This is a genomic window from Vibrio cyclitrophicus, from assembly GCA_023206055.1.
Classification (GTDB): Bacteria; Pseudomonadota; Gammaproteobacteria; order Enterobacterales; family Vibrionaceae; genus Vibrio; species Vibrio cyclitrophicus_A.
Map to the genome: position 1 here is coordinate 3056581 of CP065366.1, position 230686 is coordinate 3287266.

General features: G+C 44.5%; 206 protein-coding genes, 28 tRNA genes, 7 rRNA genes, 1 other RNA gene, 1 pseudogene and 1 riboswitch (1 of these 244 cut by a window edge). Of the genes and pseudogenes, 101 read left to right on the forward strand and 142 right to left on the reverse strand.

The window, feature by feature from the left end; all coding sequences use genetic code 11:
- Nucleotides 1-103 precede the first annotated feature (103 nt).
- From ITG09_13380 to ITG09_13390, 3 genes are all read right to left on the reverse strand, one after another.
- The gene (locus ITG09_13380) at nucleotides 104-874 is read right to left on the reverse strand and encodes an ABC transporter permease (GenBank protein ID UPR51680.1); all 771 of its coding nucleotides are present in this window, start codon (nucleotides 872-874) and stop codon (nucleotides 104-106) included.
- Nucleotide 875: 1 nt separating this feature from the next.
- Nucleotides 876-1793 (reverse strand): ABC transporter ATP-binding protein, encoded by a 918-nt coding sequence (locus tag ITG09_13385; GenBank protein UPR51681.1) that lies wholly within the window; start codon nucleotides 1791-1793, stop codon nucleotides 876-878.
- A gap of 317 nt (nucleotides 1794-2110) precedes the next feature.
- Entirely contained in the window at nucleotides 2111-3742 is a 1632-nt protein-coding gene (locus ITG09_13390) for a SulP family inorganic anion transporter (GenBank protein ID UPR53645.1), read from the reverse strand.
- A 286-nt stretch (nucleotides 3743-4028) separates the two neighbouring features.
- Between ITG09_13390 and can the strand changes: the two genes are divergently transcribed.
- A complete protein-coding gene (gene can, locus ITG09_13395; GenBank protein UPR51682.1) occupies nucleotides 4029-4697 on the forward strand; it encodes a carbonate dehydratase in 669 nt (222 codons plus the stop codon).
- A gap of 74 nt (nucleotides 4698-4771) precedes the next feature.
- Here can and hpt read toward each other — a convergent pair whose 3' ends face one another.
- Nucleotides 4772-5302 carry a hypoxanthine phosphoribosyltransferase gene (gene hpt / locus ITG09_13400; protein UPR51683.1) on the reverse strand — a complete coding sequence of 177 codons (531 nt, stop codon included), beginning with the start codon at nucleotides 5300-5302 and terminating at the stop codon, nucleotides 4772-4774.
- Between the two features lie 337 nt (nucleotides 5303-5639).
- Here hpt and ITG09_13405 point away from each other — a divergent pair, with 337 nt between their 5' ends.
- Nucleotides 5640-6245: a TetR/AcrR family transcriptional regulator gene (locus ITG09_13405; GenBank protein ID UPR51684.1), complete on the forward strand. Its 606-nt coding sequence runs from the start codon at nucleotides 5640-5642 to the stop codon at nucleotides 6243-6245.
- 222 nt (nucleotides 6246-6467) lie between these two features.
- Here the strand turns inward: ITG09_13405 and lpdA are convergent, their stop codons facing one another.
- The 5 genes from lpdA to ampD all read right to left on the reverse strand — a co-directional run bounded on the left by lpdA (nucleotide 6468) and on the right by ampD (nucleotide 14630).
- Complete coding sequence (gene lpdA, locus ITG09_13410; GenBank protein UPR51685.1) at nucleotides 6468-7895, reverse strand: dihydrolipoyl dehydrogenase; 1428 nt, start codon at nucleotides 7893-7895, stop codon at nucleotides 6468-6470.
- 242 nt (nucleotides 7896-8137) lie between these two features.
- Nucleotides 8138-10033 carry a pyruvate dehydrogenase complex dihydrolipoyllysine-residue acetyltransferase gene (aceF, locus tag ITG09_13415; protein UPR51686.1) on the reverse strand — a complete coding sequence of 632 codons (1896 nt, stop codon included), beginning with the start codon at nucleotides 10031-10033 and terminating at the stop codon, nucleotides 8138-8140.
- A 26-nt stretch (nucleotides 10034-10059) separates the two neighbouring features.
- Nucleotides 10060-12723, reverse strand: coding sequence for a pyruvate dehydrogenase (acetyl-transferring), homodimeric type (gene aceE, locus ITG09_13420; protein UPR51687.1), 2664 nt, complete (start codon nucleotides 12721-12723; stop codon nucleotides 10060-10062).
- A 62-nt stretch (nucleotides 12724-12785) separates the two neighbouring features.
- Nucleotides 12786-13547, reverse strand: coding sequence for a pyruvate dehydrogenase complex transcriptional repressor PdhR (gene pdhR / locus ITG09_13425; GenBank protein UPR51688.1), 762 nt, complete (start codon nucleotides 13545-13547; stop codon nucleotides 12786-12788).
- 483 nt (nucleotides 13548-14030) lie between these two features.
- On the reverse strand, nucleotides 14031-14630 hold the full coding sequence (gene ampD, locus ITG09_13430) for a 1,6-anhydro-N-acetylmuramyl-L-alanine amidase AmpD (GenBank protein ID UPR51689.1): 600 nt from the start codon (nucleotides 14628-14630) through the stop codon (nucleotides 14031-14033).
- A gap of 83 nt (nucleotides 14631-14713) precedes the next feature.
- Here ampD and nadC point away from each other — a divergent pair, with 83 nt between their 5' ends.
- Nucleotides 14714-15604 (forward strand): carboxylating nicotinate-nucleotide diphosphorylase, encoded by an 891-nt coding sequence (gene nadC / locus ITG09_13435; GenBank protein ID UPR51690.1) that lies wholly within the window; start codon nucleotides 14714-14716, stop codon nucleotides 15602-15604.
- Between the two features lie 54 nt (nucleotides 15605-15658).
- On the opposite strand, the gene ITG09_13440 is transcribed toward nadC, so the two are convergent.
- A protein-coding gene (locus ITG09_13440; GenBank protein ID UPR51691.1) for an IS3 family transposase occupies nucleotides 15659-16893 on the reverse strand; the annotation gives its coding sequence in 2 pieces (ribosomal slippage) (nucleotides 15659-16524 and nucleotides 16524-16893; 1236 coding nt in all).
- 278 nt (nucleotides 16894-17171) lie between these two features.
- Here ITG09_13440 and ITG09_13445 point away from each other — a divergent pair.
- The 7 genes from ITG09_13445 to yacG all read left to right on the forward strand — a co-directional run bounded on the left by ITG09_13445 (nucleotide 17172) and on the right by yacG (nucleotide 23142).
- Complete coding sequence (locus ITG09_13445) at nucleotides 17172-17612, forward strand: pilin (GenBank protein ID UPR51692.1); 441 nt, start codon at nucleotides 17172-17174, stop codon at nucleotides 17610-17612.
- Entirely contained in the window at nucleotides 17613-19298 is a 1686-nt protein-coding gene (pilB, locus tag ITG09_13450) for a type IV-A pilus assembly ATPase PilB (protein UPR51693.1), read from the forward strand.
- 15 nt (nucleotides 19299-19313) lie between these two features.
- Entirely contained in the window at nucleotides 19314-20543 is a 1230-nt protein-coding gene (locus tag ITG09_13455) for a type II secretion system F family protein (GenBank protein ID UPR51694.1), read from the forward strand.
- Nucleotides 20544-20609: 66 nt separating this feature from the next.
- Nucleotides 20610-21479 (forward strand): prepilin peptidase, encoded by an 870-nt coding sequence (locus ITG09_13460; protein ID UPR51695.1) that lies wholly within the window; start codon nucleotides 20610-20612, stop codon nucleotides 21477-21479.
- 2 nt (nucleotides 21480-21481) lie between these two features.
- Complete coding sequence (gene coaE / locus ITG09_13465) at nucleotides 21482-22096, forward strand: dephospho-CoA kinase (protein UPR51696.1); 615 nt, start codon at nucleotides 21482-21484, stop codon at nucleotides 22094-22096.
- 26 nt (nucleotides 22097-22122) lie between these two features.
- A complete protein-coding gene (gene zapD / locus ITG09_13470; protein UPR51697.1) occupies nucleotides 22123-22863 on the forward strand; it encodes a cell division protein ZapD in 741 nt (246 codons plus the stop codon).
- Nucleotides 22864-22944: 81 nt separating this feature from the next.
- Nucleotides 22945-23142 carry a DNA gyrase inhibitor YacG gene (gene yacG, locus ITG09_13475; GenBank protein UPR51698.1) on the forward strand — a complete coding sequence of 66 codons (198 nt, stop codon included), beginning with the start codon at nucleotides 22945-22947 and terminating at the stop codon, nucleotides 23140-23142.
- Nucleotides 23143-23453: 311 nt separating this feature from the next.
- On the opposite strand, the gene rplS is transcribed toward yacG, so the two are convergent.
- From rplS to ffh, 5 genes are all read right to left on the reverse strand, one after another.
- Nucleotides 23454-23807, reverse strand: coding sequence for a 50S ribosomal protein L19 (gene rplS, locus ITG09_13480; GenBank protein ID UPR51699.1), 354 nt, complete (start codon nucleotides 23805-23807; stop codon nucleotides 23454-23456).
- 59 nt (nucleotides 23808-23866) lie between these two features.
- Nucleotides 23867-24607 (reverse strand): tRNA (guanosine(37)-N1)-methyltransferase TrmD, encoded by a 741-nt coding sequence (trmD, locus tag ITG09_13485; GenBank protein ID UPR51700.1) that lies wholly within the window; start codon nucleotides 24605-24607, stop codon nucleotides 23867-23869.
- Between the two features lie 26 nt (nucleotides 24608-24633).
- Nucleotides 24634-25188 carry a ribosome maturation factor RimM gene (rimM, locus tag ITG09_13490; protein UPR51701.1) on the reverse strand — a complete coding sequence of 185 codons (555 nt, stop codon included), beginning with the start codon at nucleotides 25186-25188 and terminating at the stop codon, nucleotides 24634-24636.
- Nucleotides 25189-25212: 24 nt separating this feature from the next.
- The gene (gene rpsP, locus ITG09_13495) at nucleotides 25213-25461 is read right to left on the reverse strand and encodes a 30S ribosomal protein S16 (protein ID UPR51702.1); all 249 of its coding nucleotides are present in this window, start codon (nucleotides 25459-25461) and stop codon (nucleotides 25213-25215) included.
- A 212-nt stretch (nucleotides 25462-25673) separates the two neighbouring features.
- Nucleotides 25674-27068 (reverse strand): signal recognition particle protein, encoded by a 1395-nt coding sequence (gene ffh, locus ITG09_13500; GenBank protein UPR51703.1) that lies wholly within the window; start codon nucleotides 27066-27068, stop codon nucleotides 25674-25676.
- Nucleotides 27069-27268: 200 nt separating this feature from the next.
- Here ffh and ITG09_13505 point away from each other — a divergent pair, with 200 nt between their 5' ends.
- The gene (locus ITG09_13505) at nucleotides 27269-28063 is read left to right on the forward strand and encodes an inner membrane protein YpjD (protein ID UPR51704.1); all 795 of its coding nucleotides are present in this window, start codon (nucleotides 27269-27271) and stop codon (nucleotides 28061-28063) included.
- 127 nt (nucleotides 28064-28190) lie between these two features.
- Nucleotides 28191-29462: a DUF21 domain-containing protein gene (locus ITG09_13510; protein ID UPR51705.1), complete on the forward strand. Its 1272-nt coding sequence runs from the start codon at nucleotides 28191-28193 to the stop codon at nucleotides 29460-29462.
- 121 nt (nucleotides 29463-29583) lie between these two features.
- Here ITG09_13510 and luxS read toward each other — a convergent pair whose 3' ends face one another.
- From luxS to pncC, 24 genes are all read right to left on the reverse strand, one after another.
- Complete coding sequence (gene luxS / locus ITG09_13515; GenBank protein UPR51706.1) at nucleotides 29584-30102, reverse strand: S-ribosylhomocysteine lyase; 519 nt, start codon at nucleotides 30100-30102, stop codon at nucleotides 29584-29586.
- Nucleotides 30103-30126: 24 nt separating this feature from the next.
- Entirely contained in the window at nucleotides 30127-30777 is a 651-nt protein-coding gene (locus ITG09_13520) for a hypothetical protein (protein ID UPR51707.1), read from the reverse strand.
- Between the two features lie 10 nt (nucleotides 30778-30787).
- The gene (locus ITG09_13525) at nucleotides 30788-32356 is read right to left on the reverse strand and encodes a glutamate--cysteine ligase (GenBank protein UPR51708.1); all 1569 of its coding nucleotides are present in this window, start codon (nucleotides 32354-32356) and stop codon (nucleotides 30788-30790) included.
- Between the two features lie 99 nt (nucleotides 32357-32455).
- On the reverse strand, nucleotides 32456-35314 hold the full coding sequence (locus ITG09_13530) for an insulinase family protein (GenBank protein ID UPR51709.1): 2859 nt from the start codon (nucleotides 35312-35314) through the stop codon (nucleotides 32456-32458).
- Nucleotides 35315-35323: 9 nt separating this feature from the next.
- Entirely contained in the window at nucleotides 35324-35785 is a 462-nt protein-coding gene (locus ITG09_13535) for a DedA family protein (GenBank protein ID UPR51710.1), read from the reverse strand.
- Nucleotides 35786-35791: 6 nt separating this feature from the next.
- The gene (locus ITG09_13540) at nucleotides 35792-36745 is read right to left on the reverse strand and encodes an NADP-dependent oxidoreductase (GenBank protein UPR51711.1); all 954 of its coding nucleotides are present in this window, start codon (nucleotides 36743-36745) and stop codon (nucleotides 35792-35794) included.
- Between the two features lie 170 nt (nucleotides 36746-36915).
- Entirely contained in the window at nucleotides 36916-38046 is a 1131-nt protein-coding gene (locus ITG09_13545) for a sodium ion-translocating decarboxylase subunit beta (protein UPR51712.1), read from the reverse strand.
- Between the two features lie 9 nt (nucleotides 38047-38055).
- On the reverse strand, nucleotides 38056-39840 hold the full coding sequence (gene oadA, locus ITG09_13550) for a sodium-extruding oxaloacetate decarboxylase subunit alpha (protein ID UPR51713.1): 1785 nt from the start codon (nucleotides 39838-39840) through the stop codon (nucleotides 38056-38058).
- 31 nt (nucleotides 39841-39871) lie between these two features.
- Nucleotides 39872-40129, reverse strand: a complete 258-nt coding sequence (locus tag ITG09_13555) for an oxaloacetate decarboxylase subunit gamma (GenBank protein ID UPR51714.1) — start codon at nucleotides 40127-40129, stop codon at nucleotides 39872-39874.
- A 375-nt stretch (nucleotides 40130-40504) separates the two neighbouring features.
- Nucleotides 40505-40581 (reverse strand) — tRNA-Arg (locus ITG09_13560).
- Between the two features lie 71 nt (nucleotides 40582-40652).
- A tRNA-Arg gene (locus ITG09_13565) sits at nucleotides 40653-40729 on the reverse strand.
- An 88-nt stretch (nucleotides 40730-40817) separates the two neighbouring features.
- Nucleotides 40818-40894 (reverse strand) — tRNA-Arg (locus ITG09_13570).
- Nucleotides 40895-40982: 88 nt separating this feature from the next.
- A tRNA-Arg gene (locus ITG09_13575) sits at nucleotides 40983-41059 on the reverse strand.
- 84 nt (nucleotides 41060-41143) lie between these two features.
- Nucleotides 41144-41220 (reverse strand) — tRNA-Arg (locus tag ITG09_13580).
- Between the two features lie 71 nt (nucleotides 41221-41291).
- Nucleotides 41292-41368 (reverse strand) — tRNA-Arg (locus ITG09_13585).
- 70 nt (nucleotides 41369-41438) lie between these two features.
- A tRNA-Arg gene (locus tag ITG09_13590) sits at nucleotides 41439-41515 on the reverse strand.
- Between the two features lie 85 nt (nucleotides 41516-41600).
- A tRNA-Ser gene (locus tag ITG09_13595) sits at nucleotides 41601-41693 on the reverse strand.
- Between the two features lie 48 nt (nucleotides 41694-41741).
- A tRNA-Arg gene (locus ITG09_13600) sits at nucleotides 41742-41818 on the reverse strand.
- Nucleotides 41819-41864: 46 nt separating this feature from the next.
- Nucleotides 41865-41957 (reverse strand) — tRNA-Ser (locus ITG09_13605).
- A 476-nt stretch (nucleotides 41958-42433) separates the two neighbouring features.
- A complete protein-coding gene (csrA, locus tag ITG09_13610) occupies nucleotides 42434-42631 on the reverse strand; it encodes a carbon storage regulator CsrA (protein ID UPR51715.1) in 198 nt (65 codons plus the stop codon).
- 92 nt (nucleotides 42632-42723) lie between these two features.
- Entirely contained in the window at nucleotides 42724-43905 is a 1182-nt protein-coding gene (locus ITG09_13615; protein ID UPR53646.1) for an aspartate kinase, read from the reverse strand.
- A 220-nt stretch (nucleotides 43906-44125) separates the two neighbouring features.
- Nucleotides 44126-46708 carry an alanine--tRNA ligase gene (gene alaS, locus ITG09_13620; protein ID UPR51716.1) on the reverse strand — a complete coding sequence of 861 codons (2583 nt, stop codon included), beginning with the start codon at nucleotides 46706-46708 and terminating at the stop codon, nucleotides 44126-44128.
- Nucleotides 46709-47040: 332 nt separating this feature from the next.
- Nucleotides 47041-48081, reverse strand: coding sequence for a recombinase RecA (recA, locus tag ITG09_13625; protein ID UPR51717.1), 1041 nt, complete (start codon nucleotides 48079-48081; stop codon nucleotides 47041-47043).
- A gap of 139 nt (nucleotides 48082-48220) precedes the next feature.
- On the reverse strand, nucleotides 48221-48715 hold the full coding sequence (gene pncC / locus ITG09_13630; GenBank protein ID UPR51718.1) for a nicotinamide-nucleotide amidase: 495 nt from the start codon (nucleotides 48713-48715) through the stop codon (nucleotides 48221-48223).
- Between the two features lie 123 nt (nucleotides 48716-48838).
- Here pncC and mutS point away from each other — a divergent pair, with 123 nt between their 5' ends.
- Nucleotides 48839-51400 (forward strand): DNA mismatch repair protein MutS, encoded by a 2562-nt coding sequence (gene mutS, locus ITG09_13635; protein ID UPR51719.1) that lies wholly within the window; start codon nucleotides 48839-48841, stop codon nucleotides 51398-51400.
- Between the two features lie 138 nt (nucleotides 51401-51538).
- On the opposite strand, the gene rpoS is transcribed toward mutS, so the two are convergent.
- From rpoS to rlmD, 13 genes are all read right to left on the reverse strand, one after another.
- Entirely contained in the window at nucleotides 51539-52519 is a 981-nt protein-coding gene (rpoS, locus tag ITG09_13640) for an RNA polymerase sigma factor RpoS (GenBank protein ID UPR51720.1), read from the reverse strand.
- A 98-nt stretch (nucleotides 52520-52617) separates the two neighbouring features.
- Nucleotides 52618-53532, reverse strand: coding sequence for a murein hydrolase activator NlpD (gene nlpD / locus ITG09_13645; protein UPR51721.1), 915 nt, complete (start codon nucleotides 53530-53532; stop codon nucleotides 52618-52620).
- Nucleotides 53533-53567: 35 nt separating this feature from the next.
- Complete coding sequence (locus ITG09_13650; protein ID UPR51722.1) at nucleotides 53568-54194, reverse strand: protein-L-isoaspartate(D-aspartate) O-methyltransferase; 627 nt, start codon at nucleotides 54192-54194, stop codon at nucleotides 53568-53570.
- Nucleotides 54195-54938 (reverse strand): 5'/3'-nucleotidase SurE, encoded by a 744-nt coding sequence (surE, locus tag ITG09_13655; protein UPR51723.1) that lies wholly within the window; start codon nucleotides 54936-54938, stop codon nucleotides 54195-54197.
- A gap of 79 nt (nucleotides 54939-55017) precedes the next feature.
- The gene (truD, locus tag ITG09_13660; GenBank protein UPR51724.1) at nucleotides 55018-56061 is read right to left on the reverse strand and encodes a tRNA pseudouridine(13) synthase TruD; all 1044 of its coding nucleotides are present in this window, start codon (nucleotides 56059-56061) and stop codon (nucleotides 55018-55020) included.
- 22 nt (nucleotides 56062-56083) lie between these two features.
- Nucleotides 56084-56563, reverse strand: a complete 480-nt coding sequence (gene ispF / locus ITG09_13665) for a 2-C-methyl-D-erythritol 2,4-cyclodiphosphate synthase (GenBank protein ID UPR53647.1) — start codon at nucleotides 56561-56563, stop codon at nucleotides 56084-56086.
- 2 nt (nucleotides 56564-56565) lie between these two features.
- The gene (gene ispD, locus ITG09_13670) at nucleotides 56566-57267 is read right to left on the reverse strand and encodes a 2-C-methyl-D-erythritol 4-phosphate cytidylyltransferase (GenBank protein UPR51725.1); all 702 of its coding nucleotides are present in this window, start codon (nucleotides 57265-57267) and stop codon (nucleotides 56566-56568) included.
- Entirely contained in the window at nucleotides 57267-57548 is a 282-nt protein-coding gene (gene ftsB / locus ITG09_13675; protein ID UPR51726.1) for a cell division protein FtsB, read from the reverse strand. The genes ispD and ftsB overlap by 1 nt, the downstream gene beginning before the upstream one ends.
- Before the next feature lie 404 nt (nucleotides 57549-57952).
- Nucleotides 57953-59251, reverse strand: coding sequence for a phosphopyruvate hydratase (eno, locus tag ITG09_13680; GenBank protein ID UPR51727.1), 1299 nt, complete (start codon nucleotides 59249-59251; stop codon nucleotides 57953-57955).
- Nucleotides 59252-59335: 84 nt separating this feature from the next.
- Nucleotides 59336-60976: a CTP synthase gene (locus tag ITG09_13685; protein UPR51728.1), complete on the reverse strand. Its 1641-nt coding sequence runs from the start codon at nucleotides 60974-60976 to the stop codon at nucleotides 59336-59338.
- Between the two features lie 150 nt (nucleotides 60977-61126).
- On the reverse strand, nucleotides 61127-61924 hold the full coding sequence (gene mazG / locus ITG09_13690) for a nucleoside triphosphate pyrophosphohydrolase (protein UPR51729.1): 798 nt from the start codon (nucleotides 61922-61924) through the stop codon (nucleotides 61127-61129).
- Nucleotides 61925-62183: 259 nt separating this feature from the next.
- Nucleotides 62184-64409, reverse strand: a complete 2226-nt coding sequence (gene relA / locus ITG09_13695; GenBank protein ID UPR53648.1) for a GTP diphosphokinase — start codon at nucleotides 64407-64409, stop codon at nucleotides 62184-62186.
- Nucleotides 64410-64545: 136 nt separating this feature from the next.
- Nucleotides 64546-65865 carry a 23S rRNA (uracil(1939)-C(5))-methyltransferase RlmD gene (rlmD, locus tag ITG09_13700; protein UPR51730.1) on the reverse strand — a complete coding sequence of 440 codons (1320 nt, stop codon included), beginning with the start codon at nucleotides 65863-65865 and terminating at the stop codon, nucleotides 64546-64548.
- Between the two features lie 165 nt (nucleotides 65866-66030).
- Between rlmD and barA the strand changes: the two genes are divergently transcribed.
- Nucleotides 66031-68844, forward strand: coding sequence for a two-component sensor histidine kinase BarA (gene barA / locus ITG09_13705; protein UPR51731.1), 2814 nt, complete (start codon nucleotides 66031-66033; stop codon nucleotides 68842-68844).
- Nucleotides 68845-68968: 124 nt separating this feature from the next.
- On the opposite strand, the gene ITG09_13710 is transcribed toward barA, so the two are convergent.
- The 11 genes from ITG09_13710 to rpoE all read right to left on the reverse strand — a co-directional run bounded on the left by ITG09_13710 (nucleotide 68969) and on the right by rpoE (nucleotide 78239).
- The gene (locus ITG09_13710) at nucleotides 68969-69349 is read right to left on the reverse strand and encodes a holo-ACP synthase (protein UPR51732.1); all 381 of its coding nucleotides are present in this window, start codon (nucleotides 69347-69349) and stop codon (nucleotides 68969-68971) included.
- A 78-nt stretch (nucleotides 69350-69427) separates the two neighbouring features.
- Nucleotides 69428-70165, reverse strand: a complete 738-nt coding sequence (pdxJ, locus tag ITG09_13715; protein ID UPR51733.1) for a pyridoxine 5'-phosphate synthase — start codon at nucleotides 70163-70165, stop codon at nucleotides 69428-69430.
- On the reverse strand, nucleotides 70162-70890 hold the full coding sequence (gene recO, locus ITG09_13720) for a DNA repair protein RecO (GenBank protein ID UPR51734.1): 729 nt from the start codon (nucleotides 70888-70890) through the stop codon (nucleotides 70162-70164). Before recO ends, pdxJ begins: the two co-directional genes overlap by 4 nt.
- Nucleotides 70891-70991: 101 nt before the next feature.
- Entirely contained in the window at nucleotides 70992-71963 is a 972-nt protein-coding gene (gene era / locus ITG09_13725; protein UPR51735.1) for a GTPase Era, read from the reverse strand.
- On the reverse strand, nucleotides 71956-72633 hold the full coding sequence (rnc, locus tag ITG09_13730; GenBank protein UPR51736.1) for a ribonuclease III: 678 nt from the start codon (nucleotides 72631-72633) through the stop codon (nucleotides 71956-71958). Before rnc ends, era begins: the two co-directional genes overlap by 8 nt.
- Before the next feature lie 26 nt (nucleotides 72634-72659).
- The gene (gene lepB / locus ITG09_13735; GenBank protein ID UPR51737.1) at nucleotides 72660-73556 is read right to left on the reverse strand and encodes a signal peptidase I; all 897 of its coding nucleotides are present in this window, start codon (nucleotides 73554-73556) and stop codon (nucleotides 72660-72662) included.
- A gap of 97 nt (nucleotides 73557-73653) precedes the next feature.
- The gene (gene lepA / locus ITG09_13740) at nucleotides 73654-75447 is read right to left on the reverse strand and encodes an elongation factor 4 (protein UPR51738.1); all 1794 of its coding nucleotides are present in this window, start codon (nucleotides 75445-75447) and stop codon (nucleotides 73654-73656) included.
- A 137-nt stretch (nucleotides 75448-75584) separates the two neighbouring features.
- On the reverse strand, nucleotides 75585-76055 hold the full coding sequence (locus tag ITG09_13745; GenBank protein ID UPR51739.1) for a SoxR reducing system RseC family protein: 471 nt from the start codon (nucleotides 76053-76055) through the stop codon (nucleotides 75585-75587).
- Nucleotides 76052-77014: a sigma-E factor regulatory protein RseB gene (gene rseB, locus ITG09_13750; protein UPR51740.1), complete on the reverse strand. Its 963-nt coding sequence runs from the start codon at nucleotides 77012-77014 to the stop codon at nucleotides 76052-76054. The genes ITG09_13745 and rseB overlap by 4 nt, the downstream gene beginning before the upstream one ends.
- Nucleotides 77011-77634 carry a sigma-E factor negative regulatory protein gene (locus ITG09_13755; protein UPR51741.1) on the reverse strand — a complete coding sequence of 208 codons (624 nt, stop codon included), beginning with the start codon at nucleotides 77632-77634 and terminating at the stop codon, nucleotides 77011-77013. Before ITG09_13755 ends, rseB begins: the two co-directional genes overlap by 4 nt.
- 26 nt (nucleotides 77635-77660) lie before the next feature.
- Nucleotides 77661-78239, reverse strand: coding sequence for an RNA polymerase sigma factor RpoE (rpoE, locus tag ITG09_13760; GenBank protein UPR51742.1), 579 nt, complete (start codon nucleotides 78237-78239; stop codon nucleotides 77661-77663).
- 389 nt (nucleotides 78240-78628) lie between these two features.
- Between rpoE and nadB the strand changes: the two genes are divergently transcribed.
- Nucleotides 78629-80245: an L-aspartate oxidase gene (gene nadB, locus ITG09_13765; GenBank protein ID UPR51743.1), complete on the forward strand. Its 1617-nt coding sequence runs from the start codon at nucleotides 78629-78631 to the stop codon at nucleotides 80243-80245.
- A gap of 117 nt (nucleotides 80246-80362) precedes the next feature.
- Here nadB and ITG09_13770 read toward each other — a convergent pair whose 3' ends face one another.
- Nucleotides 80363-80608 (reverse strand): hypothetical protein, encoded by a 246-nt coding sequence (locus tag ITG09_13770; protein UPR53649.1) that lies wholly within the window; start codon nucleotides 80606-80608, stop codon nucleotides 80363-80365.
- A 121-nt stretch (nucleotides 80609-80729) separates the two neighbouring features.
- The gene (locus ITG09_13775) at nucleotides 80730-80990 is read right to left on the reverse strand and encodes a succinate dehydrogenase assembly factor 2 (protein ID UPR51744.1); all 261 of its coding nucleotides are present in this window, start codon (nucleotides 80988-80990) and stop codon (nucleotides 80730-80732) included.
- Nucleotides 80991-81157: 167 nt separating this feature from the next.
- Here ITG09_13775 and ygfZ point away from each other — a divergent pair, with 167 nt between their 5' ends.
- The 3 genes from ygfZ (at nucleotide 81158) to ITG09_13790 (ending at nucleotide 83363) form a co-directional block, all read left to right on the forward strand.
- The gene (ygfZ, locus tag ITG09_13780) at nucleotides 81158-82129 is read left to right on the forward strand and encodes a tRNA-modifying protein YgfZ (protein ID UPR51745.1); all 972 of its coding nucleotides are present in this window, start codon (nucleotides 81158-81160) and stop codon (nucleotides 82127-82129) included.
- A gap of 4 nt (nucleotides 82130-82133) precedes the next feature.
- A complete protein-coding gene (locus ITG09_13785; GenBank protein UPR51746.1) occupies nucleotides 82134-82595 on the forward strand; it encodes a YbaK/EbsC family protein in 462 nt (153 codons plus the stop codon).
- 561 nt (nucleotides 82596-83156) lie between these two features.
- On the forward strand, nucleotides 83157-83363 hold the full coding sequence (locus ITG09_13790; GenBank protein UPR51747.1) for a DUF1107 domain-containing protein: 207 nt from the start codon (nucleotides 83157-83159) through the stop codon (nucleotides 83361-83363).
- A gap of 111 nt (nucleotides 83364-83474) precedes the next feature.
- Here ITG09_13790 and ITG09_13795 read toward each other — a convergent pair whose 3' ends face one another.
- The 3 genes from ITG09_13795 to ITG09_13805 are packed head-to-tail and all read right to left on the reverse strand — an operon-like array spanning nucleotide 83475 to nucleotide 86488.
- Nucleotides 83475-84698, reverse strand: a complete 1224-nt coding sequence (locus ITG09_13795; GenBank protein UPR51748.1) for an FAD-dependent 2-octaprenylphenol hydroxylase — start codon at nucleotides 84696-84698, stop codon at nucleotides 83475-83477.
- Nucleotides 84699-84709: 11 nt separating this feature from the next.
- Nucleotides 84710-85888 (reverse strand): 2-octaprenyl-6-methoxyphenyl hydroxylase, encoded by a 1179-nt coding sequence (gene ubiH / locus ITG09_13800; protein ID UPR53650.1) that lies wholly within the window; start codon nucleotides 85886-85888, stop codon nucleotides 84710-84712.
- Between the two features lie 24 nt (nucleotides 85889-85912).
- Entirely contained in the window at nucleotides 85913-86488 is a 576-nt protein-coding gene (locus ITG09_13805; GenBank protein ID UPR51749.1) for a YecA family protein, read from the reverse strand.
- Nucleotides 86489-86796: 308 nt separating this feature from the next.
- Here ITG09_13805 and zapA point away from each other — a divergent pair, with 308 nt between their 5' ends.
- The 5 genes from zapA to serA all read left to right on the forward strand — a co-directional run bounded on the left by zapA (nucleotide 86797) and on the right by serA (nucleotide 90155).
- Nucleotides 86797-87105 carry a cell division protein ZapA gene (zapA, locus tag ITG09_13810; protein ID UPR51750.1) on the forward strand — a complete coding sequence of 103 codons (309 nt, stop codon included), beginning with the start codon at nucleotides 86797-86799 and terminating at the stop codon, nucleotides 87103-87105.
- An 11-nt stretch (nucleotides 87106-87116) separates the two neighbouring features.
- Nucleotides 87117-87299: non-coding RNA, 6S RNA (gene ssrS / locus ITG09_13815), on the forward strand.
- Nucleotides 87300-87305: 6 nt separating this feature from the next.
- Entirely contained in the window at nucleotides 87306-87905 is a 600-nt protein-coding gene (locus ITG09_13820; GenBank protein ID UPR51751.1) for a 5-formyltetrahydrofolate cyclo-ligase, read from the forward strand.
- Nucleotides 87906-88007: 102 nt separating this feature from the next.
- Nucleotides 88008-88664 carry a ribose-5-phosphate isomerase RpiA gene (rpiA, locus tag ITG09_13825; protein ID UPR51752.1) on the forward strand — a complete coding sequence of 219 codons (657 nt, stop codon included), beginning with the start codon at nucleotides 88008-88010 and terminating at the stop codon, nucleotides 88662-88664.
- 261 nt (nucleotides 88665-88925) lie between these two features.
- Nucleotides 88926-90155 (forward strand): phosphoglycerate dehydrogenase, encoded by a 1230-nt coding sequence (gene serA / locus ITG09_13830; GenBank protein UPR51753.1) that lies wholly within the window; start codon nucleotides 88926-88928, stop codon nucleotides 90153-90155.
- A 117-nt stretch (nucleotides 90156-90272) separates the two neighbouring features.
- Here serA and ITG09_13835 read toward each other — a convergent pair whose 3' ends face one another.
- Complete coding sequence (locus ITG09_13835; GenBank protein ID UPR51754.1) at nucleotides 90273-90986, reverse strand: oxidative stress defense protein; 714 nt, start codon at nucleotides 90984-90986, stop codon at nucleotides 90273-90275.
- Between the two features lie 110 nt (nucleotides 90987-91096).
- Nucleotides 91097-91993, reverse strand: a complete 897-nt coding sequence (locus ITG09_13840; protein UPR51755.1) for a LysR family transcriptional regulator ArgP — start codon at nucleotides 91991-91993, stop codon at nucleotides 91097-91099.
- Between the two features lie 142 nt (nucleotides 91994-92135).
- On the opposite strand from ITG09_13840, the gene ITG09_13845 reads away from it, so the two are divergent.
- The gene (locus tag ITG09_13845) at nucleotides 92136-92765 is read left to right on the forward strand and encodes an amino acid transporter (protein ID UPR51756.1); all 630 of its coding nucleotides are present in this window, start codon (nucleotides 92136-92138) and stop codon (nucleotides 92763-92765) included.
- 95 nt (nucleotides 92766-92860) lie between these two features.
- Here ITG09_13845 and mscS read toward each other — a convergent pair whose 3' ends face one another.
- From mscS to tkt, 5 genes are all read right to left on the reverse strand, one after another.
- Nucleotides 92861-93727 (reverse strand): small-conductance mechanosensitive channel MscS, encoded by an 867-nt coding sequence (gene mscS / locus ITG09_13850; protein UPR51757.1) that lies wholly within the window; start codon nucleotides 93725-93727, stop codon nucleotides 92861-92863.
- Between the two features lie 377 nt (nucleotides 93728-94104).
- Entirely contained in the window at nucleotides 94105-95181 is a 1077-nt protein-coding gene (gene fbaA / locus ITG09_13855) for a class II fructose-bisphosphate aldolase (GenBank protein UPR51758.1), read from the reverse strand.
- A 155-nt stretch (nucleotides 95182-95336) separates the two neighbouring features.
- Nucleotides 95337-96500, reverse strand: a complete 1164-nt coding sequence (locus ITG09_13860) for a phosphoglycerate kinase (protein UPR51759.1) — start codon at nucleotides 96498-96500, stop codon at nucleotides 95337-95339.
- A gap of 166 nt (nucleotides 96501-96666) precedes the next feature.
- A complete protein-coding gene (epd, locus tag ITG09_13865) occupies nucleotides 96667-97716 on the reverse strand; it encodes an erythrose-4-phosphate dehydrogenase (protein UPR51760.1) in 1050 nt (349 codons plus the stop codon).
- A 213-nt stretch (nucleotides 97717-97929) separates the two neighbouring features.
- Entirely contained in the window at nucleotides 97930-99924 is a 1995-nt protein-coding gene (tkt, locus tag ITG09_13870) for a transketolase (protein UPR51761.1), read from the reverse strand.
- A 377-nt stretch (nucleotides 99925-100301) separates the two neighbouring features.
- Here tkt and metK point away from each other — a divergent pair, with 377 nt between their 5' ends.
- From metK to ITG09_13890, 4 genes are all read left to right on the forward strand, one after another.
- Nucleotides 100302-101456 (forward strand): methionine adenosyltransferase, encoded by a 1155-nt coding sequence (metK, locus tag ITG09_13875; protein ID UPR51762.1) that lies wholly within the window; start codon nucleotides 100302-100304, stop codon nucleotides 101454-101456.
- Between the two features lie 368 nt (nucleotides 101457-101824).
- A complete protein-coding gene (locus ITG09_13880) occupies nucleotides 101825-102622 on the forward strand; it encodes a DUF2189 domain-containing protein (GenBank protein UPR51763.1) in 798 nt (265 codons plus the stop codon).
- 79 nt (nucleotides 102623-102701) lie between these two features.
- Entirely contained in the window at nucleotides 102702-103202 is a 501-nt protein-coding gene (locus ITG09_13885) for a SprT family zinc-dependent metalloprotease (protein ID UPR51764.1), read from the forward strand.
- Nucleotides 103203-103353: 151 nt separating this feature from the next.
- Complete coding sequence (locus ITG09_13890; GenBank protein ID UPR51765.1) at nucleotides 103354-104085, forward strand: endonuclease; 732 nt, start codon at nucleotides 103354-103356, stop codon at nucleotides 104083-104085.
- Nucleotides 104086-104153: 68 nt separating this feature from the next.
- On the opposite strand, the gene ITG09_13895 is transcribed toward ITG09_13890, so the two are convergent.
- Nucleotides 104154-105500, reverse strand: coding sequence for a hypothetical protein (locus ITG09_13895; protein ID UPR51766.1), 1347 nt, complete (start codon nucleotides 105498-105500; stop codon nucleotides 104154-104156).
- A 194-nt stretch (nucleotides 105501-105694) separates the two neighbouring features.
- Here ITG09_13895 and rsmE point away from each other — a divergent pair, with 194 nt between their 5' ends.
- The 4 genes from rsmE (at nucleotide 105695) to ruvX (ending at nucleotide 108548) form a co-directional block, all read left to right on the forward strand.
- Nucleotides 105695-106426: a 16S rRNA (uracil(1498)-N(3))-methyltransferase gene (rsmE, locus tag ITG09_13900; protein ID UPR51767.1), complete on the forward strand. Its 732-nt coding sequence runs from the start codon at nucleotides 105695-105697 to the stop codon at nucleotides 106424-106426.
- 9 nt (nucleotides 106427-106435) lie between these two features.
- Nucleotides 106436-107386 carry a glutathione synthase gene (gene gshB / locus ITG09_13905; GenBank protein UPR51768.1) on the forward strand — a complete coding sequence of 317 codons (951 nt, stop codon included), beginning with the start codon at nucleotides 106436-106438 and terminating at the stop codon, nucleotides 107384-107386.
- A 115-nt stretch (nucleotides 107387-107501) separates the two neighbouring features.
- A complete protein-coding gene (locus ITG09_13910; protein ID UPR51769.1) occupies nucleotides 107502-108065 on the forward strand; it encodes a YqgE/AlgH family protein in 564 nt (187 codons plus the stop codon).
- Between the two features lie 60 nt (nucleotides 108066-108125).
- The gene (ruvX, locus tag ITG09_13915) at nucleotides 108126-108548 is read left to right on the forward strand and encodes a Holliday junction resolvase RuvX (protein ID UPR51770.1); all 423 of its coding nucleotides are present in this window, start codon (nucleotides 108126-108128) and stop codon (nucleotides 108546-108548) included.
- 312 nt (nucleotides 108549-108860) lie between these two features.
- Here the strand turns inward: ruvX and ITG09_13920 are convergent, their stop codons facing one another.
- Together ITG09_13920 and ITG09_13925 are read right to left on the reverse strand one after the other, a co-directional pair.
- Nucleotides 108861-109970: a PilT/PilU family type 4a pilus ATPase gene (locus ITG09_13920; protein UPR51771.1), complete on the reverse strand. Its 1110-nt coding sequence runs from the start codon at nucleotides 109968-109970 to the stop codon at nucleotides 108861-108863.
- A gap of 14 nt (nucleotides 109971-109984) precedes the next feature.
- The gene (locus ITG09_13925; GenBank protein ID UPR51772.1) at nucleotides 109985-111022 is read right to left on the reverse strand and encodes a type IV pilus twitching motility protein PilT; all 1038 of its coding nucleotides are present in this window, start codon (nucleotides 111020-111022) and stop codon (nucleotides 109985-109987) included.
- A 26-nt stretch (nucleotides 111023-111048) separates the two neighbouring features.
- On the opposite strand from ITG09_13925, the gene ITG09_13930 reads away from it, so the two are divergent.
- The 7 genes from ITG09_13930 to hemW all read left to right on the forward strand — a co-directional run bounded on the left by ITG09_13930 (nucleotide 111049) and on the right by hemW (nucleotide 115897).
- Complete coding sequence (locus tag ITG09_13930; protein ID UPR51773.1) at nucleotides 111049-111753, forward strand: YggS family pyridoxal phosphate-dependent enzyme; 705 nt, start codon at nucleotides 111049-111051, stop codon at nucleotides 111751-111753.
- A 77-nt stretch (nucleotides 111754-111830) separates the two neighbouring features.
- Nucleotides 111831-112649, forward strand: a complete 819-nt coding sequence (locus ITG09_13935; protein ID UPR51774.1) for a pyrroline-5-carboxylate reductase — start codon at nucleotides 111831-111833, stop codon at nucleotides 112647-112649.
- Between the two features lie 75 nt (nucleotides 112650-112724).
- The gene (locus ITG09_13940) at nucleotides 112725-113282 is read left to right on the forward strand and encodes a YggT family protein (GenBank protein ID UPR51775.1); all 558 of its coding nucleotides are present in this window, start codon (nucleotides 112725-112727) and stop codon (nucleotides 113280-113282) included.
- A 29-nt stretch (nucleotides 113283-113311) separates the two neighbouring features.
- Nucleotides 113312-113602, forward strand: a complete 291-nt coding sequence (locus ITG09_13945) for a YggU family protein (GenBank protein UPR51776.1) — start codon at nucleotides 113312-113314, stop codon at nucleotides 113600-113602.
- 28 nt (nucleotides 113603-113630) lie between these two features.
- Entirely contained in the window at nucleotides 113631-114062 is a 432-nt protein-coding gene (locus ITG09_13950) for a DUF4426 domain-containing protein (protein UPR51777.1), read from the forward strand.
- Nucleotides 114063-114110: 48 nt separating this feature from the next.
- Nucleotides 114111-114710 (forward strand): XTP/dITP diphosphatase, encoded by a 600-nt coding sequence (locus ITG09_13955; GenBank protein ID UPR51778.1) that lies wholly within the window; start codon nucleotides 114111-114113, stop codon nucleotides 114708-114710.
- Nucleotides 114710-115897 carry a radical SAM family heme chaperone HemW gene (hemW, locus tag ITG09_13960; protein ID UPR51779.1) on the forward strand — a complete coding sequence of 396 codons (1188 nt, stop codon included), beginning with the start codon at nucleotides 114710-114712 and terminating at the stop codon, nucleotides 115895-115897. The genes ITG09_13955 and hemW overlap by 1 nt, the downstream gene beginning before the upstream one ends.
- 124 nt (nucleotides 115898-116021) lie before the next feature.
- Here the strand turns inward: hemW and glsB are convergent, their stop codons facing one another.
- Together glsB and trmB are read right to left on the reverse strand one after the other, a co-directional pair.
- Nucleotides 116022-116942, reverse strand: coding sequence for a glutaminase B (gene glsB / locus ITG09_13965; protein ID UPR51780.1), 921 nt, complete (start codon nucleotides 116940-116942; stop codon nucleotides 116022-116024).
- Nucleotides 116943-117127: 185 nt separating this feature from the next.
- Nucleotides 117128-117847 (reverse strand): tRNA (guanosine(46)-N7)-methyltransferase TrmB, encoded by a 720-nt coding sequence (trmB, locus tag ITG09_13970; protein ID UPR51781.1) that lies wholly within the window; start codon nucleotides 117845-117847, stop codon nucleotides 117128-117130.
- A gap of 165 nt (nucleotides 117848-118012) precedes the next feature.
- Between trmB and mutY the strand changes: the two genes are divergently transcribed.
- The 16 genes from mutY (at nucleotide 118013) to ITG09_14050 (ending at nucleotide 124239) form a co-directional block, all read left to right on the forward strand.
- Nucleotides 118013-119074: an A/G-specific adenine glycosylase gene (mutY, locus tag ITG09_13975; protein ID UPR51782.1), complete on the forward strand. Its 1062-nt coding sequence runs from the start codon at nucleotides 118013-118015 to the stop codon at nucleotides 119072-119074.
- 28 nt (nucleotides 119075-119102) lie between these two features.
- Entirely contained in the window at nucleotides 119103-119375 is a 273-nt protein-coding gene (locus tag ITG09_13980; protein ID UPR51783.1) for an oxidative damage protection protein, read from the forward strand.
- Between the two features lie 69 nt (nucleotides 119376-119444).
- The gene (mltC, locus tag ITG09_13985; protein ID UPR51784.1) at nucleotides 119445-120578 is read left to right on the forward strand and encodes a membrane-bound lytic murein transglycosylase MltC; all 1134 of its coding nucleotides are present in this window, start codon (nucleotides 119445-119447) and stop codon (nucleotides 120576-120578) included.
- Nucleotides 120579-120681: 103 nt separating this feature from the next.
- Nucleotides 120682-120757 (forward strand) — tRNA-Phe (locus tag ITG09_13990).
- A 74-nt stretch (nucleotides 120758-120831) separates the two neighbouring features.
- Nucleotides 120832-120907, forward strand: a tRNA-Thr gene (locus ITG09_13995).
- Between the two features lie 7 nt (nucleotides 120908-120914).
- A tRNA-Phe gene (locus tag ITG09_14000) sits at nucleotides 120915-120990 on the forward strand.
- 56 nt (nucleotides 120991-121046) lie between these two features.
- Nucleotides 121047-121122: transfer RNA gene (locus tag ITG09_14005), tRNA-Asn, on the forward strand.
- A gap of 70 nt (nucleotides 121123-121192) precedes the next feature.
- Nucleotides 121193-121268, forward strand: a tRNA-Thr gene (locus ITG09_14010).
- Nucleotides 121269-121275: 7 nt separating this feature from the next.
- Nucleotides 121276-121351: transfer RNA gene (locus ITG09_14015), tRNA-Phe, on the forward strand.
- Nucleotides 121352-121408: 57 nt separating this feature from the next.
- Nucleotides 121409-121484: transfer RNA gene (locus ITG09_14020), tRNA-Asn, on the forward strand.
- 368 nt (nucleotides 121485-121852) lie between these two features.
- On the forward strand, nucleotides 121853-123478 hold the full coding sequence (locus ITG09_14025; GenBank protein ID UPR51785.1) for a cache domain-containing protein: 1626 nt from the start codon (nucleotides 121853-121855) through the stop codon (nucleotides 123476-123478).
- Nucleotides 123479-123714: 236 nt separating this feature from the next.
- Nucleotides 123715-123790, forward strand: a tRNA-Phe gene (locus ITG09_14030).
- A gap of 56 nt (nucleotides 123791-123846) precedes the next feature.
- Nucleotides 123847-123922: transfer RNA gene (locus ITG09_14035), tRNA-Thr, on the forward strand.
- Between the two features lie 24 nt (nucleotides 123923-123946).
- Nucleotides 123947-124022, forward strand: a tRNA-Asn gene (locus ITG09_14040).
- 36 nt (nucleotides 124023-124058) lie between these two features.
- Nucleotides 124059-124134: transfer RNA gene (locus ITG09_14045), tRNA-Thr, on the forward strand.
- A 29-nt stretch (nucleotides 124135-124163) separates the two neighbouring features.
- A tRNA-Asn gene (locus ITG09_14050) sits at nucleotides 124164-124239 on the forward strand.
- Between the two features lie 345 nt (nucleotides 124240-124584).
- Here the strand turns inward: ITG09_14050 and ITG09_14055 are convergent.
- From ITG09_14055 to ITG09_14185, 27 genes are all read right to left on the reverse strand, one after another.
- On the reverse strand, nucleotides 124585-124980 hold the full coding sequence (locus tag ITG09_14055; protein UPR51786.1) for a DUF2391 family protein: 396 nt from the start codon (nucleotides 124978-124980) through the stop codon (nucleotides 124585-124587).
- Nucleotides 124981-125994: 1014 nt separating this feature from the next.
- Nucleotides 125995-126071: transfer RNA gene (locus tag ITG09_14060), tRNA-Asp, on the reverse strand.
- Between the two features lie 30 nt (nucleotides 126072-126101).
- Nucleotides 126102-126217, reverse strand: a 5S ribosomal RNA gene (rrf, locus tag ITG09_14065).
- A gap of 42 nt (nucleotides 126218-126259) precedes the next feature.
- Nucleotides 126260-126336: transfer RNA gene (locus ITG09_14070), tRNA-Thr, on the reverse strand.
- 74 nt (nucleotides 126337-126410) lie between these two features.
- A 5S ribosomal RNA gene (gene rrf, locus ITG09_14075) occupies nucleotides 126411-126526 on the reverse strand.
- Nucleotides 126527-126663: 137 nt separating this feature from the next.
- Nucleotides 126664-129552 (reverse strand): 23S ribosomal RNA (locus tag ITG09_14080).
- 302 nt (nucleotides 129553-129854) lie between these two features.
- A tRNA-Ala gene (locus ITG09_14085) sits at nucleotides 129855-129930 on the reverse strand.
- Nucleotides 129931-129951: 21 nt separating this feature from the next.
- Nucleotides 129952-130028, reverse strand: a tRNA-Ile gene (locus ITG09_14090).
- A 66-nt stretch (nucleotides 130029-130094) separates the two neighbouring features.
- Nucleotides 130095-131644 (reverse strand): 16S ribosomal RNA (locus ITG09_14095).
- 428 nt (nucleotides 131645-132072) lie between these two features.
- Nucleotides 132073-132188: ribosomal RNA gene (gene rrf / locus ITG09_14100) — 5S ribosomal RNA — on the reverse strand.
- Between the two features lie 135 nt (nucleotides 132189-132323).
- Nucleotides 132324-135211: ribosomal RNA gene (locus ITG09_14105) — 23S ribosomal RNA — on the reverse strand.
- Nucleotides 135212-135588: 377 nt separating this feature from the next.
- A tRNA-Glu gene (locus ITG09_14110) sits at nucleotides 135589-135664 on the reverse strand.
- A gap of 65 nt (nucleotides 135665-135729) precedes the next feature.
- A 16S ribosomal RNA gene (locus ITG09_14115) occupies nucleotides 135730-137280 on the reverse strand.
- The 16S, 23S and 5S rRNA genes sit together here with 5 tRNA genes alongside, the layout of an rRNA operon.
- A gap of 612 nt (nucleotides 137281-137892) precedes the next feature.
- Entirely contained in the window at nucleotides 137893-139146 is a 1254-nt protein-coding gene (locus ITG09_14120) for an HD-GYP domain-containing protein (GenBank protein UPR51787.1), read from the reverse strand.
- An 83-nt stretch (nucleotides 139147-139229) separates the two neighbouring features.
- Nucleotides 139230-139637: a VOC family protein gene (locus tag ITG09_14125; GenBank protein UPR51788.1), complete on the reverse strand. Its 408-nt coding sequence runs from the start codon at nucleotides 139635-139637 to the stop codon at nucleotides 139230-139232.
- An 833-nt stretch (nucleotides 139638-140470) separates the two neighbouring features.
- Entirely contained in the window at nucleotides 140471-142159 is a 1689-nt protein-coding gene (locus ITG09_14130; GenBank protein ID UPR51789.1) for a hypothetical protein, read from the reverse strand.
- 13 nt (nucleotides 142160-142172) lie between these two features.
- Entirely contained in the window at nucleotides 142173-142832 is a 660-nt protein-coding gene (locus ITG09_14135; protein UPR51790.1) for a hypothetical protein, read from the reverse strand.
- 503 nt (nucleotides 142833-143335) lie between these two features.
- On the reverse strand, nucleotides 143336-146230 hold the full coding sequence (locus ITG09_14140; protein UPR51791.1) for a hypothetical protein: 2895 nt from the start codon (nucleotides 146228-146230) through the stop codon (nucleotides 143336-143338).
- A gap of 209 nt (nucleotides 146231-146439) precedes the next feature.
- Nucleotides 146440-146703 (reverse strand): hypothetical protein, encoded by a 264-nt coding sequence (locus ITG09_14145; protein UPR51792.1) that lies wholly within the window; start codon nucleotides 146701-146703, stop codon nucleotides 146440-146442.
- Nucleotides 146704-146723: 20 nt separating this feature from the next.
- Nucleotides 146724-147185: a hypothetical protein gene (locus tag ITG09_14150; GenBank protein UPR51793.1), complete on the reverse strand. Its 462-nt coding sequence runs from the start codon at nucleotides 147183-147185 to the stop codon at nucleotides 146724-146726.
- A gap of 558 nt (nucleotides 147186-147743) precedes the next feature.
- On the reverse strand, nucleotides 147744-147956 hold the full coding sequence (locus tag ITG09_14155; protein ID UPR51794.1) for a hypothetical protein: 213 nt from the start codon (nucleotides 147954-147956) through the stop codon (nucleotides 147744-147746).
- A 787-nt stretch (nucleotides 147957-148743) separates the two neighbouring features.
- Complete coding sequence (locus ITG09_14160) at nucleotides 148744-149175, reverse strand: DUF2787 domain-containing protein (GenBank protein ID UPR51795.1); 432 nt, start codon at nucleotides 149173-149175, stop codon at nucleotides 148744-148746.
- Between the two features lie 101 nt (nucleotides 149176-149276).
- Nucleotides 149277-149777 carry a hypothetical protein gene (locus ITG09_14165; GenBank protein ID UPR51796.1) on the reverse strand — a complete coding sequence of 167 codons (501 nt, stop codon included), beginning with the start codon at nucleotides 149775-149777 and terminating at the stop codon, nucleotides 149277-149279.
- Between the two features lie 44 nt (nucleotides 149778-149821).
- The gene (locus ITG09_14170; GenBank protein ID UPR51797.1) at nucleotides 149822-150205 is read right to left on the reverse strand and encodes a hypothetical protein; all 384 of its coding nucleotides are present in this window, start codon (nucleotides 150203-150205) and stop codon (nucleotides 149822-149824) included.
- A gap of 92 nt (nucleotides 150206-150297) precedes the next feature.
- The gene (locus ITG09_14175) at nucleotides 150298-151527 is read right to left on the reverse strand and encodes a tyrosine-type recombinase/integrase (protein ID UPR51798.1); all 1230 of its coding nucleotides are present in this window, start codon (nucleotides 151525-151527) and stop codon (nucleotides 150298-150300) included.
- A 350-nt stretch (nucleotides 151528-151877) separates the two neighbouring features.
- A complete protein-coding gene (locus ITG09_14180; GenBank protein UPR51799.1) occupies nucleotides 151878-153509 on the reverse strand; it encodes a hypothetical protein in 1632 nt (543 codons plus the stop codon).
- Between the two features lie 622 nt (nucleotides 153510-154131).
- Nucleotides 154132-154216, reverse strand: a tRNA-Leu gene (locus ITG09_14185).
- A 195-nt stretch (nucleotides 154217-154411) separates the two neighbouring features.
- On the opposite strand from ITG09_14185, the gene ITG09_14190 reads away from it, so the two are divergent.
- Entirely contained in the window at nucleotides 154412-154888 is a 477-nt protein-coding gene (locus ITG09_14190; GenBank protein ID UPR51800.1) for an RDD family protein, read from the forward strand.
- 63 nt (nucleotides 154889-154951) lie between these two features.
- Here the strand turns inward: ITG09_14190 and lptG are convergent, their stop codons facing one another.
- Together lptG and lptF are read right to left on the reverse strand one after the other, a co-directional pair.
- A complete protein-coding gene (gene lptG, locus ITG09_14195; GenBank protein UPR51801.1) occupies nucleotides 154952-156022 on the reverse strand; it encodes an LPS export ABC transporter permease LptG in 1071 nt (356 codons plus the stop codon).
- A gap of 3 nt (nucleotides 156023-156025) precedes the next feature.
- Nucleotides 156026-157126, reverse strand: a complete 1101-nt coding sequence (lptF, locus tag ITG09_14200) for an LPS export ABC transporter permease LptF (protein ID UPR51802.1) — start codon at nucleotides 157124-157126, stop codon at nucleotides 156026-156028.
- Between the two features lie 192 nt (nucleotides 157127-157318).
- On the opposite strand from lptF, the gene pepA reads away from it, so the two are divergent.
- The 5 genes from pepA to ITG09_14225 all read left to right on the forward strand — a co-directional run bounded on the left by pepA (nucleotide 157319) and on the right by ITG09_14225 (nucleotide 163973).
- A complete protein-coding gene (gene pepA, locus ITG09_14205) occupies nucleotides 157319-158839 on the forward strand; it encodes a leucyl aminopeptidase (GenBank protein ID UPR51803.1) in 1521 nt (506 codons plus the stop codon).
- 98 nt (nucleotides 158840-158937) lie between these two features.
- The gene (locus ITG09_14210; GenBank protein ID UPR51804.1) at nucleotides 158938-159387 is read left to right on the forward strand and encodes a DNA polymerase III subunit chi; all 450 of its coding nucleotides are present in this window, start codon (nucleotides 158938-158940) and stop codon (nucleotides 159385-159387) included.
- A 102-nt stretch (nucleotides 159388-159489) separates the two neighbouring features.
- Nucleotides 159490-162363: a valine--tRNA ligase gene (locus ITG09_14215; protein ID UPR51805.1), complete on the forward strand. Its 2874-nt coding sequence runs from the start codon at nucleotides 159490-159492 to the stop codon at nucleotides 162361-162363.
- Between the two features lie 220 nt (nucleotides 162364-162583).
- The gene (locus ITG09_14220) at nucleotides 162584-162988 is read left to right on the forward strand and encodes a DUF2061 domain-containing protein (GenBank protein ID UPR51806.1); all 405 of its coding nucleotides are present in this window, start codon (nucleotides 162584-162586) and stop codon (nucleotides 162986-162988) included.
- A 79-nt stretch (nucleotides 162989-163067) separates the two neighbouring features.
- Entirely contained in the window at nucleotides 163068-163973 is a 906-nt protein-coding gene (locus tag ITG09_14225) for a MarR family transcriptional regulator (protein UPR51807.1), read from the forward strand.
- Nucleotides 163974-164022: 49 nt separating this feature from the next.
- Here ITG09_14225 and ITG09_14230 read toward each other — a convergent pair whose 3' ends face one another.
- Together ITG09_14230 and rraB are read right to left on the reverse strand one after the other, a co-directional pair.
- A complete protein-coding gene (locus ITG09_14230; GenBank protein ID UPR51808.1) occupies nucleotides 164023-164817 on the reverse strand; it encodes a hypothetical protein in 795 nt (264 codons plus the stop codon).
- Between the two features lie 124 nt (nucleotides 164818-164941).
- The gene (gene rraB, locus ITG09_14235; GenBank protein UPR51809.1) at nucleotides 164942-165358 is read right to left on the reverse strand and encodes a ribonuclease E inhibitor RraB; all 417 of its coding nucleotides are present in this window, start codon (nucleotides 165356-165358) and stop codon (nucleotides 164942-164944) included.
- 577 nt (nucleotides 165359-165935) lie between these two features.
- Between rraB and arcA the strand changes: the two genes are divergently transcribed.
- From arcA to ITG09_14260, 5 genes are all read left to right on the forward strand, one after another.
- Nucleotides 165936-167156: an arginine deiminase gene (gene arcA, locus ITG09_14240; GenBank protein ID UPR51810.1), complete on the forward strand. Its 1221-nt coding sequence runs from the start codon at nucleotides 165936-165938 to the stop codon at nucleotides 167154-167156.
- Nucleotides 167157-167312: 156 nt separating this feature from the next.
- Nucleotides 167313-168317, forward strand: coding sequence for an ornithine carbamoyltransferase (locus tag ITG09_14245; protein ID UPR51811.1), 1005 nt, complete (start codon nucleotides 167313-167315; stop codon nucleotides 168315-168317).
- A gap of 287 nt (nucleotides 168318-168604) precedes the next feature.
- A complete protein-coding gene (gene pyrB, locus ITG09_14250) occupies nucleotides 168605-169534 on the forward strand; it encodes an aspartate carbamoyltransferase (GenBank protein ID UPR51812.1) in 930 nt (309 codons plus the stop codon).
- A gap of 12 nt (nucleotides 169535-169546) precedes the next feature.
- Complete coding sequence (locus ITG09_14255) at nucleotides 169547-170008, forward strand: aspartate carbamoyltransferase regulatory subunit (GenBank protein ID UPR51813.1); 462 nt, start codon at nucleotides 169547-169549, stop codon at nucleotides 170006-170008.
- A gap of 136 nt (nucleotides 170009-170144) precedes the next feature.
- On the forward strand, nucleotides 170145-170534 hold the full coding sequence (locus tag ITG09_14260) for a RidA family protein (protein ID UPR51814.1): 390 nt from the start codon (nucleotides 170145-170147) through the stop codon (nucleotides 170532-170534).
- A 122-nt stretch (nucleotides 170535-170656) separates the two neighbouring features.
- Here ITG09_14260 and ITG09_14265 read toward each other — a convergent pair whose 3' ends face one another.
- The 8 genes from ITG09_14265 to mlaF all read right to left on the reverse strand — a co-directional run bounded on the left by ITG09_14265 (nucleotide 170657) and on the right by mlaF (nucleotide 176140).
- Nucleotides 170657-171382, reverse strand: coding sequence for a 1-acylglycerol-3-phosphate O-acyltransferase (locus tag ITG09_14265; GenBank protein UPR51815.1), 726 nt, complete (start codon nucleotides 171380-171382; stop codon nucleotides 170657-170659).
- Between the two features lie 156 nt (nucleotides 171383-171538).
- Nucleotides 171539-172804: a UDP-N-acetylglucosamine 1-carboxyvinyltransferase gene (murA, locus tag ITG09_14270; protein UPR51816.1), complete on the reverse strand. Its 1266-nt coding sequence runs from the start codon at nucleotides 172802-172804 to the stop codon at nucleotides 171539-171541.
- An 8-nt stretch (nucleotides 172805-172812) separates the two neighbouring features.
- Nucleotides 172813-173067: a BolA family iron metabolism protein IbaG gene (gene ibaG / locus ITG09_14275; protein UPR51817.1), complete on the reverse strand. Its 255-nt coding sequence runs from the start codon at nucleotides 173065-173067 to the stop codon at nucleotides 172813-172815.
- Between the two features lie 13 nt (nucleotides 173068-173080).
- Nucleotides 173081-173389, reverse strand: a complete 309-nt coding sequence (locus ITG09_14280) for a lipid asymmetry maintenance protein MlaB (protein ID UPR51818.1) — start codon at nucleotides 173387-173389, stop codon at nucleotides 173081-173083.
- Nucleotides 173389-174018 carry a phospholipid-binding protein MlaC gene (locus ITG09_14285; protein UPR53651.1) on the reverse strand — a complete coding sequence of 210 codons (630 nt, stop codon included), beginning with the start codon at nucleotides 174016-174018 and terminating at the stop codon, nucleotides 173389-173391. The genes ITG09_14280 and ITG09_14285 overlap by 1 nt, the downstream gene beginning before the upstream one ends.
- Before the next feature lie 52 nt (nucleotides 174019-174070).
- The gene (gene mlaD, locus ITG09_14290) at nucleotides 174071-174562 is read right to left on the reverse strand and encodes an outer membrane lipid asymmetry maintenance protein MlaD (protein UPR51819.1); all 492 of its coding nucleotides are present in this window, start codon (nucleotides 174560-174562) and stop codon (nucleotides 174071-174073) included.
- A gap of 2 nt (nucleotides 174563-174564) precedes the next feature.
- Nucleotides 174565-175344 carry a lipid asymmetry maintenance ABC transporter permease subunit MlaE gene (gene mlaE, locus ITG09_14295; protein ID UPR51820.1) on the reverse strand — a complete coding sequence of 260 codons (780 nt, stop codon included), beginning with the start codon at nucleotides 175342-175344 and terminating at the stop codon, nucleotides 174565-174567.
- A 1-nt stretch (nucleotide 175345) separates the two neighbouring features.
- Complete coding sequence (mlaF, locus tag ITG09_14300; GenBank protein ID UPR51821.1) at nucleotides 175346-176140, reverse strand: phospholipid ABC transporter ATP-binding protein MlaF; 795 nt, start codon at nucleotides 176138-176140, stop codon at nucleotides 175346-175348.
- 265 nt (nucleotides 176141-176405) lie between these two features.
- Here mlaF and ITG09_14305 point away from each other — a divergent pair, with 265 nt between their 5' ends.
- The 12 genes from ITG09_14305 to mgtE all read left to right on the forward strand — a co-directional run bounded on the left by ITG09_14305 (nucleotide 176406) and on the right by mgtE (nucleotide 185677).
- The gene (locus tag ITG09_14305) at nucleotides 176406-177371 is read left to right on the forward strand and encodes a calcium/sodium antiporter (protein UPR51822.1); all 966 of its coding nucleotides are present in this window, start codon (nucleotides 176406-176408) and stop codon (nucleotides 177369-177371) included.
- A gap of 34 nt (nucleotides 177372-177405) precedes the next feature.
- Complete coding sequence (gene kdsD / locus ITG09_14310; GenBank protein ID UPR51823.1) at nucleotides 177406-178377, forward strand: arabinose-5-phosphate isomerase KdsD; 972 nt, start codon at nucleotides 177406-177408, stop codon at nucleotides 178375-178377.
- Complete coding sequence (gene kdsC, locus ITG09_14315; GenBank protein UPR51824.1) at nucleotides 178377-178934, forward strand: 3-deoxy-manno-octulosonate-8-phosphatase KdsC; 558 nt, start codon at nucleotides 178377-178379, stop codon at nucleotides 178932-178934. Before kdsD ends, kdsC begins: the two co-directional genes overlap by 1 nt.
- Nucleotides 178931-179494 carry an LPS export ABC transporter periplasmic protein LptC gene (lptC, locus tag ITG09_14320; GenBank protein UPR51825.1) on the forward strand — a complete coding sequence of 188 codons (564 nt, stop codon included), beginning with the start codon at nucleotides 178931-178933 and terminating at the stop codon, nucleotides 179492-179494. The genes kdsC and lptC overlap by 4 nt, the downstream gene beginning before the upstream one ends.
- Nucleotides 179475-179969, forward strand: coding sequence for a lipopolysaccharide transport periplasmic protein LptA (gene lptA, locus ITG09_14325; protein ID UPR51826.1), 495 nt, complete (start codon nucleotides 179475-179477; stop codon nucleotides 179967-179969). Before lptC ends, lptA begins: the two co-directional genes overlap by 20 nt.
- A 2-nt stretch (nucleotides 179970-179971) precedes the next feature.
- Entirely contained in the window at nucleotides 179972-180697 is a 726-nt protein-coding gene (gene lptB / locus ITG09_14330; protein UPR51827.1) for an LPS export ABC transporter ATP-binding protein, read from the forward strand.
- Between the two features lie 54 nt (nucleotides 180698-180751).
- Complete coding sequence (locus ITG09_14335) at nucleotides 180752-182212, forward strand: RNA polymerase factor sigma-54 (protein UPR51828.1); 1461 nt, start codon at nucleotides 180752-180754, stop codon at nucleotides 182210-182212.
- Between the two features lie 62 nt (nucleotides 182213-182274).
- Nucleotides 182275-182562, forward strand: coding sequence for a ribosome hibernation promoting factor (gene hpf, locus ITG09_14340; protein UPR51829.1), 288 nt, complete (start codon nucleotides 182275-182277; stop codon nucleotides 182560-182562).
- A 1-nt stretch (nucleotide 182563) separates the two neighbouring features.
- Complete coding sequence (gene ptsN, locus ITG09_14345; GenBank protein ID UPR51830.1) at nucleotides 182564-183022, forward strand: PTS IIA-like nitrogen regulatory protein PtsN; 459 nt, start codon at nucleotides 182564-182566, stop codon at nucleotides 183020-183022.
- A gap of 4 nt (nucleotides 183023-183026) precedes the next feature.
- A complete protein-coding gene (gene rapZ / locus ITG09_14350; GenBank protein ID UPR51831.1) occupies nucleotides 183027-183896 on the forward strand; it encodes an RNase adapter RapZ in 870 nt (289 codons plus the stop codon).
- 2 nt (nucleotides 183897-183898) lie between these two features.
- On the forward strand, nucleotides 183899-184174 hold the full coding sequence (locus tag ITG09_14355) for an HPr family phosphocarrier protein (protein ID UPR51832.1): 276 nt from the start codon (nucleotides 183899-183901) through the stop codon (nucleotides 184172-184174).
- Between the two features lie 147 nt (nucleotides 184175-184321).
- Entirely contained in the window at nucleotides 184322-185677 is a 1356-nt protein-coding gene (mgtE, locus tag ITG09_14360; GenBank protein UPR51833.1) for a magnesium transporter, read from the forward strand.
- A 114-nt stretch (nucleotides 185678-185791) separates the two neighbouring features.
- Here the strand turns inward: mgtE and pmbA are convergent, their stop codons facing one another.
- Nucleotides 185792-187135, reverse strand: a complete 1344-nt coding sequence (gene pmbA / locus ITG09_14365) for a metalloprotease PmbA (protein UPR51834.1) — start codon at nucleotides 187133-187135, stop codon at nucleotides 185792-185794.
- 118 nt (nucleotides 187136-187253) lie between these two features.
- Here pmbA and ITG09_14370 point away from each other — a divergent pair, with 118 nt between their 5' ends.
- A complete protein-coding gene (locus tag ITG09_14370; protein ID UPR51835.1) occupies nucleotides 187254-187778 on the forward strand; it encodes a ribosome-associated protein in 525 nt (174 codons plus the stop codon).
- Between the two features lie 91 nt (nucleotides 187779-187869).
- Here the strand turns inward: ITG09_14370 and thiQ are convergent, their stop codons facing one another.
- The 5 genes from thiQ to mpl all read right to left on the reverse strand — a co-directional run bounded on the left by thiQ (nucleotide 187870) and on the right by mpl (nucleotide 193501).
- Entirely contained in the window at nucleotides 187870-188574 is a 705-nt protein-coding gene (gene thiQ, locus ITG09_14375; protein UPR51836.1) for a thiamine ABC transporter ATP-binding protein, read from the reverse strand.
- Nucleotides 188574-190187 carry a thiamine/thiamine pyrophosphate ABC transporter permease ThiP gene (gene thiP, locus ITG09_14380; protein UPR51837.1) on the reverse strand — a complete coding sequence of 538 codons (1614 nt, stop codon included), beginning with the start codon at nucleotides 190185-190187 and terminating at the stop codon, nucleotides 188574-188576. Before thiP ends, thiQ begins: the two co-directional genes overlap by 1 nt.
- 84 nt (nucleotides 190188-190271) lie before the next feature.
- Nucleotides 190272-191264, reverse strand: a complete 993-nt coding sequence (locus ITG09_14385) for a thiamine ABC transporter substrate binding subunit (GenBank protein ID UPR51838.1) — start codon at nucleotides 191262-191264, stop codon at nucleotides 190272-190274.
- Nucleotides 191265-191317: 53 nt separating this feature from the next.
- Nucleotides 191318-191437, reverse strand: a riboswitch (TPP riboswitch).
- 43 nt (nucleotides 191438-191480) lie between these two features.
- Nucleotides 191481-192104, reverse strand: a complete 624-nt coding sequence (locus ITG09_14390; protein ID UPR51839.1) for a UbiX family flavin prenyltransferase — start codon at nucleotides 192102-192104, stop codon at nucleotides 191481-191483.
- A gap of 38 nt (nucleotides 192105-192142) precedes the next feature.
- A complete protein-coding gene (gene mpl, locus ITG09_14395) occupies nucleotides 192143-193501 on the reverse strand; it encodes a UDP-N-acetylmuramate:L-alanyl-gamma-D-glutamyl-meso-diaminopimelate ligase (GenBank protein ID UPR51840.1) in 1359 nt (452 codons plus the stop codon).
- Nucleotides 193502-193771: 270 nt separating this feature from the next.
- Between mpl and fbp the strand changes: the two genes are divergently transcribed.
- Nucleotides 193772-194782: a class 1 fructose-bisphosphatase gene (fbp, locus tag ITG09_14400; protein UPR51841.1), complete on the forward strand. Its 1011-nt coding sequence runs from the start codon at nucleotides 193772-193774 to the stop codon at nucleotides 194780-194782.
- 86 nt (nucleotides 194783-194868) lie between these two features.
- Here fbp and ITG09_14405 read toward each other — a convergent pair whose 3' ends face one another.
- The 3 genes from ITG09_14405 to ITG09_14415 all read right to left on the reverse strand — a co-directional run bounded on the left by ITG09_14405 (nucleotide 194869) and on the right by ITG09_14415 (nucleotide 200766).
- Entirely contained in the window at nucleotides 194869-195225 is a 357-nt protein-coding gene (locus tag ITG09_14405; protein UPR51842.1) for a gamma-glutamylcyclotransferase, read from the reverse strand.
- Nucleotides 195226-195298: 73 nt separating this feature from the next.
- Complete coding sequence (locus ITG09_14410) at nucleotides 195299-199057, reverse strand: translocation/assembly module TamB (protein ID UPR51843.1); 3759 nt, start codon at nucleotides 199055-199057, stop codon at nucleotides 195299-195301.
- Complete coding sequence (locus ITG09_14415; GenBank protein ID UPR51844.1) at nucleotides 199054-200766, reverse strand: outer membrane protein assembly factor; 1713 nt, start codon at nucleotides 200764-200766, stop codon at nucleotides 199054-199056. The genes ITG09_14410 and ITG09_14415 overlap by 4 nt, the downstream gene beginning before the upstream one ends.
- Before the next feature lie 195 nt (nucleotides 200767-200961).
- Between ITG09_14415 and msrA the strand changes: the two genes are divergently transcribed.
- Complete coding sequence (gene msrA, locus ITG09_14420) at nucleotides 200962-201591, forward strand: peptide-methionine (S)-S-oxide reductase MsrA (GenBank protein ID UPR51845.1); 630 nt, start codon at nucleotides 200962-200964, stop codon at nucleotides 201589-201591.
- Between the two features lie 109 nt (nucleotides 201592-201700).
- Here the strand turns inward: msrA and ITG09_14425 are convergent, their stop codons facing one another.
- Nucleotides 201701-201901, reverse strand: a complete 201-nt coding sequence (locus tag ITG09_14425; protein ID UPR51846.1) for a DUF1107 family protein — start codon at nucleotides 201899-201901, stop codon at nucleotides 201701-201703.
- 253 nt (nucleotides 201902-202154) lie between these two features.
- Here ITG09_14425 and ITG09_14430 point away from each other — a divergent pair, with 253 nt between their 5' ends.
- The 7 genes from ITG09_14430 (at nucleotide 202155) to ITG09_14460 (ending at nucleotide 207840) form a co-directional block, all read left to right on the forward strand.
- Nucleotides 202155-202706, forward strand: coding sequence for a YtfJ family protein (locus ITG09_14430; GenBank protein UPR51847.1), 552 nt, complete (start codon nucleotides 202155-202157; stop codon nucleotides 202704-202706).
- Nucleotides 202707-202796: 90 nt separating this feature from the next.
- On the forward strand, nucleotides 202797-203087 hold the full coding sequence (locus ITG09_14435) for a DUF2607 family protein (protein ID UPR51848.1): 291 nt from the start codon (nucleotides 202797-202799) through the stop codon (nucleotides 203085-203087).
- Between the two features lie 42 nt (nucleotides 203088-203129).
- Nucleotides 203130-203936 carry a DUF2796 domain-containing protein gene (locus ITG09_14440; GenBank protein UPR51849.1) on the forward strand — a complete coding sequence of 269 codons (807 nt, stop codon included), beginning with the start codon at nucleotides 203130-203132 and terminating at the stop codon, nucleotides 203934-203936.
- Nucleotides 203937-204077: 141 nt separating this feature from the next.
- The gene (locus ITG09_14445) at nucleotides 204078-204794 is read left to right on the forward strand and encodes an ABC transporter ATP-binding protein (protein ID UPR51850.1); all 717 of its coding nucleotides are present in this window, start codon (nucleotides 204078-204080) and stop codon (nucleotides 204792-204794) included.
- Nucleotides 204791-206050, forward strand: coding sequence for an FtsX-like permease family protein (locus ITG09_14450; GenBank protein ID UPR51851.1), 1260 nt, complete (start codon nucleotides 204791-204793; stop codon nucleotides 206048-206050). Before ITG09_14445 ends, ITG09_14450 begins: the two co-directional genes overlap by 4 nt.
- Before the next feature lie 14 nt (nucleotides 206051-206064).
- Nucleotides 206065-206580, forward strand: a complete 516-nt coding sequence (locus tag ITG09_14455; GenBank protein ID UPR51852.1) for a DUF3299 domain-containing protein — start codon at nucleotides 206065-206067, stop codon at nucleotides 206578-206580.
- A gap of 351 nt (nucleotides 206581-206931) precedes the next feature.
- Nucleotides 206932-207840 carry a TIGR03899 family protein gene (locus ITG09_14460; protein ID UPR51853.1) on the forward strand — a complete coding sequence of 303 codons (909 nt, stop codon included), beginning with the start codon at nucleotides 206932-206934 and terminating at the stop codon, nucleotides 207838-207840.
- Nucleotides 207841-208006: 166 nt separating this feature from the next.
- Here the strand turns inward: ITG09_14460 and cysC are convergent, their stop codons facing one another.
- From cysC to cysD, 4 genes are all read right to left on the reverse strand, one after another.
- Nucleotides 208007-208627, reverse strand: coding sequence for an adenylyl-sulfate kinase (gene cysC / locus ITG09_14465; GenBank protein UPR51854.1), 621 nt, complete (start codon nucleotides 208625-208627; stop codon nucleotides 208007-208009).
- A 24-nt stretch (nucleotides 208628-208651) separates the two neighbouring features.
- Nucleotides 208652-210376 carry an SLC13 family permease gene (locus ITG09_14470; GenBank protein UPR51855.1) on the reverse strand — a complete coding sequence of 575 codons (1725 nt, stop codon included), beginning with the start codon at nucleotides 210374-210376 and terminating at the stop codon, nucleotides 208652-208654.
- Nucleotides 210377-210441: 65 nt separating this feature from the next.
- Nucleotides 210442-211872 (reverse strand): sulfate adenylyltransferase subunit CysN, encoded by a 1431-nt coding sequence (cysN, locus tag ITG09_14475; protein ID UPR51856.1) that lies wholly within the window; start codon nucleotides 211870-211872, stop codon nucleotides 210442-210444.
- An 18-nt stretch (nucleotides 211873-211890) separates the two neighbouring features.
- On the reverse strand, nucleotides 211891-212799 hold the full coding sequence (cysD, locus tag ITG09_14480) for a sulfate adenylyltransferase subunit CysD (GenBank protein ID UPR51857.1): 909 nt from the start codon (nucleotides 212797-212799) through the stop codon (nucleotides 211891-211893).
- A gap of 450 nt (nucleotides 212800-213249) precedes the next feature.
- Between cysD and ITG09_14485 the strand changes: the two genes are divergently transcribed.
- From ITG09_14485 to ITG09_14535, 11 genes are all read left to right on the forward strand, one after another.
- Entirely contained in the window at nucleotides 213250-215226 is a 1977-nt protein-coding gene (locus tag ITG09_14485) for a bifunctional 2',3'-cyclic-nucleotide 2'-phosphodiesterase/3'-nucleotidase (GenBank protein UPR51858.1), read from the forward strand.
- 284 nt (nucleotides 215227-215510) lie between these two features.
- Nucleotides 215511-216098, forward strand: a complete 588-nt coding sequence (locus ITG09_14490; GenBank protein UPR51859.1) for a DedA family protein — start codon at nucleotides 215511-215513, stop codon at nucleotides 216096-216098.
- The gene (locus ITG09_14495; GenBank protein UPR51860.1) at nucleotides 216095-217228 is read left to right on the forward strand and encodes an ATP-grasp domain-containing protein; all 1134 of its coding nucleotides are present in this window, start codon (nucleotides 216095-216097) and stop codon (nucleotides 217226-217228) included. Before ITG09_14490 ends, ITG09_14495 begins: the two co-directional genes overlap by 4 nt.
- A 19-nt stretch (nucleotides 217229-217247) precedes the next feature.
- A complete protein-coding gene (locus tag ITG09_14500; GenBank protein UPR51861.1) occupies nucleotides 217248-217790 on the forward strand; it encodes a hypothetical protein in 543 nt (180 codons plus the stop codon).
- A 2-nt stretch (nucleotides 217791-217792) separates the two neighbouring features.
- The gene (locus tag ITG09_14505; protein UPR51862.1) at nucleotides 217793-218542 is read left to right on the forward strand and encodes an NRDE family protein; all 750 of its coding nucleotides are present in this window, start codon (nucleotides 217793-217795) and stop codon (nucleotides 218540-218542) included.
- A 12-nt stretch (nucleotides 218543-218554) separates the two neighbouring features.
- Nucleotides 218555-218992, forward strand: a complete 438-nt coding sequence (locus ITG09_14510; GenBank protein UPR51863.1) for a YHS domain-containing protein — start codon at nucleotides 218555-218557, stop codon at nucleotides 218990-218992.
- Between the two features lie 10 nt (nucleotides 218993-219002).
- Nucleotides 219003-219446 (forward strand): hypothetical protein, encoded by a 444-nt coding sequence (locus tag ITG09_14515; protein ID UPR51864.1) that lies wholly within the window; start codon nucleotides 219003-219005, stop codon nucleotides 219444-219446.
- A 12-nt stretch (nucleotides 219447-219458) separates the two neighbouring features.
- Nucleotides 219459-221213, forward strand: a complete 1755-nt coding sequence (locus ITG09_14520) for a lysophospholipid acyltransferase family protein (GenBank protein ID UPR51865.1) — start codon at nucleotides 219459-219461, stop codon at nucleotides 221211-221213.
- A 71-nt stretch (nucleotides 221214-221284) separates the two neighbouring features.
- A complete protein-coding gene (locus ITG09_14525) occupies nucleotides 221285-221851 on the forward strand; it encodes a Crp/Fnr family transcriptional regulator (protein ID UPR51866.1) in 567 nt (188 codons plus the stop codon).
- Nucleotides 221852-221908: 57 nt separating this feature from the next.
- Nucleotides 221909-222361: a GNAT family N-acetyltransferase gene (locus ITG09_14530; protein UPR51867.1), complete on the forward strand. Its 453-nt coding sequence runs from the start codon at nucleotides 221909-221911 to the stop codon at nucleotides 222359-222361.
- The gene (locus ITG09_14535; GenBank protein ID UPR51868.1) at nucleotides 222361-223209 is read left to right on the forward strand and encodes a DMT family transporter; all 849 of its coding nucleotides are present in this window, start codon (nucleotides 222361-222363) and stop codon (nucleotides 223207-223209) included. Before ITG09_14530 ends, ITG09_14535 begins: the two co-directional genes overlap by 1 nt.
- A gap of 59 nt (nucleotides 223210-223268) precedes the next feature.
- Here ITG09_14535 and ITG09_14540 read toward each other — a convergent pair whose 3' ends face one another.
- A complete protein-coding gene (locus tag ITG09_14540) occupies nucleotides 223269-223853 on the reverse strand; it encodes a lysine transporter LysM (protein ID UPR51869.1) in 585 nt (194 codons plus the stop codon).
- 213 nt (nucleotides 223854-224066) lie between these two features.
- Here ITG09_14540 and ITG09_14545 point away from each other — a divergent pair, with 213 nt between their 5' ends.
- A complete protein-coding gene (locus ITG09_14545; GenBank protein ID UPR51870.1) occupies nucleotides 224067-224687 on the forward strand; it encodes an FKBP-type peptidyl-prolyl cis-trans isomerase in 621 nt (206 codons plus the stop codon).
- A 134-nt stretch (nucleotides 224688-224821) separates the two neighbouring features.
- Nucleotides 224822-225316 (forward strand): DUF2780 domain-containing protein, encoded by a 495-nt coding sequence (locus ITG09_14550; GenBank protein ID UPR51871.1) that lies wholly within the window; start codon nucleotides 224822-224824, stop codon nucleotides 225314-225316.
- A gap of 182 nt (nucleotides 225317-225498) precedes the next feature.
- Here the strand turns inward: ITG09_14550 and ITG09_14555 are convergent.
- The 8 genes and pseudogenes from ITG09_14555 to secY all read right to left on the reverse strand — a co-directional run.
- Nucleotides 225499-226674: pseudogene (locus tag ITG09_14555) on the reverse strand (IS3 family transposase).
- Nucleotides 226675-226989: 315 nt separating this feature from the next.
- Nucleotides 226990-227370, reverse strand: coding sequence for a 50S ribosomal protein L17 (gene rplQ, locus ITG09_14560; protein UPR51872.1), 381 nt, complete (start codon nucleotides 227368-227370; stop codon nucleotides 226990-226992).
- 24 nt (nucleotides 227371-227394) lie between these two features.
- Complete coding sequence (rpoA, locus tag ITG09_14565; GenBank protein ID UPR51873.1) at nucleotides 227395-228387, reverse strand: DNA-directed RNA polymerase subunit alpha; 993 nt, start codon at nucleotides 228385-228387, stop codon at nucleotides 227395-227397.
- Between the two features lie 22 nt (nucleotides 228388-228409).
- Nucleotides 228410-229030: a 30S ribosomal protein S4 gene (gene rpsD, locus ITG09_14570; protein ID UPR51874.1), complete on the reverse strand. Its 621-nt coding sequence runs from the start codon at nucleotides 229028-229030 to the stop codon at nucleotides 228410-228412.
- A 31-nt stretch (nucleotides 229031-229061) separates the two neighbouring features.
- Entirely contained in the window at nucleotides 229062-229451 is a 390-nt protein-coding gene (gene rpsK / locus ITG09_14575) for a 30S ribosomal protein S11 (protein ID UPR51875.1), read from the reverse strand.
- 19 nt (nucleotides 229452-229470) lie between these two features.
- Nucleotides 229471-229827 (reverse strand): 30S ribosomal protein S13, encoded by a 357-nt coding sequence (rpsM, locus tag ITG09_14580; protein UPR51876.1) that lies wholly within the window; start codon nucleotides 229825-229827, stop codon nucleotides 229471-229473.
- Between the two features lie 148 nt (nucleotides 229828-229975).
- On the reverse strand, nucleotides 229976-230089 hold the full coding sequence (gene rpmJ / locus ITG09_14585; protein UPR51877.1) for a 50S ribosomal protein L36: 114 nt from the start codon (nucleotides 230087-230089) through the stop codon (nucleotides 229976-229978).
- A 41-nt stretch (nucleotides 230090-230130) separates the two neighbouring features.
- Nucleotides 230131-230686, reverse strand: partial view of a preprotein translocase subunit SecY gene (gene secY, locus ITG09_14590; protein ID UPR51878.1) — the end only. 779 nt of this gene lie beyond the right edge of the window; 556 of the gene's 1335 nt are visible here — the last part of the coding sequence; the start codon falls outside the window, past its right edge; the stop codon is at nucleotides 230131-230133.

The following is a 230686-nucleotide window of genomic DNA, read 5'->3' on the forward strand; positions in this document are numbered from 1 at the left end:
GCAAAGCAAAAGCACAAACGCAGAACATAAAAAAGGTCGATATAATATCGACCTTTTTCTTTGTCTGTTATTCAAGATAACCCGTTATTTCCTACGATTGGTATTAACTGCGTAAGCCGATACCCTTCGTCACTAGGTAGTGTGCGATGCCATACAGCACTACGATAAACACACCTAGCACACCAAACGACGTCACAATACCTACATCAGACACACCTAAGAAGCCATATCTGAACGCGTTTACCATGTACACGATAGGGTTCAGTTTCGATATGCCTTGCCAAAACTCAGGCAATAGGCTGATTGAGTAGAACACACCACCAAGATAAGTCAGTGGCGTTAAGATGAATGTAGGGATAATCGAGATGTCATCAAACGTGCGAGCAAAAACCGCGTTAATCAAACCACCCAGTGAGAACACGACTGAAGTTAGAAATACAGTCGCAATGATCACCCCCCAATGATCGACTTGTAGGTCAACAAAGAACAGTGATACGAAAGTAACGATAGTACCTACTAACAAACCACGCACGACACCACCCATCACAAAACCCGCGATAATCACATAGTTAGGTACTGGTGCTACAAGCAGCTCTTCAATGTTCTTTTGGAACTTAGCACTAAAGAACGACGACGCCACATTCGAATATGAGTTGGTGATCACCGACATCATGATCAAACCAGGAACAATGTATTCCATGTAGCTAAAGCCGTTCATTTCACCAATACGCGCACCAATCAGGTTACCGAAGATGATGAAATAAAGCGTCATAGTAATCGCTGGCGGCACTAGAGTTTGCACCCAAATACGCGTAAAGCGATTGATCTCTTTAGTTAATAAACTACAGAAAGCTGTCCAATATAGGCTGTACATATTATTTACTCCCCTCACGGACAATACTCACGAATAGCTCTTCTAGACGGTTTGCTTTGTTACGCATAGAGAGGACTTTAACCTGTTGATCGCTCAATTGAGCAAAGATGGTATTCAAGCCGAGGTTCTTATCGATTTCAATTTCAAGCGAGCCATTGACCATCACTTGGCTATTCACGCCTTCTAACTTAGGTTCAGCCGCGCCCTCTTCAAGATCCAAAATAAAGGTCTCTGCGCTCAACTTACCTAGCAACGCTTTCATGGTTGTGTTCTCAATCAACTCACCACGATTGATGATACCGATATTGCGACACAGCATTTCCGCTTCTTCTAGGTAGTGCGTGGTCAAGATAATGGTAATGCCCTGCTTCTCGTTGATCTCTTTCAGGAATTCCCACATAGAGCGACGCAGTTCAATATCGACACCTGCTGTTGGCTCATCAAGGATAAGCAGCTGCGGCTCGTGCATCAGAGCGCGAGCAATCATCAAACGACGCTTCATACCACCAGATAAGTTACGTGCACGTTCGCTACGTTTTTCCCACAAATCGAGTTGAGATAGGTACTTTTTCGCTCGCTCTTTCGCAAGAGCTTTCTGCACACCGTAGTAACCAGCCTGCTGCAAAACGATCTGCTCAACAGTTTCAAACGGGTTAAAGTTAAACTCTTGAGGCACTAAGCCTAGGTTTTGTTTCGCCAACTCCAGATCAGTATCAATGTCGTAGCCGAACACTTTAACCTTGCCTGAAGTCTTGTTAACCAGTGAAGAGATAACACCGATGGTGGTCGACTTACCCGCACCGTTTGGACCAAGTAGTGCGTAAAAATCGCCTTTTTCTACTTGTAAACTAATGCCTTTAAGAGCTTCAAAGCCCCCAGCATAAGTTTTTCTTAATTGCTCAATTTCTAATGCATACATAGAGATAGACTGCCATTTGCTATAGATAGATGTTGATGACCGAGCATGAGGAAGAGAGTGAAACGTAAAACGAACTAGCTGAAAGCTAACCCAAGATTTTTTAACTCGGCCATTTTGCGAACAAGTTTATCGTTGATTGACGATTAATACAAATATCGATTCGTGCTTTCTTTTTAAAACAGTGGAAAATCTCAGCTAACTAAAGAGAAAAAACATGTTCGATAAACACAAAAAATGCCGCCAAGTCATTCGCTTAACGGCATTTTTATCAGAACGAAATGAAGGACTGATTAATCAAATCAGTTCATCAATGAAACTTAGACGGACTCAAACTGGTGCTCGTCTCTCTCAACATAGCTGGTTGCAGCTGTCAGTGCTTCGTATCTGAATCGGTAAGTATTGGACTCAGGAACCAAGTCAATGACATGGAATTTCTCAAGTTGCTGACGTGTATTCTCGTTTGGACACAACAAGTACACCTCACATTGCGCATCTAGAGCATCCTTGATGGCATTCTCCAGCGCTAGACCAACGGTTACATCAATCATCGGAACGTCCGTTAAATCTAGAATCATCGCTTCATAGTCAGAGATACTCGAGTGCTGGCGCGAAATCGCTTTCGATACACTGAAGATCATTGGCCCTGAAAGATAGAAGAACAGAACTTTACCATTCGCACTATCGAGTAGCTGACGTTCACTATCAGTGAGTGGGATATCGTCCTCGTCATCACCATCACTGATGGCTTTAACTTGCCTTGCTTGCTCGCGACTTAGCCTTTCAATGATCAGGATATTCGAGATAAAGACACCAAGCCCAACAGCAATAATCAGGTCAACGAATACGGTTAGTAGCATTACACCATACATCACGCCCATGCCAGCATAACTAACCTTGTGCGCGCGCTGAATGAAACTCCAGTCAAGGATGTTGAAGCCCACATACATGGCGATACCTGCCAACACCGCCATAGGAATAGGCTCGGTTAAGCCACCAGCGACCAAAACAACTAGCGCTAATACTAAGGCACGAATTACACCAGACAGTGGAGAGCGCGCACCAACCTGAATATTGGTCACGGTGCCCATAGTCGCGCCCGCACCAGGTAGTGCGCCGAACAGGCCTGAAAGCATATTGGCGATGCCCTGCCCTCGCAGCTCTTTATCAGAGTCATGCTCTTTACGAGTCAGTGAATCACCAATAACCGCAGTCAAAAGCGTATCAATACAACCCAACGTACCAAGCACTAAGGCATCGATAACCATGGTAGTAAACTGCTCAGCGCTGATAGTAGGAATAACAAGAGAAGGTAGGCCTGCAGGGATTTCACCAATGCGGCGAATAGAGTCAGTATCGAAGAAAATAACGGATAGCAGAGTTACAGCGACTAACGCGACCAGTTGTGCGGGCACATACTTACGGTACTTAGCAGGGAAGCCAAACAGAATACCGAGCGTCAGTGCACCTAGAAAAAGCTCACTCACTTTTAAGTTTGCTAGCGTATCAGGCAAAGCAGAGAGCGTGCCCATCACACCACCGGATGGAGCTGCATGTCCTAGCAATGGAGATAGCTGCAAGATAATTAGAATAACGCCAATACCCGACATAAAACCGGATATCACGCTATAAGGCATCAAAGTAACGTATTTTCCGAGCTTTAACGTCCCAAGTAGTATTTGAAACGCACCCGCCATCATCACGACGGTAAAGGTCATTGCCATTCCGGTTTCAGGATATTTAGCGACCATGCTCGTCATTACTGCTGTCATGATTACTGTCATCGGGCCGGTTGGCTCAGATATCAGGCTGCTTGAACCGCCAAACAAAGCGGCAAATAGGCCGACCATAATCGCGCCCCAAAGGCCTGCTTCAGCTCCTGCCCCAGAAGCAACACCAAATGCCAACGCTAAAGGCAGTGAGATGATGGCTGTAGTCACACCGCCAAACATATCCCCTTTGAGATTGATATCCGTAAAACGACTTCCAAACAAAACACACCTTCCTGATGATGAAATGACAAACCTTATCACTTTAACAAATGTATCAAGTGTTCAGAAAGTGTTAATTCAATCACATTATTCATGTCTTATAACCGGATCATAGCTTCTAAGCTAAGTTCATGATTTTAACGACTAGAACACGTCAGATGAGTACTAATTGACACAGTTTTTACGAGATTGAATTTGTAACATTGTGTATAGTTGTGATTCTTAATTAAGGGATGTAAGACGCAAAATGCCAGAGATTAAACAGCTTTTTGAAAACAACTCTAAATGGTCTGAAGAAATTCGTTCAGAGCGACCAGAGTATTTTACAACGCTTGAAGAGGGTCAAAACCCTGGTTTCCTATGGATCGGCTGTTCTGATAGCCGTGTACCGGCCGAGCGTCTCACTGGTTTGTATTCTGGCGAACTGTTTGTTCATCGAAATGTTGCTAACCAAGTGGTTCATACCGACCTAAACTGCCTATCTGTTGTGCAGTACGCGGTCGATGTACTCAAAGTTAAACACATTATTGTTTGTGGCCACTACGGTTGTGGCGGTGTTAACGCGGCGATTGATAATCCTAAACTTGGTCTAATCAATAACTGGTTACTTCACATCCGCGACAATTACCTAAAATACCGTAAACAGATCGAGGGACTTCCTCGTGAGCAATGGGGTGACAAACTGTGCGAGATTAACGTCGCAGAGCAGGTTTATAACCTAGGTAACTCAACCATTATGCAAAACGCATGGGAGCGAGGCCAAGAGGTTGAAATTCACGGTGTGGTTTACGGCATTGGCGATGGCAAGTTACAAGACCTTGGCGTACGTTGCTCAAGTAACGATACCTTAGAGAACAGTCACTTAGAGGCATTGAACAAAATCTTAACGACGCCTCTTCTTAGCCAGCAAGGCTAGACCATTCCGCTATAAATACAAAAAGCCCGCTTGATGCGGGCTTTTTAATGACTTCTATTCAACAAGCGTAATAATTACTCTTGAGGTACAACTTTACCGATGTACGGCAGGTGACGATATTTTTGTGCGTAGTCGATACCAACACCAACAACGAATTCGTCAGGGATTTCAAAACCAATCCACTTAGTATCTACCGTCACTTCACGACGAGAAGGCTTGTCTAGTAGCGTACAGATTTCGATAGATTTAGGACCACGTAGGCTCAGAATCTCTTTCACTTTCGTCAGTGTGTTACCTGTATCGATAATGTCTTCTACAAGTAGAACGTCTTTACCTTGGATATCATCATCCAAGTCTTTCAAGATACGAACATCACGTGAGCTTTCCATGCCGTTGCCGTAGCTAGACGCAGTCATGAAATCAACTTGGTGAGTTAAATCGATAGCACGAGCAAGATCCGCCATAAAGACAAAAGATCCACGTAATAAGCCAACTAAAACTAGATCTTCACTACCCTTGTAGTGTTCCGTGATCTGTTTGCCTAGTTCGTTCACTCGATCCTGAACTTCTTGCTCAGAGATCATGACTTCAACTGTATGCTTCATACTGCTCTCATTTTATTTGGTGATTGCGACAAGTGTAGACAGTTCTGCCATCGGCGCCGCTCAATTTGTGCGTAAGTCTAGCACTGCTCAAATACCCACACCACCTTATGGTTCAAATTTACTGTCAGATTATCCACGATAATGTGCGCTACTGCCTTATCCGATACTCGCTTCCTTTCACATCAATACTGATCACGCTTTATGTATCAAGTTTGATGTAACTGTCTATTAAATAAGCTCAAAGGATTGACCATTCGCATATGCACCATTACACTCATCTTGGCTTAAATAATAATAAAATCATTAATATAAGAAATTCGTTGGCAAGGAAAACAAAATGGACTCAATCTCTAAGAGACCTAGAACTAGGCTTTCACCCCTAAAAAGAAAACTTCAATTGATGGAAATCGCACTTGAAGTGTTCTCTCGCCGTGGCATTGGCCGTGGTGGACACGCAGACATTGCAGATATTGCTCAGGTGTCTGTAGCAACCGTATTTAACTACTTCCCAACCCGTGAAGATCTGGTTGATGAAGTACTGAATCACGTCGTACGCCAATTCTCTAACTTCCTTTCAGACAATATCGACTTAGATATTCACGCAAAAGAAAACCTACATAATATTGCGACTGAAATGGTGACGTTAGTGGCTCAAGATAGCCATTGGTTGAACGTATGGTTCGAATGGAGCGCATCAACTCGTGATGAAGTATGGCCTCTATTCGTAACCACTAACCGCACTAACCAAATGTTAGTACAGAATATGTTTAGCAAAGCGATTGAACGCGGCGAAGTTTGCGACGATCACGATCCTAAGCATCTAGCGAACCTATTCCACGGCATCTGCTACTCGCTATTCATTCAAGCGAAACGTGTAGAAACGCCTGAAGAGCTTTCAAGCTTAACGGATAGCTACCTAAACATGCTGTGCATCTATAAGTAGATTCGCGTAAAACTAAAGGGTTGGCTTTAACGCCAGCCCTTTTTTATTACCGATAGAAAAATAGAATGAGATTCCCTACTCCTTCCTTCGTCATCCTCAAGAGCGAGGGACGAGCGAGTTGGGGATCTCATACAGACATGACGACCCACTTTTCTTCGGACATAAAAAAACCGCTGACGAATCAGCGGCTTTTAAAAACATTAGCGAGTGACTAAGAAAAAATTACTTCTTCTTTTTCACTGCTTTTTTGTTTGGAAGGTCAGTGATTGAACCTTCGAATACTTCCGCAGCTAGACCAACAGACTCGTGTAGAGTTGGGTGAGCGTGGATAGTAAGAGCGATATCTTCTGCGTCACAACCCATTTCGATTGCTAGGCCGATTTCGCCAAGAAGTTCACCGCCGTTAGTACCAACAACAGCACCACCGATTACGCGATGAGTATCTTTATCGAAGATCATCTTAGTCATACCGTCGGCACAGTCAGAAGCGATTGCACGACCAGAAGCAGCCCAAGGGAAAGTCGCAACTTCGTAGTTTAGGCCTTCCGCTTTCGCTTCTTTCTCAGTCTTACCTACCCAAGCAACTTCTGGCTCAGTGTACGCAATTGATGGGATTACTTTAGGGTCGAAATAGTGCTTCTTACCAGAGATAACTTCAGCAGCTACGTGACCTTCATGCACACCTTTGTGAGCAAGCATTGGTTGACCAACAACGTCACCGATCGCGTGGATGTGAGGAACGTTAGTACGCATTTGCTTATCAACATTGATGAAACCACGCTCATCAACTTCGATACCCGCTTTTTCAGCATCGATAAGTGCACCGTTTGGAACACGACCGATAGCAACAAGAACAGCATCGTAGCGCTCAGCTTCAGCTGGTGCTTTTTTGCCTTCCATTGAAACGTAGATACCGTCTTCTTTCGCTTCAACAGCAGTTACTTTAGTTTCAAGCATTAGCTTGAACTTGTTCTTGATACGTTTAGTGAAGACTTTAACGATGTCTTTATCCGCAGCTGGGATAACTTGATCGAACATCTCAACAACTTCAACTTTAGAACCTAGAGAGTGGTAAACCGTACCCATCTCAAGACCGATGATACCGCCGCCCATGATAAGCAGTTTTTCAGGTACTTCGTTTAGTTCTAGTGCATCCGTAGAATCCCAAATACGTGGGTCTTCATGTGGGATGAAAGGAAGTTTGATTGGGCGAGAACCCGCTGCAATGATTGCATTATCAAAGTTAATTGTTGTCGTCTCTTCGCCAACAACTTCGATGCTGTTCGGACCAGTAAACTTACCGAAACCGTTAACAACAGTAACGTTACGCATCTTAGCCATACCGCCAAGACCGCCAGTCAGTTGATCAACTACTTTGTCTTTCCAGATACGAACTTTGTTGATGTCCGTTTGTGGCTCGCCGAATACAACGCCGTGCTCTGCCATCGCTTTTGCTTCTTCAATTACTTTAGATACGTGAAGAAGTGCTTTTGATGGAATACAACCAACGTTTAGACATACACCACCAAGAGTGCTGTAACGTTCAACTAGTACTGTTTCTAGACCTAAATCCGCACAACGGAATGCCGCTGAGTAACCAGCAGGGCCTGAACCAAGTACAACAACTTGGGCTTTAATTTCTTTGCTCATTGTGACCTCTTGTAGTCATTATCCCTAACAGGCTGAGTAGATATTCTTAAAATTATTGGGCTTTCAAACAGGAAACATTTTACAGAGATGTTAACAGTGTGAAAGTAGCTTTAAGTTAGCCTGTGAGCTAGACAACAATTCCCCATCAGATTATGAGAAATGCAGGAAACTGTTCTCTAAAAATAGTCTTTATATAAAGAATTAAGGTGACCCGAAAGTCACCTTAATAATTACTTTCTCAATTACAGTACTAGACGACGAATGTCAGATAGTGCGCTGTTTAAGAAAGTAATGAAGCGTGCACCTTCTGCACCATCGATCACACGGTGATCGTATGATAGAGACAGTGGAAGCTGTAGACGTGGTTGGAACTCTTTACCATTCCAAACTGGCTTAATCTCAGACTTAGATACACCTAGGATACCTACTTCTGGAGCATTTACGATTGGAGTAAATGCAGTACCGCCAATACCACCAAGGCTAGAGATTGTGAAACAACCGCCTTGCATGTCTGCCGCTGTTAGCTTACCAGAGCGTGCTTTCTTAGAAACAGCCATTAGCTCTTCAGATAACTCGTAAATGCCTTTCTTGTTCACGTCTTTGAATACAGGAACAACTAGACCGTTTGGTGTATCAACAGCGATACCCACGTTTACGTACTTCTTAAGAATGATGCTTTCGCCATCTTCAGAAAGAGAAGAGTTAAACGCTGGGAATGCTTCTAGCGCTTTAGCAACAGCTTTCATGATGAACACAAGTGGAGTGATCTTCATACCAGTGTCTTTCTTCGCTTCGATTGCGTTCTGTTCTTTACGGAATGCTTCTAGCTCAGTGATGTCTGCGTTATCCCACTGTGTAACGTGAGGGATCATTACCCAGTTACGGTGCAGGTTAGCGCCAGAGATCTTCTTAATCTTAGACAGCTTCTGAACTTCAGTTTCGCCGAACTTGCTGAAGTCAACTTTTGGCCATGGTAGTAGACCAAGAGCAGAACCGTCGCCGCCTTTGCCAGATGCCGCAGCACCAGACTCTAGACGCTTAAGTGCATCTTTAACGTAAGACTGAACGTCTTCTTTAAGGATACGGCTCTTACGACCAGTACCTTTAACCTTAGAAAGGTTAACGCCAAATTCGCGAGCAAGACGACGAACTACTGGAGAAGCGTGCGCGTAGTCACCGTTCTCTTGGAAGTCGCCAGCTGCTGCTGGAGCCGCTGCTGGAGCTTCTGCTTTAGGAGCAGGTGCCGCCGCTGGAGCTGCTGCTTGTGCAGGTGCTGCAACAGGAGCAGGCGCTGCGCCTTCAACTACGAAAGTCATGATTAGAGAGCCAGTTGACACTGTGTCGCCAGCTGCAATCTTGATTTCTTTTACTGTACCAGCGAATGGTGCTGGAACTTCCATTGAAGCTTTGTCGCCTTCAACAGTAATTAGAGATTGCTCTTCTTCTACTGTATCGCCAACCGCTACCATGATTTCAGTAACTTCTACTTCGTCACCACCGATATCAGGAACGTTCACTTCTTTCTCAGCAGATGCTGCTGGAGCCGCTGCAACTGGTGCCGCCGCTGGAGCAGGATCTGCTGCAACTGGAGCGCCAGAACCTGCCACTTCAAATACCATTACTAGAGAACCAGTAGATACTGAGTCACCAGAAGCGATCTTGATTTCTTTCACGATACCAGCGAATGGTGCAGGAACTTCCATTGAAGCCTTGTCACCTTCAACAGTAAGAAGAGATTGCTCTTCTTCTACTACGTCGCCGATAGCGACCATGATTTCAGTTACTTCAACTTCATCACCGCCGATATCAGGAACGTGAACTTCTTTAAGCTCAGCCGCCGCTGCAGGAGCAGCTGCAACAGGTGCCGCCGCTTCAACTGCTGGCGCAGCCGGTGCTGCTGCAGCACCTTCCGCTTCGAAGATCATGATAAGAGAACCAGTAGAAACAGAATCACCTTCTGAGATCTTGATTTCTTTAACGATACCCGCTTGAGACGCAGGAACTTCCATTGAAGCTTTGTCGCCTTCAACAGTAATAAGTGACTGCTCTTCTTCAACCTTGTCGCCAACGTTTACAAGAATCTCAGTTACTTCAACCTCGTCAGCACCGATGTCTGGTACATTAATTTCGATTGTCATTGTATTTACCTACCTTAATGCCAGTCTTATGCGTATTGCGGGTTAATTTTGTCTGCGTCGATGCCGAATTTAGCAATTGCTTCAGCAACTACTGATTTCTCAACATCACCACGTTTAGCCAGTTCAGTAAGCGCAGCAACTACAACGTAGCCTGCATTTACTTCAAAGTGACGACGTAGATTTTCACGGCTGTCTGAACGACCGAAACCGTCAGTACCAAGTACTTTGTAAGACTCAGAAGGCATGAATGCACGTACTTGCTCAGCGTAGTTCTTCATGTAATCGGTTACTGCGATTGCAGGCTCGTTACCAAGAACAGTTGTGATGTACGGTACTTTATCTTCAGCTTCTGGGTGAAGCATGTTGTCACGCTCTACCGCTTGGCCGTCACGAGTCAGTTCGTTGAACGACGTTACAGAGAACACGTCAGATGCTACGCCGTACTCTTCGCTCAAGATCTTAGCGGCTTTACGCGCTTCGTTCATGATAGTACCAGAGCTCATTAGCTGAACTTTAGACTTAGTACCAGAGTAAGACTCAAGCTTGTAGATACCCTTACGAATGCCTTCTTCAGCGCCTTCAGGCATTGCTGGCATTGCGTAGTTCTCGTTCATTACTGTTAGGTAGTAGTAAACGTTCTCTTGGTTCTCACCGTACATGCGACGGATACCGTCTTGCATGATAACCGCTAGCTCGTAAGCAAACGTTGGGTCGTAAGAGATACAGTTAGGTACTGTGTTCGCCATAATGTGCGAGTGGCCATCTTCGTGCTGTAGACCTTCGCCGTTTAGCGTTGTACGGCCTGCAGTTGCACCAAGTAGGAAACCACGAGCTTGTTGGTCACCTGCTAACCAAGCCATGTCACCAATACGTTGGAAACCGAACATTGAGTAGTAGATGTAGAACGGGATCATCGGTAGATCGTTTGTGCTGTATGACGTTGCAGCTGCAACCCATGAAGCCATAGAACCTAGTTCGTTGATACCTTCTTGAAGAACTTGACCAGAAGTCGCTTCTTTGTAGTAAGAAACGATGCCTTTATCTTCAGGCGTGTAGTCTTGACCGTGTGGGTTGTAGATACCAATCTGACGGAATAGACCTTCCATACCAAATGTACGAGCTTCATCACAGATGATAGGAACAATGTTCTTACCAATGTTCTTATCTTTAAGAAGAATGTTTAGCGTACGTACATAAGCCATAGTTGTAGAGATATCACGCTTCTGTTCACCCAGTAGAGGTGCGAACGCGTCTAGCTCAGGAACTTTGAACTCTTGAGTGAATTTTGGCAGACGCTGAGGTGTGTAACCGTGTAGAGCGTTACGGCGAGCGTGCATGTATTCGTATTCAGCAGAACCTTCTTCCAGTTTTAGGTATGGAAGTTCAGCGATTTTCTCGTCTGAAAGGATGTCTTCTAGGCCTAGGCGATCACGTAGGTGTTGAACATGAGTCATGTCCATTTTCTTAACACCGTGTGCAATGTTCTTACCTTCAGCTGCATCACCCATGCCGTAACCTTTTACAGTTTTAGCTAGGATTACAGTTGGCTTACCGTTTGTCTCTTTTGCATTGTTGAATGCAGCAAACAGTTTAGAAGAATCGTGACCACCACGCTTAAGAGCGAAGATTTCGTCGTCAGTCATGTCTGCAACTAGTGCAGCTGTTTCTGGGTACTTACCAAAGAAGTGCTCACGTACGTATGCGCCATCTTTAGATTTGAATGTCTGGTAGTCACCGTCGATAGTTTCATTCATTAGTTGAAGAAGCTTACCAGTCGTGTCTTTAGCCAGTAGTGAATCCCAGTTGCTACCCCAGATAACTTTAACAACGTTCCAACCTGCGCCTTTGAATAGGCCTTCAAGTTCTTGAATGATGCTACCGTTACCCATTACAGGGCCGTCTAGACGCTGTAGGTTACAGTTGATTAGGAAACATAGGTTGTCTAGCTTCTCACGCGCAGCGAAAGAGATAGCACCACGTGATTCTGGCTCATCCATCTCACCGTCACCTAGGAACGCGTATACGCGTTGCGCTGAAGTTTCTTTCAGGCCACGGCCGTCAAGGTACTTAAGGAAGCGCGCTTGGTAGATCGCAGAGATAGGACCAAGACCCATAGATACTGTCGGGAACTGCCAGAACTCAGGCATCAGTTTCGGGTGCGGGTAAGAAGGGATACCTTTACCATCAACTTCTTGACGGAAGTTATCTAGCTGTTCTTCAGTTAGACGACCTTCAACGAATGCACGAGAGTAGATACCTGGAGAGATGTGACCTTGGTAATAAACTAGATCGCCACCGTCCGTCTCATTTGGAGCACGGAAGAAGTGGTTGAAACATACTTCGTAGAACGCTGCTGCTGACTGGTAAGAAGCCATGTGACCACCAAGGTCTAGGTCTTTCTTAGAAGCACGCAATACGATCATGATTGCGTTCCAGCGAATAATCGAACGAATACGACGCTCAAGAGTTACGTCACCAGGGTAAGCTGGCTCTTGTGCTGCTGGAATTGTGTTGATGTAGTTCGTGTTGATGCCTGTAGCCATATCAACACCATCTAAACGCGCTTTATCTAGAACTTGTTCTAGTAAAAACTGTGCACGTTCTACACCTTCTTCACGTACTACTGACTCAAGAGCTTCTAACCAATCTTGAGTTTCCAGAGCATCAACGTCATGCTTCATGTCAGACATGGCGATCTATCCTTTTTGTTAGTTGGATTCTACTAAACACGTAAAAAGCCGAAGTATTACGGCTATTTACCCTGTTGGATTCGACGTAAAGAACGTTCGCGGCGCGATTCTTCTTTGGTCAAATCCATCAATGTTTCTTCGATGTAAGCTAAATGAGAGTGTGACATTTCACGTGCCTGTTCTGGCTGTCCTGAAACGATCGCATCCACAATGTTAGCTCGATGTATACTCACTTTCTCCACAACGTCTTTACGACGATGCAACAGCTTTAAATTTTCTAAGACGTTTTGTTCGAGCAACGGAGCCAAGCTACGAACAATGTGCAGTAACACCACATTGTGCGCTGCCTCTGTTAAAGCAATAAGAAATGCCATCACAGCTGCAGATTCGGCTTCAATATCACCCTTATCTTGCGCACCGCGAATTTTTTCTTGGCATGCTTGAATTCGAGCAAAGTCTTCATCAGTGCCACGTAATGCCGCGAAGTAAGCCGAAATCCCTTCCATCGCATGACGCGATTCCAACAAGTCGAGTTGGGTTTCAGAATGGGAGGACAACAAATTAAGCAAAGGATCTGAAAAGCTTTTCCAGATATTTTCGCTAACAAACGTACCTCCACCTTGACGGCGAGTAAGCAAGCGTTTTGCTTCTAAACGTTGTATCGCTTCTCGGATTGAAGGACGAGACACATCGAACTGTTTCGCCAGTTCGCGCTCAGGCGGCAGCTGCTGCCCTGGAGCCAGTGTTCCTTCCACTATCAACCTTTCTAACTCTTGTTCGATAACGTCCGAGAGTTTTGGCTGACGAATCCTTTGATAAGCCATAGTTTGTTATTCTTCTTTTTCTTCGCTGACAATTGGTATTACCAATTTTAAGTTGGGCAGAAATTAACATAATTAAAACGCCACTGTCCAGCGTAAAATTGACCTGCATCATAGAATGCAGCGTGAATTAACCACGATTTAACAAATGAAATTTAAAACAGCAACCAAATTGGTCTTACCATTTACAGAGGTAATACTTTTGGGGAGTGTTCGTGCTAGAAAGTTTCAGGATAAAAATGAATTGTTTCAGAAAGATTAGTGGCACTTGTTTAAAAATCGAACCGAGCGCACATTTAGGATGGAAATTCTGTTCATAAGTTTTAATAAATATGTGTTTGATAAGCTCGTCACACTCTCAATTTATTGATGCTCTTCTCTCCACCACTTTCTTTACATAGCAACAACAAAAATTCACAAGTCATTATGCTAGGCGTTGACTAATCAACACCCAACAGCGGTAAGGCCATTATAAAAAACTGAGGCTTAAGCTTTGAGCTTTCCTTTAAATTTCTGCCAATCGAACACCAAGCCAGGGTCAGTTTTACGCAGAGGCGCTATATATTGATGGCCAGTGATCCGTTGTTCTGTGATCTCTGGAAAATTCGACATTAGAGTATCAGTCAGCTGCGACAAGGATTGATACTGCTGCTCGGTATAAGCCACAAAGTCACTGCCCTCAAGTTCAATACCAATAGAGTAATCATTACACCTTTCACGTCCAGCAAAGCTCGATTGGCCAGCGTGCCAAGCTCGGTCTAAGAACGAAACAAACTGCACCACTTCACCATCACGACGAATCAAACAATGTGCAGACACGGCCATTTGGTGAATCACCTGAAAAAACGGGTGTTCAGCAGGGTTCAATTTGCCAGTGAAAAATTGTTCAATATACGGGCCTCCAAACTCACCGGGAGGCAAACTAATATTGTGAACCACCAGCAGAGAAATATCTTCGACGCTAGGCCTAGCATCAAAATACGGGGAAGGAACATGCCGAGCGTTGTCGTACCATCCGTTGGAGCTGATCGTCATCTTGGTCTCACTTTCTTTTCTGCTAGCACAATAAGATGTGACTTTGCCCATAGAGCCGTCGTGCTAGCCTCTTTAATTTGAAGTTAAGCAAGAGTATCATTCCATTCCCACTCCCTTTCAAGATTAGATTTGCGATGAAAAACACACATAACAGCCACCAACGCCTTGACTACTTAAAAGAGCAACTGCCTCTAGAGATCACTCGTGCAGTCGCTGAGACTATCCGAGAAGATCTAGGCGGAACACTCGATCCAGCGGCTGATATTACGGCAAGTCTAATCCCAGCAGACGCAATCAACAGCGCGACCATCATTACCCGTGAACACGGCGTGTTCTGTGGTAAAGCTTGGGCTAATGAAGTGTTTGAGCAATTGGGCGGTGAAGTAACGATCGAGTGGAATGTAGAAGATGGCGACAAGGTTGAACCAAACCAAACGCTTTGTACTTTAACTGGCCCAGCACGCGCGCTACTAACGGGCGAGCGTAACGCAATGAACTTCATTCAAACACTGTCTGGTTGTGCGACAGCAACAGCTATCTACGCTGACAAGATTAAACACACAGAGTGCCGTCTGTTAGATACTCGTAAAACGATTCCAGGCCTACGTAGCGCACTAAAATACGCTGTGGCTTGTGGTGGCGGTTTCAATCATCGTATTGGTGTATTCGATGCTTACCTAATCAAAGAAAACCACATCATCGCCTGTGGTGGCATTGAGAAAGCTATCTCTACGGCAAAAGAGCTTAACCCAGGTAAGCCTGTAGAAGTTGAAACAGAAAGCCTAGAAGAGTTAGAGCAAGCAATCAACGCTGGCGCAGACATCATCATGCTAGACAACTTCACTACCGACATGATGCGTGAAGCGGTTAAAATTAACGCTGGCCGTGCCGCATTAGAGAACTCAGGCAATGTAACTCTAGACACTATCGCAGAGTTTGCTGAAACGGGTGTTGATTACATCTCGGTAGGCGCACTCACTAAGCACTTAAAAGCGATGGATTTATCTATGAGATTCAAAGCTTAATTTATTGAAATATAAATAGCTGTCTCGTCCTAAAATACGTTGACAGTATTTCTACTAAGCCAATAGCGTCAGCTGTTGGCTTTTTTCATGCACCTCATTTGGAGTTTTCATCCTAAGGCTAAGGTGCGGCCTCATGTTGTTATAGGTACTTATAGACTCTTTTACTAGTTGTTTAAGCTCTCCGAGGTTTTTACACTTATCAAGTAAGAACTCTTGTTTCAGTATTCCATTTACTCTCTCTGCTAATGCATTTTGGTAGCAGTCATAACCGTCTGTCATCGAGGGGATTATGCCGCTACTTTTCAACTTATCTTGATAAACACCTGAGCAGTACTGGAGACCACGATCAGAGTGATGGATACACGAACAATGATATTGACGTCCCTTAACAGCCATATCTAGCGCTTTCACAACATCCGTCGCCTTCATTTCGTTGCTCAGCTCGTAGCCCATAATTTTCCGACTAAACGCATCAGTTACCAATGAGAGATAGTGAACACCTTCATCTGATTGGATATAGGTAATGTCACTTACTAACACACCCTCTGGATTGCATGGTTTGTAGTTCTTTAATAAGTTCGGATGTTTTTTCATCCAATGCTTACTGTTTGTCGTTTTTGTAAAACTACGTTTAGGTCTTACCAATAATCGTTCATCACGTAAGTAGTTGAAAAGAGCATCTCGACCTAGCTTGATACCTTGTTCTTGCAACTTTGGCTTAAGTAAAAAGTAGAGTTTCCTAGTGCCAACCCGAGGCATATAACGTCTAATATCCAACACCATTTGTTTGATGGGTTTAAGTTCTAACTGGCGATGAACAGCTCGCTTTTCTCGTTGATAAACGCTTTGTCTCGTTATCCCGCATAGCTTACATACTCGAACTAAACTTATTCCGTCCTGTTCTTGAAGACTTCTTGCTCCTTGGCGAGATACTTTTTTCTGAGGCTAGTTCCGTGTTCAGCATCAAGAATATCAACCACTCTATTTAAAAAGAGATTCTTTATTTTTTCGTCTTCCAGCTCTTTCTCAAGGCGCTTTATTTTCTGTGCTGGTGACTCTTTAGGCTTAGATTGGTGCATGGTATTCATCCTTGGAGTTTGCGCCCAATTCATCTTACCGTGCTTTCGAAGCCAAGTTAAAACAGTTGAACGGCCTTGGATACCATAAATGGTTTGGGCTTGTTTATATGTCATATCGCCTCTTTCTACAGCGGCGACGACCTGTAATTTAAAGCCTAGTGTGTAATCACGCTGAGTGCGCTTAACGTAGGTATTATTTGAAGTAGTCATAATTCGTCCTCAATGTGTAAACACATTTCAGGACGGGACAAGCTTGTCTTTAAAGGCACGGTTAAATACCGTGCTTTTTTTATTGCTTAAATTATCAGCATTTCAATCACTTATTTAAGTCGATCGCATAATTTTGCGCGCCATATGAAACATCACACTAATAAATACCAAACCACTCGCGACCACACCTGAATCTCATTCCACTTCTCCATTCCGACTTCTATTCTGTCCATCAACCAGTGCCTGCACTGAAATAAACTAAACAATGGAATAGAACAATGAATAACAAAAGTAAAAGAACAAATCAGAAAGGTTTCACACTGATTGAATTGATGATTGTGGTAGCGATTATTGGTGTTTTATCTGCAGTGGCAATACCTGCTTATAAAAACTATGTCCAAAAAACAGAAGTCGCATCTGCTACTGCTACTGTAAGAGGTTTACTTACAAATATTGATATGTACCAACAAGAAAATGGGAATACATTTCCAACAGATATTACTAAAGTTGGCGGAACAGCAGCAATGAATGCTCTGGGTTCTATAACATTAGCTACAGCAGTCAGTGGCGGGACCGCTACATTTGGTTTTAGTGAAGGCTCATTAAAAGGTAGCACTGCTAGCGTTCAGTTTAAAAAGAATAATGATTCAGGTTGGGTATGTGCATCCAAAAATGTCCCTTCAGAATCAAGGCCGAACAGCTGTACTGCGACCTATTAAGTGCTCACTAACCTCCCAACCGTTCTACGTCAGGCTGGTTTACTTAGCCTGACTCAGGAACAAGCCGTGGCGGAACATGTACAAGCTTCAGGTATTTCGACACCTGAAGCTTTGCTCGTTCTGGATTTCTTCAGCGGCGATTCCTTAGCAAACAACATTAAAACCATCTTCGGCTTACCGTTAGTACAATTTGCCAATACGGACTATGAATCCTTGTGCGAACAGTTAGGGCTTCGCGAGCTAATCACTAAATATCACGCTATTCCGATTTCAGTTTCTAGCTCCACTCTTACACTCGCTTCTGCCGACCCTACGGATTTACAAGCTGAAGATGACTTTCGATTCGCAACCGGATTACAGATTGAATTGGTTGTCGCTAATTACTCTGAATTAGAAGGCGCAATACGAAAGCTGTATGGCCGTTCTATTTCTGGGCAAGATTCCAAGCGGAAAGAGATCACCCAAGATGAGTTAGCTAACCTCGTGAAGGTATCTGACGACGAAATAACGTCGATTGAAGATCTCAGCCAAGACGACTCCCCTGTCAGTCGCTTTATCAATCAGATTCTGGTTGATGCGGTGCGTAAAGGTGCTTCTGATATTCACTTCGAACCCTACGAAGAACACTACCGAGTGCGCCTACGTTGCGATGGTATATTGGTTGAAATCCAACAGCCCGCCTCTCATTTAAGCCGTCGCCTGTCAGCTCGCTTAAAGATTCTCGCTAAACTCGATATTGCCGAACGTCGCTTACCTCAAGATGGTCGTATTAAACTGCGTTTAAATGACGAACTGGCAATTGATATGCGTGTATCTACGCTGCCAACATTGTGGGGAGAAAAGATCGTACTGCGATTGCTTGATAGCAGTGCGGCCAATCTCGATATCGATAAGCTCGGTTACAGCGAGGCTCAAAAAGCCCTCTACCTCAATGCACTAAAGCGCCCGCAAGGGATGATCTTAATGACCGGGCCAACCGGCAGCGGTAAAACGGTTTCTCTTTATACTGGGCTTCGCGTGCTTAACACCTCTGAACGTAACATCTCAACAGCTGAAGACCCAGTAGAAATTAACCTGTGTGGCATAAATCAAGTACAAGTGACGCCTAAGATTGGCTTTGGTTTCGCCGAGGCACTACGATCGTTTTTACGACAAGACCCAGACATCGTGATGGTTGGAGAAATCCGAGATTTAGAAACCGCTGAAATCGCGATCAAAGCATCGCAAACAGGTCACTTAGTGCTTTCTACACTGCACACCAATTCTGCTGCTGAAACCGTAACTCGGCTTGCTCACATGGGAATTGAACCCTTTAATCTTGCTTCGTCTTTAAGCTTGATTATTGCTCAGCGTCTTGCGAGGCGCTTGTGTAACCACTGTAAAACCGCAGACGACTCACCAGACATTTATCTGCGCCACTCTATCCCAAACAGCCAAACCATCTACAAAGCCAACTCTCAAGGCTGTAATGAGTGTAACCAAGGTTACTCAGGTCGAGTGGGTATCTATGAAGTGATGCCGTTTACCGACAAGCTAAAAACCAGCCTTATCAACAAACCCAATGCGCTAGCGATTGAAGATCTCGCGCGTCGAGAAGGCATGCGCACTCTGCAAGAGTCAGGTCTGGATAAATTGCTTGAAGGCACCACCAGCTATCAAGAGCTGCAACGTGTTCTGTACATATAAACCAATGGAGCACCAATGAGTAGCAAGTCCAAACAGTCACAATTAAAAAGCTATCACTGGAAAGGCATTAACAGCTCTGGCAAGAAAGTGTCTGGGCAGACCTTAGCACTTACTGAATTAGAAGTACGGGAAAAGCTCAAAGAACAGCATATCCAGATTAAGAAAATCAAAAAGAAAAGTATCTCCGCAATCACTCGCATAACACACCGAGTCAAAGCCAAGGACATCACTATTTTGACGAGACAGCTTGCTACCATGCTCGCTACGGGTGTGCCTATCGTGCAAGCCATAAAGTTGGTATCAGATAACCATCGTAAAGCAGAAATGAAATCGATTTTATCGCATATCTGCAAAGGTGTAGAAGCCGGAACGCCAATCTCAAAAGCAATGCGAACCGCAAGCCGTCACTTTGATGATCTCTATACTGATTTAGTCGCGACAGGAGAGCTCTCCGGCAATCTTGCACAAGTATTCGAACGCTTAGCGACCTATCGTGAAAAAAGTGAACAGTTAAAAGCTAAGGTGGTGAAAGCGCTTATCTATCCAGCAATGGTGGTCATCGTTGCACTGACTGTTTCTTATTTAATGCTGACTATAGTGATTCCGGAATTTGAGTCGATGTTTTCAGGCTTCGGTGCTGATCTACCATGGTTTACTCAACAGGTACTCCATCTTTCTCACTGGATGCAGGCTTACAGTTTTTATGCGGCTGTAAGCATCGGGCTTGTTGTCCTGATTATTTACCAACTGTGTCAGCGCTCCCACTCGATCAGACTGTCTGTTAGCCGGTTAGGATTACGTTTCCCAGTTCTTGGTGGAATAATGGCAAAGGCCTCTATCGCCAAGTTCAGCCGCACCTTATCAACCAGCTTTAGCTCTGGTATTCCCATCTTAATGAGCCTCAAAACCACCGCAAAGACTGCAGGCAATCTGCATTATGAATCGGCAATCATCGAGGTTCACCGTGAGACTGCCGCAGGCATGCCGATGTACATTGCAATGCGCAATACCAATGCCTTCCCGGAGATGGTGTTACAGATGGTGATGATTGGTGAAGAGTCAGGTAACCTTGATGATATGCTGAATAAAGTCGCTTCCATCTATGAGTTTGAAGTCGACAATACCGTCGACAACTTAGGCAAAATTTTAGAGCCACTGATCATCGTGTTTTTAGGTACGGTTGTGGGTGGGCTTGTTGTCGCGATGTACTTACCAATCTTTAATCTTATGAGTGTGTTAGGATAGTTAAAAGCAACTAAACACCCATGAGTAGAAACCTCTGCTCACCTTGATCAAGTGGTAAAGGACACTATGGAAGTATTTCACTACTATCCTTGGCTATTCCCCGTATTAGCTTTCATTTTTAGCCTTCTTATCGGTAGCTTCCTCAACGTGGTCATACATCGTTTACCGATTATGATGGAGCGAGAGTGGCAACAAGAGTGCTCGGAGTATTTCTCTCAATATAAAATTCCAGCACCAGAGGGAAAGTTTAATCTCAGCATTCCTCGTTCTACCTGTCCGAAATGCAAAACCCAATTAAGAATCGTCGACAATATTCCAGTCTTAAGCTGGTTGTTCTTAAAGGGCAAGTGCCACAGTTGTGCTAACCCAATCAGTGCTCGCTACCCTTTGGTCGAACTGCTTACGGCGATACTTTGTACCGTAGTCGCTAGCCACTTTGGTTTCAGTTATTACGCGATTGCGCTGATATTTTTCACCTTTGCTTTGATTACCGCGACCTTTATCGATCTCGATACTATGTTATTGCCAGATCAAATCACCTTGCCTTTAGTTTGGTCTGGTATCGCTTTAGCACTGTTTAATATCAGCCCGGTATCGCTGCAAGATTCCGTCGTTGGAGCGATGGCTGGTTACCTAGCGCTTTGGTCTGTTTATTGGCTGTTCAAGCTATTAACAGGCAAAGAAGGCATGGGTTACGGTGATTTTAAATTGTTAGCTGCATTAGGGGCGTGGCTTGGTTGGCAACATCTACCAATGATCATCCTTTTATCTTCGCTTGTTGGTCTTGTGTTTGGTTTGATTCAACTTCGCTTGAAACAGCAAGGCATAGATAAAGCCTTTCCGTTTGGCCCCTACCTTGCGATTGCGGGATGGGTAAGCTTGATGTGGGGTAACGACATCATGGGTTGGTATTTCACTTCTGTACTAGGAATTTAACCATGGCAATCATTATCGGATTAAGCGGTGGTATCGCCAGTGGCAAAACTACGGTCGCTAACCTGTTCAATGAGCATTTTAATATTGATATTGTTGATGCTGATATCGTAGCACGTGAAGTGGTTGCGCTGGGCAGTGACGGTTTAAAACAGATTACAGAACACTTTGGTGAGTCTATCTTGCTTGAAGATGGAACACTCAACCGAAGTAGGCTGCGTGAACTTATCTTCTCGGATCCTAAAGAGAAACAGTGGCTCAATGATCTTCTTCATCCCATGATCCGTGACAAAATTGACAGTGACCTGTCTAAAATCACATCCCCGTATGGTTTATTAGTTGCACCGCTACTGGTTGAAAACCAAATGCAAGGCATGGCCGATCGCGTATTAATTGTTGATGTGCCAGCAGAAGTGCAAATAGAACGAACGATGAGTCGTGATAACGTTTCTAGGGAACAAGTTGCGTCAATTTTAAAATCACAGGCTTCAAGAGAACAACGCTTAGCAGTTGCAGATGACGTGATTAAAAACCATACTAAAAACCAAGAACTTTTGCCTCAAATCACAGATTTACATCAAAAGTATCTGGCAATCAGTGCTGTAGATGGGTCAGAATAGAACAATGTTGAATGAAGGTTTGCTCGATGATCACCCATAAATTTGAACATCCGCTAAATGAGAAAACACGCATCTACTTAAGAGTCGAATCACTCTTGAGGCAGCTACACTTGTCTTCTACATTTTCCGATGCTCAACAGTATCAACTCTTTTTCCGTTCTATCTTTGATCTGATTGAAATCTTCGAACAGATCCAACTCAAGAGCGAACTCGCAAAAGATATTGAGAAGCAACGTGTGACCTACAAAAGTTGGTTGGATGTTGAAGGTGTCGATCAAGAGATGCTGACATCACTGCTTAATGACATTGGTAATATCTATCGTGATCTAATGCAAGCTGAGCGTTTTGGTCAATCACTGAAGGAAGACCGCTTCCTGAGTGCAATTCGCCAACGTTTTAATCTTCCAGGTGGCTCATGCTGCTTTGATTTACCCGCACTGCATTATTGGTTACACCTTCCTCTCGATAAGAGAATGAGAGACGCAAAAACGTGGATGGATAGCCTACAGCCTTTGTATGAAGCGCTCACGCTATGGTTAAAACTCACTAGAGAAACAGGTCATTTTAAAGATCAGATTGCGCGTGCTGGTTTCTTCCAGAGCGATGCTGATGAAGCGAATATCCTTCGCCTTTCTATTCCAATGCAATACGGTGCCTACCCGATGATCTCAGGTCACAAGAACCGTTTTGCTGTTAAGTTCATGAGCTTTGAAACTGGGCAAGCCTGCACTCAAGACATCGAATTTGAATTAGCAATCTGCACCTAATTAATTGTCTTTTATCGTTTGGCTTGAGTACTTATTCAGGCCTAAACTCATTGTTATTATACCTCCAAATAAAGAATCACTATGTCGAAAAAAATCACCATCGTTAAATGCCCTCAATGTAATGCTGACGTTGAATGGGGTGAACAAAGCCCACATCGCCCGTTTTGCAGCAAGCAATGTCAGATGATTGATTTTGGAGAATGGGCAGACGAAGAGAACAGTATCGCTGGCGCACCGGATATGTCGGATAGCGATGGTTGGTCGGAAGATCCGTACTAAGCCACTTAGTGTAACGAGTAAACTTTGAAGGGTTGGCGTTTAACGTCAATCCTTTTTTATTACCTATAATACGGCGCTAGTAGAGATTCCCTACTCCTTCGTCAGTCTAGGGAATGACAGACCTGGTTGCCCCGTAAGATTAGTAACAAAAAACTCCCTAGCTGTTCGACTGGCTATCAAGGCTTATCATTCGTCATCCTCAAGAGTGAGGGACGAGTGAGTTGGGTTATGTTACCTGCGAAGCTCTAAATAGCAGGCACAAAAAAGCGGAGCCAAATGGCTCCGCTTTTATCGATAGAATGCAAAAAGAATTACTTCTTAGTAAGCTTCTCTTTAATACGAGCTGACTTACCAGAACGCTCACGTAGGTAGTACAACTTGGCACGACGTACTGCACCACGGCGTTTAACTTCGATGCTATCAACCATTGGAGAGTGAGTTTGGAACGCACGCTCTACGCCTTCACCGTTCGAGATCTTACGAACTGTGAATGCAGAGTGTAGACCACGGTTACGAATAGCGATTACAACGCCTTCGAAAGCCTGTAGACGCTCACGGTCACCTTCTTTTACCTTAACCTGAACTACAACAGTGTCACCTGGTGCGAATTTAGGAAGGTCTGATTTTAGTTGCTCTTCTTCAAGAGCCTTGATGATGTTGCTCATTTGTATAAATTCCTAGAATAAACTGATACTAAATTTAATAGGTTACTGCTTGCTTTTCGTTAAGAGCGATGCTCTTTAATGAATTCAGCCAGTAATTGTTCCTGTTCGTCAGTCAGAGCTAGGTTTTCCAGGAGTTCTGGTCTTCTTAGCCAAGTTCGGCCCAGCGATTGTTTCAACCGCCAGCGACGAATATCCTTATGGTTTCCAGACTTGAGTACCGATGGTACATCTTTATCGTCTAGCACCTCAGGGCGCGTATAATGAGGGCAATCTAACAAACCATTTGCAAAAGAGTCTTCTTCTGCTGACGCGAAATCCCCAAGTACACCCGGAACAAACCGAGATACTGAATCAATCAACGTCATGGCTGGTAGTTCACCACCCGTCATCACAAAATCTCCAATCGACCATTCTTCGTCGACTTCAGATTCAATGATGCGCTCATCTACCCCTTCGTAGCGACCACAAATAAGAAGTAAATTCTCGTTTGTTGCCAACTCTTCAACACCTTTCTGGTCGAGTTTACGACCTTGAGGTGAAAGATAGATAACTTTCGTCTTCCCCGGTGCTGCTTGCTTGGCAGTTTTGATAGCGTCGCGCAAAGGCTGAACCATCATTAACATGCCAGGACCACCACCGTAAGGTCTATCATCAACAGTGCGATGTTTATCATGAGTGAAATCACGAGGATTCCATGTCTCAATAGATAAAAGACCTTTCTTAACCGCTTGACCTGTTACTCCAAAATCAGTAACAGAACGGAACATTTCAGGAAACAGGCTAATTACGCCAACCCACATGTGTTCTCTCGCTCTGTAATTTGGAGTTAGAATCCAGGATCCCAGTCAACTTCGATCCGGCGAGCTTCGCGATCAACTTTCTTGATCACTTGCTCTTCAAGGTACGGTACTAACCGTTCCTTTTGGCCAAAAGCATCTTTAAGATTTGCTTTGATTACTAGAACATCGTTTGAGCCAGTTTCTAATAGGTCAGTGACCTCACCAAGGTTGTAACCTTTAGTGGTAAAAACTTGCATACCAAACAATTCGCGCCAGTAGAATTCATCTTCTGACAATTCAGGTAATGAAGCAGGGTCAATAGCAATTTCAAAGTTGGTCATCAGTTGCGCGTCTTCACGTACATCTAATCCCGCTAGCTTACATACATAGCCTTGGCCATGACGTTTCCAGCTTTCAACTTTATACTCAACCCACTCGCCCTTTAGCTTTAAATACCAAGGACTGTAATCAAATATGCTTTCAGCATTGTCTGTGTAGGAGAACACTTTAAGCCAGCCACGAATACCATAGGTAGACCCAAGTTTACCCATGACAATTCTATTGTTTTGCTCGCTCATCGTTTCTTTACCCTTCATCGACATAAGCTATTTCTCTTTAAAAAAGAATTAAGCCGCTTTTTGAGCGTCTTTAACTAGCTTAGCTACACGATCAGATAGAGATGCGCCTTGACCAACCCAGTGGTTAACACGATCTAGGTCTAGACGTAGACCTTCTTCTTGACCTTGAGCAGTAGGGTTAAAGAAACCTACTTTCTCGATGAAACGGCCAGTTACAGAGTTACGGCTATCCGCAACTACGATTTGATAAAATGGGCGCTTCTTTGCACCGTGACGTGCCAAACGAATGGTTACCATGTCGTCCTCTTTGCTTTCTTAATAAAATAATTAACCCCAAGTATAAGTAAATAGCTTGGGGTCTCGTGCCAAATTAAAGCCCCGGAATTTTACTCTTATTCCGGTGCAATGCAAGGGCTTTAGCTATTTTTTCACCAACATAGCCACCGAACACTTTCTGTGACACGGCTAACACTATGAAAAGTAACGCAGCTAAAGCTTACATTTGTAGATTATCGGCCAAACGGGTTAAAACCACCACCCATTCCGCCCATACCTCCACCGCCGCCCATCATGCCTTGCATGTTGCGCATCATGCCTTTCATTCCACCCTTCTGCATTTTCTTCATCATCTTCTGCATTTGAGTGAACTGTTTCAGCATACGGTTTACATCTTGTACTTGAGTACCAGAACCTGCGGCAATACGCTTCTTGCGTGAGCCTTTGATTAGGTCAGGGCGCTGGCGCTCTTTCATTGTCATAGAGTTGATGATCGCTTCCATTTGCTTGAACATCTTGTCATCAACTTTATCTTTTACGTTGTCCGGTAGCTGAGACATGCCAGGAAGCTTATCCATCATGCCCATCATTCCGCCCATGTTCTGCATTTGTCCTAGCTGTTCACGGAAGTCTTCAAGGTCAAAGCCTTTCTTCTCTTTGAACTTCTTAGCCAGTTTCTCTGCTTTCTCGGTATCAACGTTTTTCTGTAGGTCTTCAATAAGAGACAGTACGTCACCCATACCAAGGATACGAGAAGCAACACGATCTGGGTGGAACGGTTCTAGTGCGTCAGTTTTTTCACCAACACCCAAGAATTTAATCGGTTTACCTGTGATATGACGAACAGATAGAGCAGCACCACCGCGCGCATCACCATCAACTTTCGTCAAGATAACACCGGTTAGTGGTAGAGCATCACCAAAGGCTTTTGCAGTATTCGCAGCATCTTGACCTGTCATTGCATCAACAACGAACAGTGTCTCTACTGGTTTAATTGCAGTATGAAGCTCTTTGATTTCGCCCATCATCTCTTCATCGATAGCCAAACGACCAGCAGTATCGACAAGTAGCACGTCGTAGAATTTCTTCTTCGCGTGGTCGATTGCAGCGTTTGCAATATCAAGAGGCTTTTGATCAGCTGAAGATGGGAAGAAGTCTACGCCAACATCGCTTGCTAACGTTTCAAGCTGTTTGATCGCAGCTGGACGGTAAACGTCGGCAGACACAACCAAGACTTTCTTCTTATCACGCTCAGTTAGAAGCTTGGATAGCTTACCTACAGATGTGGTTTTACCCGCACCTTGTAGACCCGCCATTAAGATGACTGCTGGCGGTTGCGCTGCTAGGTTAAGAGCCTCGTTAGACTCACCCATCACCGCTTCAAGTTCAGCTTGAACGATCTTAATGAATTCTTGACCAGGCGTTAGAGATTTAGATACCTCAACACCCACAGCGCCTTCTTTTACGCGCTTAACAAAATCGCGGACAACGGGCAGTGCAACGTCGGCTTCAAGTAGCGCCATACGTACTTCACGCAGCGTCTCTTTAATATTGTCTTCGGTCAGACGACCTTTACCGCTGATGTTCTTCAGCGTTTTGGATAGACGATCCGTTAAATTATCAAACATAGTTTTCTCTTCGCTCAAAACTGCGACTATTACTGTGAGTATACATTAGCGTGGATTAGAGTCATACCCGTTGTAGAGCGTTAATCATCCGTGCTTGTGATGTGAGACATTATTCACTTGGAATTGAATGAGGTTCACCATAGCCCCAAAGAGCGATGCGAGGTATAATTCGCCAATTAGTAATCATTTAAATGGATACCATGGACAGTCTTATTGCGATCGCAGCAGCCTTTCTTTATATAATGGCGATTTCCACGATCATTCCAGGTCTCGTGCATCAAACAGGGATCCGTGTAAAAACGGTGTTTATCAGCGCATTACTTGCTCTAGTTTTTCATGCTTTGTTGCTTGGCGATTTGATTTTTAATGCCAGTGGCCAAAACCTCAGTATCTTAAACGTTGCTTCATTAATCAGTTTAATTATCTCTGTAGTAATGAGCGGAGCCATGCTCAAAACCCGTTTGTGGTTCATCTTACCTGTTGTTTATAGCTTCGCTGCGTTGAACTTGATGGCGGCTACTTTTCTTCCAAGCACCTTTATCAAACATTTAGAGAACGATCCAAAACTGCTCGTGCACATCTCTTTGGCGTTATTCTCATACGCAACGCTGACCATCGGTGCGCTATACGCTCTGCAACTTGCGTGGCTAGATCACAAACTTAAAAAGAAAAAAGCCTTGGTGATAAACCCTAACCTACCTCCTTTAATGATGGTGGAAAGACAGCTTTTCAAGATCATTCTGATTGGTAATGGCTTATTAACGGGTACTTTATTGACTGGCCTTATCTTCGTACAAGATATGTTTGCTCAAGGAAAGGCGCACAAAGCGGTGTTGTCTTTTATCGCTTGGGTTATCTACTCCATCCTTCTTTGGGGGCACTATCAAAAAGGTTGGCGTGGACAAAAAGTCACTTGGTTCGCACTGGCCGGTGCCAGCATGCTGACATTAGCCTACTTTGGTAGCCGCTTCGTTCAGGAAATCATCCTGAACTAGTCTGTAAAATAAAGGCAAGGTCTCACATACCTTGCCTTTTAAATATTGAGTGCAATACATTCAATTGACATCTCGACCATGTTCGGTCATAAATTAATCAAGATACACAAATAGGAAAAGAATAGTTTTGGACGACATATCAACGGGTATCTTATTTGCGCTACTCGCGTGTCTCATTGTAATTTCTGGTTATTTCTCTGGTTCCGAAACGGGCATGATGTCCCTGAACCGCTACCGTTTAAAGCACTTGGCCAATACGGGCCATAAAGGTGCCAAACGTGTAGAAAAACTTCTGAACCGCCCAGACAGATTGATTGGCCTCATTCTCATCGGCAACAATCTCGTCAACATTCTTGCATCTGCGATCGCGACTATTCTTGGTATGCGCATCTACGGGGATATCGGTGTAGCTATCGCTACAGGTGTCCTGACTCTCGTGATCCTCGTCTTCGCCGAGGTAACACCAAAAACCATCGCCTCTTTATTTCCTGAGCGTGTCTCTTACGCGAGTAGTATCCTATTGATGATACTAATGAAGGTTCTGTCGCCATTGGTGATCTTAGTGAACTTCATTACTAACGGCTTCATTCGTATCTTAGGCGTCAAAGCCAGCCATGACGCAACGGACCACTTGAGCTCAGAAGAGCTTAGAACCGTGGTAAATGAAGCAGGTAGCCTAATCCCTCAGCGTCACCAAGATATGTTGGTGTCTATTCTGGATTTAGAGCACGTCACCGTGAACGACATCATGGTGCCTCGTAATGAGATTACCGGTATCGACATCAATGACGACTGGAAATCTATCGTTCGTCAATTGACCCACTCGCCTCATGGCCGAGTGGTTCTCTATCGTGATCAGATAGATGAAGTGGTTGGTATGCTTAGGCTGCGAGAAGCTTACCGATTGATGCTTGAAAAGAACGAATTCAATAAAGAGACCCTGTTGCGTGCAGCGGATGAGATCTACTTTATTCCTGAAGCGACACCACTCAATATTCAACTGCTTAAGTTTCAACGCAATAAGCAGCGTATCGGTTTGATTGTTGATGAGTATGGTGATATCAACGGCTTGGTTACATTAGAAGATATTCTAGAAGAGATCGTGGGTGAGTTTACCACCTCAATCGCCCCAAGCTTATCTGAAGAAATTACGCCGCAAAGCGATGGCAGCTTCTTGATTGAAGGCAGCGCCAACATCCGAGACATCAACAAAGGCTTACAGTGGGCACTGCCTACCGATGGTCCAAGAACGCTGAATGGTTTGATACTGGAACATCTTGAAGATATTCCAGAGAGTCACCTGAGTGTTCAGGTTGCCAGCCACCCAATGGAGATAGTTGAACTCGAAGAGAACCGTATCAAGCTGGTGCGTGTGTTCCCACAGATCGTGAACGGCTAACTGAGTTATCACTGAATCCTTGTCTCACCCTAAAATACGTTGACGAAAAAGGCCCGGTTCATTGAACCGGGCCTTTTAGTATCTAACTCGCCCTATCTATATCTAGGATAGCTATCAATGACTAGTCGATTTTAAGCTCTTGCAGCATAGACTCTGGTAGTGCCAGTTCATCATTCTTGTTTACAGAAATGCCTGCAGCGATGATTGCATTCGCGATCTCTTTCGCTTCATCCAAAGAGTGCATTGCAGCGGTACCACATTGGTATTCGTTCAGCTCAGGGATCTTATTCTGGTTCTCAACTTTCAGTACGTCTTGCATCGCTGCCAACCAACCGTCTGCGACTTGTTGCTCTGTAGGCGTACCAATCAGGCTCATGTAGAAACCAGTACGGCAACCCATAGGTGAGATATCGATGATCTCTACATCTGAACCGTTCAATTGATTACGCATGAAACCAGCGTATAGATGCTCTAGAGTATGGATACCTTTCTCAGATAGTATGTCTTTGTTTGGCGCAGTAAAACGCAGGTCAAACACAGTGATGGTATCCCCTTTTGGGGTTTGCATTGTTTTAGCAACACGAACGGCAGGGGCGTTCATGCGTGTGTGATCAACAGTGAAACTATCTAATAAAGGCATTGCTCTTCTCCATGACGTCTGGCTTTAAAAAAACCAGCTTCGATTGTCTTCTAGTTCTTTGCGGCACTGTTTCAGCTGCCATCCATAATCTTTTGCTTGCTGTTCAACTTTACGCGCCACCTTAATCAGCGATGGTTTGCTGTTGTATGACTTGCGCTTATAACCACCACGGCCTTCATGATAAGCCAGATATTGGTTATATGGATCCCATAACGAGATACCCAATTGACGACGCGTTTCGCTGGTATACCAACCGATGAACATCAATGCATCATCAAAGTTGGTTCTTGAGCCACCGTTATTGGTCGCCTTTTGGAAATCTTCCCAAGCAGGGTCTTGAGCTTGTGCATAACCGTAGGCACTACTCACACGACCCCACGGAATAAAGCCAAGAATGTAATCTTTAGGCGGGCGCGCATCATGACGATAGCTACTCTCTTGTTTCACAAAAGCCATCGCTACGTTGATCGGTGTGCCCCACTCCTCTTGCATATCGAGTGCATCTTCATACCACGAAGGGTGTTCTCTAAAGATGCTACACAAATTATCTTGCTGCTTTGGCGGTGGCGTTGCACATCCAACCAATAGGCTAGAGACAACACCAACAGTCACTACAGGTAACCATTTACTACTCACACGAGTAGGCTGACCTAATAAGGCTTGCTTCCTTTCCACCAACGTCTCGCTATGCTTTTAAATACGAAAAATAATCCGCTAAGAAGCTATCAAAATCTTGAGTGCTTGCTTCTTCACTTTGTTGCTGAGCTGTCACAGAGCGTTGAACTTCTGCTTCCATCAACTCTGCTGAATATACTTTGTATTGGTGGGCTTTGTGTTGCTGAGCGTATGTTTTACCAAGTGCGCAGCCCACTTTACCCAAACCACCCAGTTTCTTGGTCTCTTCTAGCAACTGGCCAGAAATGGTCAGCTCTGGGTTGTCAATCCAAGCTTCAAGCGTATCGCACGTTTCTTGGTATGCACGACCACCTTGTTCAGCGTCCATCATCTCGGCAATAGAGCGCAGATCTTTGAAGACACGCTTCGCCCAATCTTGCAGAGACAGTCGCTCACCGTGACAACCGATTTGCAATTCTAGACCAACTTGACGACCTTCTAAGATCACCTTGTTCCAGTTATCACGCCAGCATTCAAGCTCGCAGTTATCCATCTCAGCAGAGTCGGTTAACACACTCCAAGTTAGGAATAAATCTAAGAAGCGAACTTGTTGCTCATTGATACCAATTGAGCTGAATGGGTTTACGTCTAAAGAGCGAACCTCGATGTACTCGACACCAGCACGAGCTAGTGCTTCTGATGGCTTCTCACCACTTTTAGCCACACGCTTAGGACGAATTGGCGCATAAAGCTCGTTCTCGATTTGAAGAACGTTGCTATTCAACTGACGGTATTCACCATCAACTTTGGTACCAATTTCGGCAAACTCTTCCGATGGTGTGCGAATCGCTTGGTTCAATCCCTCTAGGTACTGGTCTAGGCTATTAAAGCCAATTTTCAATACACTTTGAGCACTGTTGGTGTAGCCAAGATCGCTCAGACGTAGTGCCGTTGCTTTTGGTAGATACAGCGTCTCGCCAATCTTTTCAAAAGGTAGCTTTGTCTCTCTACCTTTGATGAAAGAAGGACATAGTGCAGGTGAAGCACCGAAGAAATAAGGAATTAACCAACCAAAACGGTAGTAATTACGAATCAAACCAAAGTAAGCATCGGACTTAGATTCACAACGCGCTTCTTCGGTTTGCTCTCCAAAAAGGCTATCCCAAAAACTATCTGGGAAAGAGAAGTTGAAGTGAACACCCGAGATAATCTGCATCAGGCTACCGTAACGGCGCTTAAGGCCTTCACGATATAGAGTCTTCATCTTGCCATTGTTAGAGGTGCCGTATTGCGCTAGCTGAATGTAATCTTCACTGCCTACATAACAAGGCATAGAAAGCGGCCACATCTTTTCGCCATCTAACTTGGTTTGTGTGAAATGGTGGATATCAGACAACTGATTCAAAAGCGTCGGAACGTCGTTAGAAACAGGCGTAATAAACTCCAGTAGCGACTCAGAAAAATCGGTCGTTACCCATCCGTTCATCAACGCAGATCCCAAAGCCTTTGGGTGCGGCCCAGTCGCAAGATGCCCATCTTCCGTGTAGCGTAACGTTTCCCTTTCAACACCACGACCAAATTGAGAGAAGGTCTTAGGGTTGGTTGCAACTTGCTTTAGTCGCGCAGCAAAATCAGTCAAAATTCAGTTCACTTATCTTATATCGTTCTGATTAGAACTATCATAAATTAGGTCGGAGGAGAAAAATAGAGTCTTTTTCCTCCCCCTTTAATGTGTACTCTAACGAATGATTTCAAGCTCTTCTATTGGAATATCTAACTTTTCTAGTTGAGGACGAAGCGAAGCCGCGTCGCCAACAACAATTATTTGATAATCATTCGGGTCAAACCATTTCTTAGATAGCTCGTTTAAGGTCTCTTTTGAGACAGTTTCAACTATCTGATTACGTTGTTGCAGGTAATCTTCGTCAAGGCTCAGCGCAACAATATTACTCAACAACCCAGCCTTTTGACTTGGTGTTTCGTATTTAAGTGCATCTTGTTGACCGACGGCAAGGCGCATAAATTTCACCTCTTCGTCAGTTAATCCACTCTGACTAAATTCATTTAGCTCAGAGATAAACTCTTGAATCGATGGAACCGTCGCATTGGCTCTCACTTGAGCACTGAATACTACTGCACCAGTTTCACGCGTACTGGCGAAGTAACCGCTCGCACCGTAAGTGTAGGCTTTGTCCTCACGTAGATTCTGGTTGATACGGCTATTGAAATTACCGGCTAAATTAAAGTTAGCCAACTGGCTCAAATACAACTCACCGGTCGCATCAAAAGGTAAGCCTTTACGCACCAAACGAACAATACTTTGCGGCGCACCCGGTTTATCAACTAAGTACAAGTGCTGACCAGAAAGCTCTTTGACGATCTGCGGACGCGTTAATGGTGCCGCATCGCCTTGCCACTGTTCAAAGAATTGTAGCTGTTTCCCTACCTCTTTCTTCGAGATGTCTCCCACAACAACAATATTGGCACCTTCTGGTGTGTAATGTTGCGCATAGAATTTTTTCACGTCATCTAAGGTCAATTTCGATAGAGATTCCTTAGTGCCATCACTTGCGCGAGCAAAAATACTGTCACCAAACAGCACTTCACGGGTTGCTTGGGAAGCCATCCAGCTTGGTTGTTGGTGCTGATACACGACGCCTTCAAGCATCTGCTTCTTCACACGTTCGAAGTCTTGCTCATCAAACTTAGGCTCGAATAGAACCTCTTGCACAATCGCTAAGGTTTGAGGCAGATTTTTCTCTAGCGTCGAGACTGAAATATCTGTGGTGTAACTGCCCGCACTAATGCTCACACTGCTACCTAGCTTATCTAAGGTCGCCTGTAACTCTTCAACCGTTCGCTTAGTTGAACCTTCTTCCATCATCGAAGCCGTTAAGTTCGCTAAGCCTTCTTGCCCTTTACGAACATAGCGTTCGCCTGCAGGCAATTGAATTTGTAGCTGTACTGTCGGCGTTTCACTGGTCACAGTACCAATCAAGTCAGTACCGTTCGTAAAGTGCATTCGATACAACTCAGGCATGGTCGCTTCAACGCCAAAGTTCACTTCTGGCATAACGCTGCGATCAAAGGTGTTCGGTGCTTTTCTGAAATCAAGCTGATCTTCAGTGACCTTGGCATATTCAGGTAACGTGCGAGCTGGCGTGGTGAATGTAGCTTCACGAACCGCGAGATCGAGTTGCTTCTTAGGAACCACACTCAAGGTCACCTTGTGCTTACCTTCGATGAAATCTTGGTAGGCCTGACTTACGCTTTCTGGAGTCACAGCTCGGATTTGATCCAATTGTGATTCAATGCGATCTGGCTGACCGTAGAAGGTTTGGTTAGATGCGAGTTGTGAAACCTTACCTTTCACACTTTGCAGTGCAAAAACCGCATCCGCTTCAGCCATACCGGTGATCTGGTCTAGACGTTCTTGTTCAACGCCCTCTTTCGAGAACTGCTCTAAGGTATCCATCAATTCTTTATTAAGAACCGTCAAATCCCCTTTTTTACCAGAGTCGCCCATCGCATAAACATACATGGTACAAGCCAATTCAGCACAGTCATGGAAAGAACCTGCACTCACCGCTTTTTGCGTCTTAACCAAGTTTTGATATAGGTAACTGTTGGTACCAGAACCTAAAACATTAGACAGTGCATTTAGCGAAGCTTGTGTCTCTTCTCCACGATACGTTGTTGGCCAACCCACAAGCACCATCGGCTGACGAATATTGTCTTCTAGGGTGATGTACTTATCTTCTGTTAGTACGGCTGGTTGCTTCTCTGCGGCCTTAACTTCTGGGCCTTGAGGGATTGGACCAAAGTACTTATTCACCCACTCTAGCGTGTCATCAACGTCGATATCACCACCGATAGTCAGTACCGCATTATTTGGGCCATACCAGCGTAGGAAGAAGGCTTTAAGATCATTCACATCCACGCGGTCTAAGTCTTCAACATAACCGATTGGTTGCCACGAGTATGGGTGGCCTTCAGGATAAAGCGCTTCACCCATGCGTTCCCACATCAAGCCATAAGGGCGGTTTTCATAACTTTGCGCACGTTCGTTTTTAACCGTACCTCTTTGAACTTCGAATTTCTTCTGAGAAACCGCATCTAATAAGAAACCCATTCGGTCTGATTCTAACCACAACATTTTCTCAAGTTGGTTAGATGGAACGGTTTCAAAGTAGTTAGTACGGTCACGGTTAGTCGTGCCGTTTAACGAGCCACCAGCCTCGGTAATGATCTTAAAGTGCTGTTGGTCACCGACGTTCTCAGAACCTTGGAACATCATATGTTCGAAGAAATGAGCAAAGCCCGACTTACCTATCTCTTCACGGGCGGAACCTACGTGATAGGTCACATCAACATGCACAAGAGGGTCAGAATCATCCGGGGAAAGAATAACTGTCAGGCCATTTTCAAGCTGATATTTCGCATACGGAATCACGACTTTATCTTTAGAAGGCTTAACTTCTTCTAATAAGGTGACACCTTCAGGTAGCGAAGAAAAGAAGGGTGTTGAGCTAGGTACATTGTAAGAACAGCCAGCGATGGCGATAAGAGAAAATGTACCAAGTAAAACCTTTTTCATAGGTTCTCCTTAGAAAAAACCGAAGTAGATAGCAGCAAGTAAGCTGTAGCGAGCGGCTTTGCCAATCGCTATTAAAATAACGCTAGGGATAAATTTCATTCTCAGCCAACCCGCCGCGAGACACAAAGGGTCACCAATAACGGGCAACCAACTGAATAACAGCGTCCAGTAACCATAACGGCTCAGCCAAGCCATAGCCTTATGACCATGCTTTTCAGATTGAGTTCGATTGGGCAGCCACAAACCAATCCAATAATTAGTCAGGCCACCTAAGGTGTTACCGAGTGTCGCTATTAGAATAATCGACGATGTTGAGAATTGATCTAGGCTCAATGCTGCAACAAGGCTGGCTTCTGAACCGCCGGGCAATAACGTGGCACTTAAGAAGCCACTGATGAAGAGTACCCAAAGCGCCGAGTCAGAGAACCACAGCGCTATGTTTTCAAAAAGGGAATTAAAGAACTCTAGCACTGCCTATCAGCCTTCTTGCATTTTAAGTAGCACCTTGCCTCTGGTGTGTCCGGTTTCAACCTGTAGATGCGCTGACTGCGCTTCGCCTAACTGGTAGATCCCTTGAATTTCTGTTTTGAGCAATCCGACACTGACCATGTACAGCATAGTGTCCATTTGCTCTGGGTTTGGCTCAACCAACATACCTGATGCAGTAAAGCCTAATAATGTGGCTTTTTCGCAGATCAATTCAGCAGATAAAGTTGGGACTGTCACAACTCTTGCGTCATCTTTCAAGCACTTCAACGCATCGAGAGCGGTGTCGCCACCGACCAAATCAATCAGTACATCGACATCAGAAACTCGCTCTGAAGCTGGAGCAAACTTATAGTTGATCGCATGAGCGCCTAGCGTTGCAAGATAATCGAGGTTGGCTTCGCTGCAGGTGGTGTAAACCTCGGCTTTTGCTGCCACTGCAATTTGAACTGCAAGGTGACCCACGCCACCCGCGCCCGCTAAAATAAGCACGCGATCACCTTCTTTCACTTCGGCTTTATTAAGTGCTTGTGCTGCTGTTTGGCTAGCAAGTGGTAATGCCGCTGCCGCTTCTAGGGTGACCGAATCGGGAACCATGCTTAATGCCGCTTCTGGAACACATACATATTGGCTGTAGCCGCCGCCTTGCAGTGGGAAGCCAATAAAGCCTGCCACGTTATCACCAATGGTAAAACGTTCAGCCTGATCGCCTAGCGTGACAATTTGGCCTGAAATATCGTATCCCGGCACCCAAGGAAGATTGTCTTTGTTTTGTGCTGCTGCCCAACCAAGGCCGGCTCGGGTTTTCACATCAATCGGATTAATGCCCGAAAAGGAAACTTTAACCACCACTTCTCCGGCCTTAGGCTCAGGAATCGCACTGGTTTGAATACTAAGGTTTTCGACGCCGCCGAATTGAGTAATCGCAATCTGTTTATTTTCCATTTCCACATTTCCTTGATTGATAAAAGCCCTAGAGAGCAAGCACCCTAATTAATAAAAAGAAAGGGATGCGAAAGCATCCCTTTGACTATAAACCATTTAATAAGGCTAAGTTAACCGCTCATTCGTAAATTGACGACCAATTAACGTAACGATACATGACCAGTAATCCATTAACCGACTAGCGCTAATAGAATACCCGCCGCAACCGCACTACCAAGTACACCTGCTACGTTCGGGCCCATCGCATGCATCAACAAGAAGTTCTGAGGGTTTGCCTCAAGACCGACCTTATTCACAACACGTGCCGCCATTGGAACCGCTGATACGCCAGCGGCACCAATCAATGGGTTGATGTCTTCTTTCGAGAAGCGGTTTAGAACCTTCGCCATCAATACACCACCCGCAGTACCAATACTAAACGCAACTGCACCTAAGCCAAGAATACCCAGAGTCTCTAAGTTCAAGAAAGTATCCGCTTGAAGCTTAGAACCAACACCAAGGCCAAGGAAAATAGTCACAACGTTAATCAGTTCGTTTTGCGCTGTTTTCGATAGGCGATCAACCACACCCGCTTCACGCATCAAGTTACCCAGACAGAACATACCCACCAGAGGTGTTGCTGAAGGTAGGAACAGAATTGTCATCAGTAGTACAGCAAGCGGGAAGAGGATCTTCTCTGCTTTACTAACGTGACGAAGTTGAGCCATCTTAATCTTACGTTCTTCAGGAGACGTTAACGCCTTCATGATTGGCGGTTGAATAATAGGAACCAATGCCATGTAGCTATACGCTGCTACTGCAATTGCACCTAAAAGATCAGGAGATAGTTTACTTGCTAAGAAGATCGCGGTCGGGCCATCGGCACCACCAATGATCGCAATTGACGAAGCATCGGCCATTGAAAATTCCATTCCTGGAACATAGTTCAGCAAGATCGCACCAAATAGCGTTGCGAAGATACCAAACTGAGCTGCAGCCCCTAGCCATAACGTTTTAGGGTTAGCAATCAACGCACCGAAGTCCGTCATTGCACCTACACCCATAAAGATCAGCAGTGGGAAAATACCCGTTTCAATACCAATGTAGTAAACGTAGTAAAGCAAACCGCCTGGATCAGTAAACCCAGCATTTGGAATATTTGCTAATACGGCACCAAAACCAATCGGCAGTAGAAGTAACGGTTCAAATCCTTTACGAATTGCCAAAAACAACAGCAAGCAACCAACCAACATCATACAGATCTGGCCGAACTCAAAGTTAGCAATACCTGTTTCAGACCATAAGGTCATCAATCCTTCCATGGGACTCCCTTACGCTAAGATTAGTAGTGGAGCGCCTACAGTAACTGCATCGCCTTCTTTAACATTCAACTCTTGAACGATACCACCACGAGCAGCACGAACTTCCGTTTCCATCTTCATCGCTTCCAAGATCAGTAGCACATCACCTTCAGCCACTTCAGCACCTGGCTGAACGATAACTTTGAAGATGTTGCCCGCTAATGGAGCTGGAACCGCTTCTGCATCAGAAGCCGCAGCTGGTGCTGCTTGAGACGCTTGTGCTGGTTTCGCTGATGGAGATACTGATGTCAGTTCGCCTTGAGGGCCAACTTCAACATCATAAACCTGCCCGTCAACCTTCACGCTGTAGCTTTCAATGCTACCAGAAGCTTGTACCGGAGCTGTCGCAACTGGAGCCTCTGTTTCTAACGTTGGTGCAGGTTCAAATGCTTCAGGGTTACGACGGTTCTTAAGGAACTTAAGGCCGACTTGTGGGAAGAGTGCGTATGTCAGCACATCATCAACGGTATCTTCAGCGAGTGAAATGCCATCTGATTTCGCTTTTTCTAAAAGGTCCGTCGTTAACGTATCCATTTCAGACTTAAGTAAATCAGCAGGACGACACGTGATTGGCTCTGCACCATCTAGCACTTTCGCTTGCAGTTCAGCATCAACCTCAGCAGGCGCTTGACCGTATTCACCTTTCAGCAGACCCGCAGTCTCTTTCGTGATGCTCTTGTAGCGCTCACCCGTTAAGACGTTGATAACCGCTTGAGTACCGACGATTTGAGAAGTAGGTGTTACCAAAGGAATGTAACCCAACTCTTTACGTACGCGCGGGATCTCTTCAAGCACTTCGTCCATACGATCGGCTGCGCCTTGCTCTTTAAGCTGACCTTCCATGTTGGTTAACATGCCGCCAGGAACTTGAGCAATCAAGATGCGAGAATCGACACCTTTTAGCTGACCTTCCCATTTCGCGTACTTTTTACGTACGTCACGGAAGTAAGCCGCGATGGGTTCGATCTGATCAAGCTTAAGATTGGTGTCGCGCTCTGTGCCTTCTAACATAGCAACAACCGTTTCAGTTGGTGTATGGCCGTAAGTACAGCTCATAGAAGAGATTGCGGTGTCTAGAATATCAATGCCAGCTTCAACAGCTTTAACGGCTGTAGCGGTTGATAGACCCGTTGTCGCGTGGCTATGCAGCGCTAGGGGAACATCACAAGACGCTTTGATACGAGTGATTAGCTCTTCCGCTTCATAAGGCTTTAATAAGCCTGACATATCTTTGATACATAGTGAATGGCAGCCTAGGTCTTCCAAGCGCTTAGCGAGATCAACCCACGTATCTGAGTTGTGTACTGGGCTGGTTGTATAAGACAACGTACCTTGAGCGTGGCCGCCAACATCAATCGTTGCTTTCACTGCCGTTTCAAAGTTACGAACATCATTCATCGCATCAAAAATACGGAATACGTCCATGCCGTTCTTATGGGCACGTTCAACAAATTTTTCAACTACGTCATCCGCGTAGTGGCGGTAACCTAATAAATTTTGACCACGCAGTAGCATCTGCATTGGTGTGTTTGGCATCGCTTTTTTCAGCTCACGCAAACGCTCCCACGGATCTTCTCCAAGAAAACGGATACACGAATCAAACGTCGCGCCACCCCAAGTCTCTAAAGACCAGTAACCGACTTTATCCAGTTCTGCCGCAATAGGCAGCATATCTTCGATACGCATACGTGTAGCAAATAGTGACTGGTGCGCGTCACGAAGTACCACATCAGTGATAGCTAGTGGTTTAGACATGCTCATAAACTCCTTTTTAATCCTTTAAATGCTACTTAGCAGTAGACGCACGGTATTGGTGAACCGCGGCCGAAATTGCTGCCACTACCTGTGGACTAACAGCAGAAGGGTTTGATTGTGATTTTTTAATTTTTTTAGGTGCTGCGATCGGTTCAGGTACTTCTTCTGGTACCAGTTTTGACATCAACCGAACGAGGTAAACTAGAATAGTTAGGAAAATAAAGACAACGGACATTCCCGTTATCATTAGAGTTGCTGCATCTCCTAGCAGGCTTCCAATATTAGTCATGTTGCTTCCTTTCTTCGTCATCCTGACATAGGTGCAGGATTTCAGCGAATAGTGATCCCGACCCATGGATTATCTCGATTGGTAAAAGTTTGTCAATTTTGTTTAAGGTTCTGTTACGGATAACGCACACATAAGGTTAATTATTCGCCTATCAGATCACATAAATCTGTCAAATGAGTCATTTTTAGATATTTAAACTGTGACTTAAACGGGGCTTTTCTGGGAAATGATATGAGAAAGGTGGAATAACAAAGAAGCAATCAAGAATTACTTTAAATACAACAAGTTAAAAACATCGTAAATTTAACATTGTTGCAACAAATTTACAGCAAGCATAAAAAAAACCTCGTAAAAACGAGGCTTTCTCTAATAATGTGGTGCGCCCTGGAGGATTCGAACCTCCGACCGCCTGGTTCGTAGCCAGGTACTCTATCCAGCTGAGCTAAGGGCGCAACGGTTTCGATATTGAGCATCAAGTTAAAACTAAACATTCAACATCAGGATTAATGAAAACCCTAAATAGTGGTGCGCCCTGGAGGATTCGAACCTCCGACCGCCTGGTTCGTAGCCAGGTACTCTATCCAGCTGAGCTAAGGGCGCAACGGTTTCGATATTGAGCTGTTAGTTAAGGCAATAAAGCACTTAAAACTAAACATTCAATATCAGGATTAATGAAAACCCTAAATAGTGGTGCGCCCTGGAGGATTCGAACCTCCGACCGCCTGGTTCGTAGCCAGGTACTCTATCCAGCTGAGCTAAGGGCGCAACGGTTTCGATATTAAGCTGTTAGTTAACGCAATAAAGCAGTTAAAACTAAATGTTCAACATCAGGATTAATAAAAACCCTAAATAGTGGTGCGCCCTGGAGGATTCGAACCTCCGACCGCCTGGTTCGTAGCCAGGTACTCTATCCAGCTGAGCTAAGGGCGCAACGGTTTCGATATTAAGCTGTTAGCTAAGGCAATAAAGCAAAACTAAACGTTCAACATCAGGATTAATGAAAACCCTAAATAGTGGTGCGCCCTGGAGGATTCGAACCTCCGACCGCCTGGTTCGTAGCCAGGTACTCTATCCAGCTGAGCTAAGGGCGCAACGGTTTCGATATTGAGCATCAAGTTAAAACTAAATGTTCAACATCAGGATTAATGAAAACCCTAAATAGTGGTGCGCCCTGGAGGATTCGAACCTCCGACCGCCTGGTTCGTAGCCAGGTACTCTATCCAGCTGAGCTAAGGGCGCAACGGTTTCGATATTGAGCATCAAGTTAAACTAAACATTCAACATCAGGATTAATGAAAACCCTAAATAGTGGTGCGCCCTGGAGGATTCGAACCTCCGACCGCCTGGTTCGTAGCCAGGTACTCTATCCAGCTGAGCTAAGGGCGCACGGTATCTTCAAGTGAAGAAGTTGTGAAATATATCACATTCTTGTTTCTACGAAACAAAAAAAAGGCCATAGGCCTGTAATGAATGGCGGTGAGGGAGGGATTCGAACCCTCGATGCGGCTACAAACCACATACTCCCTTAGCAGGGGAGCGCCTTCGGCCACTCGGCCACCTCACCTAATTCATTATTCTTATCCATTACTTCTTAACAAAGTAATCTAAAGAATGGTGCGCCCTGGAGGATTCGAACCTCCGACCGCCTGGTTCGTAGCCAGGTACTCTATCCAGCTGAGCTAAGGGCGCACATTGTTACTTCTGTGTTTGCTTGCAAATTCAAACGTGCAAGAAATGGCGGTGAGGGAGGGATTCGAACCCTCGATGCGGCTATAAACCACATACTCCCTTAGCAGGGGAGCGCCTTCGGCCTCTCGGCCACCTCACCGTCTTGCGGAGGCACATATTACGTTTTACCGAAAATATGTCAAACACTTTATTAAAAAAAACCGGACAAAAACATCCAACCGTTTGCAATTTAATCAAAGCGCTTGCAAATTGAACTTATAACATCCAATTAGCGCTTTTTCCCTTAAAAATTAAGGTGAAAGATTGGCAATAATAAACAGCTAAAAACAATTATCTAATTTATCTCGCAGTAAGTGCAACTGCTGTTTGCACCATACTACGGGATGCTCTCTTTCGCCATAGGGTAAGTCAGTAAAACTTGAACTATGGCAAACAAATATCACGATGCTTCAATAAGAGTTAACTCAGGCGGCGTAACTTTTCTATATCAAGCATTCAGCCCAACATCTAGAACTAAGCCAGTTATTGAATTAACCAATCACTAACTTGTGATTTTGCTCTCCCAAGATCAAAAAAGGCTAGCAACAATGCTAGCCCCTCTTCTACGCAAAAGTATTAGTAGTTGCCAGATGCAACGTTACCATTACCTTTTTCAGCTTGAATGCGCATGTAGATCTCTTCACGGTGAACAGATACTTCTTTAGGTGCGTTAACACCAATACGTACTTGGTTACCTTTAACGCCTAGTACAGTAACTGTTACTTCATCACCAATCATCAGTGTTTCGCCAACACGGCGAGTCAAAATTAGCATTCTTTGCTCCTTGAGTAATCTCTAAATTTATCTAGCTACGAGAGCATTATCCAACAAAAGTTATATTTTCGTAAACTATCGATTGAGTTTATTTAACCAAAATGCACTTCTTTTTTAAGATAACCCTGTGTTTCACGCGCTACGATGTATGCATTGTGTAATATGTTAGCAGCTATATCGACTTGCGTTGGTGATATCACCAAAGTTAAAGACTGCTGCTGCAATAAGTGATGTTGTACATCAATTTCGCCTTCAGACAACAATCCATGTGAACTGACCACAATTTCTTGCGTTCGGCTTCCTACCACAGTTAACAAACTAACATATTCACTATTACGGATTTTTTCAGCAAAAACTAGTTTTAATTTAGCACTTATGTCAGGTTTGATAATGAGCGCTGCCCGTTCTGTTTCCTCGATCACACTACAGACTTCGATCCCTAACAACTGGCAATGCGACATGAGAGACGGTAAATCTTGATTCAAACACTCGATGCGAACCATATCTCTTTGAATCGCTATACCAGCAATATCATTCAAACAATCATTACCCGCGATGAGAGTTCCCTCGCCTTCTTCAAAACTCGAAAGCACTCTCAGTGGTACATTGTGTCGCCACGCATGCTGAACACATGGAAGGTGCAAAACCTTAGCGCCTCTGCGAGCCATTTCTTCCATAGAGGGAAAGTCTAAGGTATCTAATTTCTTAGATTGCTTAACCACTCTAGGGTCGCAGGAATATACGCCATCAACATCGGTATAAATCTGGCACTCTTTGGCCTGAAGCGCGCCCGCCAACGCAACGGCCGTGGTGTCTGAGCCACCTCGCCCTAAGGTTGTGATATCACCTTTCGCGTTAACGCCTTGAAAACCTGCAACAATGACAATCTGGTCATCATCTAACAGCGCTTTAATAGGAGCGGTATCAATACGCTCAATCGTCGCATTATTATGATTAGAATCGGTGTGTATCTTGGCTTGATAGCCAGTCATCGATGTCGCTTCATAACCCAACTTGTGCAACGTCATCGCTAACAAAGCCATGGAAACTTGTTCTCCAGCTGTTAACAACACATCTAACTCTCTAGCGTTTGGTACGCTATCAACTTGTGAAGCTAAGTTAACTAACCGATTTGTTTCACCTGACATAGCAGAAACGACAACCAGGATCTGGTTCCCTTCATTTTTCGCTTCAATGATTTTTTCTGCTACATGATGGATTCGTTCTATTGAACCCACCGACGTTCCACCAAATTTCTGCACGATAAGAGGCATTTTCACCCTTCCTCACCTTCCCAAGACCAATGTCTATATATGACAAAAAAACACATACTCCGCGTCATGGCGAAGCAATAAAAAATTAACCAAGGAGTCTAACGTTACCATTAGACTTCTTGGTTAATCTCAATCAAATCTTTTTCAGACGTTCTTCCAATAGGCAAAATAAAAGATGCCCAATCAGTTGATTGGGCATCTTTGTATCAATTACTTAAGCTTAAAGACGCTCTTCTAGCCAAGTGCGTACTGATTTAAGCGCTTCAGGTAGTGCTTCAACGTCTGTACCACCCGCTTGAGCCATATCTGGGCGACCGCCACCTTTACCGCCAATTTGCTCAGCAACCATCTTAACGAGGTCACCTGCTTTTACTTTGCCGATAAGGTCTTTGGTTACACCAGCAATCAAGCCAACTTTACCGTCTGCTATGTTTGCGATCAGAATGATACCGCTACCTACTTGGTTTTTAGCGTTATCAACCATGGTACGTAGGTTCTTGTTGTCTGCGCCTTCAATTGCAGCAACCAAAACTTTAGTACCAGAGATGTCTTCTACTTTGCCCATGATGTTTGCGCTTTCTGCTGCAGCCATCTTTTCTTTAAGCAGTTGGATTTCTTTCTCTAGAGATTTCGCTTTCTTAGCCGACTCTGCCAGTTTCTCTTCGTAAGCGTTAGCTTGAGCTTCTACAGCATCTAGAGCCGCTTCGCCTGTTACCGCTTCGATACGACGAATACCCGCAGCAATACCACCTTCAGAAGTGATCTTGAATAGGCCGATATCACCCGTGTTGCTTGCGTGGATACCACCACAAAGTTCAGTAGAGAAATCGCCCATAGACAGAACGCGAACTTCATCATCGTACTTCTCGCCAAACAGTGCCATCGCACCTTTTTCTTTCGCTGACTCGATGTCCATGATATTGGTTTCAATCACATGGTTCTTACGAACTTGTGCATTAACCAAGCGCTCTACTTCTTTAATCTGTGCCGGTGTTACCGCTTCAAGGTTAGAGAAGTCAAAACGTAGGTTATCTGGCTTAACCAAAGAACCTTTCTGAGCAACATGCTCACCTAGAACTTCGCGCAATGCAGAGTGAAGTAAGTGCGTTGCAGAGTGATTTAGTGAGATAGCAGCACGACGCTCAGCGTCAACCGTTGCTTCTACTTTATCGCCCTTAGCGAATACGCCTTCAACTAGCTCACCGTGATGCGCAAATGCGTTACCTAGCTTCTGAGTGTCTTGTACTTTGAATAGACCAGAGGCTGTTTTTAGCGTACCAGCATCACCACATTGACCGCCTGATTCAGCGTAGAATGGAGTCTCTTCAAGGATGATGATCGCTTTATCACCAGCCGATAGTGAAGATACTTCTTCGCCGTCAACGAATAACGCAGAAATTTCACCCGCACCTTCAGTACCTGTGTAACCACAGAACTCAGTGTTAGTGTCTACTTTGATCGTTGCGTTGTAATCAGTACCGAATTGACCCGCTTCACGTGCACGCTTGCGCTGTGCTTCCATCGCCTTCTCAAAGCCTTCTTCATCGATAGTAAAGTCGCGTTCACGAGCTACATCGTTAGTAAGGTCAGCAGGGAAGCCGTATGTATCGTAAAGTTTGAAGACTGTTTCACCGTCAAGCTCTTTGCCTTCAAGTGCGTCTAATGCGTCGTTAAGGATAACCATGCCACGCTCTAGCGTACGACCAAAGTTCTCTTCTTCGATGCGAAGTACTTTTTCAACAAGCTCTTGTTGTTTCTTAAGCTCTTCAGCCGCAGAACCCATCACTTCAGCCAGTACACCCACAAGTTTGTGGAAGAACACGCCTTGTGCACCAACCTTGTTACCGTGACGAACTGCACGACGAATAATACGACGTAGAACGTAGCCACGACCTTCGTTTGAAGGCATAACGCCGTCAGCAATTAGGAATGAACAAGAACGGATGTGGTCAGCAATAACGCGTAGCGATTGGTTAGATAGATCATCATGACCTACAACTTCAGCAGTCGCTTTGATTAGCTTTTGGAATACATCAATTTCGTAGTTAGAGTGAACGCCCTGCATGATTGCAGAGATACGCTCAATACCCATACCAGTATCTACAGCTGGCTTAGGTAGCGGTTCCATTGTGCCGTCAGCGTGACGGTTGAACTGCATGAATACGTTGTTCCAGATCTCGATGAAACGGTCACCATCTTCTTCAGGTGTACCAGGACGGCCACCCCAGATGTGCTCACCGTGATCGTAGAAGATTTCAGTACATGGACCACAAGGACCCGTGTCACCCATCGTCCAGAAGTTATCAGACTCGAACTGTTTACCGCCTTCTTTGTCGCCAATGCGAACGATACGGTCAGCAGGAACACCTACTTTTTTGTTCCAGATATCGAATGCTTCATCATCTGTCTCGTATACCGTTACCAGCAGACGGTCTTTTGGCAGTTGAAGAGTCTCAGTCAGGAATTCCCAAGCAAAACCAATTGCTTCTTCTTTGAAGTAGTCGCCAAAGCTGAAGTTGCCTAGCATTTCGAAGAACGTGTGGTGACGAGCCGTGAAACCTACGTTTTCAAGGTCATTGTGTTTACCACCCGCACGTACACAACGCTGAGCCGTAGTTGCTCGAGTGTAGGCACGCTTTTCGGCGCCTAAGAAGCAATCTTTGAATTGGTTCATACCTGCGTTAGTAAATAGCAGGGTTGGATCGTTATGTGGAACTAACGATGAACTGTCTACGATTTGGTGTTCTTTGCTCTCAAAGAACTTAAGGAACGCGTTGCGAACCTCATCAGTGCTCATGTACATGCAGCTCTTCCTGAAAATAGTCGAGTTAGAATTTTGCCGTATTGTAGATCATGGTTAAGGCTTCGACTAGTTTTCTTGTAGAAAAGACACCCTTGGGCAGGATTTTAGTGGGAATTCGATAAAATGAAGAATATTCCACTATATCTAGCCGTGGAAAAGCAGAACTAAATTGATGACCTAGGAACTAAGAATCTTAGTTAACGAAAGAAGGTTGACCAAAGACATTCTCGACAGAGTTGCTCCAATAAAAAAGCCCCGCATAAAATATGCGAGGCTTTAGGTTCTTTCAAAGCGAATGTTTCTTTAAAACAACCGCTCTATAAAACGTTAGCTTATAGCTCTTCGTTTTCTTCTTCTTTCTCTGCGCCCTTCTCTTCAAGAACAGCAGGAGTCAGTAGCAACTCACGAAGTTTAGTATCGATCTCAAGAGCAACCTCTGGGTTTTCACGTAGATATTTACCAGCGTTAGCTTTACCTTGGCCGATCTTGTCGCCCTTGTAGCTGTACCAAGCGCCCGCTTTTTCTACCAGCTTGTTCTTAACACCTAAATCGATAAGCTCACCTTCACGGTTGAAGCCTTTGCCGTATAGGATTTGAGTTTCAGCTTGTTTGAATGGTGCAGCAATCTTGTTCTTAACAACCTTGATACGAGTTTCGTTACCAACAACTTCATCACCATCTTTGATCGCACCAGTACGGCGAATATCAAGACGAACAGATGCGTAGAACTTAAGAGCGTTACCACCAGTTGTTGTTTCTGGGTTACCAAACATCACACCAATCTTCATACGGATTTGGTTGATGAAGATAGCCATACAGTTAGACTGCTTAAGGTTACCAGTTAGCTTACGCATCGCTTGAGAAAGCATACGAGCCTGAAGACCCATGTGGCTATCGCCCATTTCGCCTTCGATTTCTGCTTTTGGTGTTAGTGCTGCGACTGAGTCAATAACAAGTACATCGATTGCACCTGAACGAGCCAGTGCATCACAGATTTCTAGCGCTTGCTCACCTGTATCTGGTTGAGAAACAAGAAGCGCATCGATATCAACACCAAGTTTTTGAGCGTAGATAGGGTCGAGGGCGTGTTCCGCATCAACGAAAGCACACGTCTTGCCAACTTTTTGGGCTGCAGCAATAAGCTCAAGCGTTAGCGTTGTTTTACCTGATGATTCTGGACCGTAAACTTCTACGATACGTCCCATCGGTAGGCCACCAGCACCTAGTGCGATATCTAGAGATAGAGAACCTGTAGAAATAGTTTCTACGTCCATTGTGCGGTTATCACCAAGACGCATGATAGAACCTTTACCAAATTGCTTTTCAATCTGACCAAGAGCTGCGGCTAACGCTTTTTGTTTATTCTCGTCCATTTCTATCTCCACATAATCGGTTGTCTCAACAAGCGATCTAGAATCTATTTCTAACCCACATAGGGGTGACTAATTGGCTTTCATTATACTGTTGATTCATACAGTGTCCATACCTGTATGAAAATAATTTGTACAAATGTTACTTACCTTCCATTGATAGGTAATCATAAATAACTTGCAGGGCATGGTGCGTCGCTTGTTGGCGTACTTGTGATCTATCACCTGTAAATACATTCGTTTCTACTTTATTCCACCCATCACAGGCCTTCCAAGCAAAACACACCGTCCCTACAGGTTTATCTTCCGAGCCACCACCAGGACCGGCAATACCACTTATCGATACCGAAATTGTGCCATTTGAATTTTGCAACGCACCATCAGCCATTTCGATTACTACAGGCTCACTCACAGCGCCGAACTCAATTAATGTTTTAAGCTGTACACCGATCATCTCTTGCTTGGCTTCATTGCTGTACGTAACAAAAGCGCGATCAAACCACCCAGAGCTGCCCGCAATATCGGTTACCGCGCTAGCAACGCCACCGCCAGTACAAGATTCAGCCGTCACTAATACATGTTTATGTTTCGCAAGTAAGTGTCCGAGTTTTTCACTAAGAGCTTGAGTCGTCTGCATCTTTGGCTTCCCTTATCTAGATGTATATCATTTGGATTTGCATCTTTTCGCATGTGTCGCTTTTCGCACGAAACGCTTTCACGTATCCTAAGCCGCAATAGAAATAAACGAAAGAAGTTAACTGTGAAAGCCGATCAAAAACATACTCCCATGATGCAGCAGTACCTAAAATTAAAAGCAGAAAATCCAGAAATTTTGCTGTTCTATCGCATGGGAGATTTCTACGAGCTTTTCTACGATGACGCTAAAAAAGCCTCTCAACTCCTCGATATTTCGCTAACCAAGCGTGGCTCTTCAAACGGTGAGCCGATTCCTATGGCTGGCGTCCCATACCACGCCGTTGAAGGTTACCTGGCGAAGTTAGTGCAGTTGGGCGAGTCCGTAGCAATTTGTGAGCAGATTGGTAATCCAGCAACTTCAAAGGGCCCGGTTGATCGCGCTGTCGTAAGAATTGTGACACCGGGAACTGTAACGGATGAAGCACTGCTTTCTGAGCGTGTTGATAACCTAATTGCCTCCATTTACCACCATAATGGTAAATTTGGCTACGCAACGCTTGATATTACTTCTGGCCGATTCCAGCTATGTGAGCCGGAAACTGAAGAAGCGATGGCGGCTGAGTTACAAAGAACGTCACCACGTGAGCTGTTATTCCCTGAAGATTTCGAACCCGTAAATTTGATGGCAAGTCGTAATGGCAATCGCCGTCGTCCAGTATGGGAATTTGAATTAGATACAGCGAAGCAACAACTCAATCAACAATTTGGTACTCGCGATCTCGTTGGCTTTGGCGTTGAAAGTGCAAAACTTGGTTTATGCGCTGCGGGTTGTTTGATTCAATATGTAAAAGACACGCAACGTACTGCTCTTCCACACATCCGTTCACTCACAATGGATAAGCAAGATCATTCGGTGATCCTTGATGCGGCTACTCGCCGTAATTTGGAGATCACCCAAAATCTCAGTGGCGGCACAGACAACACCCTAGCCGAAGTACTTGATCACACTGCGACTGCTATGGGTAGCCGTATGCTTAAGCGTTGGTTACATCAACCCATGCGTAACATTTCGGCTCTTGATCAACGCCTAGATGCGATTGGTGAAATGAAAGATTTAGCTCTATTCACAGAGCTGCAACCAACCTTAAAACAGATTGGTGATATCGAACGTATTCTTGCTCGATTAGCACTTCGCTCTGCTCGTCCTCGCGATATGGCACGACTTCGCCAAGCAATGGAATACTTGCCGGAGCTTGCAGAAACGCTGACGCAACTTAAGCACCCGTACCTGACTCAGCTTGCTCAGTATGCATCTCCTGTGGGTGAAGTATCAGAGCTGCTTGAGCGTGCTATCAAAGAAAACCCACCGGTGGTGATCCGCGATGGTGGTGTGATTGCAGAAGGCTACAATGCCGAGTTAGACGAATGGCGCGACCTTGCAGCTGGTGCAACCGAATTTCTTGATAAACTTGAGCAAGAAGAGCGCGAACGTCATGGCATCGACACGCTTAAAGTTGGCTACAACAACGTACACGGTTTCTTCATTCAAGTAAGCCGCGGACAAAGCCATCTTGTGCCACCACACTATGTTCGTCGTCAAACGCTGAAAAATGCAGAACGCTACATTATTCCTGAGCTAAAAGAGCACGAAGACAAAGTTCTCAGCTCTAAATCGAAAGCCCTAGCTATCGAGAAAAAGTTGTGGGATGAGTTGTTTGATTTGTTACTGCCTTATCTAGAGCGACTACAAAACATCGCTTCTTCAATATCTCAGCTGGATGTTCTACAAAACTTAGCTGAACGTGCAGACACCCTTGATTACTGTCGTCCAACTATGACAGAGTCTGCTGGTGTTCAAATTCAGGCGGGCCGTCACCCCGTTGTTGAACAAGTAATGGACGAACCGTTTATTGCGAACCCTATCGACCTCAATGATCAACGTAAGATGCTGATCATCACAGGTCCAAACATGGGTGGTAAGTCGACCTACATGCGTCAAACAGCCCTTATTGCGCTGATGGCTCATATCGGTTGTTATGTTCCAGCAGAAAGCGCGACGATTGGTTCTATCGACCGTATCTTTACTCGTATTGGCGCATCCGATGATTTGGCTTCGGGTCGTTCAACCTTCATGGTTGAGATGACCGAAACCGCGAATATTCTGCACAACGCAACACCAAATAGCCTTGTGTTAATGGATGAAATCGGTCGTGGTACCAGTACTTACGATGGTCTATCTCTGGCTTGGGCAAGTGCTGAATGGCTCGCCAATCAAATCAATGCGATGACGCTATTTGCAACGCACTACTTTGAGCTAACTGAACTGCCGAACCAACTGCCAACATTGGCAAATGTGCACTTGGACGCGGTTGAACACGGCGACAGCATTGCCTTTATGCACGCAGTTCAAGAAGGTGCAGCAAGTAAATCTTACGGCCTTGCGGTTGCTGGATTGGCTGGCGTACCTAAAGCGGTGATCAAAAACGCACGTGCGAAGCTGACTCAACTAGAAGCGTTAAGTATTGAGTCTCCGGCATCAAAGCCAAGTGGTGTCGATATCGCGAACCAACTTAGCCTGATCCCAGAGCCGAGTGAAGTAGAGCAGGCACTGGCAAATGTTGATCCTGATGATCTAACCCCTCGCCAAGCATTACAAGAACTTTATCGCTTGAAGAAGCTGCTTTAGTCTCTTACCAAGTAGCTTGTTATTGCCGTACTATTATTTTGATTAGACGGCATGGAATACCAAAGCCACAAAAAAAAACGCTGACTTAAAGTCAGCGTTTTTATTTGTCTTCTATTTAGAGAAACATCATCCGTTCAATTAGTCGTTTTCAACGTTGAACAGATTTTCCATATTCAAGCCTTGCTTGATTAGAATCTCACGTAGACGACGAAGACCTTCAACTTGGATTTGACGAACACGTTCACGAGTCAGGCTGATTTCACGGCCTACTTCTTCTAATGTTGACGGTTCATAGCCAAGTAGTCCAAAGCGACGCGCAAGCACCTCTTTCTGCTTCGGATTCAGCTCATCAAGCCAGAAAATCAGTGAATTCTTGATATCGCTATCTTGAGTTGAAACTTCAGGATCTGAGTTGTTGATGTCCGGAATAATATCCAGTAGCGCTTTCTCACCATCACCACCAATCGGCGTATCAACGGAGCTCACTCTTTCGTTTAGACGAAGCATCTTACTCACATCACCAACTGGTTTATCTAGCTTAGAAGCGATTTCTTCCGCCGTTGGTTCGTGGTCAAGTTTTTGTGATAGCTCTCGTGCAGTACGTAGGTAGATATTCAGCTCTTTCACAACATGAATTGGCAAACGGATAGTGCGAGTCTGATTCATTAACGCACGTTCAATGGTTTGACGAATCCACCATGTCGCGTAGGTTGAGAAGCGGAAGCCACGCTCTGGGTCAAACTTCTCTACCGCGCGAATCAAACCTAGGTTGCCTTCTTCAATAAGATCGAGAAGTGCAAGGCCACGGTTGCTATAACGACGAGAAATTTTCACCACCAAACGCAGGTTACTTTCAATCATGCGTTTGCGTGCTGCTTCATCACCGCGTAGAGCACGACGTGCATAAAGCACTTCTTCTTCAGCGGTTAATAGTGGTGAGAAACCGATTTCGCCTAGATAGAGTTGAGTAGCATCTAAACTTTTAGATGTAACTTCAGTCTCTTCTTTCGTTTCGGCTTTCTTTTTGACTGTTCGTTTTGCTTTTCCAAGAGCTTCCGGTTCCGTGGTTGCTTGGTTAAGATCGAACTCTTCTTTGGTTACTGCATTGCTTATACTCATAACGCCTCCCCCTGGCGAAATTAGCATGACATTACAACTTCATATGTCGCTAAATGACTGTGTCACTCAATACAATACGTTAATCATTCATATTGTATTTAAGGTAAATATCGTTTTGGATTAACTGATTTACCTTGGTAACGAATCTCAAAGTGCAGCATAACACTGCTGGCTCCAGAGCTTCCCATTGTTGCAATTTTCTGCCCTGGTTTCACACTTTGCCCTTCAGATACTAATAGTCGGTCGTTATGCGCGTATGCACTTAAGTAATTATCATTATGCTTCACAATCACTAGATTGCCGTAGCCTCGTAATGCATTACCCGAATAAACAACCGTTCCCCCTGCAGTAGATACTATTGGCTGACCTCGCTGTCCTGCTATGTCTATGCCTTTATTTCCTTGTTCGCCTACAGAGAAATTCTTGATTACTCTCCCTTTAGTTGGCCATAACCATTTGGATACTTTATCACTTGTTGGTTTGGTGGACGGTGTAACATTCTGTTTACCTTTAGACCCAACATACTCCTTTGATTTGGATTGTTCAACCTTCTTTGGTGGATCTTTTTTCACCACTTTGGTGGTAGTTTGAACTGGGGCAGGTTTAGAGTTTTTGCTCGGTTCAGGTGTCGTTTTAGGTTTACTTGCTGCAGATGACGTTGTGGATGCCGCGACAGGCGCAGCAACTGCTGCTGCCGCTACTGTTGATTTACCATACGCTGGCGCATTATAGCTAGGACGCCACAACTTAAGCTTCTGCCCTGGGTGGATCGTATATGGGGCAGACAACTTGTTGTAGCTGACTAGGTCATTCACGTCTTTATTGGTCACATAAGCGATGAAATAAAGGGTGTCGCCTTTTTTCACTTCGTAGTAACTACCGCGATAGCTGCCACGATCAATCGAGGAGTATTTTTTATTTAAACTTGAAACTGGCGCAGGCGAATTCGCTGCACACCCAACAAGGGCACAGCTAAGCAGCAAAGTACTTACTTTTAACAACTTCGAACGCATCGACTCTCTACCCACCTACACCATTAGTCTTGTTATTAAGCTAGTTCACCAGGAACAAGAGGTACAAATCTCACCATCTCGATAACACTCGATAAAAACTCATCGCCGTGTCGAACGATCTTCAATAGTTGCTGTTCGTCATCACCGACTGGAATCAGTAAACGGCCGCCATCTTTTAGTTGTTGCAGAAGCGCTTGAGGAATCGACTCTGCAGCTGCGGTGACAATAATCGCATCAAAAGGGGCTTTTGAAGACCACCCTTGCCAACCATCACCATGTTTGGTTGAAATATTGTAGAAATCGAGTTGCTTCAACCTACGTTTAGCATCCCATTGTAGAGACTTTATTCGTTCAACCGAATACACATGGTCAACAAGTTGAGCTAATACAGCGGTTTGATAACCAGAACCCGTGCCAATTTCCAAAACGCGGCTATCTTGTTGTAGCTCAAGTAACTCTGTCATTTTAGCAACGATGTACGGCTGAGAGATCGTCTGCCCTTGTCCGATAGGCAGCGCATTATTATCATAAGCTTGATGATACATCGCCTGCGACAAAAAACTCTCTCTTGGCAATTGGTAAATCGCATCAAGCACTTTCTGATCTTGAATGCCATTTTCAATCAGAAAAGTAACTAAGCGCTCTGCTTGTGGATTACTCACTTACTTCTCTCCTAACCATGTCGCCATCGCACCCAACGACTCATGCGCCGTTAAATCAACCTGTAGTGGTGTTACCGATACAAAACCATGCTCTATCGCATAAAAGTCCGTACCTTCGCCAGCATCTTGTTCTTTTCCCGGAGGACCAAGCCAATAGATGTCATGCCCACGAGGATCTTTCTGCTTAATCATGTCTTCAGCATGATGACGAGCCCCTAAGCGCGTCACTTGAGTACCAGACAGTTGCTCCAATGCTAAGTCAGGAACATTAATGTTTAATAAGCGATTGGTCGGGATTGGATTTGCTAAATGTTGTTCGACAATACGACGAGCTATAGTCGCCGCTGTCTTAAAATGTTTTTTCCCAACCAGAGAAAACGCCACTGACTGAACACCTAAAAAGTGCCCTTCCATTGCGGCTGCGACTGTGCCCGAATAAAGCACATCGTCACCAAGGTTAGCACCGTGATTAATGCCCGTTAAAACCAGATCGGGCATATCATTTTTAAGCAGTTCATTTAACGCAAAATGTACACAGTCGGTCGGTGTTCCTTGTACCGAATAGGTATTTTCGGCAATTTTTTGAACACGTAAAGGCTGTTCTAAAGTTAATGAATTTGAAGCGCCCGAGCGATTACGGTCAGGTGCAACAATGATAATTTCAGCAAGATCACGTAATTCATTGGCTAGCTCATGAATACCTTGAGCGTGCACACCATCATCGTTGCTGAGTAAAATCTTCATCTTGTATCCTTTCTTTTGTACCAATGCCAAGTCACTTAATTTCCGATATCAAGTGACTTCGCTCCAAGCAGAATCGTTATTACTCGTAGCTTCTCTCTACGTGAACTTCTTCAACCAATTCACGAACAATAGCGGTTGCGAAACAACCCGCATCGAGAGAGAACTTAAGCGTGACATTGTCTTCGTTCACTTCCCAAGCTAAACCCATCGGCTTCAACGAAGCTTCACGGCGATCATGGCGCATACGGTTGCCACAGATCAGAGCCATTAGATCCGGTTCAGCATCAAGGTGTTGCTGCTCTAAAGCTTGAGATGCATCCGTCGTCGGTAACGCATTATCTCCAGCTAAAGCAACAGTAATAAACGCAGAGCCGTTCGCGATGTCTTGGTTTACCGCTTCGATGTTATCCGCTGTTACTGCTAATTGAGCGCCGTCTTTCACGACAATATCGCCAATCAATGCCGACGCAAACGCATCTTGCTCAATACGGTCAGAAAGAATTAAGTTGTAGATCCAAGAACGAGCGGCAGAAAGATACAAGCTGCGCTTATTCTGATTACGCGTACGAACGTTTTCACGACCCCAACGACGAGCTTCAGATAAGTTGTTACCTTCATTACCAAAGCGCTGAGCTCCGAAGTAATTTGGCACGCCTACTTGAGCGACTTTTTCTAAACGCTTTACCACATCATCACAGTCAGTTACTTCAGACAAAGTCAGCTCAAATTGGTTGCCAATTAAATCGCCTGGACGTAACTTTTTGTTGTGGCGTGCTGTCGCCAAGATCTCAATGCTTGGGTATTGCGCGAGAAAAGCAGAAAAGTCAGGTTCACCCTTTGGTAAGTGCACGCTTAACCACTGCTCGGTAACCGCGTGACGGTCTTTCAAACCAGCCCAACTCACGTCCTTCGACTTAACACCGCAGGCTTTAGCCAGCTCATTTGCTACGAAGCTCGTATTTTCACCAGTTTTACGAATACGAACCATTAGATGCTCGCCTTCACCAGTAAACTCAAAACCTAAGTCTTCATTAACGACAAAGTGTTCGGCTTTTGCTTTTAGTTTTGCTTTCGCAGTTGGTTTACCGTTTAGGTAAGCCAATGAAGATAAAATATCTGACATGCTATTCTTTTCGTGTTGGTGCTTACGCACTTTTAGTAATTAAGACTACCGCTTCACATGCGATGCCCTCTTTGCGACCTGTAAAACCTAAACGCTCAGTAGTCGTCGCTTTTACATTCACATTGCCAATGCTGGTATCTAAATCTTGTGCAATAGCTTGGCACATAGAGTCTATATGAGGAGCCATTTTAGGCGCTTGCGCCATGATAGTAATATCCGCATTACCAATCACATAACCTTGCTCTTTTACTCGACGGTACACATCTTTAAGCAATTCACGACTATCTGCGCCTTTCCACTCATCATCTGTATCTGGGAAATGACGACCAATATCACCCGCAGCAATCGCACCCAGCAAAGCGTCACATAACGCATGAAGGGCAACATCACCGTCTGAGTGTGCGATAAGCCCTTGCTCGTAAGGAATGCTAACGCCACCAATAATTACCGGGCCTTCACCACCAAATTTGTGTACATCAAAGCCATGGCCAATACGAATCATCATTATTCCTTATTCTGACTTAAATAGAACTCAGCCAAAGCCAAATCTTCAGGCTGAGTAATCTTAAAATTATCTGAACGCCCAGCAATCAATGCTGGTGATAAACCTTTCCACTCAAACGCAGAGGCCTCATCGGTAATCGAAACGCCTTGTTGCAAGGCCTCACTCAAGACTTTCCGTAAAGGCTTAGATCGAAACATCTGAGGGGTAAGCGCATGCCAAAGATCGACGCGATCGACCGTGTGTTCAATTTGTCCTTGAGCACCACGCTTCATTGTATCGCGAACCGGCGCTGCTAAAATTGCGCCCACATCATGGGTCATGGCCCCAGAGATCAGTTTGTCGATATCGCTCAATTGGATACAAGGCCTAGCGGCATCATGCACCATCACCCAATCACTGAGTTGCTGTTGGGTAATATAATCCAGAGCAGAAAGTACCGAGTCAGCTCGTTCCGTTCCGCCGGACACTCTGATCACCTGTGGATTAAGGTTAAGCGGTAATTCAGGGTAATAAGGGTCATCATCGCTGACCGCTACCACGATTTTAGACACCTGCGGATGAGACAACAGTTTCTCAACCGTGTGCTCTAAAATCGTTTTACCGTGAATTTGAAGATATTGCTTGGGACGGTCTGCCTTCATTCGGCTGCCGACGCCCGCAGCGGGGACCACTGCAATAACGCTTTGAAGTTGGTTCGACATTAATGAGATTCCTCACCAATAATACGATAAAACGTTTCGCCTTCTTTCACCATCCCAAGTTCATGACGAGCGCGCTCTTCTATCGCGTCTAAGCCTTGGCGTAGATCGTCGATTTCTGCAAACATCTCAGCATTGCGAAGATGAAGCTTTTCATTTACTTGCTGTTGAACTTGGATTTCGTTGCTCACACCGTAGTAATCAGAAATACCATTTTTACCGAGCCACAGTGTGTGTTGTAGCCAGCCAAACACTATGAGCAGTACTAAAGCAAAAATTCGCATAACACCTTTCGCCGGTTGAAAAAGAAGGAACTAGAATAAGGCACATATATACCATAATGCGCTTATTGGTGCGAGATATGTGGTGTCAGGGAATCAATAAGTCGGAGAATTATTGCTGTTCGAAACCTGTAATGAGATTCCCTATGCCTTCTTACGTCAGTCTAGGGAATGAGGGGGTTTGGGTATCAAAAAGAGAGCTTTGGAACCTAGAGGTTCTTCATCTCACTTTTCTACAGGCAAAAAAATACCCCGCATAAGCGAGGCATTCAAAAGCATTAGTGCATAATTCTAACTAGTTGGTGCTGTAGCAAGGCAACAAAGAAAATTCAGCTATGGAGCATAGTTTCCTATGTGACTTAGTGAATCTTCTGCAGTTAAGCAGCTACAGTGCCAAATAGGACGAATTATTGACCTTTAACTTCTTTAAGACCGTTGTAAGGAGCTTTAGAACCTAGAGCTTCTTCGATACGGATAAGTTGGTTGTACTTAGCAACACGGTCAGAACGGCTCATAGAACCAGTTTTGATTTGACCTGCAGCTGTACCTACCGCTAGATCAGCGATAGTTGCATCTTCAGTTTCGCCAGAACGGTGAGAGATTACTGCAGTGTAGCCAGCGTCTTTAGCCATCTTGATAGCAGCTAGAGTCTCTGTTAGAGAACCGATTTGGTTGAACTTGATAAGGATAGAGTTAGCTACGCCTTTCTCGATACCTTCAGCAAGAATCTTAGTGTTTGTAACGAACAGATCGTCACCAACGATTTGAAGCTTGTCGCCTAGAAGTTCAGTTTGGTGCTTGAAGCCATCCCAATCTGACTCGTCAAGACCGTCTTCGATAGAAACGATTGGGAAGTTGTTCGCTAGCTCAGCTAGGTAGTGGTTGAACTCTTCAGAAGTGAAAGTTTTACCTTCGCCCTTCATGTTGTAGATGCCAGCTTCTTTGTCGAAGAACTCAGATGCTGCACAGTCCATAGCAAGAGTAACGTCTTTACCTAGTTCGTAACCAGCAGCTGCAACAGCTTCTGCGATAACTTCTAGAGCTTCAGCGTTAGACTTAAGGTTAGGAGCGAAACCACCTTCATCACCAACTGCAGTGCTGTAGCCTTTAGACTTAAGAACTTTAGCTAGGTTGTGGAATACTTCAGCGCCGATACGTAGACCTTCTTTAAGAGTTTTAGCGCCAACTGGTTGGATCATGAACTCTTGGATGTCAACGTTGTTATCTGCGTGCTCACCACCGTTGATGATGTTCATCATTGGTAGAGGCATAGAGAACTGACCAGCAGTACCGTTTAGCTCAGCGATGTGCTCGTATAGAGGCATGCCTTTCGCAGCAGCAGCAGCTTTTGCGTTAGCTAGAGATACAGCTAGGATAGCGTTCGCGCCGAACTTAGACTTGTTATCAGTACCGTCTAGGTCAAGCATGATTTGGTCAACGTCAGCTTGTGCTTTAGCGTCAGAACCAACTAGAGCTTCAGCGATTGGGCCGTTTACAGCTTCAATAGCTTTAAGAACACCTTTACCTAGGAAACGTGATTTGTCGCCGTCACGTAGCTCAAGAGCTTCGCGAGAACCAGTAGATGCGCCAGATGGAGCAGCAGCCATACCTACGAAACCGCCTTCTAGGTGTACTTCAGCTTCTACAGTTGGGTTACCACGTGAATCGATGATTTCACGACCTAGAACTTTAACGATCTTAGACATTGAATGTTTCCTTCTCGTTGAATATATATAAATGTCAAATTTAAAAGGTAGCAGCACAACTTACGCAGCTACCTGTATTCCTTTTTACTTTTCTAATTCGCCGCGCTGATATTCACCAGCTGCTTTAACGAAACCTGCAAACAACGGGTGACCGTCGCGAGGTGTTGAAGTGAACTCTGGGTGGAATTGAGCAGCAACGAACCATGGGTGATTCGGGTTCTCAATAACTTCAACCAGTTTCTTGTCCGCAGATAGACCAGATACTTTTAGGCCCGCTTTTTCAATTTGTGGACGAAGATTGTTGTTCACTTCGTAACGGTGACGGTGACGTTCATGGATCGTCGCGCTACCGTATAATTCGTAAGCCTTAGTACCTTTAGCAAGGTGACAAAGCTGTGAACCTAGACGCATTGTACCGCCAAGGTCAGATGTTTCTGTACGCTCTTCAACTTTACCTTCGCCATCGATCCATTCAGTAATCAGACCAACAACTGGGTACTTAGTTTCAGTACAGAATTCAGAAGAGTGTGCCCCTTCCATTTTCGCAACGTTACGAGCGTACTCGATAAGTGCTACTTGCATACCTAGACAGATACCTAAGTACGGTACTTTGTTTTCACGAGCGTATTGAGCAGCAAGAATCTTACCTTCAACACCACGATCACCAAAGCCACCAGGAACTAGAATTGCATCTAGGCCTTCTAAAATTTCTACGCCACGAGACTCAACGTCTTGTGAGTCTACGTATTTAATATTAACGCTTAGGCGGTTTTTCAAGCCCGCGTGTTTTAACGCTTCATTTACTGATTTGTATGCGTCAGGTAGTTCAATGTACTTACCAACCATACCAATCGTCACTTCACCCGTTGGGTTAGCTTCTTCGTAAATTACTTGTTCCCATTCAGACAGATCTGCTTCTGGAGCTGTGATGCCGAAACGCTTACATACAAGTTCGTCAGTGCCTTGAGCTTTAATAAGCTGAGGGATCTTGTAGATAGAGTCAACATCGCGCATAGAAATAACTGCATTTTCTTGCACATTACAGAACAGAGCAATTTTCTTACGCTCGTTCGAAGGAATGTTGCGATCTGAACGACAAACTAGGATGTCTGGCTGAATACCAATAGACAGTAGCTCTTTTACAGAGTGTTGCGTTGGCTTAGTTTTTACTTCGCCCGCAGCTGCTAGGTATGGCACTAAAGTAAGGTGCATGAACATTGCGCGTTCACGGCCTAGTTCTACTGCTAGCTGACGAATCGCTTCCATGAATGGTAGAGATTCGATATCACCAACCGTACCACCAACTTCAACAAGCGCGATATCGTGGCCAGCTGCGCCAGAAATCACACGCTCTTTAATAGAGTTAGTGATGTGTGGGATAACCTGAATAGTTGCACCTAGGTAATCACCGCGACGCTCTTTAGCGAGTACGTCTGAGTAAACACGACCTGCAGTGAAATTGTTACGCTTAGTCATCTTGGTGCGAATGAATCGCTCATAGTGACCAAGGTCAAGGTCTGTTTCAGCGCCATCTTCCGTAACGAACACTTCACCGTGCTGAGTCGGGCTCATAGTGCCTGGATCAACGTTGATGTAAGGGTCAAGCTTCATCATAGTCACTTTAAGACCACGAGCTTCTAAAATAGCCGCAAGAGATGCTGCAGCAATACCTTTACCTAGAGAGGATACAACCCCGCCAGTAACAAAAATGTAATTTGTCGTCATGTTTAACCTGAAATTGGTTGAATGAGGGAAATGGACTACTTCTGGACGGGATGAAAATATACCAGAAGCCCCTTATCGCCACAACGTGAAATCTATCACACTGCTATTTTTTATTTTTTGCTTCAAATCAATTCATGATAAAAGCTTTGGTTATCTTTTCTCCGCCACCTTGACTTCATCCCACATGGAATCAAGCTGTTGTAGTGAAAAATCGGTCAAATTTTTATCTTGCTGACGAACTTTTTGTTCCACCCCTTTAAAGCGACGTGAAAACTTCAGATTGGCTTTGTTCAGCGCCGTTTCTGGATTTTTACCTAAATGTCGCACCAAATTGACCGTCGCAAACAGCAAATCACCTAACTCTTCTTCAACCAAATCTTCGTTAGGTGTGACTTGAAGCGCTTCTTCCAGTACCTCGTCAACTTCCTCTAAAACCTTATCAGCGACTGGGCCAATCGAGTCCCAATCAAAGCCAAATTTTGCGACCTGCTTTTGAATCTTTGTAGCACGTGAAAGCGCAGGTAGAGAGTTTGGTATTGAGTCTAGAATACTTTCTTGAGTTTTGCCTGCTTGTGCTTTTTCTTTGGCTTTTTCCGCTTCCCAGTTGGCATTGATTTCTTCATCACTGGCAAACTCGGTATCAGAGAACACATGTGGGTGACGTCGCGTTAGCTTCTCATTGATACCATCAACTACATCAGAGAACTCAAACAGCCCCTGCTCTTTCGCTAACTGGCTATAAAAGATCACCTGAAACAACAAGTCACCCAACTCTTCTTGCAGGTTCGGCCAGTCTTTGTTGTGAATCGCATCCACTACTTCGTAAGTCTCTTCGATAGTATGCGGCACAATTGTTTCAAAATTTTGTTTCAAATCCCAAGGACAGCCACCTTCAGGATCGCGCAGCTTAGTCATAATCTGTTCAAGTTGTTCAATCGGGTGATTCATCTTTTCTTCCTATTCACTGTCTTTGATTTTTAAATTTTAAACTTCACTGAAACTAAAAAGGTGGGCAGCCAAAACCACTCACCTTTCTATTCTTCTTGTTAAGCCAACGTGTCATTCAATGCATTGTTCGGTTTTTACTAAGTAATTGGCTCTTGTAACAAGGCAGTAAACTTATGAGGCTCCTGAGCATAGCTTGCCTATGTGATGGAGTGAAATAAGTGAAACTAACGAAGTTAGAAAGCCAAGTACGACGTAAAAACTAGCCCAAGCGTTTAACACTCATGACATCTTTGATTTGTTCTACTCGGCTAGTCACTCGACTCAGAATCTCAATATTGGTCACTTCCAAATCAAAATCCATCACCGACAGTTGACGTTTATAGTCAATACGGCTCTTCATTGTCGTCACACTGACTTTTTCGTTCAAGAACAGGGATGTTATGTCTTTCAACAAGCCAGTACGTTCTAGCGCCTCTACACGCAGCGTTAAGATATACGAGCCTACGAAACCATCGCCCCACACAGTATCGATGATACGTTCGGGTGCATGTAGGTTAAGTTCACTTAACTGCTCACAATCGCTGCGGTGTACTGAAATACCGCGACCTTGAGTTATGTAACCTTTGATCACATCGCCTGGGATTGGCTGACAGCAACGAGCTAAGTGGGTCATTAGGTTATCGACACCTTCAACAACGACAGCATCCTTTTTCGGACGGCTCTGATGCGCTGGCTTATTGTCAGACTCAAGCAACTTCTCTAATGCTTTTTTGTCTTCTTCTTCCGCCGTTGGTTTGTTGACCAAAGCATTGATGTGATTAACGACTTGGTTGATACGCAAATCGCCGCTACCAATACCCGCATACAATTCATCTGGAGTGTTAACGTTGAATCGTTTCAGCGCGTATTGCTCTGCATCTTTCAGTGTTGCGCCGACTCTGCCTAGCTCGACTTCTAAAATATCTCGTCCAGCTTCGAGGTTTTTCTCACGACTCTGAGCGCGGAACCAAGCGTTAATTTTTGCTCGAGCTCGGCTTGAATGAACAAAGCCTGTGGTCGGATTTAGCCAATCACGTGATGGATTCGGCTCTTTTTGAGTGATGATTTCAACCTGATCGCCCATCGCCAACTTATGAGTAAACGGAACGATTCGACCTGCGACTTTGGCACCGATACAGCGGTGTCCAACCATCGAGTGGATGTGGTAAGCAAAATCCAACGGTGTTGCACCCATTGGTAAATCGACCACATCACCGCGTGGTGTAAAGGCATAGACACGGTCATCAAAGACTTGGCTTCGAACTTCATCCAGCATTTCGCCAGAGTCCGACATCTCTTCTTGCCAATCGATAAGCTTACGCAACCAGGTGATTTTCTCATCGTAGCCACTGCGTACGCCGCTAGATGCACCTTCTTTGTACTTCCAGTGCGCAGCAACGCCCAATTCAGAATCTTCATGCATCTGCTTAGTACGAATCTGAATTTCAATGGTCTTGCCTTCAGGGCCAAGAACTACGGTATGAATCGACTGATAACCATTCGGCTTTGGATTCGCCACGTAGTCATCAAATTCACTGGGTAGGTGTTTATATTTGGTGTGAACCACACCTAAGCCGGCATAACAATCTTGCAGTTGGTCTGCGATAATACGCACCGCACGCACGTCAAAAAGCTCATCAAACTCTAAGCCTTTTTTCTGCATTTTTCGCCAAATACTGTAGATGTGTTTTGGTCGACCGCTGACTTCAGCATTGATGCTTGAACGGTTCATTTCTGATGTGAGATCGTCGACAAAGTCAGTGATGTATTGTTCGCGCACGATACGGCGCTCAGACAGCTGTTTAGCAATCTGCTTATAGGTATCGGGTTGTTGGTAGCGGAAAGCGTAATCTTCAATTTCCCACTTTAGCTGACCAATACCAAGACGGTTTGCTAGAGGCGCGTAGATGTTGGCACACTCTTTTGCTGCCGCACGGCGCACAGCATCAGGGGCCTTTTTTACTTCTATAAGGTTACAAATTCGCTCTGCTAGTTTGATGACTACGCAGCGGAAATCATCCACCATTGCCAATAACATTCGTCGAACATTATCGACTTGACCCGAGGCAGCACTGCCTTCAAGGGTCACATTTAGCTGGCCCAAAGCCGCCATTTCTTCCACGCCATCAATCAGCTTTACGGTTTCCTTTCCGTAACTTTCTTCAAACGCTTCGCGCTCAAAAACACCGCTTGATACGACTGGGAAGAGTTGCGCCGCTACTAACGTTGCGCGATCCATAGACAAGGTGACCAAGATTTCGATCATCTCGCGACCACGCCAAAGCAGGAGCTCGCCTTGCTCGTGATCTTTTAATAGCTCTTCACAGTGACGATAAACTTTGGTCAGTTTATTCGAGGTTTTTGCGTCTTGATTCAGTGACGCAATCCAATTATCTAGCTCAAACTGTTCGCTTGGGTTTAAATGTGCGCTTCGTACCGCAACCATCATGCCTTCCTAGTTATTATGTTTTATACCCAAATTCAATATGACTAACTGATTCCAAGTTAGTTCGACCATATTGATATCAGCACAGGCTTTCCTGCGCCTTTGTGATTCATTTTGAAGCCTTGTTTAAGGGCCTTTAAGCCTTGATAAAGAGAGCCATCGATTCGAGATGGCTAGTGTGTGGGAACATGTCCAACATACCCAGCTTGGCTAATTGATAACCTTGTTTTTCTAAGCTCTCAGAATCTCTAGCTAGAGTAGCAGGATTACACGAAACATAAACCACACGCTTCGCTCCTAACGCTGAAATTTGATCAACGATCCCACTAGCTCCAGCGCGTGCTGGGTCAAGTAATACTTTATCGAATTTCTCTTTTGCCCAAGACTGTGAAGATAAGTCTTCTTCCAGATTAGCTTGGTAAAAATCCGTATTGCTTAACTGGTTTAACGCTGCATTAGATGTGGCTTGCTGGACCATTTCATCAACGCCTTCCACACCAACCACAAACGCTGATTGTTGTGCGATAGGCAGACTGAAGTTACCTAGACCACAAAACAGGTCTAGCACTCGTTCATTCGCTTGAGGTTCTAACCACTCAATCGCTTGAGTCACCATCTGCTGATTCACTTTCTGGTTTACTTGGATAAAGTGGTTTGGCTCAAACGGTAACGTCACGCCAGTTTCGCTATAAAAAGGTGCATCGCCGACTAAGCGAACCAACTTATCAGTTTCGGGCATAGAGTACAGCGTAGCGCCTTCTTCTTTTGCTAACGCAATCAGCGCTTGCTCATCTTTTTCAACCAAAGGCTTAAGGTGACGTAGCACCATTACAGGACCAGTATCGCCCAACACCAATTCAACGTGTCCTAAAGACGTAAGGCTGTTGAAAGTGTTCAGTAAATTTTTCAGCTTTGGCAGCAATACATTAAGGCGAGGTTCAAGCACGGCACAGTCGGTGATGTTTTCAATCTGCTTGCTCTGTTTCTTACGGAAACCGAACTGAAGTTGCTGTGTCTTTTTATCAACAAATAAGCTGATACGTGCGCGACGTCGATAACCGGTTTCATCACCGATAATAGGCTGTGCAACTTCAGTGTTAGCCGTTTGGTATTGGCTCATCAGGTGGGTCAGAGATTGCGATTTATGCTCAACCTGAGAAGAGTAACCAAGGTGTTGAAGGTGACAGCCGCCACACTGATTAAAGTGCTTACAAAACGGCTTTAAACGCTGCTCGCTCGGCTTCAATAACTTGATGAGCTTAGCTCGCGAGAACTTACTTTTACTCTCAGTAAGTTGAATAACCACCTGCTCACCGGGCAATGCGCCATCAATGAAAACCGGTTTATTTTTTTGATAAGCGATGCCAGCGCCATTGTGATCCATTCGTTCAACCAAAACCGATTGATGCTTGGTCTCGAGTTGAGTTTTCTTTTTTGGTTGGAAAAAACGTGCCATTGCTTGTGCCTAATGTATCTTTTAATAAGTAATTGGTATCCAGGACTCACTATTATGCCTTGGAATCATTGTCGAACGTCACGGCTTTGATTAAGCTTACCGTTCACTTAACCGCCATTGTGTGCGTTATTTTCCCATATCCAGACCTCGATGTAATTAAAGAACATGACCAGATATGGCTTAAGAGCCCGTGTAATTACCTTAACTCTAGCTCCAACCCTGATTATTGGGTTGCTATTGAGTGCATTTTTCTCATTTAACCGCTATCAAGACCTTGAGGGTCAAGTGGTTAATACTGGTACTAGCATCATTGAGCCACTGGCGATTGCGAGTGAATCAGGCATGAAGCTCGAAAGTCGAGAGTCTGTTCGTCAGCTTATTAGCTATGCGCACCGAAAGAATTCTAAACTGGTGCGCAGTATCGCGGTGTTTGATGAACGTCATGAGTTGTTTGTAACCTCGAACTTCCACCCTGACTTTGAAAGCCTGACCTACCCTAAAGACAAACCCATCCCGCATTTAAGCTCATCGAATCTGCTCGATAACACGCTGATTCTGCGGACGCCTATCATCGCCGAAGGCCAGTACATCAACTCAGCCAACGGTCAATCTCAAGCCAACCAAGCGATCGGCTATATTGCGATAGAGTTAGATCTATCTTCACTTCGATTACAGCAATATCAAGAAGTGTTCTCTGCTTTCTTGGTATTAATTCTGGGGCTTGGTTTATCGGGCGTGTTTGCGTTCCGCTTGATGCACGACGTAACCCAACCGATCACACACATGAAAAATATGGTCGACCGAATTCGTCGAGGTCACCTAGATGTACGTATCGAAGGCAAGATGCATGGTGAGCTAGATTCGCTGAAAAACGGTATCAACGCGATGGCGGTATCGTTGTCAGAATATCACGTCGAGATGCAGCACAGTATCGACCAAGCCACATCCGATTTGCGTGAAACCCTTGAGCAACTAGAGATTCAAAACGTTGAGTTAGACATCGCGAAGAAACGCGCGCAAGAAGCGGCTCGTGTTAAGTCTGAGTTCTTAGCGAATATGTCTCACGAACTAAGAACACCGCTGAACGGTGTGATTGGCTTTACTCGTCAGATGCTCAAGACTCACCTATCGAACAGTCAAACCGATTACCTGCAAACCATTGAACGCTCGGCAAACAACCTGCTTAGCATCATCAACGATATCTTGGACTTCTCCAAACTTGAAGCCGGTAAATTAGCCCTAGAGAACATTCCATTTGAATTCCAAGCCAGCCTTGAAGAGGTAGTAAACCTTCAGGCAACCAACGCTCATGAGAAGGGCCTAGAGCTGACACTGAAGATCGACCCTAAAGTACCGCCAGGCGTAGTGGGCGATCCACTGCGTATTCAACAGATCCTGACTAACCTAGTGGGTAACTCAATCAAGTTTACCGAGCGCGGTAACATTGATATCAGCGTTGAGCTTCGTTCACAAAGCGAAGATAACATCGAACTGCAGTTCATGGTTCGCGATACGGGTATTGGTATCTCAGAGCGTCAACAAGCTCAGCTGTTCCAAGCCTTCAGCCAAGCCGATGCAAGTATCTCTCGTCGTTATGGCGGTACAGGCTTAGGGCTGGTGATCACCCAAAAACTGGTCAGCCAAATGGGCGGAGAGATCAGCCTAACCAGTCGTCTACACCAAGGTTCAACCTTCTGGTTCACTTTGAGACTATCAACGACTGATATGCCGATGACTGAGCTGATTGAGACTCAATGCTTACAAGGTAAACAACTGCTGCTTATCGAGCCAAACATGCAAGCGGCATCGATTACTCAGCAAATTCTAACCCAAGAAGGCTTAGTGGTAACGTATCGTTCGGTTATGCCAGACGAGACGACCTCGTATGACTACGTTCTGCTTAACCTAGCCGCGAACCAAGAGTATCAATTTGATACCGTGAGTGGTTGGGCTATCGGTGCGAAGAAGATTGCTCAAAACGTGATTATTGGTACACCAAGTACCGAGCTAGCGCTGGGTGAACAACTGATGAAAGAGGTCGATGTTCAGTGCATCACTAAGCCGCTTTCTCGTAAGAAATTACTGCAAACTCTAGTATCAAATCAAGCACCAACCTTGATTGCACCAGCGATTGAAACACACTCAGAAGAGAAGCTTCCACTTACGGTATTGGCGGTCGACGACAACCCAGCCAACCTTAAACTGATCACAGCTCTGCTCAAAGAACGTGTAGAAACCGTCATCAGTTGTACCAGTGGGCAACAGGCGATAGACAAAGCAACAGAGACACCATTTGATATCGTATTTATGGATATTCAAATGCCACAAATGGATGGTGTGACCGCTTGCCAGAACATCAAGAAGCTGGCGAACAATGCGAATACACCTGTGATTGCCGTTACCGCGCATGCAATGATTGGCGAACGTGATCGACTGCTTGAAGCGGGTATGGATGACTATCTAACGAAGCCTATTGAGGAGCATGTTTTACAACAGGTTCTTATTCACTGGAGTCCAACCTCTGAGGTTGAGCACATCGAAAAAATAGATCCAGACCACCCTGCTGTCTCAGCTGAAGTCGACAACGGTCCAATATCAGAAACTGAAGCCAGCGTGCACAAAAACATCATCATTGATTGGCAAGCTGCGCTGAAACAAGCTGCCAATAAAGAAGACCTCGCACGCGATATGCTGAAAATGCTCGTAGACTTTATTCCAGAGGTTTATGAAGCAGCAGACAAAGCGATAGAAGACAGTGACTATCCAGTTGAAGAGCTGATACACATCATCCACAAGATGCACGGCAGCAGCTCGTACAGCGGCGTACCAAGGCTAAAATCGGTATGTGCGACGATAGAGAAAGAGCTGCGTTCTGGTACTTCTGTTGAAGACATTGAACCTGAGCTTTTCGAGCTTCAAGATGAATTAGATAAGGTTCAAGCAACCGCGATTCATTATTTGAAACCCGCGAAGACCTAGCGAGTACTTGTTACTCACCAATATTCGTTAGACGGTTTATCCGCCAATAAAAAAGCAGAGCTCATGAGCTCTGCTTTTTCTGTCTAGAGCATAGAGCACTAGATATAAAGTAGCGATAATCTGTTTACGATTCGAGTAACACAGTTGCCACGGCGTAGTGGCGCTCATCCGAGATAGTCAGATGAATCGATGTTGTGCCATTTGCCTCTGCGATTTCACGCGCTTTTTTATGCAGGCTCAAAACTGGCTTGCCATGTTCATCGTTTGAAATCTCAAAGTCGTGGAAGGTCACACCCAGAGCGATACCGGTGCCTAACGCCTTAGATGCCGCTTCTTTTGCAGCAAAACGTTTTGCAAGGTAACGTCCTTTTTGCTTAAGTTGCTGGAATACTTCAAATTCAGAATCCGTCAAAATACGCTGAGCAAAAGCGTCACCACTTCGTGACAATGCCTTTTCAACACGTTCTATTTCTGCGATATCTGTACCTAATCCAACAACTGCCATGTTTCCTCTACAACTTAACTTCTATCTAACGATTCTACTAATTCGTCGCTTACGACTTAACGCTTACTGTTTAGAAAATTAAGCGTTGTTGCGTGCTGTTTCCATGATTGCTTTCATGTCTGCAACGGCTTTGTTTAAGCCATCAAACACTGCGCGCCCCATGATCGAGTGACCGATGTTCAGCTCGTAGATCTCTGGAAGTGCCGCAATTGGAGCAACGTTGTGGTACGTCAGGCCATGACCCGCGTTGACTGTGATACCAAGATCATCTGCATAGCTCGCGCCCGCTGCGATCTTCTTCAGCTCGTCTTGTTGATCTTCTTCAGTCTTAGCATCAGCATAGTGACCCGTGTGCAGTTCAATGAACGGTGCGCCACACGCTTTTGCTGCGTCGATTTGCTCACGGTCAGCATCGATAAACAGAGATACTTTGATACCTGCTGCAGACAGTTTTTCCGTCGCCGCTTTGATCTTTTCAAGTTGACCAACCACGTCCAAGCCACCTTCAGTGGTCAGCTCTTCACGCTTCTCTGGAACAAGACAAACAAACTCAGGATTAGTATCGAGGGCAATTTGAACCATCTCGTCCGTTACTGCCATCTCCAAATTCATACGAGTTTGAAGTGTCTCAGCCAGAATACGTACATCGCGATCAACGATATGACGACGGTCTTCACGCAGGTGAACTGTAATGCCGTCAGCACCCGCACGTTCAGCAATTTCAGCTGCGTGTACTGGATCTGGGTATTTAGTACCACGTGCATTACGTAGTGTTGCAATATGGTCGATATTAACGCCTAAAAGGATTGAGCTCATTTTTCAATACTCCGTGCTCTAGAGAGGGCTATTGTTGGCATAAATAGCTCTCTACTTTTTAATGGTTTGCCGCCAAGATACGGCTTTAAGGCTATGCGTGTAAAGCGTTTTGCCGCTTTTAACTGCTCTTTAGTGATAAACCTACGTTCACTGATTGCGATAAGTTCATCGCCCATAAAAGTCAGGTTGTCTCGACGCACCGAAGCAATGAAACCTTTCTGCTCTCGATAGCGATAAGTCATGCTCGGATCAATCGCTTCGCCAGTGCCCGCGCAGTGTAAAAAGTCGACGCCATAACCCATAGCGGATAATAGAGCCAGCTCAAAGCGACGTAGCGCTGGCTCAGGATTCTCATTATGAGCGAGTTCTGTTAAGGCATGAAGATAGTCGTGAAAAAATGCGGGCATGGCCACTTCGGCCATCAACACTCGCCCAACTAACTCGTTGACGTACATTGCTGAATACAGATTGATACCGGCAAGAGGAAGCCCCAAGCTGATCGGTTCAGCTTGGCGCAACGTTTTCATTGAACCATTGCCAGACCACTTAAGCAGCAGAGGCGTAAAAGGTTGCAATGCACCTTTCAAATTAGAACGCTTACTCCGCGCACCTTTAGACATCAACGTCACCCGACCGTACTCTTCACTGAAGACGTCCAGAATCAGGCTCGACTCACTGTATGGTCGACGGTGCAACACAAAGCATCGCTGTAACCCTTCGCTCAATAACTTACCCTTCTTACAGATACAAAAAGAGAGAGTTCGCACTCTCTCTTGTATTTATATTCAATTCAACTTTCTTAATATCAGAAAGTGACGTTCATATATTATAGATCGTCGATGTAGCCTAACGAGCGAAGTGCACGCTCATCGTCAGCCCAACCAGACTTAACTTTAACCCAAGTCTCTAGGTAAACCTTACGACCGAATAGTTCTTCCATATCGATACGCGCTTCACGACCAATCGTTTTGATCTTCTCGCCCGCTTTACCAATTACCATCTTCTTCTGACCAGTACGTTCAACAAGAATCAAAGCATTGATGTGGAAACCATCGTTATCAGGGTTGTAATCAAAACGCTCGATTTCAACCGTTACAGAGTAAGGTAGCTCTTCGCCTGTGAATCGCATTAGTTTTTCACGGATGATTTCAGAGGCCATAAAGCGCTGTGAACGATCCGTTACGTACTCTTCAGGGAAGTGGTGCGTCGCTTTTGGTAAAGAGTTACGAACGTGCTTACGCAGTACATCGATATTCTTACCTTGTTTCGCCGAGATTGGCACAACATCAAGGAAGTCCATCTTCTTAGACACTTCCATCATGTGTTGCATCACGTCGGTACGGTCTTGAACGTTGTCTACCTTGTTAATACAAAGGACTACTGGGAAATCTGTTTTTCTCAGCTTGTTCAGTACCATTTCATCGTCGTCAGTCCAGTGAGTACCGTCAACAAGGAAAAATACTAGGTTCACATCGCTCAGTGAGCTGTTCGCCGCACGGTTCATCAAACGGTTGATTGCACGCTTTTCTTCGATGTGAAGTCCAGGAGTATCAACGTAGATCGCTTGGTAATCACCTTCAGTTTCTACGCCCATAATACGGTGGCGTGTCGTCTGAGGTTTACGTGATGTGATCGAGATTTTCTGACCCAAAATATGGTTCAGAAGCGTCGATTTACCTACGTTTGGTCGACCGACAATAGCGATGAAGCCACAGTGTTGGTTTTCCGGTAGGCCCGTTTTTTTGCTATCAGATGAAAAGAATGCATCGATATCGAAATCTTGGTTGTTATCAGACATTGCTTAGTTGCTCTAATGCTGTTTCAGCAGCCGCTTGTTCTGCCTTGCGGCGGCTAGTGCCTTTACCGATAACAGGTTTATCCACACCTGCCACTTCACACTCAACCGTAAACTCTTGGTTGTGTGCTTCACCTTTAATATTAGTCACTGTGTAGACAGGTAGAGGATTTCTTCGACCTTGCAAAAACTCTTGTAGGCGAGTTTTCGGATCTTTTTGAGATACTCCAGGCTGAATAGCATCTAGGCGAGATTGGTACCAGCTTAAAATAATGCGGCGAACAACTTCGGTATCACTATCTAAATAGACAGCACCGATAATCGCTTCCACTGCATCCGCTAGAATAGAATCACGACGGAAACCGCCACTCTTCAACTCACCTGGACCTAATTTTAAGTAATCTCCTAGTTCGAATTCACGACCTAGTTCTGCCAATGTATGACCACGTACCAATGTTGCACGCATGCGGCTCATATCACCTTCGTTTACCTTAGGAAAACGGTGGTAAAGATCATCAGCGATAACAAAACTTAAAATTGAATCGCCCAGAAACTCAAGACGTTCGTTATGTTTACCTGCGGCGCTGCGGTGAGTCAGCGCCAAGTGGATAAGATCGGCATCATTAAACTGATAGCCAATCTTTCTCTCTAGTTTATCAATTGGAGAATTCATGCTCTCTCGATGTGTTATGTGATCGATTAATGAATCCCACCGATGCGATTAAAACGCACACCAGTAGGAATCCATGTTGGAAGTATACTGTCTGAACCACGTTCGAATTCGAAGCTGATCCAAATAGCAACGGCCTTACCAACAAGGTTTGCTTCAGGGACAAAGCCCCAGTAACGGCTATCGGCACTGTTGTCACGGTTATCACCCATCACAAAGTACTGGCCTTCTGGAACGACCCACTCGTTAACACCATTGCGAGGCTGGTATGCTTGCACACGATCACGACGTAATGGGTTAACTAAAATTTGGTGTTCTACGTCTCCAAGTTGTTCATTCAGCTGAATCAGAGGCACACCATCTTGAACAAATTGGCTTTCTTCGACGTTACTTAGTTTCACTGGCTCACAGCTACTTGTACCCTTCGCTTGAATACAGATCTCTTTACGACTGCTGTAGCGAATGGTGTCACCTGGCATACCAACAACACGCTTGATGTAGTCGATATTAGGTTGAGGTGGGTACTTAAATACGATTGAATCACCACGCTCTGGCTTGCCCGTTTCTACCAGTTGAGTGCGCCATACCGGGTCTTTTAGACCATAAGCGTACTTTTCTACCAAGATGAAATCACCAACCAATAGTGTTGGCATCATCGAGCCAGATGGAATTTGAAACGGTTCATAAATAAATGAACGCAAAACCAAAACAAATGCAATTACAGGGAAAATGGACACACTGTTCTCAACCCACCAAGGCTGAGCCGTAACTTTTGCGCTGGTTGCAGCGTCTAGGCCATTCGATTGTGCTTCGACGTCAGCCAGTTTTTGTTGGCGTTTCTTCGCCCACACAAACTTTTCCAACGCCCATACAATGCCGGTCACTAGAGTTACGATCACTAAGATAAGCGAAAATGTATTAGCCATTGATATCCCTTAAATTTCATTTCTTTAAAAATAACGAAAGTGAAAGAATAGCGAGCTACTCTTCCACTTTCAATTATTCGTTTACCGTTGGATAAAGTTAATCTTTTCCAACGTGAAGGATTGCAAGGAAAGCTTCTTGAGGCAGTTCAACGTTACCGATCTGCTTCATACGCTTCTTACCTTCTTTTTGTTTCTTAAGAAGTTTCTTCTTACGACTGATATCACCACCGTAACATTTTGCGATTACGTTCTTACGCAGTTGTTTCACTGTAGAACGAGCAATGATGTGGTTACCAATCGCTGCTTGAATCGCGATATCAAACATTTGACGAGGGATGAATTCTTTCATCTTCTCTACCAGTAGACGGCCACGAGACTGAGCAATATCTTTGTGTGTAATGATCGCTAGTGCATCAACCGTTTCACCATTCAGCAGTACGTCTACACGTACCATGTTTGATGGCTCGTAACGTTGGAAGTTGTAATCCAATGATGCGTAGCCGCGAGACGTTGACTTAAGACGGTCAAAGAAGTCTAGAACCACTTCTGCCATAGGAAGGTCGTACGTCACAGCAACTTGGTTACCGTGGTAAACCATGTCTACTTGTACGCCACGCTTCTCAACACATAGTGTGATTACGTTACCTAGGTAATCCGAAGGTACCAGAATATTACAGCGTGCAATTGGCTCGCGAATTTCTTCTAGGTCATTAACCGCTGGCAGTTTAGCCGGGCTATCAACGTACAGAACCGTTTTATCTGTTTTTACAACTTCATACACTACTGTTGGTGCAGTCGTGATTAGGTCTAGGTCGTATTCACGCTCTAAACGCTCTTGGATGATCTCCATGTGAAGCATTCCTAAGAAGCCACAACGGAAACCAAAGCCAAGTGCTGCTGAACTTTCTGGTTCGTAAAACAGTGATGCATCGTTCAGGCTTAATTTGCCTAGTGCGTCACGGAAGTTTTCGTAGTCATCAGACGATACTGGGAATAGACCTGCGTATACCTGAGGCTTCACTTTTTGGAAACCAGGTAGACGTTCTGTACTGCCGCCTTTTGCAAGCGTCAACGTATCACCAACAGGTGCGCCAAGGATGTCTTTAATACCACAAACAACCCAACCAACTTCGCCAGTATTAAGTTCAGTTGTATCGATTTGCTTAGGTGTGAAAATACCTAGACGGTCAACACCCCAAACTTGGTCTGTCGACATTACTTTAATCTTGTCGTTCTTCTTCAGCTTACCGTTTTTGATACGAACCAAAGAAACAACGCCTAAGTAGTTATCGAACCAAGAGTCGATGATCAGTGCTTGTAGCGGCGCTTCTGGATCACCTTCTGGTGGTGGGATAGCAGTTACGATGTTTTCAAGAACGTCGTCAACACCGATACCGGTTTTTGCAGAACAACGAGTCGCTTCCATCGCATCGATGCCAACGATCTCTTCGATTTCTTCAGCAACACGTTCTGGTTCAGCTGCAGGTAAGTCAATCTTGTTCAAGATTGGCACTACTTCCAGTTCCATTTCGATTGCTGTGTAACAGTTTGCTAGAGTTTGTGCTTCAACACCTTGGCCAGCATCTACTACAAGTAGTGCGCCTTCACAAGCCGCTAGAGAACGAGATACTTCGTAAGAGAAATCTACGTGTCCAGGAGTGTCGATAAAGTTAAGTTGGTAAGTTTCACCATCTTTAGCTTTGTAATCTAAAGTCACACTCTGCGCTTTAATTGTAATACCACGCTCGCGTTCTATATCCATAGAATCGAGGACTTGAGCTGCCATCTCACGTTCACTTAATCCTCCACAAACTTGGATTAAGCGGTCAGAAAGGGTCGACTTACCGTGGTCGATGTGGGCGATAATCGAAAAATTACGAATGTGCTTCATAGGCTTGGTGTGACTAAACTCTTTGAATAGGGATAATAAGAAAGCCGCGACGCGTCCAATCTACAGTCAGCATTGGTGGCGGCATTTCAATCAAGTTGGCAGATTCTACCCAATTTAAGGGCAAGAAGCATCATAAATTAGACGAGAGACTCACCTAGGATTCGAATCAAGACGACTTCTTGCTTGGATTTGTCTTCCATAGGTTTGGCTAACCGCTTCGCTAAGGCAATCCCACCAGCTGTAAACAGTGCTGCACTTAAGATAACAATGCCCTCGCCCCCTTGGAGTAAGGGTTGTAACAAGATTTGTCCAAAACCAGCACCAATCATCAACATGAAAAGTGGGATGAGATAAACAATCGCCGCCGACTGAAGTAGGCTTTTTTCTGGAAAGCCAATTTCTACGATTTGTCCTGCTTTAACTAAGCTTTTGGTTTTAAGCTGCCAAAACAAAGATTTATTACCAACAGCCTTAGTCACAATGCCCGTACCGCAGCTTTTTTGAGAAGAGCAACTGCTACAACTGGTTTGTTGTTCGCAGCTCAGTTGAACAAAGTATTGCTTACCTTTTTGTTCAACCGAGCTAACGGTCGCTAACGCGGTCATCATTGCGCTTGTACCGATTTATTGAATGTAACTGACTGAGCAATACGTTTTGCAGTTGCTGGCGGAATATCACCAACCACAGAGATTTCTTTGTCGCCAATCACTAAGCTGTGCAAGGTTCTGCGCCCTTGGCGTACCAATTGCCCTTTCAATGAATGTTCGTCTTTTTCAGCGATATAAACCGAAAAGCTAAACAATCCATCACTGAAAAGCTGACTTTCAACCATTTTATCGGTCGCAGCCATTTGATAGCGACTAAGCTCTTTTGACTTAAACCCTTCAGGAATCCAAGAGGCTTGCCAGTTGGTTTCACTCACTAAGCCTTCCGGTAATGATAAAACTTTCGGCAATTGAGCTTGGTTCAAGCCACCCATCGCCTCAGCAATCTTATCGTTCACCACGTAAGAGATGGTGCGGTACTGTTCAAGCACTTCGCCATCACGGTCCAAAAGGTCGGCACGCAAAGGAAGACTCGTTTTTTCGTCTACCCAAACCACGTAAGAATAGCGAAGGCCGTCTTTCGGCACGACACGTAGCACTTGAGTGGTGCTGCCCGCTTCACGAGAGCGCCCAACTTTCACAAAGTCGTAGTACTGATTTAGGGACTCAATATCTCGATTAATCATCGGAATAACAGGTGCAACCATGCTGCCTGACTGAATCGTAAATGGCTCGGTACCCGGTTCGATGTAGCTAACTTCGTTACCACGTCGAATGACTTCACGAACAGGGCCACTTAGGTAAACAAGGTGTGCAAGCTGTTGGTCGTCTTTAACCGCATGGCGATAAACAAGAGGTTCAATACTGCTCTTCTTTATCAAAATGTAGGAGAGTTCGTAATTTAGATGCTGACTGGCCTCGTTCATTTGATGCAACAAGGCCTTTGCAGTGGTTTCCTCTGCAAAGGCTGTTGGAGACATCAAGCTGAACAGTGTCAGTGCACTGACCAGGATTTTCTTCATTCAATGTCCGATTCTAGATGTGCATCTTGCATTGGCGATGCATCACTGTTTAATCTTAGCTGCAGCTCATAATCTTCTAGCATTGCATGAACGCGTTTGCGCTGCTCTTGCAAGTTAGCTTCAGATGCTGGCTTCTCAACAGAGTCACGCGTTAAGCTTACAGGTTCTGCAGAACCGGCAAATGGAATTGTCTGGAGTACAGGCAACTGCTCTGGTGCTGCAGGGTCGCTACCACCATATTGTTGAACACCTAATACAACCGCTAATGAAACACACGCTGCCACGGCAACTTGTCCAAACTGTTGTAACCAAGCCGGAAGCTGGCGCTTCGCTTTTTGAGGTTTAGGTTGCTCTTCAATTGGAGTAACAGTAGGTTCAACATTCACTTGGTGCAGGCTCGACATTGAACCATGTGCAGGCTCGTTCTCAAGCGCTGCCGAGACACTATTAGCAATGTTCCACTCTGGAGTTTCTGGCGCATCCCCACGCATAACATCACCAATTAAATGGTAACTCTGCCAGGTATCCATGCTTTCTTGATCGGATTCGAGATCTACAATGAGAGCTTTATCGATCGTTTCACCATCCATGAGTGCCGAAAGCTTTTCTTTATCAGCCATTATTTTCACCATAATTATTACAAGTTCTAGCGTTGCAAAAGAGGTTTAATTTTCTTTTCCACCGCTTCACGAGCTCGGAAAATACGCGAACGTACGGTTCCTACAGGGCAATCCATTACTTCTGCAATTTCTTCGTAGCTCAAACCTTCGAGCTCTCGCAATGTCATTGCAGTTTTTAAGTCTTCTGGTAGCGCTTCAATCGCTCCAAAAACGACTTGTTTCAATTCTTTTGACAGCGTTAAGTTCTCAGGGTTCGATATTTCTTTTAACGCGCTGCCTGTTTCGTAATATTCTGCATCTTCTGCATCTACATCTGTTGCTGGCGGCCTACGGCTTTGGGCAACGATATGATTTTTAGCGGTGTTCACGGCAATTCGGTACAACCATGTATAGAAGGCACTCTCGCCACGAAAGTTAGGTATCGCGCGGTAAGCTTTAATAAACGCTTCTTGTGCTACATCAGGTACATCACCGGAATTATTCACGTATCGAGAGATAAGATTACAAACTTTGTTTTGATACTTAACCACTAGTAAGTTAAATGCCTGCTTATCTCCACTCTGAACTCGCTCAATCAACACTTGATCGGTTAGCTGCTCGTTCATTCGAGCGGGTACTCCTATTGTTATAACCCTCACCTTCACAGATATGGGTACTAATTATGCGAAATGTAGTATTGACACCACCGTCTACAAGAGCACTATTGTGACTAAGCCAAATACCGAAAGTTCCAACTTTCTTAAAATTATTTGCCATTATTGTTTCACAATGTGATGTAATAAAAATAGCTATCCCTATCAATTTGGGGAAACTTGAGCAAAAGCAATGGTATTGAGCAATTAAATATTTCTAGATAGCTGTCTATATATTGATTTTGCATAGCGTTTAAGGATGACTCTGGAGAGATTATAACAGTCTTACCCAAACTCCTAAAACAAGACAAAGTCAATTGAGAGTGGACAACTCGACTATAGCCCGGGATTTAATAAGTTTTATGAACGCAAACCGTGAACATCAGTGTGATGTATTAGTGGTAGGAAGTGGTGCGGCAGGCTTGTCATTAGCCTTACGCGTAGCAGAACATGCAAAAGTAATTGTATTAAGCAAAGGACCACGCAGCGAAGGATCGACGTATTACGCACAAGGTGGTATCGCCGCGGTGTTCGATGAGTCGGACAGTATTGAGTCTCATGTAGAGGATACTCAAATAGCTGGGGCTGGGTTATGCGAAGAAGATACAGTTCAATTCATTGCTGAAAATGCTAAAGAGTGTGTGCAATGGCTGATTGATGGTGGTGTTCCATTTGATAAAGATGAGAACAGCACAGAAGGCCAACCAAAATATCACCTCACTCGTGAGGGTGGCCACAGTCACCGCAGGATTCTGCACGCTGCCGATGCAACTGGCATGGCGATGCAAACCTCACTACAAGATAACGTCAACAACCACCCAAATATCGAGATCTTCGAGCGCCACAATGCGCTGGATTTGATCACTGAAGATAAGGTTGGTGGTTCAAAAGACAAGGTTATTGGTGCCTACATTTGGAACCGTAACCAAGAACACGTTGAAACCGTGCGCGCTAAATTTGTTGTACTAGCAACTGGCGGCGCTTCAAAGGTTTACCAGTACACCTCAAACCCAGATGTTTCTTCAGGTGATGGTATTGCTATCGCTTGGCGTGCGGGTTGCCGTGTAGCCAACCTTGAGTTCAACCAGTTCCACCCAACTTGCTTGTTCCACCCAGAAGCGCGTAACTTCCTACTGACGGAAGCACTACGTGGTGAAGGTGCCTACCTGCGTCGTCCAGACGGTTCTCGCTTCATGAAGGACTTCGATGAGCGCGGTGAACTGGCGCCACGTGATGTGGTTGCTCGTGCGATTGACTTCGAAATGAAGCGTTTAGGTGCCGACTGCATGTATGTTGATATCAGCCACAAACCTGAAGAGTTCATCACAGCGCACTTCCCAATGATCCATACTCGCTTGATGGACTTGGGCATCGATATGACCAAAGAGCCGATCCCTATCGTGCCAGCCGCTCACTACACGTGTGGTGGTGTGATGGTGAATAAACAGGGCCAAACCGACCTGACTAACTTGTATGCGATTGGCGAAGTGAGCTACACCGGCTTACACGGTGCAAACCGTATGGCTTCTAACTCATTGCTTGAGTGTGTGGTTTACGCATGGGCAGCAGCAAAAGATATCGTTGAGAACATCGACCAATCTCAACTGTGTGCAGAACTGCCAGCATGGGATGAAAGCCAAGTCACCAACAGTGATGAAGAAGTTATCATTCAACACAACTGGCACGAACTTCGCCTGTTCATGTGGGATTACATGGGTATTGTTCGAACGGATAAACGACTAGAGCGTGCATTGCGTCGTATTCAGATGCTGCAACAAGAAACTCATGAGTACTACAGCTACTTCAAGGTTTCAAATAACCTATTAGAACTGCGTAACTTGCTACAGGTAGCAGAGCTAATGGTTCGCTGTGCAATGCAACGCAAAGAAAGCCGCGGCCTTCACTACACGTTGGATTACCCTGAGCTCGCTAAAGACAGTGGCCCAACGATTTTGACACCCGAGAAAAACCAGTCTTAATTTTTGGTTAAACGTGATTAACGAATTAGTCGCCAGAGAAAAGTAATTAAATGAAGGGAGCCGAGAGCTCCCTTTTCTTTTATCTAGTACTTTCTTTCATCGAATAATTTAGCTTATCTAGCGTGCTCGTTGTAAGTTCACCAGAAAGTTACGATATTCACGTTCGCAACAGCTGTCCCGCCAAAGCAGTACCGAATATCCACATTCAAACTGCAATTTAACGAAGAACTGCGCCCAGATCCGATCAACGGACTTGAGTCGGTAAGTTCGGTCATTGAGTCGAATATCACCATCCTCTTTGTAATCAAAACGTCCATGAGCACTGTTTAACATCATATGGTTGTTTCTGAACAAACGGATCATCAAAGCTAAGCAGTAAAGGCTGGCGGTAAGTGGAATAGAAGACAGGACGATGAAAAACAAAAGGCACCCAAAAATAGTGCCTTTTGCAAATAATGCGGAATATGAAGGGTTAAGCTGAAGCCTAACGAACCTTGCTGAGGTTATGCGCGACAATTTTATCAACCATTGATGCATGACCTAGGTTTTCACTGCGCCCGTGTCCCATCACCCAAGTAAACAAATCTGGGTCATCACACTCTAATAGAGAAACAAACTCGCGCTGTTCCTGCTCTTGCAATGAATCAAAACACTCTTCGAAAAATGGCATGATGACTACATCAAGTTCTAACATGCCGCGACGGCAACCCCATTTAATTCGTGCTTTCTGCTCTGCAGTGTACATTGGCTATCCTCACCTATAATTTTTCTTTCTCGGAGTGTAACAAGTCATACGCTCTGCAACTACTATGTGAGTCACAGTCCCTATCTAAGCTCACAAAAAAACCTAGGCTGACAAAGAAACAGAACCGGATTAACATAGAGCCAAATAAAATTCTTAGGAAAGATAAAATGGATTGGAAAAACACATTTCAGCCGCACGCTCATACGCAAAATGACTCGCTTCCAGGACTGATGATGACACACGTGTCAGATTGGAGCGCTATTACCATGGTAGGCGATGACAAAAAATCGTACCTGCAAGGTCAAGTAACGTGCGACGTCGTGACTCTTCCTAATGATGAATCCACATTAGGCGCACACTGTGATGCAAAAGGAAAGGTATGGAGTATCTTCCGTTTGTTCCATCACAACGGTGGCTACGCACTCATGCAACCTAAATCTGCGATTGAAGTAGAGCTGGTCGAAATCAAAAAATACGCCGTATTCTCTAAGGTTGATATTGAGCAAACGACAGATGTTGTTATCGGTGTGATGGGTGTGTCTGCTAATCAATACATTGCTTCTATTTCAGAAAGCCAAGGTAATGTACGTGCTATCTCTGGTGGCACAGCAGTTCAAGTCTCTGACAACCGTTGGGCTCTACTTGTTACGCAAGAAGCAGCCGAAGCCTTGCTATCAAACAGCACAGCAGAAAAAGTATCGGAAGCGCTTTGGCAGTATCATGAAATTCTTGATGCTCAACCGAACCTATCAAAAGCAGAGCAAAACGAACACATTCCTCAAGCACTTAACCTGCAAGCAATTGGCGGTATCAGCTTTTCAAAAGGCTGCTACACAGGTCAAGAAACGGTTGCTCGTGCTAAGTACCGTGGCATGAACAAGCGTGAGATGCGCATTGTTTCTGGAACGACTTCAGATGTACTGTCTCTTGAGAATACGATTGAACTAGAACGCAGCGTGGGTGAAAACTGGCGTGGTGCAGGCCGACTATTAAACGTCTATCAATTTACTGATAATCAGGCGATTGGTTTGATGGTGTTGCCAAACAACCTTGATGACGATGTTCAACTTCGATTGACTGCGCAACCTGACCAAATATGGAACATTCTGCCACTGCCTTACAGCCTTGACGAAGAGTAGCCACGTGGAAACACTGATTACACAATGGTTAGATCAACAGCAGGTGGACTACCGCCTGTTGATGCAAAGCAAACCAACCACCAGCATCGAAGAAACAGCGCAAGAACGAGGCATCGATGCCTCTCAAATGGTCAAGTGCATCCTACTCAAGGATATGGGAAACCAGTATGCGTTGGCTTGTATTGCAGGTGATCGCTCTGTCGACCCTAAGAAAGTACGCTCGGTACTGAATTGCCGCCGAATGACCTGCGTATCACTGAAAGATGTTGAATCCATCACTGGCTTTAAAGCTGGGTGTGTTGGGCCGCTTGCTCTGAAGAGACACATGCCGATCATTTTTGATCCTTCTCTGCAGAACAACGCATTCGTGACGATCAGCTCTGGCGATCGAATGGCTGGCGTCGCACTGGATCTCGATGATCTTATGGCGCTATGTGCACCGACCGTCGCTGACATCTGTCGATGATCGTTCGAACGCATCATGCTTCGCAAACTTCATTTAAATATTTCATTGAGTACATTTTTAGTGTGAGGTTCGTCATAAGAAGAACACATCATTATTAAATAGTTAATCAAAATAAAAGCATAAGTAGTCACGAGGTTAAATCTGCGTTATTGTAAATTTACTGACTAGCTACTAAGCAAATCAGTACAAGTGAATCCACTGAGTAACATCAGTATCCACTTTTGTGTAATGCATCTGTGACTATTCGCCCGTTTTAGACGGGCTTTTTTTTGTCCGAAATTTACAATTTGATTACACAAACAAAAAAATCCCGCCTATTCTTATACTTGTAACATTATCACTGCTTAATACCGAACAGGAAAGTTCACGGCAGTTCACTACTCAGTATTATTTTGGGGAGGAGCTCACGTAAAAATAGATATTTACTGAAGAAAGTGCTTAGAACAGCACAAATATCTAATTAACGTCAACTCTACTGCATATTACTCCATGCTTATCACAATTATTATCTCGGAGTTTTTCTATAATATGCAGGCTAGGTAAATATAAGGATAATTAAGAATGAGACTGTTTAAGCGCTATACACCGAGTATGATAGCTAAACATGTAAGTCGACTTTTCAAAGGACGAATCTACATTTACGGCGTAGGAAAATTTGAATTTGATAATGGTAAGCTAGTGCTGCCAGACCGAGCAGAAAAGCGTCATTTTCAAACAGTGAAAGAAATAAATAGTGAAATCATGAAACTGCGCTGCGCGTACGCATGACCTGACTATCTACAGAATTAAAAACAAAAAGGGTTGGCATAATGCCAACCCTTTTTTCGTATCAATTTTCGTATCAATGATGATTCGATAAATCACCAGAACACGATGTCACTATCGATGAGCCACAGGACGCTTAGCTAAGTCAGGAAGATTGCCTGACAAGCCCAATGCGCGCTTCATGATCTCATCTTTCGCACCCGGTAATTGGCCCGCTAGCTTCATACCGATACCACGAATCAGCTTCTTAGCCGGGTTATCGCCTTCAAACAGATCTTTAAAGCCTTGCATTGAAGCAATCATCTTCGCCGCTTCTGCTTTTCTCCAGCGCTCATAACCGCGTAGGTTACGCTTGGTACCAATGTCCTCACCTGCAGACCATAGCTTTAACAGCTCTTGCGCTAAGCTTGCTGCGTCTAATAGGCCAAGGTTCACGCCCTGCCCTGCTAATGGGTGAATGGTATGAGCAGCATCACCAACCAAAGCCACACGCTCTACCGCAAAGTCACGCGCATAACGCATGCGCAATGGGAAGGCAAAACGGTCACCAACCACTTCGCATAATCCAAGCTTCGAGTCGAACTCTGCCGTTAGCTGCTTATTAAAATCAGCATCCGACATGGATACCAGCTTCTCGGCACGGTTTGGTTCCGTAGACCAAACAATCGAGCTCATGTTGCTTGGTTGCATTGGTAAGAATGCCAACGGACCTTGAGGTGTGAATATTTGACGAGCAACGCTGTGGTGCGGCTCTGTGGTTTTGATGTTCGCGACAATCGCACTGTGTCCGTAATCCCAATGTGTTAATGGGATATCTTGCTGTTTACGAACCCAAGAGTTTGCGCCGTCCGCTCCAACAACTAACTTAGCTGTCAGTGCTTGACCATTGTCCAATGTTAACCAGGCTTCACTTTCACCAATCGCCATCGTTTTGCACGTTGCGGGCATGTACAGGCTGACATTGCCTTGCTTCTTAACCTGATCAAGCAGTGCTAGTTGAATCACACGGTTTTCAACGATATGACCAAGATTAGGCTGAGCCAAGCGTGTCGAGTCAAACTCAATACGAGCAAAGCTGTCTTGCTCCCACACTTCCATCGCTTGATACGGTGCAGCTCGTCTTTGTTCGATACCTTGCCATGCACCTAGGTTACGAAGAATCACTTCACTAGAACGACTCAACGCGGACACACGTACGTCAGGCAATTCACTAAGCCCCTCGCTGGGAGTTCTGCCTTCAATGATAGCAATTCTTAAGTCACTGTCTTTCAGGGCAGCAGCGAGCGCTAGGCCAACCATGCCACCACCAACAATCGCGATATCAACACTTTGCATCATTAATTATTACCTTATCTTTCTACTAGGCCAAGCGTATGACGCAAAAGTGGACCTTTAAGTGGTGGAAGGTTATCTATTACGGCTAACCCAAGATTACGCCCAATGCGAGCGGTCATAAAATCGTTTGAGAACAGATGAACTAGGCTTGAAGTCAGCGTGATCGTTGCATCTCTGTCTTGTTCTCTACGCTTTCTAAAGTTAACAAGACCACGGTAACGACCCACATCATCCAGTTGGTTACATAACTCTTCCGCCAAGGAAGCCACATCTCGAATACCTAGGTTAAAGCCTTGCCCTGCAATTGGGTGAAGCGTTTGAGCGGCATTACCAACAATGGCAAATCGATGAGAGATATTCTGCTGGCGATGACGAAGAATTAATGGGTAACTCGCACGCTTGCCGACTTTTTCTAATCGACCCAATCGCCAACCAAAATCTTTCTGCAGTTGCTCAAGAAATTCATTATCGCTTAAAGCGGTGACTTGCTGCGCTTGCTCTGGTGGAAGGCACCAAACCAGAGACAAACGGTTACCACTCATAGGTAGTAGAGCAACTGGCCCATGATGAGTAAAACGCTCAAACGCACGACCTTGATGAGGTTCACTCGCCATGATATTGGCAATCACAGCGACCTGTTCAAAGTCATGTTCAGTCAATGGGATATTGAGTTGCTGACAACAGGTTGAGATTGCACCGTCAGCCGCAACCAGTAACTTAGTCGTTATGGTTTGCCCACTGTTGAGGTCAATAGTCGTCAGTGATTCACTTCGTTCGACTTTCGCTACCGAATCCGGGCAAAGCATCGTAATGGTCGCTTCTGATTCAAGTTTCTGTTGATAGATTCGACCCACATCTGCCAACTCGACCACGTAGCCAAGCGCATCTACAGCAAGCTCTTCACTGTAGATGTCTGTCATTCCGGCATGCCCACGATCCGATACATGGATATCTTTAATCGGGGTCGCTACCGGAGCGATAGATTGCCACAAGCGCAATGAATCTAGAATCTGTACCGTGCCATAAGACAAAGCGATCGAACGAGAATCAAAACCAGGGTGAGCTTGATGATCAACCTGATAAGGCTCAACGACCGCAATCGACAACGAACCTTGGCTTAGGTGATTCAGAGCAAGGGCTAAGGTTGCCCCTGCCATTGCGCCACCAGCAATTACAACATCATACTGAGCCATCATAACCTCAAACCGGCCAACGAATTAATGAATGGTAGGCGCCGCATCTTCAGATGGGCGAGCACCAAATTCCGCATGAATCGTTAGTGCACACGCTTTTACATGCTCAATAACGTGTTCTAGAAGCTGCGCTTGCTCTTCCATATCATCTTCTTCATCAATGCCTAGCTTTGCCATCTCTTCAAGATCAGCTAGTGCTTCTTTAGCGCTGTCAGACGCTTTGTTCAATTGAGCGCCAACCAAGCCTAAACCAGAAATGAAATGGTTAATCCAATCAGACACACCATCAGCAAGATCAAACACGCTCGCGCTTGCATCTTCATCCGGCAGTAACATAGATAATTCCATGCCTGAGCCTGTGATTTCACTGGTTGTGACTTTCAGTGTTGCTTCCGCTAGCGTTAGCGCGCGATCTGGCCAACCCATGCCTTCATTGGTGTAATCGAAGATCAGTGGTTGCCAACTTTTATCTGCGAGGCTTAAGCCTCCGCTTAACATACCCGTTAATAAACCGTGCATCTCAGCAGGGGTTACGGCTAGACTTGCCGATTGAAGTTCAGTCGCAACCGTTAGGTAGTCAGGTAAAGTAGTTTCGCTCATCAGATAGCTCGCTCAGTTATTCTTTATATCGATAGTATAATCGTACCACTTCACCCCAATTCTGGTAAGCGTCGATCCCTAGCAATTGAAGGATGACTGACTACCAATTGTTCAATTTGCTGAATTACTGTGTGCTCAAGCTCTCATTTACAAACAGTCACTCTGAAAAGCTTGAATCTTAATAGCGGTTTACCTATAGTTTCTCCCTCAGAGGAGATTGCTTCCTCATCGGTACTTGCACTTTTTCTTTTTCAAAAAATGGCGAAGGGCAACAGCCTTAAAATAGCGCGTTAAAGAGTTCATCCATCATGAGTAATCAAGCGGTAGACGTTGAAATATTAGGAAAACTGACTCGAGTGAATTGTCCACCAGGGCAAGAAGAGTCATTGATTGCAGCGGCGGCCGATCTTGATAATCGATTGAAAGAGATGGCTGAACGTACTAAAGTAACCAATGAAGTGAAGCTGCTGACTATCGCAGCTCTGAATATTTGCTATGAATTGCAAACCAAGAAGTTTGAAGCAAATGATGAACAAAACGCACTGACCGAGCGAATGGAACAGCTCACGACATCACTTTCAGATGTCCTCAGTAAAGTTAAGCACGGACAGCAATAGCGTACACAAAATTTACCCTGGAGTGTTTGTCAGAGGATTCACGTCCCCGAGCCGATAAGCAATCCCTAAGGGTTAGTACTTGAGTGCTATTGAGCATGCTCGGTCCGCCGAGAAGCCTACGGTAATCATTGCTGATCCGCCTTGAACTCGCTGGTTCAAGGGCCATCTATTCTCAACGGCACTTTGGGGTATCCCTTCTTATGAAGACGCTCACACGCAGCGAATTTCGCAAACAGATCCGTATTAAACGCAATGCCTTGTCTGGCGAACAACAAACTCAATCCGGTATAGACTTAGTTAAGCAGTGTATGCAGCTTGATGAAATCCAGTCTGCTCAGCATATTGCACTTTATATCTCTATCGATGGTGAACTCGATACCCAGCCTTTAATCGAATGGTTATGGGCGCAAGATAAGCAAACTTATTTACCAGTATTACACCCCTTCTCTGCCGGACAGCTTCTGTTTCTGCACTACTCGCCAAAAACACCGACGGTCTTGAATAAGTACGGTATTGTCGAACCTCAGCTCAATCAGATGCTGGTTAAACCCTGCCAACAACTTGATCTTATTCTCACACCATTGGTGGGCTTTGACTCTCATGGCCATCGTTTAGGTATGGGCGGCGGATATTACGATCGCACCCTGGCGAAGTGGTTCGAGACGGGGGAAGGCGCAACTCCTATTGGTTTGGCCCATGATTGCCAACATGTTGATACCCTACCGATTGAAGAATGGGACATTCCGTTACCTAAAATCGTGACTCCGAGTAAAACTTGGCAATGGGAAAACAACCATTAAAGCGCTATAATCGCGCCGCAAACGTTAACCTTGATATATAAACGTTAACTTCAATACGCGAACGATTAATTCAAAGCGCAAGACCTTATTCAGGAGAATGGCATGACTCAAGATGAAATGAAAAAAGCAGCTGGCTGGGCAGCACTTCAATATGTTGAAGAAGGCAGCATTGTAGGTGTAGGTACTGGCTCTACAGTAAATCACTTCATCGACGCACTTGGCACAATGAAAGACAAAATCAAAGGTGCGGTTTCAAGCTCTGTAGCCTCTACTGAAAAACTAGAAGCACTAGAAATCAAAGTATTTGAGTGCAATGACGTATTCAAACTAGACATCTATGTTGATGGCGCAGACGAAATTAACGCTTCACGCGATATGATCAAAGGCGGCGGCGCTGCTTTGACTCGTGAAAAAATCGTAGCGGCTATCTCTGATAAGTTTGTGTGTATTGTTGACGGTACTAAAGCAGTTGATGTGTTGGGTAAATTCCCACTGCCTGTTGAAGTAATCCCAATGGCACGTTCATACGTGGCACGTGAACTGGTTAAGCTTGGTGGTGACCCAGTTTACCGCGAAGGCTGCACAACCGATAACGGCAACGTGATCCTAGATGTGTACGGCATGGCGATCGAAAACCCGAAACAACTAGAAGATATCATCAATGGTATTGCTGGCGTGGTGACGGTTGGCCTGTTTGCTCACCGTGGCGCCGATGTGGTTATCACCGGCACGCCTGAAGGTGCAAAAATCGAAGAATAAATAATAGAAGATTGAGTTTTTCTGTTACTTCATTACATACGGTGCCCTAGGGCGCCGTTTTTTTTGCTTTATTGCTGTAAAATTATGTCTTATTCCGTAATTTTCTTACCCAAAACATTTTTTTTTTGTTACTTTATTGTTCAGAAGACGCACAGGGAAAACGTTTGTCTCCTAACAAAGTGGTGAATTTGTTCCCCTTTCAGCCATTTTGTAGCACGTGCGCCGCATTTGCCCAACCTTTCCATTTTAAGGACGAGAACAATGGCCAAAGTTTCACTGGAAAAAGAAAAAATAAAAATTCTACTTCTAGAAGGTCTTCACCCTTCTTCTGTAGAAGTACTGCAAGCCGCTGGTTACACAAATATTGAGTACCATAAAGGCTCGCTACCTGAAGATGAACTTCTTGAAGCAGTTAAAGATGCTCACTTCATTGGTATTCGTTCTCGCACTAACATCTCCCAAGAAGTTATTGATGCCGCTGAAAAGCTGGTTGCCGTTGGTTGTTTCTGTATTGGAACTAACCAAGTCAACCTTCAAGCAGCAGCAAAGCGCGGCATCCCTGTGTTCAACGCACCATTCTCAAACACTCGAAGTGTTGCTGAACTCGTTCTTGGTCAGGTTCTATTGCTACTTCGTGGCATTCCAGAAAAGAACGCTCTTGCGCACCGTGGTATTTGGAAAAAGAGTGCAGACAACTCTTACGAAGCTCGTGGTAAGCGTTTAGGTATTATTGGTTACGGTCACATTGGTACTCAGCTGGGTATTATTGCGGAAAACCTTGGTATGCGCGTTTACTTCTACGACATCGAAAACAAGCTGTCTTTGGGTAACGCAACGCAAGTTCATACCATGACTGAACTGTTGAATAAGTGTGACGTAATCTCTTTGCATGTTCCTGAAACCAACGAAACAAAAGACATGATGGGTAAAGAAGAGTTCGAGCGCATGAAGCCTGGTTCTATCTTTATCAATGCAGCGCGTGGCACGGTAGTAGATATCCCAGCTCTGTGCGGCGCTCTAGATTCTGGTCACCTTTCAGGTGCAGCGATCGATGTATTCCCAACGGAACCAAAAACCAATGCTGACCCATTTGAGTCACCATTAATGCAGTTCGATAACGTGATCCTAACGCCTCACGTGGGTGGTTCAACTCAAGAAGCACAAGAAAACATTGGTGTTGAAGTTGCTGGCAAACTAGCGAAATACTCTGATAACGGTTCTACGCTATCAAGTGTTAACTTCCCAGAGGTATCTCTACCGCTACACACTGGCACGTCTCGCTTGCTGCACATTCACGAAAACCGCCCAGGTATCCTAACTCAGATCAACACAATCTTCGCTGAAGAAGGCATCAACATCGCGGGTCAGTACCTGCAGACTGCGGCTGATATGGGTTATGTCGTTATCGATGTAGAAGCGGATCGCTCTGAAGAAGCACTGCTTAAACTGAAAGAGATCGAAGGCACAATCCGTGCTCGTCTACTTCACTAATCATCGAACTTGATATTAGTAAAAACAAAAAGGCTCTCATTGTGAGAGCCTTTTTAGTATTTGGCCTATCGTCGGTAATTAGATCATCATGATCCAAAAGCCTCTATAGCACTATCATTACTCTTCGATCTGGTAGATCACATTAACACGATCGCGAATGGTGATCGTTGAATCTTCATAAGAGTTCGACTCTGTTCTCGCATCCATCGCCATTGAACGCATTAATACAGGCTGAGAAGATTGTGCGTTGTAATCAACACGCCAAACATCACCTAGCTCACGCTCAAAACCACTCGCTAATGATTTCGCTTTTGATGTTGCATCTTTAATTGCTTCTAAGCGCGCTTGCTCTTGATACTTAGCTTGATCACGCACTTGAAGCTGAATATTGTCGATCTGATTAATACCTTCTCCAATCGCAATATCCATGTACTCATTAAGATTCGCGAGCTCATTGACTTGAACGGTCACGTTACGTGAAGCGCGATAGCCGACCAATTCTGGTTTGCCATCTTTTGGGTAGTGATATTGAGGAGATAGGTACAGGTTCGAGCTGTGAACACTCGCCTCTTCTACACCGGCTTGATGCAGTTTATTAAGGAAGCCAGTCACTACTTTATCAACGGTATTTTTAGCTTGTTCAGCAGTCATCGTCGATTCCACGACTCTCACAGAGAATGTCGCCATATCTGGTGTTGCAATCACTTCACCGTAGCCCGTCGTTGAAATATGCGGGAAAGAGGGAGAGTCAGCCAATGATGGAAAACTCACAGCACTCAACGCTGCAGTAAGAGTAAGAGACGTTGCTAACATCTTTGGTGCAAACTTCATTAGGTAGACCTGTGCTAAACAAATGTACTTTCATCATAGAGCAATTTATCGTTTAGCCAATCCAGAGCACGCACTTCTAACAGAACTTTGACGCTGAAAAAACCAACAGTTTACTGAGGTAAGTGATTGTGAGCAAAACTCAATATTGCTTGGGATACCTCTTTTAATACCCCACTCTCAAGCTGCCAATGGTGCCAGTAGATGCGATAAGACAACAAAAAACCAGGTGTAATATCAATCAGAGCACCAGACTCTAGCTCATCGATGATCTGCAACCGAGGGATCAAACAATAGGCAACACCTGACAGCGCCAAACGTACAAATGCTTCCGAGCTGCCGACCGTATGATTAATAACGCTGTCCCTTGGTACATTAAAATGGTCATGCAGAAACTTCTTATGCAGATCATCGTATTGGTCATAAGAAACCGCAGGTGCCTTACTTAATGTGGCGTAGTTTACGCCCTCAGAAAAATAGCGCAGATGAAAGTCAGGGCTCGCCACACACACGTAATCCATCCTGCCAAGATAGTCAGCACTGCAACCGGGAATCGCTTGAGACTCCAAACTGATTGCGCCAGCAACCTCACCACTTTTAATCTTATCAATGGTTCTCGCCTCGCCATGAATCGCGAGGTTCAGTTCCACTTGTCGAGACTTCATCACATCCGATAATGCAGGCAACAACCATGTCGCTAAGCTATCGGCATTGGTGGCAATAGATATTGATAAAGGTTGCGCACTATCTTCATTCATCAACTCAGGCACCAGTTCATGCTCTAACAAACGAACTCGGCGATACAAACCCAATAACTTTTTACCTGCAGGAGTTGGCCTAGGCGGGGTTTCTCTCACCAACGCAGGCTGAGCTAACCACTTTTCTAGCTGTTTGATACGTTGTGACACCGCAGACTGAGATATATACAACTGCTCCGCAGCCCTTTCAAAGCTACGCTGTTTCACCACAGCATCCAGTGCTTCTATCCACTTATAATCCAATCCGCGCATCAATTTGCTTCCTTTTTAAGCTAACTCAACACCACATTAGCAACTCTAATAATAGATTAAAATCATTAATTATACTTATTTAAAGGGGCGGAGTATCTTCACCATATAGCACGTAAATATCGTTAAATAAGTGGAGGTTAAAATGAGTTTTTGGGTTTTATTACAAGGTTTTGGTCTAGGGGCAAGCATGATTATCCCTATTGGCGCTCAGAATGCGTACGTCCTAAATCAAGGGATAAAACGCAACCACCATTTAACCACTGCGACAATTTGTAGCCTGCTCGACACTCTGTTTATCTCATTGGGTATCTTTGGCGGTGGTGCAATTTTGTCGCAAAATGAATTGCTACTCACCTCCGTGACCTTAGGTGGCATCGCTTTTCTGACTGTGTATGGTTTGTTATCACTTCGCAGTGCATTCAAAGCGCGTACTAGTGATGAATCGAAAGGTGAGATATTGGCGCGTGGCAAGCGCACCGTTATTTTAGGTGCATTGGCAGTAACTGTATTAAATCCACACCTATATTTGGATACCGTGGTAATTCTTGGATCCATTGGTGGGCAATTTGAAGGCAACGACAGAATTGCGTTTGCTATGGGGACTATATTGGCTTCGTTCGTCTGGTTTTATTCCTTGTCATTGGGCGCGGCAAAGCTAGGCCCGACGTTATCTAAACCTAAGGTTAAGAAAGGCATTGATATCGCAGTAGCAACCATGATGTTCGTCATAGCTGCAGTGCTTACCAATGGGCTAATTGAGCAATACTGGTAAATCTGTTTTTCTTAGAAAGCCAACAAAAAAGGCGGATAACCAAAGTTATCCGCCTTTCCTTATAAAAGCTTATAGTTATAAAAACTAACTAGAAATTAAGCTTCTACTTTATTCATGTGTACATCCATTTGCGGGAATGGGATTTCGATACCTTCATTATCCAAGCCTTCTTTGATAGCTTGCATAAGGTCGAAATAAACATTCCAGTAGTCAGCAGTGCTAACCCATGGACGAACGACAAAATTAACTGAAGAGTCAGCTAGCGTGTGAACACCAACTTGAACACCAGGCTCTTTCAGTACACGCTCATCAGATTCACAGATCTTAGTCAGTAGCGCTTTTGTCTTTTGAAGATCAGCATTGTAAGAAACACCAATCATTAGATCAATACGGCGCGTATCATGACGAGAGTAGTTTGTGATGGGACTACCGATAACACTACCGTTAGGTACTACAACCATTTTGTTGTCTGGCGTTGTTAGAACCGTTTGGAAGATTTGAATAGAATCAACTGAACCTGCTACACCACCAATTTCCACATAGTCACCAGACTTGAATGGACGGAATGCAACGATAAGTACACCAGCAGCAAAGTTAGATAGTGAGCCTTGTAGCGCTAGGCCTACCGCTAAACCAGCTGCACCAATAACAGCAACTACAGATGCTGTTTGAACACCTAAACGACCAAGTGCAGCAATTAAAACAATAACAAACAATAGGTAACGAACTAAACCGTGAATAAATTCCACAACCGCTCGGTCCATTTTCTTCTTCTGAAGAACCTTAGACACGCTATTCGCTACAGCTTTAACAATAAGGTTACCAATAAATAAAATTATCAGTGCTGAAATGATATTTACGCCATATTGGATAAATAAATCTGAATTATTTGTTAACCACTGTTCTGCGTGAGACAAACCGTCCACAAGCGGAGTTTCAATTACTGTCGAACTATCAGCCATAATGTGCATCCTCTATATAATATGCTATGGGCTAAACTGCCTTAAGCCTAATTTACTCTGCAATATAATAAACAGTTTAATTACCGTTAAGTCATTGTGTTAAAAGTAAATTAAAGCCAAGTCCTTTTTATAAACTGAACCAAATTCAGTTTTTCGGCACGATATCCTATCTTTGACAGATTGCAAAGTCATATTTATGTAAGCTTTTGAATTAATAAAACTTACCAATAAACACAAATACCGATAACTAAAAGACTACGAGATTTATTCACCGCACGCTAGGTTTTTCACATATTTAATACAATTTTTTAGCAGACATAAAAAAACCCGCTCAATGAGCGGGTTTTTAAAACTTAAAGAGTACTTAATTCAAAGAATTATAGTACGTCTACAGCGTTAAGGTCAGCAAATGCTTTCTCTAGACGAGCAACCATTGAAGCTTGACCAGCACGTAGCCATACGCGTGGATCGTAGTACTTCTTGTTTGGAGCAGCTTCGCCAGTTGGGTTGCCGATTTGACCTTGTAGGAAATCGAAGTTGTCAGCAGAGTACTGACGGATACCGTCCCAAGTTGCCCACTGTGTATCAGTATCGATGTTCATTTTGATAACACCGTAGCCGATAGACTCTTGGATTTCTGCTTCAGAAGAACCAGAACCACCGTGGAATACGAAGTTTAGAGCGTTAGGTGCGATACCGAACTTCTCTGCACAGTATGCTTGAGAGTCACGTAGGATAGTTGGAGTAAGTACAACGTTACCAGCTTGGTAAACACCGTGTACGTTACCGAAAGAAGCAGCGATAGTGAAACGTGGGCTAACAGCCATTAGTTTCTCGTAAGCGTATGCTACGTCTTCTGGAGAAGTGTAAAGCTCAGATGCGTCCATATCAGAGTTATCAACGCCGTCTTCTTCACCACCAGTACAACCAAGTTCGATCTCGATTGTCATGTTCATTTTAGCCATGCGCTCTAGGTACTTAGCACACGTTTCGATGTTCTCTTCTAGAGACTCTTCAGAAAGGTCTAGCATGTGAGAAGAGAATAGAGGCTTACCAGTTTGTGCGAAGAACTCTTCACCAGCGTCTAATAGACCGTCGATCCATGGAAGAAGTTTCTTAGCAGCGTGGTCAGTGTGCAGGATAACTGGAACACCGTAAGCTTCAGCTACAGCGTGTACGTATTTTGCACCAGCTACAGCGCCAAGAACTTGTGCGCCTTGACCTTCAAGTTTAACGCCTTTACCTGCGAAGAATGCAGCGCCACCGTTAGAGAACTGAACAACTACTGGAGCTTTAGCTTTAGCAGCAGCTTCTAGTACTGCGTTTACAGAATCAGTACCAACAACGTTTACAGCAGGAAGAGCAAATTTGTTTTCTTTTGCTACTTCAAATACTTTCTGTACGTCATCGCCAGAAATCACACCAGGTTTTACAAAATCGAAGATCTTAGACATGGAAATAGTCCTATTTATTCTATCGTTTTAAGATTAAAAAACTTAAGTTCAAAAACTTGCAATCGTTTGCTCACAACTTGTGCCATTCTAGCAAAAAAGTGTGATATGCCGCAAACGTTAAAAGGCGAGATTCGTATCTCGCCTTTCTTAATCAATTATGCTTTAGCACGCTCTTCAAGCATTGCTACTGCAGGAAGTACTTTACCTTCAACGAACTCAAGGAAAGCGCCACCACCAGTAGAGATGTAAGAAACGTCAGCTTTAATACCGAACTTGTCGATAGCTGCTAGCGTGTCACCACCACCTGCTACAGAGAAACCTGCAGATTCAGCGATTGCTTTAGAGATACCAGCTGTACCCGCTTCGAAGTTCTTGAATTCGAATACGCCTACAGGGCCGTTCCAAAGGATAGTTTTTGCATTGCCGATGATTTCAGCTAGTGCAGCCGTTGAATCTGGGCCAAGGTCGAAGATCATGTCGTCGTCTTGAACTTCAGAAACGTGCTTGATTTCAGCTTCTGCGTTTTCGTCGAATGCTTTAGCACATGCAACGTCAGTCGCTACTGGGATAGCACACTCTTTCATTAGCTTCTTAGCAGTTTCAACTAGGTCAGCTTCGTATAGAGACTTACCTACGTTGTGGCCTTCAGCAGCGATGAACGTGTTCGCGATACCACCACCAACAACAAGTTGGTCAGCGATTTTAGAAAGAGATTCTAGAACAGTTAGTTTAGTAGAAACTTTAGAACCACCAACGATAGCAACTAGTGGACGAGCCGGGTTGTCCATTGCTTTGCCAAGCGCTTCAAGTTCAGCAGCTAGAAGAGGACCAGCACATGCTACAGGTGCATAAGTACCAACACCGTGAGTAGAAGCTTGTGCACGGTGAGCTGTACCGAATGCATCCATTACAAAGATGTCACATAGTGCAGCGTACTGCTTAGAAAGTGCTTCTTCGTTTTTCTTCTCGCCTTTGTTAAAGCGAACGTTTTCAAGAACAACTAGTTCACCAGCGTTAAGCTCTAGGCCATTTACGTAATCTTTCGCTAGCTTAACTTCGCAGTCTAGTGCGTCGTTTAGGTAGTTAACTACAGGTGCTAGAGAGAACTCTTCGTTGTATTCGCCTTCAGTAGGACGACCAAGGTGAGAAGTAACCATAACTTTTGCGCCAGCTTCTAGGCAAAGTTTGATAGTTGGTAGAGATGCAAGGATACGTGCATCTGAAGTTACTTTACCGTCTTTTACTGGTACGTTTAGGTCAGCACGAATAAATACGCGTTTACCTGCAAGTTCCAGGTCAGTCATCTTGATCACAGACATGTTTTGTCCTCTCAAATTTAAATAAATATAAAGTTTTGGAAACTCAGCAACCCTGCTAAGCCTATAAATTATTCAACTGGTAATTCTTTAACTACTCATAATATGTGGATACTTTGTATTTATTTCAAGCTAAAAAATAAATAATCCGCACATTTGCTTCTAGGTCTTACTTCTTGCCTTCAGAAGCTTGCATTGCAAGAACCGTATCCAGCATTCGGTTCGCAAAGCCCCATTCATTGTCACACCACACCAGCATTTTCACTAAGTGGCCGTTGCTCACTCGCGTTTGTGAACCATCAACAATTGCGCTATGGGGATCGTGATTAAAATCGATGGAAACGAGCGGCGCTTCAGTATAGTCAACTATATTGTGTAATGTACACTGGGATGCATTAACAATGGTTTGATTTACGTCATTAACTTTCACATTTGCATTAATTGTGACACTTAAATCCATCGCTGTTACGTTTACCGTTGGCACACGCACAGATATCGCTTCAAATTTGTTAGAAAATTTCGGAAAGATTCTTTCAATACCTTTATGCAATTTGGTATCGACAGGAATGATTGATTGGCTTGCTGCTCGAGTTCGACGAAGGTCGCTGTGGTACGCATCGATGACTTGTTGATCATTCATTGAAGAGTGAATAGTCGTGATGGTCCCAGACTCAATACCAAAGGCATCATCAAGCACCTTGATGATAGGGACAATACAGTTAGTCGTGCATGAACCGTTGGAAACGATTCGATGGTCAGCTTCGATAGTATCGTGATTTACGCCATAGATAATGGTGTTATCAAGGTCGTTCGCACCAGGATGTGAAAACAGCACCTTTTTCGCCCCAGCAGCAATATGCGCTAGGCCGTCAGCTCGGCAACCGTAGACGCCAGTACAATCGAGAACAATATCCACCTCAAGATCACGCCAAGGCAACAACTCAATATCAGCAAGATGTAAGATACGAATCGTATCAAACTCTCCTTTATCTTCAGCACCAATACCATGATGAACATAGATGTGCTCTTGATCGTTAGAGATTTTCTTACCGAAGCGGCCGTGACTGGTGTCGTATTGCAATAGGTGAGCCATAGCGTCAGGTTGAGCAAGCTCATTGACAGCTACTACTTTGATTTGTTGGCTTTTGCCACTTTCATAAACAGCGCGTAATACATTACGCCCTATTCTTCCAAATCCGTTTATCGCGACTTTTAGCATAGTTCCGTACATCTAACCAAAATTTCGTGCAACAGATGATAACTGAATCCTACCCAAAAGGCATTACTTGAATACCTCAGTCTACCTAGGACAGTTTGATCTGCTGCTTGTAGGGATTACTCTAGGAGAAAACAAATCCCAGATACAAAAAACCGAGCTCAGCGCTCGGTTTTTCTTTCACTTCACTGTTAGCACAAGGCCATCAGTCAATGATTAAGCAAGAAGCTCTTTCGCTGTGTTTACTACGTTTTCAGTAGTGAAACCGAACATCTTGAATAGTTCGCCTGCTGGTGCAGATTCGCCGAACGTTGTCATACCGATGATCTTGCCACCGAAACCAACGTACTTGTACCAGAAGTCAGCGATGCCAGCTTCTACTGCGATACGCGCTGTAACGTCAGATGGAAGTACAGACTCACGGTATTCAGCGTCTTGCTTGTCGAACGCGTCAGTTGCAGGCATAGATACTACGCGTACTGCTTTACCTTCAGCGGTTAGTTGTGCAGCAGCTTCAACTGCAAGCTCAACTTCAGAACCTGTTGCAATGATGATTAGCTCTGGCTTGCCTTCACAATCTTTCAGGATGTAACCACCCTTAGCGATGTTAGCTACTTGCTCAGCGTTACGATCTTGTTGTGCAAGGTTCTGACGAGAGAAGATTAAAGATGAAGGACCATCTTTACGCTCAATAGCCAGTTTCCAAGCAACTGCTGATTCAACTTGGTCACATGGACGCCATGTGCTCATGTTTGGAGTCAGACGTAGAGAAGCGATCTGCTCAACCGGTTGGTGAGTCGGGCCATCTTCGCCAAGACCGATAGAATCGTGCGTGTAAACTTGGATGTTCTGAACTTTCATCAGAGCAGCCATACGCATTGCGTTACGCGCGTATTCCATGAACATTAGGAACGTTGCGCCGTATGGTACGAAACCACCGTGCAGAGCGATACCGTTCATGATAGCCGTCATACCGAATTCACGTACACCGTAGTGGATGTAGTTACCAGAGAAGTCGTTTGCTTCAAGAGACTTAGAACCAGACCACATAGTTAGGTTAGAAGGCGCAAGGTCAGCAGAGCCGCCCATGAATTCAGGTAGCATCGCACCAAACGCTTCTAGTGCGTTTTGAGATGCTTTACGTGAAGCGATGTTTGCTGGGTTAGCTTGAAGATCAGCAATGATTGCGTTTGCTTTCTCTTCCCACTCAGCAGGAAGTTCACCGTTTACGCGGCGTTTGAATTCTGCTGCTAGCTCTGGGTAAGCCGCTGCGTATGCGTCAAACTTAGCATTCCACGCCGCTTCTTTCGCTGCGCCTGCTTCTTTCGCATTCCACTCAGCTGCGATATCAGCTGGGATTTCGAAAGGACCATGTTCCCAACCCAACGCTGCTTTAGTTGCTGTAATTTCATCAGCGCCTAGTGGAGCACCGTGACAGTCATGCGTACCCGCTTTGTTTGGAGAACCAAAACCGATAATAGTTTTAGTACAGATAAGCGTTGGACGAGGATCCGCTTTAGCCGCTTCAATTGCAGCATTGATAGCGTCAGAGTCGTGACCATCTACCGCTGGGATTACGTGCCAGCCGTATGCTACAAAACGCTTAGGTGTATCGTCAGAGAACCAACCTTCAACTTCGCCATCGATAGAGATGCCGTTGTCATCCCAGAAAGCAACCAGTTTACCAAGACCTAGCGTACCCGCTAAAGAACATGCTTCGTGAGAAATACCTTCCATCAGACAGCCATCACCCATGAATGCATAAGTGAAGTGGTCTACGATGTCGTGGCCTTCTTTGTTGAACTGTGCAGCCAATGCTTTCTCAGCCATCGCCATACCAACAGCGTTAGTAATGCCTTGACCTAGAGGACCAGTCGTTGTCTCGATACCAGGAGCGTATCCGTACTCTGGGTGACCAGGCGTCTTAGAGTGCAGCTGACGGAAGTTCTTAAGGTCTTCAATTGAAAGCTCGTAACCTGCAAGGTGAAGCAGAGAGTAAATCAACATTGAACCATGGCCGTTAGACAGGATAAAACGGTCGCGGTCAGCCCACTCTGGGTTTGCTGGGTTGTGGTTCAAGTGACCACGCCAAAGAACTTCAGCGATGTCAGCCATACCCATAGGTGCGCCAGGGTGACCTGAATTTGCTTGTTGAACGCCATCCATGCTAAGTGCGCGAATTGCATTGGCTAGATCTTTACGAGAAGGCATGTCTGCTCCTGAGTACATAAGCGATTTAAAAAAGAGATTGATGCTAAAATTTTCATTTTTATTAGCGCGGGTATTCTCTCAAACGACTTTAGCGACTGCAAACGTTTTACTGGCATTTTAACGGTCATTTTTCGCAATTTTCGAACATTTACATCACTTAGCAATGCCTTACCCCAACCAATACGCAAACGTTTAGTTATGACATATCATAAAAAAGAGCTTGTAATTCGACCGCTGGAATTTAGAATAGCCGTCTAGATGTAGAAACACCTACAAAATATACTGTATTTAATGGCGGCGCTTCCTAGCTTGCGACGCCTGAAATTATTTGCATTTAACTATTTGCAACTAAAAACTAAACTAAAAGTGGAGCTCTCATGGCTAAGCACCTATTCACTTCTGAATCTGTTTCAGAAGGCCATCCAGATAAAATTGCAGACCAAATCTCTGATGCTGTTCTTGATGCCATCTTGGAACAAGATCCAAAAGCACGTGTTGCTTGTGAGACTTACGTAAAAACCGGCATGGTTATGGTTGGCGGTGAAGTAACAACGTCTGCATGGGTTGATATCGAAGAAATCACTCGTGAAACAGTTCGTGAAATTGGTTACGTTCATTCTGATATGGGCTTTGACGCTGACTCTTGTGCAGTACTAAACACAATTGGTAAGCAGTCTCCAGACATCAACCAAGGTGTTGATAAAGCCGATCCTAAAGATCAAGGTGCAGGCGACCAAGGTATCATGTTTGGTTACGCGACTAACGAAACGCCAATCCTAATGCCAGCTCCAATTACTTACTCTCACCTTCTTGTTAAGAAGCAAGCTGAAGTACGTAAGAGCGGCAAACTTGACTTCCTTCGCCCAGATGCGAAATCTCAAGTTACGTTCCAATACGACCAAGGTAAGATTGTTGGTATCGACGCAGTTGTTCTTTCGACTCAACACTGTGATTCAGTAACAACACCTGACCTACGTGAAGCGGTAATGGAAGAGATCATCAAGCCAGTACTTCCTGCTGAGTGGATCAACAAAGATACTAACTTCTTCATCAACCCAACCGGCCGTTTCGTAATCGGTGGTCCAATGGGTGACTGTGGTCTAACAGGTCGTAAGATCATCGTTGATACCTACGGCGGCGCAGCTCGTCACGGTGGCGGTGCATTCTCTGGTAAAGATCCATCAAAAGTTGACCGTTCTGCAGCTTACGCAGCTCGTTACGTAGCGAAAAACATCGTTGCTGCTGGCATGGCTGACCGTTGTGAGATTCAACTGTCTTACGCTATCGGTGTTGCAGATCCAACATCTATCATGGTTGAAACGTTTGGTACTGAGAAAGTAGCTCACGAAATTATCATTGAAGCCGTTCGTCAAAACTTCGACCTACGTCCATACGGTCTTCAAGAGATGCTGAACCTTCTTCAACCTATCTACAAGCAGACTGCAGCATACGGTCACTTCGGTCGTGAAGAGTTCCCTTGGGAAGCGACTGACAAAGCAGCAATCCTTGCGGACTTCGCTGGCCTAAAATAATTTAGCCACTGCGATTTATTTCTTTAAAGCCCTTACTTCTTAGTAAGGGCTTTATTTTTATGCACTTACCGAACCTTCACTCGCAACTTCCTTCTTTAACGCCCTTCTTTACCGTTAACCACTAAGTATAAAAAGCCGCCGATAATTTGTATTTTCTAACACTACTGACAATAGTTAAGGTAACTCCTAGGCGATCAAGCTCACATTTAACTTAAATTAATTCAGTCTAATAACGCTCGTTAAATGCTCGCTAGAACAATAACTGGGATGACAAAGAGTAATTTAGCTCAACACCATAACTCTCACACAAGCCAAATCGATGAGTCTTATGGAATTATAACTAGGACGTTATTTAACTAGGGGGATCTATGCCTCGTACCGCGCACCCATCCGAACTAAACGATAAAAAACACAAGGTCAGCGATAAGGATTACGCTCGCACCATTCCTTGCAACCAAATCAGTATTTCCGCACCCTTTCATTGGTTGTCGCTTGCTCTGCATGACTTAGTAAGAATGCCATTAATCAGCGCATTTTACGGTTTATGCTTTATGGGAGCAGCAGTCGCCATTGTTCAACTAGTCCAATGGCAGGGAACACACTTAGTTGTGATGCCAAGCTTGATTGTGTACATGCTGATAGGGCCCTTTCTTGCTCTGGGCTTGTATGACGCAGCCTGGGAAAGAGAAAAAGGGCATAACGCCAACCTACTGCACTCGATGAAAGCCATCACTCGCAACTCCACGCACCAATGGGCCTTTGCGATTGTATTGATGGTTGCGATGATATTTTGGATGCGAATCGCCGCTCTGTTGCATGCTTTATATCCATCTGTCCAAGGCGCCCCATTAGCTGAATTTGCGCCATTCTTGATTACGGGTTCTGTGATTGGATTTGTTATCGCCAGCTTAATCTTCAGCATCTCGGCGTTTTCTATTCCATTGATGATGGAGAGACGCGTGGATGTAATGAGCGCAATCTTCACTAGCTTCAATGCAGTGAAATCCAACATTCCAGCAATGGTGGTGTGGGCAAGTATTATTTGTGCCGGTATTCTGGTGGGCTTTGCGACCTACGGCATTGGTATGATAGTCACCATGCCGCTACTTGGTTATGGTACATGGCATGCCTACCACGAAATCATCAAGAAGAATCACCACCTATAAATTATCGCCAGAATAACGAGCAATGTTATGATGAGGCCTTAGCTTAAACGCTGAGGCCTTTTTTTGGAGTTAACAACGTTTGTCTTACACCCCGCAACAACATCGAGCAAATAAGAAATTGGCCGAGTGCCTAGCTATCGCTAATCAACATTTCTCTCGCGAATTCCCATGCCCAACCATCACTTACAAATTAAGAGGAAAGGCAGCGGGAAAGGCCTACCTTCAGCTCAATGAAATTAAGCTCAATCATGTACTCTTCGCCGAGAATGAGGATGCCTTCGTTAACGAGGTGGTGCCTCATGAACTGGCACATCTGATCACACATCAAGTATTTGGACGAGTGAGACCTCACGGGAATGAATGGAAATACGTGATGGAAAAGGTATTCAACGTACCAGCCAAAACAACCCACAGTTTTGAGGTAACCTCTGTGCAAGGGAAGACCTTTGAATACCGCTGCGACTGCACTGTTTATCCGCTCTCGATTAGGCGTCACAACAAGGTATTACGTAACCAATCAAGCTACCGCTGCCAACAGTGCAATCAAACCTTGGCCTTTACTGGCAAGCAACTCAGCTAGCACCCAATACTCGGCATACGTTAGATTCAGTAGCCTGCTCGTTTTTCTTCAGGAAATTGCACTCCATCGATTAGATGATTGAAATGTAATGGAGAAATCTATCACTTGAGTGCTAGACTGATATTTATCATACTTTTATCAGTCTTTTTCTATGCACAAAACCACTCCAAAAGCATTTGGCCTATTGGTGTCTTTTTACTTATCGATAGTATTTGGCCTACTGGTAACCCAAAGTGTTTTCGCCGCTCCACCAAGTTCATTCTCCAAAGCAAAAAAAGAAGCGGTGAAGATTTACCTTGATCACCCGACTTCGTTTTATTGTGGCTGTGACATTACTTGGAAAGACAAAAAGAAAGGCATTCCAGACCTTGATGGCTGTGGTTATCAAGTACGAAAACAGCAAAAACGGGCGAGTCGAATTGAGTGGGAACACGTAGTTCCCGCTTGGCAATTTGGCCACCAGCGTCAGTGCTGGCAAGATGGCGGACGTAAGAACTGCACTCGCAATGACAAAATATTCAAATCAATGGAAGCCGATCTTCACAACCTGACTCCGGCAATTGGCGAGGTTAACGGTGATCGCTCCAATTACAATTTCAGTCAGTGGAATGGAATGGATGGCGTGAGCTACGGTCAGTGTGAAATGCAGGTCAACTTTAAACAGCGTAAGGTGATGCCGCCAGACAGAGCAAAAGGTTCTATCGCGCGTACTTATCTTTACATGAGCCAAGAGTATGGTTTCAAGCTATCTAAGCAGCAGACTAACCTGATGATGGCTTGGAACAAGCAATTCCCTGTCGATAAGTGGGAATGTACCCGTGATGAGCGAATCTATGCCATCCAGGGGAATCACAACCAATTTGTATTTGAAAGCTGTAAATAATAGCCAGCAAGATAAAAAGGCCCTTGTCACACAGGGCCATAATCACTTTTAATGCTCTATTATTAAGTTTAGTTTTCTAAGTCTTCTAGATAACGAGTATTCTCACTAAAACCAGTCATTGAAGCCGCCGAAATAACGGAGCGCGCCTCAGGGTTTACGTCCATCAATTTCTGACTTGCACACCAACCTTGCCCAACACTTAACATTTCAGGAGCGGCAGGAAGAGAAGCCAATTCAGCTCTAATCGTCAACTCTGATTTACCCAATATACCACTAGCAACAAACACGGCTCGATCTTGAACATCATTATCAGATAAACGAGAACGCTGGCCCCACTGCACTTTCCAGTCGTTACATGAATAATCTTCTATTTGTGGAATACTAAGAAAAGCGACATCAGACAAAGCGCGGTACTTTTTGTACATCATGTAAGCTTCAAAGAGCATAGCCACATCTTCAGCAGGACTTGAGTAAGAGTAGAATGCCGCTGCTTTATCGGCTTCAAATGCATCCCCGGCAACCTCTCCTGTAAGTCGTCTAATTTCGTTTGTCATTGATTCACCTTGAAAGGCAATTTGAGCCGCTTTATTCAGCAGGTTTGAAGTTAAAGGATCCCTTTCAATAAGCTCGTGATTTAATTTTTTTAACGGATGAATATAGTTAGTGATATCCCCATAAGAAGGGATTTGAGTCAGGTCGTGCTCTTGCAAGAAATCATTCGCGTGTGCAAGTTCATGAGAAAGGAGCCTAAATAAACCAGGAGCAATATGATTCGCTTCTCTCGATTCATTCCTTAACGGGGTATAGGTATTTGAATAAGAGATATAGTCATTTGTTGCTTCATGAATATAGCGCTGAGCTTTATCGAATTTAAACTCTGTTTGAAAACCATTTCGATAATCTTCTTGCTTATGAATAGAATCCCACTCGCTTTTATTGCGCCATACATACTTAGGGTCTATGTACATAGATGCTGTAGACGTTGTGTAAAATGATGGACGAATATCATAACTGATCACAATGCTGTTCAATGGCTTAAAAAGATTCAGTAAATCTTGGTCATTAATTTCTTTTAATGCTTCGATAAAACTGTCGGCCATCCACTGATGGGACACTACTAACCTTTCTTGAATCTGCTCAATTGTCACATTTACTTGGTTAACCCCAAGAGGCTTTATTACCGATAAATCACAAGAGCTATTCACTAAAAATGCTTTTGAACATTCTTCAATATCCTTCGACATACTCGAAGTTTGGTAAGTCGAAACAGACGCTAAACTTGGCATTCCGTTCACATTAGGTGACACGATACTAGCAGGAACATCGGAAGATGAATCCGATCCACCACCACAACCCGCCAAGAGTAAGCTACTGACTGTACATGTTAAAATAGAACGTCTTTTCATACAAAACATAGATAAAGCCTTTATTAATTATATTTATATTCAATCGGTTGAATTGTATTTATTGGCTTTATAAATTTCAAACTCTAAATCATAAGGATAAGATCTCTCGCCTATTTTTGTTCGCTACTTGTTTTTTCCTTACTTAGCATCCATGTTAGGCAGAGACAAAATACCCAAATGACACTATTTATAGGTTTACCAGCATGAGAATCCCTCGTATCCATCACCCAGAACGCATTCATCAGTTAGGTTCACTCGCTTTAGGCGAAGATGCCGCGGGTCATGTTGGTCGAGTCCTTCGTATGAAAGAAGGTCAAGATGTTCTTCTATTTGATGGCAGTGGCGCTGAATTCCCTGCGACAATTGCTGAAGTATCAAAAAAGAACGTCACTGTTAATGTTACTGAACGTATCGAACGCAGCAGCGAATCTCCGTTAGACTTACATTTAGGCCAAGTGATTTCACGTGGCGACAAAATGGAATTCACGATTCAGAAATCGGTTGAGCTTGGTGTGAACACTATTACCCCGCTGATTTCAGAGCGCTGTGGCGTTAAGCTTGATACTAAACGCTTCGAGAAAAAGCTCGCGCAGTGGCAAAAGATTGCTATCGCTGCATGTGAACAGTGTGGCCGTAACACGGTTCCAGTCATTCGCCCAATCATGCAACTTGAAGAGTGGTGCAGCGAACCAAGTGAAGCGTTAAAGCTAAACCTGCATCCTCGAGCAAAATACTCAATTAACACCCTTCCAGAGCCCATCAGTAAGGTGCGCCTATTGATCGGTCCTGAAGGTGGATTGTCAGCTGAAGAAATCGGCATGACAGAACAATACAAATTTGAAGAGACGCTACTCGGCCCACGTGTACTTCGTACCGAGACAGCAGCTCTAACCGCAATTACTGCCTTACAAGTCCGTTTTGGCGATCTAGGCTAGGAGAAAAAAATGATCAAACTTGGCATCGTAATGGATCCAATTTCATCCATTAACATCAAAAAAGACTCTAGCTTTGCCATGATGCTTGAAGCTCAGCGTCGTGGTTACGAAATCCATTACATGGAAATGGATGATCTACATTTAGATCAAGGCGTAGCCATTGCTGACACTAAGGTTGTTGAACTAAAAGAAGATCCAAACGGTTGGTACGAGTTCAAATCAGAACAGACTATCGCGCTATCCGATTTAGATGCGGTACTGATGCGTAAAGATCCTCCGTTTGATACTGAGTACATCTACGCGACTTACATTCTTGAGCGTGCTGAAGAGAACGGTGCACTGATCGTCAACAAGCCACAAAGTCTACGTGACTGTAACGAGAAGTTGTTCACGGCTTGGTTCCCTGAACTGACACCAACCACCATCGTGACTCGTAAAGCTGAAAAGATTAAAGCGTTCCGAGAAGAGCACGGTGACGTGATCCTAAAACCACTTGATGGCATGGGCGGCGCGTCTATATTCCGAGTGAAAGAAGGCGATCCAAACGTATCAGTGATCATTGAGACATTGACTAACCATGGTCAAAATTACGCAATGGCACAAACCTTTGTTCCAGACATCAGCAATGGTGACAAGCGTATTCTTGTGGTTGATGGTGAACCAATGCCTTACTGCCTAGCGCGTATTCCTGCTAAAGGGGAGACTCGAGGTAACCTTGCTGCTGGTGGTACAGGTGAAGCTCGTCCGCTAAGTGAAACCGATTGGGCTATAGCAAGAGCAGTTGCTCCTGCACTTAAAGAGAAAGGCTTAATCTTTGTCGGACTTGATGTTATCGGCGACAAGCTGACTGAAATTAACGTGACAAGCCCTACTTGTATCCGTGAAATTGAAGCTGCTTTTGATATTTCGGTAACGGGCAAATTAATGGATGCAATCGAGCGTCGCGTTAACGCTAAATAGCCTAAACTAAAGAAAGCCTTAGCTATTCGAAAACACAAAATATCTAGGCAAAGAACAATGAGCGGCTTTACGCCGCTCTTTTTCCTTTACTGGGAACACACTGGCAGGAGGCTCTATGAATTTAACGAACCACTTTCTGGTCGCTATGCCCGGAATGAAAGATCCATACTTTCAAAATTCGGTAATTTACCTTTGTGAGCACAACGACGAAGGTGCGATGGGCTTAATGATCAACGCCCCTATCGATGTCACTGTCGGCAGCATGCTTAAGCAAGTTGAGGTTGATTCTGAACAGCCTAAACCCAACCAAGCAAGCCTTGATAAGCCAGTACTTAATGGTGGGCCAGTCGCAGAAGACCGTGGGTTTATTTTGCACAAACCCAAAGGCAGTTATCAATCCAGCATCAACATGACGGATCAAATCTCGGTGACGACCTCAAAAGATATCTTGATGGTGTTGGGGACAGAAGATGAGCCGATGAATTATCTAGTCGCACTTGGTTATGCAGGATGGGAACCAGGACAACTGGAAACCGAACTGACTGAAAACTCATGGCTAACCGTTGAAGCCGATCCAAAGGTTATCTTCGACACGCCAATTTCGGATCGCTGGAAAGTTGCTGTGCAAATGTTAGGTATCAATGCGGCTCAGCTTTCAGCAGACGCTGGTCACGCCTAGCTCAAATCAGCTCAATAAAATAAACAGACACTCTCAAACACAGATTAATTTGGAAGCCCCATGTCACGAACAATTATGGCATTTGACTACGGTACAAAAAGTATCGGCAGTGCGATAGGACAAGAAATCACAGGTACAGCAAGTCCTTTAAAAGCCTTTAAAGCAAAAGATGGCATCCCAAATTGGGACGATATCGAGAGGCAAATTAAGGAATGGCAGCCAAACCTTATCGTGGTTGGCCTTCCTACCGACCTTCATGGTAAAGATCTAGCAGCCATTACACCTAGAGCAAAGAAGTTCGCAAACCGTCTTAAAGGACGCTTTGGTGTGGATGTTGAACTGCATGATGAAAGACTTTCTACGACAGAAGCAAGGGCCGACCTTTTTGAAATGGGCGGCTATAAAGCGCTAAGTAAAGGAAACGTTGATAATCAATCAGCTGTGGTTATTTTAGAGAGCTGGTTTGAAGCGCAATATTGCTAATAAAAAAATTAATCATTAAATGCTGAAAGTATTTTCTGAACCTATACTAACTGTACGACGTAATGTCTGACACATTAGTAATTAGATAAGTGAGAAAAATTATGAAAATTTTTCTAGTAATCTTCGTAGCTCTAGCAATATCAGCATGCAGTTCGACAAGTCCCAACAATGCCGGTTATATGAATCATACTACGACTAACGCAGGCGTAATCAGTGAGCCTAAGAACAAGAAGCGTTGATAATACAGACACAAGCCAAGCGAAGAAAATGACGAACGCCTGATTTAAACTGGAATGAAATCAGGCGTTTTCATCAACCCATATCTATCTTCACACCAGCCAAAGTGCCAGCCCCGTAGTCATCATCGCCACGTCTGGTTTTCAACATCAAGCGCAAATCATTAGCCGAGTCAGCACTGTGGAACGCATCCTCTTCACTGATCTTGCCTGCAACGACTAAGTCATACAAAGCTTGGTCAAAGGTCTGCATCCCAATCTCTTTTGATTTCGACATCGTTGCTTTTAGCTCATGTAACTCACCGCGACGAATTAAATCAGACACTCGTGGGCTGTTGAGTAAAATCTCAAACACACCATGACGACCGCTGCCATTCTTATCTCTGATTAATTGCTGAGCGACCACACCACGCAGGTTCATCGACAGATCAAACAAGAACTGTTCTTTTTGTTCCTTCGGTACCAAGTGGAGAATACGTTCTAACGCTTGGTTAGCGTTATTTGCGTGCAAAGTTGCCATACACAAGTGACCTGTTTCAGCAAAAGTCATCGCGTATTCCATGGTTTCACGGCTACGGATTTCGCCAATCAAAATCATATCAGGTGCTTGACGCAAAGAGTTCTTAAGCGCAACTTCATAGCTCTCGGTGTCGAGCCCAACCTCACGTTGAGTCACGATGCACTTTTTATGTTCGTGAACGAATTCAATTGGGTCTTCAACCGTCAAGATATGCCCCGAACGGTTGGTATTGCGATAACCCGTCATTGCAGCCATTGAGGTCGATTTACCAGATCCAGTCGCACCAACCACCAGCACAAGCCCACGCTTTGCGATTGAAAGATCTTGCAGTACATCAGGAAGCTTTAATTGCTCAAAGGTCGGGATGTTAGTTTCGATACGACGAATTACCGCTCCTGGTAGCTCTCGCTGAAAGAATGCACTAACACGAAAACGACCAAAATCACGCACAATGGCAAAGTTAGCCTCACGCGTTTTCTGATATTCATCGCGTCGATCTTGATCCATCATCGCGTCAAGCAACAGTGCGACCTGAGCCGAATTCAGCTTATCTCCCTGAGGTCGCAGTTCACCATCCACACGAAACAGGATTGGAGCATCGACAGTGATATAAAGATCCGAAGCTTTTTGAGACAGCATCCCCTCAAGAATTTGATTCAATTCCATTTTGTTCACCTTGATTAAAACATTGAGGTTTCAATTTCGATCTTTTTCTCGACCTCTTCTGAATCAACCAAACCTTGAGCCATCAGCTGCTTCGCATTTTGCTCCATGGTCTGCATACCGTGTGCCGCGCCCGTTTGAATAATCGAATACATCTGCGCGACCTTATCTTCACGAATCAAGTTTCTGATTGCAGGTGTTGCCATCATGATTTCATGACAAGCCACACGACCACCACCGACACGCTTTAACAGTTTCTGGGCAATCACCGAACGTAACGATTCAGACAACATTGAACGCACCATGTCTTTGTCGCTACCCGGGAATACATCGATAATACGGTCGATAGTTTTTGCCGCAGAGCTCGTGTGTAAGGTACCAAACACTAAGTGACCAGTTTCAGCTGCGGTTAGCGCTAAGCTGATCGTCTCTTGGTCACGAAGCTCACCAACAAGGATTACGTCTGGGTCTTCACGTAACGCACTACGTAACGCCGCTTTGAAGCTGTGAGTGTCGCGGTGCACTTCTCGTTGGTTGATTAAGCATTTGTTGTTGGTATGAACAAATTCGATCGGGTCTTCGATCGTCAGGATATGCTTATTGTGGTTACGGTTAACATAGTCCACCATCGCCGCCAAAGTTGTCGACTTACCCGAACCTGTGGGCCCGGTGACCAATACTAAACCTTTTTCGTAATTAGATATTCTTTCAAATATCTCAGGAGCCCCTAACTGTTCAAGGGTCGGAATTTCTACAGGAATGGTACGAAATACCGCAGAGCAGCCACGAGATTGGTTAAAAGCATTAACACGGAAACGACCAACGTTGGGTAATTCAAAAGAGAAGTCGACTTCCAGTTTTTCTTCAAACTCACCGCGTTGTGAATCGTCCATGATCTCAAAAACTAAACGATGCACATCAGCATGACTCAAAGCTGGTATTCCAAGCTTCCTTACTTCACCATCTATACGTACCATTGGAGATACACCCGCAGAAAGATGTAGATCTGACGCGTTATGCTTTACACTAAAATCTAGTAACTCAGTGATATCCATTTATTTTCCCTTAAGTAAAGTCAGCTATGAGTAGTATTCAACAAAATATCGAACAAATCACCTCACAGATTCGTAGTGCTGAGAAAAAGTGCGGACGAGATCCAGAGTCCGTGCAACTTTTAGCCGTCAGCAAAACTAAACCTATTGATGCGATTCTAGAAGCCGCACTCGGAGGACAAGTTGCCTTTGGTGAGAACTATGTTCAAGAAGGTGTTGATAAAGTAAAACACTTTTCAGAACAACATCCTAACCTAAATTTAGAGTGGCACTTTATTGGTCCAATTCAGTCCAATAAAACTCGTCCAATTGCGGAAAGCTTCCAATGGGTACATTCCGTTGATCGCGATAAGATCGCACAAAGACTTAATGATCAACGTCCAAGCGAACTTCCACCTCTACAGGTGCTGATTCAAGTGAATACCAGCGGCGAAGAATCCAAGTCTGGAACGTCAGAAGAGACAGTTTTTGCACTCGCGGAGTTGATTTCATCGCTCCCCAACCTCACCTTAAGAGGATTGATGTCAATTCCTGCAAACGTCTCTGACTATCAATCACAGCTTAATGCATTTTCTCAACTGGCAGAGCTTAAAGGCAAGCTAGCCGCGAAATATTCAGACATTGATACCCTTTCGATGGGTATGAGTGGTGATATGGATGCAGCAGTTGAGGCTGGTAGCACAATGGTTCGTATTGGAACGGCTATTTTCGGTGCTCGTGATTACGCTAAATAGCGAAAAGCAAGTAACCAATGACATGTATTGATACCGCTTCGCTTTAACCGCGCAGCGACACGCTCAGGATTTTATATATGGAACATAAGAACATCGCCTTTATTGGGGCAGGAAACATGGTTCGCTCAATTGTAGCGGGCTTAGTAGCAAGTGGTTACCCAGCGCAAAAGATTACGGCAACAGCACCTTCAGACACCAGAAGGCAGCCGTTAGAGCAAGAGTACGGCATCAATACCACCAGCGATAATATTGCCGCTGCTGAGCAAGCAGACGTTGTTGTGTTATCCGTGAAGCCACAAATGATGGCTGATGTATGTAAACCCTTACAAGATATCGACTTCAGCAACAAACTGGTTATCTCAATTGCCGCGGGTATTAATGCGAATCGACTCAATGAGATGTTAAACTGCCAACTGAACCTTGTTCGTGTGATGCCAAACACGCCATCACTGCTTGGTAAAGGGATGAGCGGTCTTTATGCCGACTCAGCGGTCAGCCAAGATGATAAAGACTTCGCTTCTCAGCTGATGCAAGCTGTAGGTCAAGTCAGCTGGGTTGAGCAAGAGTCTGGTATCAATAACATCATTGCGGCGGCGGGGAGTGCTCCGGCTTACTTCTTCCTGTTTATGGAAGCGATGCAAGCTGAAGCAATTAACCAAGGTTTTGACCAAGAAACCGCTCGTAAATTAGTGCAACAGTCTGCATTAGGCGCGGCAGAGATGGTGGTAGCAAATCCAAATACTGAATTATCTACACTGCGTGAACAAGTGACTTCAAAAGGCGGAACGACCGCAGAAGCATTACACACGTTTAATGAACATCAACTATCAGACATCGTAGCCAAAGCCATGCAAGCGGCGGTCGCTCGAGCTGAAGAGATGGAAAAACTGTTTTAATACTCGTTACAGTACAAAAGCATTGTGCCGTTCGGGTTATACCTAGCGGCAAGTAAATCCGAAAAAGGAAACAATATGAATTCGATGAGCTTTCTGATCTCGACCGTTTTTGATCTTTATATCATGGTTGTGATCTTGCGTATCTGGCTACAAGCATCACGTGCAGATTTCTACAACCCATTCTCACAATTTATCGTAAAAGCGACACAACCGGTTGTTGCCCCGCTACGCCGAGTGATTCCATCAATAGGAAGCCTTGACCTTGCGACTGTTGTTTTCGCTTATGTGCTGTGTGTACTTAAGTTCGTCGCTCTAAACTTGATTATCTCTGGCGGTGCGGCTGTATTTGATATCAGCTTCCTGATCTTTGGCGCACTATCTCTGCTCAAAGCGGCTGGTGGGTTAATTTTCTGGGTTCTACTAATCCGCGCAATCCTGAGTTGGGTTAGCCAAGGCCGTAGCCCAATCGAATACGTATTCCACCAGTTAACAGAACCAATGTTAACGCCGATTCGCCGTATCCTTCCAGATATGGGTGGCTTCGACCTAAGTGTGCTTGTTCTGTTCATTGTTCTGCAATTTGCGAACTTCCTAATGGGCGACATGATCGGTCCTATTTGGTATCAACTATAATTCAAGTACGAACATCAGGTACTTTGACGATGCCAAAAGCAGTTTGGGCCGAAGAAGAAGACATTCTTCTTCGGCTCTATATCCAACCCAAAGCAAGCCGAGACAAAATTGTCGGCTTGCACGGTGAAGAACTGAAAATTGCCATTACTGCACCACCGGTTGATGGCAAAGCAAATGCTCACTTAGCGAAATACCTTGCGAAACAATTTAAGGTCGCTAAAGGGCAAATTAAGATAGAAAAGGGAGAGCTCGGTCGGCATAAGCAAGTTCGAATATGCTCGCCAAGCCAGATCCCAACAGAAGTCAAAGCCATCCTATGATGGCTTTTTGCTATTTATTGGAGTCACTATGCGTCTATGGATTACAGCACTACTTACCGCTCTTGTTGCCCTACCAAGCTCAGCAGGACAATTTAAAAACATTAAGGATGTCGAGGTTCACTACTCGGCTTTTAACTCGACATTTCTAACTGCTCAAGTCGCTAAGCAATACAAGCTTAAGCGAAATGGCTACTCAGCGATTCTGAACATCAGCGTGTTAGACAAAGCTTCCCTTGGCAAGCCTGCAACAACAGCTAAAATCACGGGAACAGCGAAGAACCTTGTAGGCAACACTCGCACGCTTAACTTCCGCGAAATAAAGGAAGGTGATGCGATTTATTACCTAGCTGAGTTCCCTGTAACACACGAAGAAAACATCACTTTTAATATCGATGTTAACGCAGGTTTGAAAGGCACAGGCCCACTGCGATTCACACAAAAATTCTATATAGAAGAGTAGGTTCAGCCGTCACTTTTCTGTTCACTAACTTATTAGAGCCACATCCCCATGAGTAAGATTGTTTTAGCCACAGGCAACCAAGGTAAAGTTCGCGAGATGGCAGATATTCTGTCTGAGTTTGGTTTTGACGTTGTCGCGCAAAGTGAATTTAACGTTTCAGAAGTCCCTGAGACAGGAACAACTTTCATTGAAAATGCCATCATCAAGGCTCGCCATGCTGCGAAAGAGACAGGGCTGCCAGCGATCGCTGACGACTCAGGTTTAGAGGTTGATTTCCTTAAGGGTGCTCCGGGCATCTACTCAGCGCGTTACTCAGGTGAAGGGGCGACGGATAAGCAAAACGTTGAAAAGCTGCTTGATGCCATGCAAGGTGTGGAAACTGAAAAGCGTACTGCTCGTTTCCACTGTGTGTTGGTGCTAATGCGTCACGAAAACGATCCAACACCATTAGTGTGTCACGGTAAATGGGAAGGTCGTATTCTGACTGGAGAACACGGTGAGAATGGCTTTGGCTACGATCCTGTGTTCTTTGTACCAGAAGATAACTGCGCCTCAGCAGAGCTTGAATCGTCACGTAAGAAGCAACTGTCACACCGCGGTAAAGCCCTCGCGTCATTATTTAAGACTCTCAAGGAGCAAGCTCTGTAATGCACAATACAGCGCTTATACCACCCGCACTTAGCCTTTATGTCCACATCCCATGGTGTGTACAAAAGTGTCCGTATTGTGATTTCAACTCACACGCTCTGAAAGCCGAGATTCCTGAAAAAGAGTACATCGATGCACTGCTTGAGGATCTCGATACCGATATCGAAAAATACCAACTCAATGGCGCACCTCGCCCATTGCATTCGATCTTTATTGGTGGCGGCACGCCGAGTCTATTTTCTCCAGAAGGAATAGGCCGATTGCTGCAAGGCATTGAACAACGCATCCCGTTCAAACCTGAAATCGAAATCACTATGGAAGCCAACCCAGGTACCATTGAAGCTGAACGTTTTGCAGGTTACCAAAAGGCTGGTATTACTCGCATCTCGGTTGGTGTGCAAAGCTTTGAGCAAGAGAAGCTAGAAAGACTTGGCCGTATCCATGGTCAAGATGAAGCAGTGAATGCCGCTCACTTAGCACACAAGATCGGATTGAATAGTTTCAACCTAGATCTCATGCACGGCTTGCCGGATCAAAGCATAGATCAAGCATTGGCGGATCTAGACAAAGCGATCGAGCTCAACCCTCCACACTTATCTTGGTATCAGCTAACAATAGAACCTAACACCATGTTCTATTACAAAACGCCAAAGCTACCTGACGATGATGATCTTTGGGATATTTTCGATTTAGGTCATAAGAAACTCGCAGACGCAGGCTATGTGCAGTACGAAATTTCGGGCTACAGCAAGCCCGGCTACCAGTGTCAGCATAACCTTAACTATTGGCGCTTTGGTGACTACCTAGGTATTGGCTGTGGCTCTCATGGCAAGCTAAGTTTTGCTGATGGACGCATCATTCGCACAACTAAGGTTAAACACCCTAGAGGCTATTTAGCGGCTTACCAGAACATGGTGAAGCCTTATCTATCTGATGAGTTTGAAGTGCCGAATGAAGACCGCCCTTTTGAGTTCTTTATGAACCGCTTTAGGTTAATGGAAGCGTGTCCAAAACAAGATTTCATCGATACTACTGGGCTTGGTTTTGACGCTGTTCAGTCAACGATTGAGTGGGCAAAAGAGCTAGGTTACTTGAACGAAACCGACACTCACTGGCAGATAACCGAAAAAGGAAAGCTGTTCCTGAATGACCTGCTGGAAGCCTTTATGGCAGAAGAAGACGAGTAGTTCGAGATTCGAGAAGTATTGCGTAAGGGTTGGCTTTAGGGTCAACCCTTTTTATTGTAAGAATCTTTCTCGAAGCGAAGCGCTCTATAGGACGAAGTCCGTGCTCGCATCTCGCATCTTTCTTCTAAAAAATAGAACGACCAATTCGCTCTGAAAGCAACTCTAGCGCCTTAGTACCTGCGAGTGAGTTACCAGAAGGATCAAGCTCTGGAGACCACACTGCAATCGTCATCTCACCCGGTACGATAGCGATAATACCGCCACCTACTCCCGATTTACCTGGCATACCAACGCGATAAGCAAACTCTCCGGCTCCATCGTACAAACCACATGTCGCAAGCAAAGCATTCAGTTGTTTAGTTTGAACAGGCGTGATGATCTCTTTCTTAGTCTGAACCGACACACCTTTGTTCGCCAAATAGCTAAAGGTTTTCGCCAAATCCACACACGTCATTTTAAGAGCACAAGCATGGAAGTAGTTATTCAGTACTGGGATAACATCATTCTCAAAGTTACCAAATGAACGCATCAAATAAGCAATAGCAGCATTACGATCGCTGTGCATCATTTCTGAAGCCGCTACCACCTTGTCATACACAATATGAGTATCACCCGATAACTGACGCACAAACTCTAATAAGCGGTGTCTAGGCGCAGACAAGCGGCTTTGTAGTAGGTCTGCAACGACAATTGCCCCCGCATTGATGAACGGGTTACGGGGAATCCCATGCTCCATCTCAAGCTGAATCATAGAGTTAAAGGCTTGGCCAGAAGGTTCTTTGCCTACGCGTTGCCAAATCTCTTCAGGCTTGTATAACACCATAGCTAACGTCAGGCTCAAGGCTTTAGAGATGGATTGCACAGAAAAGGCTTCCTCTGCATCACCCGCTTGAATCACCTCACCTTCGTTTGTGTATACCGCAATCGCCAGTTTCTGGTTCGATACGCGAGCCAATGCAGGGATATAATCAGCAACCTTTCCCTGACCAATTAGGGGACGAACTTCGTCTAAAATCTCGGTCAAAATAGCTTGAGTTGGTTTCATGTGTGCTTACTTCTATATTGTTATTTTTGTAGGGTTCTAACATTACTTTCTGTCCTTAAACCTTTATTTCAATAAAAGCCTAAGGACAAAAAAGCCAACATTACAATAATGTTGGCTTTAATCAATCCCACAAAGTGTAAGGTTTAACCTAAAGCAGGTTTACCTTCACTTGTTGTGCTCGAGAATTACTTAGTACGCTTGTACTTAATATCCCAAACACCATGACCAAGACGGTGGCCACGAGCTTCAAATTTAGTCAGTGGGCGCTCATCTGGGCGAGGAATGTAATCACCATCTTCAGCGATATTCTCGAAGCCTGGAGCAACGTTCATCACTTCAATCATGTGCTCTGCGTAGTTTTCCCAGTCTGTTGCCATGTGGAAAATACCAGTATCAAGTTGAAGCTTACCGCGAACCATTTCTGCAAACTCAGCCTTAACAATACGACGTTTGTGATGACGAGCTTTGTGCCATGGGTCAGGGAAGAACAGTTGCAGTGTATGCAGGCTGCTATCTGGAATCATGTGTTCAAATACTTCTACTGCATCGTGACACATCACACGCAGGTTAGTTACGCCAGCATCACGTGCTGTACCTAAACAAGCACCAACACCTGGGCTGTGAACTTCAATACCTAAGAAGTTTTTCTCAGGTGCGTTCTTTGCCATTTCAACCAGTGATGCACCCATACCGAAGCCAATCTCTAGTACAACTGGGTTATCGTTGCCAAATACTTCTTTCCAGTTAAGAAGCTCTGGGTTGTAGTCGATACCCATTGTTGGCCAACATTCGTTCATCGCGTTTTCTTGGCCTTTTGTTAAGCGGCCTTCGCGGCGAACAAAACTGCGGATCTTACGAACCAGTTTGCCGTCTTCAGTATATTCGTTAGTGGTCACTTCACTCATTGATTTTTGCCTGCACATTGATTAATCAAAGCGGGGATTATCCAAAGAATTGCCTCCGGTGCAAGTCTTTCCGTGGATAAATTCCCACACAATTTGTCTGTTTTACATCCAACCGTAAGTGTGGTGCAATTTCACTCCTAATAATAGCAAAGCATAGAGCATGTCGTGACTCCTTTCGCAACCGCCATATTAAAGTGGTATGACGCCTTTGGGCGTAAAAAATTACCTTGGCAACAAAACAAAACCGCCTACACCGTTTGGCTATCTGAAATCATGCTTCAGCAGACTCAGGTTGCTACGGTGATTCCATACTACCAACGCTTCTTGGAACGTTTCCCAACGGTTATTGACCTAGCGAACGCCGAACAAGATGAAGTGCTCCACTTATGGACGGGGCTTGGTTATTACGCGCGAGCTCGTAACCTTCACAAAGCAGCCAAGATTGTTGCTGAACAATATGGTGGTGAGTTTCCGCTATCTATTGAAGAGATGAACGCGCTGCCGGGCATCGGTCGCTCGACTGCAGCAGCAGTGCTGTCTTCGGTTCACAAGCTTCCTCATGCGATTCTTGATGGCAATGTAAAACGAACGCTTGCGAGAAGCTTTGCCGTTGAAGGGTGGCCGGGGCAAAAGAAAGTCGAGAACCAACTTTGGGAACACGCCGAAGCACATACTCCGAACAAAGATGTCGATAAGTACAACCAAGCAATGATGGACATGGGTGCGATGGTTTGTACCCGTAGCAAGCCTAAGTGCACCTTGTGCCCGATTGAAAGCATGTGTGAGGCCAAGAAGCTCGATAGACAGCTCGACTTCCCAGGCAAAAAGCCTAAGAAAGAAAAGCCAGTAAAAGAAACATGGTTTGTGATTCTGTATCACGATAACCAAGTGTGGCTCGAACAGCGCCCTCAATCTGGTATCTGGGGAGGCTTATTCTGTTTCCCTCAAAATGAAAACGCAGAGATCGAACATCAGTTAGCTCTTCGCTCGATCAAAGACACTCAAACCAATTCGATCAAGACCATGATTGCGTTTAGACACACTTTCAGCCACTACCACTTAGATATCACGCCAGTATTAGTGAAATTAGATAAACAACCAGATTTGATAATGGAAGGGACTAAAGGTCTCTGGTATAACTTATCAAAACCGGAAGAAATTGGCCTAGCCGCTCCTGTAAAGCAGCTTATTGAGAGCCTACCCTTTGAACTGAACGACGACGTTTGAATCAACGAACGCGATAAGAGGAACCACTATGAGCCGCACTGTATTTTGTGCTCGCCTTCAAAAAGATGCTGAAGGCCTAGATTTTCAACTTTACCCAGGTGACTTAGGTAAGCGTATCTTTGACAACATCTCTAAAGAAGCTTGGGGGCAATGGCAAAGCAAGCAAACCATGCTGATCAATGAGAAGAAGCTAAATATGATGGATCCTGAACATCGTAAACTTCTTGAAACTGAGATGGTTAACTTCCTTTTCGAAGGTAAAGATGTCGTTATTGATGGCTACACTCCACCAAGCGAATAAGACATTTATTTAAGCAAATTTTAATGACATCATGGTTCACGCTGTGATGTCATTTTTGTATGAGGAACTATGAAAAAGCTAAGTTACTTCCTAACAGCCATGTTGTTAACAGGCTGCAGCCGTGAATTTGTCGAAAGCATTTATGATGTTAATTACGAACCGACCAACCGATTCGTAAGCAACTTGGCAGAGCTACCTGGTCAGTTTGAAAAAGACACCGGAGCACTGGATGCGTTGATTAATAGCTTTTCTGGCAATATCCAAAAGCGCTGGGGCAGCAGTGAAGTAAAAATGGCAGGTAAGAGTAACTATGTGAAATACATAGACAATTACTTGAGCCGCTCAGAAGTAAACTTTAGCGAAGGCCTAATAACAGTAGAAACCGTGTCCTCAACTGAGCCTAAAAAACACCTCAAGAATGCGATAATGACGACGCTTTTGACGCCAGATGATCCGGCGCATGTCGACCTATTCTCTTCAAAAAGCATTAAATTAGAAGGTAAACCTTTCCTCTACAATCAGGTCGTCGACCAAGAGAAAAAGCCTATTCAATGGACATGGCGCGCTAACCAATTCGCTGATTACCTGATCGCTAATAACCTCAAAACCAAAGAAGTCGACTTTAAAAAAGCCTACTACGTTGAGATCCCGATGGTGGCCGATCACGCGAGTCAGCGTAGTTATCAATATGCAGATATCGTCCGACGTGCCTCTCAGCGTTATGACATTCCTGAAGACTTGATTTACGCGATCATCAAAACAGAAAGTAGTTTTAACCCATATGCGGTGAGCTGGGCGAATGCATATGGTCTTATGCAAGTCGTACCAAAAACGGCAGGTCGAGACGTATTTAAACTGGTAAAGAACAAGCCTGGAGAACCCACTCCTGAGTATTTATTCAATCCAGAAAACAACATTGATGCTGGCACGGCTTACTTTTACATCCTCAAGAATCGCTACCTTAAAGACGTGCAACACCCAACAACGCTTGAGTACAGTATGATTTCTGCATACAACGGCGGTACTGGTGGGGTACTCAATACCTTCAGTAAGGACAGAAAGCGGGCAATGCGTGACTTAAATTCATTGCAACCTAGTCAAGCTTACTGGGCACTGACAAAGAAACACCCAAACAAAGAGTCGCGTCGATACTTAGAAAAAGTAACAAAATTCAAGAAAGATTTTAACCAAGGTAAAACGTAAGCCTCACTTTTGAATAAAAAAACAACTAACGAACGTTTTTTTTAATTATTTTCAAAAAAGGTGTTGACGGTTATGCAGAAAATCCGTTTAATAGCGCTCCGTTGCCCGGATAGCTCAGTCGGTAGAGCAGAGGATTGAAAATCCTCGTGTCGGTGGTTCGATTCCGCCTCCGGGCACCACAATTTGATTTGTTGGTGTCATTACTCTTTAACAGGGAGTAGCAACACGAACAAAAGCATAAAGAATTTAGTGTGCCGACTTAGCTCAGTAGGTAGAGCAACTGACTTGTAATCAGTAGGTCACCAGTTCGACTCCGGTAGTCGGCACCATTCTTTTGCCTCGATAGCTCAGTCGGTAGAGCAGCGGATTGAAAATCCGCGTGTCGGTGGTTCGATTCCGCCTCGAGGCACCATTATTTGGCACTTAACAAATAATGGTCTTTATAGACCTGATGTTGAGACAAGTAATTCCCCTTTAGTTCAGTTGGTAGAACGGCGGACTGTTAATCCGTATGTCGCAAGTTCAAGTCTTGCAAGGGGAGCCATTTTAAAGAATTTCATTTTATATGAGGTTTTAATTAGAGAGTTTATTCTCTAAAGCAAAGAATTTAGTGTGCCGACTTAGCTCAGTAGGTAGAGCAACTGACTTGTAATCAGTAGGTCACCAGTTCGACTCCGGTAGTCGGCACCATTCTTTTGCCTCGATAGCTCAGTCGGTAGAGCAGCGGATTGAAAATCCGCGTGTCGGTGGTTCGATTCCGCCTCGAGGCACCATTATTTGGTACTTAACAAATAATGGTCTTTAATAGACCTGATGTTGAGACAAGTAATTCCCCTTTAGTTCAGTTGGTAGAACGGCGGACTGTTAATCCGTATGTCGCAAGTTCAAGTCTTGCAAGGGGAGCCACATTCAAGAAAGCCAAGTCGAAAGACTTGGCTTTTTTTTCGTTTGAGCAAAAGCTAACTCTATTCAGTACATCAAGCCTTAATCATCCCCATAAAATTAAAGACATCCCCTTTCCTATCTCGACAGTACCAATCCTTTAATTTGTTCTAATTCTCTCGATGCAAACTAAACCACCTCTGAAATTAAGCACCTTTAGCCGCTTGTCGTCACATAAAAATAAACAGCATGATAAACTGTTACTTTTTTTGCTTCGTAAATTTAATCTTCATCATGTTTTGATATCTTTCTGATATCTGCCCTACACGACTTAGATTAAGATTCGATGAATTATATCTAATACTAATTATTGAATCGCTACGCAGGAAAATATGAAATTAAAAACGCAAGCTTACTTATTATCGGGCATCATCTTGATCGCTCTGCTAGCGCTAACTGCGACTGGTTTATGGACCTTGAGGGTCGCGAGTAACATGGACAACAAAGCTCGTGTGACAGAGCTATTTAAGAGCGCATACAGCATTCTTACTGAAGTCGAAAAAATGGCTATTGATGGCACTCTAGAAGAACAACAGGCCAAACAGCTTGCTACTCGCCTGCTACGTAACAACATCTATAAAGACAATGAATACGTTTATGTTGCGGATGAAAACATGACGTTTGTTGCGACACCTCTGGATCCACAACTACACGGAACCAGCTTTAATGATTTTAAAGACGGTGATGGAAATAGTGTTGGCCAACTCATTCAACGAGTACTGGGTAATCGTACTGGCCAGATCATTGAGTACACCTGGACACAAAAGCTTCCAGCCGGAACGATTGAAGAAAAACTGTCTATTGCAGAGAAGACTCCGCATTGGGGTTGGGTTGTAGGTACAGGTATCGGGTTCAATGAAGTCAATGCACGTTTCTGGTCGACTGCTCAATGGCAATTGTTTCTATGTGTCGCGATTGCTGGCCTTATTTTATCAAGCCTAATTGTATCTATTAAGCGAATGCTGGCACTTCTTGGCGGAGAGCCTAAAGATGTAAGAGAAGCGGTACAAGCCGTCGCAGAAGGCCGCATTCAAACCTCTTTTGAAACTCAGGCAATAAACGGCAGTATTTATCACGCTGTACAACAAATGAGTAAGTCGTTAGCCGAGCTAGTATCAAACCTTAATGCCTCAATGCTGGCATTAAGAAGTGAGTTACAGCGTGTGGAAGATCGTGCAGGTTCTATCGCTCAGCTGACCGAGACCCAGCAACAGTCGACTGAGATGATCGCGACAGCTATGACGGAAATGGCCTCTTCAGCCAACAATGTTGCTGATTCAGCGGGCGATACTGCGCGTAATACTGACGAAGCTGATAAACAGAGCCAACATACTCAGCAGCTAATTCACAACACAGTAGATAACATTCAAGGTCTAGCAGGCCAACTCGGCACAGCAAGTGAAGCCGTCGCTAACTTAGATAGCGATGTACATAACATCGTTAAGGTCTTAGACGTCATCGGTGATATTGCAGAACAAACTAACCTTCTAGCACTGAATGCGGCAATTGAAGCAGCGCGTGCTGGTGAACAAGGTCGCGGATTTGCCGTTGTAGCAGATGAAGTTCGCAACCTTGCAGGTCGAACACAATCAAGCACCAAAGAAATCCAACTAATGATCAATAACCTTCAAGAAGGCTCTCGTAACGCGATAAAAACCATGGAAGTGTGTGCGACTACCAGTGAAAGCACCGTAACAGAGTCTCAGAATGCCTCTGAAGCACTACAACAGATAGTTGTGGCGTTAGAGTCTATTTCATCAATGAGTCATCAAATCGCGACAGCCGCCGCTGAACAGACTCAGGTGAGTGATGATATTTCGAAGCGTATCAATATGATCGAAGAAAGTGGCAACCAACTGAGCAATGTAGTGACAGAAAGTCATAACAGCACTCAAACACTCGCCTCTCTTTCTAACGAATTAGAAGCTTGGGTTAATAGGTTTGAAGTAAAACACTAAACTCCCTAGAAAATTTTCAAATAAAAAAGCACGTTTTCATACGTGCTTTTTTTTATTTCGACGCCCATTCAGTGTAGTTAACCGTAGTTTTACTATCTTTTAGGGCATGCTAGACCTAGGTTTTCCACCCCAAATGAGCAAAAACAACCCACTAAGTATAGAAAAGCATCAAACGATACTTTTTTTGCAATTTAATGTTGACCCAGAACGCGAAAACACGTTTAATACACCTCGTCGCCCGGATAGCTCAGTCGGTAGAGCAGAGGATTGAAAATCCTCGTGTCGGTGGTTCGATTCCGCCTCCGGGCACCACAATTTATTTGTTGGTGTCTTAGACAACAACAGTAAAGCACAAAGAAATATTATGTGCCGACTTAGCTCAGTAGGTAGAGCAACTGACTTGTAATCAGTAGGTCACCAGTTCGACTCCGGTAGTCGGCACCATTTCTTTAAAGCTTTAAGAATAATTCCCCTTTAGTTCAGTTGGTAGAACGGCGGACTGTTAATCCGTATGTCGCAAGTTCAAGTCTTGCAAGGGGAGCCAAGTTAATCATCAAGCATAAGCTTTTTGATTCATGATGCCGACTTAGCTCAGTAGGTAGAGCAACTGACTTGTAATCAGTAGGTCACCAGTTCGATTCCGGTAGTCGGCACCATTCTCTTGATTAGAGACTAAACAATCAATTCCCCTTTAGTTCAGTTGGTAGAACGGCGGACTGTTAATCCGTATGTCGCAAGTTCAAGTCTTGCAAGGGGAGCCAATTAAAAGAAGCCGCATCATTGATGCGGCTTTTTTACATCTAAAGATCCTAACTTCTCAATACAACTACCCTCACCTTTCAAATACCATATTCAATTCAGAAACCAACCGTTTTCATATCCTTCAAAAGCTACAAATCTTCGCTACTTGATGCTCTTCAATATATCCCAACAACAAACGACACGTTCAGGTAAAAGTCACTTATAGTAACGTTACTACGCATTTTATTGATCAGGAGATCGGTTGAAAAAATCAATGCTAAGCCTGGAAATGAGAAAGCTAAATAACGAATCAAATAAGCGCTAGAAAAGCTCTGTAAGGCGCTTCAATCCAAATTGACACACAGTCACTCTTTATCAAAACTATCCACTACAATAGCGCCCATAGAGGCAGGCATTGAAATAACAATCACTCTTTTGAACGATACAACTGGGTCACTCAATAACGGTAATTTGTCCAGGCAAGTCAGTACCAAAGCAACGACCAATGCCGTCATAACATAAGCAATAACTATTCTGAAAATAAACACCGGCAACCGTGCGACAACATCTTTTTGAAAGACACTCTCATACGTATAGAAGCCTAAGAACACTGCGGACAGTAAAAATAGCAACAATAGATTAGCGGTAGGTAAAGTTTCCCCTAACTTCCAAGCCTCTTCAGAAAAAGAAATCGGCACGGCCAAAGCAAAAGATCCCACAAAGATTTGGCTCGCATCTTCAAAGTTAAAACTTAATTTCATAGTTCTACTCACTAGGTTTAAGGCTTTATCTATATCTTAAAATAATCACAAAACTATCCACAGATGGCTTGGGGGATTTTCTATTCTTACCAAGCAAACAGCAATAACACTTCTTAGTTTCATAGTAGTCGCAATAACCAAAACATAGCTTGAACTAACCAACAAGAAATCAATATGTTCAGAACAAAGCGGTCGAACAACTAATTTAATATCGAGTCAAAAAACACATCAAAATCGAAGAGAGACTGGTAGACATCCTAAGATACCAGCGCCTAGAACCAGATAATCTCAATCAGTTGGGTGATAAATATCACGGCACGGATCGAGGGATACTCTACTTCTTAGTTTATATATTCTTCCGGCATCACTTGGGGAGCTCAACCTAGCGACTCTCACCTTCAAACTAAATTTAGTCCGCTTTCACCCTTTGAAATACTTCGAACCAAGTGCTTAATGCTATAGAGAGTGGTTTAAGATTAATGCATAACAAGATCTATTAAGTCGACTCATTAAGGATTCTAACGTTCTTAGCAAAATCCTCCATGATGGAGTCCTAATTACACATCAGGCTATCCTCTAGATTCACTGATAGGCACTTCGTCACGTTCCCTAGACGAAGGGCTGCTAGCTAGTACTCGAGGAAGACTCCAAGCACTGAGCAAGCAGGATGAGTTGTAATGCTCGTATAGTTTCAGGTATTGAATGGGGGCACTGAGTCAGAACAGTCTCATTAACCTAACTTACAACGTCGTATGGTTCGAGTATTGGATCAGTAAGCTTAAAGAGCTGCATGCGTTTGAAGTCTTTCTTGTGTCAAACCACAATTGGAATCAGAAATGATGTGATTCTAGTCGTAGGATTGGGATTTCTGATAAATGACGGAATAGTGGGGACGCGTTGGCTAAGAGTTATGGGGGACGGGAGCCTTATGTGGAATTCATTAGATGGAAGGGCGAAGCACTATAATTTAGATGTAAAAAAGCCCCGCTATTTCTAGCGAGGCTTCTAAATAAATGGCGGAGTGGACGGGACTCGAACCCGCGACCCCCGGCGTGACAGGCCGGTATTCTAACCAACTGAACTACCACTCCGCAGTGTCTATTCAGCATAATGCAATTCAAGCCTGACGATGTCCTACTCTCACATGGGGAAACCCCACACTACCATCGGCGCTATTGTGTTTCACTTCTGAGTTCGGCATGGAATCAGGTGGGTCCACAATGCTATGGTCGTCAAACAAATTCTGTTGTTAACTTGATGAATCAAATCAACTAAATAGTGGTGCTGATACCCAGACTCGAACTGGGGACCTCACCCTTACCAAGGGTGCGCTCTACCGGGCTGAGCTATATCAGCAGTTCAAAAATCATTTAAAAACGATTCTGAAAACTTTTTATTTTCACTTTTTTAAAAGTGAAAATAAATTTGGAGCCTGGCGATGTCCTACTCTCACATGGGGAAGCCCCACACTACCATCGGCGCTATTGTGTTTCACTTCTGAGTTCGGCATGGAATCAGGTGGGTCCACAATGCTATGGTCGCCAAGCAAATTTTGCTTTTACTTTCAGTTTTTTAAAAACTGAAGGCAAAATAATCTGGAAAACTGATTTAAAAGTTATTTCTCTTCAAACTCATTCAAGCGTTTGGTATTTCTTTGAGTCCACAAAACCCCTTGGGTGTTGTATGGTTAAGCCTCACGGGCAATTAGTACAGGTTAGCTCAATGCCTCGCAGCACTTACACACCCTGCCTATCAACGTCGTAGTCTACGACAACCCTTTAGGACACTTATAGTGCCAGGGAAAACTCATCTCAAGGCTCGCTTCCCGCTTAGATGCTTTCAGCGGTTATCGATTCCGAACTTAGCTACCGGGCAATGCCATTGGCATGACAACCCGAACACCAGAGGTTCGTCCACTCCGGTCCTCTCGTACTAGGAGCAGCCCCTTTCAATTTTCCAACGCCCACGGCAGATAGGGACCGAACTGTCTCACGACGTTCTAAACCCAGCTCGCGTACCACTTTAAATGGCGAACAGCCATACCCTTGGGACCGACTTCAGCCCCAGGATGTGATGAGCCGACATCGAGGTGCCAAACACCGCCGTCGATATGAACTCTTGGGCGGTATCAGCCTGTTATCCCCGGAGTACCTTTTATCCGTTGAGCGATGGCCCTTCCATTCAGAACCACCGGATCACTATGACCTGCTTTCGCACCTGCTCGAATTGTCATTCTCGCAGTCAAGCGGGCTTATGCCATTGCACTAACCACACGATGTCCAACCGTGTTTAGCCCACCTTCGTGCTCCTCCGTTACTCTTTGGGAGGAGACCGCCCCAGTCAAACTACCCACCAGGCACTGTCCGTAATCCCGATTCAGGGACCAACGTTAGAACATCAAAACTACAAGGGTGGTATTTCAAGGACGACTCCACCACATCTAGCGACGCGGTTTCATAGTCTCCCACCTATCCTACACATGTAGGTTCAATGTTCAGTGCCAAGCTGTAGTAAAGGTTCACGGGGTCTTTCCGTCTAGCCGCGGGTACACTGCATCTTCACAGCGATTTCAATTTCACTGAGTCTCGGGTGGAGACAGCGTGGCCATCATTACGCCATTCGTGCAGGTCGGAACTTACCCGACAAGGAATTTCGCTACCTTAGGACCGTTATAGTTACGGCCGCCGTTTACCGGGGCTTCGATCAAGAGCTTCGACCGAAGTCTAACCCCATCAATTAACCTTCCGGCACCGGGCAGGCGTCACACCGTATACGTCATCTTACGATTTTGCACAGTGCTGTGTTTTTAATAAACAGTTGCAGCCACCTGGTATCTGCGACTCTCGTCTGCTCCATCCGCAAGAGACTTCACTGATAAGAGCGTACCTTCTCCCGAAGTTACGGTACCATTTTGCCTAGTTCCTTCACCCGAGTTCTCTCAAGCGCCTTGGTATTCTCTACCCGACCACCTGTGTCGGTTTGGGGTACGATTCCTTACAATCTGAAGCTTAGAGGCTTTTCCTGGAAGCATGGCATCAATGACTTCACTACCGTAGTAGCTCGACATCGTATCTCAGCGTTAAGAAAGTCCGGATTTACCTAAACTTTCCGCCTACATACTTGAACCTGGACAACCGTCGCCAGGCCCACCTAGCCTTCTCCGTCCCCCCATCGCAATTGTAAGAAGTACGGGAATATTAACCCGTTTCCCATCGACTACGCCTTTCGGCCTCGCCTTAGAGTCGACTTACCCTGCCCCGATTAACGTTGGACAGGAACCCTTGGTCTTCCGGCGAGGGAGTTTTTCACTCCCTTTATCGTTACTCATGTCAGCATTCGCACTTCTGATACCTCCAGCAGCCCTTACAGACCACCTTCAACGGCTTACAGAACGCTCCCCTACCCCACATACCCTAAGGTACGTAGCCGCAGCTTCGGTGTATAGCTTAGCCCCGTTACATCTTCCGCGCAGGCCGACTCGACCAGTGAGCTATTACGCTTTCTTTAAATGATGGCTGCTTCTAAGCCAACATCCTGGCTGTCTGAGCCTTCCCACATCGTTTCCCACTTAGCTATACTTTGGGACCTTAGCTGGCGGTCTGGGTTGTTTCCCTCTCCACGACGGACGTTAGCACCCGCCGTGTGTCTCCCGGATAGTACTTACTGGTATTCGGAGTTTGCAAAGGGTTGGTAAGTCGGGATGACCCCCTAGCCTTAACAGTGCTCTACCCCAGTAGTATTCGTCCGAGGCGCTACCTAAATAGCTTTCGGGGAGAACCAGCTATCTCCAGGTTTGATTGGCCTTTCACCCCTAGCCACAAGTCATCCGCTAATTTTTCAACATTAGTCGGTTCGGTCCTCCAGTTGATGTTACTCAACCTTCAACCTGCCCATGGCTAGATCACCTGGTTTCGGGTCTAATCCTAGCAACTGTACGCCCAGTTAAGACTCGGTTTCCCTACGGCTCCCCTAAACGGTTAACCTTGCTACTAAAATTAAGTCGCTGACCCATTATACAAAAGGTACGCAGTCACACCACGAAGGTGCTCCTACTGCTTGTACGTACACGGTTTCAGGTTCTATTTCACTCCCCTCACAGGGGTTCTTTTCGCCTTTCCCTCACGGTACTGGTTCACTATCGGTCAGTCAGTAGTATTTAGCCTTGGAGGATGGTCCCCCATATTCAGACAGGATATCACGTGTCCCGCCCTACTCGTTTTCACTGATTATGAGATGTCGATTACGGGGCTATCACCCTTTATTGCGGCACTTTCCAGAGCCTTCATCTGTCTCATTAAAAGCTTAAGGGCTAATCCAATTTCGCTCGCCGCTACTTTCGGAATCTCGGTTGATTTCTCTTCCTCGGGGTACTTAGATGTTTCAGTTCCCCGGTTTGCCTCCTGTAGCTATGTATTCACAACAGGATACTTGCTTATGCAAGTGGGTTTCCCCATTCAGGAATCCCAGACTCAAAAGGTTATTACTACCTAATCTGGGCTTATCGCAAGTTATTACGCCTTTCATCGCCTCTGACTGCCAAGGCATCCACCGTGTACGCTTAGTCACTTAACCATACAACCCGAAAGGGTCTTAGCGTATGGCAACTAACCAAGGTTTTTGGTTGTCATCAAGAAGGGTTAATTCTTAATGACTGTTTGCCGGACTCAATTGTGAATCAATGTAAACATTGATTCGAATACAAGACACTTGAATGTGTTTGTTGTGTTTATCTAATGAAAGATAAACATTGAGAACTTTTAAATTTGATTGAATTACTCGTAAGTAATCAATCAGTCAGCTTTCCAAATTGTTAAAGAGCTTGATTCAAACTAATGAACCATTTTTAAATATTTTCAGATAAAAACACTTAAAGATGGTGGAGCTATGCGGGATCGAACCGCAGACCTCCTGCGTGCAAGGCAGGCGCTCTCCCAGCTGAGCTATAGCCCCATCTTTGTATCTAGTCGATATTGGTGGGTCTGAGTGGACTCGAACCACCGACCTCCCGCTTATCAGGCGAGCGCTCTAACCAGCTGAGCTACAGACCCAATATCGTCTCTTTTACTTTCTAAACCTAATCAATCTGTGTGGACACTCATCGTGGTATCTTCGTATAAGGAGGTGATCCAGCCCCAGGTTCCCCTAGGGCTACCTTGTTACGACTTCACCCCAGTCATGAACCACAAAGTGGTGAGCGTCCTCCCCGAAAGGTTAAACTACCCACTTCTTTTGCAGCCCACTCCCATGGTGTGACGGGCGGTGTGTACAAGGCCCGGGAACGTATTCACCGTAGCATTCTGATCTACGATTACTAGCGATTCCGACTTCATGGAGTCGAGTTGCAGACTCCAATCCGGACTACGACGCACTTTTTGGGATTCGCTCACTATCGCTAGCTTGCTGCCCTCTGTATGCGCCATTGTAGCACGTGTGTAGCCCTACTCGTAAGGGCCATGATGACTTGACGTCGTCCCCACCTTCCTCCGGTTTATCACCGGCAGTCTCCCTGGAGTTCCCGACATTACTCGCTGGCAAACAAGGATAAGGGTTGCGCTCGTTGCGGGACTTAACCCAACATTTCACAACACGAGCTGACGACAGCCATGCAGCACCTGTCTCAGAGTTCCCGAAGGCACACCTGCGTCTCCGCTGGCTTCTCTGGATGTCAAGAGTAGGTAAGGTTCTTCGCGTTGCATCGAATTAAACCACATGCTCCACCGCTTGTGCGGGCCCCCGTCAATTCATTTGAGTTTTAATCTTGCGACCGTACTCCCAGGCGGTCTACTTAACGCGTTAGCTCCGAAAGCCACGGCTCAAGGCCACAACCTCCAAGTAGACATCGTTTACGGCGTGGACTACCAGGGTATCTAATCCTGTTTGCTCCCCACGCTTTCGCATCTGAGTGTCAGTGTCTGTCCAGGGGCCGCCTTCGCCACTGGTATTCCTTCAGATCTCTACGCATTTCACCGCTACACCTGAAATTCTACCCCCTCTACAGCACTCTAGTTCACCAGTTTCAAATGCAGTTCCGAGGTTGAGCCCCGGGCTTTCACATCTGACTTAATGAACCACCTGCATGCGCTTTACGCCCAGTAATTCCGATTAACGCTCGCACCCTCCGTATTACCGCGGCTGCTGGCACGGAGTTAGCCGGTGCTTCTTCTGTTGCTAACGTCAAGATGCGCAGCTATTAACTACACACCCTTCCTCACAACTGAAAGTACTTTACAACCCGAAGGCCTTCTTCATACACGCGGCATGGCTGCATCAGGCTTTCGCCCATTGTGCAATATTCCCCACTGCTGCCTCCCGTAGGAGTCTGGACCGTGTCTCAGTTCCAGTGTGGCTGATCATCCTCTCAGACCAGCTAGGGATCGTCGCCTTGGTGAGCCATTACCTCACCAACTAGCTAATCCCACCTAGGCATATCTTGACGCGAGAGGCCCGAAGGTCCCCTCTTTGGCCCGTAGGCATTATGCGGTATTAGCCATCGTTTCCAATGGTTATCCCCACATCAAGGCAATTTCCTAGGCATTACTCACCCGTCCGCCGCTCGACGCCCATTAACGCACCCGAAGGATTGTTAGTGTCGTTTCCGCTCGACTTGCATGTGTTAGGCCTGCCGCCAGCGTTCAATCTGAGCCATGATCAAACTCTTCAATTTAAGATTTTGTGACTCAACGAATACTGACTTCAAAACTAATATTTACCGAAGTAAACATGTAATTCTAAAGCTATTACCATTCCAACAGAATGGTAATGAATTGACTGTGCCGAATAACTACAAGTAGTTAAACGTATTGGTCACTCAGTTCATTGAAATCATTTTGTTACCGAAGTAACTGTTTTATCCAAAGGATAAAACGTTTTGATATTCATCAACGAGTGCCCACACAGATTGATAGGTTTAAATTGTTAAAGAGCTTTGCTTTCAGTGCCTTAGCACCTAATCAGGACGCGTATAATACGCTTTCCACTTTGAAAGTCAACATAAAATACTAAGAAAACTTAGAACTCTATGGTGACTTGTCTATTTAATAGACAAAGTCGAACTTTTGTCTTCACTTTTAAAAAAATGAAAATAAATTTGGAGCCTGGCGATGTCCTACTCTCACATGGGGAAGCCCCACACTACCATCGGCGCTATTGTGTTTCACTTCTGAGTTCGGCATGGAATCAGGTGGGTCCACAATGCTATGGTCGCCAAGCAAATTTTGCTTTTACTTTCAGTTTTTAAAACTGAAGGCAAAATAATCTGGAAAACTGATTTAAAAGTTATTTCTCTTCAAACTCATTCAAGCGTTTGGTATTTCTTTGAGTCCACAAAACCCCTTGGGTGTTGTATGGTTAAGCCTCACGGGCAATTAGTACAGGTTAGCTCAATGCCTCGCAGCACTTACACACCCTGCCTATCAACGTCGTAGTCTACGACAACCCTTTAGGACACTTATAGTGCCAGGGAAAACTCATCTCAAGGCTCGCTTCCCGCTTAGATGCTTTCAGCGGTTATCGATTCCGAACTTAGCTACCGGGCAATGCCATTGGCATGACAACCCGAACACCAGAGGTTCGTCCACTCCGGTCCTCTCGTACTAGGAGCAGCCCTTTCAATTTTCCAACGCCCACGGCAGATAGGGACCGAACTGTCTCACGACGTTCTAAACCCAGCTCGCGTACCACTTTAAATGGCGAACAGCCATACCCTTGGGACCGACTTCAGCCCCAGGATGTGATGAGCCGACATCGAGGTGCCAAACACCGCCGTCGATATGAACTCTTGGGCGGTATCAGCCTGTTATCCCCGGAGTACCTTTTATCCGTTGAGCGATGGCCCTTCCATTCAGAACCACCGGATCACTATGACCTGCTTTCGCACCTGCTCGAATTGTCATTCTCGCAGTCAAGCGGGCTTATGCCATTGCACTAACCACACGATGTCCAACCGTGTTTAGCCCACCTTCGTGCTCCTCCGTTACTCTTTGGGAGGAGACCGCCCCAGTCAAACTACCCACCAGGCACTGTCCGTAATCCCGATTCAGGGACCAACGTTAGAACATCAAAACTACAAGGGTGGTATTTCAAGGACGACTCCACCACATCTAGCGACGCGGTTTCATAGTCTCCCACCTATCCTACACATGTAGGTTCAATGTTCAGTGCCAAGCTGTAGTAAAGGTTCACGGGGTCTTTCCGTCTAGCCGCGGGTACACTGCATCTTCACAGCGATTTCAATTTCACTGAGTCTCGGGTGGAGACAGCGTGGCCATCATTACGCCATTCGTGCAGGTCGGAACTTACCCGACAAGGAATTTCGCTACCTTAGGACCGTTATAGTTACGGCCGCCGTTTACCGGGGCTTCGATCAAGAGCTTCGACCGAAGTCTAACCCCATCAATTAACCTTCCGGCACCGGGCAGGCGTCACACCGTATACGTCATCTTACGATTTTGCACAGTGCTGTGTTTTTAATAAACAGTTGCAGCCACCTGGTATCTGCGACTCTCGTCTGCTCCATCCGCAAGGGACTTCACTGATAAGAGCGTACCTTCTCCCGAAGTTACGGTACCATTTTGCCTAGTTCCTTCACCCGAGTTCTCTCAAGCGCCTTGGTATTCTCTACCCGACCACCTGTGTCGGTTTGGGGTACGATTCCTTACAATCTGAAGCTTAGAGGCTTTTCCTGGAAGCATGGCATCAATGACTTCACTACCGTAGTAGCTCGACATCGTATCTCAGCGTTAAGAAAGTCCGGATTTACCTAAACTTTCCGCCTACATACTTGAACCTGGACAACCGTCGCCAGGCCCACCTAGCCTTCTCCGTCCCCCCATCGCAATTGTAAGAAGTACGGGAATATTAACCCGTTTCCCATCGACTACGCCTTTCGGCCTCGCCTTAGAGTCGACTTACCCTGCCCCGATTAACGTTGGACAGGAACCCTTGGTCTTCCGGCGAGGGAGTTTTTCACTCCCTTTATCGTTACTCATGTCAGCATTCGCACTTCTGATACCTCCAGCAGCCCTTACAGACCACCTTCAACGGCTTACAGAACGCTCCCCTACCCCACATACCCTAAGGTACGTAGCCGCAGCTTCGGTGTATAGCTTAGCCCCGTTACATCTTCCGCGCAGGCCGACTCGACCAGTGAGCTATTACGCTTTCTTTAAATGATGGCTGCTTCTAAGCCAACATCCTGGCTGTCTGAGCCTTCCCACATCGTTTCCCACTTAGCTATACTTTGGGACCTTAGCTGGCGGTCTGGGTTGTTTCCCTCTCCACGACGGACGTTAGCACCCGCCGTGTGTCTCCCGGATAGTACTTACTGGTATTCGGAGTTTGCAAAGGGTTGGTAAGTCGGGATGACCCCCTAGCCTTAACAGTGCTCTACCCCCAGTAGTATTCGTCCGAGGCGCTACCTAAATAGCTTTCGGGGAGAACCAGCTATCTCCAGGTTTGATTGGCCTTTCACCCTAGCCACAAGTCATCCGCTAATTTTTCAACATTAGTCGGTTCGGTCCTCCAGTTGATGTTACTCAACCTTCAACCTGCCCATGGCTAGATCACCTGGTTTCGGGTCTAATCCTAGCAACTGTACGCCCAGTTAAGACTCGGTTTCCCTACGGCTCCCCAAACGGTTAACCTTGCTACTAAAATTAAGTCGCTGACCCATTATACAAAAGGTACGCAGTCACACCACGAAGGTGCTCCTACTGCTTGTACGTACACGGTTTCAGGTTCTATTTCACTCCCCTCACAGGGGTTCTTTTCGCCTTTCCCTCACGGTACTGGTTCACTATCGGTCAGTCAGTAGTATTTAGCCTTGGAGGATGGTCCCCCCATATTCAGACAGGATATCACGTGTCCCGCCCTACTCGTTTTCACTGATGATGAGATGTCGACTACGGGGCTATCACCCTTTACTGCGGCACTTTCCAGAGCCTTCGTCTGTCTCATTAAAAGCTTAAGGGCTAATCCAATTTCGCTCGCCGCTACTTTCGGAATCTCGGTTGATTTCTCTTCCTCGGGGTACTTAGATGTTTCAGTTCCCCGGTTTGCCTCCTGTTGCTATGTATTCACAACAGGATACTTACTTATGTAAGTGGGTTTCCCCATTCAGGAATCCCAGACTCAAAAGGTTATTACTACCTAATCTGGGCTTATCGCAAGTTATTACGCCTTTCATCGCCTCTGACTGCCAAGGCATCCACCGTGTACGCTTAGTCACTTAACCATACAACCCGAAAGGGTTTCTATTTGCTTTCACTTTAAAAAGTGAAGACAAATAAGCGTATGGCAACTAACCAAGGTTTTTGGTTGTCATCAAGAAGGGTTAATTCTTGATAACTGTTTGCCGGACTCAATTTACTTTTTGTTTCCACTTTTTAATAAAAAGTAGAATCAAAAAATGAACAATCATTTCTGATCATTCGAATACAAGACACTTGAATGTGTTTGTTGTGTTTATCTAATGAAAGATAAACATTGAGAACTTTTAAATTTGATTGAATTACTCGTAAGTAATCAATCAGTCAGCTTTCCAAATTGTTAAAGAGCTTGATTCAATAAATGAACCATTTTTAAAAACACTTAAATAAATGTGCTTAAAGATGGTATCCCGTAGGGGAGTCGAACCCCTGTTACCGCCGTGAAAGGGCGGTGTCCTAGGCCTCTAGACGAACGGGACATAGGTTACTCTTAACTGTTTAAACATATCAATCTGTGTGGACACTCATCGTGACTATCTTCGTATAAGGAGGTGATCCAGCCCCAGGTTCCCCTAGGGCTACCTTGTTACGACTTCACCCCAGTCATGAACCACAAAGTGGTGAGCGTCCTCCCCGAAAGGTTAAACTACCCACTTCTTTTGCAGCCCACTCCCATGGTGTGACGGGCGGTGTGTACAAGGCCCGGGAACGTATTCACCGTGACATTCTGATTCACGATTACTAGCGATTCCGACTTCATGGAGTCGAGTTGCAGACTCAATCCGGACTACGACGCACTTTTTGGGATTCGCTCACTATCGCTAGCTTGCTGCCCTCTGTATGCGCCATTGTAGCACGTGTGTAGCCCTACTCGTAAGGGCCATGATGACTTGACGTCGTCCCCACCTTCCTCCGGTTTATCACCGGCAGTCTCCCTGGAGTTCCCGACATTACTCGCTGGCAAACAAGGATAAGGGTTGCGCTCGTTGCGGGACTTAACCCAACATTTCACAACACGAGCTGACGACAGCCATGCAGCACCTGTCTCAGAGCTCCCGAAGGCACACCTGCGTCTCCGCTGGCTTCTCTGGATGTCAAGAGTAGGTAAGGTTCTTCGCGTTGCATCGAATTAAACCACATGCTCCACCGCTTGTGCGGGCCCCCGTCAATTCATTTGAGTTTTAATCTTGCGACCGTACTCCCCAGGCGGTCTACTTAACGCGTTAGCTCCGAAAGCCACGGCTCAAGGCCACAACCTCCAAGTAGACATCGTTTACGGCGTGGACTACCAGGGTATCTAATCCTGTTTGCTCCCCACGCTTTCGCATCTGAGTGTCAGTATCTGTCCAGGGGCCGCCTTCGCCACTGGTATTCCTTCAGATCTCTACGCATTTCACCGCTACACCTGAAATTCTACCCCCTCTACAGTACTCTAGTTCACCAGTTTCAAATGCAGTTCCGAGGTTGAGCCCCGGGCTTTCACATCTGACTTAATGAACCACCTGCATGCGCTTTACGCCCAGTAATTCCGATTAACGCTCGCACCCTCCGTATTACCGCGGCTGCTGGCACGGAGTTAGCCGGTGCTTCTTCTGTTGCTAACGTCAAGATGCGCAGCTATTAACTACACACCCTTCCTCACAACTGAAAGTACTTTACAACCCGAAGGCCTTCTTCATACACGCGGCATGGCTGCATCAGGCTTTCGCCCATTGTGCAATATTCCCCACTGCTGCCTCCCGTAGGAGTCTGGACCGTGTCTCAGTTCCAGTGTGGCTGATCATCCTCTCAGACCAGCTAGGGATCGTCGCCTTGGTGAGCCATTACCTCACCAACTAGCTAATCCCACCTAGGCATATCTTGACGCGAGAGGCCCGAAGGTCCCCCTCTTTGGCCCGTAGGCATCATGCGGTATTAGCCATCGTTTCCAATGGTTATCCCCACATCAAGGCAATTTCCTAGGCATTACTCACCCGTCCGCCGCTCGACGCCCATTAACGCACCCGAAGGATTGTTAGTGTCGTTTCCGCTCGACTTGCATGTGTTAGGCCTGCCGCCAGCGTTCAATCTGAGCCATGATCAAACTCTTCAATTTAAGATTTTGTCGGCTCAATGAATACTGACTTCAAAACTACAAAAAGTAATTCTAAAGCTATTATCTTTCCAACAGAAAGATAATGAATTGACTGTGCCAAATATCTTCTTTCTACAAGAGAAAGTAGTTATTCGTATTGGTCACTCAGTTCATTGAAACCAAAGTTGATTCCGAGGAATCTGTTTTACTTCTCTTAATAAAAAGGGAAGATAAAACGTTTTGATATTCATCAACGAGTGCCCACACAGATTGATAGGTTTAAATTGTTAAAGAGCTTCTCTTCGTTGTGATTTGCATCACTTCGGAAGAGGCGGCCATTCTAGCGATTTAATTCTCAGTGTCAAACACTTATTTGGAATTAATTTCTACTTTCTAAAAGTAGAAGCGAATCATCGCTTAAAGCTAGTTGCCTTACTAACATTCTTCGCTGAGGCCTTGTGGCGTCTGCCGTGTCAGTGAGGCGGCATTATAGAGATGCCGCTCATATTGGCAAGCAATAAATGCGTTTTTTATTGAAAAAAGAAGTTAAGAGAAGACATTTCGACCAAAGGCTTATTTATACCACTTTCACCCCAAGTTTCGAACAAATTACCCACAACAACCTGTGGATAACTACTCTCCACTATCAAAAAAGTAAGATAACCGAGCTCTAGGGTTTAGATACTCTCGAACTTGTTCAGGTAATTTACTTGGATGAACGGCATTAACGATTTTGATCTCTTTAATAAAGAGATCAATGATTGGGGCTTGGGTTCTTGGCACGCTAGGATCATAGATAAGTACATTTGGATAAAGCATATGTTTAGCGTTAACGGATATCACAATCCCAATCGAATCATTTGAAAGCTGTACTACGGTTCCTGGTGGGTAGACTCCCATGAACTTAACTAACAGCCCCAAGTTATCTTGGCTATATAGATGCTTGCAGCTCTTATATAAGTGGGACAGTGCCAAATACGGGATCATTTGTTGAGATTGCGTTTTCCCATGGCAAAGGTTATCAAATGCATTAGCCACAGCGACTATCTTGGCAAACTCATCAATCTCATCTTCTTTTAAGCCCTCAGGGTAACCAGAACCATCATTCATCTCATGGTGCTGAACAATCACCTTTTTAGCACTTTCAGGAAAATCATCAATTGCCGAGACAATATCCGCGCCATATTTAGTATGAAGCTTTAAGTAATTCTCTTCAGGTATTGTCAGAGCGCTCTGCTTTCTTAATATCGCAGCTGGTATTTTGATCTTGCCTATATCATGGAACATTGCCGCGAAAGAGAGGTCTCTCAATTGTTGTGTATTATAGCCTTTAGCTTTACCTATCATCAGCGCAACAACCGAAACATTCAATGTATGAAAGTAGAGATCTTCAAAATCCGCTTTAGCATTCATAAGGTGCAAGGTGATGTTATCATCACTCACTAGCGTTTCGACAATATCATCAACAAGAGCCTTAACCTCTCCCACTGCATCTAATGGCCTGTTACGGATCTTGGTCATCACAGAGCGCATTCGAGCAAGCGAACGTTCGAACTCTTTCTCACAATGGCTTACTCTTCGGCGGTAAGAACTTAGAGTTTCAATACGTTGATGCTTATCTTTCCACATTCTTTCCGTTTCAAGACTTGCCTGTAAATCAGCATCCAAGACTTGTTCATTCACGTGGTTAACTGGTAGAGGAGATGTATCGCTCTGATTTGGATTTATATAGACGTGCTTGATTCCAAGATGTCGAATTACTTGTACTTGAGCATCATCTTTGATTTTGAAACTGTTGAGTAGAAATGGGTGTTCATTCCATTTTACCGGGAGTCGTATGTGCAGACCAGGCTGAATGCGATCTACGGTTATCTTTATACTGCCCATTTTTATATATAATATTGATCAATAATTTCTATCTATAATTCTAATAAAACCAAGCAGCAATTTCACTATCCAATTTCACTGCTTCAACTTAAAGAGTCACAATGTACCATCCAGCGTATACCAAATTTATCTTCCACTTTACCAAACCGCGCTCCCCAAAAAGTATCCGCTAAAGGTGTCATAATACGACCACCTTGCTTTAACTTTTCAAAGATTTGCTCTTGAGTCGTCGTATCCTCAGTAACAAGGGAAAGTGCAAGATTGTTTCCTTCTAATTCTTTCGCTTTGACGCCATCTGACATCATAAGCTTCATACCGAATGCTTCAAACTCTGCGTGCATAACCCAATCAGGCTGAGCACCCTCTATTACCTGCGGTGCGTCACTAAATAGTTGTTTTGATAAAACTACACCACCAAAGCACTTGTGATAAAAGTCCAATGCTTCATTACAACGACCATCAAAAAATAAGTAAGGGGTTACTTTCAGCATATCTCTCTCCTTTATGACCTATCTTAAACATAGACAATAGATATGAGAATTAAAGGTAACATTCTGATTTAAGAAGATTAATTTATTGGCACATTAAATTACGAAGAGAAATGATGAAATTTAGGAATGAAACATCAAGATCTGACTGATTGGACAAGCATTCCTGCCATTACCACGAAGGTAACGTTTCCTATACCCCAGATACAACAAAGCCCCGACTTGAGTCGAGGCTTTGTCATTTAAATATGGTACCGGTAGGAGACTTGACTGGGCTTGCATCCAAGCCGACACGCTGGGTTAGGAATTCACAAACGCCCAAAACGACGAAAGGTCGCTATATAAGCGACCTTTCTATGTTTGGTACCGGTAGGCGGACTTGAACCGCCACGCCCGAAGGCAACGGATTTTGAATCCCTGATCGCTCCGCTAATTTCGTGTATAAACAATCATTTGAGATCATATTCATACTAGAAACCATGGTAACTTTCCGGCATCAAATGTACTGCTTAATAGCGCAAGCAAACACTCATAACACAATCTCGTTTGCCCGTAGTTCACCACGTAATTTCATCGACAAGTCATATCGAGAATCTCTGACCAACTAGCACCACGTCTAGGTTTAGAGCTAAATTTCCGACTATGTATGTAGCAATGGATACATTGCGGCAATTCCACCAGCGATTAGCGAAACTCTCCCACCGAGAATCTTCCAACACATTCAGCAGACAATGACGCTCTGGTAATCACTCATAGTCGTCGCGCTGCACTCCTATCATTAACAGGGTTTGAAATTGAATTCAGTTACACTCAAAATCTATCTAACAAAATAAAAATTAAGCAAGACCATTGACCATCGTAAACATCTCATTTCTACTTTCCTCTACTTTAAGAGAAAGTATTTCATCAATACGATTCAATCTTGCTTCTCTTTTCAGACCAAACAAATCCATTTTATCAAGCAAGTACATTGTAAGTGTGGTTAATACAGCGGTTAATACGGATGAAATTATAATCGACCATGGTTCGCCGATATTGATAGAATTGAGCCAGGTTTCAATACCAATGCTGGCAAAAATGCTGAGTGAACTGGCGGCGAGTTTCAGCAGTGCATCGCCTTTTTCTGCCATGGTTTTGTTGCTATCCATCAGCACTGGGCCGATTTGCATCAGGATTTTAACCCCTTCTTTTATCATCCGAACAATATTTTTGAATACACCAACAAAGCAATTGACTATGCCTTCCAATAACATGGAAATAAAATTTTTAATGAATGAGAACATGCCATCTTTCAGCGAAGTTCCAGCCTGAGCAAGAATATGTTTTTTCATTCTGTTCATACGAATGGACAGTGCAGATTTAAATGACTTGGCATTGACACCTTTTTCTATCCCCTGCACAAGACAATCTTTCAGCTCATAATACAAGGGTTTAATCATGAAGATAATGATGTCACCGAGTGATTGATTTGCCGCAGCACCCCCGGCATCTTTTGCCATTCGAGCTTGAACTTCGTTATTACTTTTAAGATTATTTATAACTTTCTGGTTAGTCTTTTTATCCATGGTTTTTTGGGCTTGCCCCATTTTTTCAACCATATTTTTTCTAACAACTAATTCTTCATCAGTTAAATCTCTAATCTTTTCTCCATTCTTGTTAAAAATGCAGTTGTTATTTATCTCTTTTTGTAAATCCGATTGAGACTTATCAGATTTACCAATTTCTTTACCGCGGTTACTTTCAAAGCTAGTCGCGACTAAATTCTCTTCAGAGTTAATGATATCTTTAATATCTGCATCTGTAAGTGCTTTATTTTTCTTGAGGTTATTACAGATTATCTTGCACGGAACAGCATGATCCAGTTCGGTTCTTTGATTCTGTTTATCAACCCCTTTCGCATGGGTGCCACTTTCATAAATTTCTTTGTTACCACCATAGCCATCAGTGGCAGTTTTCTCACCGTTGAAATGATTTTTATGAGCTTTACTCATTTTAGAGCCATCACGCATGTTCATTGCACTGGAATCATCGTGATAAACTAATTTCCCCTTGTTATATTCAGCTCTACTATCATGCTTCTTGATATATTCTTGTTCATTCAAATACTCGGTATAGCTATCGAGCATCGGAGCATGAACATTGGGGTTGTCATAACTGAATGATTTACACTCACTATACAATCGAGTCGCAGTTATCCCCTGTTTTGTTCCTACCTTAAAAGCCCGCATCGTTCCATCTAATAAACTTAAAAAGACAGGTTCCAAAATATGATCGAGCGAATCAATGTTGTCATCAAAAGATTTGAATAACGCTTGCACCTCTTCACGTGAAACAGACACATCCGCATTTTGAATGCGCTGAGAATACTCTTGAGACATATCGGCAAAAGCAAGGGTACCTCGGTCAACATCACCACCTAAGTGTCGATTGGTATCGACATTGTTGGGTACAGGACGTATATGCGAACTTTTTTCAAGTTGACGTAGTTTTGCTCTTCTTGCTTTTAGTTTGTGCAAATCATTCATAACAATCTCAACCTTAAGCCGCTAAACTGTTCCAAGCTTCAATGAACTCTTCTTCATGAGTGTTTTGCTCTTCATCAGCCCATATCACCATATGTACGATCTTATCAAAGATGACTATATGTTCAGAATTGTTGAAGTTGTTCTTTTCAATCATTTGCCACACAGTGTTGAGATTCGGTGGGTTGTTAAACCAAGCATCTAATCGCTGTAGTGTCGCTTTAGATAAAACGTTTTCTTTGCCCAGACCTGCAACGAGTTCGACAAGTTCTGCACGCTCGTCACCACAAATTTCGTGGTCAGCATTTGCTGCACAGATGCCTACTGCGAACGCCGTGAGCAAGAAGCTTTCTCTCACTTCAATATCACGTAAAATCACTGCCAGTTCATCACGTAACTTCTCGAGTGCGATAGCATTTTCTGCATCAGATTCTTGTTTGCCTTGCTGGTAAGCTTGTTGAAGATTTTTCTGCTGCTTATCTTTACTTCTCGAATCCAAAGCGGCACCTGCGGCTGCTCCAGCAACACCGGCTCCGGCAGCTACAGCTCCGGCCCCCGCTAACGAGCTAGCAAGTGTTGCTGCGCCTAAAATTGAACCGCCACCAGTAAAAGGCGCTGCTGCAATAGCACCTACACCAATCACCGCACCACCAATTACCTTTTTCCAAAATCCCATTGATAACCTCCAAAATAGAAATATTTGATAGCTGATATACCCGTTCAACTTGAAAGCGCGAAGTTCAATATCTGAAAGCTATTCATAATTCCTTCAAAATTGATAGTGGTATTTTTCGAGAAAGTATAAGAAAACCGTTGCAATGAACGTGATGTAACCCACAGATCAAAACTGCCAAAATCAATCGATTACAATTCAATCAGTTACCTCTTATATTCCGTTCTCACAGTAGTGAATTAAACGGATACCTATAAGCCTTACCATCACTCATTAGAGCACAGATAAGACAATACATACCGAGCCGCTAGATTAATTTCAGAACCAGTTATAGCAATAGGAACATTGCTGCAATTGTTCACCAGCATGAGTAGAACCATCACGGGCAATATCTCCACTACAGCAGCAGAGAATGGCAGCAATCGTTCCACTACATTGCTACTACCTGTTCTGAAATAGAAAGCCAGATCCCTTACGGAATAAGGCTTTCAGTCGTTGAGCACATACTAAGCAGCTAGTTTTTCAGTGTATTTCAGATTGTAGTCTTCCAACATCAATACTGCTTCATCAACCTCGTCAGGGTGAAACACCAAGGTCAGATCCACCATCGGATACTCACGAACAAACCAAGAAAGCAGTGGCAACATGCGACTCGTGATTGGCAACGCTGATTCAAGTAGCTTACGTCCTTTAGCATTGCTCAAGTCCTGAGTGCTGGTTAATTGAATGCCACCATCTGCCAATTTCTTCATCAAGCTTGGGTAATAACCACGTGGAGCTCGTTGTGGTACAGCAGGTAAGCCCCAACCACCTTGAGTGATAGCACGTAACATCTGCACCTTGAAGATGCCCTCTGAACCATGTTCTAGGTACTTAACGTTTGTACCCTTGAGGTAACGGCGAACCTTGTAGAAGTCCATCCAATTGTCCCAATCCTCCATCGTTTTTAAGCAGTTGTTTACACGCCACTCGTCGAAGTAAGTACGAGCATCTAAACCCTCATCAACGGTATTCCATGGAACGGTATCGAACGATAAATGCTCTACCATTTCACCGCTAACAGGGTGACGCACTTTCACCATACGAGGGTTTATAGGACAACGCTTGAAGTCCCATTCAAGGTTCAGCGTTTGCTCGGTGTGGATGCTAACCAAGTCCATTTCCTTTAACCACATATCACGAGCCGAAGCCAAATGACTGCGTTCAATCTTCTGTTTCGGATAGCGGTCTAGGAACAACTCAACCATCCAAGCATTTTCGTTAACACCTTTCGGTGGTTTAACACCCGCCTTAGCACATACTGGCTTGGTGTTACCTAGTTCAGTGGTTAATTGCCCACGAGTCTTCATCGAAATAATCTGCTTCGCATGGTGCTTGAGTTGCATCATGTCCTCGCCACTTACCTCTTTACAGATACGTTGAAAGCGTTTTGCCAATAGACCGTCTAGACAGTTCTCCAATTGCTCAGGCGTCGCATTAGTAAGAAATCCATCTGTCGTTGCGCTGACGATTTGAACCTTATTATCCATCGTGAGCTTTCGGATAATTTCCATCATAGTGGCACGAACAAACCCCGTAGCATGAGCAGCATAATGAGCATTGGTCACTGGTGAGTATGGGATCTTACTACTTAACCCTGATGAAACATCGAAGCCAGATTTTTCCCGAAGTCCCTGCCCAACCTTTCCGTAAAGGGTATTCCCAATCAACTTCCAAAGTTGGTCATACAGTTCATTGCCCTCTTTTTTATACTTAGAACGTTGCTTACGGATGATCCTAGTGAATGTCTTGAACTGAGATACCGAGCCTTGTTTCCAAGGGATCACCTGACCGTGAAGAATCTCAATTTCTACACCTGCATCATAAGCCAATTGCAACTCTGGTGCTGTCACGTAGGTTGACCCTTCTAATGGATAGTAGATACCACGTAAGTCAGTGCGACATGGTAATAGCCCCCACTTTGTGCCCTCTGGATGTTGAAAGCTTACATAAGCAAAACCCATGGTGTGACCTAGATAATCTTCAATGTTCTTCGACTCAAATGAGCTCAAGTAATCAGCTTCGAGAATATCGACCAATGCCGTAGTGTAAGCGCCCGATAAGTCGTAATCGTTATAGTCACCCTGCTCTGTTACCCCAAAGTACGCTCCGAAGTTTGCACCACCATAGAAGCAGTTCACGGCTAGTGCGTCGGTATACTCACGGCTCACCGTCTTAGCTATATTGATAGATTTACGAACCCCATTACTCTTAGCATGGTAATACTGACCCTGACGTTTCTCATACCCTAAGAACTCGTGCATTTCATTCGTACCACCGCACGTATGTTTGAACAATGACACAGCAAAATTACCAAGTGTTGAGGGCAACTGTTTCAACTCTAACCCTGTATCTTCCTGCATATCAACCAGTGCGAATTTCTGCATTTTCAAACCATACTTCAAGGCAATTTCCGCATCACGAACAGCATAGCGATCAAACAAGCTTTGATCATCGCAGTACAGATCATCCATACGAGAGATCATTCCGTCAGCTAAAGTCATTTTCGGAATACCCACTAGCTCACCAATATCATCAAGTGACGCTTTACTACTTAATAACATCGTATCAATGAAGCGCACCTTGGTTTCAAAGCTATTGTTCGATCCTGTATAGAACTTGGTGTTTTCAGTCTTGTATTTGCTACGACCAATAGATGCTAAATCAATACCATAAGAACCACGACCGGAAGTAATTGAACCTTGAACCGCTGTAAATGAATTCTTATGGTTTTTACTTTTAGCCCCGATACTCCAAAACTCTTCAAATGAGGCAATGTCAGCCCGTAAGAAGTGAGCATAAATAAAGGTATGCTCAGGCCACTCGTCGATAAATCCACGAGCTTTTGCTTTGATTAGCAACTCCTGAATGAACTTGTCGAAATTGACCTTGTAGCCCTTGGTGCTGTTAGCTAGTTGTTTGCGCTTTAGCATTTCCTCATCTTTCGTTAGTCCCTGATCGCGACACTGCTTAATCAGTTTCGCCATCTCAGTATGCTTCACGCCTTTAAAGAACTTATCACCGACCTGAACGCAATATGAATAGCAGAGAATGTCATTTTTCCCCGTCTCAGGGTTAAAGACCCACTCGGAATCAATAGCGATATGTACAGCTTTCCCCTTACCACGCATCGCAGCCCATGGTGCAGAACGTAGCCCCTCGAAATAGCGTTTCACCTGCTCATCGACGGTTTTCTTCGCTTCCTCACAGGTACGCAACTCTTGCTGAAATTTGGCGACTTGTTCATCCAGTATGAAGGAACGGTTGTTAGAGAATGTATTTACTAGGAAATCTTCAACTTCACGGTCTGTCTGACGCATAAGTTGATAGTTGTTCTTAGCTTCTTGCTCGAAAATGTTCATCTTTAATTACCCATTAGCTCGGTATAACAAAGACGAAGTACATCCATGACCGGACATACTTCGTCGGTTATCGGATATAAAAAGATTGGTATTAAATAGGTGCTCGGAGAGGAGACAATTTTAGAAAAAGACTTGCATGAAATGGGGCGCCCGAAGGACTGATGCACATGGCAGTGGCTTGCTAGACCGTATTACAGCAGTTTTTTACCCTATTTGAAGTTAACTTTTCGCGCCCATGATTTCACAAAACCAACAAGCTGCATGTAACCAACAGTATCGACACCTTTCTTAGTGACATCATTATTCATACAAATGCGTACATATTTCATCAAGTATGCCGACTCAGATAGAACACCGTAGTCTTCTTCATATTGCTCGATACTGTAAGCAAGGAGACCACCCATAGCTTTACGATTGCCACGAGGGCACTCTTTTCCCAAAGTTTCAATTATCTCGACTAAATCTTTCATCATTTTCGTATACCTCAAATCAATTAAAAAATGCCAGCCAAATCAGGCTGAATAAATTTTCCATGTTCGTAGCTCTCTAGTGCAGCATGTAACTTGCTCACTGCTAAATCACGCTTCTCAGCGGTAGATATCGGAATAAATGCCAAAATAGCATCATTCTCCCCACGGAAGATAAGTCCTTTATGATCCCTACCTTTATGGTTTTCTATAGACTCAAGAGCTGAACATTTAAGCTTGACTGCTCCCATATCTATCATTGGATCATTTAATGACGCTTCTAAGATTACCTGATTACACGCCTCGACATCAGATAATAGCTGCCCGTCTTTATTCTTATCCAGTTGTGTAAAGCTTAACGTGCGCCCTTGCTTATTCACCAACACATGTGATGTTTCACACTGAAGAATGCCCGCAATTAACTTGATCGCTATCGATTGATTGTCGGGTGTTAATACCTTACCTTTCTGCACCATATTTTTCTTCATGACCCTACTCCTTTTCTTTTTTTATAGGACACGGAAATCATTACATACTCAAAATAAAATATAAATAGAACAAACAAATACCGGATATAAAACCACCAACAGGCTGCTTGGGTTTATAATCTATATATTCAGATCAGTGAATTATCGATAGTTTTTTCTCACTAAATTCATTTCATGGCTTGAAGAAGCCACAAAACACCCGCGGTTACAGCAATGTAAAAAAATCGCTAACAAATGTCGCAAAATAAAAATCTACGACTAAGACTCTTCGTAGCATTTCGTAAAAAAGGAATGGCTTGTTAATATTGATTTGAGTCAAAAATGGTTCAATTTCAGCCCTTGTTATAGCTATGGTGACATCACCGTTATTTACAATAAGTAATGCAGCATGGTTCAGATCTGTCATCACCAGAATGACATCAATAGACGAACATCAGCAATACATACCGTATTGCATTATTAGAACTGAAATTGATCTCCGTACCCTTTACAGCACAAGGCTTTCACGACAAACCTAACTTACGAAAAAAAGTAGGGACTTATCATCCCTACTCTTTCTTAATCGGCTTTACCGAATATCGCACCACAAATTCCGCCAGCAACAGCACCTATGGGAACTGAAAGCGGATGAGGTACACGGCTGGCAATTAATAATCCAATTGCCATGCCTTTCTTGGCACCAGACATACTTAACTCGATTTCATATTTCACGGAACTATCACGGTCTGGGTAGTAAACCGATACCGCATTTGAGGGTTTATTAAATTTCATAGATTTCTCCTGTTACTTAGTGGTGCGAGTAGGTGTTGGAATACAGAGCCGCAACCATGCTCAGGCATCCCAGATTGACGTTGTTAAGTAGTTATTCAGCGATATTGCTGACGTGAGGGTTAATACAAGCGGTGTGAGGTATGCTCGGAATGAGGTGTTTCAGCGACGAGGGATGTCACGATGCAATCTGGTGATCCAGATTTTTACTGTTCGACTGAAATCAACAAGATGATTCACCAGTAGTAATAGTGATGAAAATGCTCTAAGTGGCGTTTGGGACGATAGATAACGTGAATGGTACGAGGTTTACCGAATAAGATAAGTTTCAAAATACTCAGTTTTCGACGCCAAATCGTAAACTATTAACTAAGTGCGCTCTTGGCGCTGTAATAGAAACAGATGAATATGGAAAAACTCAGGATAAATCGAGCTCCAAACCCACTCTCCATACTCGCCCTAAAGGAAACACCGCACTCACTCCCATTGCTTGTTGAAGCAATGGGAGTCACTAATATCAAAAACTCGGTACAAACTAACCAAACTGGTTAGAATTAAAATCCACTCCTTGGTTTAAAACACCATTTCTCAAGCTCCATTGAACTGCTCCCCTCTGAATCCCGACTGCAACGTTTAAGTAAAACGTTGTAGAACGTTACCCAAACGAAAAAGGCTTCCCATCACACCATGACGAACATGGGGCAATGGGAAGCCTTGATTTCACTAGGAAGTGACTGGCGAATTTTATGGTGCATACATGGTGCTTTCAACTTAATTGGTTAGTGATGGACTAATCCACCGTGACTTGTATCTCATCGAATACTTCCATATGTAGGTACGTCATAAAGTTCAACTCCCACATCTGGTAGAAGTCTATAACCCTCGTGTCATTAATCGGTTGAGGTGGCATGTAAAGAAATGCCGCTTCTTCATTGGTAAAATCAAAATCGACTTCTTTAGCAAGTTCAGAATATGGATACCCTACATAGCTAAAGTCAGTGATATAGCTAAAACTCCATTGACCATCTTCTTGCTCGATACGGATTTCAACCGGATGCCAGCCCCCTGATTCTGCGCTGTAACTCGTATCGCGAAAGTTAAAGGTTAAAGCTCGGGTTGATGCTGTTGGTAGGTCATGTTGATTGGCGATTTGTTCTAGCTTACTTCTTAAGTCCTTGCTTACTGATAGCAGTAATCGCTTAGCATCAAATACTAAGTTCATAATAAATTCTCTTTTAAATTGTTAGGGAAGCACTCTTGGTTAGTGCTAAGTATGAAAAGCCAGAGTTGGCTTGATTGGTAAGGATTAATGCTTTTTCAAGGTTATTCAGGCTTAATCTTGTCACCCACTAGAGATAGGATTTCGTCTCGACGTTGCTCGTAGTCTGTCGCGAGAACGTGGAGAAACACCGATTTCTCCGTTGGAATGATAAGATCTAACCCACGGCAACAAGCCGCCAAGAAACCAGCATTATTTGCACTACCACCTTTGAACACTGTCTTGAATACAGTGCTCTTAAATGGCTTGTCTGTTTGCTCATTTAGTACAGCAAATATATCTTCAAGGGCAATCCATTCCTTAGAGTGAAGACCACCTCCCTCATTACCAGAAAGACGGATATACAGCGCTTTTAGATCATAATGTTCCGAAACCTCATAGAACACATGGTTCTCTGTTTTCGGGCTTAGCTTTTTCGCTTTACCATCGAGTACGATATTAGTGAAATGATCGGCTGGCTTATCGTCAATAACCGTGACTTGTTCATTAACCTCTGCGATCTCAGGTTGAACCGTTTCTTGTCGTTGGTTTGTTTTACGTGCCATAGGACACCTCCTTTAAGATGGAATTATTCAGGTTTAACTTGGTTTTAAGATTCAGCTTGCTCAGCGAGCTTGGCGACAGGGAATGTTGGACTGTTTATTGGAGCGCAACAGTACACACCACCACCCTCCATCGTGACTATGGCGACCGCCAGTAACCAAGGACAGCTATCATCGTTTAACAGCAGAACCCATTCAGGATAGTTAGATACAAAGCGTAAAAAGTGCTGATCTTCTTCGGCTTGTTCGCCCAACGTTTCGTCACTATCGGACTCCTCAATCAAGTACAAGGTTGTACTGACCTCATCCCAAAATGCTTTTGCACTTTCTTCATCACCGAATGGCTCGATTAAATGCTCTAGCAATTTCGCTTTCACATCATCAGGCATTGGCAGTGATGCCACTTCTTCAAACTTGTTTACGATTTTCATAATTAATTTTCCCCTAATAACGAAAAAGCCCCTGTTTAGCGATTAACTAAACAGGGGGCTTTTCTAATGTATTAATTTAACTAACGTTGTACTTATCCAACTGACATATGACCACTCACCATGTCAGACAGATGTGAGCCAATTTCACGCCTACGTCCTACTGTAAGCTTGGAGTAGCGCCTTGTTGATGAAAGGTCCGCATGATTTAACTGTTTAGCTATGTCATGCAACGGAACACCCCGACTGGCTAACAAACTACCGACGGTATGCCTAGCTGAGTGAAGCGTTATATTCGCTTTATCTCCTGGTATATCGGGCAGTCCCATCTTCTCCTTGATCACTCTCAATGCATGCCTAGCAGGACTGATAGGTTTACCCTTACGACGCCCAGCAAAGATATAGGGACTATTCGACACCTTGGGTATCGACCGTAAAATTTCGACCATGTAATCACTCAGATAGATAACATGGCTACTACCGTTTTTCGTATGTGGAATAGTAAGAGCTTGCTCATCCCAATTGATGTCACTCCATAAGCGAAATCTCAGTTCTTTATCACGCAGTCCAGTTAGAAACAGCAGAGCGAGAAAAGCACCTGTGTGTCTATCTGGATACTCCAAGGCATGACGAACGAAGTCCTTTAATTGAACTTCCGACAAATACCCCGTGCGCACGTTATCTTCTTTCATCAAGCTAACTTTATCCGCTACTAATGGCGCATCCATCAACTTGTAAGCTTGGCGGTTAATTGTTTTCAGCAATGCCAAAACACGGTTGATCGACGCTACAGCATAAGGCTTGCCTGTAGTCTTGCTAATAGCGCCCTGCATTTCCATTTGGGTCTTGATGATATGTGCCGCTGTCAAATCATGAATGGAAACGTGATGGATTGATTTAGCATGGCGAAACCTTGCAACTTCATCTTTCCAAGATCGTTTCTGCTTGGCTAACGGTAAATACACCTCATTGAAGAATCGCTCTAGGGTCATAGAAGAATCAACCCTTTCAGTATCACGCTCAATCTTCGGATCAATACCCTCAAGGATTTGCTGGCGATACTCTTTAGCTATTTTCCGCAAGGTCAGAATGTCGGTTTCGGGATGCTTACCTAAACCAATGGATGCCTTCTTACCCGTTACGGGACTGGTATAGCGGAGTAAGAATCGTTTGTTACCAGACTTACCGACTAAGCAGCGAACACCAGTAGGCAAACCGCTATCTTTCATAGCTGACAAGTTAACTTCGTAATCGGTGGATTTAGCGTTGGCAGGGTTGGGCTTGAGATTGTTTAGAAATGCAGTGGTGAGTCGTTGTGTACTCATTCAAACCTCCATTAACTAGATATTCAATTAGTTAATATGTGTTTGAATGGTCGCTTATTACGGGGAGTTAGTTTAGGTGAGGTAGGATAGAAACATTATCCGAAAGGGCTTGGTGATAAATTTCGCAGACTGATAGTAGCAATGGATACATTGCTGTAATTTCATTTAGCTTACCGCTAACCATCAAGGATGAGACTCCATCAGAGAATCACCACACAGTATCAATCCGGATAATCTCAGGCAGTAATGACGTATCACTCCTACCATAATCAGGGTTTGAAATTTAGTAAGACACCCCGAATCCAATTACGGATTCGGGGGTTGTTTATTTATTAATACTTACTGGATAATTACCACTCACTTTCGTCAGTGATATCTTCCCAAGTAATACCGTTATCAGTACTTAGTTCTTTAGTCCAAGTAAAGTCAGGGAATGTAGTTGTACGAGTAATTGTATTATGTAAAACAAAGTCACCGTATTCACCAGCATCTTCATCCCAAAGTTCAATTAGTTGTTTACCCAAGTGAACTTTGTTCTGACCATCGATGTAAGTTTTTTCCATCATGGTAGTATCAGCATTACCGTCAATTACAGTTGTTTCAAAGTCTTCTTTAACTAAGCCCTTAACTAGTTCAACGAACACTGGAATATCAAATGAATCTTGATTTTTAAGGATATTGAAGTATTCATCAAAACCTTGAAGATTCAATTGATTGTAACCGTAGCGGTATTGGTTATGAGAATCCCAAGAACCTGGGTAATCAAAACGCAAGATATCTACTGAACGGAATACTGTTGCATTGATGTCATACCCGTCTTTAATGTTACATTCTTCAAAAGTATCTACATCTTTATCCATAAGGTTGTAAACTTTGTATTCACGTTTTTGACCGTCAGCAAAGTCTTCCCAAACAACTAAAGATTCAGTAACTTCACAGTGGTTACCACCATCATCAAATACGTTGTAACGTGCAATTGTTTCAATTACATAGTTACGATCAATATTGAAGTCGGTACGGTGATCTGTACGATTGTCTACACGAATTAGAGTTTCTAGGTCATCTTCAAGAATCAGACTTGAGAAATCCCAATGCTCATATTCAGCTTCAACATATGTGTAAATATTACGTACTTTATTCCAAGTGATTGTTGAATCGTCGTCTTCAGAATAAGTGTACGAAATTGATACATCTACATTTGAAGGGTAGTTAGCTTGTTCTTTAACAGTTTCAGCATAACCTTTTTGAAGACCTTTCACCATGCGAGTAGCCTTTTCAACTAACTCATAATCGCCACGACTAACGTAATCAGAATAAATATCTGCTTCGCTGATGTTGTAGTGAGTTGAGGTTAGTTCTAGTTGACTGTCTAGAATATTACTAGCTGTCTCGATTGAAGATTGATCGGCTAGAATATCGTCACAGTGCATACCTTTTGAAGATTCAGCATACTCTTTGTTTGATTCAATGCTGTTCCAAAGCATTGAAGTTAGTGGAGATACGTGACGGTTTTCTAGTTCAGCTAGAGGATCATATGATGGTGGAATTACCATTTCATATGCTTCTTCAACTTCACATGATTCAGTAACATTACCATCTTCATCAGTAACTTCTTCACAGATTTTGTTTTCTGGAATAGTAACGATTGCAGGTACTACCGACGCACATTCAGCTTGGTAAGAAGTTAACTCCAGCGTGTATTCACCATCTTTAGTAGAACGTGAATGTGGTTCACCCTCATCGTATACACCGTTGTTATTGATATCGATGAAAACTTTAGCACCTGCAACATAACCCTCTAAATTAAGACTGTCACGGCTGTAAAACACTACATCATCTACACCACTAATTACTTTACCTGACATTGTTTTTGCTACAACATCTGGACGATTATCATTCCCTGATGAGCTGTCAGACCCACCGCCACAAGCACTCAAAGTCGTAGTTATCAACACAACTAGAAATGAATTCAGAACTTTCATTTTTTCTTCCAATTATAGAGTTATAGCTATACTCATCCACAAACAGCTACCGTTTTATAAACGCTAATCCACAAAATACTTCGTTATTACTAAAACACTAAAGTGAGCCGCACCTTTAGATGCACCCCCATTAATCTTGCGAGAAAATAGCCTAGAAACATCGACCAGAATGTGAACCAAGGCAACCATTAAGCAATTGAATAACAAAAGTTATTTAATGGAAACTGCAGTAATTAGAATTGACAACCCTTTGTTTTTTCATACGAATGAAACTAGCAATAACTGAGGGTTACGTAATTACACACTATATCCCTATAAGAAAATTCATAGCACCGTAAAGTCACCATGGTCGTACCATGGTTCTTACACCCCACAGCCCTTGCCAATACTGGCTTGCGACTTAGCAGTAACCGGAGTTTGTTGGATTTACTAGGATTCCCTTGAGCACAGAATCGACATGCGATGAACCATAGATGGACCATGGGAGAAAATTCAAGGCTGATAAAGTGAGTCTATTGAGGGAGAAAAGTGTAGATAACAGAAAAGGAAAGTCGAGGTAAGCTTTTGATTAGCCCAGATACAACAAAGCCCCGACTTGAGTCGAGGCTTTGTCATTTAAATATGGTACCGGTAGGCGGACTTGAACCGCCACGCCCGAAGGCAACGGATTTTGAATCCGTCGTGTATACCAATTTCACCATACCGGCATTATCTTAGGGCATTGCCCTTTCGATGTCTGGCATTATACGTATGCGAACTGATGTGGCAAGTATAAAAACTTGAATTCATGTGTGTTTGCCGATAATTTCGCCACTAAGTCACAAGCTGTGCGTCATGTCTCTTTTCACGCCAAGCCTTAGACTATATTCTGACGCCTAAATTTTTGAAGAAGTAATAACACCATGACATCAACAAATACAATGCCACCAGCAGGAGTCATGCGCCGATTTGGTGCCTTGTTCTACGACGCCCTTATCGTAATCGCTATTGAAATGTTGGCTGCTGGCGTCATTGTCGCTCTACTGCACGCGCTCATGGCTCTCGGCATTTTTAACCATAGCGGTTATGCCGATGTTAGTGACTTCTTAACCAACCACCCTATCTGGAGCCCTGCATACACTTTCTACTTAGTCGTAGTTTGGGTGTACTTCTTTGTGTTCTTCTGGACTAGAGCTGGTCAAACTCTCGGTATGAGAGCTTGGAAGCTGCGCGTTCAAAACAAAGATGGCTCAGCTATCACAGTAACTCAGGCACTTATTCGCTTAGGTACTTCAGGTTTTGGATTGGCGAACCTATGTGTTCCATTCGATCCTGAAAAACGTGGCTTTCACGACATCTGGGCGAAGACTGAAGTAGTCGTGCTACCACAAGCACGATAACGTTATTAATCTCGCTACAATCAAGATCAAAAAAGGAAGGCGTCATGCCTCCCTTTTTTCTATTTACAGTTTCCGCCTCAAGAGCATTATAGCAATTCCGAGGAATACCACGCTCGGGGCTAACGCACCAAAGGCCGGTGGTATTTGATAAACCAAACTCACTGGACCAAAGAACTCACTGGATATATAGAAGGTGAAACCCGCAATAACCCCCGAAAGAATCCTTGCCCCCATAGTCACACTTCGTAATGGACCAAAGATAAACGACAATGCCATTAACATCATGACCGCTATCGAGATAGGCTGAGTTATCTTTCTCCATAAAGCGAGTTCATAGCGTGATGCATCTTGCTCCGACGCCTTAAGATAAGAAACATAATCGTACAAGCCACTTAAAGACAGCTCTTCAGGCTTAACCGTTACAATGGCAAGCTTATCTGGGGCGAGTGATGTCTTCCATGAGTATGTCGGTAGGCTTTCTTTAGTAATTTGAATCTCATTTTCGAACGACGTGATCTCGACATCGTTCATTGTCCAAACGTTGTCTCCAACGTAATCGACCTCTTCAGAGTATATCGCCGTCTTAAGTGCCTTATTCTCATCAAAGCGCCACATGTTCAAACCATATAGCTTTTCATCGTCAATTTTAACAACGAATATAAAGTCATTGGCATCACGCGCCCATACCCCACTTTGGGTAGAGATAATATTACCACCAGCAATTGATATGGTTCTTAGGTCACGAGCCATCTTCTGTGCTTGAGGCGCACCCCATTGACCAAGAAGAGTCACGACGATCATTAATGGAATTGCGGTTTTGAGTACCGATAGGCCAATATCTAACTTAGAGAAACCCGCAGCCTGCATCACCACCAGCTCAGAACTCGCAGCAAGCATACCCAGCCCAATCAATGCGCCAAGTAATGCGGCCATTGGAAAGAACATTTCGATATCACGAGGAACACTCAATAGTACGAAGTACAGCGCTTGCAATAGATCATAGGTACCACGACCAACCTTTCTCAGCTGCTCTACGTACTTGATAATCCCAGAGAGACCAACAAACGTCACCAATACCAGTGACGTCGTTGCGATGATGGTTCTGCCTATATATAAATCGAGAATCTTAAACACGGCTTAAGCTAACCTTTTATTCTTGAATTTTTCTTTCAAACGCCTTACTGGCACGCTATCCATAAAGTTTGCACCAATCGCAACAAATAACAATAACGCATTAATTGGCCACATGCCGATTACCGCAGGAATACTCCCTTCTTCAATTGAAGATTTAGTTGCACTGATTGCTAAGAAATAGGTGAGATAGATCAGTATTGCTGGACCAATTTTGGCAAAACGACCCTGTCGAGGGTTTACCGCTGACAGTGGCACAACAAGCATGGTCAACAATGGAATACAAAGTACCAAAGAAATACGCCACTGCAGCTCTGCTTTCGCACTGTTGTTTGGATTACCAATCAGATCCAGTGTAGGAATGGCTTCCCAATCTCGTCCTTTCTTCTTAACTTCACGTTGGCCAATTAGGCCTTCGTACTCTTCAAAGTGCGTCACCATATAATCGAGACGTGTCGGAATCCCCTCATGACGGGTACCATCGTACATTACAATCACTTGGCGACCATCGCTGAGCTCTTTTACATCACCCGACTTAGAGAACATCACACTCGGCAATACCGAATCACGTGGACGCATTTGAGCAACGAACACATTTTCTAACTTATTACCGTCGATATCATCAATGAAAACAACAGAAGAACCATCCGGCGTACCTTCAAATTTACCTTTTGGCAGCAAATCAACACTGTTCTCTGCAGCCACTTCTTCATACATTTGCTCAACTTTGTCTTGCGACCAAGGAGACAACCAAAATGAGTTGAAGGCAGCAACAGATGCGGTAATCAAAGCCAAATAGAGTGCAGATTGGATAAGGAATTTATTACCAATACCCGTAGCGTTCATTACGACTATTTCACTTTCAGCGTAAAGACGGCCAAAAGTAAGCAAAATACCAATATAGATACTGAGTGGAAGCATCAATAAGCCCATCGCTGGCATATTTAGGCCAACAATAGACAATATAAGACTCGCAGGGATATCACCATCAGAGGCGTCCGCTAAAACACTGATGAATTTTTGGCTGAGAAACACGAGAAAGAGAACAAAAAAGATCGCAAATTGGCTCTTGATTGTCTCGCGGATCAAATATCTAACAATAATCACGCTCAAATTACCTATACAAAACTTGTTTTTTTGATTGAATCACTATAATTTCCCGTTGAACCTTTTATTTTTTTAAATTTTTAGCTAAGTGTTAGCGTTCTTCTTTAAGGTTAGTTCCATTATAGGATCCAACAAGTAAGAACCCATTATCTAACATTTAGTTCGATTTGTCTTCAGGATGTAGGAGTACGCATGGAGTTCAGTGTAAAAAGTGGCAGCCCAGAGAAACAGCGCAGCGCATGTATCGTTGTCGGTGTATTCGAACCGCGCCGCCTTTCTCCAGTAGCCGAGCAATTAGATAAAATTAGCGATGGCTACATTAGTTCACTGCTTCGTCGCGGTGATCTAGAGGGTAAACCTGGCCAGATGCTGCTACTGCATCAAGTACCTGGTGTACTTTCAGAACGTGTTCTACTGGTAGGCTGTGGTAAAGAACGTGAGCTAGGCGAGCGTCAATACAAAGAAATTATCCAAAAAACCATCAGCACACTAAACGAAACAGGTTCTATGGAAGCGGTATGTTTCCTTACAGAGCTTCACGTTAAAGGTCGCGACACTTACTGGAAAGTTCGTCAAGCGGTAGAAGCGACTAAAGATGGTCTTTACACATTCGACCAATTTAAGAGCAACAAACCAGAGACTCGTCGCCCATTGCGCAAATTGGTATTCAACGTACCAACACGTCGCGAACTAAGCCTTGGCGAAAAAGCGATCTCTCATGGTCTTGCTATTGCTTCAGGTGTGAAAGCATCTAAAGACCTTGGCAACATGCCACCAAACATCGCGAACCCTGCTTACCTAGCTTCTCAAGCTCGTCGTTTAGCTGACGATTATGAGACAGTAAAGACTAAGATCATCGGTGAAGAAGAGATGGAAAAGCTGGGTATGACTTCATACTTAGCAGTAGGCCGTGGCTCTAAGAATGAATCTATGATGTCTATCATGGAATACAAAGGCGCTGCTGACCCAAATGCAAAACCTATCGTTCTAGTCGGTAAAGGTCTTACTTTCGATTCAGGCGGTATCTCACTTAAGCCAGGTGAAGGCATGGATGAGATGAAGTACGACATGTGTGGTGCTGCGTCTGTATTCGGCACAATGAAAGCATTAGCGAAACTTAACTTGCCAATCAACGTTGTAGGTATTCTTGCTGGCTGTGAAAACATGCCGGGCAGCAATGCTTACCGCCCAGGTGACATTCTAACAACGATGTCTGGCCAAACGGTTGAAGTACTAAACACTGATGCTGAAGGTCGCTTGGTTCTATGTGATGCTCTAACTTACGTTGAGCGTTTTGAACCTGATTGTGTTGTCGACGTTGCAACACTAACTGGCGCGTGTGTTATTGCTTTAGGTCACCACATCAGTGGCGTTCTATCAAACCACAACCCACTTTCTCACGAACTTGTTAATGCTTCAGAGCAAGCAAGTGACCGTGCATGGCGTCTACCTATGGCAGACGAGTACCATGAGCAACTAAACAGCCCATTCGCTGATATGGCGAACATCGGTGGTCGTCCTGGCGGCACAATTACTGCTGGTTGTTTCCTGTCTAAGTTCACCAAAAAATACCACTGGGCTCACATCGACAGTGCAGGTACAGCTTGGAAGTCAGGCGCAGCAAAAGGCTCGACAGGTCGTCCTGTCTCAATGCTAGTCCAATTCTTATTGAACCGCAGCGGCCAAGAGACTGAAGAACAATCTTCAAAATAATGAAAGGGCCTACGGGCCCTTTTTTAATAAGCGCTATTTGTTAGACCCTGTTAACCAAGTAATATTGATATCCACGATTTTCAGTTCGAGTATTAAGTATGCAGACTGCTACATTTTACATTGTGCCTTCAGACAGCCCGCAAGCTAGCGAAGATGGTTTTGCTTACTATGTGCTGTTTCTTGCTCAGCACTTTGCAAAACAAGGCGCTAAACTTTATCTCAACTGTAACGATAAAGATCATGCAGAGCGTATCGCTGAAGTTTTTTGGCAGGTAGAGCCTACTGAATTTATCGCGCACAACTTGGTTGGCGAAGGCCCAAAATATTCAACGAATATTGAAATAGGCCATCAAGGTGTCAAACCTAATTGGAACCGCCAATTGGTAATAAATCTGGCCGATAATCATACAACCTTTGCGAACGCCTTTGCTCAGGTGATAGACTTCGTCCCTTGCGAAGAAAAAGCTAAGCAACTCGCTCGAGAAAGGTATAAAATTTACCGTCAGGCTGGATATCAGCTACAGACTATCGAGATTCAACATCCATAGTCAAACCTCATAGTTAAAGCTATCTTTGGATTTAGATTCAAGAAGCTTCACTTATGAAGTTTGACCACGATTAACCATTCACAGTATCCGTTTAAGAGCACTATGGAAAAGACATACAACCCAACATCAATCGAACAAGCTCTGTATAAGACTTGGGAAGAGAAAGGCTACTTTAAGCCACACGGTGACACATCAAAAGAAGCTTACAGCATCATGATCCCGCCACCGAACGTTACTGGCAGCCTACACATGGGTCACGCGTTCCAAGATACGATCATGGATACGCTTATCCGTGCTCAACGTATGAAAGGCAAAAATACGCTTTGGCAAGTGGGTACTGACCACGCTGGTATCGCAACTCAAATGGTTGTTGAACGTAAGATCGCTGCTGAAGAAGGCAAAACAAAACACGACTACGGCCGTGAAGCTTTCATCGACAAGATCTGGGAATGGAAAGGCGAATCAGGTGGCACGATCACTCAACAACTTCGTCGTCTTGGCGCATCTGTAGACTGGGATCGTGAACGATTCACTATGGATGACGGCCTATCGGCTGCGACTCAAGAAGTGTTTGTTCGTCTATACGAAGAAGACCTAATCTACCGTGGTAAACGTCTAGTAAACTGGGATCCTAAACTGCACACTGCAATCTCGGATCTTGAAGTTGAAAACAAAGACAAAAAAGGTTTCATGTGGCACTTCCGCTACCCGCTAGCGAACGGTGTTAAAACGGCTGATGGTAAAGACTACATCGTTGTTGCGACTACGCGTCCTGAAACCATGCTTGGTGATACCGGCGTTGCGGTTAACCCAGAAGATCCTCGCTACAAAGATCTTATCGGTAAAGAAATCCTGCTTCCTATCGTAAACCGTCTTATCCCTATCGTAGGTGATGAGCACGCTGACATGGATAAAGGCACGGGTTGTGTGAAAATCACGCCAGCTCATGACTTTAACGATTACGAAGTGGGCAAGCGCCATAGCCTACCAATGATCAACATCCTAACGTTCAACGGTGATATCCGTGATGCGGCTGAAATCTTCACGACTAACGGTGAAGAGAGCGATGTGTACTCAACAGAGCTTCCTGCTAAATACCAAGGTATGGAACGTTTTGCTGCTCGTCGTGCAACGGTTGCTGAATTTGAAGAACTAGGCTTACTGGAAGAAATCAAAGATCACGATCTAACCGTTCCTTACGGTGACCGTGGTGGTGTGGTTATCGAACCAATGTTGACTGACCAATGGTACGTGCGCACAGCTCCTCTTGCTGCGCCTGCTGTTAAAGCCGTTGAAGATGGTGAAATCCAATTCGTACCTAAGCAATATGAAAACATGTACTTCGCGTGGATGCGTGACGTGCAAGACTGGTGTATCTCTCGTCAACTTTGGTGGGGCCACCGTATCCCAGCATGGTACGACAACGATGGTAAAGTTTACGTAGGTCGCACTGAAGAAGAAGTTCGTGAAAAGAACAACCTTTCACCGGTTATTGTTCTTAAGCAAGACAACGACGTTCTTGATACTTGGTTCTCTTCTGCACTTTGGACGTTCGGCACACAAGGCTGGCCTGAAGATACTGAAGCAATGAAAACATTCCACCCATCAGAAGTACTAGTATCTGGTTTTGATATTATCTTCTTCTGGGTTGCGCGTATGATCATGATGACAATGCACTTCGTGAAAGACGAAGATGGCAAGGCTCAAGTACCTTTCAAAACAGTTTACATGACGGGTCTTATCCGTGATGAAAACGGCGACAAGATGTCGAAGTCGAAAGGTAACGTACTTGACCCAATCGACATGATTGACGGCATCGGCCTTGAAGAGCTAGTAGAGAAGCGTTGTGGCAACATGATGCAACCTAAACTGGCAGCTAAGATCGAAAAAGCGACACGTAAGACTTTCGAAAACGGTATCGAACCATACGGTACTGACGCGCTACGTTTCACTCTTGCTGCTATGGCTTCAACTGGTCGTGATATCAACTGGGACATGAAGCGTCTTGAAGGTTACCGTAACTTCTGTAACAAGCTATGGAACGCGAGCCGTTACGTACTGATGAACACAGAAGAGCACGATTGTGGCATGTCACTGTCTGTTGAAGACCGTGCAAACATGGAATTCTCTCTAGCAGATAAGTGGATTGAATCTCAGTTTGAAGTTGCAGCGAAAGAATTTAACGCTCACCTAGACAACTACCGTCTAGACATGGCAGCAAACACGCTTTACGAATTCATCTGGAACCAATTCTGTGACTGGTACCTAGAGCTAACGAAACCTGTTCTTTGGAAAGGTTCTGAAGCTCAGCAACAAGCGACTCGTTACACGCTTATCACGGTTCTAGAGAAGACTCTACGTCTTGCTCACCCTGTTCTTCCTTACATCACTGAATCTATCTGGCAAAGCGTTAAGCCGCTAGTAGATGGTGTTGAAGGCGAGACAATCATGACTCAAGCGCTTCCTCAGTTTAACGAAGATAACTTCAATGCTGAAATCGTTGAAGACATCGAGTGGGTTAAAACTTTCATCACAGCTATCCGTAACCTACGTGCGGAATACGACATTGCCCCAAGCCAAGGCTTAGAAGTAATGATCAAAGTCGCTGATGAGAAAGATGCAGCTCGTATCGAAGCAAACAAGATCGTTCTTACTTCTCTCGCTAAGCTAGACGATATTAAAGTTCTTGCTACTGGTGAAGAGACTCCAGCTTGTGCAACCAAACTGGTTGGCAAATCTGAGCTGATGATCCCAATGGCTGGTCTTATCGACAAAGATGCTGAGCTTGCTCGTCTAGATAAAGAAGTAGCTAAGACTCACGGTGAGATTAAGCGTATCGAAGGTAAGCTAGGTAACGAAGGTTTTGTTGCTAAAGCACCAGAAGCGGTTATCGCGAAAGAGCGTGAAAAGCTTGAAGGCTACCAAGAGACTCTTGTGAAGCTTGAAGAGCAAAAAGCGACAATCGCTGCGCTTTAAAGCTGAGTGAACGAGAAGGCTTCGAACTTCTCGCTCTAAATAGAAAGGTTGGTCTTCGTGACCAACCTTTTTTTATGCCTCTCACTCCAAGTCTTATCGTCAGTCACTTATTTATTGATAGGTTTCATCTATCAAATTAATCTCTACTTCCCATTAGATTTAATGATAATAATTCTCAATAATAGCTCTATCGAAACAATATAACGACTGAGTAATTATCATGAAAAAGACACTAACCTTTGCTGCATTACATTTTACTATCGCATTTAGTGTCGCTTACGTACTAACAGGCGACATCTTAATTGGTAGCTTAATCGCTATGATTGAGCCCTCTGTGAATACTGTTGCTTTCTATTTTCATGAAAAGGCATGGGCTCAAGTTCCAGCGCTTAAAGCTCGTCAATGGATGACTAAATTAAAAACAGCAAGCTTCGCGACTATCCACTTTAGTGTTGCCTTTACCGTTGTCTACTTATTGACAGGCGATGCTTTCATCGGCGGTGTGATGGCCTTGCTGGAGCCAACTTTAAATACAGTTGCTTACTACTTCCACGAAAAAGTTTGGTTACGAAAAACAGAAAGCCAAACAACACAGTTGCAGTTTTGTTTGCACCAACATGCTTAATCTAGAGAGTTTACTGTTGACATAGTTGCGATGCGCACTTAAATTATAGTTGTACATCGCAACCATATTAAGAGGCAACATGACTTCAGCACAACTTAGAGAATTATCACGTCAGCTCGCTCGACAGCTTGGAGTGCTCGATAAAGATTGTGGTGATATTGCCCTACCTCCGATTCAAGCTCATACACTGATCGAACTAGAACAACAGCCATTAACCGTCAATCAATTAGCGGATAAGCTCAATATTGATAAGTCCAACGCCAGCAGAGCAGTCAACAATCTAGCGAAGAACTCGTTAATTCAAACCTCGCCACACCCTAACGATAAGCGCAGTGTTGTGGCTTCAGTAACAGAGCAAGGGATAAACACTCTTGCCAAACTTCACAATCAACAGAATCAATTTTATGACTCGATACTTGATCGTTTAACGGAAGCGGAAACTCAACAAGTTTCGGGGGGAATGGAGCATTACCTTAAAGCACTGCAACAAAGCCACGCTTCAAGTGATGTGGTGGTTCGCCCCCTACAACAGCAGGACAACACCGTAGTGGCCAATGTGATTCGCCAAGTTTCTTATGAGAACGGACTAACAGAAGACAAAGGTTATGGTGTAGCTGATCCCACCTTAGAAGACATGTTCAGCGTTTATAACAATGAAAGATCTCAGTATTGGGTAATTGAACTTGATGGAAAGGTTGTCGGTGGTGGTGGATTTGCACCATTAGCAGGTATGCCAGAAGTCTGTGAACTGCAAAAGATGTACTTCTTGCCAGAAACCAGAGGCAAAGGCTTAGCGAAGAAGCTGGTTAATATGTCGATGGAGAAAGCTAAGGAGCTGGGTTATCAACATATGTATTTAGAAACGACGGAATGCTTAAGTGCTGCGGTCAAACTCTATGAGAAACTGGGCTTTGAACACCTGGATTCAGCCTGGGGAGAAACAGGCCACGACGCTTGTGAGGTTGTCATGGCCAAGTCGTTATAAGCAGAATGTGCCACTATAGCGAAAGAAGGTAGCGCTAAAATATACGGAATTAGCGTAAAAAGTTACTGACGCAAGAAGTTGGGTTCAAGGCAACAAAAGAGCTCTCTTCTTGCCCATCGAGTACCACTTCTAATTGGTATAGATGCTTAGGGTTAGGGTTCTCAATATCAAAAATGATAGGTGCTTCAACTTGGAACACGACGCCAGTATGTTCTGCGCGCACATCAATCGGCATCACGAGTGTCATACCATTAAACTTGATGGATGCCGATACTAACCCCGCCTTTAGCGTTTGATAGATAACATCCACTTTAAATTCACAGCCACCACCGTGGTGCCAGATCTGTTCTGTGACAACTTGCTCTAGCTTGACGTTTCGAACGAACTGCAGGTATGGCACTTGCCAAATCCCGATGCGTGAATCAGATTTAGCGATAGCTTGTGAAGATACAGAATCATCCATATCCTCTTCAAGCAATAGGCTCTCCTCTTCTTCAAGGAAAAGGATCTCGAAACGGTTTCGGCCGGACTGCATATAAGGGCGGATATCTTTACGGTATTCAGCTTGGCTACCATCACAATCAAAAACAGCCACACCATTAAGTCGAACTTCAGCAAAGTAATCGACCCCAGCCATCACTAACTCAACAAATGGACACGCCAACATAACGTCATCCACTTCTATGTCATGCATCAGGTGCCATTCTTGCTCTGCGATTTCCTCTTCACTCAAGCTAACAGGGAGCTTTGAGCTTAACGGAGCCGGAAACGTGATGTCATCTTGTGGGATTGAGAGATCCGTCAGTGGCGAAATTTGCCAAAGACCATCGAGAGGTAGCCGCATGTCATTCCTTGAGCTAGATCAATTTTGACCGCATTATAATGAATGAATGCATATAAAGACATTTATTTTTCTGAGGACAAAAAAATGCCAGCTCAAGACTGGCATTCTTTAAAACTGGGAGAGATTACTCTTCGTCTTCATCATCTTCGTCAGGGTAGATAGCATCTTCACCTTCGTAGTAAGTGCCCCAACCATCGTAGATAATGTCAAACTTCTCTGCAAGATTTACAAGCTTCTCAACTTGCTCATCAATCGCTTCTGCGTTCAGAGTACACTGCATCGTTGCATCACAACAAAGTAGCTTGTTGCCATCTTCGTCTTCTGTCTCTTCAGCTTCAAGCACTTCAAAGCCCATTTTGAATGCTTCAACAACGGCTTTCTCAAGTACTGCGAAATCTTCAGCGAATAGGTGATGCTCGATATCGTATAGAGCTTCAGGATCGCTACCATCTTCGATTAGTGCTTCAATGATGTCGCGAGTCTCTCCTTTTTGAAATTCAATTAATTCCGCTACTGATAGATATTCATCTTCGTGAGACATGTGTCTGCTCCAGAGTGTTGACTATGAAAAGATCAAATTTGATTGCCACGAAATATGGCACGGATCGCCTAGAAAAGCCACCTAGATCAGGTGTAGAAGAGTAAGTTTATCGCTAGATAACAGAAGGGATATCAATTAAAAAGTGAAATCAAAATCACAGAAACAAATTTTCAACATATTTTTAACCATCGTGTGTTTTAGCATTTCATTTTTATTGTTACTTTTAGCCTGACTCCTTCAAAATTGAGTGGTTAATCATATCAGATGCATACTGCCGATCACTTCATCGATGCATAAAACCTCACTTATAAGTAAGTAACTGCATAAATTTTGAATGAAAAATCACGTTCACCAAGCAAAGTGGATTATCAAATCACTGAAATTGGAGCATAGATCCGCAAAAAGTTTGTTCCAGAACTCAGCCTTTCGGTTGGATTTTAATATTAACAACCCCATACAACTCAGCATTTAAAACCAAAAATATCAAAATAACATAACCTTTACACAAGTTTCAAAACTTGCATATTACGAACAAGCTTGTCATAAATAGACGCTGGATTAATAGTAAGGATGCAAAATGAGTAAGCTGTACGTTGGCTCCGAAGTCGGTCAATTAAGACGAGTTCTCCTAAATAGGCCTGAAAGGGCACTCACCCACCTCACCCCTTCTAACTGTCATGAGCTACTCTTTGATGATGTACTTGCAGTAGAAGCAGCAGGTGAAGAACACGATGCCTTTGCGACAACACTTCGTAACCAAGACGTTGAAGTGTTATTACTGCATGACCTACTGGTTGAGACACTCGCTGTAGCACAAGCTCGTGAGTGGCTGCTTAATACTCAAATCTCTGATTTCCGTTACGGCCCTACATTCGCACGTGATTTAAGAGAGTACCTTGCTCAAATGGACAATGAGCACTTGGCTACGATCCTACTTGGTGGTTTAGCCTACTCTGAGCTTCCTATTAAATCTTCTTCAATGCTACCGAAGATGCACCGCCCACTTGATTTCGTTATTGAGCCGCTACCTAACCATCTATTTACCCGCGATACTTCTTGCTGGGTTTATGGCGGTGTCTCTCTTAACCCTATGATGATGCCTGCTCGTCAACGAGAAACGAATCACTTGCGAGCAATCTATCGCTGGCACCCTGTATTCGCGGGGCAAGATTTCATTAAGTACTTTGGTGATGAAGATCTTCATTACGACAACGCCAATATTGAAGGTGGTGATGTACTGGTAATCGGTAAAGGTGCTGTTCTTATCGGTATTTCAGAGCGTACCAAGCCACAAGGTGTCGAAAACCTAGCGGCGAGTTTATTCAAGTCCGGTCAAGCTAAAGAAGTGATTGCGATTGATTTACCGAAGCACCGCTCTTGTATGCACCTTGATACGGTCATGACGCACATGGATATCGACACATTCTCTGTCTATCCAGAGATCGTTCGCAAAGACTTAGACACCTGGCGCTTAACGCCGAAAGAAAATGGCGAAATGCGAGTAGAGAAAGCTGAAAACTACCTAACAGCGATTGAAGGCGCACTAGGCCTTGATCAATTAAAGATCATCACAACTGGTGGTGATAACTACGAAGCTGAACGTGAACAGTGGAATGACGCTAACAACGTACTGACGGTGAAACCGGGTACGGTTATCGGTTATGAGCGTAATGTTTACACCAATGAGAAATACGATAAAGCAGGCATCGAAGTTCTGACCATTCCAGGCAATGAACTGGGTCGCGGTCGTGGTGGCGCTCGTTGCATGAGCTGTCCTATCGAAAGAGACGGTATTTAACTCAAGTAGTTCAATAAAGCGAACACACTAACTTATCTAGGCCAGTACCATTGTACTGGCCTTTTTTATCAAATTAATAAAATAAATATTCACAAATATGGCATTTTTATGTTTAACTGAGTTCTTCATTGATTCTATATACCCAAGGAGCGAGAGATGGCATTTAATCTTCGCAATCGTAACTTTCTAAAACTTCTCGACTTTACTCCTAAAGAGATTCAGTTTTTACTCGACCTGTCTGCTGATCTTAAAAAGGCTAAGTATGCAGGTACAGAGCAAAAAAAGCTTAACGGTAAAAACATCGCTTTGATCTTTGAAAAAGCATCAACTCGAACTCGATGTGCGTTTGAAGTGGCCGCCTTTGATCAAGGAGCTCAAGTCTCTTATTTAGGTCCTTCTGGTTCTCAGATTGGTCAAAAAGAATCAATGAAAGATACGGCACGAGTTTTGGGACGTATGTACGATGGCATCGAATATCGTGGTTTTGGCCAGAATATCGTTGAAGACTTAGGCGCTTATGCGGGTGTACCGGTTTGGAATGGTCTAACCGATGAATTCCACCCTACTCAGATCTTGGCTGATTTCCTCACCATGCTTGAGCATGGTCGCGGAAAACATCTGCACCAAATAAGCTTTGCTTATCTGGGCGATGCACGCAATAACATGGGTAACTCTCTGTTAGTCGGAGCTGCAAAAATGGGCATGGATATTCGCCTTGTTGCGCCAAAAGCGTTTTGGCCAGAAGAACAGCTTGTCGAAGAGTGCCAAGCTATAGCACAAAGTACTGGTGCCAAAATCACGCTAACAGAAGACGTTGCTGAAGGCGTGAAAGACTGTGATTTCCTTTATACCGATGTTTGGGTTTCTATGGGTGAAGCGCCAGAAGCTTGGGACGAACGTGTGGCTGTAATGACACCTTACCAAGTGAATATGGATGTCATAAAGCTTACAGGTAACCCTCAAGTGAAGTTCATGCATTGCCTGCCTGCTTTCCACAACAATGAAACCGTAATCGGCCAGCAAGTCGCAGACAAATATGGAATGAATGGCTTAGAAGTAACAGACGAAGTGTTTGAGTCTGACTACTCGATTGTGTTTGATGAAGCAGAGAATCGCATGCACACCATCAAAGCGATAATGGTCGCGACACTTGGCCAATAGAGAATAATGAAAGTAAACAAAAGCTTGATGTAATCGCTTGCGCTCACAAATTGAAAGCGTATAATTCTCGGCAATTTGTCTGAGAGTAGTGAAAATGACGCCAAGCAATGTTGTGATAAAACATAATGATATTGTGAAAACACATAATAAAATTGTGAAAACACCAAATATTGCTCGCAAGCTAGCATGCTTGCCAGGCCGCCTATTCTGCTTTTCAGCACTTTTTTAAAGCCTCCCATTATGGGGGGCTTTTTTATGGCCAATACATTATTGTGGGGAAGAAGATCATGGCGAATTCGCTCTATCAAAAGCACATCATCTCAATTCCAGAGCTTTCTCGTGAAGAGCTAGAATTAATTGTTCAAACGGCAGGTCAACTCAAAGCTGAACCAAACCCAGAACTCATCAAGAACAAAGTTGTTGCCAGCTGCTTCTTCGAACCTTCTACTCGAACTCGTCTCTCTTTTGAAACTGCGATTCAACGCATCGGTGGTGATGTGATTGGTTTCGATAGCGGTGGTAACACATCACTAGCAAAGAAAGGCGAAACGCTAGCAGATTCAGTGCAAGTTATCTCTTCATACGTTGATGCTTACGTAATGCGCCACCCTCAGGAAGGCGCAGCACGTCTGGCTTCTGAGTTCTCAAACGGTGTGCCTGTTATTAACGCAGGTGACGGTGCAAACCAACACCCGACACAAACGCTACTAGACTTGTTCTCTATCGCTGAGACACAAGGTCGCCTAGATAACCTTAACGTAGCATTCGTTGGTGACCTTAAGTACGGCCGTACAGTTCACTCGCTGACTCAAGCACTAGCGAAGTTCGACAACATCTGTTTCTACTTCGTTGCTCCAGAAGCACTGGCGATGCCTGACTACATTTGTGAAGAGCTGGATGAAGCGGGTATCAAGTACCAACTACTGACAGACATGGAAGATGTGATTCCTGAGCTAGATGTTCTGTACATGACTCGAGTTCAGAAAGAACGTTTTGATGAATCGGAATACGCGCACATTAAATCCGCATACATCCTGACTGCTCCTATGCTGGAAAATGCACGTGATAACCTAAAGGTTCTGCATCCTCTGCCTCGCGTTGACGAAATTACAATTGATGTCGATAAAACGCCTTACGCTTACTACTTCCAGCAAGCAGAAAATGGGGTTTACGCACGTGAAGCATTGCTAGCCCTTGTTCTTAACGAAACGCTGTAGAGGAGAGATATCATGTCTAAAGAGACTCAATTAAAAGTTGAAGCAATCAAAAACGGAACGGTTATCGACCACATCCCAGCCAACATCGGGATCAAGGTACTCAAGCTGTTCGACATGCATAACTCTAATCAGCGAGTGACGATTGGCCTGAATCTGCCGTCTTCTGCACTCGGTGGAAAAGACCTGCTCAAGATTGAGAATGTATTTGTCACCGAAGAACAAGCGAGCAAGCTGGCTCTTTACGCTCCTCACGCAACGGTAAACCAAATCGAAGATTACGAAGTGGTTAAGAAGTTAGCCTTAGAACTTCCAGAGCAAATCAACGATGTGTTCGAGTGTCCAAATACCAACTGCATTACTCACAATGAACCGGTTGAAAGTAGCTTTAAGATCTTTGAAAAGAAAGAAGATATTCGATTGAAGTGTAAGTATTGCGAAAAAGTCTTCTCTCGCGAGATCGTGACAGAAAGATAACACCATACGGTAACGCTGACCGAATGTAAAAACTATCAAATACCTCGCCCGTGCGGGGTATTTTGCGCTTTACCTATCCAAAGTTTGAAGGCACACTGAAAATTGATTTTTATCTAATAACTGATGGAATAAACCAATGACTAAAGTACTTCACACAGAATCTGCTCCAGCTGCAATCGGCCCATACGTACAAGGCGTTGACCTTGGCAACATGGTACTGACTTCTGGTCAAATCCCAGTAAATCCAGCAACTGGTGAAGTATCTGCTGATATCGCAGAGCAAGCTCGCCAATCTTTAGACAACGTTCAAGCGGTTGTTGAAGCTTCAGGCCTGACTGTAAAAGACATCGTAAAACTAACGGTATTCGTTAAAGACCTAAACGACTTCGGCACAGTAAACGAAGTTTACGGCAAGTTCTTCGATGAGCACGGCGTTGCAAACTACCCTGCGCGTTCATGTGTTGAAGTAGCTCGTCTACCAAAAGATGTTGGTATCGAGATCGAAGCTATTGCGGTTCGCAAATAGGTTTAATCTCTAGATTAAACACCTTCTAATAAACGACTTAACGTAATGTTGGGTGTTTATTAGATACAAAAAAGGTTGCCCCGTTGGCAACCTTTTTATTGTTCATCGTTTCGCTTAGATGATTACTTTTTATTCAGCTCAACCACTTCTTTATCTAACTCTTCAAGCTTAGCAGCCATCTGCTCACGAGCTAAGTTAGCCAGTTCACGAACGTTAGACTTATCAAAGCCTTCAGTGCTGATTGGTGGCAGCATTTCAACAATCACGTGACCATTGTTCCAACGGTTTAGCTTCACGCCACCTGTTGAGCTACACACAATAGGGATGATAGGCAAGCCAGCACCAATCGCAGCATGGAATGCACCTGTTTTGAATGGCAGCAAACCACGGCCACGAGAACGAGTGCCCTCAGGGAACATCCAAACTGAAACATCACTCTCTTTTAGGCTAGTCACGACCTGATCAATGGTACCCACCGCTTTGCTGCGGTTAGCACGGTCAATAAGAATGTTACCCGTCAGCCAGTAAAGCTGACCAAATAGCGGCATCCACACTAGGCTCTTCTTACCAACCGTCACAACTTTAGGCGTTACCGCTGATGAAATCGTGAATAGATCCCAGCTGTTCTGGTGGTTCGCCACATAAACATGTTGGCCACGAGAGTAAGCATCTTCTGGGATACGAAGTTCTAACTTCATGCCGAAAATTTTCGACATGCGGCCGAAGTAACGGCCAAAGGTAAATACGTGTTTCGGGTTACGCGGGCTCAGTAAACAGTAACCACACCCAAATACAAACATAAGAATCGCAAATATCGCCACTGCGAAAATACGTAATATTGCTATCATTTTGTTCCTCACCAACCGCTAAGCGGATTCATCTATTCGCACAAACAAACACTGGCAATAGATTCACTTGCGGTAAATACAACTATAAAAAAGCCGAAACCAAGGTTCCGACTTTTGTGTTTTCATTTTACTGACTCATGAACTCACTAACCTAAGTTAGCTAGACTCACGAAATCGTGTAATGTTTGCACCTAAGGCTGACAGTTTATCTTCAATCTTATCGTAGCCACGATCGATGTGATAAATACGGTCAACAATGGTTTCACCTTGAGCAATACAGCCAGCAATAACAAGGCTCGCAGACGCACGAAGGTCCGTTGCCATTACTTGAGCGCCGCTCAATTTCTCCGTTTCACCACAGATAGCCGTGTTGCCTTCGATTTCCGCTTTTGCACCCATTCGCTGTAATTCAGGAATGTGCATGAAGCGATTTTCAAAGATAGTCTCAGTGATAACACCACTGCCCTTCGCCATCATATTAAGCAGAGTAAACTGAGCTTGCATGTCTGTTGGGAAACCAGGGTGAGGTGCTGTTACGATTTTCACCGCTTTTAGCTCACGACCTGTCATATCAAGGCTGATCCAGTCTTCGCCCGTTTCAACCTTCGCACCCGCTTCTTCAAGCTTCGCTAATGCAGCTTCAAGAAGATGAGCGTTAGTGTTACGACAAACAACTTTACCGCCAGACACTGCCGCAGCAACAAGGAACGTACCGGTTTCAATGCGGTCTGCAACCACAGAGTGTTGACCACCGCCAAGGCGTTCAACCCCTTCGATAGTAATCGTATCTGTACCTGCGCCAGAAATCTTAGCACCCAGCTTGTTTAGGAAGTCAGCGGTATCAACAATCTCAGGCTCACGCGCAGAGTTGTCTAATACTGTTGTACCTTCCGCTAGTGTTGCTGCACACATGATAGTAATCGTAGCGCCAACGCTAACTTTATCCATCACGATGTGCGCGCCTTTCAGACGGCCATCAACACTTGCTTTTACATAACCATCTTCCAACGTAATCGTTGCACCTAGCTGCTCTAGGCCATGGATATGCAGATCAACAGGACGAGCACCAATAGCACAACCACCTGGAAGTGACACTTGGCCTTCACCAAAACGAGCTACTAGAGGACCCAAAGCCCAGATAGAAGCACGCATTGTTTTTACTAAATCGTAAGGCGCACAAAATTCATTAATTTCGCTGCCATCAACATGAACACTACCGTTGCGTGATACTTTTGCGCCTAAACGCTTGAGCAATTCCATCGTAGTATCGATGTCACGTAGGTGAGGAACATTACTCACTTCAACCGGCTCTTCAGCAAGGATTGATGCAAATAAAATAGGTAGCGCTGCATTTTTTGCGCCTGAGATCGTCACTTCACCGCATAGCGGCTTATCCGATCCAATAACTCGAAACTTTTCCATCATAAACCTTAAAGTGACATCAGTTTCTTATCACGTTCCCACTCTTCTGGCGTGAAAGCCTTAATAGAAAGAGCATGGATGTCATTGCGTTGAATGTATTCCATTAGTGGGCCGTAGATTAGTTGCTGCTTCTTAACTCGATTCATGCCGTCAAAACATGGATCAACCGCAACAACTTCGTAATGACTGCCTTCACCCTTCACGAAAATCTCCTGAAGGTTCAGTGCTTCTGCTAATAATTCTTGTACTTTTGTGCTGTCCACAAATAGCTCCTGCCTAATTTTTTATGTGTTCTGCCATCATTGGCTGGATATTGCTCAATTGGAACAACGTTCGTAATTGTTCTGGCACGAAACTGAGCATTATATGACAGTTTTGATTTTTTGCATGCTCTAATAAGTGAATTAGCATCACCATTCCTGCTGAATCGACTCGATTTATATGGCTAAGGTCAATTTCAACGCTCGATTCTGTGGTTTGCCACTTTTCCAATATACGCCAGATTGCAGGAACACTGTCTCGGTCTATATCACCAAGCAGCTGATATTCTTTAGAGCTTAGTGCTTGCCATTGAGAATGGCTCATTATTTGTTACTCTCGAAACGAATCGGTTGTGCGGCCAGTTTTTCTAGTTCGTCAGCAACCTGCAAGATGCCTTCTTGACGAATCTTAGTATTCCACTCTGACTGCTTGCTTGATAGTAGACTAATGCCTTCAGCAACCATATCAAACGCTTTCCACTCGCCCGACTTGTTGTCTTTGCGAAGCTTAAATTCAAGTTTGATGTTTGGTCTAGGAGTATCGATGATATCGACCTTGATACTGGTAATACGGCTATCGGCTTTGATTTTTGGTTCGGGGCCAAATTCAATCGTCTGATCTGTATATTGGGTCAGTACTTGAGCATAAGAAGAAACCAGGTATTTACGGAATGAGTCGATAAATACACGTACATCTTTTCTATCCGCACCTTTTAAATTTGGGCCTAATAACTTAAGTGCCGCATATTGTGCATTTACATAAGGCATCAACTCTTCTTCCACGATGACCTTCAATAACTCTGGGTCTTGGTGGATGTTGTCTTGTTCATTTTTCAAACGCTCAAATGCCACTTCCGCAACTTGAGTCATCATCTGGTAAGGCTGAGTACGATCAATCGATTCTGCAGCAAATGCTTGAGTAGAAATAAGCAATGCCATTGCTGCCATAAACATTGATTTCAAGTAATCGATAGCTTTTAAATGACTAATAGTTTTCAACATCATCTTATTCCTTAACTCCGCTGTCATTAGAACCACCAACGCTATACAGCACTTGGCCAATCAAATCTTCTAGTACTAATGCTGATTTAGTGTCTTCAATTGAATCACCATCCACCAGCATCTCTTCATCATCAAAAATGAAGCCTGGAACCAAACTAATATACTGCTCACCAATTAATCCAGACGTTAAAATTTGAGCGCTAGAGGTATCTGGAAATTGTGAGTACTTCCCATCAATAGATAATTCAACGACAGGAAGATAGCTATCGGTATCAAGCTCAATACTTTTAACTCGACCAACAACGACGCCCCCCACCTTCACCGGAGAACGAACTTTTAGACTACCAATATTGTCAAAGGTCGCTTTTAGGTTGTAAGTATGGTTCGAACCTATACCTTTTACGTCAGCGACTTGAAAGATCATGATTAAGATTGCGCAAATTCCGGCAATAACAAAGGTGCCGACCCATAATTCTAATTTTCGAGTTTGTTGCATGATTAATTCCCAAACATCATTGCGGTAAGAATAAAATCTAGCCCTAGTACCGCTAGAGAAGAGTGCACTACAGTGCGTGTGGTTGCCTGACTAATACCTTCTGAGGTCGGAACTGCGTCATAACCATTGAAAAGTGCGATCCAAGTTACAGTGATAGCGAAGACCATACATTTGATCATGCTATTACCAATATCTCGGCCAAGCTCAACTGAAGACTGCATCGCAGACCAGAAGCTGCCGTGATCAATGCCTTTCCAATCAACACCAACTAGTTGACCGCCCCAAATACCTACCGCCATAAAAATCATAGCAAGCAATGGCATTGAGATAAGCCCGGCCCAAAGACGTGGTGCAATAATGCGTTTAAGTGGATCGACCGCCATCATTTCAAGGCTAGAGATCTGCTCTGTTGCCTTCATTAAACCAATCTCTGCCGTCAGTGCTGAACCAGCTCGACCGGCAAATAATAACGCAGTCACCACTGGTCCCAACTCACGCAACAGTGAAAGCGCGACCATTTGGCCAAGGTTGCCCTCAGCGCCGTAGTCAATTAACACGACATAGCCCTGCAGGCTGAGCACCATACCAATGAACAGACCCGAAACTAAAATAATAGCCAATGACTGAACGCCAACGCTGTAAAGTTGTTTTACTAATAAAGGGAAGTTTTTTAGTCGCGGGATACCAAACAAAGCCCCAAATAACATTAGGCTTGCTCGACCAAATGACTCACAGATCGCAAGTGTTCGCTTGCCGACACCCGCAATAGCTTTAACAATCATATTAAAACAAATCCTTTTCTAAGCTCTTCGCAGGGAATCTAAATGGCACTGGGCCATCGGCTTCACCTTGCAAGAATTGCTGCACTCTCGGGTCGTCATTGTTGTACAACTCTTCAGGCGTTCCCGCAGCAATGATTTTGCTATCGGCCATGAGATAAACCCAATCCGCAATACTCATTACTTCTGGAACATCGTGAGAAACAACAATCGAGGTTAAGCCCAACGCTTGATTGAGGTTACGAATAAGCTCAACCAATACGCCCATGGTGATGGGGTCTTGGCCAACAAACGGCTCATCGTACATGATAAGTTCTGGGTCCAGAGCGATCGCACGTGCCAGCGCAGCTCGTCTCGCCATACCACCAGACAATTCACTCGGCATTAAATGCGCCGCACCTCGTAGTCCTACCGCCTCAAGCTTAAGTAACACGATGGTACGAATGAACTTTTCATTCAGTTCAGTATGTTCACGTAATGGGAACGCCACATTATCAAAGACATTGAGATCCGTAAAAAGCGCCCCAGATTGGAATAGCATGCTCATCTTCTTACGTGCTTGATATAATTTTCGACGTGATAATGCCGGGATATTGTCGCCATCAAACCACACTTCACCTTCATCTGGCGGTAATTGCCCGCCAATCAAACGCAACAAGGTCGTTTTACCAATCCCCGACGGGCCCATGATTGCGGTTATTTTGCCTTGAGGAACCTCTAAACTTATATCATCAAAGATAACGCGGTCACCGCGTGAAAAGCTGAGGTTCTTAACTTTCACAAGCTCAGTGTTCAACATGTTTTTGTTGTTTCCTTGCTTTAAAAAACGCCATTTATGGCTGCAATAATAATGAGTCTACTTTAGAATTAAAAGCACTGTTCGATTAATTCATGTTTAACAGAAAAGTATGGCAGGAATTTGAAAGCATTGAGAAATTATCCATTCGATACTATTTCTTTACCACTAACTGGTAATTAATTTGTCGAGTGACTTCCCTTTTAACTAGCAACAAGTCAAAATTAGCGGTTAATTCTCCGTTTTTTATTAATTTTTAGGAATCATCATGCTTGAAGCGATTGCGTTTCTTATTATCGGTCTAGGTTTTTTGGTGTGGAGTGCAGATAAACTGGTTTATGGCGCAGCTGCTCTTGCTCGAAATTTCGGTATATCACCACTAGTTATCGGTATGACGATCTTAGCAATGGGGTCTTCGGCTCCTGAAATGATGGTTTCTGCGACAGCAGCCCTTGATGGCAAAACAGATACAGCTGTAGGTAACGTATTAGGCTCAAACATCGCCAATATTGCGCTGATTTTAGGTATTACTGCCCTTATCAAGCCGTTATCGATTAGCTCTGGCGTGATTCGCCGTGAGCTACCATTAATGATTGGTGTCACTCTATTGGCAGGCGCACTGCTTTGGGATAACCATTTAGGCTTCTACGAAGGCGTGTTGTTGTTTGTTCTTTTCGCTGCTTTCTTATTTGCTATGTTACAAATCAGCCGTAGCGAGAAAAAGAACGGCGATGCTTTCCTTGATGAGCAAGAATCAGAGGTCCCTGAGGGCGTAAGTAACCTTAAAGCCGCAATGTGGGTAGTGGTTGGTCTCATTATTCTACCTTTAGCCGCAAATATGTTGGTTGATAACGCGGTTGTTATCGCTAAGTTCTTTGGCATGAGCGACCTTGTGATTGGCCTAACCATTATTGCAGTTGGCACCAGTCTTCCAGAACTTGCCGCATCACTTGCCGGTGTAATGAAAGGCGAGGATGACATGGCTGTGGGTAATATCATCGGTTCAAACGTATTCAACATTCTTGCAGTGATGGGGATACCAGGCATCCTCAACCCTTCAATCTTAAGTGAATTTGCTATGGGTAGAGATTTCTGGGTAATGCTAGGTGTATCGCTATTGCTTGTTGTGATGGCACTAGGTAAATCTCGCAGTGTGAATCGTATTGAGGGCGGCGTGTTAATCATAACGTTTGTTGCATACCAAGCTTACCTACTAATGAACATGTCGGCTTAATTGTTGATTTAACTTCCCGTACTTGGAGTATTTGATGTCTCAGCCATTTGATTACCGCAGCGTTGCAAAACAAGTTTTAGAAACCGAAGTTGCAGGTCTCACTCAATTAGACCAATATTTTAATGATGATTTTTGCAAAGCTTGCGATCTTATCCTGAACAACAAAGGTAAAGTCGTTGTGATGGGCATGGGTAAATCAGGCCACATTGGCAACAAAATCGCAGCCACACTGGCAAGTACTGGTACATCGGCTTTCTTTGTACATCCAGGTGAAGCAGCACATGGTGATTTAGGCATGATCGAACCTGGCGATATTGTGATTGCGATATCTAACTCAGGTGAATCAGGAGAGATCCTCAGCCTGTTCCCTGTATTAAAGCGTCTGAACATCAAGATCATCAGCATGACAGGTAAGCCAGCATCAAACATGGCAACCTTGTCTGATATCCATTTACAAATTTCAGTACCGGAAGAAGCTTGTCCACTGGGCTTAGCACCAACAACTAGTACCACGGCGACTTTGGTAATGGGTGATGCATTAGCCGTTGCACTTTTACAAGCTCGAGGCTTTACCGCTCAAGACTTTGCATTGTCTCATCCAGGTGGCGCCTTGGGTCGTCAACTGTTGTTGAAACTCGACGACATCATGCACACAGGCGATGCACTTCCTGTTGTTGCTCCGGATGCGCTAGTTCGAGATGCTCTGTTGGAGATATCTCAGAAAGGCTTAGGTATGACAGCTATCGTTGGTGAAGATGGCCAAATGGCCGGTATTTTTACCGATGGTGATTTACGCCGCATCTTAGACAAACGTGTTGATATCCATAACACGCAGATTGGTGATGTAATGACGCTAAACCCGACCGTAGCAGAGCCAAACATGCTGGCAGTAGAGGGCTTAAACTTGATGCAAGCTAAGAGCATCAATGGCCTGATGTTATGCCAAGAAGGTAAATTAGTCGGAGCGTTAAACATGCATGACTTACTGAAAGCAGGAGTAATGTAATGACACAGACAATCGAAACTCTATACGGCACGGTCAATTCAGATGTATTTGCAATCGCAAAAGAGATCAAACTGCTAATTTGCGATGTTGATGGTGTCTTCTCTGATGGTCGCATCTACATGGGCAACAACGGTGAAGAGCTGAAAACCTTCCACACTCGTGACGGTTACGGCATAAAATCACTGATGAACGCTGGCATTGAAATCGCGATCATCACGGGTCGCAAATCTCAAATTGTTGAGAATCGTATGACCGCCCTAGGCATTAAGCTGATTTATCAAGGTCAAGACGATAAAGTTAAGGCATACCAAGATATTTGCGATAAGCTTTCTGTAAATCCTGAAAATACAGGTTACATCGGAGACGATCTGATCGACTGGCCTGTAATGGAAAAAGTTGGCTTGAAGGTCTGTGTGGCAGATGGTCACCCGCTACTTGCAAAGCGTGCAAACTACGTGACGACCATTAACGGTGGTCATGGCGCAGTACGCGAAGTCTGCGACCTGATTTTACAAGCAAGAAATGAACTCGACGTGCATAAAGGTTTAAGCATATGAGTTTTACTCGTATTATCTATTTAATACTCATATTTATTGCCTCTTGGTCGACCTATTACCTGTACGACAAAGAGCAAGCATCAACGATACAAGTGGCTCCAAATTTGGAGCTGCCCGCGTTTAGTGGCAAAAGCCTGAACAACATTAGCTACGACGAAAGCGGTATTCGCAGCTATCAGGTTGAATCGACGTATTTAGAACACTACTCAGTGGTTGGCGATACGCATTTTCAAAACCCAGTTCTGTCTGTATTCCGTGAAGGGCACACGATTGAATGGCAAGTCACCGCTGATCGCGCGATTATGGATGAGAATCAAGTTGTCACTTTTTATGACAACGTGGTAGCAAAGAACCTGCTGCCAGAAGCGAGCTTCGATACAATGACCACAGATAAAATGGTTGTTGAGCTGCCTAGCCGAGATTTTTATTCAGAGACTCCGGTCCATATGATCGGTACATTTTTTGAAACTGAGGGACAAGCAATGAAAGGTAACTTCGGTACCAACAATGCGACCCTCTTTAATTCTGTTCAAGGTAGATATGAAACTCTTACACCTTAGTTTATTCGCTTTGACCCTTGCGGCACCTAATGTCTATGCTCTATCTTCGGATAGCGAGCAACCTGTCTACATTGACTCAGACAGCCAGCAATTGGATATGAAAAGTAACCAAGTGACTTTCCTTGGTGATGTAAACCTTAAACAAGGTAGCATCAATATCAATGCCGATAAGGTTATTGTTACTCGTAACGCCGTAAATGGTGAGATTGAAGAGATTCAAGGCTTCGGTAAGCCAGCAACCTTCTCTCAGCTAACTGACGACGGTAAGACACTCTACGGTGAAGCTGACGACCTACATTACCAGCTTGTTGCCGACAGACTGATCATGACCAAGAATGCGATGCTATCTCAAGATGGCAGCATCATTCGCGGCTCTAAGATTACTTACCAGATCGGTTCTCAGAAATTAGTCGCTGACAGTGGTGAAAACAAACGAGTGTCAACGGTTTTACAACCAACGGAAGTGAATAAGTAACGATGGCTGTTCTTAAAGCAAAAAACCTAGCGAAAACCTACAGTAAGCGTAAGGTTGTTACCGATGTAAGCTTACAGGTAGAGTCAGGCCAGATCGTTGGCTTACTTGGGCCTAACGGTGCAGGTAAAACCACGTCTTTCTATATGATTGTTGGTCTGGTTGCGCGTGATGAAGGTACCATCAGCATTGATGACCGAGACATCAGTATCTTGCCAATGCACAGCCGTTCTCGTCTTGGTATCGGTTACCTGCCTCAAGAAGCATCTATCTTCCGTAAGCTGTCTGTAGAAAACAACATCATGGCGGTTTTACAAACCCGTGATGAAATGACTAACGAACAACGCCAAGATAAGCTGGAAGACCTACTAGAAGAGTTCCACATCCAACATATCCGTACCAGCAATGGTATGGCTCTGTCAGGTGGTGAGCGACGTCGTGTTGAGATTGCTCGCGCACTAGCAGCAAATCCGCAGTTCATTCTTCTGGATGAACCGTTCGCAGGTGTTGACCCGATATCAGTAATCGATATCAAAAAAATCATTGTTCACCTGCGCGATCGCGGCTTGGGCGTTTTGATTACCGACCACAACGTTCGTGAAACATTAGACGTATGTGAAAAAGCTTACATCGTAAGCCAAGGGCACCTGATCGCTGAGGGTACTCCTGAAGATGTTCTCAATAACGAACAAGTTAAACAAGTTTATCTAGGCGAACAATTCCGTCTATGATTATATAGAGAGTATCGAGAGTTCTAAGAATAATAACTAGGTAAGTCACACTGAATGAAACCCTCATTACAACTTAAGCTAGGCCAACAGTTAGCAATGACTCCTCAATTGCAGCAAGCGATTCGTTTGTTGCAATTGTCTACTTTAGATTTGCAACAAGAGATTCAAGAAGCACTTGAATCTAACCCACTACTCGATGTCGAAGAAGGCAATGAAGACACGCCAACATCGGAAGAAAAACCTAGCAGTGACGAAAAAGAAACAGTTGAAGCCACAGAGCAAGACTTACCTGATAGCTCAGACTTAATCGAAAAATCAGAGATTGGCAACGAACTAGAAATCGACACAACTTGGGAAGATGTCTACAGCGCAAACACCGGTAATACGGGTATTGCGATTGATGACGACATGCCTGTTTATCAAGGCGAAACTACTCAAAGTCTGCACGATTACCTACTTTGGCAACTAGACCTAACACCATTCACTGACACCGACCGAAGCATCGCTTTTGCCTTAATAGATGCCATCGATGACTATGGCTACCTCACTGTAACTTGTGAAGACATCCTTGAAAACTTCGACAACGAAGAGATCGAGCTTGATGAAATTGAAGCCGTACGTAAACGAATTCAGCAGTTTGACCCGCTAGGTGTTGGTTCAGTCAATCTGCAAGATTGCTTGTTACTGCAACTGGCAACCTTCCCTCAAGATACGCCTTGGCTCAACGAAGCTAAGTTAGTACTTACTAGCCATATCGACCAACTAGGCAACCGCGATTACAAACTGGTTATCAAAGAGACCAAGTTGAAAGAAGCAGAACTACGTGAAGTTTTGCAGCTTATTCAACAACTGGATCCTCGCCCTGGCAGTAAGATTACTCCGGATGAAACTGAGTATGTGGTTCCAGATGTATCTGTCTTCAAAGACCTTGGCAAATGGTTAGTGACCATTAACCCTGATAGCGTGCCTAAGTTGAAAGTGAATCAGCAGTACGCTGATTTGGGCAGTAAAGGCAACAGCGCCGACAATCAATACATCCGCTCAAATTTGCAAGAAGCAAAGTGGCTAATTAAAAGCCTAGAGAGCCGAAATGAGACGCTACTCAAAGTTGCGCGATGCATTGTTGAACATCAGCGTGATTTCTTCGAACATGGCGAAGAAGCGATGAAGCCAATGGTTCTCAATGATGTTGCGTTAGCTGTTGATATGCACGAATCCACGATCTCTCGTGTGACGACTCAAAAATTCATGCATACGCCACGTGGCATCTTCGAACTCAAATACTTTTTCTCAAGCCATGTCAGCACTGACAATGGCGGTGAATGTTCATCTACAGCAATTCGCGCACTCATTAAGAAGCTTGTCGCAGCGGAAAATACCGCAAAGCCTCTAAGTGATAGTAAGATTGCTGCTTTACTGGCTGACCAAGGAATTCAGGTAGCTAGACGTACTATAGCGAAATACCGTGAGTCTCTGGGCATTGCCCCATCGAGTCAGCGTAAACGCCTGCTATAAGCTCATTTAGTTGCTAGTAACTTAGCCACTATGATCAGGCAACCAACTGAAAAGGAAAGTCTATGCAAATCAATATTCAAGGCCATCACGTTGATCTTACCGATTCAATGCAAGACTATGTTCACACCAAATTCGACAAACTTGAGCGCTTCTTTGATCATATCAATAGCGTTCAGGTTGTTTTAAAAGTTGAAAAAATCAATCAAATCGCAGAAGCTACCCTGCATATAAATCAGGGGGAAATCCATGCGACAGCAACAGATGAAAGCATGTATGCCGCGATTGATTCATTGGTTGATAAACTTGTCCGCCAACTCAACAAGCACAAAGAAAAGCTAAGTAGTCACTAACATGCAATTAAGCGAAGTACTTTCATTGGACTGCACCAAAAGTGCAGTCCAATGCACAAGCAAAAAAAGAGCCCTTGAGCTCATCAGTCAGATCGCAGCAGAAAGCTGTGGTCAAGATTCAACAGAACTGTTTGAGTGCATGTTGAGCCGTGAAAAAATGGGCAGTACCGGTATTGGTAATGGCATCGCTATTCCTCACGCTCGTATGAATGTCAGTGATAAAGCAATTGCTGTATTACTGCAATGCCAAGAACCCATCGAGTTTGATGCGATTGATAATCGTCCCGTCGACCTACTATTTGCCCTACTTGTTCCAAGTGAGCAGTGCAAGGAGCATCTAAAAACCCTTTCTTGTATGGCAGAGCGACTCAACGACAAGCAGACTCTTAAACAATTACGTAACGCTCAAAGCGATCAAGAGCTTTATGACATCATGATTCAAGTGCCAACTTGCGAGTAATAACATGCGATTAATCGTTGTTAGTGGCCAATCTGGGGCCGGTAAAAGTGTTGCGCTACGAGTACTAGAAGACTTGGGCTATTACTGTGTTGATAATCTACCAGTAAACCTGCTCAACGACTTCGTCGAGTCGGTACGTGAAAGCAACCAAAACGTTGCCGTAAGTATTGATATACGTAACCTACCGAAAGAGCCTCAGTTAGTCACCGACACGCTCGAGCAGCTAGAGTCAGCCACTAACATTGATGTTGATGTCTTATTCCTAGACGCCAGCAAGCAGACGCTTCTCAAGCGCTACAGCGAAACACGCAGAATTCACCCCTTATCGATTGGCCAAGAGAAACTCTCTCTGGAACAAGCAATTGATTTAGAAAAGACACTCCTGACACCTCTCGCAGAGCACGCTAGTATTGTGATCGACAGTAGTGACTGCAACCTCTACGAATTGAGTGAAAAGGTACGCTTTAAAGTTGAAGGCAAAGAGAAGCAAGAGCTGATCATCGTCTTTCAATCTTTTGGTTTTAAGTATGGTCTGCCAAGTGATGCCGACTATGTGTTTGATGTTCGCTTTTTGCCGAACCCTCACTGGGAACCCGCACTGCGACCAATGACGGGGCTAGATGCACCGATTCACTCTTTCCTAGAAAAGCACCCAGAAGTGATTGAACTCAAGCAACAGATCCAAGGCTTTGTTGAGCAGTGGCTACCAATGTTAGAGAAGAATAATCGCAGTTATTTAACAGTCGCAATTGGTTGTACTGGCGGTAAGCACCGCTCGGTTTATCTAACTCAAAAAATTGGTGAGTACTTCGAACAACTTGGCCACCAAATTCAAATCAGACACGCCTCCCTAGAGAAGCATCAACAGGGCTAATCATGGAATTAACTCGAACTGTACTGATCCAAAATCGCTTGGGTCTTCACGCTAGAGCAGCCGTAAAGTTGGTCGAGCTTGCACAAAGCTTTGATGCGACCATCACTATCCATAGTGAAGAAGATAAAAGCGCGACAGCAGACAGCGTGATGGGACTGCTTATGCTTGAATCAGCACAAGGGCAACACATTACTATTCAAGCTGCAGGCTCCGATTCACAACAAGCACTTGATGCCGTCTGCCATCTAATTGAAGACAAGTTTGATGAAGGTGAGTAGCGAAGGCACTTCACTCGTAGCACCTAAGACTCAAACAGCGAACCAACCAATATTAAATATTAGTTCTACCTAAGTTTATGATTTAAATAAGCCCCAGAATTAAGTTACTATTCCAAGCATTGTTAGAATATGAGATAGGAGGAAAATATGGCAGAGCAATTAGAATTCGACCAAGCTCACCAAACCCTCCAAGAAGTCAGCGAAGCCCTAGAAAACGGCCGATTTGTTCACGTACGCCGACAACTTCAGGACATGGAACCTGAAGATATTGCACATCTTTTAGAAGCCTCTCCTCGCAAAAGTCGTGATGTACTCTGGCAACTCACCGATCCTGAAGACTACGGTGAAATTCTTGATGAGCTAAACGAAGACGTCAAAGATGCTCTTGTGTCAAAAATGGCACCAGAAACCTTGGCAGAAGCAACCGAAGGTATGGAAACCGATGACGTCGCGTACGTACTTCGAAGCCTACCCGACGATGTTTCTCGCGAAGTCCTTTCTCAAATGGACTCCGTTGATCGTGCTTTAGTTGAAACGGCACTATCGTACCCTGAAGATTCAGCGGGTGCGTTAATGAACACCGACGTAATCACGATCCGTGGTGATGTCGATGTTGAGGTCGTCCTGCGTTATTTACGTATGCGTGGTGAATTACCTGACGCTACCGATGCATTGTATGTTATCGACGATGATGAACGCCTCATTGGCAACTTATCGCTCAGCACACTGATTACGACTCAACCCGATGTTTCGGTTTCCGAAGTGATGGAAGATGCAGACGAAGCGATCGCTGTTGAAACCAGCGCCTCTGATATCGCTAGCCTATTCGAACGACGTAATTGGGTTTCGGCTCCAGTGGTCGATAGTAATCAACATCTTGTCGGTCGTATCACTATCGATGACGTGGTTGATGTTATCCGTGAAGATGCTGAACACTCGATGATGAGCATGGCGGGTATGGACGATGACGAAGATACCTTCGCTCCGGTCGTCAAATCCGCTCGCCGCCGTAGTGTGTGGTTAGGTGCAAATGTTTTGGCAGCACTCGCTGCAGCGTCTGTATCTAACATGTTTGAGGCGACACTGAATGAAATGGCAGCCATCGCTGTTTTGATGACCATCGTACCATCTATGGGCGGTGTTGCCGGTAACCAAACCGTCGCTCTGGTTATTCGTGGTTTAGCACTTGGTCACATCGGTGACAGTAACAAACGCGAACTACTCCTCAAAGAAGCCTCTATCGGCTTCCTTAACGGCATTCTATGGGCCGTTATCATTGGTGGTATCGTGGTGGCTTGGAAAGGTAATTGGATCTTGGGAGGCATCATCTCAGCAGCGATGATGACGAACTTGATTGTCGCGGGTATTGCAGGTGTAACCATTCCAGTGATGCTGAAGAAAATGAATATCGACCCAGCACTTGCTGGCGGTATGGCTCTCACCACGGTAACCGATGTGATTGGCCTATCGGTATTCTTAGGCTTAGCCACCATACTTATCTAGCTTGATTACCGACTCGGTAAATACAAAGAGGGAGCCATTGGCTCCCTTTTTTAATACATGAGATTTAAGCTTTAGGTTTAAATCTCATGTTTAAACCTAAGCAAATTAAGCAAATCACTCACCTGCGACTTTCATCGACTCAAGCAAGATAGAACCGGTTTGAATTTGCGAACGTGTTTCAACGTCATTACCTACCGCTACAATCTGAGTGAACATGTCTTTTAGATTGCCAGCGATCGTCACTTCCGATACTGGATATTGGATCTCTCCGTTCTCAACCCAGAAACCCGCAGCGCCACGAGAGTAATCACCCGTTACGGTATTAACGCCTTGGCCCATCACTTCAGTCACTAGGAAACCTGTACCCAACTCTTTTAGCATTTGCTCAAAATTTTGACCGGTAGATTTAACGAACCAGTTATGGATACCACCGGCATGGCCCGTTGGTTTCATTTCCATCTTACGTGCTGCATAACTAGTAAGAAGGTAAGTTGCTAACACGCCATCCGTGATAATTTCACGATCTTGAGTGTAAACACCTTCGCTATCAAACGGGCTTGAAGCCAAACCACGTAGGATATGTGGACGCTCAGAGATATTGAACCAATCTGGCAGGATTTTCTGACCTAGGTGATCCAATAAGAACGAAGATTTACGGTAAAGGTTACCACCGCTAATTGCCATCACAAGGTGGCCAATTAGGCCTGTAGCGACGTCGTTAGCGAACATGATTGGGTATTGACCAGTTGGAAGCTTCTTCGCATCCAAACGGCTTACAGTCTTTTCTGCAGCTTCTTGACCAACACGTTCAGGCGTCCAGAGCTCGTCACGATGACGTGCAACGGTGTAGCTGTAATCTCGTTCCATTTCACCGTTGGCGCCTTGTCCAATCACACAGCAGCTCGTGCTATGGCGGCTTGAAGCGTAGCTTGCTAGTAAGCCATGGCTATTACCATAAACCTTAACGCCATAATGGCTGTCGTAGCTTGCGCCATCACTCTGCTTGATCTTGTCGCTATAAGCTAACGCTTGCTTCTCAGCAGCAATCGCAATCTCAGCGGCATAGTCTGGATTCGGCTCATCAGGGTGAAAAAGATCCAAATCAGGAATTTCTTTCACCATATATTCTTTAGGTGCTGGACCTGCAAACGGGTCTTCCGAAGTGTATTGAGCAATATCAAGCGCGGCTGCGACGGTTTGAGCAATCGCCTTCTCGCTCAGATCAGATGTAGATGCGCTGCCTTTCTTCTGGCTGCGGTAAACAGTAATGCCTAGAGCACCATCACTATTAAATTCAACGTTTTCCACTTCACACATACGTGTTGAAACACTTAAACCCGTTGACTTAGTAATAGCGACCTCAGCTGCGTCTGCACTCACTGATGCCATATCCAACGCTTTAGCTACTGCGGCTTCTAGCTCAACTCTTTGTTGGGCGACTTGCTGTTTTACATCCATATCTATTCTAATTTTTTAGGTCAATATTACGTAGGATAACAAGAATTTCGCTTTCTCCCCAAGATTCTTGCTAAAATAGGCAATATATTCGTTTGAGATAGTGACATAGGCAGAAAAGATGGCTCGCAAAAACCAAAAAGCCCCATGGGAACCAGAAGAAGAAATCATCTGGGTAAGTAAGACAGAAATGAAAACGGACATGGATGCCCTGCAAAAGCTGGGAGAAGAGCTTGTTGGTCTAAAGCCTTCTGTATTAGACAAATTTCCGCTGTCTGAAGATTTGGCACAAGCGATTAAAGATGCACAACGCTTTAAAAATGAAGCGAAGCGTCGTCAACTTCAATACATTGGTAAGGTAATGCGCAATGTCGATCCTGAGCCAATTCAAGCGGCTTTGGATAAAGTACGTAACAAACACTCACAAGCAACAGCTGAACTACATAAGCTTGAGCAACTGCGTGACCGTGTTGTAGCTGAAGGCGATGCTGCCATTTCAGACGTGATGGATATGTACCCTGAAGCAGACCGTCAACGTCTTCGTCAGCTCGCTCGTCAAGCTAACAAAGAGAAAGCGGCAAATAAACCTGCTAAGTCTTCTCGTGAAATCTTCCAAATCTTAAAAGAGCTAAAGCTAGGCGACTAATTTTTGCCTCCCTTTACTCAGAAAGATAATAAAAGACCTAGCACATGCTAGGTCTTTTTGTATTCGACGCTCTCAATATCGAGCTCAGTCGTTATTCTCCGGCTCGAACAAATGAACTCAATTCGCCTTGTGGATGCTCGACAGTTAGCGCATCAATCGAGTCTTCGACTAAAACCTTACCCAATGCCACAAACACAAACTTGTTCGCGATACTGCGCGCATCGCCTAAGTGATGCGTCACCATCAAAACAGTAATGTTTCGCTCTGCTGCTAATCGCTTAACTAAGCTCAGCATCTCTTCACGAAGCAAAGGATCAAGCGCTGAAAAGGGCTCATCAAGCAGCCAAATATCATGCGGCTGTACAAAACATCGAGCTAGCGCAACACGCTGACGTTGCCCCCCCGATAAATGCTCAGGCAATCTATCCAAATACTCCGCGACCCCAACTTGTGCAGCTGCTTGCTCAACTTCGAGCTTTTGGGTTGCGGTAAGCTTTAAACCTGGATGCAGCCCTAAACCAATATTTTCACGCACCGTGAGGTGAGCAAATAGATTGTGTTCTTGGAACAACATCGCCAGCGGACGTTGATGTGCTTCTTTGCCAATCAGAGATTGCCCTGCCATCGAGATCTCACCCGATGTCGGCTCAATAAACCCAGCAACCAATGCAAGCAGCGTTGATTTACCCGCACCACTTGGTCCCATCAGAGCAACAATATCGCCCTGCTCTGCTTGGAAATCAAAACGAAACAACTCTTGGTGATAGTGGTAATCCACATCTTTCATCACTAACATCATCGGTTCCTTAAGTCTTTAGCATGGAGATTTGAGGTTCGAGTAAATAAAAATTCAATCAGACTAAAGCTGCCCACACTCAACAACAGCAGACTGACCGAAACAACGGCTGCGGCTTCCATCTGATAGCTGCCTAGCAATTGGAATAGATACAAAGGTAATGTTCTAAAGTCTTGGCTACCAAATAAGGCAATCGCACTTAAATCTCCCATCGCAAGCATAAAGCTTATTGAGAAAGCCTGCGCCATTGGTTTACGTAGCGCACGCCACTCTACCAGCCTAAAGCGAGTGAATCCTGTCATTCCTAAGCTTGCACACACATACTGATACTGCAGAGAAAGATGCAACATAGGTTGAGCCAAGGTTTTAATCACGTAAGGCAGCGCCATCAAGCTGTTTACGGCAATCACAATAAAGAAAGCCAAGCTGAACACATCGGTAAACGAGCGCAGTAATAAGAACAGGCCAGTACTTATCACCAAGCCCGGCGTCACCAAGATGATAGTGCCAATCAGCTCTATCTTATCTGATCTAAAGTTCTTGTTCTGCAAACGCCATGCGCGACTGGTTAGCAGGATCGCGATACCAATACCAACGGCGATAATACTTGCGAGGGAAGCAACACGAACCGAGGTCATTAACGCTGCCCAAAATGGCTCACTGCTCAGTACAGTGAACGCCTGAGAGTTAATACCACTTAAAATAACCATGGCTAATGGCGGTAATACCAGCATTGAGACTATGATGATCCAAAAGCTATCCCAAGCTTTTGACCACCAGCTGTCCTTAACCAAATACTTCTCTTCCGACAGCTGACTAGCCGTCACAGATATAGGCTTAGACAAACGCTGAATACTCACAGCTAATACGCCACATAACAGCATTTGCCATATCGCGAGTAACGCGCCAGCTTGCAGGTCAAAGTCGAATTTGATTGCTTGATAGATGGCTAGCTCAATGGTAGTTGATTTCGGGCCACCACCTAGCGCCATCACGGTTGCAAAGCTGGTGAAGCACAACATGAAGACCAAACCACAAACATGTGGCAGTTGTTGCCGTAAACGAGGCCATTCAACCCATTTAAATTTATTCCAATGACTCATACCTAAATGAGCACATAGCTTGTGTTGCTCGGCAGGCACCGTATCTAAGGCTTGTAAAAGTAAGCGACTGGCATAAGGCAAGTTAAAGAAAACGTGCGCCAGCAAAATGCCATTCAATCCATAGATTGAGAATGGCAGTTCAATATCGAAGTTCGCCAAAAACTTAGCTAACCAACCACTATTGCCATAGATAGCCAGCAAGCCAAATACACCGACTAACACGGGCAGGACTAAGGTCGACGCGAACAGCCTTAACAACAAAGCGCGTCCAAAAAATTGCCTACGACACAGCGCATGAGCAATAGGTATAGCAAAGCCAACACTCAGCACCGTTGAGAATGTCGCTTGATAAAAGCTGAATTTCGTTACATGCCAATAGTAGGGATCTGACCATACTTGGCTGATATCAAGAGAAGGGGCATTGCTAAGCAATGCCCCAACTGCTGAAACCACGAAGGCGGTAATGAGTATCGCAACCCAAATCCCAACCTTAGGTGTTTTCTTTATCATAAATTGATTTTTTACCGTAAATGGTTCACTCCAAACATCATGGATGAACCTTTAAATACAGAAAGCTAATTTTTTGAAAATACGTTAAAAAGTAAGTGCACTCTGCCATTCACGAATCCAAGGCTTACGCTTCTCAGCGATCTCTTCAGAGCTAAAGCTCAACGCTTTCTGCGGTACTGTTAACTGCTCAAAGCCTTTTGGTAACTCGACAGCCGTTACTGGGTACATCCAGTTACCCGTTGGCATCGCCGATTGGAACTCATCACTTAAGATAAATGCCATAAATTCATCAGCCAGCTTTTCGTTCTTGCTGCCTTTAACCTTAGCGGCTACTTCCACCTGAGTGTAATGTCCTTCTTCGAAGCTTGCTGCTGCGTACTTAGAATCGTTCTCAGCAATAATGTGGTAAGCCGGAGACGTTGTGTAAGACAACACTAAATCCGACTCGCCTTCTAAGAACATAGAGTAAGCTTCAGACCAGCCTTTGGTTACCGTCACTGTTTTCTGAGCAAGCTTCTTCCATGCTGTTGTCGCTTCATCACCGTATACCGACTTCATCCAAAGCATCATGCCTTGGCCTGGTGTTGATGTACGAGGGTCTTGGTAAATAACCTTTAAATCATCACGCTGCTCAACCAGTTCTTTCAAGCTCTTCGGCGGGTTTACCAGTTTCTCTTTGTTGTAAACAAAAGCAAAGTAGCCAAAGTCATAGGGTACAAAAGTGCTGTCGTTCCAACCATTAGGAAGCGTTACTGATGAAGTATCAACATTATGCTCAGCCAATAAGCCCGTCGCTTTCGCTTCAGCCATCAGATTATTGTCGAGACCTAGCAAGATATCAGCTTTGCTGTTGCCGCCTTCAAGACGTAAACGGTTCAGGATAGACACGCCATCTTCTAGCGCGACAAAATTCACATCACAGCCACACTTTTCTTCAAATGCTTTTTCGACGGCAGGACGAGGGCCCCAATCCGCAGCAAAAGAGTCATAAGTGTATACGGTCAAAGTGTTGTCTGCAGCAAAGGCAGAAAATGAGATAGCTGTTGTTACAGCGAGGGTAGTTAATGTGAATTTCACTGGACGCTCTCCATGGTCTGAGCGGCACAGGTTTGAGGGAGGAGAACGGTAGAAGTTGTTCCTAACTCAATTCCTACGCCAGCATTATCTGGTTCAGGTTTACGGGTCCCAAGCACTTGCTTGATCTCAGCTCGCATTCATTATTTGAATGGTTCGCTCCCCGATGAGTGTTCAGAATTGTAATTCGAATTTTAACAATAAGCTATCAAGTTTGGATCAATTACGTTGATCGTAACCCCAACGTGGCACTAAACCCTGTTCGATACTAAGATGATCCAGAATGCGCGCCACCATAAAATCGACCAGATCTTCGATCGACTTAGGTTGGTGATAAAAACCCGGAGCTGCAGGCATGATCGTCACGCCCATGGTCGAGAGTTTGTGCATGTTCTCTAAGTGCAACGTAGAAAATGGCGTCTCACGAACCACCAACAACAGCTGGCCTCGCTCTTTCATAACCACGTCTGCTGCTCGCTCGATCAGGTTATCTGATAGGCCATGAGCAATTGACGCCAAGCTTCCTGCAGAACATGGGCACACCACCATCTGCTTCGGTGCTGCTGAACCAGAGGCAACCGGTGAGAACCAATCATCTTTGCCACACACCACCAGCTTTTCAGGGTCGCAATCTAAATGCTTAACCAAGGCTTGTTTCGCCGCATCCGGCCCAGCAGGTAACTTAAGTTCATGCTCGGTCGCCAATACCACTCGCGCTGCCGATGAAATCAGCAAGTAGACCTGATAATCGGCCGCCAAAAGGCATTCAAGTAAACGCAGGCCATAAGGCGCACCAGATGCGCCTGTGAAAGCAAGAGTTATCGCTTTATCGTGTTTTGTCATGATCTCAGTTACTTCAAATTATAAGGTCTTGGATTGGGTTAACCTTTAAGGGCTAACGCATCCAACAATTTCTGGTGAATACCGCCAAAGCCACCATTACTCATTACCAAGATTTGGTCACCCGCTTGTGCCTCTGAGACAATTTTAGCAACGAATGCATCCATATCATCACTTACGTGCGCGGGTTGATGACAAGCATCCGCAACATCTTGTACAGACCAATCAATGTTATCTGGTTGGAATAAGTAAGTGGAATCCGCTTGTTTAAGCGAATCAGCTAAGGTTTCTTTGTGCACACCACGCTTCATAGTGGCAGAACGAGGCTCTAAAACGGCAATAATTTTTTTCTTGTCGACCTTATTACGTAATCCGCCCAGAGTAAGTTCAATCGCCGTTGGATGATGAGCAAAATCGTCATAAACAGACACACCAGCCACCTCGCCTTTAAACTCCAAACGACGCTTAGTATTAATAAAGGTAGCTAACGATTCACAAGCTAGATCTGGTGTCACGCCCACGTGTCGTGCTGCAGCTATCGCCATCAAAGCATTATTTACGTTGTGGTCGCCTACCAAATCCCAGTCTACCGTTCCAACAAATTCGCCTTGGAAGTACACCTCAAATTTAGAGCCGTCTTTAACTAATTTCTTGGCATCCCAATCACCAAGTTCACCACTCGACTCAGTTTCACTCCAGCAACCACGAGATAGAACATCTTGAATAGCCGCATCTTGTTTAGGAGAGAAAATACGACCGTTGCTTGGTACTGTACGTATCAAATGATGAAACTGACGCTTAATCGCTTCAAGATCATCGAAAATGTCAGCATGATCGAACTCTAGATTATTCACCACCAAGGTTCTTGGGTGGTAATGAACAAACTTAGATCGCTTATCGAAAAAAGCACTGTCGTATTCGTCGGCTTCCACCACGAAGAACATACTTTCACCAAGGCGAGCCGATATACCAAAGTTACCCAATACGCCACCCACTAAGAAGCCTGGCGCATAACCACAATCTTCTAAGATCCAAGCCAACATACTTGATGTCGTAGTTTTGCCATGCGTACCCGACACCGCCAGAACCCAACGGTCATGCAGTAGGAATTCTTGCAACCATTGCGGGCCAGATGTGTATCTAAGGTTATTATCCAATACATACTCAACGCACGGATTACCACGGCTCATCGCATTGCCGATAACCACTAGGTCCGGCCTTGGTTCTAATTGGCTCGGGTCGAACCCTTCAATAATTTCAATCCCTTGAGATTCCAACAGCGTGCTCATTGGAGGGTAAACATTCGCGTCACTACCCGTAACCTTGTGACCTAATTGACGAGCCAATACCGCAGCACCACCCATGAAGGTGCCACAAATTCCTAAGATATGAATATGCATAAATTGCTTCCAAACGCTTGGCTAAATAAACGATGCCGAATTAAAACGGCTTGCACTCATTATCATTAAATGGCGATTAAAAGCGAGCAGCAATGTAAAACAAATTGAGTCGACATAGTAAGTGAGATCTGTGTCGCTTAGTTCATTACCATTAAAAAGATCTAACCTTTAGAATTTAGGTAAGCGTCTAGATGAATAAAGCCCACTCAAGAGGCCGAATCTACAGTGCTCAAATCCCCCCTAATATTGAGAGAAGTTTAAGGAAATAACATGTCTGAGATGCGCACCCTTGGTGAGTTCATTGTTGCAAAACAAAATGACTTTCCCCATGCAAGTGGTGATCTATCATCCCTTTTGTCATCAATTCGTCTTGCTGCAAAAATTGTTAACCGTGAAATCAACAAAGCAGGTCTTGTCGACATTACTGGCGCTGTTGGTACAGACAACGTTCAAGGTGAAGAGCAACAAAAGCTAGACCTTTACGCGAACGACAAATTTAAAGCAGCTCTAGAAGCTCGTGACCAGGTTTGTGGTGTAGCAAGTGAAGAAGAAGACGAAGCAGTTGCCTTCAATAAAGAGCTAAACAAAAATGCAAAATACGTTGTTTTGATGGATCCACTTGATGGATCTTCAAACATCGATGTGAATGTATCTGTTGGTACGATTTTCTCTATCTACCGTCGAGTATCACCGATTGGCACTCCACCAACAGAAGAAGATTTCCTACAACCTGGACACAAGCAAGTAGCCGCGGGTTACGTGATTTACGGTTCTTCAACCATGCTTGTTTACACGACAGGCGCTGGCGTAAATGGCTTCACCTACGACCCATCATTGGGTACTTTCTGTTTGTCTCATGAAAACATGATGGTCCCTGATGAAGGTAAGATTTACTCAATCAACGAAGGTAACTACTTCCGTTTCCCTACAGGTGTTAAAAAGTACATTAAGTACTGCCAAGAAGATGAGCCGAGTGACAACCGTCCTTACACCTCTCGCTACATTGGTTCTCTAGTATCTGATTTCCACCGTAACCTACTGAAAGGTGGCATCTACTTGTATCCAAGTACACAAAGTCACCCTCAAGGAAAACTGCGTCTGTTGTACGAGTGCAACCCAATTGCTTTCCTTATGGAGCAAGCGGGCGGTATCGCATCAGATGGTGTTCAACGCATCATGGATATCAAACCAACTGAGTTACACCAACGTGTGCCTTTCTTCGTTGGTTCAACAAGTATGGTACGTAAAGTAGAAGAGTTTCTTGAGCTTAACCGAGACTAGTTTTCTCGATTAATTATCAAAATAGCGTCATTAAAAAAGCCAGCATTCACATGCTGGCTTTTTGTTTGATCACTCAAAACACATAGCTATTGAGGGTTGTCCCGCTTACACCAGTTACCCGAAAGTATTTCTTTATTAGCTGTTAGATCAAGCTGATACAAATATACCCATGCTAATCCAAATATAGTCTCTATTTGCTCGCGACGATACTCCACAGGAGCATCTTCTAGCCGGTCGAGCGACTCTAAAATTTCGTCGTTAATGATATAGACCTCGCCAGCGACACTTTTATTTCCAAAAATCATCGCCGGATAGGAACCTAAATCAAAAAGGGCGTACTCCTCAGGTGTATCAAACCGCCCCAGTAAATCGCAGCCCTTCAAATAGTGGTGATTGGACTGACCTTGCCTCAACGTTCCATAAACAAAAACAAGATGCTGCATAAACCCTCCACGGGCCTTTCTATTTGTATTCCAACCAATGGATGAAATCAGAACAACTCGATTTCAAACGGCTTTACTCAAATTCAAATTGATAGAGAAGATCCACAGCGCTGTCTAAACCAGACACGGCTTCAACGTAAAGGTCCTGCATCAATCGATAGCGGACAGTAAACTCACCTAACGAGTTGAAGATACCCACGCCATACTTCACCTGTAAGCCAGGCAGGATGTAGCCACTTACTGTCACTTGAGAGTCATCTCCAGAGCCTGCGGTATCCAATTGCAAATCCTGTACACCAAATGCTTCACCGATTTCGCCAACAACTTTACCACTCTGAGCCAAACTCAAACCAATTAAGGTTGTCGTCATCGAGCCGCTCGATTCGCCATCAATATCTTGACCACGCAAAATATAAGACAGCGCGTTTGCTTGCGGCATCGCAGGGTCAGAATAAATCTCGATGGTCGGCTCTGTCGCCGGGCCAGTCACTCGAATACCTGCAGTCACATCATCCTGAGTATTATCAGGGTTACGAATCGCATTGATGGCTACATATGGCTGATCCGGTGGACCATTCATTAGAATCTTACCTTCTTCGATCAAAAGGTCTTGCCCGAATGATTGGTAAGTACCATCGACGATGTTCACTTCACCTGTAATAAATGGCCCCTGGTCTTTTTGAGCCACGTTGAGCTTACCGACCAAATCACCTTCAAGTCCGAAGGCAGACAGTTTAAAGTCATCACCAATGGAGATATTAATATTGGTCATCACATTAAATGGAATCGTATCTTCACTTTCTGGTTGAAGGTCTTTATTCAAAATAACTTGATCAGAAGACACACCAACTGCTGACGGAGGTAAATCTTCTACGACAATTCGCCCCCATGGCAATGCAATGTCACCCGTAATTTTTGCAAGCTCCGGCGTAACATCAATGGTCATATCAGGAACTACTTTAACCTTGACCATCGGTGGAATATCAACCATCAACTCATCAGCAAACACTCTCACATTCGAGTGCCATGCTTGAAGATCCTGCCAATCACCTGAACCCTCAATATCCAGGTGACCATCAGGCGTTTCCACATTAGCATCAAGCTTTGCGCTGTAACCATCAAAATCGAGAGCAATATGGCCATCTTTAACATCAACAGGTGTAACATCCCCTTTCACTTGAATGCCATCAACAGAGAACTGACCAAAGACTTGAGGATGCATCAAGGAGCCTTTTACTTTTAAATCACTCTGAAGATCGGCCTTCAACAAACTATATTCGCCAAGAATTGGCTGCAAGAAGTCTAGATGGAAGGTTGTCAGTTTAATGGCTGCATCGACCATTTTATCTTCTGCAAGAATATCCGGTAGCGACACCGTGCCAGACAGGTCACCATTGTCGGAAACATCGAATTTAAAGTCGGCGTCCAGTTGGTTGTCTTTTAATTGTGCATTCAATGCAAAGCTTTCCCAGCCCAGCGTGATTGGCTCACCAACTTGTTGAACAACCTGACCTTTCGGCATATCAACGCTTACCACAACCTCAGGATCACCTTGTTCAGACCACTTAGCATGAGCGGTCGCATTCACTAAGCCCTGCAGTTGCGTCTCTTTAGGCACAAAGGCCTTAATCTGATCGAAGTCGAATTGGTTGATGGCCAACTTAGCCTCGCCCGACTTTCCAACACGAACGTCTTCATCCAAACACACACTCGAACCAGATTGTTTCCAACAATGTGCTTGAATATCGGCAAACTGCTTATCTACATCCGCCTTTATCGAGACAGGTTGATCTAAGACCCAAGGACCTTGTTGAGTGGTTATTTTGACTCTATCTAACGACCCATCCCAAATAATAGAAGGCTTTTGAATCAACTCCCCAGAGATGGCCAAACTGGTCGACACGATGTCAGATATCACATCAAGTGTCACTGTGTGTTTCTTCTCGCCACCACTCACCGTGAGATCAATGCTTTCCACGCTTTGATCTTGGTAGGTTAAGTTCTTCGCTTTTAATACAAGGTCGGCTTGAGCCTCCGGTAATGGCAGCGGAACCACAGAGCCATTAAGCGATAACGACTCAAGTGTAGCCTCGTTATTCCAATCGACCTTATCTACATTTAAAGCAAGATCGACTTCAGGCTCTTTGGTTGGACCGCTCAGTTGGATGCTACCGATCACTCTGCCTTTCAACTCAGGAATACTTTTTGCGAGCTCAGGGAAAAAGATCTCAACGCCCATATCCCATTGCTTATCAAGCTCACCCAGCGCCTTAATCGAGTTAACACCGTGAGCCAAGCTCAAACCACTGGTTTTCAGTTTAGGTTCACCGCTCGCGCTGCGATCCGACGCTGACAACTGACCTTCGATATCCAGAGGGTATTCTCTCAAGATCCCTTCAATATCCAACTTAGGCAGCTCAATTGCCCAACCACCCGCTTCCGTCAATTCACCCGAAGTAACGATGCTTCCGCTAATGTTACCTTCGGCTTCTGGCCACTGCAGGCCCGGCTGAATGTCTTTGAGCGTCACATCGGCTTGCCAATTAACAAGACTCTTCCAGTTCGCATTAACCACACCATTGAGTTCACCACCCAAGGTATTCAGTTTCAAGCGTTCAAGTTCAATCTGTTCTGTGCTGCCTTTACCTTGCAGATCTACTGTTAAAGCCGGAATTTCCTTACCATCCGCTTCGCCTTTGAGTTGCACATTAAAACCATCTAATGAGCCATTGGCTTTGAATTTCTCAATTGCAGTTTGGTAGTCACTTTTACCTGTCAGAGGCCACTGTGCTTGGCCATCTTCTAAAAGAAGGTCAAATGGTAAAGTTGACTCTAAGGGTTGAATATCCCCAGACAGTTTTGCCTCAATCAATTCAGAGAACTGAGACTCAAAGCTTAGTTTGGCCACGCTGCCTTTTGCTTTCAGCGATAACTTCTGACCAGAGAGATCGGTTTCTTTCACCAAAGCATCTAAAGAAAGATCTAATGGGTAGCCATCTGTAAGCTCAACTTTAGCAGTAAGGTTAGCGCTTGCTTGTGGCATATCGAGTTCGAGAGTGGAAACTTCGACAATATTTTTACCCGCTAGTGCTTCGATTCCAAGGTGGTTCACCACAATCGGTGTATCTTGTTCTAAGGTGAAACGGTTGAGATCAAAACGCTCCAACACAACTTGTAAAGGAATCCAAACTTCTGGTAATTCGATCGCTGTTTTGGCGGTTGATTCTGGCTCTACTTTTTCGGTTTGCGGTTCTTCTGCCGACTCAGCAAGCTTAACCTTAAGATCATTGAATAAGGTTGGCGATACCGTCAGTTTTTCCCCCTGCATGCTCAAAGCGGTTGAGAACAAACCCCATTCAATCTCATGCCCCAGAATATTCAGTTTGATATCAGACAAAGCAATACGGTTGATCACGATTGGTAGCGGCGTTTTCACCGATGTCACTGGCGGAGTCGGTTCAGTTTCTTCTTCAGAGGCTGGAGGCAATTCAGTAAATGCGAAATCCAAACCTTGAATCGCTAAGCGGTCGACACACAACTTAGGGTCGAGTAAACATCGAGGGTTGATAGCCAATGCCAATTTTTCTACTTTGGTATCGATATGAAGGCTGTCATCTTTAAACTGAACGTTATTAAGCGTGAAACTTGGGAAAAGAGCACCTTTAGTGCTTTCCACTTTAAGTTGTGGCAATGCTTTTTCAGCGCCCCATAGCACTGTGTTCAACCCTGGGTTGGTGAACAAAACAAAACCGAGCAGGGCTATCAACAACAGCAAAATAGACGTCAATGAAATCGACGTCCATTTAATGCACTTGCCCATAACTTTGATCATAATTCTGGCCCTAAACTAAAGTGCAGTTGGAACTCATCACCTGGGTCAGCATCAAGCCCCCACGCAAAATCTAAGCTTACCGGTCCAACGGGTGATGCCCAACGGACGCCAACACCAGTGCCGCGCTTCCATTCTGGTTTATCATTGAAGGCATCACCAATATCGTAGAAGGCCGCGCCCCACCAATTTCCAACTAGGCGGTATTGGTATTCAAACGAGCTGGTTGCAATAAATTTTGCACCCGTTAATGCACCACTTTCATCTTTAGGAGATATAGACTCATAGCCATAACCACGGAGGCTATTATCACCACCCGCGAAAAACCTTAGTGAAGGAGATAATTTATCAAACTCGTCAGCGAAGTTGCCGCCGAATTGAAGCCGAGTTAAACCTCGATGATTATCGCCAATACTTCTGATCCATGCTGTTTGTCCTTGGAAACGAACCACCTTAGTTTCAGACAATATTGTGTCATCGCCCGCTTCAATCATAACGCTCTGTTTATCTCCCCACATCGGCATCGAACCGCCTCGCGTTCGAGTGCGTGAAAAAGAGATGCCCGGCAACACAAATTGCGCTAAGTCATCTTGCAAACCTTGTTCATAGTTTTCGACCAAGTATCGAATGAATACCGTGCGTTGCCAGCCGTTATCTAGACGCCAATATCTTTCTAAGGCAAGGTTTGATTCCAAACTCTTGGTATCACGATTATCCAAATTCTTCATACCGTACTTAACTTGATAATAGTCATTAAGTGCGTCATCCAATGGGATTTTATAAGTCGCGGTAATCGTCTGCTCAGGCTTAGAGATCGACAAGCTACTATTGAAACTATGGCCTCGATCGTTAACCCAAGGTTTCTTCCATTTGAGAGTGCCTTTTACACCGAGATCAGTTGATACACCAATACCGGTTTCGATTTGATTACGCGCTTGCGGTGCAAGGCTCACCTTCATCGGGATTTCGCGACCTTCGCCCAATTGGCTTAAATCTGGCTCAACAAATACCGAGGAGAACCAATCTGTATTAGACAAGTTTTGGTTGTATTCACCGACTTTGGTAATTGAGTAAGGCTCGCCATCTTCAAATGGCTTGAGAGATTGAACTTTACCATCTTCGATTTGACTGCCCGTCACTGTGGTTGTACCAAAGTGATAACGGATACCACTGTTATAATGAAGGCGGACATAAGCGCGGTTCAATTCAGGAGCGACTTCTAGCTTGCTAAGATCATACGCACCATCGAAGTAGCCTTTCGCTAATCCTAAGTTACGGAGCGACGATTTCAAAGAGTCATAATTACCGTGATTCAGAATCGAACCTTTAGACAACTTGCTCTTGGCTATCAAGGCTAAAAAATCTGGATCATCCTTGGCTTCACCAGTCAGAACGATATCTGAAGTATAAATGACAATCGGCTTTCCCCGGTCAACGGTTAAAGTCAATTCGGAGTCATCTTCAGAGTGAGAAAAAGTGATCTTAGGATGGTAGTAGCCTAACGCATTTAGGGCTTCTCTAATCATCGATTCCAAGCGTGATTGGAACCTTAGTGAAACCGAATACTCTTCTTCAGGGATCGCACTCAGATAAGCATCAACATTATCTTCAAGCGCTCCATCTAGCCCTTTAATCTCAAGGGAAACGTCAGCAAAAGCGAGCGTCGATGACAATAGAGTGCCAATCAGAACTGGTAAAGTTTTTCTTATCATGTTTAATTGGTGAAGAAGTTATCAATACGTTAATAAGTGAAAAGAAATAATACCGCTAAATAGGCATTGAGTCTGTAATAAATCCTGGAATAACACGGTCTAATTTAAAGACTTATTCAATATTGACCAACAGTTAATATGAACCCACGGTAAATATAAGCCAGCGCGGTAAACGTATGCGAAAAGGAATATAACATGCTAAACAAACAACAACTGGTTTCTGCAGCAACCGCACTACCGGGAAATGCTGACCCAATTCGAATCACTGAGCGCCATTTCCTCAATCAAACCAACCTACTCGATGCTCCTACTGGCTCTCAACAAGAAGTCCTGTTTGGCATGGGATGCTTCTGGGGAGCTGAGCGTTTGTTTTGGCAATTGGACGGCGTTATTTCAACATCCGTTGGTTACGCTGGTGGATACACAATCAATCCCACTTATGAACAAGTATGTACTGGGCAAACCGGCCATACTGAAGTCGTTCGTGTCATTTTTGATAGTGAACAAACCTCTCTAGATCGAATACTTGAGACCTTTTGGGAACGTCATGACCCAACTCAAGGGATGCGCCAAGGCAACGATTTAGGGACTCAATACCGTTCCGCCGTTTACACCTTCAGTGAAGAGCAACAGTCTATCGCTGAGCGCTCTAAACGTGAATATCAACGAGCAATGACTGAATCATTAGGCAACGAAATTACGACAGAAGTTCTGCCTGCAGGAAAATATTTTTTCGCAGAAACCTACCACCAGCAATACCTAGCTAAAAATCCGAATGGTTATTGCGGGTTGGGTGGAACGGGTGTCTGCTTCCCTCCGCAATAAAGTACAGCTCGACATACCAGAAAGAACAACACACATTAAAAAGGGCTTCCATTAGGAAGCCCTATTCATTAAAAATCTATTTAATACAGTGCAACTCGATAAAGTTTAGCTAGACTGGTAACGCAGCAATCGTGCCGTTAACTTCTTTAAAAATAGTGAGTTTTTGTTTGTCAGATACTTCAGGAAGAAGCACCTTGCCTTGGTCGAAGCGAAACTCGCCGACACCTTCAATAGCAAACTGGCCTTTGAACAGGACTTTAACGAAACGCGCCACCTGATGTGGACGGTAAGTAGAAAATTTTCTTAACATAATACAACCTCAATTCCATTTGAGTACTACAGTCACATACCTGAATAGGATCACTATTCAAAGCACATTAAATCGCTAATTCCTTTAGCAAACAGCAAGATAATCTATTGTTCATCTCGATAATGATGCATTATACCTCTTGGTGACAAGCCTGCAACTTATTTCTACATCGTACGATAAAAAAGTTAAAGAGGCATTTTTCAAATTTCATATTATACTTCCAGTGCAAACCAATAAGCGGAACAAAAATATAATGAAAAACAAAACTCTACTGGCTTTTTTAGCCGCAGCCTCTCCACTCTTCGCCAATGCTCACAACCTATCTGTAGGTGCAACCTTGCCTGCTGTCGATGTTAGCAACTATGGTGAAATCGTACTAAACGACGGAAATACCGGATATCAAGCTTGGGCAACCAACAATCTCCTAGGTAAAGTTCGTGTCGTTCAAGCTATCGCTGGCCGTAGCAGCTCTAAAGAGCTCAACGCACCATTGATGGCAGCCATTACCGCATCTAAGTTCTCAGAAGACAGTTACCAAACCACGACCATCATCAACCAAGATGATGCTATCTGGGGTACAGGTTCTTTTGTGAAATCGTCTGCCGAAAGCAGTAAAGAAGAATTTCCATGGTCTTCTATGGTGCTAGATGAAGACGGAGCCGTCGCGTCTTCATGGGCTTTAGCAGAAGAAAGCTCAGCGATTATCGTTCAAGACAAGCAAGGTAAAATATTGTTTGTTAAAGAAGGCGCTCTCAACGAATCAGAAATCACGCAAGTCATTGAATTGATTAAAGCGAGTCTTTAATCAGATATTCGCGTCTTTTTCGAGACCTGGCCAAAGGATATTGTTATATTATAACAGTATCCTTTTTTAATTCTGTGGTTATTCATCCTCATGTGGCAAAGCACACCTAACAATGTAAAACGCAAAACAGGCTTCTTGCTTGGGCTGATGCTCATGCTAAGCCTGTTAGCCGCAACACATATTGTGGATATTCACCCAGAACACCACACTTCGCATCAATGTGAGCTGTTTTCGCTCAATCAGTTCATCACAGCACACTCACTACCACAGATTCCAGAATTCCATTCGGAATTTACTGTCGCTATCACTGAGTCAGTAACTTCACTACAGCGGCTATATTTCGCTTATTTAGCTCGTTCACCTCCTGTAAATATCGCTTAATTACCACTACTTTTTAATTAACCTTTAATTCAGGAAAAAAACATGAAACCTACTATTTTAGCCGTTGTTATCGGCATGACTGTCTCTACAAATGTTCTAGCTAACGAAGAATTCCGCTCTCATGGTGCACACGTACACGGTCAAGTTGAAGTAAACATCGCGCAAGATGGGCAAGAACTGCTTGTTGAAGTGACCGCTCCCGGCGCGGATGTGGTTGGCTTTGAACATGCTCCAGAAACAGCAGAACAAAAGAAAGTGTTTGAGCAGGCTATCGCACAATTAAACAAGCCAGAAGAACTGTTTAGTTTTAACAATGCGAGTTGTACTCTGAAGTTCAAGTCAGTGGCGAACACCTTAGAAGGCGAGCATGAAGGCCATGATCATGCGGAACACGGTCATGATGACCACAAAGACCATGACCACGCTAAACACGATCATGATGACCACAAAGACCATGACCACGCTGAACACGATCATGATGACCACAAAGGCCATGACCATGCTGAACACGATCATGATGACCACAAAGACCATGACCACGCTGAACACGATCATGACGACCACAAAGACCATGACCACGCTGAACACGATCATGACGACCACAAAGACCATGACCATGCTGAGCACGATCATGATGACCACGAAGGTCATGACCATTCTGAAGGTGGCCACGGTGAATTCACGGTTGAGTACCATTACCAATGTTCAGACGTTGCTAAGCTAGACACAGTTAGCACTCAATGGTTCTCTAAGTTCAGTAATACAGAAAAAATGACTGTTAACTTGCTAACAGACACAGCTCAGGTACAAGAAGTGCTTAACGCAGAGCGTATTAGTTTCCGATTCTAATCACTCCTAGGTCGGATTAAACGTAAAATAAACAACCAGGTAAGTCATCACTTACTTGGTTGTTCAAATCGGTGTGTTCTGGGGAATTTATGTTCCAAATAGCTGTCCAGTAGATACACCGCTTTAATTATTGGAGCTAGTATGCCTTCTGACAGTTCATCACTTGTGGTCAAACTCGAAAATATCAGCTTTCGTTGGAAGCCTGAATTACCACCAACGCTAGAGATCCCCTCTCTGTACATCCAAGCCCAAGAGCACCTTTTTATTAAAGGGCCAAGTGGATGTGGAAAATCAACATTGTTAGGGCTACTGACAGGAATCAACCAAGCCGAGCAAGGAGAAGTCTCTATCCTTGATCAAGACCTTACTCAGCTTACACCTCGTCAAAGAGATAAATTCAGAGCCGACCATATCGGTTATATCTTCCAACAATTTAACCTGCTTCCTTACCTATCAGTAATCGACAACGTGACGCTTCCTTGCCAGTTTTCACAGATTCGTAAACAGCAAGTCGCTGAAAGCCAGAAAAGCTTACAAGAGACGGCTCGAGAGTTGTTACTCCGATTAAAGCTACCTCAAACCTTGATGGACAAGCCTGTTACCGAGTTGAGCATTGGTCAACAACAACGTGTAGCCGCAGCCCGTGCCCTAATCGGCCAGCCCAAAATCATCATTGCAGATGAACCAACATCTGCATTGGATCATGACAACCGAGAAGCCTTTATCGAACTGTTGTTAGAACAAGCTAACCAGGCAGGTTCTACTCTTATCTTTGTTAGCCATGATCCCACACTAGAAAAGTTGTTCACTCGAACCATAGATTTAAAAACCGTTAATCAAGCTAAGGTTGTCGTATGAAAGTAATTACTCACTTAGCCCTAAAAAGCGTACTCAACCGCAAAGCGACCGCCATCCTTACCATTCTCACGGTTGCTGTATCCGTCATTCTCTTGCTCGGCGTAGAGCGCGTGAGAACCGAAGCAAAAAGCAGTTTCGCCAATACGATTTCAGGTACTGACCTTATCGTTGGAGGCCGTTCTGGTCAGGTAAACCTTCTGCTTTACTCAGTATTCAGAATCGGTAATGCGACCAACAACATCGACTGGAAAAGCTACCAAGAATTTAGCCAGCACAACGCAGTAAAGTGGGCGATACCAATCTCATTGGGTGATTCACACAAAGGCTTCCGCGTGATGGGTACAAATCATAGTTACTTTGAAAACTATCGCTATGGAAGTAAGCAATTACTTACTTTCCAACAAGGTAAAGAATTTGAACAGCTATTTGATGTAGTGATTGGTGCCGATGTCGCGAAGAAGTTGGACTATACGATTGGTGACCAAATCATTCTTGCGCACGGTATCAGTGATGTTGCGTTTAGCCGTCACGACAATCTGCCCTTCAAGATCGTGGGAATACTGGCACCAACCGGAACACCAGTAGACAAAACCGTACACGTATCGCTAGAGGCAATCGAAGCGATTCACGTTGGCTGGGAATCAGGTGCTAACTTAGGTCACACGCCGGATGCTGAAACGCTCAAGACCTACGATTTCCAACCTAAGCAGATTACTGCGATGATGGTTGGCCTTAACTCGAAAATCCAAACATTCGCACTGCAACGAGAAATCAATAACTACCGCCAAGAACCTTTGAGCGCCATTATGCCGGGCATTGCGCTTCACGAATTGTGGGGAATGATGGCTGTAGCAGAACAAGCACTGTTAATTGTTTCAGGGTTTGTTGTTGTCGCCGGTTTATTGGGCATGCTCAGTAGCCTACTCACTAGTTTGCAAGAAAGACGTCGAGAGATGGCTATCCTGCGTGCGATGGGTGCAAGACCTCGTCATGTGTTTGGTTTACTGATAAGTGAAGCCAGTGCGCTGACCTTCCTTGGCATTACATTGGGTGTTGCGGTGTTGTTTGCGCTGATCGCAGTGGTTGCTCCTATTGTGCAACAAAGCTATGGTATCAACATATCGATATCCGCAATCACACCTCATGAGTGGAAACTACTTATGTTGGTACAAGTTGCCGGAATCATTATCGGCTTTATTCCCGCTTTCAGGGCTTACCGCCAGTCATTGTCTGATGGCATGACGATTCGAATCTAAAATAGGAACCTACGATGCAACGCAAATTCCTACTGATACTTGGGCTACTTCTGTTCCCATTTATCAGTACAGCTCACGCTGAAACCACTCAGAATGACGAATCGGTATTAACACTTGAATGGATTGATTTGATTCCAGAATCAGAGCGCGCTCAACTAGATTCATTTGGTATGCCGATGGTTGACCACAATAGTATGGACAAACCTCAACAATCGACACTTGGCGCTGTTCGCCCTGAGCTGAATGGCAGCACAGTAAAGATTCCTGGCTTTGTGATTCCATTGGAAGGTGATGAGAACATGATCACGGAGTTTCTGTTGGTGCCTTACTTTGGCGCATGTATCCACGTGCCACCGCCGCCACCGAACCAAATCATCTATGTGAAGTTCCCTAAAGGTGCACCGATCCAGCAGTTATGGGATGTGATCTATTTGGTCGGAACGCTAAAGACTGAGTCAATCAGCCATGATTTAGCGCAAACCGGTTATCTTATTGAAGGTACTGCGATAGAAGAATATGACGACATGTAGTCACTAGAAGGGTAGCTCAAGGATGAGCTGCCGTGGCTGAACGAGTGTGATCATTCAGTAACAGTTTAATAACGATAATTTTCTTCTAAATTACGCGATGTAATTAGATAAGTAAGCTAGAACGGCGACATAAGTCGCGAGTAATAACCCTATACTAAGCTGTTTCTTCAGCTTGTTATCATTGACTTGATTCATAACTCCTCCCTGAGAACTACAATAAATTTAACATTTTATTATCATCAGCAAAAGTAAAATTTTGTTGAAACCTTCAACTCTGCACGCAAAATCTAGCCACCAATAAGATAAAGAGTTACATTTTAGACAGTTAAGTCGTCTCCTAACGGTACTCTTATGTCAGAAACCAAACAGCCAGTGATCATTGAGCATGCTAGCGATACACAGCACAAGCATGAGAAAAAGCCTCATATTGCCGACAGTGCTAGCAGGATGCTGCACATCGCACAAAGCTTCGGCCTCGATTCCTTAATTAGTCATAGTGCAAAGCCAAACGATAAAGCTGAGAGTACCCTTATCGAACGGGCACTATTACGAGAGAAAAAACGTAGAGAGCTTCGCCAAAAGAACCTAGAACAAATTCTGAAATTGGCACACACTTCATGTAAAGATGAAGCGGCTGGAGATCCTGATCAGGACTGGCTATACCGTTTCTTCGATATGGCACAAGAGATCCACAATACATCGATGCAGAGGCTATGGGCTCAAGTACTGAAACGAGAAGTCACCAACCCAGGCTCGACGTCAATGAAGGCACTTCAGATCTTAAAAGACATGACACCAAAAGAAGCGCTCACCCTACAAAGAGCGGCTTCATTGGGTTGTAGCTTTGGTAGCGATAACAGCAGAAAGCTCTTACTCGGCTTTAAATCTCATGCTGGGTTATTCAGCTTTAGCAAAAGGGACACCACTAACACCATCAACCTTGGTGGGCACAACTTGCCCTACTCTAGCCTGCTCCACTTGATAGAGCTCGGGATTATTCTGGGCACAGAATTAGAATCAGGAGAGATTGATTTCGATCCAGCCCTGCACTTAAACTATCAAGGTAAGAGCATGTCACTGGCGCCTATTTCAAAAGGGGTCAAGCTGGTTTACTACCGATTCAGTCCAACCGGTAACGAGCTGTGCACCTTACTTGGCAACAAACCCAACATACAGTATTACGACCAACTGATTGCACTATTGAGCCAGAAATTCACGGTTCAGACAGAAGTGAAAAGCAGCGTGAATTACACCGTCTAGGCACTCAATGGTGCAAAGAATAAACGGTGTAAAGAGTGAAGAATATTGAGAGGAATAAAGAGAATCTAGAGGATAGGTTTCTTGTCTCGGTAAACCAAGGCTGTACTACTTATCAGTTATGAACAAATCGATAAGCAAGTGGACAGCCTTAGTCATACCAACGATCTCAATTGGCTAAAATATTACGCTTCTCTAAAGCATCAATACACAATTCGACCAATTCATCGAGTGTCTTCTCACCCGCGGGCAAATCAATCTCAGGATTCTGAGGCGCTTCGTACACTGAACTAATACCTGTAAAGTTCGGTATCTCTCCGGCACGTGCTTTCTTATACAAACCTTTAGGGTCACGCTGTTCGCAAACCTCAAGTGGCGTATTCACAAACACCTCTAGAAACTCACCTTCTGGCAATAAATCACGCACTAACTGTCTCTCCGCTTGATGTGGAGAAATAAACGCAGACAACACGATCAAACCCGCATCCGCCATCAATTTAGCAAGTTCACCAATACGACGAATATTCTCTCGACGGTCTTGCTCAGAGAAACCAAGATCGCTACATAATCCGTGACGAACATTATCGCCATCCAATAAGTAAGTATGGTAACCAAGCTGTGCTAAGCGGTTTTCTAATGCTCCAGCGACTGTCGACTTCCCAGAACCAGATAATCCCGTGAACCAGAGCACGGCTGGCTTTTGTGATTTCAGATTAGAGCGAAATGCTTTATCAATCGAGTGTTGATGCCACACAACATTCTCATCTTTTGGTTTGAGTACTGCGGTCATAATTAGTCCTTTAAATAAACAGCATTAAAATGGGAAAAAGTAAGGAATTAGGGTCAGCACCAAGCCCGAATAGACAATCGAGATTGGGATGCCGATGCGTAGATAATCGGTGAGATGATAATTACCTACGCTATAAACAAGTAAATTGGTTTGGTAGCCGTATGGCGAAATAAAGCTGGCGCTGGCACCAAACAGAACCGCCATAATGAATGGCATAGGGTCAACGCCATAGCCGATAGCCATGCTGTAGCCAATTGGGAACGAGAGTGCTGCGGCTGCATTGTTGGTCACCAACTCAGTCAGAACCAACGTCATAAAGTAGGTCGCGACTAACGCACCGAACACGCCCCAGCCATTAAAGGCTTCCATAAACATCAGCCCCATACGCTCAGACAAACCCGATGAAATCATCAGTTGAGCGATAGAAAGTGCAGAGCCAACGATCACCACAATATCAACCGGAAAACGGCGACGAAGCTCACCCAGTTGCACCACACCAAAGGCCACCAGCAACAGTAAGAAACCAGCCAGCCCTTTGATAATCGGCACGACTTCAGCAAGGGCTAAACCAATCACACTGGCAAAACCGAGCAATACAAACGTCGATTTATCCGCATCAAGCTTGGCACTTGAATCTAAGTCATTCATCAACACAAACTCTTTGTTGTGTTGCTGGCGCTGTTCTTCAAAGCGTTTGCCGGGAACCAGAATCAAGGTATCACCAGCGGTTAGTGTGATGTTTCCAAGACCACCTTCAAGGCGCTCATGGCCACGACGAATAGCGACCACAACCGCATCGAAACGATCTCTGAACTGGCTAGTTTTCAGGGTTTTGTTACAGAAGCTTGCTGACGAGCTCACCACTACTTCAACAAAGCTCTGGCCGTTAAGGTGATGCTGGCCAAACAGGGTTAATCCTTGAATTTCTTGCAGTGTCGCTACGCTTTCAACGTCGCCACAAAACAGCAATCGGTCACGAGCTTGCAGTATGAAGTCTGGGTCTATAGATGCCGTTGTTTTCCCGTCTCGAATCACTTCGGCTAAGAACAGTTTTCTCAGAGCTCTAAGATTATTTTCGCTGACGCTACGTCCAACTAACGGTGAGCCAGGTTCCACTCTTGCTTCTAGAAAGTAAGGCAAATCATCTTGGGAACCATCATCGTAGCTTGGTAAGAAGTAACTCAGAGGGATAAGGATCAACACACCACCCACTAAGACGGCTAAACCGATCAATGTTGGTGTGAAAAAGTTTAAGCTCGGCAATCCTGCATCTTCAACAAAGCTATTAATGATCAAATTGGTTGAGGTGCCGATCAATGTCAGCGTTCCACCTAAAATGGCAGCGTATGACAGAGGGATAAGTAACTTAGATGGCGCGTGTTGTTGATTACGTTTGATCGCTCCGATCAAAGAGACAACCACCGCCGTGTTATTAGTAAAAGAAGAAAGTAGCGCTGTGGAAATACCCAACTTCGCAACCACGGTACCTAGCCTACCTTCAGAGATATTGCGGCTAACCCAGCTGATTAAGCGAGTTTTCTCCAACGCACTTGATGCGAGGATCAGTAGAATTAAAGTCAGTAACGAGGAGTTAGTGAAGTTATTAGCCAAGCTCGACAAGTCGATCATGCCAGCCATAAAAGCAATAAACGCCGCGCCAGCAAAGATAAAGCTTGGCTTAATACGGGTAACGAGCAGGCAAGTAATAATGCCGAGCAAAATCGCTAATACAAATCCTTGTTGCCACATATACCCGTCCTTTATGGCGGAAACGATGGGTTTCCGCCTGATTCAATAAGCTGTTACTTGGTCGTTTATGACTTCAGTAATTGGCTTAGATCTTTGGCATCCCAATGAGGGAAATGCTTACGAACCAGAGCGTTGAACTCAAGTTCAAATGCAGAGATGTTACCGACTTGCTGTTCAACAGAGTCCAAACGGTCTCGAATCAAACCCGCACCAACCGTCACGTTGGTTAGACGGTCGATAACGATGAAGCCACCGGTATCGGCACTCTCACGGTATTTATCCAATGCGACCGTCTCGTTCAGTGACCATTCACACAAGCCAATACCATTCAGTGGTAACTCCTCGACAGCGTGGGTCGACAGGTTGTTGATGTCATATTGGTGGCGAACTGTTTCTACCTGACCGACGGTTTTCTTGCCGGCGATCTTAATGTCGTAAGCTTTGCCCGGTTGCAGTGGCTGTTCAGTCATCCACACGATGTCTGCCAATACATGGTTGGTGGATTCAATTTGCGCGTTTTCCAACACAATCAAATCGCCACGACTGATATCGATCTCATCTTCAAGAGTCAGCGTTACCGCCAAGCCCGCTTGTGCTGATTCAAGTTCACCATCAAAGGTCACAATGCTTGCCACTTTAGAGGTTTTACCTGAAGGCAACGCCTTAATTTCATCACCCACGCTGACACGACCAGAAGCCACTGTGCCGGCAAAGCCGCGGAAATCTAGGTTAGGACGATTGACGTACTGCACAGGGAAGCGGAATTCACCCGCAGAGCGTTTTTGGTCAATGTCGACGTTTTCTAGTACTTCTAATAGCGATGGGCCTTCGAACCATGCAAGCTCTTTACTTGGTGCAGCAACGTTAATGCCTTCAAGTGCCGAAACAGGCAGAATTTGAATGTTAGTTTCGCCTTCTAGGTTTTCAGCAAACTCTAGATACTGATCGCGAATCTCTTCAAAACGATCTTGCGAGTACTCGACGAGATCCATTTTGTTGACTGCGACGATGAAATGCTTCAAGCCAAGCAGGTTAGAAATAAACGAGTGACGACGTGTTTGATCCAGAACGCCCTTACGAGCATCAATCAGGATCACAGCCAGATCACACGTTGAAGCGCCGGTTGCCATGTTACGTGTGTACTGCTCATGCCCTGGGGTATCAGCAATAATGAATTTGCGTTTTTGCGTCGAGAAGTAGCGGTAAGCTACGTCGATCGTGATGCCTTGCTCACGTTCAGCCTGCAAGCCATCAACAAGCAACGCCAAGTCAGGCTTCTCACCTGTAGTACCCACTCGTTGGCTATCCGAGTGAACTGCTGCTAGCTGATCTTCATAAATCTGTTTTGTATCATGGAGCAAGCGACCGATTAACGTACTTTTACCGTCATCTACTGAACCACAAGTTAAAAATCTAAGCATAGATTTATGCTGATGCTGACTTAGATAACCTTCAATCCCTAGTTCAGCCAATTCGGCTTCTACTGCACTATTCATTTTTCTTTCCTTAGATTCTTAGAAATAACCTTGGCGCTTTTTCAGCTCCATTGAGCCCGACTGATCGTGGTCTATCGCTCGACCTTGACGCTCACTAGACGTTGCCACCAGCATCTCTTCAATAATGCCTGTTAACGTATTCGCCTCAGATTCAACGGCTCCGGTCAGTGGGTAACAACCCAAAGTACGGAAGCGAACGCTTTTCTCTTCAATCACTTCACCTTCTTGCAGCTCCATACGGTCATCATCAACCATGATCAACATGCCATCACGCTCAACCACAGGACGCTTGTCTGAAAGGTAAAGTGGAACAATATCGATGCTCTCTAGGTAGATGTATTGCCAGATATCGAGCTCAGTCCAGTTAGATAGCGGGAATACACGAATGCTTTCGCCTTTATTAACCTGGCCGTTATAGGTATGCCAAAGTTCAGGGCGCTGGTTTTTTGGATCCCATGTGTGGTTCTTGTCGCGGAAAGAATAAACACGCTCTTTCGCTCGAGATTTTTCTTCATCACGACGCGCACCACCAAAAGCGGCATCGAACCCGTACTTGTTTAACGCCTGCTTAAGGCCTTGAGTTTTCATGATGTCAGTGTGCTTGGAAGAACCGTGTACGAACGGGCTGCATCCCATCTCAATACCTTCTGGGTTCTTATGTACTAAAAGGTCGAAGCCGTACTTTTTAGCCGTACGATCACGAAACTCAATCATCTCGCGAAATTTCCAATCCGTATCAACATGCAATAGTGGGAATGGAATCTTGCCTGGATAAAACGCTTTGCGAGCTAAATGAAGCATCACAGAAGAATCTTTACCGATGGAGTACATCATCACTGGGTTATCAAACTCAGCAGCAACTTCACGGATAATATGAATACTTTCCGCTTCAAGCTGTTTTAGGTGGGTTAAACGTTCTTGGTCCATTTCAGTGCTTCCTTTAAGGCTCGCAGTACGAGCAATTCATTACTTGGTCTTGCCAAGCAAGGGATTTAACTCATCCACTTGAGTGAATGGGAGTATTGGCACTAGAAGAAAACAGAAGCTTCGTTTTGAGCTATCCTTGCTATTCATCTGCCTGATACGTCCTTGACATAGGCATTATGACGAGCCTCTCATATTACTGGAAATTCTAAAATTTCATTTTTTATTCGAAAAGCTGATAAGGGATGAGATTCATCGATAAATAGGTGAAATGAATGGACTAATACTATCGATGTGATTTGTACATTGATTGAGCAGGTTTGGGAGGCGTCTTGCAGAACACCATAAAGTAATCGATCTAAGTCACGAATTAACATTCGTTGTAATCATTGTTTCATTCGGTTTTGTTACATTACGCAACGAATTTTCTACTATCCACTTTGGAGCTACAAAATGAAAGTTGCAATGAAACCTTTGTCATTGGCTGTACTTGCGGGTCTTGGTTTGACTCTAGCAGGCTGCACAACAACACCAGATACCGATGAAGTGATTAAATTACGTGTCGTAGAAACGACGGATATCCATACCAACCTAATGGATTACGACTACTACAAAGACAAGCCGTCGAAAAAAATCGGCTTAGCACGTACTGCAACTCTAGTAAAAGAAGCTCAAAGCGAAGTAACCAACAGCGTATTAGTTGATAACGGTGACTTACTGCAAGGTAGCCCAATGGGTGACTACATGGCAGACAAAGGCATCGAAGCGGGTGAAGTTCACCCTGCATACAAAGCAATGAATCAACTAAGCTACGACGCTGCAAACCTAGGTAACCACGAATTCAACTACGGTCTTGAGTTCCTAGAAGAATCGATCAACGACGCTGATTTCCCATACATCAGTGCTAACGTTTACGACGCAGAAACTAAAGAACACTACTTCACGCCTTACATCATCAAGACGCACACGTTTGAAGATACAGCTGGTGTAAAACATGAAGTAAAAGTCGGCTACATCGGTTTTGTTCCACCACAAATCATGACGTGGGATAAGAAGAACCTTGAAGGCAAAGTGATCGCTCGTGACATCATTGAGACCGCTAACGAGTTAGTACCTCAAATGAAGGCTGAAGGTGCAGACGTTATCGTTGCAATCCCTCACTCTGGCGTATCTCAAGACCCATACAAAGCTGGCGAAGAGAACTCTACGCTTTACCTTTCTGAAGTAGAAGGCATTGATGCTATCGCATTCGGTCACTCTCACGCAGTATTCCCAGGTAAAGGCTTCGACAACATCCAAGGCGTTGACAACGAAAATGGCACAATGAACGGTGTTGCGGCAGTAATGCCAGGTCGTTGGGGTAGCCATGTAGGTGTTATGGACCTAACACTTGCACAAAAAGACGGTAAGTGGGAAGTGGTTAAAGGCCAATCTGAAGCACGCCCTATCTACGACAAGATCGAGAAGAAGTCGCTTGCTGCAGCTGATAAAGGCATCGTGACAGCACTAGAAAAAGACCACGCAGGTACTCGTGAGTTTGTTAACCAACCAATTGGTAAAGCAGACGATGTGATGTACAGCTTCCTGTCTCTAGTACAAGACGATCCAACAGTGCAGATTGTTAACCTTGCACAGAAAGATTACGTTGAGCAATTCATCCAAGGTGACCCAGACCTAGATGGTACTCCAGTACTTTCAGCAGCTGCACCATTCAAAGCGGGCGGCCGTAAGAATGACCCAGCGAACTTCACTGAAGTTGAGTCTGGTCAACTGACATTCCGTAACGCAGCTGACTTATACCTTTACCCGAACACGCTAGTCGCGATGAAGGTAACAGGTCACGAAGTAAAAGAGTGGCTTGAGTGTTCTGCTGGTCAGTTCAACCAAGTTGATGTTAACTCAACAGCACCACAACAGTTGATCGAGTGGGATAACTTCCGCACTTACAACTTCGATGTTATCGACGGTGTTGATTACCAAATCGACGTAACGCAACCTGCGAAATACGATGCAAACTGTAAAGTCGTTAACCCTGACTCACAACGTATTGTTGGCCTAACTTACCAAGGTAAGCCAATCGACATGAAGCAAGACTTCCTGATCGCAACCAACAACTACCGTGCTTACAGTGCTAAGTTCCCAGGTACGGGTGAAGACTTCATCGCATTTGATGCTCCAGATGAGAACCGTACTGTTCTTGCGAACTACATCTCTCGCGTAAGCAAAGAGCAAGGTCAAGTTAGCCCAACAGCTGATAACAACTGGTCATTTGCGCCAATCAAAACGGATAACACACTAGATATCCGCTTTGAAACATCTCCAAGCGACAAAGCGGCAGAGTTCATCAAAGAAAAGGGGCAATACCCGATGAAACGTGTTGCGACTGACGATGTTGGTTTCGCTGTTTACCAGATTGACCTAACTAAATAGATTACCCAGTAATCCATAGTTAACATTCTGAAAGGCTGAGTTTAACGACTCAGCCTTTTTCTTTTCTTATCTAAATTCAGAGTCTAAAGCCTTAACTTTCGCCCCTTAAACACCTGCTCATTCTTCATCTAAATCGCACGCCTCAAATCATCAATTGAATCCAATCAACGTAAAAAAGCAGCAATTCGCTGTAAGTTTTTCAGAGCTCCTCCTGTCTATTTAATTTACTACACTCAATGAATGGCCAACAAGCCATTCATCTATAGGATAGATAAGGACATTTGATGGGCACCGTCGAGAGCATTCAAGCATGGTTAAATACAGGAGAGGAATCGCTGCTATGGCTGATGCTTGGCATTATTGCGCTTTCTTACCTGCTTGAAGATCTGGCGATTGTTACAGCGGCAGGTTTAGCCACTCAAGGTCTCATACTACCTCAATATGCGCTGCTTGCTATTTTCATCGGCATTGCCACAGGTGATCTCGGTCTCTATTACCTAGGTAAATCAGGGCGTTATTTCAGAGGTGTTCGTTACAAAGCCCTCACCAACCGATACTTTCGAGCGCTTCGTACCAAATTACGTCAAAACGCATTCAGCAGTCTTTTTGTCATCCGCTTTATACCGGGGCTTCGTACCGTTGGTTTTACCTTAAGTGGTTTTTTCGCCATACCACTGCCTACTTTCTTGTTTGCCGTTATTAGTGCCACCGCGATCTGGACTGGCATTGTCTTCTCTGCCATCTACTATTTAGGGACATCAGCGTGGCTGCAAGCCTCTGAATATCAATGGATCATCATCCCGTGTGCCATCGCTTTGCTGTTTATCGGCAATCGATTAATGAATAGAACCTACTCTAGAGGATTATCATGAGTTCACCGCAAGATATTCGCATCATTCCAGCACATCAAATCAATGCAGGTATGCCTTTGCTTGAAAAAGATACCGTGCGCAGTGTCTCTCCTTATGAGTTTCTTCCAACGTGGTTCTTCTACACGCCAGTGGTGATTCAAAGCCTGATGCAAGGGTTACGGCACTTTGATTGGGCTCTGCCGCTCATCGCCAACCCGAGCATCAAACTCAGTGGTATGGTCGGCGAATCGAAACACGAAATATTGAGCCTTGCTGGATCATCAAGTAAGCGTTGGATCTCTCCATTTATCACTCTAACCAAAACCGATCTCAGCAGTAAGAAACAAGCTGAAGATGCGCGCAGTGCACTCATCCAATCGGATCTTAACTTTCCCATTGTCGCGAAACCGGATCTTGGTTGCCGAGGTGTCGGGGTAAAGCTGATCAACAACCAAGATCAACTTGAGCAGTATGTTGAATCCTTCCCAAATAATGCTCGCTTTCTTCTGCAAGAAAAGGCGCCTTATCAAGCCGAGGCTGGCGTTTTCTATGTTCGTTACCCGAATAGCAAACAAGGCGAGATCATCTCGATCACTCTCAAATATTCGCCAATGGTGACGGGGGATGGCAACTCTACACTTAAACAGTTAATCGAGAACAGCCCACGTGCAGGGCAACTCAGTCACCTGTATCTACCAAGACATGAAGATAAATTGGATCGAGTGCTCGCAGAGGGCGAAGAGTTCCAACTTGCGTTTGCGGGTAGCCATAGTCGTGGCTGTATCTTCCGAGACGGTAATCAATACATAACTCAAGCTTTAACCGAACGTTTAGATGAGATATTCGACGACTTTGATGGCTTTCATTTTGGTCGACTCGACGTCAAATTCAAAGACATGCACAGCCTAATGAGAGGTGAGGATTTCACTATCCTTGAGGTCAATGGTGCAAGCAGTGAAGCTGGGCACATCTGGGATCGCAACACACCGCTGCGAGAGATATTTTCCACGCTACTTCTTCAATACCGCATTCTTTTTGATATTGGCGCTCAACAGAAACAAAAAGGCCACCAACCTCCTTCTTTTAAGAGCTTATTTAACGCGTGGCAAGAAGAGAGACGTCTTGTTCAACAATATCCGACCACCGATTAACTTTGTACGAGGATCATGAATGAACCCCATAGCCCAACCGAGCGCCCTCACATCTTTCTCTCCTAGTATCAAAGGAGCGGTAGAGATATTGAATCAGGGTTTAGAGTTTCTATTAGCGATTTCTGACAGCGATTACCTGACACGAGCGAAGCCGCACGTCACAAGCTCTATTGGTGAGCATACTCGCCACACGCTCGATCTTTTTCATGCGCTTATTTTAAAAGAGAACGCGACCGTTGATTACAATACTCGTCGTCGTGGTCACCCTGTCGAATACGATCGGTCAATTGCGGTAAAAGAGATCCACTATGTGATCAACTGGCTTGAACGGTTAGACCGCAACGATCTCGAAGCGCCTATCATGATCCAAACCGAGGTTTCGATGGATGCTCAGGTGTTTGCAAGCCTACCTTCTACCCTAGAAAGAGAAGTGACTTTTGCGGCGCTGCATGCCAATCATCATTACGCGATGATCAAAGTGATCACCACCTTCCTAGACATTGAAACCTGTAACACCTTTGGTTATGCCCCAACCACCAGTAGCTATCTGAGGGAGCAATAATCATGTGTTCAGTATCTTGGCTACTTGAAGAAAATGGTTATCAGGTCTTTTTTAATCGTGATGAACAAAAGACGCGAGCACTAGCAATGCCGCCTAAACAGTATCGAGTCAACGATGTCGATATCATCATGCCACTCGACCCAACTGGCGGTGGTAGCTGGATCAGTATCAATGAGTTCGGGCTTTCGTTATGCCTACTCAATAACTATCAAGGCATAGTACCTGTTGGACCTTTAGTCAGCCGTGGTTTGTTACTCAAGAATCTATCATCGAATCGTAACATCAGTCAGCTCTCTGAAGCATTTCATCAGCTCGACCTGCACACTTTTGCTCCATTTACCTTGTTGGCTTTCGCGCCGAATTTAACTCAGAACAATGGTTTGGTTATCGCCTACATGTGGGATGGTATTCAACAGCACATCATCGACACCGATTCTCCGCTGTTCTCATCCGGTGTTGATTTAGAGCGAGTGCAAGCCTATCGACAAGCAAAATACGATCAGCTTATGACAACAGGTAAGAATCAACAGAACTTACTTCAGTTTCACTCTCACCATCATAGCGAACAATCTCATTTAGCGACCTGTATGCATCGTGAAGACGCACATACGGTGAGCTTTACACACTTACGTAATCTACATGGCCAAGCCTCTATGTTTTATGCACCCGGCTCACCTTGCAAACCAATAAACCCATGCCAGATAAATCAGCAGCGCTTTACCTTCGATTTGTCACCCGCAATCAATCTATAGATGGAGTCCATCATGAGAAAACTAATCACCATGGTCATGCTACTTGTTAGCCCGTACGTATTTGCTGCCGATGAAATCTACACCGGCTTCTTTAGCAGTAAGGCGCTCGATGGCTACGATACCGTAGCGTATTTCACTTCTGGGAAACCCGTTGAAGGGAGCAAGAAGTTCAGCACAGAGTACAAAGGGGCGGATTGGTATTTCTCTTCTGAAAAGAATCTGACTTTATTTGTTAATAATCCTGAAAAATATGCCCCTCAATATGGTGGTTATTGCGCATGGGCCGTTTCTGCCAAAAACGACTTCGCACCAGGTGACCCACAGTATTGGACCATAGTTGATGACAAACTTTATCTTAACTACGACCAAGAGATTCAAACCACTTGGGAGCAAGACCGTGCACAGCATATTCAACAAGCCGATAAAGCTTGGCCGCAGCTGATTAAGTAAAGGAATAACCATGACATTCACTCCTGCTAAACATCTCCCGGCAGCATTTATCGCTTTTGTGTTTGTTCAGTCGCTGTTCTTTAAGTTCACCGGCTCATACGAGACAGATCATATCTTTGGCACGCTCGCGACATGGTCAGGCTTAAGCTGGTTCGGCTCGTTTGGCGGCTACTTGATTGGATTCGCTGAATTGATTGCGGCCATTTTGTTGTTCACTCGTTGGCATGGCATCGGCGCCATTATGAGTGTGGGGATCATGAGTGGCGCAATTTTCTTCCACCTATTTACGCCATTAGGTATTCAAATGCCTGAGTTCAATGCAGCGGGTGAAATTGTCGGTTACGACGGCGGACTATTGTTTGGCATGGCATGCCTAGTCTGGCTATGCGGTGCGTTTTTAAGTGTGAAAGATTTCAAGAATCAAGACGGTTTCTTAAACAACTTTAGTCAATAAGGTAGCTTCATTATGATTGATAGTCCTTTTCGTTTACCACGTTACACGCCTTTTGGTTTAGGTGAGTCTGTTGTCGAGTGGGCAACTGGGCTATCTAAGCTAGACCGACTCTATCAAGATCGAAAAAACGAGTTATCTAGCTTCGAATTCATGAATTACACCCTGTCAGCACTCAATATCGACTACTCGGTTGTATCGGGAAGCACAGAAAACATCCCGGAAGAAGGGCCTGTCGTAATTGTGGCGAACCACCCGCTTGGCGCGATTGAAGGTGTAATCCTTGCTGATCTTGTAGGATCGGTAAGAAAGGATGTGAAGGTGTTAGCAAATGAGCTGCTCAAGCGACTGCCTGAACTGGATGATCTTTTCATCGGAGTCGATGTCTTTAATAGTAAAGAATCGAAACGTACCAACGCTAAAGCGATTCGAGATGCCAATCGTCATTTAGCAGACGGTGGACTGTTGATTGTGTTCCCTGCGGGCGAGGTATCGAGTTACCGTAAAGGGGCAAAAACACTGACAGACATCGAATGGAGCAAGTCGGTTGCCAAGTTTGTTAAGCGTCATCAAGCCACTACGGTTCCTATCTTCATCAATGGTAAAAACAGTGAGCTTTTCTATCAAGCTGGCCGTGTCCATCCGCTATTAAGAACGGCTCTACTCGGCCGTGAACTTCTTAATAAGCAAGCGACAACTATCTCTATCTCGATTGGCTCATCGATTCCGTATTCAGAGATAAAGTCATTTGAAAAAGAGATGGATATCGTCAACTATCTACGACTCAATACCTATCTAATGAGTCAACAAGATAGTCCTAGCACAGCAGTCCATGCCCCCTCTTTTGACACTCAAGTGATAGCACCAATCTCACCAGAAGTATTGTCCATCGAGATTAGCTCGCTCCCTGAAGAGATGAAGCTACTCGAGCAAGGCGACTTCGAGGTCTACTGCACGCCAAGCCAATCTATTCCCAACTTAATGCGTGAGATTGGTCGAGTAAGGGAAGAAAGCTTTAGAGAAGTTGGCGAAGGCAGCGGGCTTGCCTGTGATTTAGATGAGTATGACCTTTACTACCACCAACTGTTTGTGTGGAATAAAACCAAGGCAGAACTGGTTGGCGCGTATCGACTGGGTATGGTCGACAAACTCATCGCTGAGCACGGGCTTGATCAGCTCTACTCTCGTAGCCTGTTTAACTACAACCAAGAGTTTATCGATACGTTAGACAACAGCATTGAGCTTGGGCGATCGGTAGTAAGTAAACCTTATCAAAAGAGCCTTAATTCACTGTTACTACTGTGGAAAGGTATCGCGACCTTTGTATCTCGACACCCTCAATATACTCACCTATTTGGCCCGGTCAGCATCAGTAATGATTACAGTCACAATGCGCGCTTGTTGATAGCAACCACCTTATCGATTCACCACTACGATGAAGAAAAAGCGAATCTGGTTTCTCCTTCTTCACCTCTCAATACCAGTAGCCATGTTTTCTGGCAGAATCACCTATTGTCGTCATTGGCGAGTGTTCCTCTGCTTTCTAAAGTGCTAGCTCGTATGGAACAAGGAAAAGGCCTACCGGTACTACTGCGCCAATACCTAGGGATGAACGGGAAACTGGTTTGTTTTAACGTCGACCCATCATTTAATGATGCGTTAGATGGCTTGATTGTCGTGAACCTTAAGAAGGTACCATTTAAGACCTTAGGTAAATACATGGGTAGAGAACTCGCTCAAGACTACCTAGAACAACATGCTCGACGCTGATTTCGCCCAAACTGTACCTACACTCAAATAAGTGCGATGATTTCGGCACTTATTTGGGTTAGGTTATTTTCATGCACACCTCTTTTATCGAACAACTGCAAAGCTTCGACTTCTCTGAAAGTCAGATTGAATCTCTAGTTTATGTCGCCAAGCCACTTGAGCTACCGACCAGACATATCCTTATTAACCAAGGTGAAATGGCTGGCTCAATCTACTTCGTACTTGAAGGCTTGTGCCATGCTTGCTACCTCACTGATGATGGTAAGCAATACAGCAAAGAGTTCTACTGGGAACAAGATTGGATCATCGGCTTTGAGAGCCTGATAAAAAACCAAGCTTCCCCTTACCTATTAGAAACACTGACACCCATCACAATGTTAGAGCTGCCAATGAATGCAGTAATCGAGTGGCGTGCATCGAATAACCCTTTGTATTTAAAGCTGTTAGAAACACAACTGATGCATAAGGAAAACAAAGAACGCTTCATGCTGCTCTATACCCCTGAACAACGTTATCAGCTTTTCTGCGAACACTATCCAGACCTTGAACAGCGCCTCAACGACAATCAAATTGCCGCCTACTTAGGAATAACCGCAATAAGCTTGAGTAGAATTAAAGGTCGAATTAACAATAGTTAATGCCAACAATCATCGCGCATAGTACATTCAGAGCATCGATAACCTCTGGATGTAAACATGATCACTTGGCACTCAATTCCTTTCTCTGAACTTTCAACACATCAGCTTTATCAACTACTTAAATTACGAGTAGATGTATTTGTGGTTGAGCAAACCTGCCCTTATCCAGAGCTTGACGGTAAAGACACACTCGCTGGTGTTCACCACCTTCTCGGTTACGCAGATGAAGAGCTAGTGGCGTGTGCTCGCTTATTGCCGCCGGGCACATCTTACGACAATACAAGCATCGGCCGAGTAGCAACCAAACAATCAGCGAGAGGTGGCGGTCTAGGGCATCAGTTGATAAAAGAAGCATTAACTCGTTGTGAGGATCTTTGGCCAAACGCGACCATAGACATCGGTGCACAGCAGCACCTAGAAAGCTTCTATGTGAGTCATGGCTTCAAGACAATCTCTGAGATGTATCTGGAAGATGATATTCCGCACGTAGATATGAGATTAGAGAAGTAATGTCGAATATTACTGTCGGTATCCTACTACTGATCGCTGGTAACCTGTTTGCCTCGCTTTCGGATGTAGCAGTAAAACTATTGAATGGTGAAGTACCGCCCCTTCAATATATTTTTTTCCGACAGTTGATCTCTCTGCTGATCATCACCCCATTGTGGTTGCAGCAGAAAAAGGAACAACGACGCTTACAGCAAGCCAAAGTCACCTTCATACGCGGCCAACTAATATTAATTGGCAGTGGATGTATGGTTGTGGCAATCACTCATTTAACTTTGGCAACCGCCAACGCTGTGTTTTACGTAGCGCCTCTATTGATGTTGCCTCTTTCTATATTTCTACTCAAAGAGCAGCCAGCACTTGGGAAGGTGATCGCTACTACCATAGGTTTCATCGGTGCGCTGATTGTCTTAAGGCCATCACAATTTCATTGGGCAGCACTGTTTGCATTAGGCACTGCGCTTACTCTAGCCCTATTTAACGTGCTGGTAAGGAAGCTTCCTAGTGAACAATCCGTAGTCACGACGCTGTGGTGGACAACGTTATTCTCAATTCCGGCTTCATTGATATTGTGCTTCCTGTATTGGCAACCAGTATCTATCGAGCACTTAGGATACATAGCCCTCAGCGCAACACTCATCTTGAGCTATAACGGGCTTGCGGTTGCCGCCTATCAGAAAGCACACTCAAGCCAAATCGCCTTGGCAGAATATTCAGGTTTGGTGTTTGTGGCGCTGATAGGCGCAATATGGTTCGACGAGATTCCAGATACATTAACCTTTATCGGTATTATGCTCATCATCTTGCCACTCGCCCCTTTCAAGCGACCAAAAAAAAGAGCTAATACTTAGCTCTTTTCTATTGTTTATCTGTGTCTGGTGAAGCGCTTTAACTCAAGCTAACTGTTCATCTACTTACTGCGACCAAAGCCACCATCAGATAAGCGGAAGAACATCACCGATGTGTCGCCTTTCTCTAGTTGAAGAATGTCCAACTGCCCAGTTTCAGCAAGTTTGAAACGAACAAGCTGACCTTGACGGATCTGACTTAGTGGCTTATCTGCACCTTCAATACGTACTAGCGCGTTCAAGTCAGACAATGGCAAATCGTTGTTTCGAAAAACCTGCGATAACGTGTCCCCTTGCTTAACAAGATACTCCTGCCAATTTTTGTTACTCGGTTCTGATGAACTGGTCTTGGCGTTTTGCTGTTCACTTAAGCCGACGGTGTTTATTTCAAGCTCAACGCGCGATGTTGTTGGAGTTGTATCTACCTTAGGTTCTGGTAGCGGCACAAAAAGTAATATCAGTACGAACGGAGAAATAACCATCAACAGTCTTTGGTGTAACTTCGGCAATGAACCCCAAGTTTGCGCTGCCGAGGTTTTCATTTTCTTTATATCGATCGAACTTAATTTCTCTTTGACCTGATTCAGTCGATCCTTGAACTCTGCTAAGTGGTCTACTTTCTGTTTTTTCTTTTGACGACGATTCATGCCACTGCGTCCTATACATTGAATAACTACAGTATAAAAACCAAAGTACCAACAGTATAGATCTTTCCGCTACAACAGAGACCAAAGCAAGAAAATTGACATAGCTGTGATTTGGATACGGTAAAGCGTAAGTGATCAGGGGCTAGCCGTTTATTCAGGCTGCTAATACTGGTATTCTTACCCTTTTCGTACTGACAAAAAGAGTGACTTTTCATGTCTGAAGTAAAATTTGAAACTGTAGAGCAAAAAGCTAGCTACGGTATCGGTCTACAAATGGGCCAACAACTTGCTGGTTCTGGTCTTGAAGGCCTAAACGTTGACGCAATCGCTGCTGGTATCGCAACAGCTCTAGTTGGTGACATGCCAGCTATCGAAGTTGACGAAATCAACAACGCACTAAAAGAGCTGCACACTCGCGGTGAAGCTGCACGTCAAGAACTAGCTAAAGCTGCTGCTGCTGACGGCGAAGCTTTCCTAGCTGACAACGCTCTTCGTTCAGAAGTAACAGTTCTTGAGTCTGGTCTTCAGTACGAAGTACTAACTGAAGGTACTGGCGAAATCCCAACTGCAGACAAGCAAGTACGTGTTCACTACCACGGCGAACTAACTGACGGTACTGTATTCGACAGCTCTGTATCTCGCGGTCAACCTGCTGAATTCCCAGTAACTGGCGTAATTCAAGGTTGGGTACAAGCTCTACAAATGATGCCTGTTGGCTCTAAGTGGAAGCTATACATCCCTCAAGATCTAGCATACGGTGAGCGTGGCGCAGGTGCTGCAATCCCACCATTTGCTGCTCTAGTATTTGAAGTAGAACTTCTAGCTATTCTTTAATTTTTATAAAAACCTATAGTAAAACAAAATACTATAGGCAAATAAAATTGAAATAATCCAACGGCGATGTGACTACATCGCCGTTTTTCGTTTATAGTGAATAGGTCGATTACTTTATTACTTAAGGAAGAATAATGAAGAAGATACTTATCACTATGCTCAGCAGCCTTGCTGTAGTCTCTTGCGCTAGTACTAGCGACTCTGAACAAACCAGTTCATCATCTGATACAAACTATTCTCAACTATCACAAACTGCTCTAATGGCAGCGGTGAATATGTGGTCTCAACAAAATGAAACAACACCACTTGCTGATACCGTTGCTGACCAAGCGTCTGTAACAAGCGACCAAGCAGTTGGCGGTATTGGTTCAATGTTGGCGCTTGCACAAAATTCACTTGGCTCTGCTGACAATAAAGAACTTGCGTCGCTTATCCCTGGCATGTCGAGCCTTGAGTCTACCGGTCTATCATCGCTACTAAGTTCTCAAGGTGCAGTTGAAAGTGCATTTTCTGGATTAGGTATGGATCCTTCAATGGTTACGACATTTGCGCCAATCATTCTTCAAGCATTACAATCACAAGGTGCAACGAGTGGCCTAATGGATTCACTTGCAGCTATTTGGCAGTAGGCCTTCGCGATTAGCGATTAGCGATTAGCGATTAGCGATTAGTAGAAGAATATTGTAAGGGCACTTCGGTGCTCTTTTTTGTGCACGAAAGAAAAGATATTTGAGATACGAGATACGAGATACGAGATACGAGATACGAGATACGAGATATGATATGGCCCCTAAAAAGTAGACACAGGGGTTTAGTTGATTAGTTCAAAGTCCATGGGACTCACTCCACCTAGAGTCCCATGTCTTCTTACTGGATTATAATAGGTATCGATATAAATGCGACTCTGCATCGTCATTTCTTGTCGTGAAAGCTGATCTAAGTTATTCACCCACTCTTTCTTATATTGCGCAAAGAAGCTTTCGGAACAAGCGTTATCCCAACAGTTTCCTTTTCTCGACATACTGACTTTAATCTTTCGTTTACGGTGCCAACGGATCGTCTCCAACGCTCGATACTGTATACCTTGATCGGAGTGAAACAAAAGCTTGTGACCTAAGGGCTGCCTTTGGTTCCCAAGCCTTATCCAGGCTTCTTAGCACTAACTTTGCGTTATTAATGCGACTTGTTGACCAACCAATCACTTTGCGTGAAAACAAATCTAAGACGACGCACAGGTATTGCCAGCCATCCGTACAGCGCACCTGAGTTATATCAGACACCCAAACTCGATCGGGTTTATCCACCTTAAATTGACGGGCAAGAATGTTATAGGCTGGTATAAGAGCATTTTGTCTTGGCGCTCGTCCATATCGCCTCTTACTCGCGCAAGAGCGATAGCCCATATTCTGTAGAAGCCTCTGTACTCGCTTCTTATTGCAAATAAAGCCGTTAGCGACTGCTGCTTCCCAAAGCTTTCGATAGCCTGGAATACAATACTGAGCTTTGCTTTCTCTCCTCAAGTAGTGACTTAAAGACTCATTGTCTGTCTCTCGCTTCGATGGTTTCCTTGTTAGCCACTTGTAATAACCCGCTTTAGAAACGCCTAACCATTTGCATAGTCGAATGACAGGAAACTTCACACTGGCCTTCTTAAGGATATACTCGAACCTTATTCTTTTTGGCTGTCGAAGAAAGCCTTCGCTTCCTTTAAGAAATCATTCTCCAGCTCTGCCATCTCAAGCTTCTTTTTCAATTGACGGATCTCTTTCTCCAGTTGTGCAACGGATTTTTCGGGACCGTGGTTAGGTATTGGGAGGGAGTTATTAGTCTTCTTCGACGTCATTTGGCATCTCCATTTAGAAAGTAGCACCGGCGATATTCCTAAGGATAGTGCTACTGACTTAACGGTGTCAGAAGAATCGAGAGATCGCTGAACAGCTTCTCGTTTAAATTCGTCTGTATATTGCCTTTGTGATTTTACTTTCATGACACTCAATGCTCTGTATTAAGTGTCTACTTTTATGGGGTCACATCAGATACGAGATACGAGATACGAGATACGAGATACGAGATACGAGATACGAGATACGAGATACGAGATACGAGATACGAGATACGAGATACGAGATACGAGATACGAGATACGAGATACGAGATACGAGATATTTTTGAAAAATAGAGCAGATGATACAAGCAAAAAATGCCAAACATCATGGTGCAATTTCTATTATCAATTCCTTGTTCTACAGACACAAAAAAGCCGAGCTAATGCTCGGCTTTTGTATTAAGAATCTAGTATAGATTACTCAGCAGCGTCTTCAGCAGCTGGGCGGTCTACAAGCTCAATGTAAGCCATTGGAGCTTTATCACCAGTACGGAAACCACATTTAAGAATGCGAGTGTAACCACCTTGGCGAGCCGCGAAGCGCGGGCCTAGTTCATTAAATAGTTTTGCCACAACTTCGTTATCACGAGTGCGAGCAAATGCAAGACGACGGTTAGCAACACTGTCTGTCTTAGCTAGGGTAATCAATGGCTCAATTACGCGACGTAGTTCTTTTGCTTTAGGCACGGTAGTTTTAATAACTTCGTGACGAACAAGAGAGCTAGCCATGTTGCTGAACATCGCTTTGCGATGACTGCTGTTGCGGTTGAGTTGACGACCACTTTTACGATGGCGCATGACCTAATCCTTCTAACTTTTCGATTAATCTTCAGCGATTGACGCTGGTGGCCAGTTTTCTAGACGCATGCCTAGAGAAAGACCACGTGAAGCAAGCACATCTTTAATCTCTGTAAGAGATTTCTTACCAAGGTTTGGCGTTTTAAGTAGCTCAACCTCAGTGCGCTGTACAAGATCACCGATGTAGTGAATCGCTTCTGCTTTCAAACAGTTAGCAGAGCGAACTGTTAGTTCAAGATCGTCTACAGGACGTAGTAGGATAGGATCGAATTCTGGCTTCTCTTCCTTCTCCTCAGGTACACGTACATCACGAAGATCTACGAACGCATCCAGTTGTTCAGCTAAAATAGTAGCTGCACGACGGATTGCTTCCTCAGGTTCTAGAGTACCGTTCGTTTCCATATCGATAACAAGCTTGTCTAAATCAGTACGTTGTTCTACACGTGCCGCTTCTACAGCGTAAGCGATTTTATCAACCGGGCTGTAAGTAGCGTCAACTAGTAGACGACCGATAGGACGCTCATCTTCTTCAGTATGGATACGAGCTGAAGCTGGAACGTAACCACGACCACGTTCTACTTTGATACGCATAGCGATCTCAGCGTTGTCATCCGTTAGGTGACAAATTACGTGCTCAGGGTTAGCGATCTCTACATCACCATCGTGGGTGATGTCACCTGCAACAACAGGGCCTGAGCCTGATTTGTTCAGTGTAATAAACACTTCATCTTTGCCTTCAGCAACGCGTACAGCCAAACCTTTAAGGTTTAAAAGAATTTCCAGGATATCTTCCTGAACGCCTTCTTTAGTGCTGTATTCGTGTAGCACACCTTCAATTTCAACTTCTGTTACGGCACAACCCGGCATAGAAGATAGAAGAATGCGGCGAAGAGCATTACCTAGAGTGTGGCCGAAACCGCGCTCTAATGGCTCAAGAGTTACTTTCGCGTGTGTCGTATTGATCTGTTCAATGTCAACAAGACGCGGCTTAAGAAATTCTGTTACAGAACCCTGCATTGTGTCCTCTCTTTTTTTAACCTTACTTAGAGTAAAGTTCGACGATCAAGTGTTCATTGATGTCAGCTGATAGGTCAGAACGCTCAGGCATACGCTTGAATGTACCTTCCATTTTGCCAGCATCTACTTCAATCCAAGTTGGCTTTTCACGTTGTTCAGCAACTTCTAGAGCTGCTTTAATACGAGATTGCTGTTTAGCTTTCTCGCGGATAGAAACAACGTCGTTTGCCGCTACTTTGAAAGAAGGAACGTTTACAACTTTACCGTTAACTAGAATAGACTTGTGGCTAACTAGTTGACGAGATTCAGCACGAGTAGCGCCAAAGCCCATACGGTAAACTACGTTATCAAGACGACCTTCAAGAAGCTGAAGCAGGTTTGCACCTGTGTTGCCTTTAAGACGTGCAGCTTCTTTGTAGTAGTTGCGGAATTGTTTTTCTAGAACGCCGTAAATACGACGAACTTTTTGCTTCTCACGAAGCTGAACGCCATACTCAGATAGACGACCGCGACGAGCGCCGTGTACACCTGGTGCGTTATCAATTTTACACTTGGTATCGATCGCACGGACACCAGACTTAAGAAATAAGTCAGTACCTTCGCGACGGCTAAGCTTCAGCTTAGGACCCAAATATCTTGCCATGATCTTTCTCCAATATTCCTAGAAACGAAACTTAAACGCGACGTTTCTTAGGTGGACGACAACCGTTATGAGGGATTGGTGTCGCATCAACAATGTTAGTGATACGGAAACCAGCAGCGTTCAGTGCACGAACAGTAGATTCGCGACCTGGACCTGGACCCTTAACCATAACTTCCAAGTTCTTTAGGCCATATTCTTTAGCCATTTCACCACAACGCTCAGCTGCAACTTGTGCTGCGAACGGAGTAGATTTACGAGAACCACGGAAACCTGAACCACCTGCTGTAGCCCATGCAAGAGCGTTGCCTTGACGGTCAGTGATAGTTACGATTGTGTTGTTGAAAGAAGCATGAATGTGCGCTACGCCATCAGCTACTTGCTTGCGTACGCGCTTACGCGCGCGAGTTGGTTGTTTTGCCATTGTACTCTACCTTATCCGACTATTTCTTGATCGGCTTGCGCGGACCCTTACGGGTACGAGCGTTGGTTTTAGTACGCTGTCCACGTAGTGGTAGACTGCGACGATGACGAAGACCGCGGTAACAGCCAAGGTCCATAAGACGCTTGATGTTCATCGATACTTCACGACGTAGATCACCTTCTACAGTGTATTTAGCTACACCATCACGCAGTTGATCGATCTGCTCTTCAGTTAGTTCACTGATCTTAGCATCTTCAGCAATACCCACTTCAGCTAGAATAGCTTGAGAGCGAGTTTTACCAATACCGTAGATTGCAGTAAGTGCAATTACAGAATGCTTATGATCAGGAATGTTAATGCCGGCTATACGGGCCATTATTCACTCCTAAGGGGTTCATAAAAGAATTATCCGCAGCAAAGCCCGTTATGGATACGCTGCGGCATACTACTTCTTTTGCACGCAAAAGGTAGGCCGAGGAATATACTCGACTCTACCTAGTATTTCAAGTAAAAATTTCTGCTGATTAGCCTTGGCGTTGCTTATGCTTTGGCTCACTGCAAATCACGCGAACGACACCGTTACGCTTGATAACTTTACAGTTACGGCAGATTTTTTTAACGGAAGCACGAACTTTCATTGCTAAACTCCGTAAATGGAATCGAAATAATTACTACCGAATTAACGGCCGTAACCTTTCAGATTCGCTTTCTTTAACACAGAATCATACTGTTGTGACATCAGATGAGTCTGTACCTGTGCCATGAAATCCATGATAACTACCACTACGATTAGTAGTGATGTGCCGCCGAAGTAGAAACGAACGTTCCACGCGACCATCATGAATTCAGGAATCAGACATATAAAAGTAATGTATAGAGCGCCCGCAAGGGTTAGTCTAGTCATCACTTTATCGATATATTTCGCTGTCTGCTCACCTGGGCGGATACCGGGTACGAATGCACCAGACTTCTTCAAGTTATCAGCTGTTTCACGTGGGTTAAACACCAACGCTGTATAGAAGAAACAGAAGAAGATAATAGCTGCTGCATAAAGCATTACATACAAAGGTTGACCTGGGCTAAGAGCTAATGACACGTCAGTTAACCAACCGAACGCGCTGCTTTCACCATTTTGACCAAACCATTGCGCTAATGTTCCTGGGAACAAAATAATACTTGATGCAAAAATCGCTGGTATAACACCTGCCATATTAATCTTAAGTGGCAAGTGAGAA

Coding starts and splice junctions, on each gene's coding strand:
- ITG09_13380 (UPR51680.1), bottom strand. CDS start 874: ATGTACAGCCTATATTGGACAGCTTTCTGTAGTTTATTAACTAAAGAG.
- ITG09_13385 (UPR51681.1), bottom strand. CDS start 1,793: ATGTATGCATTAGAAATTGAGCAATTAAGAAAAACTTATGCTGGGGGC.
- ITG09_13390 (UPR53645.1), bottom strand. CDS start 3,742: ATGTTTGGCGGTGTGACTACAGCCATCATCTCACTGCCTTTAGCGTTG.
- can (UPR51682.1), top strand. CDS start 4,029: ATGCCAGAGATTAAACAGCTTTTTGAAAACAACTCTAAATGGTCTGAA.
- hpt (UPR51683.1), bottom strand. CDS start 5,302: ATGAAGCATACAGTTGAAGTCATGATCTCTGAGCAAGAAGTTCAGGAT.
- ITG09_13405 (UPR51684.1), top strand. CDS start 5,640: ATGGACTCAATCTCTAAGAGACCTAGAACTAGGCTTTCACCCCTAAAA.
- lpdA (UPR51685.1), bottom strand. CDS start 7,895: ATGAGCAAAGAAATTAAAGCCCAAGTTGTTGTACTTGGTTCAGGCCCT.
- aceF (UPR51686.1), bottom strand. CDS start 10,033: ATGACAATCGAAATTAATGTACCAGACATCGGTGCTGACGAGGTTGAA.
- aceE (UPR51687.1), bottom strand. CDS start 12,723: ATGTCTGACATGAAGCATGACGTTGATGCTCTGGAAACTCAAGATTGG.
- pdhR (UPR51688.1), bottom strand. CDS start 13,547: ATGGCTTATCAAAGGATTCGTCAGCCAAAACTCTCGGACGTTATCGAA.
- ampD (UPR51689.1), bottom strand. CDS start 14,630: ATGGGCAAAGTCACATCTTATTGTGCTAGCAGAAAAGAAAGTGAGACC.
- nadC (UPR51690.1), top strand. CDS start 14,714: ATGAAAAACACACATAACAGCCACCAACGCCTTGACTACTTAAAAGAG.
- ITG09_13445 (UPR51692.1), top strand. CDS start 17,172: ATGAATAACAAAAGTAAAAGAACAAATCAGAAAGGTTTCACACTGATT.
- ITG09_13455 (UPR51694.1), top strand. CDS start 19,314: ATGAGTAGCAAGTCCAAACAGTCACAATTAAAAAGCTATCACTGGAAA.
- ITG09_13460 (UPR51695.1), top strand. CDS start 20,610: ATGGAAGTATTTCACTACTATCCTTGGCTATTCCCCGTATTAGCTTTC.
- coaE (UPR51696.1), top strand. CDS start 21,482: ATGGCAATCATTATCGGATTAAGCGGTGGTATCGCCAGTGGCAAAACT.
- zapD (UPR51697.1), top strand. CDS start 22,123: ATGATCACCCATAAATTTGAACATCCGCTAAATGAGAAAACACGCATC.
- yacG (UPR51698.1), top strand. CDS start 22,945: ATGTCGAAAAAAATCACCATCGTTAAATGCCCTCAATGTAATGCTGAC.
- rplS (UPR51699.1), bottom strand. CDS start 23,807: ATGAGCAACATCATCAAGGCTCTTGAAGAAGAGCAACTAAAATCAGAC.
- trmD (UPR51700.1), bottom strand. CDS start 24,607: ATGTGGGTTGGCGTAATTAGCCTGTTTCCTGAAATGTTCCGTTCTGTT.
- rimM (UPR51701.1), bottom strand. CDS start 25,188: ATGTCGATGAAGGGTAAAGAAACGATGAGCGAGCAAAACAATAGAATT.
- rpsP (UPR51702.1), bottom strand. CDS start 25,461: ATGGTAACCATTCGTTTGGCACGTCACGGTGCAAAGAAGCGCCCATTT.
- ffh (UPR51703.1), bottom strand. CDS start 27,068: ATGTTTGATAATTTAACGGATCGTCTATCCAAAACGCTGAAGAACATC.
- ITG09_13505 (UPR51704.1), top strand. CDS start 27,269: ATGGACAGTCTTATTGCGATCGCAGCAGCCTTTCTTTATATAATGGCG.
- luxS (UPR51706.1), bottom strand. CDS start 30,102: ATGCCTTTATTAGATAGTTTCACTGTTGATCACACACGCATGAACGCC.
- ITG09_13530 (UPR51709.1), bottom strand. CDS start 35,314: ATGAAAAAGGTTTTACTTGGTACATTTTCTCTTATCGCCATCGCTGGC.
- ITG09_13540 (UPR51711.1), bottom strand. CDS start 36,745: ATGGAAAATAAACAGATTGCGATTACTCAATTCGGCGGCGTCGAAAAC.
- ITG09_13545 (UPR51712.1), bottom strand. CDS start 38,046: ATGGAAGGATTGATGACCTTATGGTCTGAAACAGGTATTGCTAACTTT.
- oadA (UPR51713.1), bottom strand. CDS start 39,840: ATGTCTAAACCACTAGCTATCACTGATGTGGTACTTCGTGACGCGCAC.
- ITG09_13555 (UPR51714.1), bottom strand. CDS start 40,129: ATGACTAATATTGGAAGCCTGCTAGGAGATGCAGCAACTCTAATGATA.
- csrA (UPR51715.1), bottom strand. CDS start 42,631: ATGCTAATTTTGACTCGCCGTGTTGGCGAAACACTGATGATTGGTGAT.
- ITG09_13615 (UPR53646.1), bottom strand. CDS start 43,905: ATGCCTCTTATCGTGCAGAAATTTGGTGGAACGTCGGTGGGTTCAATA.
- alaS (UPR51716.1), bottom strand. CDS start 46,708: ATGTACATGAGCACTGATGAGGTTCGCAACGCGTTCCTTAAGTTCTTT.
- recA (UPR51717.1), bottom strand. CDS start 48,081: ATGGACGAGAATAAACAAAAAGCGTTAGCCGCAGCTCTTGGTCAGATT.
- pncC (UPR51718.1), bottom strand. CDS start 48,715: ATGCAGACGACTCAAGCTCTTAGTGAAAAACTCGGACACTTACTTGCG.
- rpoS (UPR51720.1), bottom strand. CDS start 52,519: ATGAGTATAAGCAATGCAGTAACCAAAGAAGAGTTCGATCTTAACCAA.
- nlpD (UPR51721.1), bottom strand. CDS start 53,532: ATGCGTTCGAAGTTGTTAAAAGTAAGTACTTTGCTGCTTAGCTGTGCC.
- surE (UPR51723.1), bottom strand. CDS start 54,938: ATGAAGATTTTACTCAGCAACGATGATGGTGTGCACGCTCAAGGTATT.
- truD (UPR51724.1), bottom strand. CDS start 56,061: ATGTCAGATATTTTATCTTCATTGGCTTACCTAAACGGTAAACCAACT.
- ispF (UPR53647.1), bottom strand. CDS start 56,563: ATGATTCGTATTGGCCATGGCTTTGATGTACACAAATTTGGTGGTGAA.
- ispD (UPR51725.1), bottom strand. CDS start 57,267: ATGTCGAACCAACTTCAAAGCGTTATTGCAGTGGTCCCCGCTGCGGGC.
- ftsB (UPR51726.1), bottom strand. CDS start 57,548: ATGCGAATTTTTGCTTTAGTACTGCTCATAGTGTTTGGCTGGCTACAA.
- eno (UPR51727.1), bottom strand. CDS start 59,251: ATGTCTAAGATCGTTAAAGTTCTAGGTCGTGAAATCATCGATTCACGT.
- ITG09_13685 (UPR51728.1), bottom strand. CDS start 60,976: ATGACGACAAATTACATTTTTGTTACTGGCGGGGTTGTATCCTCTCTA.
- mazG (UPR51729.1), bottom strand. CDS start 61,924: ATGAATCACCCGATTGAACAACTTGAACAGATTATGACTAAGCTGCGC.
- relA (UPR53648.1), bottom strand. CDS start 64,409: ATGGTTGCGGTACGAAGCGCACATTTAAACCCAAGCGAACAGTTTGAG.
- rlmD (UPR51730.1), bottom strand. CDS start 65,865: ATGGCACGTTTTTTCCAACCAAAAAAGAAAACTCAACTCGAGACCAAG.
- barA (UPR51731.1), top strand. CDS start 66,031: ATGACCAGATATGGCTTAAGAGCCCGTGTAATTACCTTAACTCTAGCT.
- ITG09_13710 (UPR51732.1), bottom strand. CDS start 69,349: ATGGCAGTTGTTGGATTAGGTACAGATATCGCAGAAATAGAACGTGTT.
- pdxJ (UPR51733.1), bottom strand. CDS start 70,165: ATGAGCTCAATCCTTTTAGGCGTTAATATCGACCATATTGCAACACTA.
- era (UPR51735.1), bottom strand. CDS start 71,963: ATGTCTGATAACAACCAAGATTTCGATATCGATGCATTCTTTTCATCT.
- rnc (UPR51736.1), bottom strand. CDS start 72,633: ATGAATTCTCCAATTGATAAACTAGAGAGAAAGATTGGCTATCAGTTT.
- lepB (UPR51737.1), bottom strand. CDS start 73,556: ATGGCTAATACATTTTCGCTTATCTTAGTGATCGTAACTCTAGTGACC.
- lepA (UPR51738.1), bottom strand. CDS start 75,447: ATGAAGCACATTCGTAATTTTTCGATTATCGCCCACATCGACCACGGT.
- ITG09_13745 (UPR51739.1), bottom strand. CDS start 76,055: ATGATGACCGCGTTAGCGACCGTTAGCTCGGTTGAACAAAAAGGTAAG.
- rseB (UPR51740.1), bottom strand. CDS start 77,014: ATGAAGAAAATCCTGGTCAGTGCACTGACACTGTTCAGCTTGATGTCT.
- ITG09_13755 (UPR51741.1), bottom strand. CDS start 77,634: ATGGCTGATAAAGAAAAGCTTTCGGCACTCATGGATGGTGAAACGATC.
- rpoE (UPR51742.1), bottom strand. CDS start 78,239: ATGAACGAGCAGCTAACCGATCAAGTGTTGATTGAGCGAGTTCAGAGT.
- nadB (UPR51743.1), top strand. CDS start 78,629: ATGAACGCAAACCGTGAACATCAGTGTGATGTATTAGTGGTAGGAAGT.
- ITG09_13770 (UPR53649.1), bottom strand. CDS start 80,608: ATGATCCGTTTGTTCAGAAACAACCATATGATGTTAAACAGTGCTCAT.
- ITG09_13775 (UPR51744.1), bottom strand. CDS start 80,990: ATGTACACTGCAGAGCAGAAAGCACGAATTAAATGGGGTTGCCGTCGC.
- ygfZ (UPR51745.1), top strand. CDS start 81,158: ATGGATTGGAAAAACACATTTCAGCCGCACGCTCATACGCAAAATGAC.
- ITG09_13790 (UPR51747.1), top strand. CDS start 83,157: ATGAGACTGTTTAAGCGCTATACACCGAGTATGATAGCTAAACATGTA.
- ITG09_13795 (UPR51748.1), bottom strand. CDS start 84,698: ATGATGCAAAGTGTTGATATCGCGATTGTTGGTGGTGGCATGGTTGGC.
- ubiH (UPR53650.1), bottom strand. CDS start 85,888: ATGGCTCAGTATGATGTTGTAATTGCTGGTGGCGCAATGGCAGGGGCA.
- ITG09_13805 (UPR51749.1), bottom strand. CDS start 86,488: ATGAGCGAAACTACTTTACCTGACTACCTAACGGTTGCGACTGAACTT.
- zapA (UPR51750.1), top strand. CDS start 86,797: ATGAGTAATCAAGCGGTAGACGTTGAAATATTAGGAAAACTGACTCGA.
- ITG09_13820 (UPR51751.1), top strand. CDS start 87,306: ATGAAGACGCTCACACGCAGCGAATTTCGCAAACAGATCCGTATTAAA.
- rpiA (UPR51752.1), top strand. CDS start 88,008: ATGACTCAAGATGAAATGAAAAAAGCAGCTGGCTGGGCAGCACTTCAA.
- serA (UPR51753.1), top strand. CDS start 88,926: ATGGCCAAAGTTTCACTGGAAAAAGAAAAAATAAAAATTCTACTTCTA.
- ITG09_13835 (UPR51754.1), bottom strand. CDS start 90,986: ATGAAGTTTGCACCAAAGATGTTAGCAACGTCTCTTACTCTTACTGCA.
- ITG09_13840 (UPR51755.1), bottom strand. CDS start 91,993: ATGCGCGGATTGGATTATAAGTGGATAGAAGCACTGGATGCTGTGGTG.
- ITG09_13845 (UPR51756.1), top strand. CDS start 92,136: ATGAGTTTTTGGGTTTTATTACAAGGTTTTGGTCTAGGGGCAAGCATG.
- mscS (UPR51757.1), bottom strand. CDS start 93,727: ATGGCTGATAGTTCGACAGTAATTGAAACTCCGCTTGTGGACGGTTTG.
- fbaA (UPR51758.1), bottom strand. CDS start 95,181: ATGTCTAAGATCTTCGATTTTGTAAAACCTGGTGTGATTTCTGGCGAT.
- ITG09_13860 (UPR51759.1), bottom strand. CDS start 96,500: ATGTCTGTGATCAAGATGACTGACCTGGAACTTGCAGGTAAACGCGTA.
- epd (UPR51760.1), bottom strand. CDS start 97,716: ATGCTAAAAGTCGCGATAAACGGATTTGGAAGAATAGGGCGTAATGTA.
- tkt (UPR51761.1), bottom strand. CDS start 99,924: ATGCCTTCTCGTAAAGATCTAGCCAATGCAATTCGCGCACTTAGCATG.
- metK (UPR51762.1), top strand. CDS start 100,302: ATGGCTAAGCACCTATTCACTTCTGAATCTGTTTCAGAAGGCCATCCA.
- ITG09_13880 (UPR51763.1), top strand. CDS start 101,825: ATGCCTCGTACCGCGCACCCATCCGAACTAAACGATAAAAAACACAAG.
- ITG09_13890 (UPR51765.1), top strand. CDS start 103,354: ATGCACAAAACCACTCCAAAAGCATTTGGCCTATTGGTGTCTTTTTAC.
- ITG09_13895 (UPR51766.1), bottom strand. CDS start 105,500: ATGTTTTGTATGAAAAGACGTTCTATTTTAACATGTACAGTCAGTAGC.
- rsmE (UPR51767.1), top strand. CDS start 105,695: ATGAGAATCCCTCGTATCCATCACCCAGAACGCATTCATCAGTTAGGT.
- gshB (UPR51768.1), top strand. CDS start 106,436: ATGATCAAACTTGGCATCGTAATGGATCCAATTTCATCCATTAACATC.
- ITG09_13910 (UPR51769.1), top strand. CDS start 107,502: ATGAATTTAACGAACCACTTTCTGGTCGCTATGCCCGGAATGAAAGAT.
- ruvX (UPR51770.1), top strand. CDS start 108,126: ATGTCACGAACAATTATGGCATTTGACTACGGTACAAAAAGTATCGGC.
- ITG09_13920 (UPR51771.1), bottom strand. CDS start 109,970: ATGGAATTGAATCAAATTCTTGAGGGGATGCTGTCTCAAAAAGCTTCG.
- ITG09_13925 (UPR51772.1), bottom strand. CDS start 111,022: ATGGATATCACTGAGTTACTAGATTTTAGTGTAAAGCATAACGCGTCA.
- ITG09_13930 (UPR51773.1), top strand. CDS start 111,049: ATGAGTAGTATTCAACAAAATATCGAACAAATCACCTCACAGATTCGT.
- ITG09_13935 (UPR51774.1), top strand. CDS start 111,831: ATGGAACATAAGAACATCGCCTTTATTGGGGCAGGAAACATGGTTCGC.
- ITG09_13940 (UPR51775.1), top strand. CDS start 112,725: ATGAATTCGATGAGCTTTCTGATCTCGACCGTTTTTGATCTTTATATC.
- ITG09_13945 (UPR51776.1), top strand. CDS start 113,312: ATGCCAAAAGCAGTTTGGGCCGAAGAAGAAGACATTCTTCTTCGGCTC.
- ITG09_13950 (UPR51777.1), top strand. CDS start 113,631: ATGCGTCTATGGATTACAGCACTACTTACCGCTCTTGTTGCCCTACCA.
- ITG09_13955 (UPR51778.1), top strand. CDS start 114,111: ATGAGTAAGATTGTTTTAGCCACAGGCAACCAAGGTAAAGTTCGCGAG.
- hemW (UPR51779.1), top strand. CDS start 114,710: ATGCACAATACAGCGCTTATACCACCCGCACTTAGCCTTTATGTCCAC.
- glsB (UPR51780.1), bottom strand. CDS start 116,942: ATGAAACCAACTCAAGCTATTTTGACCGAGATTTTAGACGAAGTTCGT.
- trmB (UPR51781.1), bottom strand. CDS start 117,847: ATGAGTGAAGTGACCACTAACGAATATACTGAAGACGGCAAACTGGTT.
- ITG09_13980 (UPR51783.1), top strand. CDS start 119,103: ATGAGCCGCACTGTATTTTGTGCTCGCCTTCAAAAAGATGCTGAAGGC.
- mltC (UPR51784.1), top strand. CDS start 119,445: ATGAAAAAGCTAAGTTACTTCCTAACAGCCATGTTGTTAACAGGCTGC.
- ITG09_14025 (UPR51785.1), top strand. CDS start 121,853: ATGAAATTAAAAACGCAAGCTTACTTATTATCGGGCATCATCTTGATC.
- ITG09_14055 (UPR51786.1), bottom strand. CDS start 124,980: ATGAAATTAAGTTTTAACTTTGAAGATGCGAGCCAAATCTTTGTGGGA.
- ITG09_14120 (UPR51787.1), bottom strand. CDS start 139,146: ATGGGCAGTATAAAGATAACCGTAGATCGCATTCAGCCTGGTCTGCAC.
- ITG09_14125 (UPR51788.1), bottom strand. CDS start 139,637: ATGCTGAAAGTAACCCCTTACTTATTTTTTGATGGTCGTTGTAATGAA.
- ITG09_14130 (UPR51789.1), bottom strand. CDS start 142,159: ATGAATGATTTGCACAAACTAAAAGCAAGAAGAGCAAAACTACGTCAA.
- ITG09_14135 (UPR51790.1), bottom strand. CDS start 142,832: ATGGGATTTTGGAAAAAGGTAATTGGTGGTGCGGTGATTGGTGTAGGT.
- ITG09_14140 (UPR51791.1), bottom strand. CDS start 146,230: ATGAACATTTTCGAGCAAGAAGCTAAGAACAACTATCAACTTATGCGT.
- ITG09_14145 (UPR51792.1), bottom strand. CDS start 146,703: ATGATGAAAGATTTAGTCGAGATAATTGAAACTTTGGGAAAAGAGTGC.
- ITG09_14150 (UPR51793.1), bottom strand. CDS start 147,185: ATGAAGAAAAATATGGTGCAGAAAGGTAAGGTATTAACACCCGACAAT.
- ITG09_14155 (UPR51794.1), bottom strand. CDS start 147,956: ATGAAATTTAATAAACCCTCAAATGCGGTATCGGTTTACTACCCAGAC.
- ITG09_14160 (UPR51795.1), bottom strand. CDS start 149,175: ATGAACTTAGTATTTGATGCTAAGCGATTACTGCTATCAGTAAGCAAG.
- ITG09_14165 (UPR51796.1), bottom strand. CDS start 149,777: ATGGCACGTAAAACAAACCAACGACAAGAAACGGTTCAACCTGAGATC.
- ITG09_14170 (UPR51797.1), bottom strand. CDS start 150,205: ATGAAAATCGTAAACAAGTTTGAAGAAGTGGCATCACTGCCAATGCCT.
- ITG09_14175 (UPR51798.1), bottom strand. CDS start 151,527: ATGAGTACACAACGACTCACCACTGCATTTCTAAACAATCTCAAGCCC.
- ITG09_14180 (UPR51799.1), bottom strand. CDS start 153,509: ATGAAAGTTCTGAATTCATTTCTAGTTGTGTTGATAACTACGACTTTG.
- ITG09_14190 (UPR51800.1), top strand. CDS start 154,412: ATGACATCAACAAATACAATGCCACCAGCAGGAGTCATGCGCCGATTT.
- pepA (UPR51803.1), top strand. CDS start 157,319: ATGGAGTTCAGTGTAAAAAGTGGCAGCCCAGAGAAACAGCGCAGCGCA.
- ITG09_14210 (UPR51804.1), top strand. CDS start 158,938: ATGCAGACTGCTACATTTTACATTGTGCCTTCAGACAGCCCGCAAGCT.
- ITG09_14215 (UPR51805.1), top strand. CDS start 159,490: ATGGAAAAGACATACAACCCAACATCAATCGAACAAGCTCTGTATAAG.
- ITG09_14220 (UPR51806.1), top strand. CDS start 162,584: ATGAAAAAGACACTAACCTTTGCTGCATTACATTTTACTATCGCATTT.
- ITG09_14225 (UPR51807.1), top strand. CDS start 163,068: ATGACTTCAGCACAACTTAGAGAATTATCACGTCAGCTCGCTCGACAG.
- ITG09_14230 (UPR51808.1), bottom strand. CDS start 164,817: ATGCGGCTACCTCTCGATGGTCTTTGGCAAATTTCGCCACTGACGGAT.
- rraB (UPR51809.1), bottom strand. CDS start 165,358: ATGTCTCACGAAGATGAATATCTATCAGTAGCGGAATTAATTGAATTT.
- arcA (UPR51810.1), top strand. CDS start 165,936: ATGAGTAAGCTGTACGTTGGCTCCGAAGTCGGTCAATTAAGACGAGTT.
- ITG09_14245 (UPR51811.1), top strand. CDS start 167,313: ATGGCATTTAATCTTCGCAATCGTAACTTTCTAAAACTTCTCGACTTT.
- pyrB (UPR51812.1), top strand. CDS start 168,605: ATGGCGAATTCGCTCTATCAAAAGCACATCATCTCAATTCCAGAGCTT.
- ITG09_14255 (UPR51813.1), top strand. CDS start 169,547: ATGTCTAAAGAGACTCAATTAAAAGTTGAAGCAATCAAAAACGGAACG.
- ITG09_14260 (UPR51814.1), top strand. CDS start 170,145: ATGACTAAAGTACTTCACACAGAATCTGCTCCAGCTGCAATCGGCCCA.
- ITG09_14265 (UPR51815.1), bottom strand. CDS start 171,382: ATGATAGCAATATTACGTATTTTCGCAGTGGCGATATTTGCGATTCTT.
- murA (UPR51816.1), bottom strand. CDS start 172,804: ATGGAAAAGTTTCGAGTTATTGGATCGGATAAGCCGCTATGCGGTGAA.
- ITG09_14280 (UPR51818.1), bottom strand. CDS start 173,389: ATGAGCCATTCTCAATGGCAAGCACTAAGCTCTAAAGAATATCAGCTG.
- ITG09_14285 (UPR53651.1), bottom strand. CDS start 174,018: ATGTTTATGGCAGCAATGGCATTGCTTATTTCTACTCAAGCATTTGCT.
- mlaD (UPR51819.1), bottom strand. CDS start 174,562: ATGCAACAAACTCGAAAATTAGAATTATGGGTCGGCACCTTTGTTATT.
- mlaE (UPR51820.1), bottom strand. CDS start 175,344: ATGATTGTTAAAGCTATTGCGGGTGTCGGCAAGCGAACACTTGCGATC.
- mlaF (UPR51821.1), bottom strand. CDS start 176,140: ATGTTGAACACTGAGCTTGTGAAAGTTAAGAACCTCAGCTTTTCACGC.
- ITG09_14305 (UPR51822.1), top strand. CDS start 176,406: ATGCTTGAAGCGATTGCGTTTCTTATTATCGGTCTAGGTTTTTTGGTG.
- kdsD (UPR51823.1), top strand. CDS start 177,406: ATGTCTCAGCCATTTGATTACCGCAGCGTTGCAAAACAAGTTTTAGAA.
- kdsC (UPR51824.1), top strand. CDS start 178,377: ATGACACAGACAATCGAAACTCTATACGGCACGGTCAATTCAGATGTA.
- lptC (UPR51825.1), top strand. CDS start 178,931: ATGAGTTTTACTCGTATTATCTATTTAATACTCATATTTATTGCCTCT.
- lptA (UPR51826.1), top strand. CDS start 179,475: ATGAAACTCTTACACCTTAGTTTATTCGCTTTGACCCTTGCGGCACCT.
- lptB (UPR51827.1), top strand. CDS start 179,972: ATGGCTGTTCTTAAAGCAAAAAACCTAGCGAAAACCTACAGTAAGCGT.
- ITG09_14335 (UPR51828.1), top strand. CDS start 180,752: ATGAAACCCTCATTACAACTTAAGCTAGGCCAACAGTTAGCAATGACT.
- hpf (UPR51829.1), top strand. CDS start 182,275: ATGCAAATCAATATTCAAGGCCATCACGTTGATCTTACCGATTCAATG.
- ptsN (UPR51830.1), top strand. CDS start 182,564: ATGCAATTAAGCGAAGTACTTTCATTGGACTGCACCAAAAGTGCAGTC.
- rapZ (UPR51831.1), top strand. CDS start 183,027: ATGCGATTAATCGTTGTTAGTGGCCAATCTGGGGCCGGTAAAAGTGTT.
- ITG09_14355 (UPR51832.1), top strand. CDS start 183,899: ATGGAATTAACTCGAACTGTACTGATCCAAAATCGCTTGGGTCTTCAC.
- mgtE (UPR51833.1), top strand. CDS start 184,322: ATGGCAGAGCAATTAGAATTCGACCAAGCTCACCAAACCCTCCAAGAA.
- pmbA (UPR51834.1), bottom strand. CDS start 187,135: ATGGATGTAAAACAGCAAGTCGCCCAACAAAGAGTTGAGCTAGAAGCC.
- ITG09_14370 (UPR51835.1), top strand. CDS start 187,254: ATGGCTCGCAAAAACCAAAAAGCCCCATGGGAACCAGAAGAAGAAATC.
- thiQ (UPR51836.1), bottom strand. CDS start 188,574: ATGTTAGTGATGAAAGATGTGGATTACCACTATCACCAAGAGTTGTTT.
- thiP (UPR51837.1), bottom strand. CDS start 190,187: ATGATAAAGAAAACACCTAAGGTTGGGATTTGGGTTGCGATACTCATT.
- ITG09_14390 (UPR51839.1), bottom strand. CDS start 192,104: ATGACAAAACACGATAAAGCGATAACTCTTGCTTTCACAGGCGCATCT.
- mpl (UPR51840.1), bottom strand. CDS start 193,501: ATGCATATTCATATCTTAGGAATTTGTGGCACCTTCATGGGTGGTGCT.
- fbp (UPR51841.1), top strand. CDS start 193,772: ATGTCTGAGATGCGCACCCTTGGTGAGTTCATTGTTGCAAAACAAAAT.
- ITG09_14405 (UPR51842.1), bottom strand. CDS start 195,225: ATGCAGCATCTTGTTTTTGTTTATGGAACGTTGAGGCAAGGTCAGTCC.
- ITG09_14410 (UPR51843.1), bottom strand. CDS start 199,057: ATGATCAAAGTTATGGGCAAGTGCATTAAATGGACGTCGATTTCATTG.
- ITG09_14415 (UPR51844.1), bottom strand. CDS start 200,766: ATGATAAGAAAAACTTTACCAGTTCTGATTGGCACTCTATTGTCATCG.
- msrA (UPR51845.1), top strand. CDS start 200,962: ATGCTAAACAAACAACAACTGGTTTCTGCAGCAACCGCACTACCGGGA.
- ITG09_14425 (UPR51846.1), bottom strand. CDS start 201,901: ATGTTAAGAAAATTTTCTACTTACCGTCCACATCAGGTGGCGCGTTTC.
- ITG09_14430 (UPR51847.1), top strand. CDS start 202,155: ATGAAAAACAAAACTCTACTGGCTTTTTTAGCCGCAGCCTCTCCACTC.
- ITG09_14435 (UPR51848.1), top strand. CDS start 202,797: ATGTGGCAAAGCACACCTAACAATGTAAAACGCAAAACAGGCTTCTTG.
- ITG09_14440 (UPR51849.1), top strand. CDS start 203,130: ATGAAACCTACTATTTTAGCCGTTGTTATCGGCATGACTGTCTCTACA.
- ITG09_14445 (UPR51850.1), top strand. CDS start 204,078: ATGCCTTCTGACAGTTCATCACTTGTGGTCAAACTCGAAAATATCAGC.
- ITG09_14450 (UPR51851.1), top strand. CDS start 204,791: ATGAAAGTAATTACTCACTTAGCCCTAAAAAGCGTACTCAACCGCAAA.
- ITG09_14455 (UPR51852.1), top strand. CDS start 206,065: ATGCAACGCAAATTCCTACTGATACTTGGGCTACTTCTGTTCCCATTT.
- ITG09_14460 (UPR51853.1), top strand. CDS start 206,932: ATGTCAGAAACCAAACAGCCAGTGATCATTGAGCATGCTAGCGATACA.
- cysC (UPR51854.1), bottom strand. CDS start 208,627: ATGACCGCAGTACTCAAACCAAAAGATGAGAATGTTGTGTGGCATCAA.
- ITG09_14470 (UPR51855.1), bottom strand. CDS start 210,376: ATGTGGCAACAAGGATTTGTATTAGCGATTTTGCTCGGCATTATTACT.
- cysN (UPR51856.1), bottom strand. CDS start 211,872: ATGAATAGTGCAGTAGAAGCCGAATTGGCTGAACTAGGGATTGAAGGT.
- cysD (UPR51857.1), bottom strand. CDS start 212,799: ATGGACCAAGAACGTTTAACCCACCTAAAACAGCTTGAAGCGGAAAGT.
- ITG09_14485 (UPR51858.1), top strand. CDS start 213,250: ATGAAAGTTGCAATGAAACCTTTGTCATTGGCTGTACTTGCGGGTCTT.
- ITG09_14490 (UPR51859.1), top strand. CDS start 215,511: ATGGGCACCGTCGAGAGCATTCAAGCATGGTTAAATACAGGAGAGGAA.
- ITG09_14495 (UPR51860.1), top strand. CDS start 216,095: ATGAGTTCACCGCAAGATATTCGCATCATTCCAGCACATCAAATCAAT.
- ITG09_14500 (UPR51861.1), top strand. CDS start 217,248: ATGAACCCCATAGCCCAACCGAGCGCCCTCACATCTTTCTCTCCTAGT.
- ITG09_14505 (UPR51862.1), top strand. CDS start 217,793: ATGTGTTCAGTATCTTGGCTACTTGAAGAAAATGGTTATCAGGTCTTT.
- ITG09_14510 (UPR51863.1), top strand. CDS start 218,555: ATGAGAAAACTAATCACCATGGTCATGCTACTTGTTAGCCCGTACGTA.
- ITG09_14515 (UPR51864.1), top strand. CDS start 219,003: ATGACATTCACTCCTGCTAAACATCTCCCGGCAGCATTTATCGCTTTT.
- ITG09_14520 (UPR51865.1), top strand. CDS start 219,459: ATGATTGATAGTCCTTTTCGTTTACCACGTTACACGCCTTTTGGTTTA.
- ITG09_14525 (UPR51866.1), top strand. CDS start 221,285: ATGCACACCTCTTTTATCGAACAACTGCAAAGCTTCGACTTCTCTGAA.
- ITG09_14530 (UPR51867.1), top strand. CDS start 221,909: ATGATCACTTGGCACTCAATTCCTTTCTCTGAACTTTCAACACATCAG.
- ITG09_14535 (UPR51868.1), top strand. CDS start 222,361: ATGTCGAATATTACTGTCGGTATCCTACTACTGATCGCTGGTAACCTG.
- ITG09_14540 (UPR51869.1), bottom strand. CDS start 223,853: ATGAATCGTCGTCAAAAGAAAAAACAGAAAGTAGACCACTTAGCAGAG.
- ITG09_14545 (UPR51870.1), top strand. CDS start 224,067: ATGTCTGAAGTAAAATTTGAAACTGTAGAGCAAAAAGCTAGCTACGGT.
- ITG09_14550 (UPR51871.1), top strand. CDS start 224,822: ATGAAGAAGATACTTATCACTATGCTCAGCAGCCTTGCTGTAGTCTCT.
- rplQ (UPR51872.1), bottom strand. CDS start 227,370: ATGCGCCATCGTAAAAGTGGTCGTCAACTCAACCGCAACAGCAGTCAT.
- rpoA (UPR51873.1), bottom strand. CDS start 228,387: ATGCAGGGTTCTGTAACAGAATTTCTTAAGCCGCGTCTTGTTGACATT.
- rpsD (UPR51874.1), bottom strand. CDS start 229,030: ATGGCAAGATATTTGGGTCCTAAGCTGAAGCTTAGCCGTCGCGAAGGT.
- rpsK (UPR51875.1), bottom strand. CDS start 229,451: ATGGCAAAACAACCAACTCGCGCGCGTAAGCGCGTACGCAAGCAAGTA.
- rpsM (UPR51876.1), bottom strand. CDS start 229,827: ATGGCCCGTATAGCCGGCATTAACATTCCTGATCATAAGCATTCTGTA.
- rpmJ (UPR51877.1), bottom strand. CDS start 230,089: ATGAAAGTTCGTGCTTCCGTTAAAAAAATCTGCCGTAACTGTAAAGTT.